Raw genomic sequence first — 172,382 nt, forward strand, 5'->3', positions numbered from 1 at the left:
TTTTACCATAAAAATACATTTTACCCCTTGTCATAGTACTATTTTGCCTTTTTACACTTGCATTTATATTACATTTTACTATTTACGTCTATATTACATCTATTAATCCAGAATTTCCACATAAAAAGTTCAGCTATAATCTTATTTTGGCATTTTATTTATATTGTAGTATAATTTACATAAGAAATTTTATGGCATTATACGGGAGTGATTCGATGGATTATATATATTGTAAAATGTTTGGTAATTTTTGCGTAACTGTCAATGAAAAAGAAATATTCTTACCATTCAGTAAAGCTCAAGGCCTATTTTGTTATTTACTACTAAATAAACAAGATAACAGAGAACATCTCTCAGAACTTTTTTGGGCTAACCAAGAAGAAGGCAATGCTAAAAAGAATCTAAGAAATGCTATCTATAAAATAAATAAATGCTCTAATGTTCCGGTATTGGTATCCCCTCAAAAATCAATAATTATGCTCAATCCAGATATAAAAATAGACGTAGATATATATACTTTTATGAGTGATGAAAGTGAAATAGATGTCTTTAAAGGAGAATTTCTACAAGGATTTTGCCCTAAAAATGCAGAAAATTTTGAAATTTGGCTATTAGAAATGCGTGAAAGTTTTGAATGTATGTATATTGATAAATTGAATAAAAAAATAGAAAAGGAATTACAAAATAATAATTATGATATTGTTGAAAAATATTCAAAGCTATTGATAAAAATAGATGAATTCAATGAAAATGCTTATATATATCTACTGGAAAGTTACAAAAATCAAGGTAAATATAACCAAGCAATTGAAACATATAATGATGTTAAGAAATTATTTAAAGATGAATTATCCATTTCTCTTAATGATAAAATATTAAATGTAGTTAATGAAGTAATAGATATTATGAATACAGTTAAAAGCAGTAAAAACGCTGATGATTTTTTCTATGGAAGATATAATGAATTGAGGATATTACAAAACAATTACAATAACTTCATGAAAAACGAATCTTCGAAATCCGTATTTTTGGTAGGCGAAGCTGGTATAGGAAAAACAAGATTGAAAGATAAATTTCTAGAAGTAGTAGATGAGGATACAACTTATATTTTAGAAACTTATTGTTTTCAATTTGAAAAGGATTGTATTTTAAAACCATGGACCATAATATTATCCAAGCTCTCCGAAATTATGAAAAATAAAAATATAAAAATCCCAACTTTATGGGAAGATATTTTAGAAAATTGTTTTTCTGAGATTGATGAATTAGATAATAAAGAACGAAGCCTTAAGGTTATAGAGAGTAACTATACATTAAAATATGAAGTCATTGGGAATGTAATTACTAATATACTTACTAAAATAGCATACGAAAAGAAAATAATGCTTATTTTTGAAGATATACAGTGGATTGATTATGGTAGTTTAACCTTTTTAAGCAGTATAATTTTACATGGTCATGCTAACATTTTGTGTTTCATGACATATAGAAATGAATACAACATCGAAATAGATAAATTCTTAGCTTCAGCAAATAAACACAATAAGATTTTAAGGATGGATTTATTAAGATTTAATAATGATGAAGTCGAAAATTTCATTAAAATTGGTCTTCCAAAAAATCATTTCAATAAAGATATAGTAAATAAAATATACAACGAAACTGAAGGAAATGCATTTTTTTTAACAGAATATATTAATACTATAAAATCTAATAGTAGTATAAATATTATGTCTTCTAAAATGCAAGATGTAATGAAAAGCAGGCTTTTAGATATTTCTGAAGGGTGCAAAAACATTTTAAGAATTTCATCTTTATTTTTTGATGAAATACCTTTGTATATTTTACATGAACTTACAGGAGAAGATGAACTTAAGATAATTGACTCAATAGAAGAACTTCAAAATAAATTTATATTAAAAGAAACAAATAACAATAATATAATAAGCTTTATGTTTACTCATCAAAAGTTAAGAGAATTTATTTACATTAATCAATCCTTGGCAAGAAGAAGAATTCTTCATAATAATATAGGCTACATTATTGAAAAGGGTTTAACAAATAATAGAAGTGATATAACCATTTACAATAAACTTGTTTATCATTTTTCAAACGCAAATAATAATTTAGCAACATTAAAGTATAGTATAAAAAGTTTAAACGTATATTTAAATTTTAGTCATGAACTTTATCCAGTACTATATTATAAGGATGTTAATTTTTATAACAATCTATATTTTAGTAACAATAAAACCATTAAAAGCATAAAGAAGATAGAAATTCTACTATTAAAAATAAAAAATGACTGTAGAAACTCTAAAGAAGTTTTAAGATTAGAGATCGAATTTTTACATATTAAAGGAAGATATCTTATAAGAGAAGGAAGCTATGAAAAAGGCGTTGAATTCATAAATGAAATGATAGAAAAAGCTAATGAGATTGAAGATTCAGATTACTCTATAGAAGGGTACAAGCAGATGATATATTATTGTATACAAACTAATAATATTGATGATATGATAAAATATGTAAACATCGGTTTAGATAAAGCAGCAGATTGTAATTATCATATGGAAATAGGCGTATTTCTACGATTTAAAGCCTTATATAAAAAAATGCAGGGAAAATACAGTGAAGCAGAAAGACTCTTTAATGAATCTATAAATATCTTTAATGTAACTAAAAGTGTAGCTGATAAATACGCCTTGAGTATAGCGGCCGCTTATAACTATATAGGCGATATAAGAAGACAAAGCATGAAATTTCAAGAAGCTTTAGATTTTTTTAATAGAGCAATAAAAATATGCGAAGAAAAAAATGTATTCCCCAGTCTTTCTATTTTCAACATAAATGCGGGTGAAACATGTTTCAATATGGGATCATATCCTGAGGCAAAAAAATATTTCGAAAGGGCCATGGATATCTATAAACAATTCGATTTAATGTGGGAAAAGTCTATTGTAGAAGCCTTTATGTCAAGAATACTAATTAGTGAAGGAAATTATGAAAGTGCCTTAAAATATTTAAAAAATTCAGATGTGCATTCAAGGTTGCTAAAAAACCCTCATGAAATTGGAATTGTATATATGGTAAAAGCTCAAATTAAAAGTGAAATGAAAAATAATGAAAAGTTAAATAAAATTTTTAATATGTACTTAAATGAAAATTTACAATTCTATTGTGGAAATAGTATTAATTTTTTAACTACCTCAAAGGATAATTATGAAATAGATTTGCTAAATACCTTAATAAAGGAAAATAGTTATGAGTGCCCCAAAAAATAGACATTTTAATGACGACATAGTATTAGAATGTGATTATAAAGAGGGGAGTGATCAGTAATGATTAATAATATTGATATAAAAAATGCAATGACAGTTTCTTTAGATGATTGTTTACCTACTATGCCTGAATTTATTGAGGGAATAAGGAGAGCTCCAGATAGAGGCTTCCACCTTTCAAAATCACAGACAGAAATATCACTTAAAAACGCACTTCGTTACATTCCAGAAAAGTATCATGAGGAGCTTATCCCAGAATTTATGGAGGAGCTTACTACAAGAGGCAGAATATATGGATACAGGTTTCGTCCCGAAGGCAGAATATATGGAAAATCAATAGATGAATATAAAGGAAACTGTATTGAAGGTAAAGCTTTTCAGCTTATGATTGATAATAATCTTGATTCTGAAGTGGCTTTATATCCTTATGAGCTTGTTACTTACGGTGAAACAGGAAGTGTATGTCCAAATTGGATGCAATATAGACTTATAAAGAAATATCTAGAAATAATGACTCAAGATCAAACATTGGTTTTAGAATCAGGACACCCTCTTGGGCTTTTCAAATCAAAACCCGATTCACCAAGAGTAATAATTACAAATGCACTAATGATAGGCATGTTCGATAATCAAAAAGATTGGGAAATAGCAGAGGAAATGGGTGTTGCAAACTATGGACAGATGACTGCCGGAGGATGGATGTATATAGGACCTCAGGGCATAGTTCACGGTACTTACAATACTTTATTAAATGCAGGTAGAATGAAGCTTGGAATCCCAAATGATGGTGATTTAAGAGGACATATATTTGTAACATCAGGTTTGGGCGGTATGAGCGGTGCTCAGCCAAAGGCAATCGAAATCGCAAATAGTGTAGGCATCGTAGCTGAGGTTGATGAATCAAGAATTAGTACAAGACTTGAGCAAGGGTGGGTTATGAAGCAATCATCAGATCTTGATGAGGTATTCAAAATTGCTGACGAATACTTGGAAAAGAAAGAGCCAATGTCAATTGCATATCACGGAAATATAGTTGATTTGCTTGAGTATGCAGTAAAAAACAACAAAAAAATTGATTTATTATCTGACCAAACATCTTGCCATGCGGCATACGAAGGTGGATATTGCCCTAAGGGAGTAACTTTTGAGGAAAGAACAAGTCTTCTTGCAAAAGACAGAACTAATTTTTGCCAATTGGTTGACAAAAGTTTAAAACGTCATTTTGAACTTATAAAAACATTAGTTGAAAGAGGGACATACTTCTTTGATTATGGCAATTCATTTATGAAAGCAATTTATGATGCCGGTGTTAAGGAAATATCTAAAAATGGAATAGACGAAAAAGATGGCTTTATATTTCCATCTTACGTAGAAGATATAATGGGACCACAGCTATTTGACTATGGATATGGACCATTCAGATGGGTATGTTTAAGTGGAAAGAATGAAGATTTAATAAAAACAGATCATGCTGCAATGGGATGCATAGACCCAAATAGAAGATACCAGGATAGAGATAACTATAACTGGATAAGGGATGCAGAAAAAAACAATCTTGTTGTTGGTACAAAAGCAAGAATACTTTATCAGGATGCTACAGGAAGAATAAACATAGCTCTTAAGTTCAATGAAATGGTAAGAAATGGAGAGATAGGACCTGTTATGATGGGTAGAGATCATCATGATGTAAGTGGTACTGATTCACCATTTAGAGAAACTTCCAACATAAAAGATGGAAGTAATGTTATGGCAGATATGGCTGTACAGTGCTATGCCGGGAATGCAGCAAGAGGTATGAGTCTTGTAGCACTTCATAACGGTGGCGGTGTAGGAATCGGGAAATCAATAAATGGAGGATTCGGTCTTGTACTTGATGGAAGTTATAGAGTAGACGAGATAATCAAATCCGCTCTTTCATGGGATGTTATGAATGGAGTTGCAAGACGTTCATGGGCAAGAAATGAACATTCTATAGAAACAGTCATAGAATTTAACAATACACATAAAGGTACAGACCATGTTACTATTCCTTATTTAACAAACGAAAAACTTGTAAGGGATACTGTTAGCAAGTATTTTGATAAATAATATATTTAAGGGGATGTATTTATGAAAAAAGGAAATTTGCTTATAAAAAACTCCTCGGAACTTGTTACCTGCAGTGGTAGCAATGCAAAATACGGTGAGGAAATGAAAAACATTCATATCATAAAAAATGGAGCCGTTGTCATTGAAGATGGCATAATTAAAGCTGTTAATACTACAGAAGAAATATTGAAAATTTACAATGAAGCAGATTATGAAGTTATAGACGCATCTAATAAATGCGTCCTTCCAGGATTTGTAGACTCTCACACTCATTTTGTATTTGGTGGCTACAGGGCAGATGAATTTGCTTGGAGACTCCGCGGAGACAGCTATATGGATATAATGGAGAGAGGCGGCGGAATACAAAATACAGTAAACGCAACAAGGAATGCTTCAGATGAAGAACTTTATAATATTGGATTTGAAAGGCTTAATGAGATGCTTAAACTTGGAGTAACAACTGTAGAAGGTAAAAGCGGTTATGGCCTTGATTTTGATACAGAAATAAAGCAACTTAGTGTTATGAAGAAACTTAATGAAGATCATGCTATGGACCTCGCAATTACCTTTTTAGGTGCACATTCTGTTCCACCCGAATACAAAGGTAAAAATGATGAATATATTGACTTCATTATAGATAAAGTTCTCCCTGTGGTTAAATCAGAGAATCTTGCAGAGTTTTGCGATGTTTTTTGCGAAGACAAAGTTTTTTCTGTAGATGAATCACGAAAACTTCTTTTGAAAGCAAAGGAAATGGGTTTTAAACTTAAACTTCATGCGGATGAAATAGTAACCCTTGGAGGATCAGAGCTCGCAGCAGAAGTTGGCGCAATATCAGCCGACCATCTATTACATGCTTCAGATGATGGAATAAAAGCCATGGCAGATAAAAAGGTAATTTCTACCCTCCTTCCCTGTACTGCATTTTGCCTAAAAGAACCATATGCAAGGGCAAGGGAAATGATTGATAAGGGCTGCGCTGTAGCACTGGCATCGGATTTTAATCCAGGAAGCTGCTTTACATATTCAATACCTCTGGTATTCGCAGTGGCAGCTATATATATGAATATGAGCACGGAAGAAGCTATAACAGCGCTTACAATAAATGGTGCTGCTGCTGTCGGTAGAGCAGATTCCATTGGAAGTATCGACCCTGGTAAAAAAGGTGATATTGTTATTTTGAAATATCCTTCTTATAATTTTATACCATATCATACGGGTATAAACATTGTAGAAAAAGTAATTAAAGCTGGGAATGTAGTTGTTAATATATAATTAATCTTAAATAGTAAAGGAGAGAATATTATGTTAAAATTAGTAGAATGCGTTCCAAATTTTAGTGAAGGCAGAAACAAACAAATAATTGAAAGCATAGTTGACGAGATAAGAAATACAGAAAACGTAAAATTACTTGACTATTCTTCCGATAAAGACCATAACAGGACAGTTGTTACATTTGTTGCTTCACCTGAAGATGCTAAAAAAGCAGCTTTTAAGCTAATTAAAAGAGCATCAGAGCTTATAGATATGAGGACTCAAGAAGGTGCTCATCCAAGAATGGGAGCTACAGATGTGGTTCCATTTATTCCAATTCAGGATATTACTACAGAAGAATGTGTTGAAATGGCTAAAGAACTTGGCAAGAAAGTTGGAGAAGAATTAAATATTCCTGTTTATCTTTATGAAGATGCAGCTACTTGTGAAGCACGAAGAAATCTTGCTAAAATTAGAAAAGGTCAGTACGAGGGATTCTTTGAAAAAATAAAACTTCCAGAATGGAAACCTGATTTTGGTCCATGTGAAATGAATGAAAAAAGTGGCTGTATAGTTATAGGTGCCAGATTTCCACTTGTAGCATACAATGTAAACTTAGGCACAGACAATATGGAAATAGCAACTGCTATTGCTAAAAAAGTAAGATTTATAGGTGGAGGGCTTAGATTTGTAAAGGCTATGGGCGTTAAACTTTGTGAGAGAAACATAGTTCAGATTTCTATGAATCTTGTAAATTATGAAAAAACCGCCGTATACAGAGCCCACGAAATGGTTAAAATGGAAGCTTTACGATATGGAGTACCCGTTGTTGGCAGTGAAGTTATTGGATTGGTTCCTTTGAAAGCATTAATAGACTGTGCTGAATATTATCTTCAAATAGAAAACTTTGATATAAGTCAAATACTTGAAAAGAAACTTTCAGAATAAAAACTTAAAAAGCTTTCAGGGTAAGGAACCAAGAAAATATAATTAATTATGATGAGGAGTCGAATTATATGAGTATTGTTCCGAGTGATATTGAAATAGCTCAAAAGGCTAAAATGCTACCCATTGCAAACATTGCTGAAAATTTAGGAATTGAAGATGATGAATTAGAAGTTTATGGTAAATACAAGGCAAAAGTTTCTTTAAGTATTTTTGATAGATTAAAGGATAAAAAGGATGGAAAGCTAATCCTTGTAACAGCAATTACTCCAACTCCTGCAGGTGAAGGAAAATCAACTACTGCTATTGGTCTTGGAGATGCCTTGAATAGAATAGGTAAGAAGACATGTATAGCATTAAGAGAGCCCTCTTTAGGACCCGTATTTGGTATGAAGGGAGGAGCAGCCGGCGGCGGATATGCCCAAGTAGTTCCTATGGAAGATATTAACCTTCACTTTACAGGAGACATGCATGCTATAACTGCATCAAATAATTTACTTACTGCAGCAATTGATAACCATGTTCATCAAGGGAATAGCCTTAAGATAGATATTAGGCAGATTGTATTTAAAAGAGTTATGGATATGAATGACAGATCTCTTAGAAATATAGTTGTTGGTCTCGGTGGAAAGGTGTGTGGTTTCCCACGAGAAGATGGTTTCATGATTACCGTCGCATCAGAGGTTATGGCTATTCTTTGTCTTTCTAAAGATTTAATGGATCTTAAAGAGAGGCTCGGTAAAATAATAGTAGCTTATAACATGGATGGTAATCCAGTAACTGCAAAAGATCTTAAAATTAATGGAGCGATGACCCTTTTGATGAAGGATGCTATAAAGCCGAATATAGTTCAGACATTAGAAAATTCGCCAGCAATAATTCATGGCGGACCATTTGCTAATATAGCTCATGGTTGCAATAGCCTCATAGCTACAAAGCTTGGTCTTAAACTTTGTGATTACTTAGTAACTGAAGCAGGTTTCGGTGCTGACCTTGGTGGAGAGAAGTTCTTTGATATAAAATGTAGATATGGAGAATTGAAACCATCCGCTACAGTTATAGTTGCTACTATAAGGGCACTGAAAATGCATGGTGGAGTATCTAAATCAGATTTAGGCATAGAAAATCTTGAAGCCCTTGGTAGTGGGTTTGAGAACTTAAAAAAACAAGTTGAAAATATAAGAAAATTTAATGTACCTGTAATGGTTGCTGTAAATAGATTCAGTAACGATACAGAAAAAGAAATAGAACTTCTTATATCAAAATGTAAAGAGTTCGGAGTTGACATAGCCCTTAATGAAGTATGGTCTAAAGGCTCCGAAGGCGGAGTTGATATGGCCCGAAAGCTTATAAAACTTGTTGAAACAGAGGAGTCAAACTTTAAACCTATTTATGATGTAAGTAGTTCTATAAACGAAAAAATCAACACAATTGTTAGGGAAATATACGGTGGAGATACAGTAGTGTTTGAAGCAGCTGCTAAAAATCAGATGAAAAAACTTGAAGAATTAGGCCTTGATAAGATGCCCCTATGCATTGCTAAAACTCAATACTCCCTATCTGATGACAATAAACTTCTTGGAGCTCCAAAAGGTTTTAAAATTACAATAAAAACTGTAAGAGTCTCTGCAGGTGCAGGATTTATTGTATGCGAAGCTGGCACCATAATGACCATGCCAGGATTTCCTAAGGTTAGCGCCGCAGAAAAGATGGATATAGATGGAAGTGGAGTTATAACAGGATTATTTTAGACATATGCTCATATTATGTTGAAAAGATAGAGAAAGGAGTACATTATTATGTTATTAGTTGATAAAAGCGTTAGAGAATTCATTGACCAAACCTCCCAAAATTGCCCCGTACCAGGAGGGGGAAGCATTGCCGCACTATCAGCTGCATCTGCTGCAGCACTTGTTTCAATGGTTGCAAGTTTGACTATTGGTAAAAAAGGTTATGAAGATAGTGAAGTCATGATGAAAGAAGTTTATGAACAAGCCAACAAATATAAAGAAAGATTTATAGAGTATATAGATGCAGACTCTGAATCTTTTCATGGAGTAATGGATGCCTTCAAATTGCCAAAAAACAGTGATGAAGAGAAATCTGCAAGAAAAGAAACTATTCAAAATGCATTAAAGCATGCATCAGAGACTCCATATAAGATAGCAGAAGATGCGTATGCACTTATGGATTACTCAGAAAAAGCAATAAAACACGGAAATAAAAATGCAGTAACTGATGGTGCTGTATCAGCTATGATGGCAAGAAGTGCAGTTCTATCAGCTCTTTACAATGTAAAAATAAATCTATCCTCAATCAATGATAGTGAGTTCGTAGCTCGATTTGAAAAAAAAGTATCTACTCTTGAAAAAAATGTAGTTGAAAGAGAAAAACAACTACTAAGCAAAGTAGTTTTATAATAGGGATAGATCCCCATAGCCATCAACCTAAGGTAAATCATAATTTGCCTTAGGTTGTTTTTTAATATGTTTAAACATACTTAATATGCTTATCATACTGAAAACTATATTTAAAATAATGATAGTGATGTAATTATAAATACATAAATAATTTGGGAGGCTAAATACAATGTTTGATAAAAATTATAAAATAACGGATAAAACAGTTTGGCAGGGACGCACTGATAGTGAAACCAACTATGATGCTTTTAGATGGCATCAATGTGTAAAGATAATAGATTTAAAAAGAGATGATTTAATTTCCTACACCGGTAAACTGGGATTTGCTTTTATTGGTTTTTGTTGTGATGAAGGTGTAAGGCTTAATAGTGGCAGAGTAGGGGCATCAAAGGGTCCTAAAAGTATAAGAAAAGAATTATCTAACCTTCCATGCAATTTTTCACAAGAAGTTAAACTTTTTGATGTAGGAGATATATTATGTCAAAACTGTACCCTTGATGAAAGCCAAGCTCTTCTATCAAAAGCAATCGAAAAGATTTTAAATTTAAATCTTTTTCCTATTATTTTGGGCGGTGGTCACGAAGTTGCTTTTGGAAGTTATATGGGTACATTAAATTACTTATCACAAAAAAGCCAAGAACCTAATATCGGGATAATAAATTTTGATGCTCATTTTGATTTAAGACCTTATACAAAAGTGACCAGTTCCGGAACAATGTTTAGACAAATAGCAGATATTTGTAGTGATAGGGATCTTCAATATTCTTATTTGTGCATCGGAGTTCAAAAGCACAGTAACACCATAGATCTTTTTAAAACAGCTGATAGACTTGGAGTTAAATACATGCTTGCGAAAGATATAATAGATAGTGACAGTTGGCCGCTTATGGAGGAAATAGATAATTTCATAAAATTTAAAGATTATCTATATGTAACTATATGCTCCGATGTATTTTCTACAGCTTTTGCACCAGGAGTAAGTTCGTCACAACCACTTGGTCTCGATCCTGAACGTGTATTAAAGTTTCTTAAATACATTTTAAGGTCAAATAAAGTAGTAAGTTTTGATATAGCTGAGGTTTCGCCAAGATTTGACCAAGACGACGTTACAGCAAACTTAGCAGCTGTATTGATTTTTTCTGTTATCAATACACTTTGTGAAACAAATAGTTTGTCTATCTAAAAGTTGTTACATATTAATAATAAATTTGAGTTTACCAAGTCTGTGAATCAGTTTTTTATTGGTGGTGCAGGAGCTATGAGAATTAGCATTGATGTATTTTCTATATTCTTCCTGAAATTATTTTCGGACCAATTTATGGGGCACTTGCTGGTGGTCTTGTGGATATTATTTCATATATTATAAGACCTCTGGGACCTTATATTCCACTATTTACTTTAACAACAATGCTTGCAGGCTTTATTCCAGGGCTAATACGGAAGCACACAAAATTTACTAAAGTTGCAAAACAAGTTAAATACTATATTACTTGTTTTGCAACTTTAGGATTAATAGGAATTGTTAATACTATTGTAATATTGCTATTTCCAAAATCAAATTTAGGCAAACTTATATTTTCGCTTGGAAATAAAACTCAATTTATTGGTATTGGACTCGAGATTATAGCACTGCTTGGTTTTGTAATTTTGGTTATTAATAATGTGATTAAAAGAAACAATAGTGAAAATAAACTATATGATAACTATATTAAAATGATTTTAGCAATAGGATTTCCTGCAATTGTAATTTCATCTATTAACACTTATTTTCTAATATTATTTATACCAAGGCTTTCTAGTGCAGGTTTTATTGTTTTGTGGCTTCCTAGAATTGCAGAATCATGTCTAATGATAATAATTCAGTCATATATAATATCTATCCTTTTAAATGTTTATGAATTGGTCTTTAGAATAGATCTTAAATGTTAATTTAGTAATAATCATTGATGATTATATTAAAAAACCACACTCCTAATAATATAGGAATGTGGTTTACAAATATCTAAATTTTTTAATACGTTGTTACTTTATACTATGCAGTTATATTTGTTGCTTCATCTCTTTTATCTTGTATCAATTTTTGCACTTTATCTGCATGCCCCTTCATTGATATAGATATGAATAAGAATACAACTAACATTGCAGCAAGGACTATTATATCTTTTGTAAATACGCCATAATCAATACCTGATATTACTTCTCTTAACCCAGATACTGCATAAGTAAATGGCATAAATGGATTTAAAACCTTAAACAAATTAGGTACAACTTCTATTGGGAATGTACCTGCACATGAAGTAAGTTGAAGAATTAATAATACAATTGATATTAATCTTCCTGCTTGCCCAAGTAAGAATACCATGCATTGAATAATCGCTATAAACACATTTGATAAGAAAATATTAAACAAGAAATACAGTAGTATATTACTTGGTCTAAGACCTAATAACATTACAGCTCCACTTGCAAGTACCGCTTGCATAGCTCCTATAGCTCCATATGATAAGAACTTACCTGCTACTACAGAAGCTGGGCTTGCTGCAATATCTGCATCTACCTTATCTGTAATTACAAAGAACATCATTAAAGCTCCTACCCATAATGATAGTGGAATGAAATATGGAGTAAATCCTTCACCATAAGTTTTAACAGGATTTATTGGCTTTTGATCCATAACTACTGGCTCCGAGAATGTCTCTCCCATAGTTTTACTATCATTTTTCAAGCTACTACTAAGGTCCTTATGGCCATCTGCAAGCTTTTTGTTAAGTTCTTTAGAACCATCTGCTAACTCTGTCATGCCACCATCTAATTTATTAGTACCATCATCTAACTTGCTTACCCCATCTTTTAGCTCAGGTAATTTGCCATTTAAAGTACTAATTCCTTTTGTAAGCTCTGCTGAACCTGCATTTAGTTTCGCCGTTCCATCTGCTAAAGCTGGCATCTTTTGACTAAATTGTGCTAGCCCTCCTGATAAAGCTCCTGAACCTACAGCTAACTTCTGCACGCCTCCAGTTAAAGTTGGAATTTTATCATTAAGCTCTGAAATTCCTCCTGATAAAGCTCCTGAACCTGCAACTAACTTTTGCACGCCTCCAGTTAAATCTGGCATTTTACCATTAAGCTCTGAAAGTCCATTCCCAAAATCACTATTCATACCATCATACAGCTGATTTAAACCTCCACTGATTTTAGCTGCACCGCCCGCTGCTGCACCTGTTTTTTCTGCGAACTCTCCAGCTCCTTTTGAAAACTCATCTGCACCTTGTGCAAATTTTTGTGTACCATTTACAAAATCTGAAGATTTCTCTTGTAATAGCTTAGATCCTTCTGCTACTCCATGAGCACCCTTTTGAAGTCCATTCATCATCGCTACGTTGTTTTCATCTGTAGCATTTTTATTTAATGCATTTAATGTAGCTGAAACGCCTTGCATATTTGCATTATCCTTTGCTTCTGGATGATCTTTAAAATATGCTTCCAGTTTCTCATTTGCTTGTTGCAATGCCACTTGAGATTTTTTACTATTATCTACTAAACCATCTACTCCGCCAGCAACTTTTGCACTGCCCACGCTAAGATCACTCATGCTATCTTTCATTTTATCATATCCACCACTAAGCTCTTTTGATCCACCATTTAACCTAGTTGATGCATCATTTAACTTAGTTGATCCATCTTTAGTTCCTGCAAGCCCTGAAGCAAGAGTTGATGCTCCTTCTTTAAGTTCTTTAGTTGGAGGTATTATTTTTTTTGTATATCCCTCATTAAGCTGTTGTACCCCTGTTACCATAATTGATACTTTCTTGTTAAGCTCCAATAATCCATTATTCAATTGGACTGCACCACCATGAAGTTTTTGTACCCCTGTTCCCATAGTTGGTACTTGGTTGTTAAGCTCTGATAATCCATTATTCAATTGGTCTGCACCACCATGAAGCTGATTTACCCCACTTACCATTGTAGGCACTTGAGCTTTAAGCTCCCCTAGCTTACTAGTTAATGTATTAGAACCCACTAGTAATTTCCCTACTCCATCCATCATTTGTGGAACATTGCTTTTAAGTTTCCCAGTTCCATCTTTTAACTGGTGCGTACCATCTTTTGCGGTAACTACACCGTCAGCGAGTTTTTTGCTTCCATCAGAAGCTTTTTTCATACCATCTTTAAGTTCATATAAACTATCAAACACTGCTGTTGCGTATTCTTTTGACATACTTTTGGTTAGTTCTGATTTAAGCTGATCTAAAACTTTACCATTGATTTGTGCTGCTAAAAAATTTCTCTTTTCATTTGCACTATATAATATAGTAGCCTGTTCTGGTTTACCTTTAGTCGAACTTAAAGCATTTTGCGAAAAATCTTCAGGAATTACGAACATGGCATAATAATCCTTTCCCTTGACTCCATCTTCAGCTTGCTCTTTTGTAACAAACCTCCAGCCTACTGCTTCCTTATCTTTAAGATTATTTACTAAATCTTGACCGTAGTTAACTTTTTTTCCGTCCTTTAAGCTTCCTCTATCTTGGTTTACCACAGCCACTGGCATATCCTTAATTCTAGCATATGGATCCCAAAAAGCATCAAGATAAAGTAAACTATACAAAAGTGGAACTATAATAATTGCTACTACCGATACTCGTATGAATCTATTTTTAAATATACTTGAGATATCTCTCCAAGCTACCTTTAAAAAGTTCATGTTATCACCTCATCCTTTATATATATAATTATTTTCTACAACAGTTTTAACAACATTAATTTATGAACTGACTAGTCAGTCATATATGTATATTTTACATTTTTTTTTCATAAAGTCAATGTATTTTTTGTTAACAAAAGAAGTAAACGTGCTCATTAATTTTATAATTTCATTTGAAATAAAAAACAGTAAGATATCCTATTATCTAGAATTATCTTACTGTGTATTTTTACTTTATTCCATTTAGTAGGTGCTCCATAAAATTATCTGTAATTTCATCTAATTTCATACTATCATTTTTAATAACATTATAAACGGCTACTGATACTAAGTTTCCAAAATACATATATGTTAAAAAAGAGGATTCACATTTTTTTATAGCTCCCTCAGCCATAGCACTTGCTAAGAATTTTTCAATATCTTCCATATACGCCTTTAGCATTCCTCTAAGCTCAGAATGTCTTATTTTCCCGCCCCATGCTTGACTCATTATAACCTTAAATAAATCCCTATTTTCATATGCCAATTTTAACTGATCCTTGGTTAGTTCTCTTAATTTACAGGTATAGTCTCCCTTCCCTGTAGTAATTTTTTCTATTTGTTGCCTAAGTAAGCTTACTCCCTCTGTAATTATGTATTTAAAAACCTCATCCTTACTTTTAAAATAATAGTACACCGTACCTTTAGCTACTCCAGCATTTGCTGAAATCTCATCCATAGTGGCTCCGTCATATCCATTAGTAGAAAAAGTTTTAATTGCAGACTGAAATATAGCTCTTTTTGTTTTATTCATTAACTCACCTCAACTTATCAATAAATTTATCTTATATAGTTATTTTAGTATTAAGGAACATTAAATCTTATTTCAAATATCTTAATCGATATTTCAATAATACTATACTATATCCCTATAAATTGAAAGTATTTTTATACATTATCTAAAATTAACTTTTCAACTTTTAGTTTTCCTAAAGTATTAAAATATACAGTATGTCATTAAATCATCTTCTGCAAAGCTGCAATTTCAACGACTTCAGAAGGAGATTTACAATTTCGCTGAAGCTTTTTTTACTGTACTAACTACCCACACTTATAGAAGTTGGGGGACTTTCCTTCTGAAATTTCGTTAACCATTCATTTCTATTTTTACCATTTATGTAATATATATTTCTGTTAAAATCAAATATTAATTTAAAAATTCAATAAATTAGATTGTTTAATTGTAAATATAATGGATTAATATATTAATAATGGATATACTATGATTTATAAGTTATAAAAATTCATAATTAAAGGGTGATAATATGAGAATACCAAACCACATAGGAGTAATTCCCGATGGAAATAGAAGATGGTCGGTAGATAATGGTTTATCAAAAGACAAAGGGTATTCCTTTGGACTAGATCCTGGTCTGTCTTTGTATAAACTTTGCAAAGCTGTGGGCGTAAAAGAAATAACTTATTATGGGTTTACTACTGATAATACAAAAAGACCACCCTTGCAGAGAGAAGCTTTTGCTAAAGCTTGTGTAGATGCAGTAAAACTTTTAAGTACACAGGATGCTGATTTATTAGTAGTAGGAAATAGTGCCTCACCTATGTTTCCTAAAGAACTACTTCCTTTCACCTCACGTAGAACCTTTGGTAAAGGTGGTATGAAGCTAAACTTTCTCGTAAACTATGGCTGGGAATGGGATCTAAGTAACCTAGATCAAAACAAAAGTAGCAAGAGAAGTAATATATTTAATTGCATAAAAACTAATGATATCTCTAGAGTAGATTTAATTATTCGTTGGGGTGGAAGAAGGCGTCTTAGTGGATTTTTGCCTTTACAATCCATATATTCTGACTTTTACGTTATAGATGACTTTTGGCCTGACTTTAAACCGGAGCATTTATCAAATGCTTTACATTGGTATGATGATCAAGATGTAACACTTGGTGGTTGATATATATAAAAAAATAACTAAGTCACCTATTTTGAAATAGATATAAGTTTTTAATAGACTATATCTATTTTTTTATATGCTAAAAATGATTATTAGATTAAATCACCGATATATTTATTATCTAAAATAAAGCATACAACTAAACATTATAAGTGGCAGCTCTAGTTATATGCTCTGTGAGTCCCTGAAATACTAATCTGTAAATCTTTTATTTTGCTCAACTACCTCATATGCGTAGGCTTCATTTTTTTCTTGTCTTATGCTTCCATTATTATTAATTCCTGTAACTATTGTAGGTATGTTTACTAACTTGATGTCTGTGCCTTCAATCTCAACATACCTTTCTAATCCATCTTTAGATGATTTTTTATTACTTAGTTCTCTTGACTTCATACTCCCCACATTTCATCTCTCCTTTCAAATATTATGCTATCCATTAACAAATGCTTATATACTTAATAATTTCTAAAATATTTTATTTGCTATGCGATATTTTAATAAAAAGAGATGCTATTATTTTTGACAAAAATAAAAACGCTTATTATGCGTTTTTATTCAATGGACTTATTAATCATCACCTGCTGTGCTGCAATAACGACTTTAGAAGGATATCCGCTTTAAATTTTTCTAGTCCTATTCGTTGAATGAAATCTCCTAGTTTTTCTCCCATATTTCCATTAACCTTGTAATATTCCATTAAAATATCAACCACAATCAATACCTTTTCTTCTGTTAATTTATCTGCAATAATATCAGCTACCCTAGGGTTAAATCCACCACTACCACCTGCGACTATCATGTATCCTTCCTTGTCACCTATTATGCCTAAATCCCTAGCGTACACACTAGTGCAAGCATTCCTACAACCAGCTACTCCAATCTTTGTTCTACAAGGCATCTCCATTCCATGGTAACGCTTATCTAAAAGCATTCCAATTTTCAAGGAATTTTGTTTCGCTCTTTTGCAAAATGCTGCAGGGCACATATGAACATTTTTTACAGAGTTTAGGGATTTAACTGCTGGCTGCATACCTAATTCTTCCCACACTTTTGCAACATCTTCAGATTCTAGTCCTAATATTGCAATTCTCTGCCCTGAGGTCATTTTTAAGATTCCTTTATATTTTTCAGCTACTTCAGCTATTTTTGATAGCTGTTTTGAGGTTATAAATCCCCCCGGGATATGAGGCGTTACACCATAAGTTCTTTTTCCATCTCTTACTTTTTGAAGTACAGCATATTTAGGTTCCATTTAATTTCCTCCTATTCCATGGGGATCGTAACAACCATTAATTATTATATTGCTCTTTATGTTACTTTCTTGTGATTTGATTTGTTCCTATTATACCATTATATTCTAAACCTTTAATGAAATTATAAGTATATTCCTCATTAGAATTTTCAATAAACGCTTTAATCCATACATGTCTAAGCATGTAAAATATATTTACATCTCCATTTACCATTTCCCAATAATTTTTATGAATACAGCTTGTAGTTTCCCATTCAAATATGTCATTTTCAGATTTTATAACCCTCATTACTCTATCACAAGGCATACCTTCTAACAAATTATTATTGAGGGCGTTAAATACTTCTTCTGGCCTTCCTTGCATTTCTTTTACTTTTAAAGTTTCTCCAACAGTTTTACCTTGCTTTGCAAAACATGCTTTAGCGATAACTTCTGCTTCTTCTCCATAATTTTTAATCATTTCTGTTATTATAAATGCTGTTCTAGTTTCCACTTTTCCGATTTTATCCTGTAACCAGCCATGAATATTAGATACATCAATTATATCTTCTATATTTTTCGTGGTATCTATTGGACTTCCGTAAGCCGCTGATTTTTGGGCAACATCTTTTGCATTGTCACCGTATTCATCTATATAAACTTTTCTTAAATTTGTCTCTAAATCCTCTGCCAATAAAATTTTACTAAATAACCATGTGTGAATAGGTGCTAAAAAAGCGCTCATTATTATTCCTCCAATATCTATTTATTCTTTTATATCATCTCCTGCGGAGCTGCATTAACGACTTCAGAAGTAGATTTATACTCCCCCTTATAGCATTGGGAGACTTTCCTTGTGAAATGTCGTTAACTTATAGTCTAATAATACTATATTCAGCCAATACTTACGGTAACTTATGTTACCATAAACATATCCCTATAAATTAATTACTATTTCAGAAATGGTTAATTATATTTTAAAAAAATAAAAAGAGCATTAAAGCTCTCTTTACTAAATTAGTTTTATTATTCTTCAGCTCTTATTGCTGATTTGCGTTTTGCCTTCTTCATATCAGATGCTTCTATAGTCTGTGGTTTTTTAGGCTTATTATCTTTTTCTTTTGCTGGTGTCTTCATTTCTTTATATGGCATAAAATCACTCCTTCATAAAGTATTTTTTACTTTTAGTACAATTTTATTCATATATTTATTTTTATTTAATGTATTTTTGAGGATTTTTAGGCTCACCGTTCTCTCTTACCTCAAAATGCAGATGAGGTCCTGTGCTATTCCCGGTACTTCCTACTTCTCCTATTTTCATACCACCCTTAACTACTTCACCTTTTTTTACAGTAATGACACTACAATGTGCATATGTAGTTTCTATTCCTCCGCCATGGTTGATTTTTATCACATTACCATACCCATCCTGCCAAGCTGCATAAGTGACACTACCATCTAATGCCGCACTTATTGTTGCACCAAAACTCGCTGCTATATCAACTCCTTTATGCATTTTTCCCCAGCGCGCACCAAATCTTGAACTTATACTACCTCTTGATGGACTATTTATAGCTTCCAATCGAGGTGTTATTGGGTTATTAGTTCCTACCAATATTTCTTTGCTTTGCGCTGGCGTTATAGTATCTTCTTTTAAGACCTTTTCAGATATGATATTATTGTTAATGGCTATTACTTCGGTAGTAACCTTTTTCATTCCATCACTACCTTCACGACCTACCTTTTTAACACCATTCATTAGTTTACTTGAAGATTTTATAATTGTAGTAGGGTATATCGCTTGTTCTTTAATTATATTTCCTACTATCTTTACTGTAATTAATGGAACTTGTGCTTTATTGTTATATTTAATTAATTCCTTAATAATTTCATTATTTTCATATAAGTTTCCTGTTTTAACCTTAACCGGTTCATAACTAATTTTATTCTCTATATCTGTTTTTATTATGCTATTTAGCTTCGAACCCTCAGAATAATAATCTTTTACAGAGTTCAAAATTTCTTTCCCTTGATTTTCATTTGTTACATATGCCATTTTTCTATTATCTGATTTCATTAAAAATACGTCCACTACTACATTGGATTTTTTTAACATTACTTTTTTAAGGCTATCTCCACTTATAAACATAGCATCATCATTTACCTTTACTTTACCTAAAGTTAAACCTTTTATTGTAATTACATTCCCATATTTGGATTTAATTTCGGATTGCAATTCCTTATATGTTTTATTAAATTCATTCTTATTTTTTACAAATGTTATGGTACTGCTCCCTATACAAACTTTATAACCATAAAACCTATATACATTTAAATACACCATAGTAGCGGTAATCATAAGTGTTATAATTACCACACCTATATTCATTTTATTTCGTTTTAGAGCATTCAATATTCTACCTCCCGTAATACTTACTTAATATTACCTTTTATTACAAATAATATACATTCTTGAAACATCTTTTTTATTTGTATCTTTCACTGTATGGTATACTATATGTTGAATAATAAAATCCCTATAGATTAATACATTATATAAATAACCAGCAATTTTGTATTTTAAAATTATATTTCTATAATTTTAAAAGAAAGGTAGTGACTTTATGAGTACTTTCATGTTTAAGAATGAAAACTATAAATATACTCCTGTGAGTAATATCTTTATAGATAAGTTTATGCCTAGAGCTAGAGGAGAATTTGTTAAAGTTTATCTTCTTGGGCTAAAATATTGTACAACTGGAGAAATAGGTGCTACCTCTTCAGTTATAGCAAATACGCTTGGACTTCTAGAAACAGATGTTGTAAATGCTTGGAACTATTGGAATGATGAGAACCTAATTAAAATGACCCCCATTGATAATATGGGTAACTTTAATGTTGAATTCTTGGATTTATTAGATGTTCCAAGTGACAATATCCAAAACATAAATTTGCTTGAGGAATTAACCAATTCTTCAATAAAAGGTATGCTCCAAGATATTGAAAAACTATTAGCCAAACCTCTTTCACCGAAAGAAATGACCATGTACCTAAGTTGGCAAAAAGATTATAATTTCCCCCCAGAACTAATCCTTTTATTAATTCAATATTGTGTATCAAAAGGTAAAGTTGACTATAGATACATTGAAACCATTGCAATTGCATGGCATGATGCTAATATTCAAAATATTGAAGGTGCTCAATCCTATATAAAAAAACATGAGGATAAATGGATAAACATCAGAAAAATCTTAAATTACCTAGGAATAAAAGCTCCAGAAATAATGAAACCTCAAGAACAAATATTAGATAAATGGATAAATGTTTATAAATTTTCTCTAGAAATTATATATAAAGCTTGCGATATTTGTTTTGATAGGCTTAGCCGCGCTGATTTTAAATATATCGATGGGATTCTAAATAGTTGGTTTAAAGACGGCATAAACTCTTTAGAGGATATAGAGAAAAAAGATAAAAAACGTTTAGTTACTAATAAAAAAACTACTGCCGGTGGAAAGCCTGCTAAGGGAAGTTTCAATGATTATGAACAAAGAGCTTATAACTTTGATGAACTAGAAAAAAAATTACTAGGATGGGATAATAATGATTAAAGGATATCAAACCAAAATATTAGCTATATATGATCGAATAAGGCAAGAAGAAGAGGCTGACTTTAGAAAAAGAAAAGTTCACATAGAAAAGACTCACCCTGAGATTATTGAACTAGATCACAAAATAGGTAAGCTATGTATAGAATTATCCATTAGTGCTTTGAAAAGTATCAACAATAGAGATGAATATTTACATTCTTTGAAAGAAAAAATAATAGATCTAAGAATGAAAAAATCTGAGCTATTAGTCTCTAATGGTTTTGATATGGAATACTTGAATTTGCATTATAGATGCACAAAATGTCGCGATACAGGTTTTATTGGAAATACTAAATGCCCTTGCTTTAAGCAAAAGGTTATAGATGTTTATTATACTAGTTCTGAACTTCAAGGTATGTTAAATACCAATAACTTTGATAATTTCAAATTAGACTACTATCCTTCTAGAAAAAGTGAACTTGAATCAGAATCTCCTAAAAAGAACATTGAAAAGATTTTATCTAGGTCTATGAGCTTTTTAAAGAATTTCAATACCACTGATGAAAATTTATTATTCTATGGAAGTTCTGGTACAGGAAAAACCTTTCTGTCTCATTGCATTACAAAGGAATTACTCGACAAAGGTTCTTTTGTAGTATATAGAACAGCCGAACAATTGATAAAGGCTTTAAAAGAAATTCGATTTAATGGCGACACCTCTTTAGAGGAACTACTAATAAATTGTGATTTACTTATTATAGACGATTTGGGTACTGAGCAAATTTCAGATTTTACTAAAACAGAAATGTTCAATCTACTTAATACCAAATTATTAAAACAAAAAAAAATGCTAGTATCTACTAATTTAACTCTTGAAAATTTATTAAATACCTATACTGAGAGAATAACCTCTAGATTAATTGGAAATTTTACACTTTGCAAATTCTTTGGAGACGACATAAGAATTAAGAAAAATTTGAGTAAATCAAAATAATATAAAAATATGCACATTAATAAAAAGCACATATTACTATAAATGCGTTTGTCCTCATGAATTACTTCTAAGACCCTCAAATGCATTTTAAGTACTATGTGCTTTTGCTATCATATTTCTTTATCTTCTATTTTGATATATAAATGAATCATATAAGAATATTATTCATTTATAATTTTCCAGCTACCTTCTCAATCTTGTCCTTCAATTTTAAAAGCTCCCTTCTTATCTCCTTAAAGTTCCCAGAAACCAATTCCTTATTTCTAACTACAATCTTCCCATTAACTATTACCGTATCCACATTCCCTGCATTAGCTGAATATACCACCGCTGAATAGTAATCATATATTGGTTGCATATTTACTGATTTAGTTTCTATTAATGTTATATCAGCTTTTTTACCGACTTCAATGGATCCCACTTTATTTTCTAAACCTAATACCTTTGATCCTCCCATTGTTGCCATTTCTACTAATTCCACTGCGGGGAATAAGCTTCTATCGTTATTATATAATTTTTGTATTTTTCCAACTAGACTCATTTGGGTGATTATGTCCATGGTGTTTCCGCTCATTGGACCATCACTTCCTAGTCCTACATCTATACCTTTTTCTCTCATTTTTAATATGGGAGCCACTCCCTTTGCTCCTTTAGCATTTGCCCCTATATTATGACTTACCTTAACATTATGCTTTTTAAGTATATCTATGTCTTGTTCCTCTAAAGTTACAGCATGTGCTGCTATAAAGTTAGAATCCAGTATTCCTAAGCTTTCTACATACTCCACTGGGGTTAGCCCTAATTCTTCCTTATATTTTTCGAATTCGAAGTCCATTTCTGCTAAATGCATAGTAAAAGGCACCTCATATTTTTTAGATATTTCATAGGCCATTTTTAAACTTTCATCACTATTGGTATAGGGTGCATGGGGTGCTATTCCTGGTGTTATTAATTCATGCCCCTTCCATTTTTCAATAAATTCTATAGAGTAATCTAATCCACCAAAGGGTTCCTCAGCATCTGGTGCTTGGAAATTTATAATACTATTACATAGTATTCCCCTCATATTTAACTCTGATGTTGCCTTTGCCACTTCATCTTCAAAGTAATACATATCACAATAGGTAGTTACTCCACCAAGCAACATTTCCGCCACTGCATATTTCGCTCCAATATAAACCAATTCCTTATTCACCAACATATTCTCTAATGGGAATAAATATCTTTTTAATCTATCCTTGCAGTCATCCGCTAAGCTTCTAAACGGAACCATAGAACCGTGGCAATGACAATTAATCATTCCTGGCATTAATATTCCATCTTCACCATCTATTATGTTATATCCTTGAAACTGATTTTCTAAATCAGCTCCACCAACTGCCTTTATTTCATCTCCCTCTATTACGAGCGTACCATTTTCTATAACTTCTTTATCCTTATTCATAGTAATTATGTTTACATTCTTTATTAAAATTCTATTATCTTCTATTCCTTTTTTCATATGCTAATACCGCCAATTTTTTTATTTTATCTTTCACTACTTTCTTTAAACAATGAAACAATCTCCTGTTTTTTAACATCTATTAATCCTTTATCAGTTATCTTTAAAGCTGGACTAACTGGTAGTGATAATGTACTAAATGACATTATTTCATTCTTATGGTCATATCCCAATTCCTTCATAGCGTTTCTTATTTCTTTTAACTGCGATGCTAAAACCTCTATAGGAACATCACTTACTATTCCACCAATTGGTAATGGTGCTAAACCTAGAATGTGACCTTTATTTGCCACCGCATATCCACCTTTGCAGTTTATAACTTCATTAGCTGCCGCTATCATATCCTTAACATTTCTTCCCATGACCATAAGATTATGATGGTCATGGGCCCAAGTAGTAGCCACAGCTCCTTCTTTTATTATATTACCATCTACTATACCAAATGCTTTACCCTTAGTTTTTCCGTATCTTTCAAAGACTACTATCAATGCACAACCCTTTATTTCCCATTGAAGTTCCCCATTTAATGATTTAATTATAACTTCTCCCTCTTCAGTGAATGTTGTATCTTGCTCCACCTTCATTGTTCTACAAATAAGTTCTCCATTTAATATAGGAGTTTCCACCTTAAAATCCTCTTCATTTAAAGAATTTAACTTTATGCTATTATAAAATTTCCTAGGAAATCCTTCTTTTTTATTTTCTTTCACCTTTACAGTTTCTTTTATGTTTATACCTTCTTTTGAATTTATTTGCGAATAACTATTCCCTTCACACTCTTCCTTATTATATATCACTTTTCCATTTTTATATACCGAGTGTATCTTAAACTCTTTAACATCTTCTAATAATATAAAGTCTGCCATCTTTCCTGGGGCAATAACTCCTCTATCTAAAAGTCCCATTCTTCTAGCAGGAGTATATGTAGATACATATATAGCGTTTTCTTCACTAATTCCCATATCCATAGCTTTCTTAACTAATTTATTTAAATGTCCACTTGTTAGCTCGTCAGCCATTACATCATCTGTAACCAAACAAAAGTGCTCATATAAATTATTATCCCTTAAATAATTCATATTTTCTTGACTCATAGATTTCTCTTGTATTTCTAAAAACATTCCACCACTTATTTTTTCTTCTATAGATTTTAAACTCTGCTGAGTATGATCTCCATCCACCCCCCTATATATGTACATAGCTAAATCTAACCCTTCAATCTTAGGACAATGACCTTCTATTGGAAAATTATTCTTTTCTCTCTTGATTAGATTTATAATCCTATTTATATTAGAATCATCCTCTTCTATTAAATCCTTAAAATTCATTACCTCTCCTAAACAAATAACCTTCGGGTATGCTAAAAGCTCACCAACTTCTTTATCACTTATAAATCCCCCTGTGGTTTCAAACTCCTTTGATGTTGATGGTACTGAGCTTGGTATTCCATAAAATATATCTATTTTTTCCTCTTTACTTATAAAAGCTATTATCCCCTCCACACCAAAAACATTAGCAATCTCATGTGGATCAGCCACCACCGTAGTTACTCCATGTGGTATAACAGCCTTAGAAAACTCACTGGGAATAGTCATCGAACTCTCTATATGCATATGAATGTCAATAAGGCCAGGGATCATATAATTCCCATGTCCATCTACAACTTCTTTACCACTTAATTTACCTTCATATTCTTTGCCTATATATATAAATTTTTCATCCATTATTGCTACATCTGCATTAATGAATTTCTTAAAATAACTATTATACACTCTGATATTTTTAACTATTAATTCAACTTCCATAATACACCTCTTTAATATATATTTATCTATTCAAATTATGCAGGCTTATTTTTTACTTTTATACCTGAATTTAAAAAATAACTAGTCTCAATCATAAAGATTTTGACTAGTTATTTATTTAATCTATATAATTAGTTCATAATTCTATTCCAAGTATCTATCCATTCACTCATTAATGGATTAACCACTTTATAATCTATAGTTTTAGCATTTTTCACTGTTGGTCCATAGGTTAAATTTTTACTTTCCTCTTCAGTCAAAGAAACCTTTTTATTTACTGGTGATTCACTTAAATTCTTAGCACCTTTATATTGAATCTCTTCACTTAAAACATAATTTATAAACTCATAAGCTAAATCTTTATTATCTGAATTCTTATTTATGTTTATTGAATTAAGGTTTAAATATCTTCCTGACTCTGGAGTTATAAGCTTTATTTCTGGTGATGCATTAGTAATCATTTCATAAGCAAAGTCAGCTGTTACCGCTACTGTTATTTCTCCACTAGCAAACATATTAGATAGGTCTGAAGATTTACTATAAGTTTTAACTACATTAGGCTTTAATCTTTGTAATTCTTTAAATGCAGCTACACCCTTGTCTTTAGATACATCTACTCCTGCTTTTTCTGCTGCTATATAAAGCATAGCTGGACCAAAGGTTGTTGTTATATCTGGTATAGCTATTTTACCCTTTAGTTCAGGCTTCCATAAATCTTCCCAAGAAGTTATTTCAAACTCTACTTCCTTTGGATTAACAGCTATTCCTATGCTGTTTAATGCATATGCTGGTCCAAATCCATCTTTTATTGTTCCTTTGCCCTTATCTACTACATTTTCACTATTAGGAATTTTACTGTAGTCAAGCTTTTCAAATACCCCTGCCTTTATTCCTTGCTCAGCATAGCTCTCAGCTAAGTATATTAAGTCTACTGTTGACTTTGGGTTGTTTTTAAGTTTTGTTAATCTATCAGAGTTATTACCTGTTTCTAATACTATTTTAACTCCATGCTTTTCTTCGAAAGGTTTAAGTACATTTTCTGTTAGCTTGTCTTCATTTAACCCAAAAGTTGAAATTACAAGTTTCTTTTTTTTACCCGAGGCTGAAGATCCACCACTACATCCAACAAATACAGTTGCTAGCAATCCTAACGCTACCGTTACTACCAAATATTTTTTTAACATATCCATTCCTCCTAATTTGCTCAAATTAATAATATCCATTTCAGCTTATACTAATACTATTTTATTTTCAGGTAAGTAAAGATTTATTTTATCTCCTTGAGAATAAACTACATCATTTTGGCTATTTACAACTAAATTTCCCACAGTGGTATTTACATTATACTGATATGATTTCCCTAAGAATGTTCTTATTTCTACAGTTCCCTCTATAGTATTTGACGCTTCTATTGATGCTATAACTATATCATCTGGTCTTATTGTACCTTTAACTTCTGCCTTGTCTATTTTAGGATTTTCCACACTAAACTTTAATCCTTTATTACTTTCATATAATCCATCTTCTACCTTTGTTAAATCTATAAAGTTTTCAAATCCGACAAATCTAGCAACAAACTCTGTGGAAGGATTTGAGTAAATATTTTCTGGAGTATCAAATTGCTCTATTACACCTTTGTTCATTACCGCCACTTTATCTGATATAGAGAAACACTCCTCTTGGTCATGGGTAACAAATAAAGTAGTAATGCCTAAGCTTTGTTGAAGCTTTCTTATTTCAACTCTCATCTTCAATCTAAGCTTCGCATCTAAGTTGCTTAAAGGTTCATCTAAAAGTAATAGACTTGGCTCTATTACTAACGCTCTAGCTGTTGCAACTCTCTGTCTTTGTCCTCCCGAAAGCTCCTTTGGATATCTTTTAGCATATTGATTCATATCTACTACTTCTAATATATCTTTTACCTTTTTCTTTATTTCATCCCTTGATATCTTCTTCATTTTTAAACCAAATGCTACATTTTCTTCTACTGTTAAGTGCGGAAATAATGCGTAGCTTTGAAATACTAGTCCGAAATTTCTATTATGAACAGGTATTTTTGTATAATCCTTGCCTCCTAGCATAAACGTTCCATTGTTTGGCTCTATAAATCCAGCAATTACTCTTAATGTTGTAGTTTTACCACATCCACTAGGTCCTAAAAGAGATACAAGCTCCCCTTTTTTAATGCTTAAATTAAAATTTTGTAATATATTGTCTTTTCCATCATATGATACTGCTATATTTTTCAAATTTATTAAATTCATGTGTTACCCCCACGTTTATTAGCATTATTTAAGGCCTATTACGAACATATTTCGCCTAAGAAAGACTATCTAATCCTAAAGTTTTTTCTACTATAAACATTATTCCAATTGTTATTAACATTAATATAACTGATAATGCTGATACGGTTGGATCATAGTTATACTCTACATAACTCATCATACTAATTGGCAAAGTACTTACTCCTGGCCCTGTTAAAAATATTGATACAGGCACATTGTTAAAGGAGTTTATAAATGCTAACATAACCGCTGCTATAATTCCTGAAGTTATATTTGGCATAACTACCTTAAAAAAAGTATTTATTTTTGTATAGCCAAGACTCATTGCAGCCTCTTCTATTGAATAATCAAATACCTCTAAACTTGAACCAACAACTCTAATTATGTAAGGTACTATTACCAATGTATGACCTATAAATAAACTCATGTATACTGAAAATTCTAATTTTATTACTAAAAACTGAAATAATGCAAAACCAACAACCACTCCTGGTATTATTAATGGTGAAAAGAAAAAACTCTTTAAAACACCCTTTCCTTTGAAATCAAATCTGCTTAATCCGTAAGCTGCCGGTATTCCAATTAACAGTGCTAATACTGTAGACCCACAGGATACTAAAAAACTTACAAACATTGTATTCATAAACATATCTGATTGAAATACATTTGCATACCACTTAATGCTAAACCCCTTTGGTGGGAATGCAATATAACTTTCTGTTCCTATACTTGTTAACGCTATAATTACTAATGGTGCTAGTAAAAATATATATACTAATGCTACGAATATAGTAAGTAATTTGCTTTTTTTGCCTTTCATGTTATAATCCCCTCTTATCTAATCTAGACGCTAATAAGTTTATTCCTTTTATAACCAATAATGTTGTAACTATCATTATTGTTGCAACAACAGACGCCGCTTGCCAGTCACTTAAGGTCATCGCTTCTTGATAAATTAATGTGGCTAACACTGCATTTTTATTACCACCTAATAACTGTGGTGTAGTATAAGCAGTAAGTGCTCCTGTAAATACAAGGACTGTTCCAACTATTAATCCCGGTAAACTCAGTGGGAATATAACCTTAAAGAAGGCCTTCACTTTATTAGCTCCTAAACTTTCCGCGGCTTCTAATAAGTCATTATCTATATTTTCTAAAACTCCTACTAAAGAAATTATCATTAGCGGTGAAAATAAATAAACTGTACCCACTATGATTGCGCCTTCAGTATACATCATAGTTAAAGATTCATTAATAATGCCTAAGCTAAGTAACACTTTATTTATAACTCCATTTTTACCTAAAATACTCATCCAAGCAAAAGAACGAACAATTGAATTTGTAAGAATAGGGAATATGGTTAATGCCATGAATAACCCTCTAATCTTCTTTGAGGTTCTAGACACAAAATATGCTGTTGGAACTCCAATAACCATGCATATTGCAGATGATATTAAAGCAATTCTTAATGTTCTATAAAATATCTGCAGCGTATACTTATCTCCAAAGAAATTTAAATAATGATCTAAACTAAAGCTTCCATTAATACTAAAAGTAGGAATTATAGTACTAACTAAAGGTACTATAAGAAAATAAGCTAGTAATATTAAACACGGTACAAATAATACGTAAGTCCATTTTTTCTTCATAGGTTTAACTCTCCTAAAATTTTATCTTAATGATATTTTTGTTCGGGATATATAATTTATATTTATTTCACAAAACCAATGATGTGGCAAAATATTGATATTCGTCCAGAAAAATACGAACATTAATTTATTTTAATTGCTTATTATATGTGTTTATGCTACTATAACGATCGAATGTTGTCAATATTTTTATTTTTTCAAGACAAAAAATCAAATCACTCTAAATACATTTTGAATCTTAATTTTCCATCAAATATGCTGGACGTAAAAAAAGTCCTAAACAAATGTTTAGGACTTTTTTGGAGCTGGCAATAGGAATTGAACCTACAACCTGCTGATTACAAGTCAGCTGCTCTACCGTTGAGCCATGCCAGCAAAAATGGCGACTCAAAAGGGATTCGAACCCTCGACCTCCGCCGTGACAGGGCGGCACTCTAACCAACTGAGCTATTGAGCCATATATGGTGGGAACAACAGGGTTCGAACCTGTGACCCTCTGCTTGTAAGGCAGATGCTCTCCCAGCTGAGCTATGCTCCCATATATGTTTTAATGGTGACTCCTAGGGGAATTGAACCCCTGTTACCACCGTGAAAGGGTGGTGTCTTAACCGCTTGACCAAGGAGCCTTATTATTTTTCAATGATTCTTTTGATAAGAATCAAACTTATAAATTAGATGTTCTTTTATTAAACTATAACAGTTTAGTAAAAATGGCGACTCAAAAGGGACTCGGACCCTCGACCTCCGCCGTGACAGGGCGGCACTCTAACCAACTGAGCTATTGAGCCATATATGGTGGGAACAACAGGGTTCGAACCTGTGACCCTCTGCTTGTAAGGCAGATGCTCTCCCAGCTGAGCTATGCTCCCATGTATGTTTATGGTGACTCCTAGGGGAATTGAACCCCTGTTACCACCGTGAAAGGGTGGTGTCTTAACCGCTTGACCAAGGAGCCATACTAATTTGTCACTTTATTTATTATGGGCTTACGTCTTGCAACCCGACATAAACTATAATACCTAATTTTTCTTAAAGTGTCAACATATTTTCTTATTTTTTTTATTATTTTTTTTCTCAAAACACTCAAATCCAGTTAAATCAACGGTTCCCCTTATAGAATTTTTTTTATGTTTTTTTGAAAATAACTGACTTTTACTAAACAATCACAAACAAATTCTATGGTTATTTATAAAACAAAATAAAAATTCATTTTCATCCTACTGATTTTAGGGTAAGATTATATGTAACCACTTTATAATCTAAAAATATTTTTTCTCGAAAGGAGAGATTTTCTTGAAACATTCTCTTATAATAATTGGCGGAGGTGCCTCTGGTTTAACCTCTGCTTTAATAGCAAAAGATTTTGGTATAGATGTAGCAATAATTGAAGGAACCGACAGAGTAGGTAAAAAAATACTAACTACCGGTAACGGTAGGTGTAATATCAGTAATGTACATATAAATAATGATAGATATCACAGTGAAAATCCAAATTTCGCAGGTTATACGCTAGATTCTTTTACCATAAAGGATACTATAAATTTTTTCGAGTGTTTAGGAATACCTTTAGTTACAAAAGATGGTGGTAAAATGTTTCCTATGTCATTGCAAGCCTCATCAGTACTTGATATACTACGCTTTGCTATAGACGAAAAAAAAATTCCACTATATACAAATACCAAAGCTAAGGAGATTATTAAAACAAATAAGGGTTTTAAAGTTTATAGCACAGATAATTCTACATATGAATGTGAAAGGTTGATTATTGCGACCGGTGGTAAATCAGCTCCTAAAACGGGTTCTGACGGTTCCGGCTATTCATTGGCTAGGCAATTAGGTCATAGTATAATCTCTCCTGTACCAGCCCTTGTACAGCTTAAATTAAACTATAATAAACTAAAGGCTCTATCTGGAGTAAAGTTTGATGGCTTTGCGGAAATATTTATAAACGATAAATATGTTCAAAAGGAATTCGGAGAAATACTTTTCACAGATTACGGCATTTCTGGTCCTCCTATTCTTCAGCTTAGTAGAACTGCATCTTATGGTTTATCTAAAAATAGCAAGGTTTCTTTAAGTATTGATATGCTACCAAATATTAGCTACGAAGATCTAAAAGCATTTTTAAATAATCATTGGTCAGTATTCCCAAGTCGCTGCGTTCATGATTCATTCATCGGAATAATTAACAAGAAGATCATTCCAATAATTTTAAAAGAAGCAAATATAGATGACATTCATAAGCCTTGTTGCGATTTGGCCTCAAACGAAAAAAATGCTCTATATACTCTGCTAAAGCGATATCAATTTGATGTTTCAGGTACTAATTCTTTTGCAAATGCTCAGATAACTGCAGGAGGCATTAATACAAAAGAAATTAATCCCGAAACCCTAGAATCTAATATTACTAAGAATTTATTCTTTGCGGGAGAAATATTAGATGTAGATGGCGATTGCGGTGGTTTTAACCTTCAATGGGCATGGAGTTCTGGTGCTATTGCCGGCATCAACGCCTCCAAATAAAAAATAAGAGTTTGAAACGTGAAAGTTGATTAAGAAATTCTAATATTTTGTAAATGTAAAATGCTCTAATGCTTACATTCGGCATACTGCCGGTTTGCTAGGCTTCCTTCCAGGAAGTCTCACGAGAATTTTATATTTACAAAACAAGAATTTCTAAATCAACTTTCACTGTTTCTGCACTTCTTATTTCAATTCACTTCCAGAGAGATTTCATACTATATCGTACATACTAAGATGTATCTAAGAGGTATGTCGAATAATACAAAAACTACTTGTGATTAACGATTTTCTTATATCCAAGTACTTTCTAAGAGAGTCAGCTCAGTTCCCTCTTCATTTATAATTTTATGTCTACATATTATCTTATCTTCTTCTCTTATAACCTGCGTGCTTACCTTTATGGTCTCTCCGTATGTTGTTTCCTTGATGTAAGTTACCTTAATATTCCTTAGTTCGTAGTTCAATACTATATCCTTAGGAACTGTTTCTAAAGCCCAAGCAACATATTTAACATTATTTACGTGCATATTCGTGTCAATATCACTATACCTAACTTGAAAGTTTTTCTCGCTATGCACTGTAGTTATTGGTACTATATCCTCAATGTCTATGGGTGTATTATTGCTATCATCTATACCATAAGCCTCATACATATCTTTCGTAATCCTTATTGGTCTTCTTCTGTCTGTATTTATTAAAATCCACACAGAACTCGCATGTCCTATTTTATTCCCTTTCATATCAATAATTTCATATTTCCTGTATGCATAAAATTTATTGAAAGAATGTGCAAAAGTTCTAATCTTTATAGTTTCATTTAATAAAGGATATGACTCCATTGTTATGTCCCATTTATATAACACCCAAGCTGATTTATTCTCTTTAAGATGTTCTATGCCAACTCCAAGCACTTCACTTTGATACATTGCCATATCACCAAGATAATCTATAATGCTTGTCATCAAAGCTCTTTTATGAATATCTACTTCATAATAATGAATATTATAATCTCTATCTGTAACCTCTGGCATTTTGCCCATAATACCCCTCCTATATTTCTCATGAGTACATAATATAATAACTATTAATTTCTACGCTTCTTAGTTTTCTTCATACTTAAAATAATACCAAACTAAACCAACACAGTAAACATTAACTGTATAGTATTAACATAAAGTTTGTTAAATTTTTATTTAGCTATGTAATTATTATCAAAATAGTGTTAAAATATTGTTGTCAGTATTCATTATGAAACTGAACTATAAATAAGGATTATGAATAGGACGACTTATATCCTTATGGAATAAGAGCGGGGGGAACACATGATTAATAATAATTCTATTAAACTTAGAAGAATAAAAACAAGTGAACTTACAACTATTGGTATGCTATCAGCTATTTGCATCGTACTTGGTTTAACTGGATATGGCTTTATTCCACTTCCTGGTGCCAAAGCTACTATCATGCACATTCCCGTTATTATAGGATCAATAATAGGTGGCCCTATGGTAGGAATGACTATTGGTTTAATATTTGGGATGTTTAGTATTATGCAAAACATAACAACTCCCAATTTACTCTCTTTTGCTTTTATAAATCCTTTAGTATCTGTATTACCAAGGGTTCTTATTGGTCTTACTTCTTACTATGTTTATAAACTAATCCACGTTAAAAATGATAGCCTAAGGATTGGACTCGCGACCGTTGTTGGTTCGCTAACTAACACTTTTGGGGTTCTTACTATGATATATGTTTTTTATGCGGCTAAATTCGCTGCTTCTAAGGGCATAGATCCATCTATTGCTGCAAAGACTATTTATGGTATAGGTATAATAAATGGTGTTCCAGAGGCCATCATAGCTACTGTAATTACAATACCTGTTATCCTCGCCATTAAGAAAATAAAGAAAAGATAAAAAAATAAAAAAAACAAGACACTTAGCAAATGCTAAGTGTCTTAATTTTTTTATGCATTTAATGCAGTCATTAATTCTTCCAAATTAAGACCATGAACCATTGCTGCTTCTTCTAATGTTTCAGCTTGCGCTGAAGGACATCCTACACAACCCATTCCAAAGCTCATTAATACTTCAACTGATTCTGGATTTTGTCTTACAACTTCACCTATTGTCATATCTTTAGTAATTTTCATATTATATACCTCACTTTATGTTAATTTAACCCTAATTCTCATTATATTTTATATGCTTAAATTTTACTAGTACGCACTTTTTTAATCTATAGTATGCACTTGTATACCTTAATATATATTTCCTACAATAATTATAATTCCCTATAATATAAAAACCATACATATTAAAAAAATATCTTTTGTATAATATGCATGTCTATATGCTATATTTCAGTTAACACCATTGTTTGATCTCTTTTAGGTCCTACTGAAACTATGGAAACTTTAACTCCTGTAAATTCTTCAATTTTCTTTAAGTATATTTTTGCATTTTCAGGAAGTTCTTCATAGCTTCTTGCATCAGCTATCTTTTCATCCCAACCATCAAACTCTTCATATACTGGCACGCATTTAGCTAAATCCTCTAAACTTGCTGGGAAATAATCTATAACACTACCTTCAAATTTATATCCTACACAAATTTTAATTTTTTCAAGTCCTGCTAAGGTATCTATTTTAGTTACAGCAAAGCTAGTAAGTCCCGAAACTCTTGCTGCAGTTTTTAATATAACAAGGTCAAGCCATCCACATCTTCTTGCTCTACCTGTTGTTACTCCAAATTCAAAACCTTTTTCGCGAATCCAGTCTCCTACTTCATCATCAAGCTCTGTTGGGAATGGTCCTTTTCCTACTCTTGTAGTATAAGCTTTCGCTACTCCTACAGCATTTGTTATCATAGTAGGTCCTATTCCTGCCCCAACACAAACTCCACCTGCAATAGTGTTTGATGAGGTTACAAAAGGATATGAACCATAATCTATATCAAGCAACGTTCCTTGTGCTCCTTCAAATAAAACATTTTTTCCAGACTTTATTGAATCGTAAACTTTAACTGATATATCTTTTACAAAAGGTCTCATTCTTTCTGCATACTCTAGGTACTCCGTATATATTTTATCAAAATCTAAAGCTTTTCCACCCAAAACTTTTGTTATTATATCATTTTTCATTGATAAACTAATTTTAAGCTTCTCTTTAAAAACATCTTTTTTCATTAAGTCACAAACTCTGATTCCACTTCTTTCAAACTTGTCAGTGTAACAAGGTCCTATACCTTTTTTTGTAGTTCCGATGTCATTTTTACCTCTAGCTATTTCATATAAATTATCTAACTCTTTATGATATGGCATTATAACCTGTGACCTATCACTAATTATTAATCTTTCTGGAGTTATTTTTTCGCCTAGTGCTTCTAAGTAGTCAATTTCTGTAAATAACGCTTCTGGGTCTACAACCACGCCATTACCTATTACATTCAATTTATCTTTATATAATATTCCTGATGGTATTAAGTGAAGTTTATATTCCTTTTCTCCTACAACTACTGTATGACCTGCATTGTTTCCACCTTGGAACCTGACTACTACGTTAGCTCCCTCAGCAAGATAATCTGTCATCTTACCTTTACCTTCATCTCCCCATTGGGCTCCTAAAACTATAAATGCTGACATATAAATTCCTCGCTTTCTTTCAGTTCACAATAAAATTTCTTAACTACTACCGTTAAGAACTTTTATTGTCTTCTATGTTTACTTCATGTTGAATTATACACTTTTAATATTCATATAACCAATTATTTAGATTAAATTCTTAGTCTTCTTTCTGAGCTATGTCTCTTGCTACTACAACTCCTGTTGTAGATGCTTGCATTAGACCTCTAGTTATTCCCGCTCCATCCCCTATTGTATATAAATTTCTAACAGATGTTTCAAACTTATCATCTGTACTAATCTTACTAGAATAAAACTTCACCTCAACTCCATATAGCAATGTGTTTTTGCTATATAAACCTGGTGCTATCTTGTCAAAAGCCTTTAATGCTTCCACAATAGACGTTAAGTGCCTTTGTGGTAATACAAAGCTTAAGTCACCTGGTACTGCTGATTTTAAAGTAGGCGTCGTAGTTGATTTACCTAATCTGTCATAATCTGTTCTTCTTCCTTTTAGTAAATCCCCGAGTCTTTGAACCATTATCCCTCCACCAGTTAACATATTACCTAGCTGAGCTATATATTTTCCATAACCTATAGGTTGATTAAACGGCTCAGTGAAAGTAGTAGATACAAGCATCGCAAAATTTGTATTAGTTGTTCTAAGCTTTTGGTCGGAGTAACTATGACCATTTACAACTGCAATCGTGTTGTCATCATAATATTCCGGTGACACTACTCCCCCCGGGTTCATGCAAAAGGTCCTAACCTTGTTATCAAATGTATCAGAATAATATACTAATTTTGCTTCATATAAGTCCTTTGTTAGATGATCCATAACAGAATTAGGTACCTCAACTCTTACTCCAATATCTACTGCATTATTAGTAACCTTAATATTATGTTTTTTAGCTTCATTTGAAGCCCATTCCGCTCCACCTCTACCCGGCGCCGCTACAACATACTTTGCATTAACCTTAAACACACCATCTTTATTCTTTAATAATACTCCAGTAGCCTTATTATCTTCTATTAATATTTCTTCCACTTCACTAAGTTCTATAAATTCTGTATTTGTATTATCAACTAAATGATGGTACATAGATTTTAAAACTTCATAGGCAAGTTCTGTTCCTAAATGCCTTACTGGACATTCAACAAGACGAATATTGTGCTTACTTGCTTCATATTTAACTTCGTCAACTTTGTCACTATTAATCCCATATACCTTCTCATTTGCTCCAAATTTTATATATATATCATCGCAATACTTTATTAATTTTTTTGATTCGTCTTCAGAAAAATATTCAAGAAGTCTTCCCCCCACCTCAGGGCTTAGAGAAAGCTTACCATCTGAAAAAGCTCCAGCACCTGCCCAACCAAACGTTATCCCACAAGGATTACATTTGACACACTTTCCTGTGTCTCTAGCTGGACATTTTCTTTTTTCTATATTTCTTCCCTTATCAACTATAAGTACACTAAGTTCGGGTTTTTTATTAGAAATTTCTAGTGCCGTAAATATGCCCGCTGGTCCAGCTCCTACAATAACTACATCATAAAAATTTTTCATTTCATATTCCTCCTTGTATTACTCTGTAGGAAATAAAAACTATCAATGGTTGCCATACTACTTAATGATATCAGAGCAGTATAAACCAGTCAATATAAAGTGCGAATATTAATAAATTATTTTAAGTAATAGTTCGTATATACATTATTTATCTAAAATAAAAAATACACTTACCCATATTGAATAACTGTATTTTTCTGTTAAATAATTTTCCTTAAGACTATTTATTAACAAAACTTTTATAAACATTTATATTATCTAGAGACCTTATTCTTTCTGAAAATTTGCCTTCCTTTGTATCCCCTAAAGCCTTATTCATATCATACATTCTTGCATCCATTATATCTAAATGATGTAGCATTTCCGCTTCTGGTATCATAGGTTTTTTAGGGCTCCCATATTCTGCTTCATAATGATGAGCTAGCACCATATGCTGTAACAACATAGATACTTCAGTATCTGCTTTAACCTCAAGACTCGCCGTTTCTATCATTTTAATTCCTTGAACTATATGACCTAAAAGTTGACCCTCTACTGAATACTCGCTTACAATTCCAAGTTCACTAGCATTCATTTCATATATTTTGCCAATATCATGAAGTATTATACCTGCATATAGCAAATCCGTATTTAGAAAGGTGTAAATTTCGCTTAATTTTTCTCCTGCCTTAAGCATGGTGGTTGTGTGATATAACAGACCTGATCTTATAGAGTGATGGTTAGACTTAGCAGCTGGATAATGCATTAGCTTTTCCTCATTATGCCCTAAAATATTGGTAACTATATTTTGAATATCTATATTTTTGATTTTAGATAAATAATTTAAAATATCATCATACATTTTTTCTGGTGAATACGGTGCCACTGCAACATAATCACAAATGCTTACTCCATCTTTTTCCTCAGTTAGTCTTATCGCTTCAACTTTTAATTGAAGCTTTCCTCTCCACTCATTTACCGTGCCCTTAATTTTCACTAAGATGCTTTGTTTAAATGTATTTTCTAATTTTTCATTCCATTCCCAAAGTTTTGCATTTATATCGCCGGTGGCATCCCCTAAATTAAAATCCAAATATTTATTTGTGTTACTGTTGTTGGAAACCTTGCTATCTACAGATTTTATAACATAAAAACCTTCAATCCTATCACCTTTCTTCATTCCACTTATCTTCTTCATTTCCATATTTATCTCCTTATATTGTAATAAACTTATTATATCTAATACATTATGCCGATACAAGTGCTTAATATCTCTATGTCAATCAATTAAATTACATAACTTTAATATACCTTTTAATTATACATCAATATTGTTTGTAAAATTTAGAAATCCTTAAGTTAAGAAATATTTTTAATTTAACTTTTTTAATTATGATAAATTGGATATAAAAAATGAATGTATGATTTAATAAAAATCATACATTCATTTTTTATATTAATTATTCCTGGTTTATATTAAATATACTTACTTTACTACTCTTTTTCCTATTATAAAATTACTTTTATAATATCCAGTTAATTCAGATATTTTTACAACATCACCAGTTTTGGGAGATTGTATAAATTTATTATTACCAATATATATTCCCCCGTGAGATGCTTGGGAAGGCGATGCTGGATTTGTCCTAAAGAATACTAAATCACCTTTTTGGAGACTATTTATATTAACTGAGGTACCTATATTTATTTGGTCCATAGTCGTTCTAGGTAAATTTATACCTATGTTTTTATAAGCATATTGTATAAGACCTGAACAATCAAAACCCCCACTTACATATTTGCCATTAGAATTAAACTTCGCTGGTGTTGTACCACCCCATAAGTATGGCATTCCTAAAAACGTGTTTAACTGCGAGATTAAACTCTCTATGTTTTTTGTTGCAGTACCTTGTTGTCCATTTGAATCATTTTCTATGACATCACCTCTACTTGGAGTGTCATTACCTAGGCTTACGTATGTTTTAGCTATATATCCCCATTGTCCATTATACTTGATTTTATAAAAATCATTTTGTGTTCCATACAAATCCACTTTTGCATTTATTTTTATTGTGCCCATGATATTATTACCCATAGACGCCGTTTTTCTTACATTTAAACTTGATGCTGTAATATTACCAATTCCAGTAATCACACTGCTTGTACTATCTGTGTTTGAATCCTGTGCTGTTGTAGCTTTCACATATTGCTCACTTACATAACCTGTTTTGCCACCATAATTTATCTTACAAAAACCATTTGATTTTTCATACATTGTCACTTTAGTTCCGCGTGTAATAACATTAGCAACAGAATAATTTATCCCGAATCCTGTTCTTACATTTAAATAATCTGTTGTTACTGTTCCTGACGTCCCCGCTCCATTTGTTGTACTCGTAGAACCAGACGTATTTGCCGATATTTTTATATATGAGCTATGTACATATCCAGTTTGTCCTTTGTAATTTATTTTATAGAATTCCCCTTCTTTACCAAGTGTCTCTACCTTCGCATTTCTCGCAAGAGAAGATATAATTGATGATGAAATTGATGATTTTTGCCTGACATATAATGAACTTGCAGTCACCGTTCCATTATCAGCGAACACAACATGTGAACCCGCCATAGTTAATAACATTGCTATAAAAGCTACTCTTTTTTTCATATGCTTACCTCCTATATTTTAAATGAATATGAATTATCGAAATATGTAAATTATTTCTAATGTAAATGTTTTATTTTTTTCTCCTAGAGTTTTACTTGCATTTTTAGTCTCTGCAATATTTTCCAGGAAATATTTTGAGAATTTAGCTTGTCTACTTATTATAACTAGTACTATTCATATTTTTACATCAATCTTCCCCTTTAATTTAAGACTAATACCAATGTCACAAATTTTTCCTTTTTTTTGTACAATACCATTGTAACAGAAAGTAATAATTTTTTATATACATATAATTTATAAAAAACCACTGATTTTCATGACTTTTACCTGTATTCCACTTATTAAATCAAATAAAACGAGGATATAATTATACAAATAATCTTTATATTTCTCAATTCAATTACGTGGTAATATTTGTTAAAATGTATTATAATTATTATTGTGTTACAACATTCTATTTAGCATCTATGAGCTTATTTTATGTAACACGAATCTTGCGAGGTGATAATTATGCCCAGAGGAAGAAAGAAAATTGAAAATTCTAAAAGTGAATTGATTCATGTGAGAATAAGTGAAGAACTATCAAATGCCCTAAAAAGTTTTTGCAAGGCAAGTAATATAAATAAAAGTGAAGGAATAAGACTCCTCCTTGAAAGTATTCTGAAATAAATGCTACACTAAAAAAGTAGTTAAGATATAACTCTCAACTACTTTTTTACTATCCTTTTAAATTATAATCCTCGGTGCTTCAACAGCTCCGAAGGAGCTGCATTAACGACTTCAGAAGTAAATTTATACTCCCGCTGAAGTTTTCTCTTTGTCATGGTAATCAACTCCCATTTATGGGAATATGAGAATTTTCTTCTGAAATATCGTTAAAAGTTCTTGCCACAAGCAACAATTCGTTTGTTACCTTTTATTAATTTACTTTTATCTACTCCAACTTTCACTTTTATCTTTTTCATTTATATTCAACCTCACCTTATATATAATTACACTTCTAGTGCTAATAAAACACGATTGTTTCCTCTTATTTGTTCTGTCTATCAGTATTATTACCCAATATATGTAATATTAATCAATCCGTTAAATATAAAAGCCTGGAGATAGATTTCTCTACCCCCAAGCTACGTTTTACTATATTTCTATTCATACTATGCCACTTTATAACTCACCGTCTGTCTACTTTTGCTCTGCTGAACGTACAAAAAAGCACCAGCAGTTATGCCAGTGCTAAAAAATATTTGTTTCCATATTACAAACTTGGAGCTGAAAAAGGGGATCGAACCCTCGACCTACGCGTTACGAGTGCGTTACTCTACCAACTGAGCTATTTCAGCATATACAAAACAATTTAAACTAATACCTATACATGTTTTTATTTAGTTGCAACCCATTTATATCTTTAAATGAATTAGTAGCAATCAAAATAATATCAACTAACACCCATATTCCAAAACCACCAAAGGTTAAAATCATTAAAATTCCCGTACCTATTTTACCTACATAAAATCTATGAATACCAAATGCCCCAACAAAAATACACAGCAATAAAGCAACTAACCAGTTTTTTTCACTAATAATCCGTTCACCAGTCGTATTAGGTTGAATTAATAAATTAATCCCACATATTTTACAAAAATTAGAGCTATCTTCGTTTTGAGATCCACAACTAGGACAGAACATTAGATCACCCTTTTTAGCTTATTTTGAATGCCTTTCTTACATTTTATCATATATGGTATCATTTTACTATATGTATGGGCTAAGTGTTTTTAAAATAATTATGATTCTTAAAGTAAAAAGGAGTGACGAAAACGCCACTCCAAGCTATAACGACATATCTTTCACACAATTAAGTTTTTTCATATACTCACTTTCAACAGAATCTATATCCCTCTCGTTTGATTTTTTGACAATAACTTCATCGTTAATTTGTGGAATTGAATTTGGCATAGCACCTTTAAAAAGCTCTCCAACTATATTACCTATATAATTTTTAACTTCAGGGTTATCTAAAATATTTGCAATATCTACTGTATCTAGCTTCTTAACTTTGTTGCCGTAATCCCTGTAAAATCTCAGAGCCTGCTTTATAAGTTTAGAATTATTAATACCTTTCTTCTCCATATTGCTCACATAATTAATTAAGTCTTTATCTGTTTCCTCTCCTAGATTTGATGATACAGTTTTACGGAGTGCTCCCATAATTATTGACCTGCTACTGTAGTTGCAGCAACTTCTTTATTTCCATCTAAGTATTCAAGCACTAGCAATTCTTTATATCTTTCAGCGAACAGTATAGAATTTGCACATTGAGGGTTTTTATTATCTATGAGCTTTGGCTCAGTTTTTATGAACTCTGTTTGTAAATATTCTAGTAGTAACTTTGCAGGTCCACCTATTATTCTTATATCTTTACAAGTATTTGGTTTAAAAGAGCTATTAATTGAACTTATTGCTTTCTCCACATATGGTTTTAATACTAAATCTTTAATGTCTTTTAATACATTTGCTTCCCCAAAAGGTAGTTCGTCATCTTCTAAATATTCGATAGCATCTGATATATCATAATTACCATCAGATCCGTCAGCAGAGTTGAACTTAGTGAGTAATGCTTCTATTGTTGGCTCAAACCCATGTTGTGCAAAACTACTAGCCTTAGTCATCCCAAGCACCTTGTTACCAAATTCATCTTTCTCATATTTCCAATGAGATACATCTAAAGTACCACCACCAAAGTCAAGTAATAACATTGGATAAGTAAATGTTTCCATGGTTTCAGCACTTAATGTACCTCCTTGTTTAAATACTTGTACATCTATTATTTCTATATCATATGTTATATTATTTATTGTTATAGATTGTTTTTCCATCTTCTTTATTTCATTTTTAAGTGGAATACTATGGTCTATATAATATTCTGCGGGAAGTCCCACAGCGAGTCTTACCTTTATTTTAGTTTCCCCCTTAAAACTTAGTGCAATAGCGTTAAGCAGGTTTAACTTATAATGATCGGACATGTATTTGTTAGATTCCATGTTAAGCTTGCCTTCTTTATTACCTACGGTGTATAACTTTCCATTCCAAGTGATGTTACTTATTCCAGTGGCCCTAGAACCATGCTTGCTTACGGCAGACACCCTACTAGCAAAAGTTACATTGGTACTTGTTTTTGTAAATGTATTTCCTATGTCAACAGTTAGTACAGATTCTAACGCTTTCTTTAATATAGGATATTTTTTTGATATCTCTGTTAAGTTCATTTATTTTCCCTCCTAAATTTTTCTAATTGTTCCTTATCGGTATATATTCTATATTATGTATTAATATCCTTCTTTTGTAATGAAATATTTATAAATATATTTATTAACCTATTTATAGATGTTTATCTACATACTTGTAAATATATAGATATATATATTTATATATCTACAAATGTAAACATATATATATCTACATTAAAGAAATGTCCTTAATAGCTCACTAGTCATATCAACGTCTCCCACACTATATATACACAAATAAAAATAGGATAACAAAATTTTATAAATTTTGTTATCCTATCATAATTTATCTAGATTAATAGATAAATCTACTTTAGTGTATTCTTACTCTCTATGAATTACATCAAGTCTTGCAAATTTACTGAATTGGCCTATCCATGCAAGTTTTACTGTGCCTATAGGACCATTTCTTTGTTTTGCTATTATAAGCTCTGCTACATTTTTATCTTCCGTTTCCTCATTATAATACTCATCTCTGTATAAGAACATAACAAGGTCAGCATCCTGCTCAATAGACCCTGACTCTCTAAGATCAGATAACATAGGCCTATGGTCAGTTCTTTGCTCTGGAGCACGTGATAGCTGTGATAATGCTATAACAGGGCACTGCATCTCCTTTGCAAGAGCTTTAATAGATCTTGATATTTCTGATACTTCTTGCTGTCTGCTTTCTGTATTGCTACCAGTCATAAGTTGAAGATAATCTATAACTATCAGATCTATGCCATGCTCCATTTTTAATTTTCTACATTTTGAACGCATATCCATAACAGAAGTTCCTGCTGTATCATCAATGAATATTTTAGCAGCAGCAAGCGGTCCGGATGCTTTCGCTATGTTTTCCCAGTCCCTATCTTCCAAATCACCATGTCTGAGCTTTGACATGTCAACATTTGCTTCTGAACAAAGCAGTTTATAAGAAAGTTGTTCCTTAGACATTTCCAGGGAGAATACAGCTACACTTTTCCCTTGCCTAAGAGCTGCATACTCTGCTAAATTTAGTGCAAAGGTAGTTTTGCCCATAGACGGCCTTGCAGCGATAAGAATCATATCACCCTTTTGAAATCCAGCGGTTTTATCATCAAGTTCTGGGAACCCACTAGATATTCCTGTTGTTTCCCCTTTATTATTAAATATTCTTTCTATTTCTAAGAACCCTCGCTCTAGAACCGTGTTCATTGGTTCAAAGTCACCCGCATTTTTTTTCTGTGATATGTTAAATACTTTTTGCTCTGCAAGATCCATTACAGCTTCTACATCATCTTGCTTATTATAACAATTTTCCATAATCTCAGTAGAAGCTCTAATAAGTTTTCTTAAAGTAGATTTATCTTCTACAATCTTTATGTACGAACTTAAATTAGCTGTGGAGGGTATTGAGTTACTTATCTCTGAAATATAAGTAATTCCCCCTGATGCTTCTAACTTTTCAGAAGAACGTAAATGCTCGAGTAAAGTAATCATGTCAATAGGCGTGTCTTTTTGATATAAATCAAAAATAGCGCTAAATATAACTTTATGGGAATCTCTGTAAAAATCATCACTTTTTAAAACTTCTACTACTCGTGATATCGCGGTTTTATCTATAAGCATTGATCCAATAACTGATTGTTCTGCTTCTAAATTATAGGGTAAACTTCTAAGAGGTGTATCCATTTTTTTATCTCCCCTAAAGTAATGTTTTATGCCCTGCTAAAAATACATCACCGCAGGTGATGATTTAACAGGGCCATTAATTATAGTTAATTTATTTTATTTCAAACACTAATTTCATTAGCTCTTCAATGTTTGATGATGTTTTTATTTCAATATCTTTAAGGTCAATAGGAACTTCCTTTTCATTATCACTCGGAACTATAACTAGCTTAATTCCCTTTCTTCTTGCCCCGTAAATTTTTTCAAATATTCCACCTACTGGTTTTATGATACCCCGAAGGGATATCTCTCCAGTTACTGCAACATCCTGTCTTACAGGTTTGTCTAAAAGAGAACTGATTATACATACAGTTATAGCGGCTCCAGCCGATGGTCCATCAATTTTACCTCCACCTACTATATTTACATGTATGTCATAATCCTTGATATCTTTATTTGTTGTTTTTCTTATTACGGATGCAGCATTAAACACTGAGTCCTTAGCCATGCTTCCAGCAGTATCATTAAATCTTACTTGACCTTTACCTTTTTCCTTGGCTTCAAATACTGATGTTTCTATCTCTATAGTTGATCCTATATATCCTGATACCCCAAGTCCATATATGTGGCCAACTTCAGATTTAACTTCTTTATCTAATTCCTCATAGGGAGATAGTCTACTTATAGATATAATATCTAACAAGTCCTTAACCTCAATTTCAACTTGAGACGCATCCACTGATTTTCTATTATGCAGTACAAATCCATAAGCATCTGCTAAAATGTTTATAGCTTTTCTTCCTTCAATAGTATATCTACCAATAGTTTGCGCAACGCCATTTCCTATTTTAACTCCTAATTTATTCGCAGCATTTACCACTATATTTTCTATATCCATAGCAGTTAATGGTTCAAAATAAACTTCAGTACATCTTGATCTTAATGCCGGATTTATTTCTGATGGTTCCTTGGTAGTAGCTCCTATTAAAACAAAATCTGCTGGAGCACCTTTATCAAATAAATATTTTATATATTTAGGTGTGTTTTCGTCTTCAGGATCATAATAAGATGATGAAAACTCAACTCTTTTATCCTCTAACACTTTAAGTAATTTATTTTGAAGTATACTATCGAGTTCACCTATTTCATCAATAAATAGTACTCCGCCATGAGCCTCTGTTACAAGACCTGTTTTTGGCTCTGGAATCCCACCCTCAGCTAGATCTCTTTTACTTCCCTGATATATCGGGTCATGTACAGATCCTAAAAGTGGATTTGTTATTTCTCTTGGATCCCACCGTAGTGTTGTACCATCCACTTCTACAAATTTAGCATCTTTATGGTAAATAGTATAACTTAGCTTTTTAGCTTCCTCAAGAGCAAGCCTCGCCGCAGTAGTCTTTCCAACTCCTGGTGGCCCATAAAGAATAATGTGTTGAGGATATGGCGATGCCATTTTAGATAACAGAGATTTTATAGCTCTTTCCTGACCAACTATTTCACTAAAACTCTCTGGCCTTAACATAGCTTGTATATTTTTAGTAAGTTTTCTACTATCAAGTTCTTCTAAATCCGCATATTTTTTAAGTGTTTTAGCATTTTCAGGCCCTTTTTGTTTCTTAATTATTCCAAGTCTTACTTCATCAATATACTTATCTTGCTTTTCCATTAGATTTTTTTCTACTTCAGCTTCAATCTTATTTTGCACATATCTTTTAGCTATTTCATCAGTCAACCATTCATTAGTATCATCTAGTGCTTCTTGTATATTTTTTTCATTAGGCACTATCTCTATACCCTTACCATTGCTGATAATTTTATTTAAAGCGAATAACCTTCTATAGATACTTTCACTTTTAATGTGCTTCTGAAGTTTAAATTTTATAGTTTTAGACTTTATAGTGCCTTCATCTAGTACATTCCTCATTATTTCATATAAAACGTCTATTTGTGTGTCCAGAGGTAATGCATCTCTTTCAACCTGTTCTCCAATTTGATTAACTAATAATGTCTTCAAACGTAATCCGCTTTAATAAATATGATTATCATTTATTTACTAAAGCGTTTCCTCCCTTCGGTTTATATAATTATTCCTCACAAACAAGAACTTTTATCTTAGTAGATATTTCTGGATATATTTTAATTTCTACTTCATAAGTTCCTAATAATTTTATTGTATCTGTTACTATTTTCTTTTTATCAATATCTAAATTGCATTGTTTATTTAACGCTATTGCTATATCTTTAGTTGTAATCGCGCCAAAAAGTTTTCCATTCTCTCCAGCTTTACCAATTATTTTTATAACTTTATCTTTAAGTTCATTAGCTGATTTCTGTGCATCCTCAATTTCAGATGTTTTCTTTTTTCTTTCAATATCATTTTTTTTATTTAATATGTGCATATTTGAGTCTGTAGCCTCTTTAGCTAATTGCCTAGGAAATAAAAAATTCCTCGCATATCCATCTGCAGCGTTTATCACGTCGCCCTTTTTACCTGTGCCTTTAATATCCTTTAATAATATAACCTTCATTATTTTTCGCCCTCCTTTAAATATTCATCTATAGCTTCATTTAATTTCACCACTACTTCTTCAAGTTTCAGTGAAGTAAATTTCGTACCAGCCATAGTCATATGTCCGCCTCCCCCTAATGTCTCGAGTATTAACTGTACATTTATTTTCCCAAGAGACCTTCCACTAATAAATACTTCATCTCCTGTTTTTACAATAACAAACGACGCTTCGATACCAGTAATATTTAGAAGTTCATCCGCAACTTGGGCAGCTAATACAGTATCCTCTATTAGTTCTGGACAAACGGCTACAGCAATTTCATTTTTAACTTTCGCCGATCTTATAATATCAGCTCTTTTCAAATAAATACTCAAATCATCAGAAAACATTTTTTTAACATCCATAGTATCTGCACCATGCCGCCTTAAAAAAGCTGCTGCTTCAAATGTCCTAACTCCCGTTTTAAAAGAGAAATTTTTTGTATCCACACATATTCCTGCCAAAAGACTTACCGCTTCTATATGTTTCAGTTTAGGCTTGTCAACCATATATTGAATCATCTCAGTAACTAATTCAGCAGTAGATGATGCGTAAGTTTCCATATAACTCAGGACGGCCCCGTGTATAAAATCTTGTGACTTTCTATGATGGTCAATTATAACTACTTTTTCTACCTCTTTAACTATTTCTAAATTTTGAACATGACTTTCATTGTGCACATCCACTAATATAATTAGGCTATTTGAATTTTTAACACTTTTAAATTTTTCACTTGTTATAAAAGTATTTTTGTATTCTTCATCTGCAAGTATTATATCCATCATGCTTTTTATACCGCTATTTATTCCTTCGAGAATAATATAGCATTCTTTGTTTGATTTTTTAATAATACTATATAGACCTATAGCCGAGCCTAGACAATCAGGATCAGCATTTTTGTGTCCCATAAGGAAAATTGTGTTACTCTCATTTACTAAATCCATTAATGCATGAGCTATAACTCTTGCGCGAACCTTAGTCCTTTTCTCAACTTCCTTTGTTTTCCCCCCAAAGAAAGATAATTTTTCACCTTTTTTCACAACTGCTTGATCACCACCCCTGCCTAAGGCAAGTTCCTTAGCTGATGTAGCAAATTCATAGTTTTTAAGTGGTGTATCTTCTCCCCTACCAACGCCCACACTTAAAGTAACTGCGAGTTTATTACCATTACTTATTTCGCGAACACTATCTAGTATATCAAATTTCTTTTCTATTTCTTTTTCAATATACTTGTCTTGGACTATAATAACATATTTATTCGATGTATACTTTTTTACTACCGCATTTACACTCTGTCCATAGCTGTTTATTGTTCTCTCAATCTCTGCTACAAGTAAAGGCGCCTTATCTTCTTCTGTAGTTTTAACAACATCATCAAGGTTATCAACTTCCACTAGCATAACGCTTTCCCTATTACCGTTAATGCCTTTTATTACACTGGTTTTTTCCGTTATATCATAAAAATATAAAAGCATAATCTTATCTTTAACATTTTTATTCTCGTTTGTATCAACAATATTTGTGTAGATTTCATACCATTTATCTTTTATTTTAATATTTGGAAATATATTCTTTTTACCCTCTAAAACTTGCTTTAGATTTAGTTCCTTAATTATATCTCTAATATTTTTATTTAAAAGATCTTCCCCTTCAAGCATTGTAGTTACACTTTGATTATACCATAATATATTTCCCATATACCCTATTATTATTAGTGGAAAAGGAAGTTTTACTAAGGTGCTTGTGGTTGCTATATCCAGTTTAGATGAAAAATTTTCAATGAATTTTTTCCACTCATTTTTTTTAACCTTAGAGTTGTAGATATTATACACTACTAGTATCGCGTATAGTCCCAGTGTTAAAATTCCCACTTCAAGGTGTCCGTAATAAAATATTATACATATGAGTAGGGCCATGGTCACCATATATATTTTATTATTAACACTAAAATAATTGTATTTATTCTCCATAATCAGCCCCCAATTATTTTCTTTTAATTCTATATGGATCGAGCTTTCTAAAATCAAAAGCCATCTCCATGAGTCCTATTGAAAAGTAAATACTACCTAGACGCGAAAATGATGTTAACACTAAAATTAGTGCTACTACTGGTTTAGATAAATTTTTTTTAACTCTTAGAAAATATGTAGCTGCCGCAAGTCCATTTATCATAAATACAATTTGCACAAGTAATTGGGAGGAATTTAGTATAAAATCCCCACCTGCTATTTTTTTTGATGAAAGTATTATGCCTATACATACTATACCTATTAATACAGCTCCTAGTATGTTAGTAACGTAAACTTTGCTGAAAGGTAATACTTTATCCATTTTGTAGTTTAGCTTCTCTAATATGGATCTAGACACTATGTAATTCAAATAAGCTGATATAAATGAAGTTATTAAAATAATTGCAGGTATTACTACCAAAACTATCGTAACATCCATTTTGTTTATCATTTCATAATTTTTCTCTAAAAGCTGCAACTGTTCTGGGGTGATTCCCGCTTGTGAATAAAAGGTTTTTGCTCCATCAAAGGAAACTTTCATTGTTTGCTTAAAAAATTCTAAGTTTTTGGAAATAAAATTCATAAAACTTACTTTTTCTATAAATATCATAGAAAAAGCTATGGTTAGTATATTAGATATTACAGAACTAATACCTAAAAATAATAACGTTATAGATGACTTTTTATTTTTCTTAACACAATAACCAAGCGCAATTCCAACAATGCTATAAGTTATAGCTGAATATATCGCCATTATTGGATTATACACTAAGGATGTTAGAATTATACTCAAAAATATAGCAGTGATTGTTATTTTTCTATTATGCCTTATATAGAGTATTGCAACCGGAATTGGCAATATTAAAGCACCTATAAATGACATAATCGGCAAATATCCTGTTATAATCATTGTTACTGAAATTATAACAGCTATAAGTGAAGCCTCTACAATTGCCTTTGTACTATACTTTTTATTCTCCATTTTTTCCTCCATTACTTATCGTTCCTTTATATGCGAATATAGTTTGCTTAGATCTTTTCCATCTTTTTCTATATTATCTCCTTCAACTATTCCCACCTTTAGTTTCTTTTTCATACTCTCATCCACGGCTACATTCGAATATCCGAGCCTTTCGCCTAATATATATAAAAGTATTATTGCCCCCGAAATGCAATCTAGTATGGCGTCTTGAGCAACATTGCTTCCTTTACTTAGCAACTTGAAGAAATCACCTATTATACATAATAGCTCAGCCTTCAAACTTTCAACTATCTTAACATTAGACATTATATTAAAATCTTGTTTCTTCATAGTATATCATCTCCCCTTGTAGGCTTATGCTTATAACTCCATTTTAGTTAGTTTTCTAAATTTATGCAACTAAAGTTTATTTCTATATAGACAATTTGCAGTTTAATATCTAATATTTTCTATGTTTACATTTTATGGGTTACAACTACAAGTATACTACAAATCGTACTGCATAATATATACTTTTATATTTATATTTTGATTATTGAGTATAATATTTATTTTTATTTGTAAAAAAATAAAAGCAGCTACCTTAAGGCGCTGCTTTCAGTCATTTACTATTCAGTAGTAAATGGTAATAATGCTATGTTTCTTGCTCTTTTTATAGATACAGTAAGCATCCTTTGATGTTTTGCACAGTTTCCAGAAATTCTTCTTGGAAGAATCTTTCCTCTTTCTGTAACATATTTTCTCAATTTATTTATATCTTTATAGTCGATTGCAGTTGCTTTATCCATACAGAAAGCACAAACTTTTCTTTTCATTCTCTTTCTGTTTCCGCCAGCACCGCCGCCGCTTCTTTTATGTTCGTTCATAGCCATTGTTGTTTTTCCTCCTTACCTAATATTAGAATGGAATATCTCCATCATCAATTGGTGTTATATCACTATCACTGCTAAAACCATGAGATCCAGCATTTGATTCGCTATTATTTCCACCTTGATTAGTATTCGTACCTGATGTTTTATTTCCTCCCCATTCAAGGAAGTCAACTTCATCAGCAATTACTTCAGTAACATATCTCCTAGTACCATCTTTAGCCTCATAATTTCTAGTTTGAATGTTTCCAGATACGCTTAAAAGCTTGCCTTTACTCATGTAATTAGCAGTAGCTTCCGCTTGCTTTCCAAATACCACTACTGGTATAAAGTCTGCTTCTGGTTGACCTTCTCTTTTAAATCTTCTATTGACGGCTACAGTGAAAGTGGCTACAGCTGTTCCTGTCCCTTGAGCAAACTTTAACTCAGGGTCTTTTGTTAATCTACCAACTAAAACAACTTTATTCATAAATGCACCACCTATTTTTCTGGATTTATTATGATATGTCTTATAACACTGTCAGTAATTCTGAATACTCTATCTAATTCTTTCGGTAATTCAGGTTTTGCATTGAAATTGATTAATGTATAGTGACCTTCACCAACTTTTTGTATTTCATAAGCTAGTTTTCTTTTGCCCCACGCATCAACATTTTCAATTTCTCCACCATTATTTTCTATTACACCTTTAAATTTTTCAACGTTAGCTTTAACAGCTTCTTCGTCTAATGAAGGATGTAATATGAATATAGTTTCATATTTTCTCATTAATTTCACCTCCTCCCCTCGGACTAACGGCCATGCATTGCACGGCAGGGATTACAATAATAGATTATATCATTTAATTATGCATTAATCAAGTAATTATTTTTTTATAGGTGCTTTTTCTTTATTTAGTACATTTTCTTTTATAATTTTCTTTACACCCGAATCAAATTTTATTCTTGGAAGCATTACTATCCGATCGCAACCTAAACATTTTATTTTTATATCCGCACCTAACCTAATGATTTCCCAATTCTTGCTGCCACAAGGGTGAGTTTTTTTCATTTCAACAATATCTCCTAAATTGAACACCTTCATTAAACATCCCACCTTTAATTTATTTTTACTATATTGTCATAACTTTTACACTTTCTTTATCTCGTACAAAAATTTCTTTTACCTTTATCTTTTCTAACTTAATTAGCTCCATTATACTTCGAATATTCTCATCCTCTATTTTTAAACTAATCCCACAACTTTTAGTTATATATGTAGGCGTAGGAACAACTACTACCTTAACCTGTTGTCGCAGTGCTTCTCTTTCCGCTTTCATGGCTTCATGTGTATTTTGAAATGTTACTATATAATATTTATTCAATGTTTTTCACCCTACTTCCATGCCATAATATTAATCACTTCATATACATTTACATAACTTTAGATTATAATATTGTATAATATATTAATTTAAAATTTTGTATTTATAATGCAACATTGTATATTATTTCATAATGAGAATTTAAAATTCTAATTTCTAAAATATTCTTATAAAAAGTGTATTTTATTATTTATCTAATTTTATTATAAACTATTTATAGTCTTAATTGTATGAAAACAAAATTTAACTTGTTATACATAATATTAATAGCCTCTATATTTTTTATAGAATATACTAATAAATTATTGTGTAATATTGGAGGAAATCATGAAAATATATTTAGATAATGCAGCCACTACCTTTCCTAAACCACCCGCAGTGTATAATTCAATGATGAATTATATGATGAATATAGGTTCAAACCCAGGAAGGGGTGTATCTACAACTTCACTTGCCGGAAATAGAGTTATTTTAAATTGTAGGTATGCTTTAATGGATTTTTTTCACTTTGATAAAGTTGAGAATGTGATTTTTACATCAAATATTACCACTTCTTTAAATATACTTATAAAATCTACATGCCAAAAAGGCTGGCATGTAATAACTTCTTCAATGGATCATAACGCTACTTTAAGACCATTAAACTCCCTTTGCGAAAAAGGCGTTATAGAATTAGGCATTGTCCCTTGCTCAAAAGAAGGCTTAATTAATGTAGACGATTTTGTAAATACACTTAAACCTAATACAAAATTGGTGGTTCTCTCACATGCTTCTAACATTATTGGAAGTATTCAGCCTTTAGAATCTATTGGTAGGATATGTAAAGAAAAGGGCATTTATTTTGTTATAGATACTGCGCCAACTGCAGGAATATTACCAATAGATTTCTATAAATTAAATTGTAATGCCCTAGCTTTTACAGGCCATAAAAGTTTACTAGGACCTCAAGGTACCGGTGGATTTTTAATTGATGATAATTTAAATGAAAGATGCTCTGCATTTATAGAGGGTGGGACTGGTAGTCTTTCATCTAGTATTGTTCAACCAGATTTTTTGCCTGATAAATTTGAAAGCGGGACTCTAAATGCTCCAGGTATAGCTGGCCTTTTAGAAGGTATTAATTTTATTAATGACCAGGGTTTAGACTCTATTCGCGAAAGCGAAGAATATTTGTGCAAAAATTTTATAGAGGGGCTTCTAAATATATCCTCTGTTAATGTCTATGGTCTCACCGATAGTTCTAAAAGAACCGCTACTATCTCTGTTAATTCAACAAAAATTGACAATTCCGAGTTAGGGTTTATTCTAGATAGTGAATATGGAATTACAACAAGAACTGGACTTCACTGTGCGCCACTAGCTCATAAAAACATTGGAACATATCCATCTGGTACTTTAAGATTTGGCATTGGCCCTTTTAATGATATTAAAGACATCAATTATACCCTTAACGCCCTCAATACTATTATTAGAAAGGTGTGATTTTATTTACATGGAAAATATTCTAAAAAAAATTGATAAACTAGCTATATTTTTTGTTTTGTATACCTTTGTTTTTGTAATCTTTTTTGGAACTATTGGGTTCACCCTTCCCTTTGTATTTGCTTTTATTTTAGCTTCACTACTTAAGATACCAACAAAATTTTTGATGAAAAAATTCAAACTTCAAAACACTATAGCTTCATTATTTACTACCACCATATTTTTCACTGTAATTGTTGTATTATTATCTTTAATCATCACTACTTTAACTTCAGAATCGATACTACTCGGAAAAAACATCCAATCATATATAACTTTAAACAAAGACATTGTAATTAATATTTTTAGTAACTTACAAAATTATTATAAAACTTTAGATCCAAATGTGGTTAGTAATATTGAGTCAAATATTACTAATTATATAAGCAAGACTATAAATATTAGCATGAATGCATCCACAAAAATTTTTTCTCAAACCCTAGATTTTGTATCTACTATACCTTATATTTTAATGGTTTTATTATTTACTTTACTTACTACTTATTTCTTCACAAAAGATTTGTCATCTTCAAGCAAAAAAAAGTTTGATTTAATTCCCCGCAAAAATGAAGATAGATTACATTCCATATTTGATGAATCAAAAAAGATGCTTAAGAATTATTTACTTTCTTACTTACTGATAATCACTATAACATTTTTAGAAACATTAATTGTTTTTATAGTTTTCAAAGTTAAGTATGCTGTAACTCTGAGTGTATTATGTGGATTATTTGATTTACTCCCTATTTTCGGTATAGGAGCTATATACCTTCCCGTAATAATAATATTTTTTATATCTACTAATTATGTAGCTGCTTTAGGCCTCTTGATATCTTATATAATTATCACTATAGTAAGACAAATTATAGAACCCAAGATTGTGTCTTCATCACTAGGCATTCACCCCGTAGCAGTTCTCGCTTCTATATTTATAGGATTAAGAGCAAATGGTATTGTTGGGATGCTATTCTGTATGTTTTTTTTAGTTTTTTATAATATATTGAAAAAAGTTGAAGTTTTATAGAATAGAAAACCTCCTAAATGGATAATATCCCAATAGGAGGTTTTTTTATGGTAGATAAAGTTATTTTAGATTCTATGTCCAGAGATTGCACTTTTAAATTAAGAGATATTATAAGTCAATATATTTTTCCCATAGCAAAATGCTCACGCCCTATTGTTATTTTATGTATTGGCACCGACAGATCTACTGGTGATAGCTTAGGACCCCTGGTTGGAAACAAGCTTAAATTTTTAGTTAGAAATAGACTTCATGTTTACGGTAGTCTTGAATGTCCAGTCCATGCAAAAAATTTATGTGAAACAATTAATGAAATTAACTATTCCTATACTAATCCTTACATTATTGCAATAGATGCTTGCCTCGGAAGTTTGCAAAATGTAGGAAAAATCATTATTGAGGAAAAACCATTAAGTCCTGGTGCTGCTATGAATAAAGATTTACCTAAGGTGGGTGATTTAAGCATAACGGGCATTGTAAATATATCTGGAGCCTTTGAATTTATGGTTCTTCAAAATACAAGATTATATACAGTAATGATGCTTGCCGATACTATATCCACTGGTTTATACCATTCAATACTCAAAATCGCAGGCGAAAAAAAATTAAATTCCATTTATGATGATTTCAACATTAAGGACGTTGAAGGTTGATTTTTATGCAAAAAAAGTATATATTGCGCATAATACATTGAAGCGAGCTTTAGAACTTCTTAGTTATTTTTAATTAAGATGGGTTAGGAAAAACATACGTTTGAGCTACAGCGAGCTTATGATTTTCACCAGATTAATGAAAAATAAAATTAGTAGTTCTTAACGAAGTAAATGCATAATCGCAATATATACTTTTTTATTTTTTTAAATTTATAGCTTGCTCTAAAACTTTACTTTCTTCCTGAGATAGCTCATACCTAGATATTCCTTTATCTATTGGTTTAGCATAAGTAGTACTCTCATTTCTACCATAGATACTTGTTAATATAGCACCATTACCATTCCCATCAATCAATGTTATAGAGAAACTTAAATCACTTCCCATATCATCAAATGCTTTATATCTTATCATTGAAGTTTTTTGCACACAAGTTTTCAGTTCCCCATTTATCTGTTCATACCTTTGTTTTATAACTTCATTTTCATCTTTAACTTCGTCGATTTTGTCTAAATAAGATATAACCACTTCTTCTAAATTTTTATTATTTACACCTCGCATTAATTTTCTGTATCTTCTCTCTAGTTTATTTAAAAATGCATAGGTTATTATAATTATTACTATTAGCATAAATACAATAATCATAAGAGCTATTATTATATAAATCTGTTCATTCTTTATAAAATTAATGATACTTTTCATTCTGAATTACATCCTCTCTATTAGTTTCACGTGAAACATTATATATTAAAAACCTCTAAAATTCTTTCAAAATCTTCTTCTGAATAATACTCAATTTCTATTTTACCCTTGTTCTTATTCTTAGAATTTATAAGAACTTTAGTACCAAAACGATTTTCTAATCTATTCATTATATCTTTATAATATATATCATTTTCATTTTTTACTACTTTTTGTGGCTTTTCATTTCCAAAGTTTTTTACTAATCTTTCTGTTTCTCTCACGTTGAGATTATCATCTATAACCATTTGAGCGATTTGATACTGAAGCTGTCTATCACTTATACCGAGTATTGCCCTTCCATGTCCCTCGGAAATTACTCCATCTATTATGTAATCTTGAACTCTTTCATCTAAGTTTAATAATCTCATGCAATTTGTTATAGCTGTTCTTGATTTCGAAACCTTTTTACTTATTTCTTCCTGCGTAAGATTAAACTCCGTTAATAGTTTTTTGTAAGCTATAGCTTCCTCAATTGGGTTTAAATCTTCTCTTTGAATGTTTTCTATTAATGATATTTCTAGTACTTCTTTGTTGTTTATATTCATAATGATTGCAGGTATTTCTGCGAGGCCAATACTTTTCGCTGCTCTGAATCTTCTTTCACCTGCTACTACTATATATACATCATCTTCTTTATTCAAAATAATAGGTTGAATAACTCCATGTTCTTTTATTGATTGTGCTAATTCAGATATTTTTTCAGGATCAAAGTTTTTCCTTGGCTGATCTTTATTAGCTTTAATCAAATTCATAGATATTTTAAAAACATTGGAACTATCTTCTGTACTTTCTTCTTCAGGTATTAAAGCTCCCAACCCTTTACCTAATCCAAATTTTTTATTCAATATTTAACATCCCCTTTGTCTATTTAAAAATTCATTTGCTAATTTTTCGTACGCTTCTGCTCCCTTGCACTTATCATCATACAACATAATTGGTAATCCAAAACTTGGAGATTCAGCCAGACGAACATTTCTAGGTATTGTTGTTTTATACACTTTATCATTGAAATATTTTTTCACTTCTGATACAACCTCATTACAAAGTTTTGTTCTATTATCATACATACTAAGAATTATACCCTCAATTTCTAATTCTTTATTTAAAGATTTTTTAACTAATTGGATTGTATTTACTAATTGCCCCACACCCTCTAAAGCATAAAATTCACATTGAATAGGTGTAAGCACGCTACTTGCGGCTGTAAGCGCATTTATGGTTAAAATACCCAAAGAAGGTGGACAATCTATAAAAACATAGTCAAATTCACCCTCAATTTCTTTAAGCTTTTCTTTTAGCTTATTTTCACGATTATCTATACTAATCAATTCTACTTCTGCCCCTGCAAGTTCCATTGTAGAAGGTACTAAATACAAATTATTAACTAACTCGCATTCTTTTATAGTATCCCTAATTGAAATATCCGATGTTAATAAATCATATATTGATAAATTTATTTGCTTTTTATCAAATCCTAATCCACTTGTAGTGTTTCCTTGAGGATCAATATCTATTGTTAATATTTTTTTCCCTTGCATAGCTAAATAAGAACATAGATTTATATTTGTAGTAGTTTTGCCTACTCCTCCCTTTTGATTAAAGATACATATGGTTTTCATGGCTACACTTACCCTTCATAATATTATTTGTGTTTCTATAGTTTATAAATTGTATAAACCCCAATAACTTACAATTTATATAGGTTACAGGTAATATAAACTATACTTTATAATTCATAACTTATACTTTAATTTTTCTATATAGTTCATTATATATTTATGTTAAATATTTTAATAGTACTTTTTTGAATTTTCCAAAAAAACATTAAAAAAACAGAATGTTTCACGTGAAACATTCTGTTTTTAATGTCTATTTTTTAGGTATTCTTATTGTCACTTCTATACTATCTTCTAATTCTTTAGACTTGTATTCTGCATTTATTCCATACTTATCAAAAACTTGTTTTATAGTATTTATATATACTCTAGGCGCGAAAATTCCTTTGATTCTTTTCTTACCACTAACAATCACTCCATCTCTGCATAACTTCAATAGTTCTTTTTCAATAAGTTCTTCTGTATTTTTAACATTAAGCGATTTATCAACAATTATTTTAAGTACTTTCTTTTGAATGTTTATATCAGTTAATCTTAACAAAGCTCTAGCATGTCTTTCAGTAAGCTTATTTTCTACTAAGATACTTGTTATTTGATTATCCAATTTTAGTAATCTTAATTTGTTTGCAATAGTTGATTGTTTTTTCCCTATCATTTGTGCTAACTGTTCTTGTGTGTAAGAATGATCTTGAATAAGATTATGATAAGCTATAGCTTCTTCTAAAAAATTTAGATCTTCTCTTTGCAAATTTTCTAATAACGCAATTGCTGCGGAATCTTTATCTGTAATATCTATAATAATTACTGGGACTTGTTCAAGCCCTATTTTTTTTGCTGCTCTTAGTCTTCTTTCTCCCGCTACTAGTTCATACCCGTTTTCCCCAATTTTTCTAACTGTTAGCGGTTGGATTATTCCATAAGCCTTTATTGACTGTGATAGTTCTTCAATAGTTTCTTCATTAAAATGCTTTCTAGGCTGATAAACATTTGGAGAAATTAATTCTATAGATACGTGATTTACATTATTTTTCATAATATACCATCCCTCAATTTTTCCTTTTTTTTACCTTTTATTAACAATTCTCCGTTTTTATCTTATTTCCTTCTTCTTTTTTATTCTTTCGTACGACAAATTATAACATTACTTATCCACTGTTTGGTGCAATCATCACTTGTGGTGCTGTCGTTAAATCATCTCCTGCGGAGCTGCATATTAACGACTTCAGAAGTAGATTTATACTCCCACTGAAGTTTTCTATTTGTTAGGGCAAGTAACTCCTACTTATAGTAGGTACTCCCACTTATAGAAATAAGAGACCTTCCTTCTGAAATGTCGTTAAAATAACGGCTCTTTAGTAACCATCCCTGCTTTTCTAGGATATTTCCTATGTGTTTGCGATATTTTACTTATTATTACCAGGTTATGATTTAAATCACTATCTTCAATTTGTACCTTTTCTATATGTTCGATTCGTCCACCCAGCATCCTAATTGCATTTTTAGATTGCTTAATTTCCTCTTCAACTGCAGGCCCCTTCATTGCAACAAAATATCCTCCAACCTTTACATAAGGTATACAATATTCACTCAAGACTGTTAAATTAGCAACTGCCCTTGATACTGCAACATCAAACTTTTCTCTATATTGTATTTCTTGTGCAAAATCTTCTGCTCTACCGTGAATAGCTTTAATACTTTCTAGTTGAAGAGAATTAATTACTTCATTTAAAAATTTAACTCTCTTATTCAGTGAATCTAATAAAACTATATTTACTTCAGGCTTTATTATTTTCATAGGAATACCTGGAAACCCTCCTCCAGTACCTATATCTATAACATTCTTTGCATTCTTTAACTGATCAAACTTAAAAACCTTCATAGAATCAATAAAGTGCTTCTTTACTATTTCTTCATCTTCTTTTATAGCAGTCAAATTTACTTTTTCATTCCATTCCTTTATAAGGTCTTTATATTTCATAAATTGCTCGTATTTTTTTTCGCTAAATTCAAGTCCTTCATTACTGCTAGCCTTATTTAATATATCAAAGTATTTCATATTTCAACTCCATGTTTTTTTATTGTTGGTTAATGTTAAGTCTTTTCTGTTGCTCAAGATATATCATTAGAACAGACATATCCGCAGGCGAAACACCTGATATTCTAGAAGCTTGACCTATACTCTCTGGTTTTATTTTACCTAGTTTTTGCATAGCTTCTATCCTTAGTCCCTTTATATTGTCATAATTTATATCTTTTGATATGATTTTGTTTTCAAACTTTTTAAATTGCTTAATTTGATCTAATTGTTTCTGGATATACCCTTCATATTTTGAAACAATATTAACTTGCTGCTGTATATATTTATTTAATTTAGGTCTATCTGCATCCAGTCTTTCAACTATATAGTAATCAAGTTCAGGTCTTTTTATAAGTTCGTATAAACTAATAGGCTTTTTCAGTGGAGTAGAATTACAAGAAATTAAAAATTCCTCAATTTCTTTTTTATTTGTGATCTGCAAATGTTTTATTCTCTCAATTTCCTCTTCAATTTGCATCTTCTTTTTCTTAAATATTTCATATCTATCTTCTTTAACAAGGCCTACTCCATACCCTATTTCAGTTAACCTTAAATCAGCGTTGTCTTGCCTTAACAACAATCTATACTCTGCTCTTGAGGTCATCATCCTATATGGTTCATTAGTGCCTTTAGTAACTAAATCGTCAATTAAAACCCCTATATATCCATCAGATCTTTTTAATATTAATGGATCCTTATTTTGAATAGTAAGTGCAGCATTGATCCCTGCAATAATCCCCTGCGAAGCAGCTTCTTCATATCCTGAGCTACCATTTATTTGCCCCGCTGAGAATAAACCTTGAATATTTTTAAATTCTAGTGAAAGTTTTAACTCGGTTGAATCTATACAGTCATATTCTATGGCATAAGCCGTTCTCATAATTTCTACATTTTCAAGTCCAGGTACTGTTTTTAGCATTTCCACCTGAATTTCCTCAGGAAGTGAGCTAGACATACCTTGAACATACATTTCCTGCGTATTCTCACCTTCAGGTTCTATGAATATTTGGTGCCTTTCTTTATCTGTAAATCTCATTACTTTATCTTCGATAGACGGGCAATATCTAGGCCCAGTACTCTTAATTGATCCATTATATAGCGGTGATCTATGAATGTTTTTTCTAATTACATTATGAGTATTTTCATTTGTATAAGTTAAATAGCAACATAGCTGATTTCTACTAATATCTTCGCTAATAAATGAAAATGGAACTACCTCTTCATCACCAACTTGCTCATCCATTTTAGAAAAGTCTACTGACCGTTTGTTTATTCTAGCTGGAGTTCCTGTTTTAAATCTTCTTAAAGTTATACCCATATCATCTAAAGATTTAGAAAGTTCATTAGCTGGAAGTAATCCACTAGGTCCTTCATTATAAGAACAATCTCCGATAATAACCTTTGATTTTAAATAAGTTCCAGAAGCTATAATAACAGCCTTAGTAGTAAAATATGCGCCATTTTTCGTGCATACACCCTTTATTTTCCCTTTTGGTGCATCTATAGATACTACTTCTAATTGTTTTAATTGCAAATTTTCTTGATTTTCTATTACATGTTTCATCCTTTGTCCATATGCTTTTTTATCCGCTTGAGCTCTTAACGAGAATACAGCTGGTCCTTTTGATTTGTTTAGCATTCTTGATTGTATATATGTATTATCAATATTTATTCCCATTTCACCACCAAGAGCATCTATTTCCCTTACTAAATGCCCTTTAGCCGTTCCACCGATATTGGGGTTACATGGCATCAAAGCCACACTATCTAAATTTATAGCACAAATTAAAGTCTTGCACCCTATTCTTGCAGCTGCAAGTGCTGCTTCGCAACCTGCATGACCAGCTCCAATAACTATAACATCATAATTTCCTGCATCATATTTCATATTTATCCCTACTTTCCTAAACAAAATTCTGAGAATATCTTATGTATAATATCTTCTTCTAAAATCTCTCCTGTAATCTCACCTAAACTTATCCATGCATTTCGTATATCAATTGATGCTAAATCTATAGCTAATGTATATTCTAGTGCATTTAATGAAGATTCTAAGTTTTCCTTTGCTCTTATTAAAGATTCCTTATGTCTATTATTTGTAACAAATATTCCTTCAGTTTTAATCTCACCCTTAAAGAATAAATCTTTTATATATTCTTTAACATGATTTAATCCTTCACCTGTTTTTACTGAAACATTAGTTATGTACTTTGATTTTAGACTTTGTAATTCTTCTATCTCTATTTTACCACCTAAATCGCTTTTGTTTAATAGTACAATGTATTTTTTGTTTTTAATATATTTAATAATTTCTCTATCTTCATGAGTTAATTTCTTACTTGAATCTAATATTAAGATAACTAAATCCGCCTCATCAATTTTCTCCTTTGATTTTTCTACTCCAATTTTCTCAACTATATCTTCAGTTTCGCGAATTCCTGCAGTATCTACTATCTTAACTGGTATACCTTCAATGTTTATATACTCTTCTATTGCATCCCTTGTAGTACCGGGTACATCTGTAACAATAGCTCTTTTTTCTTTAACAAGGGCATTAAGAAGTGATGATTTCCCTACATTTGGCTTCCCAACTATAACAGTGCTTAGGCCTTCTCTTAGAATTTTGCCTTCATCAGCCGTACTTAAAAGTGTATCTATCTCACTAATTATATCAATAACATCTTCATTAACTTTTTCTGCAGTTACTTCTTCAATATCCTCTTCAGGGTAATCAACTGTAACCTCTATACTTGCAATTACACTAAGTAATTTATTTCTTATATTTTTTATTTCCCTGGAAATTGAACCTTCTGATTGCATAAGAGCTGACTTCATACTTAGATCTGTCTTTGCTCTTATTATATCTATAACTGCCTCTGCCTGGCTTAAGTCAATTCTACCATTCAGAAATGCTCTTTTAGTAAATTCACCGGGTTCTGCCATTCTTGCTCCAGCAAGAATAACCTCTTGTAAAATTCTATTAGTTCCAACTACTCCACCATGACAATTTATCTCAATAGTGTCTTCTGCAGTAAAGCTTTTAGGGCCTTTCATATAGGAAATAATAACTTCATCAAGTCTACTACCATTTTTATCAATAATATGTCCATATCTCATAGTATAAGATTTTAAATCATGAAGTTTTCTATTATTTTTGCCTATAAATATACTATTGACTATATCTATCGACATATCACCAGATACTCTAATTATAGATATACCACCTTCTCCTATACTAGTTGCTATTGCAGCTATAGTATCAAATTCTTTCATTAAATATGACCTCCTAATTTTATAATTAATATTAAACTTAGTTTCATAAATTTAAAAAAAAAGCCCTTAGGCTTTCTTCAAATCAACTACAACTCTTCTATAGGGCTCTTCACCTTCACTATAAGTATAAATATATGAATCATTTTGAAGTGTAGAGTGTATTATTCTTCTCTCATAAGGATTCATAGGCTCAAGTTTTAATATTCTACCACTAATCCTTACCTTATAGGCAATTTTTGATGCAAGTCTTTTTAAAGTTTCTTCTCTTTTTGCTCTATAATTTTCAGTATCTAATGTTACTCTTTTATACTCTTCATCATGATTTTTGTTTACAACTAAACTTATAAGATATTGAAGTGAATCTAAAGTCTCGCCTCTATATCCTATTAATAGTCCCATATTAGGTCCGATTAATTCAATCTTTATTTCATTGTTTTCATATTTAAGGTTTACTTCAGCTTTCATACTCATAGACTGCAATACTTCCATTAAAAAAGTTTTAGCTTCATTTAAACTATCTCTTTTAACTGTAACTCTTATTTTAGCAGGTTTTACCCCTATGATATTTAAAAACCCTTTGCTACCTTCATCAAGTGTTTCCACTTTTACTTTATCTCTTGTAACTTTTAACTGCATCAATGCATTATTAATTGCATCTTCTACATTTTTACCCATAATTTCTATATTATTCATACCACACTTCACCCGCCTTTCTAAATATCAAAATTAGGCACTTGTGTTAAATCATCATCTTCGATGCTGTAACATTAACGACTTCAGAAGGAAATTTAGACTCCCACCTATAAAATTGGGAGGCTATCATTTTAAAAGTCGTTAACTTTCTTTTTTTGGAAGTTCCATTTTATTTATAACTAAAGTTTGAACAACTTGTAATAAGTTATTTATTACCCAATATAATACTAATGCACCTTTAAATTTAAGACTCATAAATCCCATAAAAATAGCCATTGCTGTATTCATTGTTGAAGTCTGTTTAGATTTAGCAGCGTCTCCTGGTGGTTGCATAAGTTTTGATGAAAAGTATGTTGTAACGGTAGACAATATTGGTAATATATATAGAGGGTCAGGTTTTGTTAAATCATTCATCCATAAGAACCCAGCACCCTGCATATCTAAGTTGTTAAACACATAAAACAAAGCAAATAAAATAGGCATTTGAACAAGCATTGGTAAACATCCACCCATTGGATTTACTCCATTTTCTTTATATAGCTTCATTACTTCTTGCTGAGATTTTTGTGGATCTTTTTTATATTTTTCTTGAACTTTCTTCATTTCTGGCTGAATTGCACCCATTTTAGCAGTTGATTTAGTTTGTTTAATACTTAATGGCAATAATATTACTCTTATTATAACTGTAAATATAATTATTGTTAATCCAAATGATATATCATTATTTGGTATAAGCGTATTCACTCCATTATGTATCAAGAAAAAGAACTTTGAAAGTGGATCACTTAAAAACTGTAATTTCAAATACAAAACCTCCCAAGTGGTTATTTAACTGGATCAAAGCCGCCCTTATTATAAGGATGACATCTAAGTATTCTCTTTATTCCCATAATAGATCCTTTTATTGCTCCGTGTTTTTCAATAGCTTCTAAAGTATACTGAGAACATGTAGGGTAAAATATACAACAAGGCCTCTTAAACGGTGATATATATTTTCTATAACATTTAATTCCCAGTATAAGTATTTTTTTCATTATTAATTAAACCAGCTTTCTTAAGTAGTTTAGTCAAAGCACTCTCTATTTCTTTATAATTTTTAGAGTTAGAAGGGTTCCTTGCAATAAACACTAAATCATATCCTGTTTTTAATCCTACATTATTAAGCCTATAGTTTTCGCTTATTAATCTTTTAACTCTACCGCGAATTACACTGTTTCCTACCTTTTTACTAACGGATATTCCACATCTATTAATATCTTTACCATTTCTATAAATATATAATACTAATAATTGGTTAGAAAAAGATTTTCCTCTTCTATATACTGTTCTAAATTCAGTATTCTTTCTAATTCTATATTTCTTAACATTAATATTAATATTAGCCGCCCTCTTTTCCGCAAATTGCAGAAAAAGGCCACATTAGCGGCCTTTATGCTGTCAATTTTTTTCTACCTTTTTGTCTTCTTTTTTGAAGAATGTTTCTGCCAGAAGCGGTTTTCATTCTCTTTCTAAATCCGTGTTCTTTTTTTCTTTGTCTTTTCTTAGGTTGGTAAGTCATGAACATATCTACTACACCTCCTTCTTTAAACCATACATTATAGCAATCATCTTACAATCGCATTTTTACAGTTTTACTATTAGATTATATAGTCACATCATCTTAATGTCAAGATAAGCATTTTTATTACTATTGTTAATATTTTTTATATTTATATGTTTTTTTGTGGATAACTTCTTGAACACCTTGTTATTTTTTGATATTATATAAGAAAGAACTGTGAATAACCTGTTTATTGATAAAGTTATTCACAACTTGTGGACAAAACTGTTAATAACTACTACAATATTGTATTAAACTTCTTTTGATTATCTATTTTTAGCTATATAAGCAGATTTATTTCTTAATTTAATATGTTAATAGTTTTTTTTGTATTGTTAACAATTTAAGTCCTGTTAAAAATATAAGCATAGTTATTAACATGTGTATATTTTTAATGCTATTTATCAACAACCTACAATGTATTAATTTATTGCTTATAACTTTGTTTATAATGTTGTTTATATATTGTTTGTTTTTACATAAAATTTTTTTATTTGAACTGGAGGGTAGGAAATGAGCACCCAAATTAAAGATATCTGGGAAAAAACTTTAAGTATAATAAAAGGTGAACTTACAGAGGTGAGTTTTAATACTTGGATTAAAAGTATAGAACCTATGGCCTTAGATAATAATACTTTTAAATTAGGTGTTCCTAATAATTTTACCAAAGACATTCTTGAAAATAGATATAAGGATTTAATAATGAATGCTGTTAAATTGATTACTTCTAAAACATATAAAATAGAATTCTTTATATTATCTGAGGACGTAGCCGAAATTGAAACACCTAAAGCGAAACGAGAAGCTAATAGGAATAATATAATATTTAATGATGAAATGTCTGCAACACTAAACCCAAAATATACCTTTGATTCTTATGTAATTGGCAATAGTAATCGATTTGCTCACGCTGCATCACTTGCTGTAGCTGAATCCCCTGCGAAAGCTTATAATCCACTATTTATTTATGGAGGGGTTGGTCTTGGAAAAACGCATTTAATGCATGCTATTGGTCATTATATATTAGCAAACAACCCAAAGTCTAAGGTTGTTTACGTTTCTTCTGAAAAGTTTACAAACGAACTTATCAATTCTATTAAAGACGACAAAAACGTAGAATTTAGAAACAAGTACAGAAATGTGGACGTACTTCTAATTGATGATATTCAATTTATTGCAGGTAAAGAACGTACGCAAGAAGAGTTCTTCCATACATTTAATGATCTTCATGAAGCAAATAAGCAAATTATTTTATCTAGTGATAGACCACCTAAAGAAATACCTACTCTAGAGGATAGATTGAGGTCTAGATTTGAATGGGGTCTTATAGCTGATATACAACCACCGGATTTTGAAACTAGAATAGCTATTTTGAAGAAAAAAGCAGATATAGAGAATTTAAATATTCCAAACGAAGTATTGGTGTATATTGCTACTAAAATAAAATCTAACATAAGAGAGCTAGAAGGCGCTCTTATTCGAATTGTAGCTTTTTCTTCACTAACTAATAAAGAAATTGGTATAGATTTGGCATCAGAAGCACTTAAAGATATTATTTCTAGTAGAAATTCAAAACAAGTAACTATTGAGCTAATACAAGATATAGTTTCTAGCTATTTCAATTTAAAAATTGAGGATTTTAAATCTTCGAGGCGAACTAGGAACATAACATTTCCTAGACAAATCGCAATGTATTTGTGCAGAAAGCTTACTGATATGTCTCTCCCTAAAATAGGTGAAGAATTTGGAGGTAGGGATCATACAACTGTAATCCACGCATGTGAGAAAATATCTAATGGTCTTAAAGAAGATGAAAATTTACAAGATAACATAGCAGAACTAACTAAAAAAATAAGTCAAAAATAGTATAATCCCGATATTAACAGGTGTTGATACTATATATATATAATCCTGTGTATAAAATAATACATAAAACGTAGCTGTTGATATTGTGGATAACTGTGATTTTTTTTTGCATACTTATCCACAATCATTTCTACCTAGCATTGTTGCAGCTTATAGTCTAAGATAGGTTCTTAACATATCAACAGCCCCTACTACTATTACTACTAATAATTTATTATTATCTTACCTATCTTTAATAAATTTCCCATGTGGATAAGGAGGTCTTTATTATATGAAATTTATATGTGAAAAAAGTATATTACAAGAAGCAATTTCAAACGTTCAAAAAGCTATTACAGGAAAATCAACTTTACCCGTATTACAAGGTATATTAATAACTGCTAAGAACGGAGAAGTAACTCTTATAGGATCTGATGTTGATTTAAGCATTGAGGCCAAAATTAATGCAGAGGTTATGGAAGATGGAAGTGTAGTTTTAGATTCTAAGCTTTTTGGTGAAATCATAAGAAAATTACCCAATAGTGCAATAGAGATAGCAACAGATGAAAATAACTCTATTAAAATCGTTTGCCAAAAATCATATGCAACTATAATACATATGAATAGTGATGATTATCCCAATTTACCAAATATAATAGAGAACATGATCTTTTCAATTTCTCAGAAAGTATTAAAAAACATGATGAAAGGTACTATTTTTGCAGTTGCGCAAGATGAGACTAGACCAATTCTTACAGGAGTCTTATTTGAAATAAAAGATAAAAACCTTAATCTTGTAGCTTTAGATGGTTATAGGGTTGCATTTAGAAGTGAACCAGTAGATAACGATTTTAATATAAATGCTGTAATTCCAGGTAAGACATTAAGTGAAGTATCAAAAATACTAGAAGAAACAGATGAGAACGTTAATATAACATTCACACCAAATCATATTTTATTTAATATTGGAAAAACGAAGGTTATATCAAGGTTACTCGAAGGTGAATTCATAAAATATAGCTCAATAATACCTGAGGAATATAATCTAAAAATTACAGCTAAAAGACATGAATTATTAAGCTGTATAGAACGGGCTTCTCTTATGGCAAAAGAGGGAAATACCAATTTAGTTAAATTCAACATAGAAGAAGATAACATGATAATCACTTCTAATTCTCAATTGGGAAAGGCCAGAGAAGAAATAAATATAATTTTGCAAGGTGAGTCTCTTCAAATTGCATTTAACTCAAAATACCTAATAGAACTTCTAAAAATAATGGAAGAAGAAGAGATAATTATGGAGTTTTCTAGTGGAGTTAATCCTTGTGTTGTAAAAAACAAAGAAAAAAATAATTGTACGTATATGGTATTGCCGGTAAGAATAAGAGCTAATAATTAATTTAAAATATATTTTTAATAATATTTGGAAAAGAAGGTTTTGAAATGAATGAAATAAAAATAGAAACAGATATAATAAAATTAGATTCTTTTCTAAAATGGGCTGGGATAGCTTGTTTAGGTTCAGAAGCAAAATTTTATATCAAAAATGAGGATATTAAAGTCAATGGAGAAATAGAAACTCAAAGAGGTAAGAAATTATCTAAAGGCGATATAATTGAGTTTAACAGCGAAACTTATAAAATAATTTAAATTATATGAATGCACCGGAAAATTTTAAAATAATCTCCGGTGCACAATTTATGTCTATAATAATAAAATTTATAAGAAGTTATTTATATATATAAAATAATAAACTTATATATATATGTTATAATCATAATAGGTGATTGTATGCATATAAAATATTTACAACTTGAAAATTTCAGGAATTATAATAAATTATTTATAGAATTAAATAAAGGTACTAACGTATTTGTAGGGGATAATGCACAAGGAAAAACAAATATTTTGGAAGCTATTTATTATTGTAGTTTAGCTAAGTCTCACAGAACCAATAGGGATAAGGAATTGATAAATTGGAACGGCACAGAAGCATATATAAAGCTTTATGTGTGTAAAACTAGATTAGATAAAAAAATAGAAATAAAGATTTTTAAAGAAGGTAGAAAAGGAGTTAATATAAATTCTATAAAAGTTCAAAAACTCTCCGAGTTAGTAGGAAGTTTCAATGTGATTATGTTTTCACCCGAAGATTTAAATATTGTTAAAGAATCTGCATCATACAGGAGAAAATTCTTAGATATAGAGCTTTGTAAGTTAAGCCGTCGTTACTACTATAGTTTATCGCAATATAAAAAAGTTTTGAATGAGAGAAACTTGACTATAAAAAAATGGAATACAAATAGTGATATTATAGATGTATATGATAAGCAACTTAGTGAATTCGGTGCAATTATAATAAAAGATAGAATAACTTATATAGAGAAATTAAACAAAATATCAAAAACAATACATAGCAATATAACATCCAAAAGTGAAGTAATAGATATTAAATATCTAACGCCTATTAAGGAGTTAGATAATATACGAGAAAATTTTTACTTGCTTTTATGTAAAAATAGGAAAAGAGATATAGAAACTAAAACTACATCAATAGGCCCACATAGGGATGATTTTTCCATAGACCTTAATGGTATCAATGCTAGAATATTTGGATCCCAAGGTCAACAGAGAACTTCAGTTTTAACAATTAAGTTTGGAGCTCTAGCGATAATAAAAGAACTAACTGGAGAATACCCAGTATTATTACTTGATGATGTTTTGTCTGAATTAGATACAAAAAGGCAAGAATATATATTAAAATCTATAAAAGAAGTTCAAACATTAATTACATGCAACGGGATTAATGATATAAGAAAATATTTAAACTCAGGAAGTAAGATATTTGAAGTTATGTCAGGCGAAGTAAAAGTAATGACATAGATTCAAATAAAGTAGAATGTATTATCAAGGAGGATATTATATGTTTTTACATTTAGGGGAAAATGTAGTAGTGCCTATAAAAGACATTATAGGTATATTTGACATGGAAACTACTATGTATAGCTCGGACACTATCCAATTTTTAAGAATGGCCGAAGAAGATGGTTTTGTAGAGCGGATAACAAAAAATATTGCTAAATCTTTTGTAATTGCAGAGGTAGATAAAAAAAGTAAAATATATATATCACCAATATCATCTTCAACTTTATGCAAAAGAACAGAAACTGTATATTATGCGCTTTAGAGTAAGTTAGGAGGATATACATGGAAAATAATAATATTTATGACGAAAGTCAAATACAAGTACTTGAAGGATTAGAAGCAGTAAGAAAAAGACCTGGTATGTATATAGGTAGCACTAGCATTAGGGGTCTTCATCACTTAGTTTATGAAATTGTAGATAATAGTATTGACGAGGCCTTAGCAGGCTTTTGTAAGAATATTAATGTAATTATACACAAAGACAACTCTATAACTGTTATAGATGACGGTCGTGGTATGCCCGTAGGAATGCATCATAAAATGAAAATACCTACTGTAGAAGTTATAATGACTGTACTACATGCAGGTGGTAAATTTGGTGGTGGAGCATATAAAGTATCCGGTGGTCTTCATGGTGTTGGTTCATCTGTAGTTAATGCATTGTCTGTGATTTGTGAAGTAGAGGTTAAAGTTGATGGTGATATATGGAAACAAACTTTTTCAAAGGGTAAAACTACTAGTACACTTGTAAATATAGGAACAACGCAGGAACATGGAACAAAAGTGTTCTTTACCCCTGATCCAGAAATTTTTGAAGAAATTGATTTTGATTTTGAAACTTTGTCTCAAAGACTTAGAGAGTTGGCCTTTTTAAATAAAGGTTTAAGAATAACCCTTGAAGATGAACGAGAAGAGAAAAAGCAAGATTTCTTGTATGAGGGAGGAATAAAATCTTTTGTAGATTATTTGAATAGAAATAAAGGAACAATTCATGAAACCATATACATGGAAGGAAATAAGGATGATTATGTTGTTGAAATAGCATTACAATACAACGATACATATACAGAAAATATATTTTCATTTGCTAACAATATAGATACTGTGGAAGGTGGAACACACCTAGTTGGTTTTAAGTCGGCATTAACAAGAGTAGTAAATGATTATGCTAAAAAATTTGGGTTTTTAAAGGAAAATGATAAAAACCTATCAGGTGAAGATGTAAGGGAAGGTCTTACAGCAGTAATATCTATAAAGCTTACTGATCCTCAATTTGAAGGGCAAACAAAAACTAAACTTGGTAATAGTGAAGTAAGGGGCATAGTTGATAGTATAGTTGGTGAGTCTATCAGTAATGTTCTAGAGGAAGATCCACAACTAGGTAAAAACATAATTGATAAAGCATTAAATGCAGCAAGAGCTCGCGAAGCAGCAAAAAAAGCAAGAGAATTTACAAGACGAAAGTCTGTACTAGAAAGTACTACACTTCCAGGTAAATTATCAGATTGTGCTTCAAAAGATCCTATGGAATGTGAGATATATCTGGTGGAGGGTGATTCAGCGGGTGGTTCAGCAAAACAGGGTAGAGACAGAAGATTCCAAGCTATACTTCCTCTTAAAGGAAAAATAATGAATGTTGAAAAGCAAAGAATTGATAAAATGCTCGCATCTCTAGAGATTAGGGCTATGATAACCGCTTTTGGTGCTGGTATAGGAAAGGATTTTGATGTAAAAAAAATAAGGTACGATCGTATTATTATTATGACAGATGCGGACGTAGATGGAGCACATATTAGAACTTTATTACTAACATTTTTCTATAGATACATGAAAGAATTAGTAGAGCAAGGACACGTATATGTAGCTCAACCTCCACTATATAAAGTTTCTAAAGCCAAAAAAGAGCATTATGTATATACTGACAAGGAATTAAAAGCTTTGCTTTTAGAAATAGGCGGAAAAGATAATAACACCGATATACAAAGATACAAAGGTCTTGGGGAAATGGATGCACACCAACTTTGGGATACGACAATGAACCCTGAAGAGCGTATACTCCTTCAGGTACAGGTTGAGGATGCAATGGCAGCGGATGAAATATTCACTATTCTTATGGGCGATAAAGTAGAACCTCGTAGAGAGTTTATACAAGAAAATGCTAAAGGTGTGCTTAACTTAGATATATAGCTTGATAATGCATTCAAGCATATCAATCTACTACTACGAAGGTTAATCCATTAAGGTAATTACCGTCACCCATGGAGTATGATGAAATTGCTTTCTAGAGTGGCATTAAAATATTTTGTTTAAAGAGGTGTAACATGATTAATAATCAGGGAAAAATTTTACCTATTGATATAAGACGTGAAATGAAAAAATCTTATATAGATTACGCTATGAGTGTTATTGTAAGCCGTGCGCTTCCAGATGTACGAGATGGGCTTAAACCTGTCCATAGAAGAATATTATTCTCTATGCATGAATTAGGATTAACACCAGAGAAAGGATACAGAAAGTGTGCCAGAATTGTAGGGGATGTTTTAGGTAAATATCACCCACATGGGGATACTGCAGTGTATGGTGCATTAGTTAGAATGGCTCAAGATTTTTCACAAAGATGTACGTTGGTAGATGGGCATGGAAATTTTGGGTCTGTAGACGGTGATTCAGCGGCGGCAATGAGATATACAGAAGCTAAAATGAGCAAAATTACAACGCAAATGCTTAGAGATATTAATAAAGAGACAGTAGATTTCATTCCTAATTTTGATGGAGAAGAAAAGGAACCATCAGTGCTACCATCAAGATTTCCTAATCTTTTAGTTAATGGATCAACAGGAATTGCTGTAGGGATGGCAACCAATATACCTCCACATAACCTAATAGAAGTTATAGACGGAGTACTTATGGTTATTGATGAACCAGAAGTTGCTATAAGTGAATTAATGACAAAAATAAAAGGTCCAGATTTTCCTACGGGAGGAATTATCCTAGGAAGAGCAGGAATAAAAAGTGCCTATGAAACAGGAAGAGGAAGAATCCTCGTAAGGGCTAAAACTGATATTGAAGATAACAAAGGCAGAAATACGATAATAGTAACAGAATTACCTTATCAAGTTAATAAAGCAAAACTTATAGAAGGTATTGCAGATTTAGTAAAAGATAAGAAGATAGATGGAATATCAGATTTAAGAGATGAATCAGATAGAGAAGGTATGAGAATTGTTATAGAACTAAAAAGAGATGCAAACCCTAATATAGTATTAAATAGGCTATTTAAACATACGAGGATGCAAGATACTTTTGGGGTTATAATGATAGCACTTGTAAATGGTGAGCCTCAAACTTTAAATTTAAAACAAGTTTTAGTTCATTATTTAGACCATCAAAAAGATGTAATAAGAAGAAGGACTCAATTTGATCTTGATAAAGCATTAGCTAGAGCTCATATTTTAGAAGGTATGAAAATTGCGCTAGACCATATTGATGAAGTAATTCGTTTAATAAGATCATCTAAAAATATTAGTGAAGCTAAAGAAAGTTTAATTAATGCTTTTGATTTATCAGAAAAACAAGCAACTGCTATTGTTGAAATGAGACTTGGGAGACTTACAGGTCTTGAAAGAGATAAAATAGAAGCTGAGTATAACGAAATAATGAAGACAGTTAATTATTTAAAAGGAATCTTAGCAGATGAGATAGTATTATTGAACATAATTAAAGACGAACTTATAGAAGTTAGAAATAAATATGGTGATACTAGAAGATCGTCAATAGAAAAAAACCCATACAGTATAGATGAGGAAGATTTAATTCAAGAGCAAGATATTGTAATAACGCTAACTCATGCAGGGTATATAAAGAGGCTTCCAGCTGATACTTATAGTGCTCAAAAAAGAGGGGGTAGGGGGATACAAGGTGTTACTACAAAAGAAGATGATTTTGTGGAACATATTTTTACAACTACCACTCATAATAATATTTTATTCTTCACAAACAAAGGAAAATCATTTAAATTAAAAGCATATGAGATTCCAGAAGGTGGAAGAACAGCTAAGGGAACAAACTTGATAAATATTATACCTTTAGATAGCGATGAAAAGATTCAAGCAGTTATATGTCTTAAGGAATTCTTAGAGGATAATTATCTTGTAATGGGAACAAAACATGGCTTAATTAAGAAAACATCACTTGATAAATATGCTGCTATAAGAAAGAATGGTTTAAATGCAATAAATTTAAGAGAAGATGATGAACTAATTGGAGCTGCAATAACTACTGGAGATAGCGAAATGCTGTTTGTTACAAGAAATGGTTATTCTATAAGATTTAGTGAAAAAGATGTAAGAGGTATGGGAAGAACTGCAACTGGAGTTAAGTCTTTAACTTTAAGACAAGGCGATATTGTAGTGTCTATGAATATAGTTAAGCCTGAAGAAGAACTTTTAGTTATAAGTGAAAATGGATTTGGAAAGAGAACCTTGGTTTCAGAATACTCACTCCAACGTAGAGGTGGTAAGGGCGTAATAACTTATAAGGTGTCAGATAAAACAGGAAAACTTGTAGGGGCTAGAATAGTAAAAGATGGAGACGAAATGATACTTATAAACAGTAATGGTGTTGTTATAAGATTAAATGTAGATGGAATATCAACTACAAGTAGGAATACCATGGGAGTTACTTTAATGAGGAATGGAGAAGGAGATAATATAGTTGCTATAGCTAAAATAAATTGTAGTGATGAAATTAATACAGATGAGAATTCTTTGCAAGAAGAAACAAATTCTGTACAAGAAAAAGCTGACTCTGTTCAAGAGAACATTAAAGAAACTTCTGATAATGAGGAACATGAATTAGAAACAACTAGTGAAGTAAATGATAAAATAGAATATTAAAATATTAAAGTACTTATTTGGAGTTATTTCAAATAAGTACTTTTTTTAATCTGTGGTTATGTATTATAACTAACCTAGTGTATCTCAAGCAGTAAATCAGAGAAAAACAAAGATATATATATAAGGATTAGTATAATCTATGTAGGAATAGAACTATTGTAAATACAGTAATAAATAGATTTGATACAATATTCCTTGTCGTTACGAATTAGTAACAATAGCAGTTTAATTTTAAAGATCAAATAATTTTCTAAACTCAAAATAATATTTGAAAAAATAGAAAAATATATTGACAATTTTAAAATTAAATAGTAAAATAGTAGAAGTCGTCACATGATGACAAAATAAATTGGTCTTTGAAAATTAAACAGAGAAATAGGTAAAGATAGCGAAATAATATTTCGTTAAACCAGTTAATTACTTTAGTATAAAGTAAAATTTAGTCGTAAGATTAAAAGTATGTAATGAGCTTGCGTAACAACTTAACAGTTGTCGCAGATTAATCATTTCAACTAAAAAAGTGTAAACTTTTAAATTGAGAGTTTGATCCTGGCTCAGGACGAACGCTGGCGGCGTGCCTAACACATGCAAGTCGAGCGATGAAACCTTTCGGGGTGGATTAGCGGCGGACGGGTGAGTAACACGTGGGTAACCTGCCTCAAAGAGGGGAATAGCCTCCCGAAAGGGAGATTAATACCGCATAATATGTTTTGGTCGCATGATCGAAACATCAAAGGATTTTTCTTCGGAAAATTCCACTTTGAGATGGACCCGCGGCGCATTAGCTAGTTGGTGAGGTAACGGCTCACCAAGGCGACGATGCGTAGCCGACCTGAGAGGGTGATCGGCCACATTGGAACTGAGACACGGTCCAGACTCCTACGGGAGGCAGCAGTGGGGAATATTGCGCAATGGGGGAAACCCTGACGCAGCAACGCCGCGTGAATGATGAAGGCCTTCGGGTTGTAAAGTTCTGTCTTCTGGGACGATAATGACGGTACCAGAGGAGGAAGCCACGGCTAACTACGTGCCAGCAGCCGCGGTAATACGTAGGTGGCAAGCGTTGTCCGGATTTACTGGGCGTAAAGGATGCGTAGGCGGACATTTAAGTCAGATGTGAAATACCCGAGCTTAACTTGGGTGCTGCATTTGAAACTGGGTGTCTAGAGTGCAGGAGAGGTAAGTGGAATTCCTAGTGTAGCGGTGAAATGCGTAGAGATTAGGAAGAACACCAGTGGCGAAGGCGACTTACTGGACTGTAACTGACGCTGAGGCATGAAAGCGTGGGGAGCAAACAGGATTAGATACCCTGGTAGTCCACGCCGTAAACGATGAATACTAGGTGTCGGGGGTCGAACCTCGGTGCCGCCGTTAACACATTAAGTATTCCGCCTGGGGAGTACGATCGCAAGATTAAAACTCAAAGGAATTGACGGGGGCCCGCACAAGCAGCGGAGCATGTGGTTTAATTCGAAGCAACGCGAAGAACCTTACCTAGACTTGACATCCCCTGCATAACCCAGAGATGGGCGAAGTCCTTCGGGACAGGGTGACAGGTGGTGCATGGTTGTCGTCAGCTCGTGTCGTGAGATGTTGGGTTAAGTCCCGCAACGAGCGCAACCCTTATCATTAGTTGCTACCATTAAGTTGAGCACTCTAGTGAGACTGCCCGGGTTAACCGGGAGGAAGGTGGGGATGACGTCAAATCATCATGCCCCTTATGTCTAGGGCTACACACGTGCTACAATGGTGAGTACAAAGAGATGCAAGACCGCAAGGTGGAGCCAAACTCAAAAACTCATCCCAGTTCGGATTGTAGGCTGCAACTCGCCTACATGAAGCCGGAGTTGCTAGTAATCGCGAATCAGCATGTCGCGGTGAATACGTTCCCGGGCCTTGTACACACCGCCCGTCACACCATGAGAGTTGGTAACACCCGAAGTCCGTGAGGTAACCGTAAGGAGCCAGCGGCCGAAGGTGGGATTGATGATTGGGGTGAAGTCGTAACAAGGTAGCCGTAGGAGAACCTGCGGCTGGATCACCTCCTTTCTAGGGAGTAGATGTATTGACTTCGGTCGATGCAATAGAAGAATATTAATTTGTTCTTCAAAAATATCTATTGTAATTAATCGTACCTAGTTCTCTGTTTAATTTTGAGAGACTAATTTTATCTAACTCTTAGGAGTTAGATAATGAATAGTTTTTCTTAAAATGTTCTTTGAAAATTGCACAGTGAAAAAAGTTGTTTTAAAAAAATTAAAACTACGCAAGTAGTTTATAAATTAATTTAATACAATTTCGCAAAATTAATATAACCGTCTATGTAAATAGACAGAATCAAGGTCAAGCTACAAAGGGCGCATGGCGAATGCCTTGGCACTAGGAGCCGAAGAAGGACGCGTTAAGCTGCGATAAGCTTTGGGTAGGCGCAAATAGCCTGTGATCCAAAGATTTCCGAATGGGGGAACCCACATAGTAACAACTATGTACTGCATACTGAATAAATAGGTATGCAGAGGTAGACCCGGGGAACTGAAACATCTAAGTACCCGGAGGAAGAGAAAGAAACATCGATTTCCTAAGTAGCGGCGAGCGAAAGGGAAAGAGCCCAAACCCAGGTCTTTGATCTGGGGGTTGAGGATAGATCATAAATACTGCAATTCCTTAATTGAAGATAGCTGGAAAGCTGCTCCGCAGAAGGTAATAGGCCTGTAAATGAAAAGGAAAAACAGTCAGATCTAATCCAGAGTACCACGAGACACGTGAAACCTTGTGGGAAGCTGGGAGGACCACCTCCCAAGGCTAAATACTACCTAGTGACCGATAGTGAAGAAGTACCGTGAGGGAAAGGTGAAAAGAACCCCGGAAGGGGAGTGAAATAGAACCTGAAACCGTGTGCCTACAACCGGTCGAAGCACTTTATATGTGTGACGGCGTGCTTTTTGTAGAACGAGCCAACGAGTTACGATATGTAGCAAGGTTAAGTACTTAAGGTACGGAGCCGAAGGGAAACCAAGTCTGAATAGGGCGCATAGTTGCATGTCGTAGACCCGAAACCGGGTGACCTATCCATGGCCAGGATGAAGCGGAAGTAAAATTCCGTGGAGGTCCGAACCACGTTGGTGTTGAAAAACCATGGGATGAGCTGTGGATAGCGGAGAAATTCCAATCGAACTCGGAGATAGCTGGTTCTCCTCGAAATAGCTTTAGGGCTAGCGTCGATTAATTGAGTAATGGAGGTAGAGCACTGAATGGGCTAGGGGCTGACAACAGTTACTGAACCCTATCAAACTCCGAATGCCATATACTTTTATTTCGGCAGTCAGACTGCGAATGATAAGATCCGTAGTCAAAAGGGAAACAGCCCAGACCATCAGCTAAGGTCCCAAAGTGTAAGTTAAGTGGAAAAGGATGTGGGATTTCTAAGACAACTAGGATGTTGGCTCAGAAGCAGCCACTCATTTAAAGAGTGCGTAATAGCTCACTAGTCAAGAGATCCTGCGCCGAAGATGTCCGGGGCTAAAACTTACCACCGAAGCTATGGGTGTACACAATTGTGTACGCGGTAGAGGAGCTTTCTGTACTGGCTGAAGTCATACCGTAAGGAGTGGTGGACGGTACAGAAGTGAGAATGTTGGCATGAGTAGCGAGAGTTAAGTGAGAATCTTAACGGTCGAAAACCTAAGGTTTCCTGAGGAAGGCTCGTCCTCTCAGGGTTAGTCGGGACCTAAGCCGAGGCCGAAAGGCGTAGGTGATGGACAATCGGTTGATATTCCGATACCACCAATGGACGTTATTAGAAATGGGATGACGCAGGAGGATAAGATGTGCACACTATTGGATGTGTGTCTAAGCATTTAGGCGGAGCAGACAGGCAAATCCGTTTGCTCTTAACGCTGAGATGTGATGGGGAAGGGAATTTATTCCTGAAGTATCTGATTCCACGCTGCCAAGAAAAGTCTCTATCGAGGATATTGGTGCCCGTACCGCAAACCGACACAGGTAGGTGAGGAGAGAATCCTAAGACCATCGGAAGAATTGTTGTTAAGGAACTCGGCAAATTGACCCCGTAACTTCGGGAGAAGGGGTGCCTACGTAAGTAGGTCGCAGAGAATAGGCCCAAGCAACTGTTTAGCAAAAACACAGGTCTCTGCTAAAGCGAAAGCTGATGTATAGGGGCTGACGCCTGCCCGGTGCTGGAAGGTTAAGGGGATTACTTAGCGCAAGCGAAGGTATGAACTTAAGCCCCAGTAAACGGCGGCCGTAACTATAACGGTCCTAAGGTAGCGAAATTCCTTGTCGGGTAAGTTCCGACCCGCACGAATGGCGTAATGATTTGGGCACTGTCTCAACAACACATCCGGCGAAATTGTAGTGCAAGTGAAGATGCTTGCTACCCGCGATTGGACGGAAAGACCCCGTAGAGCTTTACTGTAGCTTAGCATTGAATTTCGGTATTGTCTGTACAGGATAGGTGGGAGACTGAGAAACATGGGCGTCAGCCTGTGTGGAGTCATCCTTGGGATACCACCCTGACAGTACTGAGGTTCTAACTGGAGGCCATGAATCTGGTCACAGGACATTGTTAGGTGGGCAGTTTGACTGGGGCGGTCGCCTCCAAAAAAGTAACGGAGGCGCCCAAAGGTTCCCTCAGCGCGGTTGGAAATCGCGCGAAGAGTGCAAAGGCAGAAGGGAGCCTGACTGCGACACTTACAAGTGGAGCAGGGACGAAAGTCGGGCTTAGTGATCCGGTGGTACCTCGTGGGAGGGCCATCGCTCAACGGATAAAAGCTACCTCGGGGATAACAGGCTGATCTCCCCCAAGAGTCCACATCGACGGGGAGGTTTGGCACCTCGATGTCGGCTCGTCGCATCCTGGGGCTGAAGTAGGTCCCAAGGGTTGGGCTGTTCGCCCATTAAAGCGGCACGCGAGCTGGGTTCAGAACGTCGTGAGACAGTTCGGTCCCTATCCGTCGCGGGCGTAGGAAATTTGAAGGGAGCTGTCCTTAGTACGAGAGGACCGGGATGGACAAACCTCTGGTGCACCAGTTGTCACGCCAGTGGCATCGCTGGGTAGCTATGTTTGGAAGGGATAAACGCTGAAAGCATCTAAGCGTGAAGCCCACCCTGAGATGAGATTTCCCATAACTCGCACGTAAGTGCGGTGTTAGTAAGACTCCTGGAAGACCACCAGGTTGATAGGTTAGAGGTGTAAGCATGGTAACATGTTCAGCTGACTAATACTAATAAGTCGAGGGCTTGACCTAAATATATAATTAAAAGTAATGCGATATACTTCTTTCGCAGAAATTATTTCTTTCGTAAGAAAGAAACTAAGCTTCTGACAAAGGAAGAAGATTAATTCACTGTGCAATTTTGAGAGAATATCTCATAAAGTATATTGACAAGTTAACAATAGCTTGGTATACTTTAATTGTAAGGTTAATGCCTTATAAATCTGGTGATTATGGCATGAAGGTAACACCCGTTCCCATACCGAACACGAAGGTTAAGCTTCAATGCGCCGATGGTACTGCAGGGGTGACCTTGTGGAAGAGTAGGTTGTCGCCAGGTCAATACATGGATCTTTAGCTCAGCTGGTTAGAGCTACCGGCTCATAACCGGTCGGTCCGGGGTTCGAGTCCCTGAAGGTCCACCATATGTGGGGATATAGCTCAGCTGGGAGAGCACCTGCCTTGCACGCAGGGGGTCAAGGGTTCGATTCCCTTTATCTCCACCAAAAAACAGTCCAAATATGGGCTGTTTTTTATTTCGTTAAAAATTAGTCCTTAACGACATTTCAAAAGGAAATGATTTAATTATAGATTTATTAGGTAAGATGTATTACAATATAAAAGCAATAATATGAAATATGAAAGGAACTTTATGATGTCACTATATAGAGTAAAGCAGTTTTACAGGTCAATGGTTTCGAAGATTAATGATGAAGATTTAGAGTTTCTTAAAATGCATTTAGAAACTTATGAATTACAATTATTAAACCAATTACCTACTTATGAGCAAAAACACTGTATAAATGTAGCTAGGGATGTAAAATTAACTTGTAATCAAAGAAAGTTAGAATCAAATGATTTGATAAAGGTTGCATTGCTTCATGATATAGGTAAAATATATAATAGTATGAATCCAATAGATAAAGCTATAATGGTTATAATTCACAAGGTGACAAATGGAAAAATTAGAACATATAAGAAAAATAAAAATGTTAATATTTATTATAATCATGGAGATATAGGATATAGTTTATTAAGGAAGTATGGTTACAACGATAGAATTTTATTTTTAGTGAAAAATCATCATAATAATAATATAACAGGTGATATAGAATTAGATTTATTAAAAGAATGTGATGATAGAAATTAAGAAACTAATATATAGTTTCTTTTTTTGATTTATCACAGTAAAAGTATATATTAGATAAATATACTTATAAAAAAGGATGCTTTTAATTTAAAATCATTTATATGTTATAAAGTATTTCTAATAATACATAAAGAGTGATAGAATATAATTAAATACAAATATTGGGAGGAAAGAATGGATTCAAAGGAAAGAAGAGGATATATTAAAAACAAATTATTTAAAGACAATATTACATGTAAAGGTAACTTTTTAGCAGAGAAACTAGGGGTTACAAGACAAGTTATAGTAAAAGATATTGCAATTATAAGGGCAGAAGGTGTAAATATAATTGCGACTTCAGAAGGTTATTTAATACCTAAAGAAGAAAGTAATTATGTAAGGCGGGTAATTGCAGTTTCACACACAAGAGACGATATATATAATGAGCTTGAATGCATTGTAAAATTTGGGGGTATAGTAGAGGATGTAACAGTAGAACACTCTTTATACGGTGAAATAAGAGCAATGCTCATGATAAAGACAATTATGGATATTGAGAAATTCACAAGAAAGTTTAAAGAATTTAGTGCCAAGCCATTATCCTCGTTAACTAAAGGAATACACTTACATACTATAAAAGCGGATAATGAAGAGATTATAGAGTGTATTATAAAAGAATTAAAAAATAAGAATTACTTAATTTGTGAGTAATTTAATTATTAAAGGAGAAAGTATTATGGAAAATGTTGCACTTTTAAAATGTACGGAATATGATGTCGATTTAGTAGAAAAAGAGTTGCGAGAGGGATTTGAATTATTGGGTGGACACCAATTTTTGAAACAATTAATACCAAAAAACAGTAAAGTACTTTTAAAGCCTAATATGTTAAGTGTTGAGAGTAAAGGATCGCCAGTAGTAACTCATTATGCTGTTTTTGAAGCAGTAATTAGAGTTATTAGGGAATATTCTAGTTACATTAGCTTTGGTGATTCGCCTGGCTTCGGAGATTCAAGAAAAGCAGCAGAAAAATCTGGTCTTATGGAGGTTGCTGATAAATACGGAGTTACTTTTGAGGATTTTAAAGAGTCAGTACATATTAAATTAGATAATTCTATTTTATGTAAATCTTGGAATATCTCTAAAGCTGCTTATGAGGCAGACGTTGTTATATCACTGCCAAAACTTAAAACACATGCTATGGCCTATTATACAGGAGCTGTAAAAAATCAATTTGGTTGTATACCAGGAACGCAAAAAGCAACTTGGCATACAAGAATGCCTGATGCAAATAATTTTTGCAAGATGCTTTTGGATTTGAATACGGCCGTTGGGACTAATTTTGCTATTTTAGACGGTATAATTGCTATGGAAGGTAATGGACCTAAAAGTGGACAGCCATATAAAATGAATACTTTAATTATGGGACAGAGCTTAACAGCTGTGGATTCCACTGCCGTTAGACTTATAGGTTACGATGATCCTTTGGATACACCTGTTTTAAAAGAAGCATATGATAGCAAATGGGGAGTAGTACTTTCAAAGGATATAAACATACTTGGTGAAGACTTAGAATCTATGAAAGCAAAAGATTTTAAACTATGTAGGAAGGGAGGTAACTTTTATTTTATAAACCCAGGGGTAACTAATTTTCTAAGAGAAATGATAGCACCAAACCCAACCCTAATTAAAGAAAAATGCATAGGGTGTGGAAGGTGTGCTGAGGTATGTCCAGAGAAGCCTGCGGCGATTGAGATGGTACTAAAAGGAGACATATTAAATCCTAAATGGAATATGCATGAATGTATTAGATGTTTTTGTTGTCAGGAATTATGCCCAGTTGGTGCAATTGAAACAAAATATTCAAAGTTAGCTAAATTACTAAAATTAGATAAGAGGTGATTTTTTACGAAAAGAAAAAAGACCGTAGCTATCATTATAGCAATAATAGTAATACTTTTAGCTTTCTTAGGTAACATAATTAATTTTGCTATAAACATACAGTGGTTTAAGGAAGTAGGATATTTATCAGTATATTTTACTAAATTAACATCAATTATAAAGTTAATAATACCAGTATTTATGGTGAGTTATATTGCAATATGGATGTATTATAAAACATTTAAAAGTAGTATTTTAAGATGGAAAAAGGTTGTTGAAGTGAATAAAAATAAAGAAAGATTAAAACGCAAAATTATTATATTTATAAATATTATAATCTCTTTTATAGTTTCGATTACATTTGCTTCTAACTATTGGTATACAATACTTCAGTTCGCGAATGCTACAAGTTTTAATACTGTAGACCCATTATTTAAAAAAGATATTTCATTTTTTATATTCAAACTTCCATTAATTGAATCACTATATCGAATGTTCATAACTTTGCTAGTAGTATTAGTAATTATTACTATAGTAATATACATCACATTAACTGCAAAGGATCATATATTACATTCCAATAAAGGAAATATATTTTCTAAATTTAAAAACTTTAAGAGTGGAATAACTAAATTTGCAGGAAGGCAGCTTTCCATAGTGTCTTCACTAATATTGATGCTAGTAGCTCTTGGATACTTAGTAAAAGCTTGGAATCTAGTATACTCGCCAAGAGGAATAGTATTTGGAGCAGGATATACAGATATACATGTAACCTTAAGGTTTTACCAAACAATAGCGGTGGTATCTTTAATTGCAGCCATAATTACATTTATAAGTATACTAAAATATAAAACAAAGCCTGTGATTATATCTGTTGTTGTGGTTGTTGCATTAATTTTTGGGGAACATATAACAGCAAATCTAGTTCAAAAGTTTCAAGTTCAATCGAATGAAAAAACTTTAGAAAAACCATATATTCAATATAATATAGACAATACGAGAAAAGCTTTTAATTTACATACCATAGGAGAAGTTCCATTTGAAATAAAAAATGATTTAACGAAAGAGGATATTAATTTTAATAAAGATACTATTGATAATATAAAAATAAACTCTTTTAAACCAGCATTAGAATTTTATAATCAATTTCAATATATGAGGTTTTATTATGGATTTAATGATTTAGATATTGATAGATATAATATAAATGGGAAATACAATCAAGTATTTATTGCACCAAGAGAAATTGAGTTAGAGTCATTAAAAGACAATTCAAATACTTGGCAAAATAGACATCTAGTTTATACTCATGGATACGGTGTGGCTATGAGTAAGGTAAACTCTGTAACAAGTGAAGGTCAGCCGGATTTTGTGATTAATAATATACCTTTAGAAAATAAAACAAGTATAAAAACAGATAATCCTAGAATATATTTTGGTGAAAGTACCAATGATTATAGTATAGTCAATACAAAAATTGGAGAGTTAGATTATCCTAAGGGTGGAGAAAACCAAATTAATAACTATGATGGAAAGGCTGGAATAAAGATGAGCGTCGCAAATAGAATTTTATTTGCAATAAATAAAAAAAGTACTCAGTTTTTATTATCCAACGATATAACTTCTAATAGTAAAATATTAATTGATAGAAATATAGTTCAAAGAGTAAAAAAAATTGCTCCATTTTTAACATATGATAGTGATCCATACATTGTAATTAACGAAGGAAGATTATACTGGATTATAGATGCATATACAACCTCCGATAGATATCCGTTTTCACAGCCACAAAATGGTGTGAATTATATGAGGAATTCAATTAAAGTTGTCATTGACGCAGTAGATGGAATACCTGAATTTTATATAGTTGATAAAAAGGATCCTATAGCAAATAATTATTCAAAGATATTTACAAAACTATTTAAGGATTCAGAGACAGTTCCTAGTGGTATAAAAGAACATCTTAGATATCCAGAAGTCTTATTTAATTTACAATGTAATGTACTTGGTAAATACCACATAACTGATCCTGGAGTATTTTATAACGGAGATGATGTGTGGTCTATAGCAACTAACAAAGAGAAGGTTGAGGGTAAAAATGAAAAAAACAAAGCTTCTTATGTAATAATGAAACTACCGAATGAAAGCACAGAAGAAATGATCTTACTTGAATACTTCAACACTAAAGGGCGAGATAACATGGTATCGTTATTGGCAGCAAGGATGGATGGGGACAATTATGGGAAAATGGTTTTATATAAATTCCCACCGAAGCAAACAGTATATAGCCCTGTACTATTTAAACAAAAGATGAATCAGGACACTATAATATCAAAAGAATTATCACTTTGGAATACACAAGGTTCACAAGTCCAATTTGGAGAAACATTAATTATACCAATTAAAAATTCTTTGATTTATGTAGAGCCTATGTATTTGAGAGCTAAAGGCGAGAAAAGCATACCAGAGATGAAAAAGGTTATAGTGTCTTATGGTGATAAAATAGTTTTAGCTGATAATATAGAGTTAGCGCTTGAACAAATATTTGATTATACAGACAAAAATAATATATCCCAAACTAAAGAAAAATCAAATTTAGATGAAAAATCATTGGAAAATATAAAAATTGCTAAAGAAATTTATAACAAGGCGTTGGAAGCTCAAAAAAATGGTAAGTGGGCTGAATATGGGATATTTATAAAACAATTAGGTGATACATTAAATAAAATAAGTGAGTAAAATATATTTAAATATAGTTAACATAATCAATCATATTAAAACCTCCTCAGTTTTAAATAGGATTATGTTACATTGTATTATCATGGAATGTTATCTTAGGACATATATTGTTGTATGTCCTTACTTTTATAGTATAATTTGTTTTGCGTTATGTAAAAATATATAGAGTGAGATAAATATTGTATAAAACAAAGGAATTTGAAATAAAATGTCGAATAAGTTTATATATATAAGAGTGTAAGGGGTATGGGGGTTATGTTATGAAATATACAAATAATAATTTGTATAAGGCTGGTAAAAATTCATTGTGTATAGGTACAGATTCTTTAAATATTAATAATTTACCTAAAGTAATAATAAAAAATATTTCAGATGCTCTTATAAACGGAGAAAAAATAATATTTTTTACAGATGATATATTCTATAAAAATATTGAAAAAAACTTTGATGGTGATGAAGACTTCATAAGGCATAATATAAATGAAGGTATCTTTAAAATAAAAACGTATAATATTGATACTTTTGATTATGACTATAGAGAGTTTTTAGATATTATTTTTGTTGTTAGACAAAAATTGAGAATAGTATGGGATTTTAAAAATGTAATTAGAAGAGTTGGAAAAGTAGATGTTTTAATTAAATGTGTTCAAAAAATAATAGAGTGTTCAAAAGATAATATTTCTAATATGGTATACATTAACAACAATGTATATAACTTCAATGAATTGCATAGATTTAGCAATTTATTTCAAACATTAATTATTATAGATAGAAATAAAGAAATGGAATTTAAAAATAAGGGTGAAATAGAAAAAGCAATTTGGATGCTTCAGTCTAATTCACAACTAAAATATCAGAATAAAAATTTAGTTTTATTTAATGATATTTTTTCAGATATACCCCAAAATACAGATGAAAATGAATTCAGAGAAATCGTAATGAATAAAATTAAGACTGTATGTGATGTAGATTTTTGTATTTTACATAGTTCAGTTAAAGATCAAAAAAATGCGATAGAATTGGGTAATTATTATGGGATCACTAAAAAACATAAATACTATTTGATTAAGGATATAAAAACGATCCATTATATTAATAACTTCAATGAAATGGTATTAAATAGTAATGGAGATTCATTATTAAATTTAAGTGAAATAGAGGACTCAGAATTAGTAGAAAAATTCAAGTTATTAGGCATAGTAAGCTATATGGCTATTAATGTAGAATATTATGATAGTTCTAAGGGTGTAATATGTATAGGAAGATATAAAAATAATAGAGAGCTATCTAAAAATAACATAGAACATTTAAAATCAATATGTAAAACTGCATTTTATTTAATACAGGATCAAAAAAGATTTTCTGATATGCGAAATAGACTAATACAAAACGAAAAACTGAGAGCTATGGGAGAAATGGCTGCGGGAATAACTCATGATATAAATAATATACTTACACCAATTGTAGGCTCTGTTCAACTTTTAAAGGATAAAACTAAGGAAAAAGAAAATTTGAAGTTGATTAGCATTATAGAAATATGTGCGTATGATGGAATCAATATTACTAATAAGGTTAAAAAATTAACCCAAAAATGTAATGGAAAAGATAATGATTTTGAAATTTTTAGTGTAGATAATGTAATTTCAGATGCAATAGATTTAACTAAAAGTAAATGGCTAACAGGAAGTAGTTTTAAAGGAATAAAAATAAGCATAATTAAATCATTAAAATCTAATGAGGAGATGCAAGGAAATATAACAGAAATAAGAGAGGTATTTATAAATATAATAGTAAATGCTATAGATGCTATGCCAAAAGGTGGTAAAATAGAATTCATTACTAAAAATAAAGCTAATATGGCTATTATAGAAATAAGAGATAGTGGAATGGGAATGAAAAAAGAGATTCAAAAAAGAATATTTGAACCGTTTTTTACAACAAAAGGTAATGATGGTTCAGGGCTTGGATTAAGTATCTCTTATAATATAATACTTTCACATAAAGGGAGCATGGAAATTGAAAGCAAACAAAATGTAGGAACTTCTTTTATTATTAAATTACCCCTATGTGAAAAAATAACTAAAAGTGATGACGTAGGATTAAGGGATGTAATTGATTTTGAAGGCAACATTCTTGTTATCGATGATCAGGAGCAAATAAGAAATGTTGTTGCTAGTATGATAAAATCAATTGTTAAATGTAAAACAAAGGCTTGTGGATGTGAAAATTTAGACTCAGAGTTACAAAGGAGAAAATATGATATAATTGTATGTGATTTTACCATGCCGAGTATTAATGGGTTTCAAGTTGCTGAAAAAGTTAAAAAAATAAACAATCAGACATATTTTTGCTTAATGACAGGTTGGGTGGGATCTTTTGAAGGTCAAGATATGAATAATGTTGATTTCATTTTAAATAAACCTATAAATAAAGAAAGTTTAAAAAAAATGCTTTCTTGTTATAGTATAAGAGATTGAATATCCATCAAATGACAATTACGTCTAAAATACGGGCGAAAAGAAGAATGGATGACTGTTCTTCTTTTTTAGTGAAATTAGGAAAAAATTTAACATATTGAGTCACATGTTTAAAAAAGGATATAATAATAATGTAAATTAAAACAGTTTTGTTTTATTCTGGAGGGTTACGATGGACTATGATGTACTTATTTTGGGCGGAGGAATAATTGGATGTGCAGTTGCTTATGAGATCTCAAAATATAATCTTAATATAGCTGTTATTGAAAAAGACTATGATATAGCGGATGATGTAGCATTAATAAACACTGCTATGATATATAATGGTATTGAAAGTGAAGATGTTTTAACTGCAAAGCTTGAACGTATGGGTAATAAAATGATGGATACTATAAGTGCTAAATTTAATGTTCCCTTTAAAAGGTGCGGTTCCTTAATAATTGCTCAAACTGATGAAGAGGTTGAAATAATCAAAAAAATATATAATAGAGCAATAGAGCGAGGCACGAAGGACGTATTTATTTTAGACCCAGAATACATATATGAAATGGAACAAAACTTAAATATAGATGTTAAAAAAGCGTTATATTCTAAAAATACGGGGGTAATTTGTCCATTTGATTTAGCATTATCTTATGGCGAAGTGGCATTTGATAATGGTGTAAAATTTAAATTAGAAGAAGAAGTAATAGATATTCAAGAAATATCAAAAGGATTTAGAGTTGTTACTAATAAAAATAAATTCACTTGCAAAATGGTAATAAATACAACACCTTCAGAAAATTACAGTATAGTAAATGAAAAAAAACTTCATGTAAATAATAATGAAGGAATATCAAAGTATATACTTTTAGACAATGATAAAAAAGCAAGATTTTCGCATGCATTATTTATGATTAATGTTAAAGGGGAAAGTATGTATACAATTCCAACTATGGAGGGCGATACTGTAGCTGCTTTTGATACAAAAAAGAATGTCAGTTATGATGAAATAGTAAATAGGGTATCCAAGATAACAAATGGTCTAGACGATATGGATGTTAAAATGTTTTTAGAATGGCCCTTTTTCGAAGAGCCTATGATAATTGATGATAGCGGTATAGATGATGGACTTATTCAGATTAAAGGAAAGCACTACGGTCAAGTTACTATGACACCTGCTATAGCAAGCATTGTATGTGAGAGTGTAGTGAGCAAGATGGAATGCAAGCTCAAAAAAGATTTCAATGATAAAAGGCGTGAGTACTATAAGTTTAGAGAATTGTGTGACGAGGAAAGAAAAAGTATTATTAAGATAGATAAAAAATATGGTAATATAATATGCGGATGTGAAAAAGTAACTGAAGGTGAAATAGTGGATGCTATAAGGAGACCTTTAGGTGCACGGACGGTAGAAGGAGTTAAAAGAAGAACCGGTGCTGCATTTGGAAATTGTCAAGGATCACATTGTTTAAACAAGATTGTTTCTATTTTAGCAAGAGAAACCAATAAGAAAATGACAGAGATAGTTAAGGACTCAAAAAATTCTAATATTGTGTTATATAGAATAAAAGAATTTGATAGTATGTAGGAGATGATTTTATTTGAGCGAAAAAACTGATTGCAAATTTAATGAAACTAAAGCAATATTAACAACTTTAGTTAGAATAAAAGGATCTAAATTACGAAATGTAGTTCCAGTAAAAAGTAGTAAACCTATTAGTAAGAAGTTATGGATCGAATGCTCAAAAGCATTAAGCAGGATACATGTAGGTCCTCCTATAAAAATAGGGGATATAGTATGTAAAAACGTACTTAATACTGGAGTTGATATTATTTGCACAAAAAATATTGAAAGAAATACTTAATTAAAATTTTACAAGAATAAATAATTAATAATATTTAAGGAGGAATAGTCATGTTAGATTTGAAAAGAATAAGAAATAATCCAGAAGAAATAAAAAAATTAATGAAAAATAGAGGGGAAAATTTTGATTTATCAGTAATTGATGAAGTGGTATCTCTTGATAAAGCAAGAAGGGATATATTAGTTGAGGTTGAAGAATTAAAAAATAATAGGAACACTCAATCTGCGCTTATACCAAAGCTTAAGAAAAGTGGAGAAAATGTAGAAGAAATTATGTCCCAAATGAAAAAACTTTCAGATGAAATTAAAAATTTTGATATTGAGCTATATGAAGTAAATGAAAAAATTAAAAATATTATGTTAAGTATCCCAAACATACCGAGTGTAAATGTGCCAGAAGGGGATACCGAGGAAGATAATGTTGAAGTGAAAAAATGGGGAGAGCCTAAACATTTCAGCTATGCAGCTAAAGCGCATTGGGATTTGGGAACAGACAATGATATTTTAGATTTTGAAAGAGGCGCAAAGATTACGGGTTCAAGATTTACAGTGTATAAAGGCCTCGGAGCAAGGCTTGAAAGAGCACTAATAAGTTATTTTTTAGATCTTCATGTGGATAACAATGGGTATACAGAAATACTGCCTCCATATATGGTTAATAGACAAAGTATGATCGGTACGGGTCAATTACCTAAGTTTGAAGAAGATGCTTTTAAAGTGGCTAATACAGACTATTTCTTAATACCGACAGCAGAGGTACCTGTTACAAATATTTATAGAGATGAGATATTAAGTGGTCAAGATCTTCCTATAAAGCATGTTGCGTATAGTGCTTGTTTTAGACAAGAAGCAGGTTCAGCAGGAAGGGATAGTAGAGGACTTATAAGGCAACATCAATTTAATAAAGTAGAACTTCTTAAATTCACAAAGCCTGAGGATTCATATGCAGAGCTTGAAAAGTTACTTATGGATGCAGAGTCAGTATTACAAGGACTTGAATTACCTTATAGAATAGTTAAGATATGTAAAGGCGATTTAGGATTTACAGCATCATTTAAATATGATATTGAGGTTTGGATGCCAAGCTACAACAAGTATGTTGAAATATCAAGCTGTAGTAATTTTGAGGATTTCCAAGCAAGGCGTGCCAACATTAAGTATAAAGATGATAAAAAGGATAAAGCTAATTATATTCATACACTAAATGGATCAGGGGTAGCTATTGGAAGAGCATTAGCTGCAGTACTTGAAAACTACCAGAATGAAGATGGATCAGTAACTATTCCAAATGTTTTAGTGAAGTATATGGGACAAAAAACATTAATTTCAAAATAAGTATTTAAATTATTAATTTATATCATAATAATAAATGAGCAACTTAAGTATTTAATATTAAGTTGTTTATTTATTATAGTATATGAAATTGAAGTTTATGGCATGAAATATAAATGTGTTGACAGGTGATGTTTATGCTGATATAATAAATCTTGTCGTTAAGATATGGAGGGATGGTCGAGTTGGTTTAAGGCACCGGTCTTGAAAACCGACGTACGTGAAAGCGTACCGTGGGTTCGAATCCCACTTCCTCCACCATTTTTTAACGACATAAAATTAAGCTATGGAGAAATACTCAAGTGGCTAAAGAGGTGCCCCTGCTAAGGGTATAGACTGGGAAACTGGTGCGAGGGTTCAAATCCCTCTTTCTCCACCAGCAACATCTAACATTTGTTAGATGTTTTTTATTTTTACATAATATATTATGTTGGTAAATGTTTTCAAAAAAATATTGACAGGATATCAACATGCTGATATAATTAACCTTGTCGTTAAGATATGGAGGGATGGTCGAGTTGGTTTAAGGCACCGGTCTTGAAAACCGACGTACGTGAAAGCGTACCGTGGGTTCGAATCCCACTTCCTCCACCATTTTTTAACGACATAAAATTAAGCCATGGAGAAATACTCAAGTGGCTAAAGAGGTGCCCCTGCTAAGGGTATAGACTGGGAAACTGGTGCGAGGGTTCAAATCCCTCTTTCTCCACCAAAAGTATCTAACAATTGTTAGATACTTTTTTTACTTTATTGAATAACTACAAGGTGAATTATACGCCCACTGAAGTTTTTTATTTGTTAGGGCATGTAACTCATAGCTATAGAGGAGGGAGACTTTCCTTCTGAAAAATCGTTATATTACAAAATAAGTAATTTGATTATTGAATTAAAAGTAAATAAAAGGTATAATTATAGTATTAAAATAATAAAGAAGGCTAAAATATGTTAAAAGGTAATAAAATATTATTGAGATGTGTAGAGAGACGAGATTTGAATATATTTTATGATATTTGGGCTGATGAAGAGGTTAGGAGACTTGATGGTAATTTTAGATTGCCTCCATCTAAAGAGGATATATTAAATAATTTTAATAAGTTTATTAATCTTGATAAGAAATATCTTAGCATTATAAATGGAAAAGGCGTAGTTGTAGGATATATAACGTTTAGAGAAATTAGTGAAAGTAAAAATGTATATGTATTAGGTATAACTGTAGGTCAAAACTTTTGGAATAGAGGATATGGGCAAGATTCTGTAAAGGTTTTGTTAAAATATTTATTCATGGATATTGCTGCGCATAGAGTAGAGCTCGAAGTACTAGATTTTAATTTAAGAGCAATTCAATGTTATAAAAAATGTGGGTTTATAGAAGAAGGAAAGAAGAGAAAGACTTGCTTTTCCTATGGGAATTATAGGGATGTAATTATTATGGGAATTCTTAGAGAAGATTTTGTAAATAAAAGTTTGTAAATAAATCTTTACTCTTAGCATATAATATGGTAATATAGTAATGATATATATGCGTTGGTAGCTCAGTTGGATAGAGTAGCTGGCTACGAACCAGTTGGTCGCAGGTTCGACTCCTGTCCGACGCACCATAAGAACCCAGTAACTGTAATAGTTACTGGGTTCTGTCGTTTTTTTTGAAGGTTGTATAAAATATAAAAATGAAGAATAATTCCATATGTGAACAGAGATGCTGCAAATGGTGTACCGTACACCCTTTGTTAATGGCTATATGGCACCAAAGAAAAAACTGCACCAGTTCCAATGACTAAGGATCTAAATGTGAAAAATCTAAATGTGAAAAATCTAAATTTAAAGTTAAGAACTAATTATGCATAAAAAAATAGGACTGAAAAGTTATTTCAGTCCTATTTCTTCTCCCATTAATACAGAAGTTTCAAAACCTAATTGTGTTTGGTTTAGTAAATCCTCATGAATTTTTACGACATCTTTTTTAAAAAACAGGATTACAGTGGAACCACCGAATTTGAAGTACCCTTTTTCCTCTCCTTTCGTAATTTTGGCATCTGTACTATAACTTTGAAGAATTGAACCTACGCAAGTAGCACCAACCTCCATGCAAATAACATCACCAAAGTTATCTGAGTGAAAAATGCTCCATTCTCTTTTATTTTGACAAAATAATTTTTTTATATTATTTAATGCTATAGGGTTTACAGAATAATAATGACCTTTGATTCTAGTTGTATCGCTACAGACACCATCATCAATAAAATGAAAGCGATGATAATCAGTTGGGCATAATCTAAAGATTAAGCAGGTACCTCCATCGTACAAATTGTATACTTCATTATCTTGGAGTAGTTCTTTAAGCGAATAAGTAAAGCCTTTTACTTGGACTAAATCATTCAAGTTAATATTATCGTAAGCCAAAATTTTGCCGTCACAAGGCGAGATTAAAGCATTATTATTTTTATCAATTATTCGGGCACTTGTATTTAAAGGTCTTATAAAAAAATCATTAAAAGACGAATACTCATTATAAGTCTTAGTGTATAAAGACATATCAATATCAAAATCTTTAATAAAATTTTTGATTTTTCTAGAACTTATTTTTGTGTCGCAGTAATAACCATATAATTTTGAAAATAGCTTTTTCTTAAGTAATAACTCAACTAGTCCTTTTCCAGAAGGAGAGGAATAAGACCAATTTAAATACTTTTCACCAGCGACCTTTTCAATTTCATATTTATTTTGTTTTCTATTGTAATACTTAATCATAAAAATACCTCGTTTTTATAGTTTATGTTATAATTTGCCGGATTTTATTATAGAGATTAATAACCAAAAGCCCATAAATGCCGCAGCCAAAAAACCAGTTATACCAATAAGTGATATGTTATATATTTTAGGCCCTATATTAGAATTTAAAATTGTACAAGATCCTATAATCATTGAAGAAATAATAAGGCCAAAAACTAATCGGTTTATACCTTTATTTAATTCATTTATAGGAGCGTTTAAATTTTTATGTTCTAATTGAAGTTTAGCTCTTCCCGTTATTAGACTTTCAGATAATTCTATAATTTTTGATGGAAGTTTAAATGAATCTTTTATAAATGAATATGTATAAATAAGTAAAGTATTAGAATCTAGATTTTTTAATAAAGAAAATTTATTATTATCCTTTACATAAGGGATAGCTATATCTATTATTTTTATATCAGGAGCGATACTTGCTATTACACCTTCTAAAATTACAAGAGCTCTTATTAGAAGTGTAAAATCACGAGGTAGACGAATATTGTTTTGTTTAGCTATATTAAAGATTTCAGAGAGCATAACGGAAATCTGAATGTTGTTTAAAGAAACTGAAAGATAATTTACAATTAGATAATCTAAGTCTTCATATAGTTTATTTCTATCTACATAGCCCTTTTTTATTCCTATAGATAAAAGAGATGAAATCATTTTATTTATGTCATTAAGAACAACAGCTGATATCATATCATTTAGTGTTGATTTCAATGAATTCGAGAGACTCCCCATAATTCCAAAGTCAATAAAACAAATTTTACCTTCGCATATAAATATATTTCCGGGGTGTGGATCTCCGTGAAAAAAGCCATCTTGTAGAACTTGTTTTAAGTAAGATAAAGCTAATTTCTTACCTAAATCATCAAGATCATAATGAAAAGTTAGGAGCTTTTTCATATCATCTACTTTAAAGCCATAAATTCTTTCCATAGTTAAAACCCTAGTACTAGATAAATCTTGAACCACGTAAGGTACATATAAAAATGCAACATCTTTGTTGAGATTTTTAAAGTTATTTATATTTTTAACTTCATTGTTAAAATCAAGCTCAAGTTCAGTTGCTAAAAGTATTTCATGTAAGGCTTCTTCAGGGTCGATTGGTGAATCAGAGAATTTTGTTTTTGTGAATTTTATTATACGAACGAGTATAGAAATATCTAATTTCATCTTTTTTGCAATATCTGGTCTTTGTATTTTAACTACTACATCCCTACCATCCTTTAAGGTAGCCTTATGCACTTGAGAAATAGATGCAGAGGCTAAAGGTTCTTCGTAAAACTTTTGAAAACACTCAGTTGTTGATTTTCCAAATTGATCAAAGAATACTTTTTTTATGGTTTCAATGTTTTCTGGAAGTACGCTATCTTGGAGCTTTGACAGTTCTACTATATAAGCTGAGGGTAATAAATCTGGTCTAGTACTCAATATTTGGCCAATCTTTATAAAAGTAGGGCCAAGCTCTTCAAAGGCTTTCCTTAAATTTTCAGGGAGTTTATTTTGTTTGTTAAATTTAGAGTCTATAATATATCCAAAGCCATAAGAGCCAAGAACTTTAATAATTGTTCTAAATCGATTAACAGAATTACGTCGCATTTTATACCTCACTTAAAAATAAAAGACCTGAAAGAATAGCAGGACTTTCATTTGACTTTCATTTGTGAATTTATGGCTGAAGGGTTTCTAAATTTGATAATCTTTTATTCAAAGTTTCAATATCTTCTTTAGTTGCAAAGCTCATTTCTGAAAGGAGTAATAACATATCTTCTTTTGTCAAAGGCTTTTCTTCTTCTGTAAAAACTTTAGATTCTTCTTTTTTTCCTTTTACAGTTCTTTTTAGTTCTTCAGATAAATTCTTACCCTCTTCTAAGGTTAATTTACCCTTTTGTACAAAATCATCTATTAGATTTGTAGCTTTTTCATAAGTATATGCTGCAGATCCTAGTCCGGCGAGGAAAAAATTTTTTATATCATTATTCAATTAGAACACCTCCAGTTAATAGTATATAGTATACAGTATATACTATTAACTGTATTAAAATTCTAATAATAAATAAACACTATAAGATTTTTAATAATTAATATAAAATTTGTGTTTTAATTTATCTATAGGTTGACATACTTATAAAAGTGTAATATTATGGTTAGGTAGAAATAAAATATGCACCCGTAGCTCAGCTGGATAGAGCGTCCCCCTCCTAAGGGGAAGGTCGGAGGTTCGACTCCTCTCGTGTGCACCAAAAACTAGTAAAGTAATACTTTGCTAGTTTTTTTATTTACCGGGAAATAAAAATTATTAAAAATAATTATTTATATAACAAAGGGGTTTAAATGAAAAAACATTTTATTAATGAATCATTAAAAGAAGCCAAAAGATCATTATTATTAGGGGAAGTACCTGTAGGTGCAGTTATAGTTAAAGACAATGTAATAATTGCTAGGGCGCACAACCTCAGAGAAACGCTTCAAGATGCTACGGCCCATGCAGAAGTTTTAGCTATAAAAAAAGCCTGTGAAGTAATAGGAAGTTGGAGATTAACTGGATGTGATATGTATGTAACGTTAGAACCATGCCCTATGTGTGCAGGTGCTATATTACAGTCTAGGATAAGCAAATTATATATAGGCATCTTTGATCCTAGCGTAGGGGCTTGTGGGTCAGTTATAAATGTTCTTCAAAATGATGATTTAAATCACTGGACAGAAATAAATTGGTTATACACCGAGGAATGTGGTAATTTATTGACTGATTTTTTTAAAGATAAAAGATAGTGTAAAAGGAGGAAAACATCATGGAACAGAATATAAACAATGAAATAATGGATAAAATTACAAAAACATGTTTATGTAAGGCAATACCGAGGTCTACAATAAAAAAAGCTATACAAAATGGTGCAAGAACTGTAGAGGAAGTTCAAAAAGCTACAGGGGCGGGAACAGGCGGATGCAATGGGCATAGATGTACTCCTAAAATTGAGGAGATACTAAAACAAGAATTAGAGAAAGAACAAAATAACGCATAATAGGCGAAAAACTATATAGCTCGATATAATGAAAGCGAAGCCAAAGGGTTTCGTTTTTGTTTTTGAAGGATATTTTTATTCATAGTCTAGAATTATAAAATTTAAATTTAAAATAGTTTATATAGCTTGACAACGTTATCATAATATATTAAAATGAACACAAGCGAAAGCAAATGAAACAAATACGAATACAAACGTACATTGTTATCCCAAATATGATAAAAGGAAGATTGAAATTATGTTTGCTGAAGAAAGAAAATCAAAAATATTAGATAGTTTAAATAAGTATGGAAAAGTAAAAGTATGCGATTTATCGCAGCTATATGAAGTGTCAGAAGTTACAATTAGACGTGATCTTCAAGAATTGGAAGAAGATGAACTTATAAAAAGAGTACATGGGGGGGCTATACTAAACCGCAATACTAAATTTGAACCCACTTTTTCAGAAAAAGTAGATAAGTTTTATGATGAAAAAGAATCTGTTGGAAAGATTGCTGCATCAATGATAGTAGATGGAGATACAATAGCAATAGATGCAGGGACGACTACTCTTAGTATTGCTAAGTATATAACAGCTAAAGATATAACGGTTTTAACAAATTCTGTAGATGTAGCCTATGAACTTTCTAAAAAGCGAGATGTAGAGGTGATTGTTACTGGAGGTACATTGCGATGGGAAACGAGAGCTATGGTAGGACCAGTATCAGATAATACACTTAAAAATTTCAGAGTAGATAAAGCATTTATGGGGTCTAATGGTGTATGCATTATTAATGGGCTAACTACTCCCAATATTATTGAAGCGAGCACAAAACAAGAAATGATAAAAATTGCAAAGCAAACTATATTATTATGTGACCATACTAAATTTGGTACAGTTTATTTTGCCAAAATCGTTGATTTAGATAGTGTTGATATAATAATAACGGATAATCAATTAGATAATGAATTATTAGAAAAGTTTGAAGAAAAAGGTGTACAAATTATGACAGCAAAATAAATGGCGGTGAAAAAATGATAATAACAGTGACTCTAAACCCAGCAATAGACAAAACTATTGAAATAGATGAATTTAAAATTGGTAGTGTTAATAGAATTGTGTCTACAAGAATTGATGCTGGAGGTAAAGGTATCAATGTATCTAAAGTTATTAAGGAATTACAACATAAAAGCTTAGCTTTAGGTTTTTTAGGTGGAAACAGTGGAAATCAAATAAAAGATTATTTAGATGATTTAAATATTAAAAATGAATTTTTATCTGTTAAAGGTGAAACTAGGACTAATTTAAAGATTTTTGATAAGATTAATAATACACATACAGATATAAACGAAAGTGGTCCTAGTTTAGTAGAAGAAGATATTACTAATGTAAAACAGAAAATCGTGGGATATTGCCAGGGAAATTTTCTAGTAGTTCTTTCAGGTAGCGTTCCAAGTGGAGTGCGCGGTGATATATACGGTGAAATAATTAAAGATATAAAAAGCAAGGGTGGCAAGGTTATATTGGACGCAGATGGCGATGTGTTAATGCAGGGAATTAAAGCTGGTCCATATATGGTAAAGCCAAATATTGATGAACTTGAAAAAGCTTTTGGTGTCAGCATTAATAGCGAAGATGAAATTATTGAAACTGCTAAAAAAATATTAGAGTATGGAGTAAAATATGTAGTGATCTCGAAAGGCTCAGAAGGATCTATATTCATAAGTCGTGATAAAGTTGCAAAAGTAAATGGTTTAAAGGTAGAAGTTAAAAGTACAGTAGGGGCTGGAGATTCTATGGTCGCAGCAATGGCTGTAGCAATTGAGAATAATTATAGCTTTGAAGAAACTATAAAGCTAGCATGTGCAACAAGTACAGCTAATGTAATGACTGAGGGAACACAAACAGGAAGATTTGCTGACATAGAGAAACTAAAAAAGCAAGTAACTATAAATTACCTATAGAAAGGATGATTATTAATGAATATAACTGAATTATTAAGTGTTAATCTAATTAAACTTGAACTTACTAGTAAAACAAAAGAGGCTGTAATAAATGAGATGGTAAAAATTTTAGATGAAAATGGTAAGTTACTAGATAAAGATAAATATCTACAAGCTGTAATAGATAGAGAAAAAGAATTTTCAACAGGTATAGGTATGGGAATAGCAATTCCCCATGGTAAAAGTAGTGGAGTTAAAGAGCCGGCATTGGTATTTGGACGAAGCACAGGCGGCATTGACTATAAGTCTATGGATGATGAGCTAGCTCATGTATTCTTTTTAATAGCTGTACCAGAAGAATCAAGTAATGAGCATTTAAAGATATTAAGCCAAATTTCTAGAAAATTGATGCATAAAGAATTAAGAGATAGTTTGATGAACGCTAGTAGCCCTGAAGAAATAATTACTTTACTAGAAAAATAAACATTAGCCAACAATTTAAAAGGAGGAGAGTTCATGAAATATGTAGCTATAACTTCGTGTCCAACAGGAATAGCGCACACCTATATGGCGGCTGAAGCTCTAAAAATGGCAGGAGAGGAAATGGGCATAGAGATTAAGGTGGAAACTCAAGGCTCGGTAGGTGCAGAAGACCAGTTGACGCAGGAAGATATAAAGGAAGCTAGAGTAGTAATAATTGCAGCAGATACTAACGTTTCAAAGGAACGTTTTTCGGGGAAAACTATAATTGAAGTTGGGGTAAAAGATGCAATTAAAGACCCAAAGGGGCTTATACAAAGAGCGATAGATATAAAAGTAGAAAATAAAAAAGATTCAGAAAAAGTCAGTGATATTAAAGAAGAAAAAACTACTGAGAAAAAAGGTCCTTATAAGCACCTTATGACAGGGGTTTCTTATATGATTCCTTTCGTAGTAGCGGGGGGAATTCTAATTGCAATTTCATTTGCTTTTGGAATACTAGCGTTTAAAGAAGAAGGTAGTATTGCAGCAGCTTTAATGCAAATTGGTGGAGATTCAGCCATGGCACTTATGATTCCAATATTGGCAGGGTTTATAGCGTTCTCAATAGCGGATAGACCAGGTCTTGTACCGGGTATGGTTGGCGGTATGATTGCACTATCTTCAGGTGCAGGCTTTTTAGGGGGGATTATAGCAGGTTTCCTAGCGGGTTATACTATTGTTTTCTTAAAGAAAACAATAAAACTACCAAAATCATTAGCGGGCTTAATGCCGGTTTTAGTATTACCGGTTTTATCTTCATTGGTAGTAGGACTTGTAATGATATATGTTATAGGAAAACCTGTAGGTATAATAAATACCGGAATGGCTAGTTGGTTAAGTAATTTAAGTGGAGCAAACTCAGCTTTACTCGGAATTATTATTGGCTTAATGATGGCTATTGATATGGGTGGACCAATTAATAAGGCCGCTTATGCTTTTGGAGCAGGAACTATAGTTGCGGGCCAAACTTCTATGGTAATGGCAGCAGTAATGGCGGCAGGGATGACTCCTCCGCTAGGAATAGCTCTTGCAACAGTTATAGCAAAAAGAAAATTCACATTACAAGAAAGAGAAGCGGGGAAAGCTGCTTGGGCACTAGGGGCTGCATTTATAACAGAGGGTGCGATACCATTTGCTGCGGCAGACCCATTTAAAATGATACCGTCATTAATGGTGGGTTCAGCAACTACTGGATTACTATCTATGCTATTTAAAGCAGGGTTAGCAGTTCCTCATGGTGGAATATTCGTATTATTTATTCCTAATGCAGTTTCTAATCTAGGTGGATATATAGTATCCATAGTAGTTGGTACAATGGTAACAGCTCTTATGATTTTTTTATTAAAGAAGGATGCTGTTAAATAATTCAAAGTATTAATGGATTAAATCATTGTATTTATATGGGATATAGGGTAGCGTGTAAATTATAAAAATAAGTAAAATAAAAATTAAAAAGGGGATGTTTTTATGTACGAAGTTGAAATTGTGTTGATGAACGAGCAAGGGTTGCATGCTAGACCAGCGAGCATTGTTGCTAAAAAAGCATCAAAGTTTACTTCACATATAACTTTAATTAAGGATGAAGAAAAGTATAATGCAAAAAGTATAATAAATATATTAAGCATGGCAGCTACAAAAGGCGATAAACTCAAAATTGTTGCTAATGGAGATGATGAAGTTAAGGCTGTAGAGGAATTAAGAATAGTAATTGAAAAAGAAATTATAAACCTTTAAAAAAATCATATATAAAGTTAAATTCACTCCTAAGATAGTAAAGTATTTAAGATTGCTATAAGGAGTGAATTTAACTTATTAGGAGGTTATTTAATGAAAGGCATTGGAGTTTCGCCTGGAATAGTAATAGGAAAAGTAATATTAAAAGAAGAAAAGAAAATGATTATAGAGAAGAAAGAGATTTGGAGTTATGAAGAAGAAATTAAAAGATTTAAGACTGCTATGGAAAATAGTAAGAGTGAAATTCAGAATATATATAATAACGTATTGAAAAAATTAGGTGAAAAGGAAGCTAACATATTTGAAGCTCATTTAATGATATTAGAAGATCCAGAAATGCTTGACCAGATTGAGAAAAAAATTGAAGATGATAAAGTTAATGCTGAGTGGGCACTAAAAGAGGTTTCAGAAATGTTCATTTCTATGTTTGAAAATATGGATAATACATATATGAAAGAAAGAGCAGCAGACATCAAGGATGTAACAAGTAGACTTATGAAAAAATTGATGAACATTGAAGAGGTTAACTTTGAAGAATTAGCTAATGAGGTTATAATTGTAGCTCATGATTTAACTCCTTCAGACACATCACAGATAGATAAAAACAAGGTTTTAGGGTTTATAACGGAAATTGGTGGAGGAACTTCACATTCTGCTATAATGGCTAAGACTTTAGAAATACCAGCTATAGTAGCGGTAAAAGATATAACTAAGAAAGTAAAAAATGGAGATTTAATTGTTTTTGATGGCGAAGAGGGATTGATATATGTTAATCCAGAAGAAAAAATAGTTAATATTTATAAAGAGAAAAAAGCTGAATATAATAAAAATAAAGAAGAGTTAAACCTACTAATAGGGAAAAAAAGCATAACTACAGATGGAGTAAGAGTAGAATTGGCTGCTAATATAGGAACTCCAAAAGATTTAGAAAGTGTTATCAATAATGATTGTGAAGGGGTAGGCTTATTTAGATCTGAGTTTTTATATATGGATAGGGATTCAGCACCTACTGAAGAAGAACAATATGCAGTATACAAAGAAGTTGCATAAAAAATGCAAAATAAACCTGTGGTTATTAGAACTTTAGATGTTGGTGGAGATAAGGAATTAGAGTATTTGAAGTTACCGAAGGAAATGAATCCGTTCTTTGGATATAGAGCTATAAGAGTTTGCTTAGATAAGGTAGATATATTTAAAACGCAATTAAGAGCTAGTACCTTTGGAAATATTAAAATAATGTTTCCTATGATTTCTAGTATTGAAGAATTAAGAACAGCAAAGGGTATTTTGCAAGGAGCAAAAAATGATTTAAAAAAGGAAAATATAAAAATTAATGGGAATTTAGAAGTGGGAATTATGATGGAGATACCTGCAGCAGCGATTATCTCTGATCTATTAGCCAAAGAGGTAGACTTTTTTAGTATAGGAACTAATGATCTTATTCAATATACAACTGCGGTAGATAGAATGAATGAAAAAATATCACATTCATATACTCCATTTCATCCAGCTTTACTAAGGCTCGTAAAAATGGTTATAGATAATGATCATAAAGAAAATAAATGGGTTGGTATGTGTGGCGAAGTAGCAGGGAATCCTAAATTAGTACCTATTCTAATTGGAAAGGGATTAGATGAATTTAGCATGAGTCCTATATCTATTTTAAGAGCAAGAGGAATTATTAGAAATATATCTCAAGGCGAAATGAGAAGTTTAGCGGAGCAAGTTGTTAACTTACCAACAGCTGAAGAAGTTGAAGAATTTATAGAAAAAAGCATAAACATAAAATAGTAAATACGGAATATAAAAAAATGGATTAGTATAATGATTTGTTATTTATTCTAATTTACTAGGACGTTTTTAAAATAAATAGAGAATTCTATAATATAGAGTTCTCTATTTATTTAAATTTTAAATATTTATCTTTACTTTTTTATCATAGTCATACACAATTGTTATGAGACTTATATAGAGAGTCAAGTTCAATTTAAAACTTGATTTTTTATTATCTGTATTAGTGGTTTTATGAACAAATGACGAAATATTAATATAAAAGGAGAGGTTACTTATGGAACCAATAGCTTTTAATATATTTGGACTCACAATTAGATGGTACGGTATTCTTATTTCGATAGGAATGATGGTTGGAATTATATTGGCAAATTACACTTGTAAGTTAAAAGATGTTGATTATGATGAATTTCTAAATATTGTACTAATATCTTTCCCAATAGCGATTATTGGAGCTAGGGCTTATTATGTGATTTTTGAATTTAATCAATATAAAGATAATTTAATAGAAGTGTTCAATACACGTCAAGGTGGGCTTGCTATCCATGGTGGGATTATATTTGGTATGATAGCAGCGTTAATATATACAAGATATAAAAAAGAGAATCTTTTAGAATTTGTAGATGTAGCAGCACCATCTATAATTATTGCACAGGCTATAGGCAGATGGGGGAATTTCTTTAATAGTGAAGCTCATGGTGGGCCGGTTACTCAAGGCTTTATAAGCAAATTCCCGGATTTTATACAAAATGGAATGTTAATAGAAGGAGTTTATTATCACCCAACGTTTCTTTATGAATCAGTATGGAATGTTATGGTAGGTTTATTGCTGATTTATTTATTAACAAAAACACTTAAGAGAGGAACGGTGTTTTTTAGCTATATAGGATTATATTCCTTAGGAAGATTCTTTATAGAAGGATTAAGAACTGATAGTTTAATGTTTGGAGATCTAAGGGTAGCACAGCTAATAAGCTTAGTAGGAATTGCTTTATGGGTTATATTTCTTGCTATAAACTGGAAGAGAAGGGATTCATGCCACTAATTTATAATAATCATTATAAATTATACAAATAATTATTTAAATATGTATATATATAAGTAGATTGAGAAATATAAGATAATACAATATTAATGATTAGAAAAAAATTCGAAAAATATTTTAGCGATTAACTATTGAAATTACTATTTATTAATAGTATAATTATTTATGTTGCACTACTTATGTGTATACAAAGATTAAAACAATTTATGGAGAGATGTCCGAGTGGCTTAAGGAGCATGCCTGGAAAGCGTGTGTAGGGGCGACTCTACCGAGGGTTCGAATCCCTCTTTTTCCACCAGTTTATATTTCCGTACTAGCCGGGGAGTTAGCGGTGCCCTGTAACCTGCAATCCGCTACAGCAGGGGTGAATTCCTCGCATAGGTTATAAAATGTGTGGTCTGCCCTATATAAGTGGTGTTGAGAACTTGGTCCCACGCAATGGAAATTCATAAACCCCGTGAGATCCGGAAGGAAGCAGCGGTAAGTGAAACCTTCCATGTGCCGTGGAGCAACCTGGTTTGAGCTAACTGTATAGGTAACGCGCATAGTTTATATATCGAAGCGAGGTGTACGGTTTACATAAAAAATATAAGATGCCTATAAAGGCATCTTTTTTATTTGTTTGAGAATTATAAATAAAATTTAAATTAATTGTTAAATATAAATTAGTCATGTGGAATATGATTTTATTTTTTATATAAATATAAACTAATATTTTGATTTAAATGATATAATTATTTAAATAAGAGAATACGGGATTTTAATAGTTAAGTTTACAAATCAATAAGGAATTGCGATAAAAACAAATACCATACTTAAAAGAGGTGAAATTTGTGGCGTATAAAGCTTTATATAGAGAATGGAGACCAAAAACTTTTCAAGATGTAGTAGGTCAGGAGCATGTGACTATAACTTTAAAAAATCAAATAAATAGCGAGCGGATAGCTCACGCATATCTTTTATGTGGCACAAGAGGAACGGGAAAAACTTCAACAGCTAAGATACTAGCGAAAGCGGTTAATTGCTTAAATTCGGATCATGGAGAGCCTTGCAATGAATGTGAAATGTGTAAGAAGATAAATGCAGGAACAGCGATAGATGTTACTGAGCTAGACGCGGCATCACACAATGGAGTAGATAATATTCGCGATATAATTGAGGATGTTCAGTATCCACCACAGGAAGCTAGGTATAAAGTTTATATTATAGATGAGGTTCATATGTTATCCATAGGGGCAGTTAATGCATTCTTAAAAACACTAGAGGAACCGCCGAGCCACATAATATTTATATTAGCCACAACTGATCCTCAAAAATTACCAATAACAATACTATCAAGATGCCAGAGATTTGACTTTAAAAGAATAAAAAGTGCAGATATATTTGAAAGACTTCGAAAAATTGTTGAGCAGCAAGGCATTTTTGTCGACGATAATAGTTTAAAATTAATATCAAGAATTTCTGATGGAGCAATGAGAGACGCCCTAAGCGTTCTAGACCAAGCCATATCAATGAATGACGGCAGGGTAGAATATGATAATGTTATAGATATGTTAGGACTTGTAACGTCTGAGAGTCTTATAAAACTTTCGGAAAGTGTAATAGATAGGAATATTGAAGGGGCAATAAAGGTCATAAATGAAATGGTTATTAGTGGTAAGGATATATATGTATTTATAAAAGATATGACCACTCATATGAGAAATCTTTTGATGGCTAAAGTAAGTGAAAATGTAGAGGATATTTTAGATATGTCCAGTGAAAATATATATATTTTAAAAAGGCAAGCAGCTAAAATTAGAGTAGAAGAGATTATGAGAAATATAAAGATACTTCAAGATGCGCAGGAACAAGCTAAATGGAGTAAGCAAAATAGAATTTATTTAGAGCTTGCAGTTATTAAAATGTGCAAAATAGAGTATGACACATCAAAAGAAGTACTATTATCTAGAATAAACAAATTAGAGGAAATAATTAAACAAGGAAAGATAACTGTAGCATGTGAAAGTGTAACTCCTAGAGTTTCCGAAAAGAGTAGTCCCTTAAAAGGTAAAACAAATAAAAAAACAGAAATAAGACCAGTACAAAAGCATAATGCTAACTCTAATTTAACCGTCGACATTGTAAAAAAATCTTTTAAGGATATTTTAGATATGTTTAAAGCACGAAGACATATGGTTATATATGCGTCTTTAATGACAGGAGAAATTGTGTCATGCGATGGAGGTGTAATAGAACTAGGTTACGAAAAGCAATATGCCTTTAATAAAATTAGATTAGAGAAAGAGGATAATAGGAATATAATAGAAGAAATATTTTCTGAATCACTAAAAGAACCAGTAAAAATAAAATATACTATAGAATCTGATGAAATACAGGCTAGATCACCTGAGGATATACTAAAAGAAACATTTGGAGAAGATCTTGTGGAAGTACTAGATGAATAAAGTCTAGGATCCTAGAATAAATGCATATTATTAATAAAAAATATTTATTTATTTAATGGAAATTATTATAGGTATTAGTATATAATAATATAGAAAGTTATAATGGATTAGCAATATGTTTCCTTTTAGATTATAAACTTTTAAATTAAATTTTAGTAGTTGCAAATCTAGAGGAGATAAATATTATAATATTAACTTGAATAACTAATATATAGGAGGTAACTATTATGGCAAAAGGTGGATTTCCAGGTATGGGTGGAAATATGAATAGTTTAATGAAGCAAGCTCAAAAATTTCAAAAACAAATGGAAGATATGCAAAAAGACTTAGGAGACAAGAAATTTGAATCATCTGTTGGCGGTGGAGCGGTAACCGCGATAGCTAACGGAAAGAGACAACTTGTTGAAGTGAAGATAAAACCAGAAGTAGTAGATCCAGATGATATTGAAATGCTAGAAGATTTAATTATGAGTGCTTGTAATGAAGCTCTAAAGAAAGCAGAAGATGAATCAAGTAATGAAATGGGTAAATTAACAGGTGGAATGAACATGCCAGGAATGTTCTAATAAACAGTAGCTTAAAAACTACATTGTTATGAGGTGACTAGATTGGATTTATATCCAGTAGCAATAGAAAAACTTATAGAAGAATTTGCCAAATTGCCTGGTATAGGGCGAAAAACAGCTCAGAGGCTGGCTTTATTTGTTCTAAATCTTCCAAAGGAAGAAGTAGAAGAGTTTGCTCATGCACTGGTAGAAGCTAGAGGGACCGTAAAATACTGTTCTATATGCGGAAGTTTTACAGATACAAACCCTTGCGCAATTTGTTCTAACCCTAATAGGGATAAGAGCACCATATGTGTAGTTGAAGATCCAAAAGATATTATGACTATGGAAAAAGTAAGGGAATTTAATGGGGTTTATCATGTTCTTCATGGGACAATATCGCCTATGTCAGGAAGGGGCCCTGAAGATATAAAATTAAGAGAACTGATAAGAAGGATTAATGGAGAAGTTAGCGAAGTAATAGTAGCAACGAATCCCAACATAGAGGGGGAAGCTACAGCTATGTATATATCTAAAATATTAAAACCTTTAGGCGCAAAAGTCACAAGGATTGCACATGGTATCCCCGTTGGTGGAGATTTAGAATATATAGATGAAGTAACCCTTTCTAAAGCTTTAGAAGGAAGAAAAGAAATATAGAATATTACTCCTGTTTTATGTCAAGAATTTAGAGAAGATATAAAATGGGAGGTTTTTATTATGAATAGAAAAAAAATAATTGAAATATTATTTTCAACTTTAAAATATACACAGGAACAAAAGGATATTATTATCCGATTAGAACAAGCCAAACTTGAGTGGGAAACTGCAAAAAAATACTTTCAAGTGGCAGATGACCCTAGACTTGTAGACTATGCAATTTATAGAGAAGATCAATCTAAAGCTAGATACATATATTTTTTATTGGAAGCTAGAAGAAAGGGTGTAACTATTGATGCTAGCTACATGATCGAGGAGATTGGTGCTAGCATGAAGAGATAAAAAAAATTTAAAGTAAGTTAGAAACATAATAAAAAAAGGGAAATTAAAGATTTACATAGGGGGATTGAGATATGGATATAGCATTATATTTTTTAATTGGTATAGTGGGGATGTTAATTGTAGTCAAGCTCTTTTCTTGGCCACTAAAAATACTGGTTAAATTAATATTGAATTGTGTTTTTGGTGTCTTACTATTGCTGCTTGCTAATTTTCTAGGCAAGTATGTAGGTATAGTAATTCCAATAAATGCTGTAACGGCACTAATTGCAGGATTTTTAGGAGTACCAGGAGTAATATTTTTAATAATTTTTAGAATGTTAATGTGATGTTACCGTAGTAGTGGTGGTTTATATAAATAAGAAATAACAAATAGAGTAATATCTCTTATAAGGGGTATTACTCTATTTGTTATTTGTTAATAAATTATAAAATTAGGGTAAGGTTAATTTTATAATAGTGCAGCTCCGCAGGCGATAATTTAATCTTTTATAAATAAAAGACTTTATAATGGTATATTTATAGCCCGTTAAGGAGAACATTTAATATATGTGATAATTGTTGAAATTATTGTATGAGATATTTAATTATTAAATACTAGTAAGTATTATTAAAATAACTATCCTGGTGTATCAATATAAGATATATAGAGAAAAAGTTTAAAAATTCAAGAATGCGAAACTTGGTTTATTTTAATTGCTTTAAATTTAATTTTATAGAGAATATTCTATGATAAGATATTCCTTGTCGCTATGAGTGAGTAACGATAAAGGTGAAAATTGATAAGTTAACATTTGAATATTACTTTAAAAACACATTTTTATAATAATAAAAAAATGTTGACAAAACAAGAAATACCTAGTACAATAGTAGAGGTCGTCACATAATGACGAAACAAATTGGTCTTTGAAAATTAAACAGAGAAATAGGTAAAGATAGCGAAATAATATTTCGCTAAACCAGTTAATTACTTTAGTATAAAGTAAAATTTAGTCGTAAGACTAAAAGTATGTAATGAGCTTGCGTAACAACTTAACAGTTGTCGCAGATTAATCATTTCAACTAAAAAAGTGTAAACTTTTAAATTGAGAGTTTGATCCTGGCTCAGGACGAACGCTGGCGGCGTGCCTAACACATGCAAGTCGAGCGATGAAACCTTTCGGGGTGGATTAGCGGCGGACGGGTGAGTAACACGTGGGTAACCTGCCTCAAAGAGGGGAATAGCCTCCCGAAAGGGAGATTAATACCGCATAATATGTTTTGGTCGCATGATCGAAACATCAAAGGATTTTTCTTCGGAAAATTCCACTTTGAGATGGACCCGCGGCGCATTAGCTAGTTGGTGAGGTAACGGCTCACCAAGGCGACGATGCGTAGCCGACCTGAGAGGGTGATCGGCCACATTGGAACTGAGACACGGTCCAGACTCCTACGGGAGGCAGCAGTGGGGAATATTGCGCAATGGGGGAAACCCTGACGCAGCAACGCCGCGTGAATGATGAAGGCCTTCGGGTTGTAAAGTTCTGTCTTCTGGGACGATAATGACGGTACCAGAGGAGGAAGCCACGGCTAACTACGTGCCAGCAGCCGCGGTAATACGTAGGTGGCAAGCGTTGTCCGGATTTACTGGGCGTAAAGGATGCGTAGGCGGACATTTAAGTCAGATGTGAAATACCCGAGCTTAACTTGGGTGCTGCATTTGAAACTGGGTGTCTAGAGTGCAGGAGAGGTAAGTGGAATTCCTAGTGTAGCGGTGAAATGCGTAGAGATTAGGAAGAACACCAGTGGCGAAGGCGACTTACTGGACTGTAACTGACGCTGAGGCATGAAAGCGTGGGGAGCAAACAGGATTAGATACCCTGGTAGTCCACGCCGTAAACGATGAATACTAGGTGTCGGGGGTCGAACCTCGGTGCCGCCGTTAACACATTAAGTATTCCGCCTGGGGAGTACGATCGCAAGATTAAAACTCAAAGGAATTGACGGGGGCCCGCACAAGCAGCGGAGCATGTGGTTTAATTCGAAGCAACGCGAAGAACCTTACCTAGACTTGACATCCCCTGCATAACCCAGAGATGGGCGAAGTCCTTCGGGACAGGGTGACAGGTGGTGCATGGTTGTCGTCAGCTCGTGTCGTGAGATGTTGGGTTAAGTCCCGCAACGAGCGCAACCCTTATCATTAGTTGCTACCATTAAGTTGAGCACTCTAGTGAGACTGCCCGGGTTAACCGGGAGGAAGGTGGGGATGACGTCAAATCATCATGCCCCTTATGTCTAGGGCTACACACGTGCTACAATGGTGAGTACAAAGAGATGCAAGACCGCAAGGTGGAGCCAAACTCAAAAACTCATCCCAGTTCGGATTGTAGGCTGCAACTCGCCTACATGAAGCCGGAGTTGCTAGTAATCGCGAATCAGCATGTCGCGGTGAATACGTTCCCGGGCCTTGTACACACCGCCCGTCACACCATGAGAGTTGGTAACACCCGAAGTCCGTGAGGTAACCGTAAGGAGCCAGCGGCCGAAGGTGGGATTGATGATTGGGGTGAAGTCGTAACAAGGTAGCCGTAGGAGAACCTGCGGCTGGATCACCTCCTTTCTAGGGAGTAGATGTATTGACTTCGGTCGATGCAATAGAAGAATATTAATTTGTTCTTCAAAAATATCTATTGTAATTAATCGTACCTAGTTCTCTGTTTAATTTTGAGAGACTAATTTTATCTAACTCTTAGGAGTTAGATAATGAATAGTTTTTCTTAAAATGTTCTTTGAAAATTGCACAGTGAAAAAAGTTGTTTTAAAAAAATAAAAACTACGCAAGTAGTTTATAAATTGATTTAATACAATTTCGCAAAATTAATATAACCGTCTATGTAAATAGACAGAATCAAGGTCAAGCTACAAAGGGCGCATGGCGAATGCCTTGGCACTAGGAGCCGAAGAAGGACGCGTTAAGCTGCGATAAGCTTTGGGTAGGCGCAAATAGCCTGTGATCCAAAGATTTCCGAATGGGGGAACCCACATAGTAACAACTATGTACTGCATACTGAATAAATAGGTATGCAGAGGTAGACCCGGGGAACTGAAACATCTAAGTACCCGGAGGAAGAGAAAGAAACATCGATTTCCTAAGTAGCGGCGAGCGAAAGGGAAAGAGCCCAAACCCAGGTCTTTGATCTGGGGGTTGAGGATAGATCATAAATACTGCAATTCCTTAATTGAAGATAGCTGGAAAGCTGCTCCGCAGAAGGTAATAGGCCTGTAAATGAAAAGGAAAAACAGTCAGATCTAATCCAGAGTACCACGAGACACGTGAAACCTTGTGGGAAGCTGGGAGGACCACCTCCCAAGGCTAAATACTACCTAGTGACCGATAGTGAAGAAGTACCGTGAGGGAAAGGTGAAAAGAACCCCGGAAGGGGAGTGAAATAGAACCTGAAACCGTGTGCCTACAACCGGTCGAAGCACTTTATATGTGTGACGGCGTGCTTTTTGTAGAACGAGCCAACGAGTTACGATATGTAGCAAGGTTAAGTACTTAAGGTACGGAGCCGAAGGGAAACCAAGTCTGAATAGGGCGCATAGTTGCATGTCGTAGACCCGAAACCGGGTGACCTATCCATGGCCAGGATGAAGCGGAAGTAAAATTCCGTGGAGGTCCGAACCACGTTGGTGTTGAAAAACCATGGGATGAGCTGTGGATAGCGGAGAAATTCCAATCGAACTCGGAGATAGCTGGTTCTCCTCGAAATAGCTTTAGGGCTAGCGTCGATTAATTGAGTAATGGAGGTAGAGCACTGAATGGGCTAGGGGCTGACAACAGTTACTGAACCCTATCAAACTCCGAATGCCATATACTTTTATTTCGGCAGTCAGACTGCGAATGATAAGATCCGTAGTCAAAAGGGAAACAGCCCAGACCATCAGCTAAGGTCCCAAAGTGTAAGTTAAGTGGAAAAGGATGTGGGATTTCTAAGACAACTAGGATGTTGGCTCAGAAGCAGCCACTCATTTAAAGAGTGCGTAATAGCTCACTAGTCAAGAGATCCTGCGCCGAAGATGTCCGGGGCTAAAACTTACCACCGAAGCTATGGGTGTACACAATTGTGTACGCGGTAGAGGAGCTTTCTGTACTGGCTGAAGTCATACCGTAAGGAGTGGTGGACGGTACAGAAGTGAGAATGTTGGCATGAGTAGCGAGAGTTAAGTGAGAATCTTAACGGTCGAAAACCTAAGGTTTCCTGAGGAAGGCTCGTCCTCTCAGGGTTAGTCGGGACCTAAGCCGAGGCCGAAAGGCGTAGGTGATGGACAATCGGTTGATATTCCGATACCACCAATGGACGTTATTAGAAATGGGATGACGCAGGAGGATAAGATGTGCACACTATTGGATGTGTGTCTAAGCATTTAGGCGGAGCAGACAGGCAAATCCGTTTGCTCTTAACGCTGAGATGTGATGGGGAAGGGAATTTATTCCCGAAGTATCTGATTCCACGCTGCCAAGAAAAGTCTCTATCGAGGATATTGGTGCCCGTACCGCAAACCGACACAGGTAGGTGAGGAGAGAATCCTAAGACCATCGGAAGAATTGTTGTTAAGGAACTCGGCAAATTGACCCCGTAACTTCGGGAGAAGGGGTGCCTACGTAAGTAGGTCGCAGAGAATAGGCCCAAGCAACTGTTTAGCAAAAACACAGGTCTCTGCTAAAGCGAAAGCTGATGTATAGGGGCTGACGCCTGCCCGGTGCTGGAAGGTTAAGGGGATTACTTAGCGCAAGCGAAGGTATGAACTTAAGCCCCAGTAAACGGCGGCCGTAACTATAACGGTCCTAAGGTAGCGAAATTCCTTGTCGGGTAAGTTCCGACCCGCACGAATGGCGTAATGATTTGGGCACTGTCTCAACAACACATCCGGCGAAATTGTAGTGCAAGTGAAGATGCTTGCTACCCGCGATTGGACGGAAAGACCCCGTAGAGCTTTACTGTAGCTTAGCATTGAATTTCGGTATTGTCTGTACAGGATAGGTGGGAGACTGAGAAACATGGGCGTCAGCCTGTGTGGAGTCATCCTTGGGATACCACCCTGACAGTACTGAGGTTCTAACTGGAGGCCATGAATCTGGTCACAGGACATTGTTAGGTGGGCAGTTTGACTGGGGCGGTCGCCTCCAAAAAAGTAACGGAGGCGCCCAAAGGTTCCCTCAGCGCGGTTGGAAATCGCGCGAAGAGTGCAAAGGCAGAAGGGAGCCTGACTGCGACACTTACAAGTGGAGCAGGGACGAAAGTCGGGCTTAGTGATCCGGTGGTACCTCGTGGGAGGGCCATCGCTCAACGGATAAAAGCTACCTCGGGGATAACAGGCTGATCTCCCCCAAGAGTCCACATCGACGGGGAGGTTTGGCACCTCGATGTCGGCTCGTCGCATCCTGGGGCTGAAGTAGGTCCCAAGGGTTGGGCTGTTCGCCCATTAAAGCGGCACGCGAGCTGGGTTCAGAACGTCGTGAGACAGTTCGGTCCCTATCCGTCGCGGGCGTAGGAAATTTGAAGGGAGCTGTCCTTAGTACGAGAGGACCGGGATGGACAAACCTCTGGTGCACCAGTTGTCACGCCAGTGGCATCGCTGGGTAGCTATGTTTGGAAGGGATAAACGCTGAAAGCATCTAAGCGTGAAGCCCACCCTGAGATGAGATTTCCCATAACTCGCACGTAAGTGCGATGTTAGTAAGACTCCTGGAAGACCACCAGGTTGATAGGTTAGAGGTGTAAGCATGGTAACATGTTCAGCTGACTAATACTAATAAGTCGAGGGCTTGACCTAAATATATAATTAAAAGTAATGCGATATACTTCTTCTGCAGGAACCATTTCTTTCGTAAGAAAGAAACTAAGCTTCTGACAAAGGAAGAAGATTAATTCACTGTGCAATTTTGAGAGAATACTTTTCTGTAAAGAAAGTGAAATTTCTCTATATAGAGATAATAATGAGAATATATTTTATATCTAATATCCGTAGTCAACGACGGTAGATTCTCAATTATTGTTTCTGAAAATAAATCTGGTGATTATGGCATGAAGGTAACACCCGTTCCCATACCGAACACGAAGGTTAAGCTTCAATGCGCCGATGGTACTGCAGGGGTGACCTTGTGGAAGAGTAGGTTGTCGCCAGGTCAATACTAAAATAAGAATATTTAAGTATTTTATAAGGCTCCTTGGTCAAGCGGTTAAGACACCACCCTTTCACGGTGGTAACAGGGGTTCAATTCCCCTAGGAGTCACCATATGTATGCAGGTGTGGCGGAATGGCAGACGCACTAGACTTAGGATCTAGCGCTTTACGGCATGGGGGTTCAAGTCCCTTCACCTGCACCATATTTATATAAGCGGGTATAACTCAATGGTAGAGTGTTAGCCTTCCAAGCTAATTACGAGGGTTCGATTCCCTCTACCCGCTCCATTTTATTTATTTAATATGCGTCTTTAGCTCAGTTGGATAGAGCAACGCCCTTCTAAGGCGTGGGCCAGGGGTTCGAATCCCTTAAGACGCACCATACAATATTGGGGTATCGCCAAGCGGTAAGGCACCACACTTTGACTGTGGCATCCGTAGGTTCAAATCCTGCTATCCCAGCCAATATGGTTTACTAGCTCAGTTGGTAGAGCACATGACTTTTAATCATGGTGTCCGGGGTTCGATTCCCCGGTAAGCCACCAAATTTTATAAGGCTCCTTGGTCAAGCGGTTAAGACACCACCCTTTCACGGTGGTAACAGGGGTTCAATTCCCCTAGGAGTCACCATAAAAAAGTCCTTGCAAAAGCAAGGGCTTTTTTATGGCGTTATATAATAATCAATATTTTCGCATAAAATAATATTATGATTGTGGATAATGTTGATTATTTTTATTTATTAGTGTATATTTAAAAAATGGAGATGAAATTATGTTTATAAATAAAAGGATTTTTGTTGCCGAATTTATAAGAAGACCAAATAGATTTCAAGCGTATGTAAATCTTAATGGCGAAGAAATAATAGTACATGTCCCTAATACGGGGAGATGTAAGGAAATACTAATTCCAGGCTCCACAGTTCTATTAAGAGAAGAGCTTAATCCTACTAGAAAAACATTATATGATCTAATTTCGGGGTATAAAGATAATAAGATCATTAATATAGATTCACAAATGCCTAATAAAGTTGTTGAGGAGGCATTAAAAGATAAAAAAATACAAAATCTGGTTAAATATAATATAATACAAAGAGAAAAGACTTTTGGAAATAGTAGATTTGATTTTAAACTATCTAATGACATGGATGAAGAATATTACCTCGAGGTAAAAGGGGTTACATTTGAAGTAGATGGTAAAACTAAGTTTCCAGATGCACCTACAGAGAGAGGCAGAAAACACTTATTAGAGCTTATAGAGGCTAAAAAGAGAGGATTTGGAGCTGGAGTACTATTTCTTATTCAAATGAGCAATATAAAAAATTTCTCTCCATATGATGATATGGATGTAGCGTTTGGAGAAGCATTAAGATTGGCATGCAAAAATGGTGTTGATATTTTTGCTTACGAATGTGAAGTTGGTGAAAAGTTTATAACTTTAAGTAATCCAGTTGAAGTTGTTTTATAAATTTAACGAAATTTTAGAAGGAAAGACCCCATCTTATATAAGAGAGGGTTACGGACTAAACAAAGAAAAAACTTAAGTGGGAATACAAGTCTTATTCTGAAGCCGCTGATATTACAGCACCGCAGGCGATAATTTAATGTAGCTTCGAAGATAATGATTTAAGAAACGTGATGACATTTGTTTTAAAGTAAGCAATAATTGAAATAGAATGTTAAATAACATGTGGGTTAAGAACATGGGAATTGAGGAGGGAAAAGTTTGAAATTTATATATTGCCCAATTTGTGGAAAAAAATTAATAAAGAAAGATAGCTGGGATGAAGGGGCAGTTCCATATTGCCCTGTGGATGATATTATGTATTTCGACACACCAAAACCATGTGTGGTAGTTGCAGTTGTCAAGGGTAAAGAAATTTTACTTCTTAAACAAAATTACACTTTTAAGAATTCAAAGGTATTAGTATCAGGGTATGTAAATACTGGAGAATCTGTTGAAGAAACTGTTCATAGAGAAGTTAAAGAGGAGACTGGAATAATAGTTGGAGAGATAAGATATTTGGGGAGTGATTATTTAGCTTCTAAAGAAATTATAATGTTAACTTTTATGGCTAAGTATGTTGAAGGTGAAATAAATAAGTCCCCTGAAGTTGATTGGGCTGAGTGGGAAAAAATAGATGATGCCATATGTGAAATGAGTGAAGACGAAATAGGGAAAAGGGTTGTAAGAAAATTGCTGAAGGAAATTGAATATAAGGGAGAAGAGGCGTATAGATGTGATATATAGGCTAACTACTGCGATATCAAATAGAAAGAGTAAATTTCATAAAATAATTTAAAATCTACTGTGAAAGTTTAACGATATTTCAGAAGATTCAAAATTAATAATTGTTTAATCTTCTGAAATTGTTAAATGCAAAGTAATTTAACCTAGCCATTTAAAGTTCTTTATGGAATCCTAGTTAAAAGTATCTCTAGATACTCGCCATCTACATAATTTATGTGAGATTCATCAATCATCATACCTACAAGGGTAAGTTCTGTACATGTATCACTATCCCCTGTAAGATTCCAATAGTATTCTTCCATTTCATGACATCTTGGTGCGGTTAGTGATTCTTCTAAAAGCTCAAGATTTTCTTTGGATATAAAGGAAAGTTGTGCTCTTATAAATATGATTATTTTTTTATTTTCTTTACTTATATCAATATGAACATTATCTGAACCATGTTTATAACAATAACCCATTAATTCAGTTACTATTTTTATATTTCGTTGATCTGTATGTTTCAATATTAATCAACCTCCTTTCTAAATGCAGTAATAATCGGAATAAGGATTATACATACTATTCCTCCTGAAAAACCGTTATTGTATAGATTTAAGCCACCATGAAGATAGCTAATATTCATGGACAAGCAAATGTGCAAAAATCCGGCAATAGCACCATAAATCCATCCAAATTGACCTGAAATAGGAGCTAATGTTGAACTAAATAAGATACCTAATAGCATTCCAGGTGAACTAAATTGCCAAATATTTAATAGAGATGCAAGTGTTGCGCCTATCATAACAGGAAATACATTTCGTAGGTGCTTTCCAAATGATCCAAAACCAACAATGGTTAATATTCCACCTATAGTAGGGCCATTTAAATCCCCTCCAATTATGAGTACGTAAATAGTTGAATATACGCCTAGAATACCCATGTTTATCATAGTAAGTCCACGTCCAAATAAAAGGTAATAATCACTTACTAGTCTACCAGGTTGTTTATAAAGTTTAAATAAGTTTTTAAAACTTTTATCATTATGTATGAATCCAACTATTATCATTAGTATGAATAAGGAAATTAATATTATAGAAAAAAATAAATTATTTCCTGTAGACCAAAGTAATCGACTTTCAAAGTTTATACCAAAAGCTCTTAGTAAAGACATGATCAAGGTTGCAAGAAGGCCAGCTGCGAAACCTATATTATAAAGATTATAACCTTGGTGAAGCTTTAGACAATAAGCTGCCATTGGAGGGAAAATAAAGCCGATAAAAGTGCTTATTAATATTCCTATAATTATATTTCCTAGAAAGGGTAAATGACCTAAAAATGCTAATTGATTAACGGTAGGAGATAAAGTTGTTCCAAATAGTGCTATTAAAACATAATTTATAAACTTTTCCTTTTGATATCTAGAATATAACCAAACCCCAAATATTATTGGCCAGATATTTACAATGCTTTTTCCGAAAAGAGAGAAGCCTGCCATTGTAAATAGTGCCGCTACAGTGGAACCATTTGGTTTTATTCCTACATGTACAAGTAGGAATATAGAGGCTAAAACTACTAAAGACATATTAAAAAAGGTAGCGCCAATGCCTGCAAGTTCTACATAATCTGTAATTAGTATATTAGATTCAAAAATTATTTTTTTAAAACCTATGAAGATTTCCGTTGGGGTGCTCATAACAAATGCTAAAATCATGAAAAATAAAGATAAGCAAATAAACATATAATAGGTAGAATGAATTTTTATTCGCATAAAAGACCTCCTTAATTTATAAACTTAAACCCTATGTAATTATTTTATAGTAAAGGCAAAAGAATTACTAGTACAAATAAAATAATATAAGTATTAAGGGTAGAATTAAATCCCCATTATAAGTATAATTATAATGGGGATGTTAATAAAATATTAGTAGCTTCGTAATAATTAGATTAAATATTATATTAGTGTTAATATTAAATAATTATAAAAAGAGAGAAGGATAAAAATGGAAAATAACATTGAAGGTAAAAATTTAAGTAAAAAAGTGCCTCAAATAACAGGGAGTTTGAGGAGCCATATGATAGAGCTACCAAGTGCAATTAGGGATGCTAGTGGAATTGTAATATTTGGGAAAAGGTTGAAATCTTTTGTTTTTACTACAGATGTGGCAGTTATAAGAAATACAAATGCGGATGCAATTATTGCAGTATATCCATTTACACCTCAGCCCATTATAACAGAAGCCTTAGTATTAGCAGCAGATGTACCAGTGTTTTGTGGCGTTGGAGGAGGGATTACTACAGGGAGAAGGGTGACAAATTTAGCACTAGATGCTGAATTTAAAGGTGCTATGGGTGTAGTAGTCAATAGTCCTATATCAAATGATGTTATAAGACAAGTAAGGAGAACTATAGATATTCCAATAATAGTTACAGTTGTGTCAGAATTTGAAGATACAGAGGCTAGGATAAATGCCGGAGCAACTATAATCAATGTTTCAGGTGCTAAAAAGACAGCATATATAGTTGGAAAAATAAGAGAAAAACATCCCGATTTTCCTATAATTGCGACAGGTGGTCCAAATAATGAAACTATAAGGCAAACTATAAAAGCAGGGGCTAATGCAATTACATATACCCCCCCAATAGTAGCAGATATTTTAAATGAAATAATGATTAAGTATAGAACGATTTACGAGACAGAGAATGAAGAAAAATAGCATAAAATATAGTAACTATTGATAAAACAATTTTAATTAAAGTGGTAGGTGATAAAATGGCTGTAGGTGGAGATAACTGTGATAAATGTCCTGAAGCCTCTACAAAACAGTGTAATGGCGGAGACGTGGACTGTTTATGCAAAAGATGCCCAAGAAATTTAAGGCAGTGTTTAACTACAAAATACTGTAGAGAAACTGAATCTATAATTAACATAAAAGATTACTGGTGGGATAACCTTGAATAAGGTAGTAGGATGAAAGTTGTAAAAACTTGAAGAGCATATAAAAGCAATAGGTTATTAATATAATAAAAGATGCTATTTTAAATAGCATATACAAGCTACTAGAACAGTTTATGTTTTGGTAGCTTTATTTAATTTACAGGAAATTATAAAAAAATTAAAATTATTTAGATTAGAGAAGTTTTGGTAATATATAATTTTTTAAATATGGTGCTGAAAGTTATAATAGTTGTGGTAATTCTGTAATATAAAAATGTATAGAGGAATTATTTGATGAAAGTAGGGAAATAATAAGAAGAAATTAATTAAGTTTTAAATTATAAGGAGGAACAATATTATGCCAAATATAGAACAGATGACACATGTAGCAAATAGCTGTAAGGGATATGACTCGGTAGGAACAGGATTTCAATCTTCAATAGGAACATCATTTAGTAAGAGCTGTGATAATTGCCAGCATTTAAAAGACAATAAATGTGAAGTCAATTTATATGACAAAGTTTTAGCAGGATTAGATCAAGGTTAATGCAAATATTAAATCACTAATATTTTAGAGGCATTCCACAAGAAAGTCTCCCACTTCTAAGTGGGAGTTACACATCATAACAAAGCCAAAACCTTAGTGTAAAAAATGTTAAAACAGTAATTTAAAAACAAATTATAAAGCATATGATATACCAATATAGAATTGCGTATTAAATATAGAATATTCATAATATTTATTTTAAATATATTGAGAAATTTATATTTAAGTGTTAAAATAGTTATTAGACTTCAAGACAAATCATAAGATTAACAAAAAATGGGAAGAGTAAAACTTGGAGGGTGAATCATGCATAAAAGATTATTTATACCGGGGCCAGTAGATGTAGCAGAGGACGTACTTCAAAAAATGGCTACGCCTCAAATATCACATAGAGGCAAGGAAGCATCAGAGCTACAAAGAAACATAAGCGACAAAATGAGAAAAGTGTTTAATACTAAAGAAGAAATACTACTTTCAACGAGTTCAGGAAGTGGTCTAATGGAAGGTGCTGTACGTTCATGTACAGCCAAGAGAGCAGCAATATTTTCAGTAGGAGCATTTGGAAACAGATGGTTTGAAATGTGTACGGATAATGGAGTACCAGCAGATAAATTTGAATCTGAATGGGGACAACCAACAACTCCAGAAATGATCGAAGAAGCATTAGTAACTGGTAAATATGATTTAATAACGATTACTATGAATGAGACTTCAACAGGACTCGTTAATAACATGGAAGTTCTTTCGTCAGTTTACAAAAAATACCCTGAAATTGTAGTATGCGTTGACACAGTAAGTAACGCTGCTGGAACAGAAGTAAAAGTAGATGAATGGGCTATAGATATTTGTATAACTTCAACTCAGAAATGTTTAGGATTACCTGCAGGAATGGCTATTTGCACATTCTCAAAAAAAGCAGTAGAAAGAGCTAAGCAAGTTACAAATAGAGGAGTATATTTTGATTTATTAGGACTATATAATTGCATCCAAAAGAAGGATTATCAATATCCGTCTACGCCTTCACTTGCACATATGTTTGCTTTAGATTATCAGTTAGATAAGATATTAGACGAAGGCTTACAGAACAGATATGCTAGACACATCGCTGGTGCTGAACTTGTTAGAGAGTGGGCTAGAAAATATTTTGAAATATTCGCTAATGAAAACTTTTTGTCAAATACATTAACTAATGTTAAAAACACAAGAGGAATCAGTATTTCTGACTTAAATAAGAAATTAGGTGAAAGAGGCTTTATTATTTCTAATGGTTATGGAAAATTAAAAGATAAGACATTTAGAATTGCTCATATGGCTGAAACTACACCAGAAGAAGTGAAAAATTTATTGAAAATAATAACCGAAATTTTAGAACTTAAATAATTAGCAATTAGATTAAGAATGAAAAATTGTAATGTGATTTTTCATTCTTAATTTGAGTTTATGTAATTATTGAAAATAATATAATTGGTTTAAGAATCCACTAAAGTGTCTGAATCCACTAAAGTATCTAAATTAAAGGATAATATTTCTTTATATAAAGAGGAGGATAATCATGATTAGGGTATTAGTTACTGATAGTATGGAAAAAAATGCTGTTAAAGAGTTGAAAGCTAAAGGGTTTGAAGTTGTTGAGAAGTTTTATGAACCAGAAGTTTTGGGCGAAGCATTAAAATCATTTGACGTAATTGTAGTTAGATCTGCAACAAAGGTTAGAAAACCAATAATCGACAAAGCGGCAGAAGCGGGAAGACTAAAGCTTATAATACGTGGAGGGGTTGGCGTTGACAATATTGACGTAGCATATGCTAGAGAAAAAGGGATAAATGTCTCTAATACTCCAAATGCAAGCAGTGCATCTGTAGCGGAACTTACGCTTGCTCATATGTTTGCAGTATCAAGATTTGTTAATATTTCTAATGTATCTATGAGACAGGGCAAATGGGATAAGAAAAAATATGTAGGTGTAGAAATTGCGGGAAAAACTTTAGGTTTAGTTGGGTTTGGAAGAATATCAAGAGAACTAGCTAAAAAAGCATTTGCACTTGGCATGACGGTCATATATACAGATATAATAGGTAAAGCTAAGGATTGTGATGAGTACGAATTCTGTGAGTTAAATGATGTATTAAAAAGAGCAGATTATTTATCATTACATATACCATTCATTAAAGATCAAGGGGCTACTATAGGAAAAGACCAATTAGATATGATGAAGGATGGATCATTCTTAATTAACTGTGCTAGAGGCGGAGTAGTTGATGAAGATGCTTTAGTAGAAGCTTTAGATAATGGCAAATTAGCAGGAGCTGGAGTAGATGTTTTTGTTGAAGAACCAACTAAAAATGAAACTTTAGTTAACCATCCAAAGGTTTCTGTAACACCACATATTGGAGCTGCAACGCAGGAAGCTCAAACAAGAATAGGTACCGAGATAATAAGTATTATTTTAGAATTTTTCAAATAAATTAATTAATCACAGGAGGGATAATCATGGCAGTAGTAAAGTCATTTAAAGCATACAGACCGCAATTAGGTTTAGTAGAGAAAGTAGCAGCTCTCCCTTATGACGTTATGGATAGTGAAGAGGCTAGAGAGATGGTAAAAGGAAAACCTTATTCATTTCTACATGTCGATAAACCAGAAATAGATTTACCACAAGGTATAGATACCCACAGTGAGCAAGTTTATTTGAAAGCTAGAGAAAATCTTCAAAAAATGATTAGCGATAAAGTGTATATGCAAGATGAAAAACCTTGTATGTATATTTATAGACAAATAATGAATGGAAGACCTCAAACTGGTATAGTTGCTTGTGCTTCAATTGATGATTATATGAATAATACAATTAAAAAACATGAGCTAACAAGATCGGATAAAGAGCTTGATAGATTTAATCATATTGATTATACAAATTGTAATACTGGACCAATATTTTTAACATATAGACATAAAGATGAAATAGATAGTATAGTTAAAAATTGGACAGAAACAAAAACAACAGTATATGATTATAAATCAGAAGATGGAGTATCACAAATTATTTGGGTTATAGATGAGGAAGCAATTATAAATAAGCTATCAGCTGTATTTACGCAAACAGATTATTTATATATAGCTGACGGACATCATAGATCAGCTTCAGCTGTTAAAGTTGGACTAAAGAGAAGAAAAGATAACCCAGCATACACTGGTGATGAGGAATTTAATTTCTTCCTATCGGTTATATTCCCAGATAATGATTTATACGTAATGGATTATAATAGAGTTGTTTCAGATTTAAATGGAAATTCTTCAGAAGATTTTTTAAATAAAGTTACTGACAAATTTGATATAACTCCATATGAAGGTAAAGGCCAATTTAAACCAGAAGTGCAAAGAACATACGGAATGTTCTTAGAGGGCAAATGGTACAAACTGTCAGCAAAAGAAGGGACTTTTAATATGAGTGATCCAGTTGAAAGATTAGATGTATCAATACTTCAAAAGAATTTACTAGATCCGATTTTAGATATTGATGATCCAAGAACAAATTCAAGAATCGATTTCATAGGTGGAATAAGAGGGCTTGGGGAATTAGAAAGAAGGGTTAGAGAAGGAATGAAAGTTGCATTTTCTATGTGCCCTACAACTATGGATGATCTAATGGATATAGCAAATGCGGGGAAAGTAATGCCTCCTAAATCAACTTGGTTTGAACCTAAATTACAAAGTGGAATATTTGTCCACGAACTATAATCTAACATCATGATAAGAATAAAACTGTTGAAATGGAAAAAGACCACGCATATGCGTGGTCTTTTTAAATATATAGGGTATAATTAAATTATAAAATTGATTTGTTTTATTAATAAATTTTATAATATGAAAACATATAATACTTAAAATAAGATATATTTCAAAGGAGAGAGAAACATATGCCACAGCATTCATTGTCAAGAACAGAATTACTCATAGGTATGGACAGTTTAAATAAATTACGAGAAAGTAAAGTAGTAGTTTTTGGAATAGGTGGAGTTGGTAGTTATACAGTTGAAGCACTAGTAAGAGCAGGTGTTGGGAAATTGGTATTAATAGATGATGATACAATTTGTTTAACAAACTTAAATAGACAAATACATGCTACATTTAAAACTATAGGTAAAAGTAAGGTTTTAGTAATGAAGGATAGAATACTCGAAATAAATCCTAAATGTGAAGTTATCACTCATGAAACATTCGTAACTGCAGATAATATGGGAGATATAATTACTGAGGACACAGATTATGTAGTAGATGCTATCGATACAGTAGCTTCAAAAATATCATTAGTTGAACACTGCAGAAAACGTAATATCAATATTATATGCTGTTTAGGGACTGGAAATAAATTAGATCCAACGCTATTTAGAGTCGCAGATATTTATGATACAAAAGTATGTCCACTTGCAAGGGTTATAAGACAGGAGCTAAGAAAGAGAAATATTGATAGCTTAAAGGTTGTTTACTCAGAGGAAACCCCTATGAGGCCGAAGTTAGAGGAGGTTATAACATGCAAAGAAGGTTGTGTATGTACAGGAGGTTCAAAAAAGTGTGCTATAAAAAGACAAATTCCAGGTAGTATATCTTTCGTTCCTCCAGTAGCAGGAATGATACTTGGTGGAGAAGTTATTAAGGATTTAATTAAATCATCTCCTGCGGAGCTGAACAGCTTCGAAGAAGATGAACTAACGACTCCAGAAGGGGATTTATACTCCAACTTATAGAAGTGGGAGACTTTCCTTCTGAAATGTCGTTAAAAAGAAAAATTAATATTTAATGTTATTGGGATGAACAAAAATAAGAGTGAAAATTAATGCACTCTTATTTTTGTTGAAAATTATTTGTGTAAATATATTTACCATTAATTCAAAAACGAATATAACGCTGGATAAACATTTAAATTACTCATTAAAGATATATATTCATCCATAGCTGTATCATTTTCTTCACTTGTCTTTATGGCTCTTATCATTAGATTTTTAGGTGTTTCAAGAGGAGATATATATTCTACTACAGAAACATCATATCCTTTAGCTTCTAGCAGTAATGAACGCATTCCATCTGTTAAAATATCGGCCATTCTCGATTTAAATACACCCTGCTTTAGTATGTTTTTAAAGGGTTCATAAGAATATTGCTTTAAAAATTCTCGATGGCAGCATGGAACTGCGATGATTATATTAGAGTTTACTCTGATACCTAGAGCTAATGCCATATCTGTAGCAGTGTCACAAGCGTGTAATGATAATACTACATGTATAGTTTTATCAGGTTCATAATCTTTAATATCAATAGCATGGAACTCCATATTCCTGTAATTTAAGTTTTTGGCCATGTTTTTAGATGAGTCTATTATAGGTTTAGAGTAATCTAGCCCAATAAAATGGCATTTTTTCTTTTTAACTTCAGTTAAATAATAGTTTAGTACAAATGATAAATAGGATTTTCCACAACCACAATCTAATATATTTATAACTTGATGTTGTGGGAGCTTATCTAAAATTCCTTCTAAGAGTTCTACATAGTGATCAATTTGATTATATTTTCTTATTTTATCATTTTTAATTTTACCATCTTTACTCATTATGCCTATTTCTTTTAACAAAGCATCTGCACTACCAATCTTTATATAGTAATCTCTATTCAAAAGAGTGGAGGTAGTTCTACTAATATGAGTAGAGGGTAATTTAGAAGAAATAGTATTTAAGTCTTCATCCTCTACGAAATCCACATTTAAGCTCTTCATAGTTACATTTTTATTATCTGCAGAGATTAAAATTGAAGAACCTCTTTCACTATAAACTAGAGATGAGCATTCATAGCTTTCGGCTTCTTTAGTTATGTTAGAAAATAATTGATTTATACTCAAAGTTTCTGTTTTTCCATTAAAATTATATTTAATATTTCCATTATCATAAATACCTGTTCCTTTAAACTCTTTTAGACCTGTTATATAGGTAGTATCAATTTGTTTAAATATTGAACAGTTTTCAGAAAATCTATTTTCTAGGCCCATTAGAAAAAGTTTTAATTTATTAATATTTTGCTTATTCATTGTGCTCAAACCTTTCTTCTATAATTATTTTTCAACTATGCTACAAGTATAACAAAAAATTAAAAGCTATTGAAGAAAAATATAATATTATAATTGGTTATGTTATAATAAATGGTATGAAGAAAAGCAACTATTAAAATTTAATTAATGATTTTAGTGTAGATAAAGGGGCTTAAGATGAACAAAGGTAAGTACGTAAATTTAGAAGCTTTAAAAGGTAATGATAGAGAGTATATAATAAAGGATAGTAATTATATTATACTAGGAAGAATATTTATAGTTGAATTAGATAAAAAAAATAAGTTTTGTCAGTTTAGATTGAAATTTCATAACCACAATAATGGGGGTTATGAGTATTTAAAAGATACGTTAAATCTTATGCTGGGTATTTTGTTTAAAAATATGGGATTAAACAAAGTAAATGTTATGGTTCATGAAAGTATAAATATTAGTGCTTTTATTGATTTAGGATTTCAGTTAGAAGGTATTATCACAGATAGTGTAGTAAATAAATCTGAATATCAATCAGAAATGATGTTTGGTATAAATGAGTTTGGACTTAAAAAAAATTCAATAAAAAGAGAACTTACAATTAAAGGAATGAATATTAAGATTCATGCATTAATTCCAAGCGATGCGGAAGAAGTGTTAGAGTTTCATTTAAGAAACAGAAAATTTCTAAGGCCTTTTGAACCGTCTAGAGATGAGAAGTTTTATACTTTAGAGAGCCAAAAACGTACTTTAGTAGAGAGCTATAAACAATTTTTGAATGGTAATGTTGTGAATTTTGGGATATACAAGAATAACAAACTTATTGGCAAAATAAAGATATCGAATATAGTGATGGGCAGTTTTAAAAATGCGTTTATAGGTTATTCTATGGATGAAAAGGAACAAAGTAAGGGATATATGAAAGAATCAGTTAAACTTGTAATGAAATATGCTTTTGAAGAATTAGAGCTTCATAGAATAGAAGCAACTACTTTAATAGATAATGAAAAGTCACAAAGAGTTTTAAGTAGTTGTGGGTTTAAAGAACTTGGTATAAGTGAAAAACATTTATACATAAATGGTGAATGGAGAGATCAAATGGTTTTTTATAAGGTTAAAAACAGTTAACTAATCTAATATGATTGAAATTTTATTTATAACTAGAATGGCTATTGGAATAGATATTTTTATGAATTTAAGCGTTTAGGATGAGTTTACAAGTATATGATATGTATACTAATCCTAGTGTATCAATATGAGAAAAACGTAGAATAAGTAAGAAAATAAGATTATTGTGCACTTATATTAAGATAAGTAATACACATCATAAAACAGATAAAAATAATTATGATAAGATATTACATGTTGCTACAGTTTAGCTGCGAGAAAGTAATCATTACAACAGAGAATTTAAATTAAAAGATTAAAAAACTGTTGACAGATGATTAAATAACTGGTAGAGTAGTAGAAGTCGTCACATGATGACAAAGTAAATTGGTCTTTGAAAATTAAACAGAGAAATAGGTAAAGATAGCGAAATAATATTTCGTTAAACCAGTTAATTACTTTAGTATAAAGTAAAATTTAGTCGTAAGACTAAAAGTATGTAATGAGCTTGCGTAACAACTTAACAGTTGTCGCAGATTAATCATTTCAACTAAAAAAGTGTAAACTTTTAAATTGAGAGTTTGATCCTGGCTCAGGACGAACGCTGGCGGCGTGCCTAACACATGCAAGTCGAGCGATGAAACCTTTCGGGGTGGATTAGCGGCGGACGGGTGAGTAACACGTGGGTAACCTGCCTCAAAGAGGGGAATAGCCTCCCGAAAGGGAGATTAATACCGCATAATATGTTTTGGTCGCATGATCGAAACATCAAAGGATTTTTCTTCGGAAAATTCCACTTTGAGATGGACCCGCGGCGCATTAGCTAGTTGGTGAGGTAACGGCTCACCAAGGCGACGATGCGTAGCCGACCTGAGAGGGTGATCGGCCACATTGGAACTGAGACACGGTCCAGACTCCTACGGGAGGCAGCAGTGGGGAATATTGCGCAATGGGGGAAACCCTGACGCAGCAACGCCGCGTGAATGATGAAGGCCTTCGGGTTGTAAAGTTCTGTCTTCTGGGACGATAATGACGGTACCAGAGGAGGAAGCCACGGCTAACTACGTGCCAGCAGCCGCGGTAATACGTAGGTGGCAAGCGTTGTCCGGATTTACTGGGCGTAAAGGATGCGTAGGCGGACATTTAAGTCAGATGTGAAATACCCGAGCTTAACTTGGGTGCTGCATTTGAAACTGGGTGTCTAGAGTGCAGGAGAGGTAAGTGGAATTCCTAGTGTAGCGGTGAAATGCGTAGAGATTAGGAAGAACACCAGTGGCGAAGGCGACTTACTGGACTGTAACTGACGCTGAGGCATGAAAGCGTGGGGAGCAAACAGGATTAGATACCCTGGTAGTCCACGCCGTAAACGATGAATACTAGGTGTCGGGGGTCGAACCTCGGTGCCGCCGTTAACACATTAAGTATTCCGCCTGGGGAGTACGATCGCAAGATTAAAACTCAAAGGAATTGACGGGGGCCCGCACAAGCAGCGGAGCATGTGGTTTAATTCGAAGCAACGCGAAGAACCTTACCTAGACTTGACATCCCCTGCATAACCCAGAGATGGGCGAAGTCCTTCGGGACAGGGTGACAGGTGGTGCATGGTTGTCGTCAGCTCGTGTCGTGAGATGTTGGGTTAAGTCCCGCAACGAGCGCAACCCTTATCATTAGTTGCTACCATTAAGTTGAGCACTCTAGTGAGACTGCCCGGGTTAACCGGGAGGAAGGTGGGGATGACGTCAAATCATCATGCCCCTTATGTCTAGGGCTACACACGTGCTACAATGGTGAGTACAAAGAGATGCAAGACCGCAAGGTGGAGCCAAACTCAAAAACTCATCCCAGTTCGGATTGTAGGCTGCAACTCGCCTACATGAAGCCGGAGTTGCTAGTAATCGCGAATCAGCATGTCGCGGTGAATACGTTCCCGGGCCTTGTACACACCGCCCGTCACACCATGAGAGTTGGTAACACCCGAAGTCCGTGAGGTAACCGTAAGGAGCCAGCGGCCGAAGGTGGGATTGATGATTGGGGTGAAGTCGTAACAAGGTAGCCGTAGGAGAACCTGCGGCTGGATCACCTCCTTTCTAGGGAGTAGATGTATTGACTTCGGTCGATGCAATAGAAGAATATTAATTTGTTCTTCAAAAATATCTATTGTAATTAATCGTACCTAGTTCTCTGTTTAATTTTGAGAGACTAATTTTATCTAACTCTTAGGAGTTAGATAATGAATAGTTTTTCTTAAAATGTTCTTTGAAAATTGCACAGTGAAAAAAGTTGTTTTAAAAAAATTAAAACTACGCAAGTAGTTTATAAATTAATTTAATACAATTTCGCAAAATTAATATAACCGTCTATGTAAATAGACAGAATCAAGGTCAAGCTACAAAGGGCGCATGGCGAATGCCTTGGCACTAGGAGCCGAAGAAGGACGCGTTAAGCTGCGATAAGCTTTGGGTAGGCGCAAATAGCCTGTGATCCAAAGATTTCCGAATGGGGGAACCCACATAGTAACAACTATGTACTGCATACTGAATAAATAGGTATGCAGAGGTAGACCCGGGGAACTGAAACATCTAAGTACCCGGAGGAAGAGAAAGAAACATCGATTTCCTAAGTAGCGGCGAGCGAAAGGGAAAGAGCCCAAACCCAGGTCTTTGATCTGGGGGTTGAGGATAGATCATAAATACTGCAATTCCTTAATTGAAGATAGCTGGAAAGCTGCTCCGCAGAAGGTAATAGGCCTGTAAATGAAAAGGAAAAACAGTCAGATCTAATCCAGAGTACCACGAGACACGTGAAACCTTGTGGGAAGCTGGGAGGACCACCTCCCAAGGCTAAATACTACCTAGTGACCGATAGTGAAGAAGTACCGTGAGGGAAAGGTGAAAAGAACCCCGGAAGGGGAGTGAAATAGAACCTGAAACCGTGTGCCTACAACCGGTCGAAGCACTTTATATGTGTGACGGCGTGCTTTTTGTAGAACGAGCCAACGAGTTACGATATGTAGCAAGGTTAAGTACTTAAGGTACGGAGCCGAAGGGAAACCAAGTCTGAATAGGGCGCATAGTTGCATGTCGTAGACCCGAAACCGGGTGACCTATCCATGGCCAGGATGAAGCGGAAGTAAAATTCCGTGGAGGTCCGAACCACGTTGGTGTTGAAAAACCATGGGATGAGCTGTGGATAGCGGAGAAATTCCAATCGAACTCGGAGATAGCTGGTTCTCCTCGAAATAGCTTTAGGGCTAGCGTCGATTAATTGAGTAATGGAGGTAGAGCACTGAATGGGCTAGGGGCTGACAACAGTTACTGAACCCTATCAAACTCCGAATGCCATATACTTTTATTTCGGCAGTCAGACTGCGAATGATAAGATCCGTAGTCAAAAGGGAAACAGCCCAGACCATCAGCTAAGGTCCCAAAGTGTAAGTTAAGTGGAAAAGGATGTGGGATTTCTAAGACAACTAGGATGTTGGCTCAGAAGCAGCCACTCATTTAAAGAGTGCGTAATAGCTCACTAGTCAAGAGATCCTGCGCCGAAGATGTCCGGGGCTAAAACTTACCACCGAAGCTATGGGTGTACACAATTGTGTACGCGGTAGAGGAGCTTTCTGTACTGGCTGAAGTCATACCGTAAGGAGTGGTGGACGGTACAGAAGTGAGAATGTTGGCATGAGTAGCGAGAGTTAAGTGAGAATCTTAACGGTCGAAAACCTAAGGTTTCCTGAGGAAGGCTCGTCCTCTCAGGGTTAGTCGGGACCTAAGCCGAGGCCGAAAGGCGTAGGTGATGGACAATCGGTTGATATTCCGATACCACCAATGGACGTTATTAGAAATGGGATGACGCAGGAGGATAAGATGTGCACACTATTGGATGTGTGTCTAAGCATTTAGGCGGAGCAGACAGGCAAATCCGTTTGCTCTTAACGCTGAGATGTGATGGGGAAGGGAATTTATTCCTGAAGTATCTGATTCCACGCTGCCAAGAAAAGTCTCTATCGAGGATATTGGTGCCCGTACCGCAAACCGACACAGGTAGGTGAGGAGAGAATCCTAAGACCATCGGAAGAATTGTTGTTAAGGAACTCGGCAAATTGACCCCGTAACTTCGGGAGAAGGGGTGCCTACGTAAGTAGGTCGCAGAGAATAGGCCCAAGCAACTGTTTAGCAAAAACACAGGTCTCTGCTAAAGCGAAAGCTGATGTATAGGGGCTGACGCCTGCCCGGTGCTGGAAGGTTAAGGGGATTACTTAGCGCAAGCGAAGGTATGAACTTAAGCCCCAGTAAACGGCGGCCGTAACTATAACGGTCCTAAGGTAGCGAAATTCCTTGTCGGGTAAGTTCCGACCCGCACGAATGGCGTAATGATTTGGGCACTGTCTCAACAACACATCCGGCGAAATTGTAGTGCAAGTGAAGATGCTTGCTACCCGCGATTGGACGGAAAGACCCCGTAGAGCTTTACTGTAGCTTAGCATTGAATTTCGGTATTGTCTGTACAGGATAGGTGGGAGACTGAGAAACATGGGCGTCAGCCTGTGTGGAGTCATCCTTGGGATACCACCCTGACAGTACTGAGGTTCTAACTGGAGGCCATGAATCTGGTCACAGGACATTGTTAGGTGGGCAGTTTGACTGGGGCGGTCGCCTCCAAAAAAGTAACGGAGGCGCCCAAAGGTTCCCTCAGCGCGGTTGGAAATCGCGCGAAGAGTGCAAAGGCAGAAGGGAGCCTGACTGCGACACTTACAAGTGGAGCAGGGACGAAAGTCGGGCTTAGTGATCCGGTGGTACCTCGTGGGAGGGCCATCGCTCAACGGATAAAAGCTACCTCGGGGATAACAGGCTGATCTCCCCCAAGAGTCCACATCGACGGGGAGGTTTGGCACCTCGATGTCGGCTCGTCGCATCCTGGGGCTGAAGTAGGTCCCAAGGGTTGGGCTGTTCGCCCATTAAAGCGGCACGCGAGCTGGGTTCAGAACGTCGTGAGACAGTTCGGTCCCTATCCGTCGCGGGCGTAGGAAATTTGAAGGGAGCTGTCCTTAGTACGAGAGGACCGGGATGGACAAACCTCTGGTGCACCAGTTGTCACGCCAGTGGCATCGCTGGGTAGCTATGTTTGGAAGGGATAAACGCTGAAAGCATCTAAGCGTGAAGCCCACCCTGAGATGAGATTTCCCATAACTCGCACGTAAGTGCGATGTTAGTAAGACTCCTGGAAGACCACCAGGTTGATAGGTTAGAGGTGTAAGCATGGTAACATGTTCAGCTGACTAATACTAATAAGTCGAGGGCTTGACCTAAATATATAATTAAAAGTAATGCGATATACTTCTTTCGTAAGAAAGAAGCGAGGCTTTGAGCGTGAGCGAAAAGACTAATTCACTGTGCAATTTTCAGAGAATATTTATATTCTCAATCTGGTGATTATGGCATGAAGGTAACACCCGTTCCCATACCGAACACGAAGGTTAAGCTTCAATGCGCCGATGGTACTGCAGGGGTGACCTTGTGGAAGAGTAGGTTGTCGCCAGGTAATGTGGCTGGATAGCTCAGTCGGTAGAGCAGAGGACTGAAAATCCTCGTGTCCCTGGTTCGATTCCTGGTCTAGCCACCAAAAACGTCTTAGATAATTCTAAGACGTTTTTTTTAGTTGGAGTGATATATTTATAAATTTTCAATTTGCCAATCGATGTTTTTTTCGCCTACCGAAGTTAAAAAATTATTAGCATCAGAAAAAGGTTTACTATTAAAAAAACCTCTATATGCGGATAATGGGCTTGGGTGAACAGACTTTATTATGTAGTGTATTGGATTTGTTACAAGAGATTGTTTTGTCTGAGCATTGTTCCCCCATAAAATAAAAACTATAGGCTCTGTTTTGTCGTTTAATAAAGCAATGATTTTGTCCGTAAAATGTTCCCAACCTTTATTTTTATGTGAATTAGCCTCTCCGGATCTAACAGTAAGAACGGTATTTAAGAGCAGAACACCCTGATCAGCCCATTTCTTTAAATAACCGTGATTAGGAATATAACAGCCTACATCATTATTTAATTCCTTATATATATTTAATAAAGAAGGGGGAATGGGTACATTTGTTTTTACAGAAAAACTTAAACCGTGAGCTTGGCTAGGTCCATGGTAAGGATCTTGACCAAGTATAACAATTTTTACATCATTATATGCCGTATATTTAAGTGAATTAAATATATCCTGCACTTCAGGATATATTTGCGCCTTTTCATATTCTTCTTTTAAAAAATATCTTAATTTTAAATAATAATCTTTATTAGATTCTTCTAATAAGAGCTCGTTCCAATCATTTACTAAATTATTCATAAAATCACCTCAATTAAGTGTAACATAAATGCATTTATTTTCATAAAATAAGTTGTTATTTTCATTGTATAAACTATAAAAATATAGGATGGTACTTCTGCTTGTTTTAAGTGTTAAATGGTATATAATAATAGAAGAAGATACAAAAATATATGGTACAAACCAATTAATAGCTGTTTTGTATTTCAGAGAAAGACAAGGAGATAGTTTATGAAAAAGGTATCTAGCACTGATTTTAAAGATTTATTTAAGAAAATAGTTCTTATTATTTTAGGCACTTTTATTTTAGCGGTTGCAATAAATTTATTTATAATTCCAAATAAGCTTCTTAGTGGAGGGCTTTCAGGAATAGGGCTAATGTTACAGTATATTTTCAATCTTCCAATGGGTATTACATTATTGATATTTAATATTCCACTTCTTATATTAAGTATATTAAAAATAAATAAGAAATTTACTGCATTTACGATATTGGGGACCATTTCGCTATCGGTTTGTTTAATGCTTACCTCATCTTTAAATAATGTTCTTGCTCCTGTTGAAGAGTCTTATAGACTTCTTTACTGTATATATGGCGGGATACTTTCAGGTATAGGGACTGGAATTGTTTTTTCTAATGAAGGATCTACAGGTGGTATGGATATTTTAGCTATATATGCTAAAAAGAAATATGATATAGAAATAGGTATAATGAGCTTTACAATAAATTTCTTAATTGTAGCTGTTGGATCTGTATTATTTAATTTTAAAGTTGGATTATATACTCTGATTTCTATGTATATTACGGTGGCTGTTATGGAAAAAGTTATGAATGGATTAAACCGACGAAAAATGCTTTTAATAGTATCAGAAAAAGAAAAAGAAGTAAGTGATGCGATAATGAGTAATTTTAATAGAGGAGTAACTATTTTATATGGAGAAGGCGCATATACTAAACATAGAAAAAATATAGTGTATTGTGTTGTTTCATTGGGTCAACTACCACAAATTAAGAGAGTAATAAAAGTTATAGACCAAGAAGCTTTTATTTCTATAATTGATATAGCTGAGGTTGAAGGTAATGGATTTAAAAGCCCTATAGGTTAATATTGCAGCTCCGTAGGAGAGGATTTAATATAATGAAAGCATGTAATTAGTTACATGCTTTCATTATATTAAAAGGATAGTTAGTAAATATTAATTTATATGATTTGTAATAGTTTAGTAATAAAACAATGGTAAAAAGGGAAATACTAAATATGTGATGTAAAAGCTAACATAAAAAACAATATAGTATTAAAAAAATTTAGATGTTGAATTCTACTTATATTAATTAACGAGGAGATGTATTTTTATGAAGATAGTTAAGGTAAGAAAAAATGCAGACGGAGATATCACAAATATATTAACTAGTACAGGTGAAGAATTGGATGTGAGTAAGGTTGTAGCGTTAGCAAAGAGGGGAACAGTAGAATCGGTGATTGTTGGTAAAAATAGAAATGGGAATGATGTTATAAGGTCATCACCCAATAGTATCACAGAAGACAACTTAGATAATCTTCCGAATTTTTAATGACATTTTAGAAGGAACGTCCCCCTCTTGTATAAGAGGGGGTTACGGACTATAATAAAGAAAAAACTTCAGTGGCAGTATAAATTTTCTTCTGAAGTCGTCGATGCATCTTCTGCGAAGCAGTTGCAGCACCGCAGGTGATTATTTAATATAATAGTTGCAAGTCCTCTTTATTGAGTTTTTTCTTGATGTAGAGGGCTTACACTTTATTTATAACTAAGTATAATGTGATGAAGCTGGTATATTATTTGGTGTATAAAGGTATACTATTCCTAGTGTGTCAGTACAAAAGAAACTTAACATATAATAGCATTATAAAGAATACTGTATATAATTGTCGTATGAAAGAAAAAAATGAAATATTATGTTTTTGAAAGATGATATTATATTAATTGTCGCTGCGGTTCAATAGTGATGAAGCAAGAAAGATTAAGAAGAATAACAGTTAAAAGAATTAAAAAAACTGTTGACAACTTAAGATATAACAGATATAATAGTAGAAGTCATCACATGATGACAAAGCAAATTGGTCTTTGAAAATTAAACAGAGAAATAGGTAAAGATAGCGAAATAATATTTCGTTAAACCAGTTAATTACTTTAGTATAAAGTAAAATTTAGTCGTAAGACTAAAAAGTATGTAATGAGCTTGCGTAACAACTTAACAGTTGTCGCAGATTAATCATTTCAACTAAAAAAGTGTAAACTTTTAAATTGAGAGTTTGATCCTGGCTCAGGACGAACGCTGGCGGCGTGCCTAACACATGCAAGTCGAGCGATGAAACCTTTCGGGGTGGATTAGCGGCGGACGGGTGAGTAACACGTGGGTAACCTGCCTCAAAGAGGGGAATAGCCTCCCGAAAGGGAGATTAATACCGCATAATATGTTTTGGTCGCATGATCGAAACATCAAAGGATTTTTCTTCGGAAAATTCCACTTTGAGATGGACCCGCGGCGCATTAGCTAGTTGGTGAGGTAACGGCTCACCAAGGCGACGATGCGTAGCCGACCTGAGAGGGTGATCGGCCACATTGGAACTGAGACACGGTCCAGACTCCTACGGGAGGCAGCAGTGGGGAATATTGCGCAATGGGGGAAACCCTGACGCAGCAACGCCGCGTGAATGATGAAGGCCTTCGGGTTGTAAAGTTCTGTCTTCTGGGACGATAATGACGGTACCAGAGGAGGAAGCCACGGCTAACTACGTGCCAGCAGCCGCGGTAATACGTAGGTGGCAAGCGTTGTCCGGATTTACTGGGCGTAAAGGATGCGTAGGCGGACATTTAAGTCAGATGTGAAATACCCGAGCTTAACTTGGGTGCTGCATTTGAAACTGGGTGTCTAGAGTGCAGGAGAGGTAAGTGGAATTCCTAGTGTAGCGGTGAAATGCGTAGAGATTAGGAAGAACACCAGTGGCGAAGGCGACTTACTGGACTGTAACTGACGCTGAGGCATGAAAGCGTGGGGAGCAAACAGGATTAGATACCCTGGTAGTCCACGCCGTAAACGATGAATACTAGGTGTCGGGGGTCGAACCTCGGTGCCGCCGTTAACACATTAAGTATTCCGCCTGGGGAGTACGATCGCAAGATTAAAACTCAAAGGAATTGACGGGGGCCCGCACAAGCAGCGGAGCATGTGGTTTAATTCGAAGCAACGCGAAGAACCTTACCTAGACTTGACATCCCCTGCATAACCCAGAGATGGGCGAAGTCCTTCGGGACAGGGTGACAGGTGGTGCATGGTTGTCGTCAGCTCGTGTCGTGAGATGTTGGGTTAAGTCCCGCAACGAGCGCAACCCTTATCATTAGTTGCTACCATTAAGTTGAGCACTCTAGTGAGACTGCCCGGGTTAACCGGGAGGAAGGTGGGGATGACGTCAAATCATCATGCCCCTTATGTCTAGGGCTACACACGTGCTACAATGGTGAGTACAAAGAGATGCAAGACCGCAAGGTGGAGCCAAACTCAAAAACTCATCCCAGTTCGGATTGTAGGCTGCAACTCGCCTACATGAAGCCGGAGTTGCTAGTAATCGCGAATCAGCATGTCGCGGTGAATACGTTCCCGGGCCTTGTACACACCGCCCGTCACACCATGAGAGTTGGTAACACCCGAAGTCCGTGAGGTAACCGTAAGGAGCCAGCGGCCGAAGGTGGGATTGATGATTGGGGTGAAGTCGTAACAAGGTAGCCGTAGGAGAACCTGCGGCTGGATCACCTCCTTTCTAGGGAGTAGATGTATTGACTTCGGTCGATGCAATAGAAGAATATTAATTTGTTCTTCAAAAATATCTATTGTAATTAATCGTACCTAGTTCTCTGTTTAATTTTGAGAGACTAATTTTATCTAACTCTTAGGAGTTAGATAATGAATAGTTTTTCTTAAAATGTTCTTTGAAAATTGCACAGTGAAAAAAGTTGTTTTAAAAAAATTAAAACTACGCAAGTAGTTTATAAATTAATTTAATACAATTTCGCAAAATTAATATAACCGTCTATGTAAATAGACAGAATCAAGGTCAAGCTACAAAGGGCGCATGGCGAATGCCTTGGCACTAGGAGCCGAAGAAGGACGCGTTAAGCTGCGATAAGCTTTGGGTAGGCGCAAATAGCCTGTGATCCAAAGATTTCCGAATGGGGGAACCCACATAGTAACAACTATGTACTGCATACTGAATAAATAGGTATGCAGAGGTAGACCCGGGGAACTGAAACATCTAAGTACCCGGAGGAAGAGAAAGAAACATCGATTTCCTAAGTAGCGGCGAGCGAAAGGGAAAGAGCCCAAACCCAGGTCTTTGATCTGGGGGTTGAGGATAGATCATAAATACTGCAATTCCTTAATTGAAGATAGCTGGAAAGCTGCTCCGCAGAAGGTAATAGGCCTGTAAATGAAAAGGAAAAACAGTCAGATCTAATCCAGAGTACCACGAGACACGTGAAACCTTGTGGGAAGCTGGGAGGACCACCTCCCAAGGCTAAATACTACCTAGTGACCGATAGTGAAGAAGTACCGTGAGGGAAAGGTGAAAAGAACCCCGGAAGGGGAGTGAAATAGAACCTGAAACCGTGTGCCTACAACCGGTCGAAGCACTTTATATGTGTGACGGCGTGCTTTTTGTAGAACGAGCCAACGAGTTACGATATGTAGCAAGGTTAAGTACTTAAGGTACGGAGCCGAAGGGAAACCAAGTCTGAATAGGGCGCATAGTTGCATGTCGTAGACCCGAAACCGGGTGACCTATCCATGGCCAGGATGAAGCGGAAGTAAAATTCCGTGGAGGTCCGAACCACGTTGGTGTTGAAAAACCATGGGATGAGCTGTGGATAGCGGAGAAATTCCAATCGAACTCGGAGATAGCTGGTTCTCCTCGAAATAGCTTTAGGGCTAGCGTCGATTAATTGAGTAATGGAGGTAGAGCACTGAATGGGCTAGGGGCTGACAACAGTTACTGAACCCTATCAAACTCCGAATGCCATATACTTTTATTTCGGCAGTCAGACTGCGAATGATAAGATCCGTAGTCAAAAGGGAAACAGCCCAGACCATCAGCTAAGGTCCCAAAGTGTAAGTTAAGTGGAAAAGGATGTGGGATTTCTAAGACAACTAGGATGTTGGCTCAGAAGCAGCCACTCATTTAAAGAGTGCGTAATAGCTCACTAGTCAAGAGATCCTGCGCCGAAGATGTCCGGGGCTAAAACTTACCACCGAAGCTATGGGTGTACACAATTGTGTACGCGGTAGAGGAGCTTTCTGTACTGGCTGAAGTCATACCGTAAGGAGTGGTGGACGGTACAGAAGTGAGAATGTTGGCATGAGTAGCGAGAGTTAAGTGAGAATCTTAACGGTCGAAAACCTAAGGTTTCCTGAGGAAGGCTCGTCCTCTCAGGGTTAGTCGGGACCTAAGCCGAGGCCGAAAGGCGTAGGTGATGGACAATCGGTTGATATTCCGATACCACCAATGGACGTTATTAGAAATGGGATGACGCAGGAGGATAAGATGTGCACACTATTGGATGTGTGTCTAAGCATTTAGGCGGAGCAGACAGGCAAATCCGTTTGCTCTTAACGCTGAGATGTGATGGGGAAGGGAATTTATTCCCGAAGTATCTGATTCCACGCTGCCAAGAAAAGTCTCTATCGAGGATATTGGTGCCCGTACCGCAAACCGACACAGGTAGGTGAGGAGAGAATCCTAAGACCATCGGAAGAATTGTTGTTAAGGAACTCGGCAAATTGACCCCGTAACTTCGGGAGAAGGGGTGCCTACGTAAGTAGGTCGCAGAGAATAGGCCCAAGCAACTGTTTAGCAAAAACACAGGTCTCTGCTAAAGCGAAAGCTGATGTATAGGGGCTGACGCCTGCCCGGTGCTGGAAGGTTAAGGGGATTACTTAGCGCAAGCGAAGGTATGAACTTAAGCCCCAGTAAACGGCGGCCGTAACTATAACGGTCCTAAGGTAGCGAAATTCCTTGTCGGGTAAGTTCCGACCCGCACGAATGGCGTAATGATTTGGGCACTGTCTCAACAACACATCCGGCGAAATTGTAGTGCAAGTGAAGATGCTTGCTACCCGCGATTGGACGGAAAGACCCCGTAGAGCTTTACTGTAGCTTAGCATTGAATTTCGGTATTGTCTGTACAGGATAGGTGGGAGACTGAGAAACATGGGCGTCAGCCTGTGTGGAGTCATCCTTGGGATACCACCCTGACAGTACTGAGGTTCTAACTGGAGGCCATGAATCTGGTCACAGGACATTGTTAGGTGGGCAGTTTGACTGGGGCGGTCGCCTCCAAAAAAGTAACGGAGGCGCCCAAAGGTTCCCTCAGCGCGGTTGGAAATCGCGCGAAGAGTGCAAAGGCAGAAGGGAGCCTGACTGCGACACTTACAAGTGGAGCAGGGACGAAAGTCGGGCTTAGTGATCCGGTGGTACCTCGTGGGAGGGCCATCGCTCAACGGATAAAAGCTACCTCGGGGATAACAGGCTGATCTCCCCCAAGAGTCCACATCGACGGGGAGGTTTGGCACCTCGATGTCGGCTCGTCGCATCCTGGGGCTGAAGTAGGTCCCAAGGGTTGGGCTGTTCGCCCATTAAAGCGGCACGCGAGCTGGGTTCAGAACGTCGTGAGACAGTTCGGTCCCTATCCGTCGCGGGCGTAGGAAATTTGAAGGGAGCTGTCCTTAGTACGAGAGGACCGGGATGGACAAACCTCTGGTGCACCAGTTGTCACGCCAGTGGCATCGCTGGGTAGCTATGTTTGGAAGGGATAAACGCTGAAAGCATCTAAGCGTGAAGCCCACCCTGAGATGAGATTTCCCATAACTCGCACGTAAGTGCGGTGTTAGTAAGACTCCTGGAAGACCACCAGGTTGATAGGTTAGAGGTGTAAGCATGGTAACATGTTCAGCTGACTAATACTAATAAGTCGAGGGCTTGACCTAAATAATTAAAAATAACGCGAAGCTTCGGACGTAAGGAAGAAGACTAATTCACTGTGCAATTTTCAGAGAATATTTATATTCTCAATCTGGTGATTATGGCATGAAGGTAACACCCGTTCCCATACCGAACACGAAGGTTAAGCTTCAATGCGCCGATGGTACTGCAGGGGTGACCTTGTGGAAGAGTAGGTTGTCGCCAGGTAAACATGGTTTACTAGCTCAGTTGGTAGAGCACATGACTTTTAATCATGGTGTCCGGGGTTCGATTCCCCGGTAAGCCACCAAAAAAGTACTTCTTTATGAAGTGCTTTTTTTTTATTTCCACTGTTCCGACATATTATGAAATATTTTCGATTTTTTTAATTCTCCTTGTCTACTATATACTATAGACATTAATTCATAAATCTCTGGAATACTTGGATCGGTGGATAAAACCACTTTTAAAGTATCTAATGCTTTTTCTAAGTTATTTTCATTTATTAAATATTTTATAGTAATTATTTGGTGTTCAATATTTTTATCATAGGTATCATCTTTTGTAGTCAATTCAGCAAGAATAGTTTTAATCTTATCTGTAGTAAAAGGCTTCTGTAAATAAGTAATTGCCCCAAGTTTAGTACAATCCACTGCATTTTTAACTGTGGCAAAAGCTGTCATAATTACTACTGGAGCGGTTATTCCTTTAGTTCTAATTCGTTTTAGAACTTCTGTGCCACTTATTTCGGGCATTTTAATATCTAAAAATATTAAATCTACGGGCACAGTATCGATTAATGATAAAGCTTCATGACCATTAGTAGCCATCAAAACTTCAAAATTGTTTAGTTTAAGGTAAATGCCAAGCAACGTACGAATATTTTTTGTATCATCTACAACTAAAGCTCTTTTCATAGTAGTCCTTCTTTCCCAAGTGAAAAATTGTATTATTAAACATATAGAGCTATAATTTTAACACTTAATGGTGTAGAATTATAGCTTAATTTTAGTTGAGTAGGATTTTAAATAAAATAATAATCCTGATAATATTCTCATCTGTATTTTTAAGTTTATATATTACTTTTATTAATTATAATCAACTACAAGTGAATACTTTAACATGTAAAATATGTGTTATATGCAAATTATAGATAAAAACACACTGTACTTCTTTTAAGTAAGTTGTATACTCAATTATGGAGTTAGTACTATGAGGAAAATGAACAAAAACGAATGTAAACAAAGAATAGAATTGCTAGATTTCTTAAACCACATATAACAGGTAGGAGAATGATTTTAAGGACAGTTATGCAAAGTTGCATTATTTCCTATAATTGCTTAAAATATGCATATGGTATTTAAATTTAATAGTAAATTCATATTAACTTACTAAAAGTAGTTTTAAATTCAGCTATGGTTTTTTTAAAAGAAATTTAAGTAAGGAGAACATACTATGTATATTGTAATAATAGGTTGTGGTAGATTAGGTAGCGGACTTGCTATGGAATTGTCTAATGACGGTCATGATGTGGTAATAGTGGATAAACATGCGGAAAATCTAGAGAGACTTAGAAGTGGATTTAATGGAATTAGAATTAAAGGAGTGGAGATAGATAATGATATATTAATAGACGCGGGAATAGATAAAGCAGATATATTTTTAGCTATGACTCCAGCAGATAATATAAATATTATGGCTAGTCAAATTGCAAAGGATATATTTAAGGTGCCTAAAGTAATAGCTAGAATTTTTGATCCATCAAGGGAATTTATTTATAGAAAACTAGGACTACAAACTATAAGTCCAACTGAAGTAAGTATAAATATAATTAAAAACAAAATAATAGATAAAAAATCAGATGCATTATTGATATTAAATAATGATATATCAATAGAGGAGATTACAATAAACAGACTTAGAATTAATAACATTTTAGAAATAGAAGATAAGTTTAATTGTAGGATATGTGCAGTTTCCAAAAAGGGGGAACTTATTATACCAAATGAAAATGAACTATTGGAAAAGGGTGACAAAATAATTTGTAGCATAAATAAGGAGAATAAAGAAAAGTTAGTAAAGGCAATAATGAAGGAGAAACTTAGATGAGAGCAATAGTAGTTGGCGGTGGGAAGGTAGGATACTATCTTGTTAAAGCATTAAAAGAAAAAAAACATCAGGTAGTGCTAATAGAAAAAAACACAAAAATTTGTGAAAAGGTTGCCGAAGAACTTGAAGTAGATGTAATATGTGGGGATGGCTCAGATGTTGAAGTATTAGAAGATGCGGATATAGAGCAAGCTGAAGTTGTAGCTGCAGTAACGGGAAAAGATGAGGAAAACCTGGTAATATGTCAGATGGCTAAAGTAAACTTTAATATTAATGAAACAATAGCTAGAATCAACAATCCTAAAAATACAGCAATTTTCGAAGCGTTAGGAGTGGATAAGACTGTATGTAGCACACAAGTAATTTGCAATTTGATAGAGGGTGAATTTAATAGCGAACCACTGAAAATTATAGAAAGCATTAATAAAGGAGAAATGACATTAGTAGAAGCAAAAATAGATAAAAGAAGCGCATGGAAAGATAAATCAGTAGAGCAGTTAAATATACCTAAGGAATGTGTAATACTATCAATAATAAGAAGTGGGGAAGTAATTTTTCCAAGAGGCTGCGTAGATATAAAAGAAGGTGATAAAGTACTTATTATCACAAATACAGATAAAAAAAATGATGTAGAAAAATCTATAATTGGAGGGTAAATATATTATGACTAATAAAAAAATTGTATGCGGAGTAATTACAGAGATAGGATATACATTAACATTTTTATTTATTTTATATGGCATTAATATGATTTTAGCAAGGTGATTATATGAAAAAAATAACAAAAAACTTTGATGATTTTAAAATAATAAATTTTTATGTAGGCTATGTAATAATGGGAACTGCAAGTTTAATGTTGATACCCATATTGATCTCATTGATATTTAAGGAATGGAGCGCGCTTTTAGATTTTATTATTAGTATAAATATAGCGATTAGTTTAGGTATAGTTCTTATGTTTACAGGTAAAGACAAGGTTGATAAAGTAAGGTTGCAATGGAAGCATGGGTTAATTATTGCATCTAGTTCATGGATTATATTAACTTTGTTATGTGCGGTGCCTTATGAGCTCAGTGGAAATACAACATCTTTCTTAGATGCATGTTTTGATGTTATGAGTGGATTTACAACCACAGGAGTCCTACTTATTCAAAATCTTGACCATCTTTCTCTAGGATTAAATATGTGGAGACACATTCTTACCTTTGTTGGAGGCCAAGGCATGGTGGTACTAGCTTTAAGTTTTATGGTAAACCATACTTTAGGTGCTTACAAAATGTATGTTGGTGAAGGTAAGGATGCTGAACTCGTACCTAATGTAAAAAACACAGCAAGAATTATATGGAAAATAAGTATTGTGTATTTAATTGTAGGGACTACTATGCTTTGGATTAATGGAATGTTTATAGGTATGCAGCCTGTAAGTGCTTTTTTTCATGGATTATTTATTTTTATGTCTGCATGGAGTACTGGTGGATTTGCACCAATGTCTCAAAATATTCTGTATTATCATAGTCTTTCTTATGAGTTATTAACAATGATTTTCTTTGTCATTGGTTCTTTAAATTTTGCATTACATTATGCAGTATGGCAAGGTAATAAAAAAGAAATATTCAGGAATATTGAAACACAGAGTTTTTTTATTACAGCTTTAATTATTTCTTTTTTTACAGCGTTAAAACTAACAAATTCAGGTGTATATAGTAATGGTATATCGGTTTTCAGAAAAGGTATTTATAATGTATTATCAGCGCATACAACTACAGGGTTTGGTAATCTTTATGCGAGACAGTTTGCAACTGAATGGGGCGATTTTCCTGTGGTTATGCTTATAATAGCCATGCTTATAGGTGGATCAGCATGTTCTACGGCAGGTGGGTTTAAAGGATTAAGGGTAGGATTAGTTTTTAAAAGTATAATTGCAGAGGTAAACAAATTATTAAATTCTGATAGAAAAATAAAGGTGTTTAAATTTCATCATATAAAGGAAATTATCTTAGAGGATGCAATGGTGAAATCTGCTTACCTAATAATAATATTATATATAATATTATTTTTTATAGGTACTGCGTTGGGAACCTATTATGGATATCCAGTGCTCAGTTCAGCTTTTGAAGCTGCTTCAGTTACAGGAAATGTAGGATTATCCATTGGGATTACGGCGCCTACAATGCCTACTGCAATGAAGGTATATTATATAATTGCAATGTATTTAGGAAGATTAGAATTCATATCTGTGTTTGCGCTAATAGGAGTCACATTTGGAGGCATTAAGAAGTTATGGTTAAGACTTTTAAAACAATAATAGTAGTGTGTATTTTGGCTTTTTGTTTTTCAATAACATGTATGGCAAAGGAATATAGTAATTTTAATGAATTAATCGAAAATAGCAAAAATATTGATAATAGTAAAATTACATTAAAGGGTGAAGCTATTGGTGAATGTATGAATAGAGGTAAATATTCATGGGTAAATATCAATGATGGAAGCACAGCTATGGGAATATGGATTAAATCTGATGAAGTTCAAAGTATAAAAAAATTTGGTAAGTATGGTTATAAGGGAGATATAGTTAAGATAAATGGAACTTTTAATAGGGCTTGTAAGGACCATGGGGGGGATATGGATATACATGCAAGCTCGGTTAAAATTATAGAGCCTGGGCACAAAGTAGCAATCCCTATAAGTAACAATAAAAAAGGTATAGCAATAATATTAACAGTCATCACACTTGCTTTAATTTTTTCATATATAAAATTTACTAAAAGCACTTCAAAGTGAAATGCTTTTTTTAGAACTTTAAAACTAAAACTATTTTGTCCATACTAAGCATAGTACTAGATATCCTTTTTAAGTAATGGATTATTCAAGATTAGCATTGCTAATTAAGAGGCATTTAGGATAGTCATAGTTCAAATAAACGATAATTAGATATATTAGGAAGGTGATGTGGAGTTTGAAAAAAGGTAAATTTGATGAGAAGTTTTTCAAAATTTCTAGTGAATATGAATATAGTGATTATGAAGAAATCAAACCTAAAACAATAATGATTACCAATGTGGTTAAAACTATAGTAATTATGAGTTTAGCCACTGTAATATCTCTGATATTTAGAAAAATTGGGTTACATGAATCAAATGTAATAATAGTATTTATTTTAGGTGTATTATTCGTATCAAGAAGTACTGATGGATATGGTTATGGTATACTGGCCGCGATAATTGGAGTGCTATCATTTAACTTTTTATTTACGGTGCCATATTATACCTTTCTAGCTTATAGAGCTGATTATCCAGTAACTTTTATTATAATGCTTATAGCAGCAATTATTACAAGCACTTTAACTTCAAGAGTTAAGTCGCAAGCTAAGATATCATATATACGTGAAAATAGAATGAAAATTTTATATAAAATTAATAAGTCATTGCTTACGGCAAGAAATAAAAAACAAGTAGTTGAGTTTTGTGGAGATAATTTAGTTGACATGTTTAACAGAAATATTATGATAGCTATAGTAGATAATAAAAATAATTTGCAACAGCCAAGTGAATATATGCTTAATGGAGAATATAGTAGGGGGATTTTTAAGTCAGATATAGAGGTTGGAGCAATTGAAAAATGCTTTGAAATAGGCAAATCAGTTGGCATTGAAGCTGAAATTTCCTTAAATAGTATTGGATATTACCATCCCATTAAAGGACAAAATAGGATTCTTGGAATTATTGGCATCGCATGTTTAGAAGAAAATATGTTATCAAAAAATGAAAAGATCCTTCTAGAGTCCGTTTCTACACAAATCGCTTTAGCTATTGAAAGAGAAGAGTTATACGAAAAGAAAAGACAGATAAATTTAGAGACTGAGACGGAAAGGCTTAGGGGCAATATTTTAAGGTCAATTTCGCATGATTTAAGAACTCCGCTAACAGGAATATTAGGGTCAGTTTCTACTATTAGTGATAATTATGATGTACTTGATAATGATACCAAGAAAGAACTTCTTGAAATAATTTATGAAGATACAAGCTGGCTTATACATTCAGTTGAAAATATATTAAGCATGACACGGATAGATGAAGGTAAGCTTGAAATTAAGAAAGAGGTAGAGATTGTTGAAGAACTTGTTGCTGAATCTATATCGAGAGTTACAAGGTTTTCGGGAAGTCATAATATTAAGATTGAACTACCGGAAAAAATGGTTATATTATTTGTAGATGGATTATTAATAGAACAAGTGTTTATTAATTTGATTGATAATGCCATCAAGTATTCACGGAGTGATTCTATTATAGAAGTTAAAGTTACAGAAAAGGAAGATAGTGTAGTTTTTGAGGTATCAGATAATGGAAAAGGCATACCGGAAGAAGATATACCAACTATATTTGATAGGTTTTATACCAGGGCGAAGAGTAATTCCCTAGAAAAGCGAGGGATAGGATTGGGACTTGCTATTTGTAAGTCTATAATAGAAGCACATGGTGGATATATAGAAGCTTTAAATAACTCTTCTGGTGGGGCGACTTTTAGATTTGGTTTACCTGTAATAAGGGGTGATGGCAGTGGATATGAAGCCTTTGATTTTAATAGTTGAAGATGATAAGCCTATTAAAAAATTTATGAAAATTTCGCTTGAAGCACAGGGATATAAGTGCATTGAAACTGAATTTGGGAATGCGGCTATAACACTTATTTTTTCACATAATCCAGATATAATAATTTTGGACTTAGGGTTACCAGATATTGATGGACTTAATGTTATTGAGAAAGTAAGGGAGTCTACAAAAGCTAGGATTATAGTTGTTTCAGCTCGTGGACTTGAAAGGGAAAAAGTTGAAGCCTTAGATAAAGGTGCAGATGATTATTTGACCAAGCCTTTTAGTGTAGCAGAGCTTTTAGCTAGAACTAGAGTGGCACTTAGACATTTTAATGGAGAGAATAAGTCACAAAACGATGTGCAGTCAGTATTTAAGGTGAAGGATTTAAAGATAGATTTTGAAAAACGTAAAGTTATAATTTTAGATAAAGAGATACATTTAACACCAATGGAATACAAACTAATTGAGCTAATGTCAAGATATGCAGGACGCGTGTTAACTCATAAATATATAGTTGATGAGATTTGGGGAAGTTATTTTGAGAATGATACACAGTCTCTTAGGGTATTTATGGCTAATATAAGAAGAAAAATAGAGAAGGATCCTGCTAGGCCGCAGTATATCATAACGGAGGTTGGAGTAGGTTATCGTTTAGTAGATGAATAATGTTCCAAAAATGAAGCTTTTAGCTTCATCTTTTTTTGCAAAAAAATAAGACGTAACTTAAAATATTAACATAATCTTTATACATCAGGATTTATCTTTATACTTTCTTAATATCAAGTTCATGGTGATTTTGATAAGATATAATTATAAATATAAAGTGAAAGGATAACCTGGGGTGATTATATGTTAACAAATAGTAATGAAGAAAGTTCTTTTCAAAATAATATAAAAGAAGCTATTAATGAAATAAAGTCAAATAAATATGATCTAGCACATATGTATCTATATGCAGCTATGATTCAAAATGATCATTCGGCAGAAGTGTACAATTTACTAGGAGTTATTTCAGAATATAAAGGCGATGCAGCTATGGCGTGTAAATACTATAGAGCATCATATGTGTTTGATCCAACTTATAAACCAGCAGATAGAAATTTAGAGAAATTAACTTCATTTTTTTATATATTTAATGAAAAAAATATAGATTACGGAGATAATATGGAGAAAGAAAATCAAACAGCATATTTAATAGTTATAAGGGGGTACGTGTTGGACATTTTAAAAATAATGAGACCGGTGCAAAGTCAAGGTGCTAAATAGTGTTTACAATTCAAGGAGTATCTAAGGTGATCGATTAACCACTTCAGAGGGAGAATTTAAATCCCCTGAAGTTTTTTTATGTCTTATAGAAATATAAATAGATGTTGAATAAGGGTGTTTAATTAATAATACCTTACAGGAAAATTAACTAAACTCATCTAGAGTATAATTTTAAAGGGTTGTATATTAATAAAAGTTGTTTCTTCCTATATAATCCATTGAGAAAATAACATTATTAGCTTAAAATGATTATATATATTAACATAAGAAAAAAAGGAGTGTGTTGTTTTGTTCCAATCCATAGTTGACTTTTTTGCTAAAGACAAAATACAAGAGGTTTTTAATGATTTAACATCCTATAAATTAAAATATGTAGGAATAGCTATCGCAGTTTTCGCATTATTTGTATTGTTAAAAAAGATATTCGCAAAATATGTATTCAAAATAATATTAAAACTTGTTAATAAAACGAAATTTGAAACAGATACAAAAATAGTAGCTGCTTTCCAAAAACCTGTAACTAACTTTTTTGAGGTATTAGGATTTTATTTTGCTTTTAAAATTTTAATTATCGCAGGAGTTCCAATTGACAGTTCATTTATAGAAAAGATTTTCAGTTCTGCTGTAATAATTTTAATTTGTTGGGGACTATATGATCTTACTGGAGAATCTTCTCTGCTGTTTGAGAGAATGCATAAAGCATATGATGTAAAAGTGGATAAAATATTATTCCCATTTATATCAAAAACGTTAAGAATGATGCTAGTAGCGTTAGTTATTACCATAATTGCTGAGAAGTGGGGATATAACATTCAAGGTTTTGTTACTGGGCTTGGGTTAGGAGGATTGGCTTTCGCATTAGCAGCTAAAGATGCGGCATCCAATGTTATTGCAGGTATGTTTATAATATTAGATAAGCCTTTTACTATTGGAGATTGGATTAATAGTGACACATTAGAAGGTAGCATAGAGGATATTTCGTTTAGGACTACTAAAATAAGAACTGTTGATCAAGCATTAATAATAGTGCCTAATTCAAAATTAACTAATGAGGCTGTAACCAATTTTAGTAGAAGGGGTAAACGAAGGGTTAATTTGAATTTAGAATTAACTTATAGCTCTAGGGAGAAATTAGAGATTTGTGTGGATAAGATTAGAAATATGTTAGAGAATTATTCACAGGTTAGTAAGGAAGGCATCCTTGTTACATTTGATAAATTTAATGCAACTAGTTTAGATATTTTAATATGTTTCTTTACTGATACACCAGATTTTGATGAATATTTTAAAATAAAAGAAAATGTTAATTTTAATATACTGGACATTTTACAGCAAGAGGGAATATCAATGGCTTTCCCAAGCACAAGTATTTACGTTGAAAAATTACCTAGTATAGCTAAAGAAGAAAATTTTGAATTAGTGAATAAACTTCAAAAAAAACTTTAGAGCTTTACCCTAGAGCTTTTGCAGATAATGATATTTTCAACAGTTCCTTCTATAACATAACCATCAGCTATTATCGAATTTTTACCTTGCTTTTATCGGAATAGCTATTTGTTCACCAAAAATATACAAAACAGTAAGTGATATTTAACTGGTAATCTAGTATTTAGTGGGGAATAATGTTATAATAGTAATGATGATAGTTGCTTTATTTTAGTTTAATTATATTATATAATTTAAACTAAAATAAAGTTTTTTTTATAAATGAACAGATAAGATGTTTATTGTCTGAATTTTTGGAAATGATTAATAATAAGCTTTTTATTTTTAATAAGTAAATTAATTATTGAAGGACTATATATTATATAGTGGTTTCTGAGGAGGAATTTATTATGGCAATTAGTTTAAAAAAGGGTCAAAAGGTAGATTTAACGAAAGCTAATCCAGGCCTTAGTAATGTTATTGTTGGACTTGGATGGGATACTAATAAGTATGATGGTGGAGCTTCCTTCGATCTAGATGCAGCGGCTTTCTTAGTTGGAGCAAATGGGAAAGTAACATCTGATAATGATTTTATCTTTTATAATAATCCAAAGGACTCAGCAGGGTCTGTAACGCATTTAGGAGATAACAAAACTGGTGATGGTGATGGTGATGATGAACAAATTAGAATTGAACTGAGTAAAGTGCCATCTTCTATTGAGAAGATTAACTTTACTGTAACTATTCACGAAGCTGTTCAAAGATGCCAAAATTTTGGACAAGTATCTAATGCATTTATAAGAATTCTCAATGAAAATAATGATAATGAATTAATAAGATATGATTTAAGTGAAGATTATAGTATTGAAACCGCAGTGGTAGTAGCAGAACTATATCGTAACAACGGAGAGTGGAAGTTCAGTGCAATAGGAAGTGGTTTTGAGGGTGGATTAACTGCGCTTTGTAGTAACTTTGGAATTAGTGTAGATTAAATGGCATTGAAAATGATGATAAACAGCATTAAAAATGATGATTAATAGCATAAGAAATGATGATTAATAAGGAGGAATAATTATGACAATTAACTTAAGTAAAGGTCAAAAAATAGATTTAACTAAAACTAACCCAAGTTTAGCTAAAGCAGTTATAGGACTAGGCTGGGATACAAATAAATATTCAGGTGGAGGAGATTTTGATTTAGATGCTTCAGCCTTTTTAGTAGGTTCAAATGGAAAAACCAATAATGACCTAGACTTTATATTCTATAACAATTTAGAGCATTCAACAGGAGCTGTTATACATACCGGTGATAATAGAACTGGAGAAGGCGAGGGAGACGATGAACAATTAATCATTGAATTTTCTAAAGTACCAACAGACATTGATAAAATTGCAATTACAGTAACTATACATGATGCAATAGCTCGTGCACAAAATTTCGGCCAAATTTCTAATGCGTTTGTTAGAGTGGTAAATGAAGAAACTAATGAAGAAATCCTAAGGTACGACTTATCAGAAGATTTTTCAGTAGAAACTGCATTAGTATTTTGTGAAATATATCGTAACAATGGAGAATGGAAATTTAGTGCGACAGGAAGTGGATTTCAAGGTGGATTAGCAGCCCTTTGTAAAAATTATGGTCTTGATGCATAGAAAGCAATATGATATTTAAATTAATCAGTGGATAAATATTCACTGAATATTTAAAGGGGATGACAAAATGGGTATAAATTTACAAAAAGGTCAAAAGATAAATCTTACAAAAGATAATCCTGGGTTAAAAAAGACAATGGTCGGACTTGGATGGGATCCAGTGGAGCGAGCATCTAAGGGATTGTTTGGAGGCTTATTTGGTGGAAAGCAAGCACAAATAGATTGTGATGCTTCTGTGCTAATGCTTGATGAAAATGATAAGCTAAGAGGAAAAGAAAATATGGTTTATTTCGGGAACTTAAAAAGTAAATGTGGTAGTATTCAGCATATGGGAGACAATCTTACTGGAGATGGTGATGGAGATGATGAGCAAATTATGGTTGATCTGTCAAGCATACCTCAAAATATAACTAAGTTAGTTTTTGTGGTTAATATCTATGCGGCAGTTCAGCGTAAACAACATTTTGGTATGATACAAAATGCTTTTATACGTTTAGTAAATCTAACGGACGATAAAGAGATGCTTCGTTTTAACTTAACAGAAGAATATTCTGGTAAAACTGGGTTATTCGTTGCAGAAATTTATCGCATTAATGGAGAATGGAAATTTACAGCCGTAGGAGAAACAGATGCTTCATCTGGCTTAGGTGAAATGATAAAAAGATACCAATAGACAAACTGGGTTTAAATAGATTATAGATAAATGTAGATATATTTATATACATTTATAGATATATAGATATATAGATATACTAGTGATGTAGAAAATGAGAGGGTTATCATTTTCTACATTTTAATTTAAAAGAAATTATGTAAATTACAGAAGGGTGGATAACATGAAATATTTTAATAAGCAGATCTCAGAAGTTTTAAAAAGTCTTAAAGTTGATAGTAGTAAGGGATTATCGGGTTCTGAGATTAAAGAAAGACTAGCAAAGTATGGTGCTAACGAATTTACTAAACAAGAAAAGGGATCGATGTGGGATAGTATTAAGGAGGCAATAACTGAGCCTATGATGATAATACTTTTAGCGGCAGCGGTAATTAGTGCATTAGTAGGAGAGTTTAGTGACGCCATTGGTATAGTATGTGCTGTAGCAATAGGAATTGGCATAGGAATTTTCACAGAAGGAAAATCACAAAAAGCTGCAGATGCGCTTTCAAAAATGACAGAAAATATAGAAGTAAAAGCATTGCGTAATGGGAAAATTGTTCAAGTGAATAAAAGTGATTTGGTACCTGGTGATATAGTTTCAATTGAGACGGGTGATATGGTACCAGCGGACGGAAGACTCATAAGTAGTATAGATTTAATGGTTAGAGAGGATATGCTTACAGGAGAATCAGAAGACGTGAGCAAGGATTTCGATGTTATTATAGAAATGGAAAATATACAAGCTAAAGATAAAAATATTGTGCAAGACCCTATTCCAGCAAAACAAACGAATATGGTTTTCGGGGGAACACTTATTGCGTATGGTAGAGCTAGCTTTGTAGTTACTTCCACTGGTGATAGCTCACAAATGGGCGAAATAGCTAAAAATCTTGAAGAAAGTGATTTAGAAACACCGCTTCAAGCAAAACTTGGAGATTTGGGTGCTAAGATTTCAAAAGTATCAAGCGCAATAGCTGCGATACTATTTATAATTATGATTATAAAAATGGTTCTAGCAAATACTATATCACCAGATACTACCGGTGTATTTGCCTTTTTAGAGTCTGTTGGACCAATAAAAACTGCCTTTGTTGTATGTGTTGCTTTAATTGTTGCAGCTGTTCCAGAAGGTCTTCCAACAATGATAAATATGACACTTGCAATAACTATGCAAAAGATGGCTAAGATAAATGCGCTTGTTACTAAAAAAGAAGCCTGTGAAACAATAGGTTCTGTAAGTGTAATATGCTCAGATAAAACAGGTACACTTACTCAAAATAGAATGACTGTAGAGCAAGTGTACTTAAATGGAAAGTTCAAAGCAAGAGATGAATTAAGTGATAGAAATAACTATTTTATAGATAACTGTATCGTAAATTCAACAGCAGATATTGAGAAAGCTGATAAAGAAGTAAAATATTTAGGTAGTGCAACAGAATGTGCTCTTCTTTTATACAATGATGCTTGTGATTATGTACAAGAAAGACAAAGCGCAAAAATAGCTCATCAAATTCCATTTAGTTCAAAGCGTAAGAGAATGAGTACGGTTATAGAAGAGGATAAAGGTGCCACAGTATTAACAAAGGGAGCGCCAGAAATTATTTTAGAATTATGCAAATATGAACATATTAATTGCATGGAAGTGGAGCTCGATCAAGCAAGACGAGAAGAAATATTAGATGAAATAGAGAAACTTCAGAGAAAATCTATGCGTGTACTTGGATTTGCATATAGAAATATAAGTGAAGAGGTAGCTATGGCATCCGAGCAAGGCACTTTAGAAAATGATTTAGTGTTTACAGGATTCGTAGGAATAAGAGATCCTCTAAGACTTGACGTTAAGGAAGCCGTAGAAACTGCTAAAAAAGCAGGGGTTTCTACAAAAATGCTTACAGGGGATAACATTAATACCGCCATTGCTATAGGAAAAGAATTAGGATTACTTAGTGGTGAAAATAGGGCAGTAGAGGCTACTTATATAGATACATTATCTGATGAGGAACTTAAAGATGAAATAACTACTATCTCAATAGTAGCACGTTCAAAGCCTGATACAAAAATGAGAATAGTTGAGGCTCTTCAAAGTAATGGAGAAGTAGTTGCAGTAACTGGAGATGGAATAAATGATGCTCCAGCCCTTACAAGAGCAGATGTGGGTATAGCTATGGGTATAGCTGGTACCGAGGTTAGTAAAAATGCAGCGGATATAATTTTAACAGATGATAGTTTTGGGACTATTGTAAAAGGAATTAAATGGGGAAGGGGTATTTATGAAAACTTCCAAAGATTTATTCAATTCCAGATAACTGTAAATATAATTGCATTCTTAACAGCAATTTTATCTGTAGTGTTTGACTTTCAAATGCCATTCACTACAATACAACTTCTATGGGTAAATATTATAATGGATGGCCCACCAGCACTATCCCTGGGACTAGAACCAGTAAGAGATGCTGTTTTAAACAGAAAACCTACAAATAGAAATGCTAGTATTATAACTAAACAAATGTTAAGAAGTATGATTGCCAATGCTTTATATATAACTTGTGTTATCATGATTCAGATGAAGTTTGACATATTAGGAACTGGATTCCCTAAAGATGGGATTACAGGACCAAACGAAATGCAAACAGCATTATTTGCATTATTTGCTTTCAGTGCATTATTTAATGCTTTTAATTGTAGAGAATTTGGGGCAGATAGCATATTTCCTAGCCTTACAAAGAACACTATATTTTTAAAGATAATTATGATTACAGCAGTAACACAAATATTTGTAACTGAAGTGTTTTCGAAATTCTTTAATGCAGTGTCTTTAAGCGCTACTATGTGGTTAAAGATAATCATTTTATCTTCACTTATAATAGTAGTAAATGAAATTGTGAAATTGATTGTGAAGCCTTTTGTAAAAAAAGAACAACAACAAATAGAAGAAGAATCAGAAGAAAAGAGAGTAGCTTAGAAGAGTAGGAATATGAAAATAAATAGACTGGAATACGTACTTATTATTTATTTTCATGTGGACAAAATGATAAATCCCCTATTATTGATTTTAATCAATAATGGGGGATTTACTTTGTTCTAAATAAGGTAAACGTAATATTATTCAATATAGGAACATACTTCATTACGAGAAATATCGTTAATTTCGTGGAATTTTTGATGTACTATATTTAAAATTTCCTCACCTGCAAATATACCATATTTTTTTGTAATATAGACATTATTATGGAGTGTTTTCTCGAAAAGGTTACTTAGTAATTCTCCGTGAGACGGAACTACTCCATAATTTGAATGTTTAATTAGGGGGTAGTCTAGCAGAGAATCACCAGCAGCAAGGAATATATTTGTATTTTCTAGTTGCATTATATAATTTATAGGATCATATTTATTTATACAATTAGGTACTATATATACCTTTTTACCTTGCTTTGATACGCTGTAATTATAGCCTTTGCAAAATAAACGTAATACTTCAAAATAATCTAATTCCACTTTCCCATTTGTTATGTTATTAGCTAGTTTGTCCTCATCCACAATAGAGTATATGAATAAATCTTCACAAGTTTTATATGATTTTATAAAATCACTTTCTAAAAAGAAACTGCATAATCCTATCATATTCCTAACAGATACAACTTTTTTAAGCTTATTAGAGCTTATATCTGTCCAAGATTTAAGTTCAATACCATTCTTAAGAATGATACCTCCATTGGCTACAACGGCATATTTAGGTTTTATTATATCATAAAAGTATTTCATTCGTGTGTATTGCTCTGGGGAACGAGTGGTAACAGGTATAAAAAGCATAATTTCATTTATATGTTCAAGTTTATTGTGCATGGATTTAGTAATAAAACTGCACATATTGTTATTATAAAAGTCAACAGGAAAAAGGTTTTCTTCATTAATAAAGTTACAATGTCTTGAAGAATATATAAGCGTACTATCAAGGTCCGAGGCAAATATCATAAAAACACATCCTTATAAATCTTCTTTTTCTTTAGATTTAATAATGCCACAGCAGGAATAGCACATATCGGTATATATTTCTACAGGAATATCCTTTTCCGCGGCTAACTTAAATATATGCTTTAAATTTGGATTATCAAAGGAGTCAACTAGTATTTTAAAGGGAATTCTTCTTAGAAGTACTCGTGTGGTTTCCCCAATTCCTGGCTTTATAAGATTAATATTATTGATGCCAAATTTATGTCTGATGCTTTCGATGTCGCGAAGTCCTTTGCAGTTTAAAGAATTACCATCAAACTCAATATCTGCGGCAACTTCTGTAACGTTTGGGTCATTCATTAGTTCATATAGATAATTATTATCTAGTTCATCGAAACAGTTACATATTTCATCTATATAGAAATTGGAAACATCAGCGGGCGTTAATTCTTTATAAAATTTTGTGCCGTGAAAATCATCACTGCAAATAAACTTATCATTAAGAACAGTCCTACTTACAAGACCCGAAACTGTAGAATTAAGACAAGCGCTTGGAATTAAAAAATCTTCTCTTGTACCATAAATGAGGGTACAATGAGCGGGGTCCGATAGTACGGCTAGGTCCGAATTCAAGGTTATATTAAACTCCTGCGAATATTCTTTGCAAGCTTTTGTTAATGTATGTTGAATAACCCCTTTACCTGTCCACCCATCAATGAATTGTATTTCTGCTGAGGGGTGATTCTTTAATATATACATAAGTGCATTTTTATCTATGCCTTTATCACGTATTATAGAAATACTGTAATGAGGAGCGGTTATATTATACTTAAACTGTATATATCTTTTAATTAATATGCCAATAGGTGTACCGGCTCTTGCAAGAGAGACTAAAACAATATTTTTACCTCTTTTAGCTATAATTTTCTCGCTTAATATAGAAACTAGAGAAGCTAATTTGTTTTTTGAATGCTCAAGGGTACTATAGAAAATATCCATGTATCCTTTTGAGGGAGTATATTCTATTGGTAACATTTCTGAATAGTGGATTCCACTTTGTATAGCATTTTCTCTAAATTCATTATCTTGCTCCACTATAAGGTGTGATATGTCTTTAAGAAGAAATACAACATCTTCCGTGCAGTAGCTTCCTGAAAAAATACATTTATTCATTTAAATACACCTCTTTTTTATATTATTTAAGAAACTTAAAAATTATCTGCTGTAATCAATTTAAAAGTGATTATACATTAGCATTTCCAGCATACAAATATAATGGATTTAGCATGAAAATAAGAGAAAATTCTATTTAATTCATCTTTCTTTTCTTTGGTTAAAGGCTTTTCAGAGAAGAAAAATACCTGGGTATAGAAATTATCAGGAATATTATAAAGGTAGTTAGTTATAGTGTCATCCTCAGGGCTTTGAAAAGCAATCTTATTTTTATTTCCATAAGAAGCTATATTTCTAGCATGAACGGGACTTCTTGTAGTGGAATGAAAATAGACATTATCCCCGAGCATCGAGCTTATACTACAAGGTAAATATATAAACTCCCCAGTTCCTATGCAAAGACAATTTCCAGTAGTTCTTTCTTTTATCAAAAATTTAGATATTGAATTGATTTCTTCAGAAATTTTCAAATTATCGCGAGAGGTAATTCCAAATCTACCAGTAGATTTATTATAGCCCTCAATACTTTGCGCTATTTGAAAAACACACTCTTTACTTGGGATTAGTTTAGTAGAATTTGGAGGGATGGTTATGTCGTCGCTAATAATATCTTTCGATTTACTGCACTTAATATCACCTTTTAATAAGGAACATACCCTGACATCTATGTTTTTTTCATCAATGAACATTTTATAACTATTAGCATCTCGCCAGTCTAAAATGGATATTATCCCAAAATATTTCCCGGGAAGGCATTTTATTAAATTTAATGCAGATTTACCTGTAGTAAGTTCATCGTCTATTAAAACTATATCAGAAAATTTATTAAAAAAATCACTTTCATAAGGGAAAAGCGAATGCTCTACTGCATGAGAATGTTCTTCATTAAAAAATAATGCAGGTTCTATAGAAGTTATTTTATCACGCGAAGTATGTATATAAGCCGCATTTGAGAAGTTTTGAAATACTGATTGAGCAAGACCTGTAGCTGTCTCTGCAAAACCTATAAAAAGGGTTTTGTTTGCAAGCCTTATGGGTGTGTTTAAAATATCGTGTAAACTGTGGAGATTAACAGAGGTATCCATGTTATGAGAGACATCTAATGAAATAAGCGTATCAACTAATTCAGTAGTAGGATAAAGCACTGTGTCCTCTCTTTCATTAATCCATAAACGAGCCAAAATTCCTCCAATAATTTTTAGAGTATCGGGAATCATTGGCATATGTTTTCCTATAACCTTACTTACAAATAAAAAATCCCTCTTTTTATTTTCTCTAGCGGACATTGTAAAAAGCTTTGAAGCTGGAATGTTACATTTATTTTCTTTTATATTAAGTGATATTTGTAGGCTATTATCTATATTGTAATGAAGTGATTGATTGTAATAATTCTCTGTGTGATTTTCCATCCTCTAATACCCCCATTATTTTAGCTTTTAGTAATGTTTCTTTAGCCCACATTTCATGGGGTTTTACCTCATTCATTTTATTGGAATAATTGCTCTTTATTACACCATCAAGTGATGAACTGATAATATTAACTGCATCTGTATAGTCTTCTTTAGAAACTACCATAAGAGAATTTACTACATTTACTTGAGTTGGATGTATAACAGTTTTACCAGTTAAGCCATTGGTTCTATCTAAAAGGGTTTCTTTAATAAGAACATTATTATGAAAATCTAAAACGTTGCTATAATATTCATAAACTACCCCAGAAATAACATAATCATCTCGTTTAAAGACATTTATTATATCACTAATACAGTCCTTTATTACGGCTAAATCGTATATGGTGAAATCTTTACCTCGACGAAGACTATATAATCCAGAAAAATCTGTTCCGCCAATTCGAATGTTTAAAACATATTCTTTATAAAAATCTAAGATATGTTTTACGCGAGTAAGTTCTTCTATTCGAGTTTCTTTATGAATTATGCTGGGGGTTTCGAGTATTGGCATTCCGTACAGGGTTCTTTTATTAGATATATTGTATTCTTTTAGTATAGAAAAGTATTTTTCTCCAAGTGTAAAATCAAATTTAGGGAAAATAAAACCACAAAGACCAATTAAAGAAGATTCATTAATCAACTTTTGAAGTTGACTAACATTTCGGACTCTGATAAAAATAAGGGGTAGACTATCGATAAAAGAAGAGTTATCTTTTAAAAGAAGGCCGATACTCTTAAATAGATTAATAATGTTAGTTTCAGCTTGTACAACTTGGTCTGAAGATACGGAATCTTCAAGACAAAGACTGATGGTGTGAGTACCCATTTTGTTACTTAAAAGAATGTCCTTAAGTAAATGTTCTCGCGTTGCTGGCATGTATAAACATGCGCCTAATGAATAGGATAACTCTTCCTTTGAGGAAAATAATCCGTAAATTGAAGGGGCTTTAAAGAAAATATCTTGTGAATTATTAATATTATTAAAATATCGCATAATTGTTCTCCATTTATTATAATAAATTAATCAGTAATTTAAAGATTATAAATAGTACTGATTGTGATACAAATTATAGCATATTTCTATACACAATTACATATTACACACAGAAATTACTGAATATAGAATAAATATAATTGATCTATTCGTTAATAAATCATTAACAACATTATGATATACTTTACACATAGAATTTTAAAAAATGGAAGTTTGCAAAAATACATAGAGTAAATAGTTAGAAATTCCGCTATATTTAAATTGAGAAAGGAGTCAACATACATGTTTAATTTTAGAAATCACCAAGAGCTTACTTGCATCGCCGAGGGAGATGGACATTTTTTTGCAAAAGTTGGTGCTATGGTGGCTTACACGGGTAATTTTACTCAAGAAAAAGTATTAGTAGATACAAATAACAATCAAAGCATATTCAAATCTGTTATGAATCTAGCTGCTAGAAAGCTGACAGGTGAGAATATTCCTATTATGAAAGTAAATGGACAGGGAAGTTATTATATGGCAGACAAAGCACAACATATTAGTATAATTACACTTCAGTCAGGTCAGAGTATAGGAGTTGAAGGAGAAAATTTACTTGCTTTTACGCAGGAGTGTAAATATGGAGTTAGATTTATGGGGTCAGGTGTAATATCTCAAAAGGGTATGTTTACATCAAATTTAACAGCTACTTCTAATAATGCGCAGGTAGTTATAACTACAAATGGAAACCCGATTATTCTAGAGTCTCCTTGCGTAGTAGATCCTGATGCAGTAGTATGCTGGACAGGCGCTGACCCTCATTTTAAAACGGATGTAAATTGGAAAACTTTTCTTGGGCAAACCTCTGGAGAATCCTATATGTTAGAATTTAATTCTCAGGGCGAAACTGTAATTATCCAGCCTTGTGAAAGAACTTCAGGATTAAATGTTGCAATAGATTAGGAGGTACGTGTTTGTGGCTATAATTATTGAAAGCAGTAATAAAAAAATAATATCTCAAAAGAGACAATATGGAAAATTAATTGTTGAGACCTCAATTATTCCCGAAAAAAAGGCAACTGTAGTAATGGGGCCAAATCAGAACACGAATAAGAATAATGCTGAAGGGTTAAACAATGTACATTCTAAAATTATTTCTGAGCCTAAAGTTAATGTCCCATTAAAGGTAAATAATATGGGGAAAAGAAAACTTGTGGATGTTACTAAAAGCATTAAATTAGCGAAAGGGCAGAAGTTAAGCTTAAATCAGAACGCTAAAAATCTTTCGAAATTAATAGTAACATTAGATTATAATATAATAAAAAATAGTTATAATGAGTTTGATTTAGATGTATCGGTATTTATGGTAGATATAAATGATAAAACAGCAGAGAAAGACTTTATTTTTTATGAAAACACTAAGAGCACTTGTGGCGGAATAGTAATTAAAAAGGATCATAATACTTCTCTTAAGGAAGCTTACAATGAGTGCATACAGCTAGATTTAAATCTAATACCACTTCGCATTCAAAAATTAGCGTTTACTGTAACCGTATATGAAGCAAATGAAAGGAAGCAAAACTTTGGGCAAGTATCAGATGGATATTTTAGAATTATAGCGGGTGACAATAAACAAGAAATTCTAAACTATAAATTTAATGAAAATTTATCTGTAGAAACAGCCATCGTAGTAGCTGAGATATATAGATATAAAAATGAATGGAAAATTAATTGCATAGGTAGTGGATTTAGAGGTGGGTTAGAAGCTTTGTGTAATAATTATGGGATCGATACGATTTAGGAATTGATTGTTAGCTTTGAAATTCCTAAATATCAACATTATATAACTTATATTTAAAATAAATAAGGGACTTTACTCAATAAGTCCCTTATTTGTTTTTTGAAGAAAATCATTTGAAATTAAAGATGTTAGAAAAGAATTTTTTTGCTTTTTCTTTGGTATATTTTTTTTCGTTTTTAAAATCAGGTAAGGATAAATTAAAATTAACTTCTTCTAATCTATGAGTATCATAAAATTTTTCCTGGATTTTTCCTTCTATGTTATTATAGCCAGTAGGAGTTAATATAGTAATGTCAAATCCAAATATGTTTAAAAAACATAATACAATGGAATCTTCATCGCTAAAAATACTTTCATTATTATCATAAATAACAAGTTTAGGTATTTTTGAAGGATAATCATACTGCTGAATTAGCTGTAGTATATTTTTATCAAGATTTAAGATGGTCATTAAAATCTTTAATTTGAACTCTTTATCTATAGTTTTTATTAGCATATCGGTTTTCATCAAATAATTTATTTTTTCTAAAATAGTATGTTGCAGGGAAGTTTTTAAATAAGAAAATTTGTAACAGTTATGATTTAGTAGTTTTTGTTTATCAATTAACCCAGTATTATCAAGTACAAAGGCTAAGGAGTATAAATCGGTTTTGGAGTAGGTTACTTTAGTAAAAGGAATTTCAGCTATAAATAATGTATTCTCTGATGATTTTAACTTAAAGAAATCAGTCCAGTATAAATTCAAATCGCTGTGTACACCGCTTATTTTCGCGAATAAGTTTGGCATATATACGGTGCTGTTCTCTACTTTAAATCCTGTACGCAAACTAGAAGGTTCATCCCATAAAATTTTCAGTTCATAAAAGGTAGTTTTTAACGTAGTAGGATGAGTTTCATATTCTTCAAATTGCCACGGTTTATAAAAGCCATCATCATCGGTATATAGTGTAGCCTCTAATTCCCTTGAGGCTTTTAGAGCAATAGTTTCTTGTCTTATGAGTAATTCTTCTTTTGGAAACTCTTTTAAATGGGCTTTATATGGGAGTTCAAAGCTTTTTGAAAATAGATCACTATATTCTGTAATCTCTAAAATCATATCACAGAAGGAATTTATATATATAATATCACAGCCTAATCTAGATAAAAAAATCAAGAATAAAAGCTCATGTTTTTTAATATCACCATAATATATAACTTTAGGATTAAAAATTTCATCAGACGAAGTATTTTCAAAGTCGAAATTCTTCATAAGGTTTGGAACAAATTCATAAACCCAAGAAAGTAATTTTAAAGAAAAATTTCTAACCTTGGACAGGTTTAAATTTTTTTCTTCCTTACAGTATAAATCTAATATATAGCTAAAACTATTTGCCATAGAGCAATTTAAAGTATGATTACTCGTGGGGAAAACTTTATGTTCTAGAAATAGAGCTGCAAGCTTCCTTGTGAGGGATACATCAAAAGGATCTACATACTGCCATATGTTTAAAGTACTGGTGATTAATTTAGGATTAGAGCGTATGGGTATAGAGTTTGTAAATCTTAAATATAAACCTTCGAAGATACTAAAGTTTTTGTCTAATCTAAATAGGTCATTATAATAATGATCTTCATTTTGCTTTATTCCTATATATCTATAAAAATATACTGGGATAAAAGCAGAAGAGCCACCTAAAAACCCAATTCTTTTATTGGCAGGAAGGGTTAAATCATCAAATATATTTATACTGCATTTAAGGATAATATTAATAGAATCTTTAAAGGTTATGTCTAAAGATGAATTTCTGTTTTCTACAACATGTTGTTTGTTTTGATTAATAGTTTTTTGAGATTCAATAGTACCCTCTCTTTTGGCTTTAGTATTAGTAAGGTTTGTTTTGAAATTAAGATCTATTAATGGTTCAGTTGTAGGTAAAATTATGAGTTTTGAATACATATTTTCTTTATCAATTTTGGAGAAATCCATATCGGATAGTGAATTAACATAAAGCACATCACAACCTAGCTTCGATAAGAATATTAAAAAATATATTTCATGTTTTTTTATCTCACCATAAAAAAGGACTTTAGGATTGATAATATCTTTTTCAATTTTAGGGTTATAATCAGAGTTTTGGAATAATTTTGGAACAAATTCTCCAATCCATCCTAAAAATTTAACAGCAAAATTCTTGATTACAGTTTCAGTAACATTAGGTTTATTTGCTAAATAAAGATCTAAGGTTTCGTCAAAACTACTTTCAATATAATCATCGAGGAAGTTGTTTTTTATGTTCGGCAGTAGTCCTTTAGTTTTAAGAATACTAATTAAAGTATTTCTTTGGAGTGGATTGGAACTAAGAAGTCCATCCCAGGGTATTTGTAATATAGAGGTAGATAAAATTGTCATTGGTATTCCTGAGGTGAATTTTAAATATGAGCTTTGAAGTGAAGTCAGCTCATCGTTTAGTTTATGTAAATTCTCATAATAGAGTTCTTTATTTTCACAAGAGCCAATATATCTATAAAAATAAATAGGTATATTAGGTGATTTCGATCTAATAAACCCAGGACGTTTATTTACAGGAACAAATATATCTTTAAATAAATTTTGTGATTCTAAAATAGATGTACTTATCTGTTTTCTAGTATTAATCAAAGTTTAACCCCCAATCTTATTTCTAGATCTATAGTACCGACTGATATAGATTTAGAAAATAAAATTAAATTTATATAAAGAAATTTAATAATAAAATGAGATTTTATTTATTAAAAATAATATACAGTTATTATAACTAGTTTATCATTTAATGTATAAAAACACTATAAAACTCTAAGGCTAATAATAGAAATACGAAAGGAAATAAAGAATACTATAAACATACTAAGACAGAGAGGATGTTATAAATTGAAAATAAATGAATCACTAGTATGCCCAAAATGTAATAGTAAAAACTTCGAAATAAAACATGAGGCAACTTATCTCTATACATATAAAATAGATACAGTAAATATAAATATAGATGATGAAGGAGCAGAAAATCTTCCGTTTTTATTTGATAATAGAGAACAGACTTGTTTCAAGGAATTTATAGAATGTAATCAGTGTGGCACCAAATATCCTTGCTGCTTTGATAAAGACAATCAAACTGTAGATTTGACTATAATGAAAAAGGCAATAAGAGCAGACAATGTAAAAAAACCTGAGTTCCTTGGGTGAAGATCCAGGGTCAACTTTTATAATTTGTATATATAGGAACATATCATGTGAAATGCGCTTCAAATAATGTATATTTTTGGGGCACACTAATATAGCTATTGAAATATACATATAATAAATATAAAATATAAACTATTTAGGAAGTGAGGGTTATGATATATTTCAATAATGTTCCAAGATATTCTTATAATATTATAAACACTTATCCACATGATGTTAATGCTTTTACCGAGGGGCTAGTATATGAAGATGGGCTTCTTTATGAAAGCACCGGAAGAATTAATGAATCCACACTACGTAAAGTAGATTTGCAAACAGGAGAGATTTTAAAGTTACACAAATTAGATAGAAATTATTTTGGCGAAGGAATTACACTTTATAATGATAAGATTTTTCAGCTAACATGGAAATCTAATGTGGGATTTATTTATGATAAAGATACTTTTAATTTAATTAATAAATTTTACTATAATACAGAGGGGTGGGGAATCACTCACAACGATGAGCATTTAATTATGAGTGATGGTACAGATGAAATATATTTTTTAAATCCCCAAAATTTTAAAAAGGTGTATAGTATTAAAGTACATGATGAATTTAAGCCTATTAAAAAACTAAATGAATTGGAGTTTATTAAAGGGGAAATTTATGCGAATGTATGGAAATGTGATAAAATTGCTAGAATTTGTCCACATAGCGGGAAAATAACTGGATGGATAGAGCTTAAAGGACTGCTAAGTCCTAAAGAATGTAAAAGAGCAGGTACACTGAATGGAATAACGTATGATAAAAAAAATAATCGCACTTTTGTAACTGGAAAGATGTGGCCTAAGATATTTGAAATAAAATTAATTTAGAGATGTGTTAATTTGTTAATATAGCTGGAGATGGGGAAATTAAAAGTTACTCAGAGATGATGAATGAAGCTCAGGCTATAGCAACAAAACGTATGGCAGTAAAAGCTGAAGGTTTGAGTGCTGATGGTGTCATTAACATAAGATATGCAACTAGCGCAGAGGTTATTGCTTATGGAACTGCGGTAAAATGTAAATAGTAATAAATTATAAATATTACAAAAATAACTTTAGAAAAACACTGTAATAGTTAGTTACAGTGTTTTTCTAAAGTTAATCTTTTTTGAACAATATTTAGTTTTCTCTTTGTTATAGTAAAACTATATTCTCTTCTATACAATCGGTTATCATTTCATCTGGCCATATTGAGGAGTGAACTTCACCAATATGAGCCTTGTTTAGGAAATACATACACATTCTAGATTGGCCTATGCCACCACCCATAGTATATGGGAGCTTACCTTCCAGTAACATCCTATGGAATTCTAATGTACAACGTTTCTCACAACCTGATAATGCAAGTTGATCTTTTAGCGCTATTTCATCAACTCTTATTCCCATAGAGGAAAGTTCAAAGGCTTTTTCTAGTATTGGATACCAGAATACGATATCTCCATTAAGTGACCAATCATCATAGTCGGGAGCTCTACCATCGTGCTTTTCGCCAGATTTTAGGTCGCCACCAATTTGCATTATAAATACTGCAAGTTTTTCTTTGCATATGGCATCTTCCCTTTCTTTTGGAGTAAGAGAAGGGTACATATCCTCTAGTTCTTGTGTAGTTATAAAGAATATTTTTTCAGGTAAAAATTGGTCTATTTCAGGATATAGTTTGTTGATATGATCCTCAGTATCTTTAAAAACTGCATAAATACTAGTTACAATTTCTTTTAATTTATCTAAAGTTCTTTCTTTTTTAAGAATAACCTTTTCCCAATCCCATTGGTCCACATATATGGAGTGAAGGTTATCTAAATCTTCATCGCGTCTTATAGCATTCATATCAGTATATAGACCTTCTCCTGACTCAAAATTATATCTATATAAAGCCATTCGTTTCCATTTAGCTAAAGAATGTACGATTTCGATAGGTGTATCATGCATGGCTTTCATATCAAAGGAAACAGCACGTTCAGTACCGCTTAGGTTATCATTTAAACCGGTGCTAGACTTTACGAAAAGAGGAGCTGAGACCCTGGTAAGAGCTAACTCTTTTGATAGCCTGTTTTCAAAATAATCTTTTAATTGTTTAATAGCAATTTCCGTATGCTTTAATCCGAGAAGTGGATTGTATCCATTGGGAATTGCAAGTCCTTTTTTGTAAGTTATCATAAATAAAACCTCCTAGTAATGTTGTGATTTTTTTTGTAATGATTATAATGGTCGTGCTAAATAATTTTCAAAATTTAAACAAAAAACAAAAAACCTTCATCCTAGTTTCTAGGACGAAAGGTTAGACTTCCGTGGTACCACCTAAATTAGCTGAAAAAGCTCACTCATAATCAGTACGGAAACAAATCTTCGATACTGCCCTATAAATAACGGTTAGGCTCCGTCCATACCTAATTTCACAAGGATTTCAGTTGGAAACTCAGAGATGTTATTCAACATAGGCTTTGTATGGAACTTACACTATAATCCACTCGCTTTAACTACTTCCTACATTTACTCTTCTCGTCACAGTTTTTAGATAAATAACTTTAAATCATTTTAACTTGCAAGATGAAATTTGTCAACCTGCAAAAATAAATGTTTGGTTTTACAGGGTACTTCTCTATGTTAAAGGACTGTAACCATTACGTGCTGTTACTAAAGTCTCTAAAGATATTGTTATTGACAAGTATATTTAATTAAATCATAATTGAAGTGTTAATAAAGGGAAGTTAGTGAAATAATTGAGGGGTGTGTATATGAAGAAAAAACATATAGATTGGATTTTGGTTATAGGGTGGATGATATTAATATTTTTGTTTTCTAGCCAAGTTGGAGAAGTATCAAGTGGAAATAATAAATTAGTTGCATCTGTATTCAACTTACTTGGATTAGATTTAAATAGCATATTTGGGACTTTGAGTGATTTTATAGTTAGAAAAGCAGCTCATTTCACTGAATATTTTATTTTATATTTTCTGTTATATAGAGCTATAAATACAAAGAAGAATCTAGACATTAAAGTTTTTATTAAGGTTATATTGATTGTGTTTTTATATGCATGCTCAGATGAGTTTCATCAAGCTTTTGTTCCGGGAAGAGGACCTGCCTTTCGAGATGTGCTAATAGATACTTGTGGAGGCCTTGCCGCATTCTTGACGATGTATATTTGTGTCACATTTAAAGAAAAATTAGCTTCTTCGAAAAAAGACCTGACTAAATTTAAATAAAATTTTGCTCCGATAGCTAATCAACTGCTCGCTTGATTAGCTATCGGAGCTTTTACATTTAAGATATTCACTTAATACCAGACAAACCAACATTAATTGATGTGTTACAAAAATTATTTCTAAGGGGTAGGGTTAAGGTTAAGGTGAGAGTAAGAAGGTCTTTATTTATAAATTAAAAGGAGATATATATTTCATGGAATATAGTAAATATAGTTTAGTAAAAGAATTATCGCCCATTATAATTACTAAATATAAATTAACCAATGAAATAAGGTTATAATAGGGGGAGATGATAAACTTTGAGTTATCCATTTGATTGCATAACCGAGTTAACAAATGAATCTAAGTAAATAATATAATCTTATAGTTATGAGAAATCACAGAGAAAACATATATTAATAGTGCATTTATAAATCCAAATTGAAATAGGGCAGGTAAATAAAATGGAATTAATAAAAGAGATATATGAAAAGGATATTGGTTACAACTATGAGGATATAGGTATTAGTTATAAGCTCAGGAAAGCATCAAGATCGATAGTATTAAATGATTCACGGAAAATAGCTTTATTATATGTATCAAAGAATAACTACCACAAATTGCCGGGCGGAGGAATTGAAGCAGGCGAAGATCGAAATATTGCTTTAGATCGCGAGGTTAAGGAAGAAGCAGGGGTTAATATTGATATTTTAGGTGAAGTAGGTACAATAATAGAATATAAAAATATGCAAAAATTACTGCAAATATCATACTGCTTCTATTCTAAAGTTAAAGGATGTATTAAACAACCATCATTTACAGATGAGGAAATAGATAATGGATTTCAATTAAAATGGGTTGCATTAGATGAAGCTATACTTATTCTTGAGAATGATACACCGGATAATTACATTGGTAAATTCATTCAAATAAGAGATTTATTGTTTCTGAAAAAGGCGGAAGGCATTTTAAAGAGGAAAAATATATAATAATTGTTAGATATTTGGTATTATCTTATCATAGTAAGAGGGTGGGTTAAAATGAAAATATATATAACAAGACATGGGGAAACAGAATGGAATAGAGAAGGTAGAATGCAGGGATGGAAGGATTCTAATTTAACTGAAAAGGGGATTGATAATGCTAAAAAGCTCGGCGTAAGTTTAGAAGATATAGATTTTGATTATATTTATTGTAGCCCGCTGGGAAGGGCTGTTGATACAGCGAAGTACATTAGAGGAAATAAGGATACAGAAATAATTAAAATTGAATCTTTAAAAGAAATGGGATTTGGTATATGGGAAGGCATGGATCAAGAAAAAGTAAAAGAACTATATCCCTTGCAGCAGTTTAATTTCTGGAATAAGCCTTATTTGTATCAACCTGTAGAGGGCGAAGGCTTTGATCAATTGATTAATAGAGTAAAAAAAGTATTGTATGACATTGCGAGTAATACTATTGGTGAAAACATTTTAATAGTATCACATACACTTGTAATAAAGGCAATCTATTCAATAATCAAGAATTATTCTCTTGATGGATTTTGGAATAAACCATTTATGTATGATACATGTTTAACTGTATTAGAAGTTGAAGATGAGAAAATCGAAATTATTTTAGAGGCTGATATTTCACATTTAAATTAAGGATATGAATAAGAAAACAGCATATGTAGTGATATAATTTTTAATATAAGAATATAAATTATAGTTTAAGGGAGTGAAAATTATGAAAGTGTCTCAAATAATGACTCCAGGACCCACGGAGGTAAGAGAGAACGTCAGGATGGCCAGAGCTCTAGCTACTACTAATCCAGATTTAGATTTACAGTTTTATGAATTTTACAAAGAAACTTGTGAGGAAATAGGTCGGTTCTTAAAAACTAATAACGAAGTTAGAATATTAAGTGGTGAGGGGATTTTAAGTCTTGAGGCTGCATGTGCATCTCTTACTGAAAATGATGATAGGGTATTGGTAATTGATAATGGAATATTTGGAGAAGGATTTGCTGATTTTGTTAAGATGTACGGTGGAGAAGCGGTTTTTTTTAAAGGGAATAGGAAATGTAAGATAGATATAACAGAACTTGAAAAATTTCTTGAAAAAGATCATGACTTTAAATATGCTACGGTAGTACATTGTGATACGCCGTCAGGAGTTTTAAATGACATAGGTAAAATATGTAATCTGTTAAAGGAAAAGGGTATATTAACGGTGGTAGATAGTGTAGCGGCTATGGGTGGAGAAGATATAAGAGTAGATGAATGGAAAATAGATATAGCATTAGGTGCTTCACAGAAATGCGTTTCTGCTCCAGCGGGGCTCACTTTTTTAAGTATCAGTGAAGATGCATTTAAATTAATGCAGCAGAGAAAAAAACCAATAGCTTCTTACTATTGTAATTTACTTCTATGGAAGGATTACTACGAAAACAAATGGTTTCCATATACACCACCAATAAGTGATATCGTTGGACTAAGACAGGCTATCGATAATATACTGGATGATGAAGAGATAATTTTTAGGCATAATTCTATTGGTAAAGCTACAAGAAAAGCTGTAATGGAAGCAGGCCTTAATTTATATATTGAAGAGGGATATTCTAATACGGTAACAGTTATAGAAATACCTGAGGCTATAAATGATAAACAACTATTAAAACATATGGTTGACGAATTTAATGTATTTATAGCTGGCTCATTCGGATATCTACAGGGGAAAGTAATAAGAATAGGACATATGGGAGAAAATGCGAAAAAGGATAAAGTAGCATATACTTTACTTGCATTACAATACTCATTAAAAGCACTAGGTTTTGAGTGTGAAAAAAATATGGCTGAAGTTTTTTTAAATGAAGTATAATTAAATAATCCATTTTTAAAACAAACATAATAATAGGTATAAGATGTAGAATAAATTATAAGCCGGTGAGGAATGACGGCTGGACTAAAGTCAAACCATAAAATTCTTATATCTATATTCTAGATTTAATCTAGATCTAATGATATTCCAAAACAGGGAGTAGATATTGAAAAGGGGGGGGTAGCCTATATTAATTTGAATATGAAAATGATGCTGTTGTATATGGCTTAATGGCATTAAAAGATTAAATACAATGTAATTTGAGGACGTTATAGATAAGAACAAAGTATACTAATCCTAGTGTATCAGTGTGAAAAAGATTTGATAATTAGTAGTATAATGAAGGATATTGAGTATAATTGCCATATTTAGCGAATTGGCGTGAATGTGTAATAGGTGTACATGATAGAATACTCCTTGTCATCGCGAATGAGTAACGATAAAGGTGAAGATTGATAAATTAACATTTAACACTTTAAAAATACAATTTAAAAATGTTAAAAAAGTTGTTGACAAAACAAACAATACCTAGTATAATAGTAAAAGTCGTAAGTTGATGGCAAAGTAAATTGGTCTTTGAAAATTAAACAGAGAAATAGGTAAAGATAGCGAAATAATATTTCGTTAAACC

At 32.9% G+C, this 172,382-nt stretch carries 136 protein-coding genes, 26 tRNA genes, 12 rRNA genes, 1 other RNA gene, 3 pseudogenes and 1 other annotated feature; of the genes and pseudogenes, 111 read left to right on the top strand and 67 right to left on the bottom strand.

What is annotated here, in order from left to right; all coding sequences use genetic code 11:
• Positions 1-215: 215 nt before the first annotated feature.
• The 8 genes from ACWJKS_RS18315 (at position 216) to ACWJKS_RS18350 (ending at position 11,917) form a co-directional block, all read left to right on the top strand.
• Positions 216-3,284, top strand: coding sequence for a tetratricopeptide repeat protein (locus ACWJKS_RS18315; RefSeq protein WP_462958876.1), 3,069 nt, complete (start codon positions 216-218; stop codon positions 3,282-3,284).
• Positions 3,285-3,341: 57 nt separating this feature from the next.
• A complete protein-coding gene (locus tag ACWJKS_RS18320; protein WP_216302137.1) occupies positions 3,342-5,369 on the top strand; it encodes a urocanate hydratase in 2,028 nt (675 codons plus the stop codon).
• A 21-nt stretch (positions 5,370-5,390) separates the two neighbouring features.
• A complete protein-coding gene (gene hutI / locus ACWJKS_RS18325) occupies positions 5,391-6,644 on the top strand; it encodes an imidazolonepropionase (protein WP_216302138.1) in 1,254 nt (417 codons plus the stop codon).
• A 30-nt stretch (positions 6,645-6,674) separates the two neighbouring features.
• The gene (gene ftcD / locus ACWJKS_RS18330) at positions 6,675-7,571 is read left to right on the top strand and encodes a glutamate formimidoyltransferase (protein ID WP_216302139.1); all 897 of its coding nucleotides are present in this window, start codon (positions 6,675-6,677) and stop codon (positions 7,569-7,571) included.
• 68 nt (positions 7,572-7,639) lie between these two features.
• A complete protein-coding gene (locus tag ACWJKS_RS18335; protein WP_462960155.1) occupies positions 7,640-9,319 on the top strand; it encodes a formate--tetrahydrofolate ligase in 1,680 nt (559 codons plus the stop codon).
• Positions 9,320-9,367: 48 nt separating this feature from the next.
• Positions 9,368-9,988, top strand: a complete 621-nt coding sequence (locus ACWJKS_RS18340; protein ID WP_165411798.1) for a cyclodeaminase/cyclohydrolase family protein — start codon at positions 9,368-9,370, stop codon at positions 9,986-9,988.
• A 169-nt stretch (positions 9,989-10,157) separates the two neighbouring features.
• Positions 10,158-11,171 (top strand): formimidoylglutamase, encoded by a 1,014-nt coding sequence (gene hutG, locus ACWJKS_RS18345; protein WP_462960156.1) that lies wholly within the window; start codon positions 10,158-10,160, stop codon positions 11,169-11,171.
• 116 nt (positions 11,172-11,287) lie between these two features.
• Positions 11,288-11,917, top strand: a complete 630-nt coding sequence (locus ACWJKS_RS18350; protein ID WP_462961096.1) for an ECF transporter S component — start codon at positions 11,288-11,290, stop codon at positions 11,915-11,917.
• A gap of 103 nt (positions 11,918-12,020) precedes the next feature.
• On the opposite strand, the gene ACWJKS_RS18355 is transcribed toward ACWJKS_RS18350, so the two are convergent.
• Positions 12,021-14,693: a YhgE/Pip domain-containing protein gene (locus ACWJKS_RS18355; RefSeq protein ID WP_220286223.1), complete on the bottom strand. Its 2,673-nt coding sequence runs from the start codon at positions 14,691-14,693 to the stop codon at positions 12,021-12,023.
• Between the two features lie 229 nt (positions 14,694-14,922).
• Positions 14,923-15,486 (bottom strand): TetR/AcrR family transcriptional regulator, encoded by a 564-nt coding sequence (locus ACWJKS_RS18360; protein WP_220286222.1) that lies wholly within the window; start codon positions 15,484-15,486, stop codon positions 14,923-14,925.
• Positions 15,487-15,997: 511 nt separating this feature from the next.
• Here ACWJKS_RS18360 and ACWJKS_RS18365 point away from each other — a divergent pair.
• Positions 15,998-16,642, top strand: a complete 645-nt coding sequence (locus ACWJKS_RS18365; RefSeq protein ID WP_216302144.1) for an undecaprenyl diphosphate synthase family protein — start codon at positions 15,998-16,000, stop codon at positions 16,640-16,642.
• Between the two features lie 192 nt (positions 16,643-16,834).
• Here the strand turns inward: ACWJKS_RS18365 and ACWJKS_RS18370 are convergent, their stop codons facing one another.
• The 5 genes from ACWJKS_RS18370 to ACWJKS_RS18390 all read right to left on the bottom strand — a co-directional run bounded on the left by ACWJKS_RS18370 (position 16,835) and on the right by ACWJKS_RS18390 (position 20,286).
• Positions 16,835-17,044, bottom strand: coding sequence for a hypothetical protein (locus ACWJKS_RS18370; protein ID WP_216302145.1), 210 nt, complete (start codon positions 17,042-17,044; stop codon positions 16,835-16,837).
• 172 nt (positions 17,045-17,216) lie between these two features.
• On the bottom strand, positions 17,217-17,894 hold the full coding sequence (locus tag ACWJKS_RS18375) for a nitrite/sulfite reductase domain-containing protein (protein WP_216302146.1): 678 nt from the start codon (positions 17,892-17,894) through the stop codon (positions 17,217-17,219).
• A 61-nt stretch (positions 17,895-17,955) separates the two neighbouring features.
• On the bottom strand, positions 17,956-18,618 hold the full coding sequence (locus ACWJKS_RS18380; protein ID WP_216302147.1) for a hypothetical protein: 663 nt from the start codon (positions 18,616-18,618) through the stop codon (positions 17,956-17,958).
• Between the two features lie 281 nt (positions 18,619-18,899).
• Positions 18,900-19,025, bottom strand: coding sequence for a hypothetical protein (locus ACWJKS_RS18385; protein ID WP_258280600.1), 126 nt, complete (start codon positions 19,023-19,025; stop codon positions 18,900-18,902).
• 61 nt (positions 19,026-19,086) lie between these two features.
• A complete protein-coding gene (locus ACWJKS_RS18390) occupies positions 19,087-20,286 on the bottom strand; it encodes a M23 family metallopeptidase (RefSeq protein ID WP_216302148.1) in 1,200 nt (399 codons plus the stop codon).
• Positions 20,287-20,497: 211 nt separating this feature from the next.
• Between ACWJKS_RS18390 and ACWJKS_RS18395 the strand changes: the two genes are divergently transcribed.
• Entirely contained in the window at positions 20,498-21,484 is a 987-nt protein-coding gene (locus ACWJKS_RS18395; protein ID WP_216302149.1) for a DnaD domain protein, read from the top strand.
• Positions 21,477-22,457, top strand: coding sequence for an ATP-binding protein (locus tag ACWJKS_RS18400; protein WP_216302150.1), 981 nt, complete (start codon positions 21,477-21,479; stop codon positions 22,455-22,457). The genes ACWJKS_RS18395 and ACWJKS_RS18400 overlap by 8 nt, the downstream gene beginning before the upstream one ends.
• Positions 22,458-22,626: 169 nt before the next feature.
• Here ACWJKS_RS18400 and ACWJKS_RS18405 read toward each other — a convergent pair whose 3' ends face one another.
• The 13 genes from ACWJKS_RS18405 to ACWJKS_RS18465 all read right to left on the bottom strand — a co-directional run bounded on the left by ACWJKS_RS18405 (position 22,627) and on the right by ACWJKS_RS18465 (position 30,652).
• Complete coding sequence (locus ACWJKS_RS18405) at positions 22,627-23,958, bottom strand: amidohydrolase (protein WP_462960158.1); 1,332 nt, start codon at positions 23,956-23,958, stop codon at positions 22,627-22,629.
• A gap of 26 nt (positions 23,959-23,984) precedes the next feature.
• Positions 23,985-25,763 carry an adenine deaminase C-terminal domain-containing protein gene (locus ACWJKS_RS18410; RefSeq protein WP_462960159.1) on the bottom strand — a complete coding sequence of 593 codons (1,779 nt, stop codon included), beginning with the start codon at positions 25,761-25,763 and terminating at the stop codon, positions 23,985-23,987.
• 131 nt (positions 25,764-25,894) lie between these two features.
• Positions 25,895-26,947, bottom strand: a complete 1,053-nt coding sequence (locus tag ACWJKS_RS18415; RefSeq protein ID WP_216302153.1) for an ABC transporter substrate-binding protein — start codon at positions 26,945-26,947, stop codon at positions 25,895-25,897.
• 45 nt (positions 26,948-26,992) lie between these two features.
• A complete protein-coding gene (locus ACWJKS_RS18420) occupies positions 26,993-28,027 on the bottom strand; it encodes an ABC transporter ATP-binding protein (protein WP_216302154.1) in 1,035 nt (344 codons plus the stop codon).
• A gap of 55 nt (positions 28,028-28,082) precedes the next feature.
• Positions 28,083-28,868 carry an ABC transporter permease gene (locus tag ACWJKS_RS18425; protein WP_165411814.1) on the bottom strand — a complete coding sequence of 262 codons (786 nt, stop codon included), beginning with the start codon at positions 28,866-28,868 and terminating at the stop codon, positions 28,083-28,085.
• A 1-nt stretch (position 28,869) separates the two neighbouring features.
• The gene (locus ACWJKS_RS18430) at positions 28,870-29,697 is read right to left on the bottom strand and encodes an ABC transporter permease (RefSeq protein WP_462960160.1); all 828 of its coding nucleotides are present in this window, start codon (positions 29,695-29,697) and stop codon (positions 28,870-28,872) included.
• 300 nt (positions 29,698-29,997) lie between these two features.
• Positions 29,998-30,072 (bottom strand) — tRNA-Thr (locus ACWJKS_RS18435).
• Positions 30,073-30,077: 5 nt separating this feature from the next.
• A tRNA-Asp gene (locus tag ACWJKS_RS18440) sits at positions 30,078-30,154 on the bottom strand.
• A 5-nt stretch (positions 30,155-30,159) separates the two neighbouring features.
• Positions 30,160-30,235: transfer RNA gene (locus tag ACWJKS_RS18445), tRNA-Val, on the bottom strand.
• Between the two features lie 13 nt (positions 30,236-30,248).
• A tRNA-Glu gene (locus ACWJKS_RS18450) sits at positions 30,249-30,323 on the bottom strand.
• An 85-nt stretch (positions 30,324-30,408) separates the two neighbouring features.
• Positions 30,409-30,485, bottom strand: a tRNA-Asp gene (locus tag ACWJKS_RS18455).
• 5 nt (positions 30,486-30,490) lie between these two features.
• A tRNA-Val gene (locus tag ACWJKS_RS18460) sits at positions 30,491-30,566 on the bottom strand.
• Between the two features lie 11 nt (positions 30,567-30,577).
• A tRNA-Glu gene (locus ACWJKS_RS18465) sits at positions 30,578-30,652 on the bottom strand.
• A gap of 338 nt (positions 30,653-30,990) precedes the next feature.
• Between ACWJKS_RS18465 and ACWJKS_RS18470 the strand changes: the two genes are divergently transcribed.
• A complete protein-coding gene (locus tag ACWJKS_RS18470; protein WP_216302156.1) occupies positions 30,991-32,220 on the top strand; it encodes a BaiN/RdsA family NAD(P)/FAD-dependent oxidoreductase in 1,230 nt (409 codons plus the stop codon).
• 290 nt (positions 32,221-32,510) lie between these two features.
• Here ACWJKS_RS18470 and ACWJKS_RS18475 read toward each other — a convergent pair whose 3' ends face one another.
• The gene (locus ACWJKS_RS18475; RefSeq protein WP_253198110.1) at positions 32,511-33,260 is read right to left on the bottom strand and encodes an acyl-[acyl-carrier-protein] thioesterase; all 750 of its coding nucleotides are present in this window, start codon (positions 33,258-33,260) and stop codon (positions 32,511-32,513) included.
• A gap of 282 nt (positions 33,261-33,542) precedes the next feature.
• On the opposite strand from ACWJKS_RS18475, the gene ACWJKS_RS18480 reads away from it, so the two are divergent.
• Positions 33,543-34,136, top strand: a complete 594-nt coding sequence (locus ACWJKS_RS18480; protein ID WP_165411817.1) for an ECF transporter S component — start codon at positions 33,543-33,545, stop codon at positions 34,134-34,136.
• A gap of 50 nt (positions 34,137-34,186) precedes the next feature.
• On the opposite strand, the gene ACWJKS_RS18485 is transcribed toward ACWJKS_RS18480, so the two are convergent.
• From ACWJKS_RS18485 to ACWJKS_RS18505, 5 genes are all read right to left on the bottom strand, one after another.
• On the bottom strand, positions 34,187-34,372 hold the full coding sequence (locus tag ACWJKS_RS18485) for a DUF1858 domain-containing protein (RefSeq protein ID WP_216302157.1): 186 nt from the start codon (positions 34,370-34,372) through the stop codon (positions 34,187-34,189).
• Between the two features lie 203 nt (positions 34,373-34,575).
• Positions 34,576-35,862: an adenylosuccinate synthase gene (locus tag ACWJKS_RS18490; RefSeq protein ID WP_216302158.1), complete on the bottom strand. Its 1,287-nt coding sequence runs from the start codon at positions 35,860-35,862 to the stop codon at positions 34,576-34,578.
• A gap of 139 nt (positions 35,863-36,001) precedes the next feature.
• On the bottom strand, positions 36,002-37,414 hold the full coding sequence (locus tag ACWJKS_RS18495; RefSeq protein WP_462960161.1) for an NAD(P)/FAD-dependent oxidoreductase: 1,413 nt from the start codon (positions 37,412-37,414) through the stop codon (positions 36,002-36,004).
• 220 nt (positions 37,415-37,634) lie between these two features.
• Positions 37,635-38,597, bottom strand: a complete 963-nt coding sequence (locus ACWJKS_RS18500) for a 3'-5' exoribonuclease YhaM family protein (protein WP_216302160.1) — start codon at positions 38,595-38,597, stop codon at positions 37,635-37,637.
• Between the two features lie 282 nt (positions 38,598-38,879).
• Positions 38,880-40,058 carry a C40 family peptidase gene (locus ACWJKS_RS18505; protein WP_216302161.1) on the bottom strand — a complete coding sequence of 393 codons (1,179 nt, stop codon included), beginning with the start codon at positions 40,056-40,058 and terminating at the stop codon, positions 38,880-38,882.
• 510 nt (positions 40,059-40,568) lie between these two features.
• Here ACWJKS_RS18505 and ACWJKS_RS18510 point away from each other — a divergent pair.
• Positions 40,569-40,727: a CopG family transcriptional regulator gene (locus ACWJKS_RS18510; protein WP_165411823.1), complete on the top strand. Its 159-nt coding sequence runs from the start codon at positions 40,569-40,571 to the stop codon at positions 40,725-40,727.
• A 595-nt stretch (positions 40,728-41,322) separates the two neighbouring features.
• On the opposite strand, the gene ACWJKS_RS18515 is transcribed toward ACWJKS_RS18510, so the two are convergent.
• From ACWJKS_RS18515 to ACWJKS_RS18585, 15 genes are all read right to left on the bottom strand, one after another.
• Positions 41,323-41,398 (bottom strand) — tRNA-Thr (locus tag ACWJKS_RS18515).
• Between the two features lie 19 nt (positions 41,399-41,417).
• Positions 41,418-41,744 (bottom strand): TM2 domain-containing protein, encoded by a 327-nt coding sequence (locus ACWJKS_RS18520; protein WP_216302162.1) that lies wholly within the window; start codon positions 41,742-41,744, stop codon positions 41,418-41,420.
• Between the two features lie 144 nt (positions 41,745-41,888).
• On the bottom strand, positions 41,889-42,266 hold the full coding sequence (locus ACWJKS_RS18525; protein WP_216302163.1) for a hypothetical protein: 378 nt from the start codon (positions 42,264-42,266) through the stop codon (positions 41,889-41,891).
• Positions 42,267-42,268: 2 nt separating this feature from the next.
• The gene (locus ACWJKS_RS18530; RefSeq protein WP_216302164.1) at positions 42,269-43,324 is read right to left on the bottom strand and encodes a ParM/StbA family protein; all 1,056 of its coding nucleotides are present in this window, start codon (positions 43,322-43,324) and stop codon (positions 42,269-42,271) included.
• A 345-nt stretch (positions 43,325-43,669) separates the two neighbouring features.
• Positions 43,670-45,001: a replicative DNA helicase gene (locus ACWJKS_RS18535; RefSeq protein ID WP_462954780.1), complete on the bottom strand. Its 1,332-nt coding sequence runs from the start codon at positions 44,999-45,001 to the stop codon at positions 43,670-43,672.
• Between the two features lie 91 nt (positions 45,002-45,092).
• Positions 45,093-46,997: a Lon family ATP-dependent protease gene (gene lonC / locus ACWJKS_RS18540; protein WP_462960162.1), complete on the bottom strand. Its 1,905-nt coding sequence runs from the start codon at positions 46,995-46,997 to the stop codon at positions 45,093-45,095.
• Positions 46,998-47,067: 70 nt separating this feature from the next.
• Positions 47,068-47,511: a 50S ribosomal protein L9 gene (gene rplI / locus ACWJKS_RS18545; protein WP_216302167.1), complete on the bottom strand. Its 444-nt coding sequence runs from the start codon at positions 47,509-47,511 to the stop codon at positions 47,068-47,070.
• Positions 47,511-49,502 carry a DHH family phosphoesterase gene (locus ACWJKS_RS18550; protein ID WP_462960163.1) on the bottom strand — a complete coding sequence of 664 codons (1,992 nt, stop codon included), beginning with the start codon at positions 49,500-49,502 and terminating at the stop codon, positions 47,511-47,513. Before ACWJKS_RS18550 ends, rplI begins: the two co-directional genes overlap by 1 nt.
• Before the next feature lie 13 nt (positions 49,503-49,515).
• Entirely contained in the window at positions 49,516-50,523 is a 1,008-nt protein-coding gene (locus ACWJKS_RS18555; RefSeq protein ID WP_462960164.1) for a YybS family protein, read from the bottom strand.
• A 15-nt stretch (positions 50,524-50,538) separates the two neighbouring features.
• A complete protein-coding gene (locus ACWJKS_RS18560) occupies positions 50,539-50,853 on the bottom strand; it encodes a MazG-like family protein (RefSeq protein WP_216302170.1) in 315 nt (104 codons plus the stop codon).
• Positions 50,854-51,131: 278 nt separating this feature from the next.
• The gene (gene rpsR / locus ACWJKS_RS18565) at positions 51,132-51,395 is read right to left on the bottom strand and encodes a 30S ribosomal protein S18 (RefSeq protein ID WP_165411833.1); all 264 of its coding nucleotides are present in this window, start codon (positions 51,393-51,395) and stop codon (positions 51,132-51,134) included.
• Positions 51,396-51,420: 25 nt separating this feature from the next.
• Positions 51,421-51,861 (bottom strand): single-stranded DNA-binding protein, encoded by a 441-nt coding sequence (locus ACWJKS_RS18570; protein ID WP_165411834.1) that lies wholly within the window; start codon positions 51,859-51,861, stop codon positions 51,421-51,423.
• An 11-nt stretch (positions 51,862-51,872) separates the two neighbouring features.
• A complete protein-coding gene (gene rpsF / locus ACWJKS_RS18575) occupies positions 51,873-52,160 on the bottom strand; it encodes a 30S ribosomal protein S6 (RefSeq protein ID WP_165411835.1) in 288 nt (95 codons plus the stop codon).
• A 96-nt stretch (positions 52,161-52,256) separates the two neighbouring features.
• Complete coding sequence (locus tag ACWJKS_RS18580; RefSeq protein WP_462958865.1) at positions 52,257-52,475, bottom strand: DUF951 domain-containing protein; 219 nt, start codon at positions 52,473-52,475, stop codon at positions 52,257-52,259.
• 28 nt (positions 52,476-52,503) lie between these two features.
• The gene (locus tag ACWJKS_RS18585) at positions 52,504-52,755 is read right to left on the bottom strand and encodes a DUF3343 domain-containing protein (RefSeq protein WP_462960165.1); all 252 of its coding nucleotides are present in this window, start codon (positions 52,753-52,755) and stop codon (positions 52,504-52,506) included.
• 327 nt (positions 52,756-53,082) lie between these two features.
• Between ACWJKS_RS18585 and ACWJKS_RS18590 the strand changes: the two genes are divergently transcribed.
• From ACWJKS_RS18590 to yyaC, 3 genes are read left to right on the top strand one after another with little or no spacing between them, the layout of a single operon-like run.
• A complete protein-coding gene (locus ACWJKS_RS18590) occupies positions 53,083-54,237 on the top strand; it encodes an aminotransferase class V-fold PLP-dependent enzyme (RefSeq protein ID WP_462960166.1) in 1,155 nt (384 codons plus the stop codon).
• Between the two features lie 10 nt (positions 54,238-54,247).
• On the top strand, positions 54,248-55,300 hold the full coding sequence (ytvI, locus tag ACWJKS_RS18595; protein ID WP_462960167.1) for a sporulation integral membrane protein YtvI: 1,053 nt from the start codon (positions 54,248-54,250) through the stop codon (positions 55,298-55,300).
• Between the two features lie 47 nt (positions 55,301-55,347).
• On the top strand, positions 55,348-55,950 hold the full coding sequence (gene yyaC / locus ACWJKS_RS18600; protein WP_462960168.1) for a spore protease YyaC: 603 nt from the start codon (positions 55,348-55,350) through the stop codon (positions 55,948-55,950).
• Between the two features lie 196 nt (positions 55,951-56,146).
• Here yyaC and ACWJKS_RS18605 read toward each other — a convergent pair whose 3' ends face one another.
• The 12 genes from ACWJKS_RS18605 to rpmH form a co-directional block, all read right to left on the bottom strand.
• Positions 56,147-56,650, bottom strand: coding sequence for a DUF4446 family protein (locus tag ACWJKS_RS18605; RefSeq protein ID WP_216302176.1), 504 nt, complete (start codon positions 56,648-56,650; stop codon positions 56,147-56,149).
• Between the two features lie 38 nt (positions 56,651-56,688).
• The gene (locus ACWJKS_RS18610; protein WP_216302177.1) at positions 56,689-57,537 is read right to left on the bottom strand and encodes a ParB/RepB/Spo0J family partition protein; all 849 of its coding nucleotides are present in this window, start codon (positions 57,535-57,537) and stop codon (positions 56,689-56,691) included.
• A 3-nt stretch (positions 57,538-57,540) separates the two neighbouring features.
• Complete coding sequence (locus ACWJKS_RS18615) at positions 57,541-58,311, bottom strand: ParA family protein (RefSeq protein WP_216302178.1); 771 nt, start codon at positions 58,309-58,311, stop codon at positions 57,541-57,543.
• 250 nt (positions 58,312-58,561) lie between these two features.
• On the bottom strand, positions 58,562-59,341 hold the full coding sequence (noc, locus tag ACWJKS_RS18620; protein ID WP_220286214.1) for a nucleoid occlusion protein: 780 nt from the start codon (positions 59,339-59,341) through the stop codon (positions 58,562-58,564).
• A gap of 303 nt (positions 59,342-59,644) precedes the next feature.
• Positions 59,645-60,364 (bottom strand): 16S rRNA (guanine(527)-N(7))-methyltransferase RsmG, encoded by a 720-nt coding sequence (gene rsmG, locus ACWJKS_RS18625; protein WP_462958863.1) that lies wholly within the window; start codon positions 60,362-60,364, stop codon positions 59,645-59,647.
• A gap of 19 nt (positions 60,365-60,383) precedes the next feature.
• A complete protein-coding gene (gene mnmG / locus ACWJKS_RS18630; protein WP_462960169.1) occupies positions 60,384-62,273 on the bottom strand; it encodes a tRNA uridine-5-carboxymethylaminomethyl(34) synthesis enzyme MnmG in 1,890 nt (629 codons plus the stop codon).
• Positions 62,274-62,281: 8 nt separating this feature from the next.
• Positions 62,282-63,658: a tRNA uridine-5-carboxymethylaminomethyl(34) synthesis GTPase MnmE gene (mnmE, locus tag ACWJKS_RS18635; RefSeq protein WP_216302181.1), complete on the bottom strand. Its 1,377-nt coding sequence runs from the start codon at positions 63,656-63,658 to the stop codon at positions 62,282-62,284.
• Between the two features lie 66 nt (positions 63,659-63,724).
• Positions 63,725-64,351: an RNA-binding cell elongation regulator Jag/EloR gene (jag, locus tag ACWJKS_RS18640; protein WP_165411847.1), complete on the bottom strand. Its 627-nt coding sequence runs from the start codon at positions 64,349-64,351 to the stop codon at positions 63,725-63,727.
• Positions 64,352-64,492: 141 nt separating this feature from the next.
• Complete coding sequence (gene yidC, locus ACWJKS_RS18645; protein ID WP_216302183.1) at positions 64,493-65,155, bottom strand: membrane protein insertase YidC; 663 nt, start codon at positions 65,153-65,155, stop codon at positions 64,493-64,495.
• Between the two features lie 20 nt (positions 65,156-65,175).
• A complete protein-coding gene (gene yidD / locus ACWJKS_RS18650; protein ID WP_216302184.1) occupies positions 65,176-65,385 on the bottom strand; it encodes a membrane protein insertion efficiency factor YidD in 210 nt (69 codons plus the stop codon).
• A complete protein-coding gene (rnpA, locus tag ACWJKS_RS18655) occupies positions 65,357-65,722 on the bottom strand; it encodes a ribonuclease P protein component (RefSeq protein WP_165411863.1) in 366 nt (121 codons plus the stop codon). Before rnpA ends, yidD begins: the two co-directional genes overlap by 29 nt.
• 58 nt (positions 65,723-65,780) lie before the next feature.
• Entirely contained in the window at positions 65,781-65,915 is a 135-nt protein-coding gene (gene rpmH, locus ACWJKS_RS18660; protein WP_165411850.1) for a 50S ribosomal protein L34, read from the bottom strand.
• 549 nt (positions 65,916-66,464) lie between these two features.
• Between rpmH and dnaA the strand changes: the two genes are divergently transcribed.
• From dnaA to ACWJKS_RS18790, 26 genes and pseudogenes are all read left to right on the top strand, one after another.
• Entirely contained in the window at positions 66,465-67,817 is a 1,353-nt protein-coding gene (gene dnaA, locus ACWJKS_RS18665) for a chromosomal replication initiator protein DnaA (RefSeq protein ID WP_165411851.1), read from the top strand.
• A 271-nt stretch (positions 67,818-68,088) separates the two neighbouring features.
• Positions 68,089-69,195, top strand: coding sequence for a DNA polymerase III subunit beta (gene dnaN / locus ACWJKS_RS18670; RefSeq protein ID WP_216302185.1), 1,107 nt, complete (start codon positions 68,089-68,091; stop codon positions 69,193-69,195).
• A 44-nt stretch (positions 69,196-69,239) separates the two neighbouring features.
• Complete coding sequence (gene yaaA / locus ACWJKS_RS18675) at positions 69,240-69,446, top strand: S4 domain-containing protein YaaA (protein ID WP_165411853.1); 207 nt, start codon at positions 69,240-69,242, stop codon at positions 69,444-69,446.
• Between the two features lie 141 nt (positions 69,447-69,587).
• On the top strand, positions 69,588-70,679 hold the full coding sequence (gene recF / locus ACWJKS_RS18680; RefSeq protein ID WP_216302186.1) for a DNA replication/repair protein RecF: 1,092 nt from the start codon (positions 69,588-69,590) through the stop codon (positions 70,677-70,679).
• 40 nt (positions 70,680-70,719) lie between these two features.
• Positions 70,720-70,983 carry an extracellular matrix regulator RemB gene (gene remB, locus ACWJKS_RS18685; RefSeq protein WP_165411855.1) on the top strand — a complete coding sequence of 88 codons (264 nt, stop codon included), beginning with the start codon at positions 70,720-70,722 and terminating at the stop codon, positions 70,981-70,983.
• Positions 70,984-71,003: 20 nt separating this feature from the next.
• Complete coding sequence (gene gyrB, locus ACWJKS_RS18690) at positions 71,004-72,908, top strand: DNA topoisomerase (ATP-hydrolyzing) subunit B (RefSeq protein WP_216302188.1); 1,905 nt, start codon at positions 71,004-71,006, stop codon at positions 72,906-72,908.
• A gap of 137 nt (positions 72,909-73,045) precedes the next feature.
• On the top strand, positions 73,046-75,616 hold the full coding sequence (gene gyrA / locus ACWJKS_RS18695) for a DNA gyrase subunit A (RefSeq protein WP_462961097.1): 2,571 nt from the start codon (positions 73,046-73,048) through the stop codon (positions 75,614-75,616).
• A 531-nt stretch (positions 75,617-76,147) separates the two neighbouring features.
• Positions 76,148-77,665 (top strand): 16S ribosomal RNA (locus ACWJKS_RS18700).
• 292 nt (positions 77,666-77,957) lie between these two features.
• Positions 77,958-80,883: ribosomal RNA gene (locus ACWJKS_RS18705) — 23S ribosomal RNA — on the top strand.
• A gap of 190 nt (positions 80,884-81,073) precedes the next feature.
• A 5S ribosomal RNA gene (gene rrf, locus ACWJKS_RS18710) occupies positions 81,074-81,190 on the top strand.
• The 16S, 23S and 5S rRNA genes sit together here with 2 tRNA genes alongside, the layout of an rRNA operon.
• An 8-nt stretch (positions 81,191-81,198) precedes the next feature.
• Positions 81,199-81,275: transfer RNA gene (locus ACWJKS_RS18715), tRNA-Ile, on the top strand.
• Between the two features lie 5 nt (positions 81,276-81,280).
• Positions 81,281-81,356 (top strand) — tRNA-Ala (locus tag ACWJKS_RS18720).
• A gap of 146 nt (positions 81,357-81,502) precedes the next feature.
• Complete coding sequence (locus ACWJKS_RS18725) at positions 81,503-82,000, top strand: HDIG domain-containing metalloprotein (RefSeq protein ID WP_462960170.1); 498 nt, start codon at positions 81,503-81,505, stop codon at positions 81,998-82,000.
• A 174-nt stretch (positions 82,001-82,174) separates the two neighbouring features.
• Positions 82,175-82,690, top strand: coding sequence for a transcription repressor NadR (locus tag ACWJKS_RS18730; RefSeq protein ID WP_216304407.1), 516 nt, complete (start codon positions 82,175-82,177; stop codon positions 82,688-82,690).
• Positions 82,691-82,715: 25 nt separating this feature from the next.
• The gene (locus tag ACWJKS_RS18735; RefSeq protein WP_462960171.1) at positions 82,716-83,879 is read left to right on the top strand and encodes a DUF362 domain-containing protein; all 1,164 of its coding nucleotides are present in this window, start codon (positions 82,716-82,718) and stop codon (positions 83,877-83,879) included.
• Between the two features lie 9 nt (positions 83,880-83,888).
• Positions 83,889-86,597, top strand: a pseudogene (locus tag ACWJKS_RS18740) (UPF0182 family protein); the annotation flags it as partial.
• A 260-nt stretch (positions 86,598-86,857) separates the two neighbouring features.
• A complete protein-coding gene (locus ACWJKS_RS18745) occupies positions 86,858-89,074 on the top strand; it encodes an ATP-binding protein (RefSeq protein WP_462960172.1) in 2,217 nt (738 codons plus the stop codon).
• Between the two features lie 172 nt (positions 89,075-89,246).
• The gene (locus ACWJKS_RS18750; protein WP_216304409.1) at positions 89,247-90,644 is read left to right on the top strand and encodes an NAD(P)/FAD-dependent oxidoreductase; all 1,398 of its coding nucleotides are present in this window, start codon (positions 89,247-89,249) and stop codon (positions 90,642-90,644) included.
• A gap of 40 nt (positions 90,645-90,684) precedes the next feature.
• Positions 90,685-90,921: pseudogene (locus ACWJKS_RS18755) on the top strand (DUF1667 domain-containing protein); the annotation flags it as partial.
• A 50-nt stretch (positions 90,922-90,971) separates the two neighbouring features.
• Positions 90,972-92,255 carry a serine--tRNA ligase gene (serS, locus tag ACWJKS_RS18760; RefSeq protein WP_216304411.1) on the top strand — a complete coding sequence of 428 codons (1,284 nt, stop codon included), beginning with the start codon at positions 90,972-90,974 and terminating at the stop codon, positions 92,253-92,255.
• A gap of 167 nt (positions 92,256-92,422) precedes the next feature.
• Positions 92,423-92,513 (top strand) — tRNA-Ser (locus ACWJKS_RS18765).
• A gap of 27 nt (positions 92,514-92,540) precedes the next feature.
• A tRNA-Ser gene (locus ACWJKS_RS18770) sits at positions 92,541-92,631 on the top strand.
• Between the two features lie 124 nt (positions 92,632-92,755).
• Positions 92,756-92,846: transfer RNA gene (locus ACWJKS_RS18775), tRNA-Ser, on the top strand.
• A 27-nt stretch (positions 92,847-92,873) separates the two neighbouring features.
• Positions 92,874-92,964: transfer RNA gene (locus ACWJKS_RS18780), tRNA-Ser, on the top strand.
• Between the two features lie 230 nt (positions 92,965-93,194).
• On the top strand, positions 93,195-93,722 hold the full coding sequence (locus ACWJKS_RS18785) for a GNAT family N-acetyltransferase (RefSeq protein ID WP_216304412.1): 528 nt from the start codon (positions 93,195-93,197) through the stop codon (positions 93,720-93,722).
• A 51-nt stretch (positions 93,723-93,773) separates the two neighbouring features.
• A tRNA-Arg gene (locus tag ACWJKS_RS18790) sits at positions 93,774-93,850 on the top strand.
• 265 nt (positions 93,851-94,115) lie between these two features.
• Here ACWJKS_RS18790 and ACWJKS_RS18795 read toward each other — a convergent pair.
• From ACWJKS_RS18795 to ACWJKS_RS18805, 3 genes are all read right to left on the bottom strand, one after another.
• Positions 94,116-95,000 carry a phosphatidylserine decarboxylase gene (locus tag ACWJKS_RS18795; RefSeq protein WP_462960173.1) on the bottom strand — a complete coding sequence of 295 codons (885 nt, stop codon included), beginning with the start codon at positions 94,998-95,000 and terminating at the stop codon, positions 94,116-94,118.
• Positions 95,001-95,027: 27 nt separating this feature from the next.
• Positions 95,028-96,629, bottom strand: a complete 1,602-nt coding sequence (locus ACWJKS_RS18800) for an ABC1 kinase family protein (protein ID WP_165414905.1) — start codon at positions 96,627-96,629, stop codon at positions 95,028-95,030.
• A 70-nt stretch (positions 96,630-96,699) separates the two neighbouring features.
• Positions 96,700-97,014, bottom strand: a complete 315-nt coding sequence (locus tag ACWJKS_RS18805; protein ID WP_216304414.1) for a phasin family protein — start codon at positions 97,012-97,014, stop codon at positions 96,700-96,702.
• 182 nt (positions 97,015-97,196) lie between these two features.
• Between ACWJKS_RS18805 and ACWJKS_RS18810 the strand changes: the two genes are divergently transcribed.
• The 29 genes and pseudogenes from ACWJKS_RS18810 to ACWJKS_RS18950 all read left to right on the top strand — a co-directional run bounded on the left by ACWJKS_RS18810 (position 97,197) and on the right by ACWJKS_RS18950 (position 117,477).
• Positions 97,197-97,273: transfer RNA gene (locus ACWJKS_RS18810), tRNA-Arg, on the top strand.
• Positions 97,274-97,364: 91 nt separating this feature from the next.
• Positions 97,365-97,805, top strand: a complete 441-nt coding sequence (locus ACWJKS_RS18815) for a nucleoside deaminase (RefSeq protein ID WP_220287564.1) — start codon at positions 97,365-97,367, stop codon at positions 97,803-97,805.
• A gap of 20 nt (positions 97,806-97,825) precedes the next feature.
• Positions 97,826-98,056, top strand: coding sequence for a (2Fe-2S)-binding protein (locus ACWJKS_RS18820; RefSeq protein ID WP_220287561.1), 231 nt, complete (start codon positions 97,826-97,828; stop codon positions 98,054-98,056).
• 238 nt (positions 98,057-98,294) lie between these two features.
• Complete coding sequence (locus ACWJKS_RS18825; RefSeq protein ID WP_216304568.1) at positions 98,295-99,056, top strand: DeoR/GlpR family DNA-binding transcription regulator; 762 nt, start codon at positions 98,295-98,297, stop codon at positions 99,054-99,056.
• A 14-nt stretch (positions 99,057-99,070) separates the two neighbouring features.
• The gene (pfkB, locus tag ACWJKS_RS18830; protein WP_216304569.1) at positions 99,071-100,000 is read left to right on the top strand and encodes a 1-phosphofructokinase; all 930 of its coding nucleotides are present in this window, start codon (positions 99,071-99,073) and stop codon (positions 99,998-100,000) included.
• 15 nt (positions 100,001-100,015) lie between these two features.
• Positions 100,016-100,462 (top strand): PTS sugar transporter subunit IIA, encoded by a 447-nt coding sequence (locus ACWJKS_RS18835; protein WP_165414897.1) that lies wholly within the window; start codon positions 100,016-100,018, stop codon positions 100,460-100,462.
• A 33-nt stretch (positions 100,463-100,495) separates the two neighbouring features.
• The gene (locus ACWJKS_RS18840; protein WP_216304570.1) at positions 100,496-101,866 is read left to right on the top strand and encodes a PTS fructose transporter subunit IIC; all 1,371 of its coding nucleotides are present in this window, start codon (positions 100,496-100,498) and stop codon (positions 101,864-101,866) included.
• 102 nt (positions 101,867-101,968) lie between these two features.
• Complete coding sequence (locus ACWJKS_RS18845) at positions 101,969-102,235, top strand: HPr family phosphocarrier protein (protein WP_165414899.1); 267 nt, start codon at positions 101,969-101,971, stop codon at positions 102,233-102,235.
• A gap of 93 nt (positions 102,236-102,328) precedes the next feature.
• Positions 102,329-104,026: pseudogene (ptsP, locus tag ACWJKS_RS18850) on the top strand (phosphoenolpyruvate--protein phosphotransferase).
• A gap of 277 nt (positions 104,027-104,303) precedes the next feature.
• Positions 104,304-105,071: a prolipoprotein diacylglyceryl transferase gene (lgt, locus tag ACWJKS_RS18855; protein WP_216304572.1), complete on the top strand. Its 768-nt coding sequence runs from the start codon at positions 104,304-104,306 to the stop codon at positions 105,069-105,071.
• A 208-nt stretch (positions 105,072-105,279) separates the two neighbouring features.
• Positions 105,280-105,369 (top strand) — tRNA-Ser (locus ACWJKS_RS18860).
• Between the two features lie 10 nt (positions 105,370-105,379).
• An RNA gene (gene ffs, locus ACWJKS_RS18865) (signal recognition particle sRNA large type) lies at positions 105,380-105,645 on the top strand.
• A gap of 259 nt (positions 105,646-105,904) precedes the next feature.
• A complete protein-coding gene (gene dnaX, locus ACWJKS_RS18870; protein ID WP_462960174.1) occupies positions 105,905-107,518 on the top strand; it encodes a DNA polymerase III subunit gamma/tau in 1,614 nt (537 codons plus the stop codon).
• Positions 107,519-107,745: 227 nt separating this feature from the next.
• Positions 107,746-108,084 carry a YbaB/EbfC family nucleoid-associated protein gene (locus ACWJKS_RS18875; RefSeq protein WP_165414974.1) on the top strand — a complete coding sequence of 113 codons (339 nt, stop codon included), beginning with the start codon at positions 107,746-107,748 and terminating at the stop codon, positions 108,082-108,084.
• A 42-nt stretch (positions 108,085-108,126) separates the two neighbouring features.
• Complete coding sequence (gene recR / locus ACWJKS_RS18880; protein WP_165414975.1) at positions 108,127-108,723, top strand: recombination mediator RecR; 597 nt, start codon at positions 108,127-108,129, stop codon at positions 108,721-108,723.
• A 60-nt stretch (positions 108,724-108,783) separates the two neighbouring features.
• Complete coding sequence (locus ACWJKS_RS18885) at positions 108,784-109,065, top strand: DUF2508 family protein (protein ID WP_462960175.1); 282 nt, start codon at positions 108,784-108,786, stop codon at positions 109,063-109,065.
• A 71-nt stretch (positions 109,066-109,136) separates the two neighbouring features.
• Positions 109,137-109,391, top strand: coding sequence for a pro-sigmaK processing inhibitor BofA family protein (locus ACWJKS_RS18890; protein WP_216304595.1), 255 nt, complete (start codon positions 109,137-109,139; stop codon positions 109,389-109,391).
• Between the two features lie 752 nt (positions 109,392-110,143).
• A 16S ribosomal RNA gene (locus ACWJKS_RS18895) occupies positions 110,144-111,661 on the top strand.
• Between the two features lie 292 nt (positions 111,662-111,953).
• Positions 111,954-114,879, top strand: a 23S ribosomal RNA gene (locus ACWJKS_RS18900).
• A gap of 236 nt (positions 114,880-115,115) precedes the next feature.
• Positions 115,116-115,232: ribosomal RNA gene (rrf, locus tag ACWJKS_RS18905) — 5S ribosomal RNA — on the top strand.
• A 35-nt stretch (positions 115,233-115,267) separates the two neighbouring features.
• Positions 115,268-115,342, top strand: a tRNA-Glu gene (locus ACWJKS_RS18910).
• A gap of 7 nt (positions 115,343-115,349) precedes the next feature.
• Positions 115,350-115,433, top strand: a tRNA-Leu gene (locus ACWJKS_RS18915).
• An 11-nt stretch (positions 115,434-115,444) separates the two neighbouring features.
• Positions 115,445-115,518, top strand: a tRNA-Gly gene (locus tag ACWJKS_RS18920).
• Between the two features lie 17 nt (positions 115,519-115,535).
• Positions 115,536-115,612 (top strand) — tRNA-Arg (locus ACWJKS_RS18925).
• 8 nt (positions 115,613-115,620) lie between these two features.
• Positions 115,621-115,695 (top strand) — tRNA-Gln (locus ACWJKS_RS18930).
• A 4-nt stretch (positions 115,696-115,699) separates the two neighbouring features.
• A tRNA-Lys gene (locus ACWJKS_RS18935) sits at positions 115,700-115,775 on the top strand.
• Positions 115,776-115,785: 10 nt separating this feature from the next.
• Positions 115,786-115,860, top strand: a tRNA-Glu gene (locus tag ACWJKS_RS18940).
• 141 nt (positions 115,861-116,001) lie between these two features.
• On the top strand, positions 116,002-116,694 hold the full coding sequence (sfsA, locus tag ACWJKS_RS18945) for a DNA/RNA nuclease SfsA (protein ID WP_216304480.1): 693 nt from the start codon (positions 116,002-116,004) through the stop codon (positions 116,692-116,694).
• Positions 116,695-116,952: 258 nt separating this feature from the next.
• Complete coding sequence (locus ACWJKS_RS18950) at positions 116,953-117,477, top strand: NAD(+) diphosphatase (protein ID WP_216304481.1); 525 nt, start codon at positions 116,953-116,955, stop codon at positions 117,475-117,477.
• A gap of 161 nt (positions 117,478-117,638) precedes the next feature.
• Here ACWJKS_RS18950 and ACWJKS_RS18955 read toward each other — a convergent pair whose 3' ends face one another.
• Both ACWJKS_RS18955 and ACWJKS_RS18960 read right to left on the bottom strand, forming a co-directional pair.
• The gene (locus ACWJKS_RS18955) at positions 117,639-117,983 is read right to left on the bottom strand and encodes a hypothetical protein (protein ID WP_216304482.1); all 345 of its coding nucleotides are present in this window, start codon (positions 117,981-117,983) and stop codon (positions 117,639-117,641) included.
• A 2-nt stretch (positions 117,984-117,985) separates the two neighbouring features.
• Positions 117,986-119,227 carry a DUF1576 domain-containing protein gene (locus ACWJKS_RS18960; protein ID WP_462960176.1) on the bottom strand — a complete coding sequence of 414 codons (1,242 nt, stop codon included), beginning with the start codon at positions 119,225-119,227 and terminating at the stop codon, positions 117,986-117,988.
• Positions 119,228-119,459: 232 nt separating this feature from the next.
• On the opposite strand from ACWJKS_RS18960, the gene ACWJKS_RS18965 reads away from it, so the two are divergent.
• From ACWJKS_RS18965 to ACWJKS_RS18995, 7 genes are all read left to right on the top strand, one after another.
• Positions 119,460-120,173, top strand: coding sequence for a hydrolase (locus tag ACWJKS_RS18965; protein ID WP_462960177.1), 714 nt, complete (start codon positions 119,460-119,462; stop codon positions 120,171-120,173).
• 56 nt (positions 120,174-120,229) lie between these two features.
• A complete protein-coding gene (locus ACWJKS_RS18970) occupies positions 120,230-120,418 on the top strand; it encodes a hypothetical protein (protein WP_165414545.1) in 189 nt (62 codons plus the stop codon).
• A 334-nt stretch (positions 120,419-120,752) separates the two neighbouring features.
• A complete protein-coding gene (locus tag ACWJKS_RS18975) occupies positions 120,753-120,941 on the top strand; it encodes a hypothetical protein (RefSeq protein ID WP_216304485.1) in 189 nt (62 codons plus the stop codon).
• A gap of 306 nt (positions 120,942-121,247) precedes the next feature.
• Positions 121,248-122,321 carry a pyridoxal-phosphate-dependent aminotransferase family protein gene (locus tag ACWJKS_RS18980; RefSeq protein ID WP_462960178.1) on the top strand — a complete coding sequence of 358 codons (1,074 nt, stop codon included), beginning with the start codon at positions 121,248-121,250 and terminating at the stop codon, positions 122,319-122,321.
• Positions 122,322-122,493: 172 nt separating this feature from the next.
• The gene (locus tag ACWJKS_RS18985; RefSeq protein ID WP_216304487.1) at positions 122,494-123,405 is read left to right on the top strand and encodes a D-2-hydroxyacid dehydrogenase; all 912 of its coding nucleotides are present in this window, start codon (positions 122,494-122,496) and stop codon (positions 123,403-123,405) included.
• Between the two features lie 26 nt (positions 123,406-123,431).
• Positions 123,432-124,676 (top strand): DUF1015 domain-containing protein, encoded by a 1,245-nt coding sequence (locus tag ACWJKS_RS18990; RefSeq protein WP_462960179.1) that lies wholly within the window; start codon positions 123,432-123,434, stop codon positions 124,674-124,676.
• 179 nt (positions 124,677-124,855) lie between these two features.
• Positions 124,856-125,683, top strand: coding sequence for a tRNA threonylcarbamoyladenosine dehydratase (locus tag ACWJKS_RS18995; protein ID WP_216304491.1), 828 nt, complete (start codon positions 124,856-124,858; stop codon positions 125,681-125,683).
• Positions 125,684-125,820: 137 nt separating this feature from the next.
• Here the strand turns inward: ACWJKS_RS18995 and ACWJKS_RS19000 are convergent, their stop codons facing one another.
• Positions 125,821-127,014 carry a class I SAM-dependent methyltransferase gene (locus ACWJKS_RS19000; RefSeq protein WP_462960180.1) on the bottom strand — a complete coding sequence of 398 codons (1,194 nt, stop codon included), beginning with the start codon at positions 127,012-127,014 and terminating at the stop codon, positions 125,821-125,823.
• Positions 127,015-127,191: 177 nt separating this feature from the next.
• Between ACWJKS_RS19000 and ACWJKS_RS19005 the strand changes: the two genes are divergently transcribed.
• The 5 genes from ACWJKS_RS19005 to ACWJKS_RS19025 all read left to right on the top strand — a co-directional run bounded on the left by ACWJKS_RS19005 (position 127,192) and on the right by ACWJKS_RS19025 (position 133,731).
• On the top strand, positions 127,192-128,133 hold the full coding sequence (locus ACWJKS_RS19005; RefSeq protein WP_462953397.1) for a GNAT family N-acetyltransferase: 942 nt from the start codon (positions 127,192-127,194) through the stop codon (positions 128,131-128,133).
• 548 nt (positions 128,134-128,681) lie between these two features.
• A 16S ribosomal RNA gene (locus ACWJKS_RS19010) occupies positions 128,682-130,199 on the top strand.
• A 292-nt stretch (positions 130,200-130,491) separates the two neighbouring features.
• Positions 130,492-133,417, top strand: a 23S ribosomal RNA gene (locus ACWJKS_RS19015).
• A 116-nt stretch (positions 133,418-133,533) separates the two neighbouring features.
• Positions 133,534-133,650: ribosomal RNA gene (gene rrf / locus ACWJKS_RS19020) — 5S ribosomal RNA — on the top strand.
• A 5-nt stretch (positions 133,651-133,655) separates the two neighbouring features.
• Positions 133,656-133,731, top strand: a tRNA-Phe gene (locus ACWJKS_RS19025).
• Between the two features lie 50 nt (positions 133,732-133,781).
• Here ACWJKS_RS19025 and ACWJKS_RS19030 read toward each other — a convergent pair.
• Positions 133,782-134,456, bottom strand: coding sequence for a uracil-DNA glycosylase (locus ACWJKS_RS19030; protein WP_462960181.1), 675 nt, complete (start codon positions 134,454-134,456; stop codon positions 133,782-133,784).
• Between the two features lie 210 nt (positions 134,457-134,666).
• On the opposite strand from ACWJKS_RS19030, the gene ACWJKS_RS19035 reads away from it, so the two are divergent.
• The 6 genes from ACWJKS_RS19035 (at position 134,667) to ACWJKS_RS19060 (ending at position 141,737) form a co-directional block, all read left to right on the top strand.
• Complete coding sequence (locus ACWJKS_RS19035; RefSeq protein ID WP_165415008.1) at positions 134,667-135,542, top strand: YitT family protein; 876 nt, start codon at positions 134,667-134,669, stop codon at positions 135,540-135,542.
• Positions 135,543-135,789: 247 nt separating this feature from the next.
• Complete coding sequence (locus tag ACWJKS_RS19040) at positions 135,790-136,008, top strand: DUF3892 domain-containing protein (RefSeq protein WP_462960182.1); 219 nt, start codon at positions 135,790-135,792, stop codon at positions 136,006-136,008.
• A 709-nt stretch (positions 136,009-136,717) separates the two neighbouring features.
• Positions 136,718-138,235, top strand: a 16S ribosomal RNA gene (locus ACWJKS_RS19045).
• A gap of 292 nt (positions 138,236-138,527) precedes the next feature.
• Positions 138,528-141,453, top strand: a 23S ribosomal RNA gene (locus ACWJKS_RS19050).
• 85 nt (positions 141,454-141,538) lie between these two features.
• Positions 141,539-141,655, top strand: a 5S ribosomal RNA gene (rrf, locus tag ACWJKS_RS19055).
• A 6-nt stretch (positions 141,656-141,661) separates the two neighbouring features.
• Positions 141,662-141,737: transfer RNA gene (locus ACWJKS_RS19060), tRNA-Lys, on the top strand.
• A 31-nt stretch (positions 141,738-141,768) separates the two neighbouring features.
• Here the strand turns inward: ACWJKS_RS19060 and ACWJKS_RS19065 are convergent.
• On the bottom strand, positions 141,769-142,344 hold the full coding sequence (locus ACWJKS_RS19065; RefSeq protein ID WP_220287447.1) for a response regulator: 576 nt from the start codon (positions 142,342-142,344) through the stop codon (positions 141,769-141,771).
• Positions 142,345-142,882: 538 nt separating this feature from the next.
• Here ACWJKS_RS19065 and ACWJKS_RS19070 point away from each other — a divergent pair.
• The 12 genes from ACWJKS_RS19070 (at position 142,883) to ACWJKS_RS19125 (ending at position 156,089) form a co-directional block, all read left to right on the top strand.
• Positions 142,883-143,536 (top strand): potassium channel family protein, encoded by a 654-nt coding sequence (locus ACWJKS_RS19070; RefSeq protein ID WP_216304192.1) that lies wholly within the window; start codon positions 142,883-142,885, stop codon positions 143,534-143,536.
• A complete protein-coding gene (locus tag ACWJKS_RS19075; protein WP_165413760.1) occupies positions 143,533-144,192 on the top strand; it encodes a potassium channel family protein in 660 nt (219 codons plus the stop codon). Before ACWJKS_RS19070 ends, ACWJKS_RS19075 begins: the two co-directional genes overlap by 4 nt.
• A gap of 113 nt (positions 144,193-144,305) precedes the next feature.
• The gene (locus tag ACWJKS_RS19080) at positions 144,306-145,841 is read left to right on the top strand and encodes a TrkH family potassium uptake protein (protein WP_462960183.1); all 1,536 of its coding nucleotides are present in this window, start codon (positions 144,306-144,308) and stop codon (positions 145,839-145,841) included.
• Complete coding sequence (locus tag ACWJKS_RS19085; protein WP_165413758.1) at positions 145,817-146,317, top strand: DNA-binding protein; 501 nt, start codon at positions 145,817-145,819, stop codon at positions 146,315-146,317. The genes ACWJKS_RS19080 and ACWJKS_RS19085 overlap by 25 nt, the downstream gene beginning before the upstream one ends.
• Positions 146,318-146,492: 175 nt before the next feature.
• Entirely contained in the window at positions 146,493-148,124 is a 1,632-nt protein-coding gene (locus ACWJKS_RS19090; protein WP_462960184.1) for a DUF4118 domain-containing protein, read from the top strand.
• The gene (locus ACWJKS_RS19095) at positions 148,093-148,794 is read left to right on the top strand and encodes a response regulator (RefSeq protein ID WP_216304196.1); all 702 of its coding nucleotides are present in this window, start codon (positions 148,093-148,095) and stop codon (positions 148,792-148,794) included. Before ACWJKS_RS19090 ends, ACWJKS_RS19095 begins: the two co-directional genes overlap by 32 nt.
• A 183-nt stretch (positions 148,795-148,977) precedes the next feature.
• Positions 148,978-149,394, top strand: coding sequence for a tetratricopeptide repeat protein (locus tag ACWJKS_RS19100; RefSeq protein ID WP_462960185.1), 417 nt, complete (start codon positions 148,978-148,980; stop codon positions 149,392-149,394).
• Positions 149,395-149,682: 288 nt separating this feature from the next.
• Positions 149,683-150,840 (top strand): mechanosensitive ion channel family protein, encoded by a 1,158-nt coding sequence (locus ACWJKS_RS19105; RefSeq protein WP_462960186.1) that lies wholly within the window; start codon positions 149,683-149,685, stop codon positions 150,838-150,840.
• 389 nt (positions 150,841-151,229) lie between these two features.
• Entirely contained in the window at positions 151,230-151,811 is a 582-nt protein-coding gene (locus ACWJKS_RS19110; protein ID WP_216304198.1) for a TerD family protein, read from the top strand.
• Between the two features lie 82 nt (positions 151,812-151,893).
• Positions 151,894-152,472: a TerD family protein gene (locus ACWJKS_RS19115; protein ID WP_216304199.1), complete on the top strand. Its 579-nt coding sequence runs from the start codon at positions 151,894-151,896 to the stop codon at positions 152,470-152,472.
• A 67-nt stretch (positions 152,473-152,539) separates the two neighbouring features.
• Entirely contained in the window at positions 152,540-153,145 is a 606-nt protein-coding gene (locus ACWJKS_RS19120) for a TerD family protein (RefSeq protein ID WP_462960187.1), read from the top strand.
• Between the two features lie 163 nt (positions 153,146-153,308).
• Positions 153,309-156,089: a calcium-translocating P-type ATPase, PMCA-type gene (locus ACWJKS_RS19125; RefSeq protein ID WP_462960188.1), complete on the top strand. Its 2,781-nt coding sequence runs from the start codon at positions 153,309-153,311 to the stop codon at positions 156,087-156,089.
• A 140-nt stretch (positions 156,090-156,229) separates the two neighbouring features.
• Here the strand turns inward: ACWJKS_RS19125 and ACWJKS_RS19130 are convergent, their stop codons facing one another.
• The 4 genes from ACWJKS_RS19130 to ACWJKS_RS19145 all read right to left on the bottom strand — a co-directional run bounded on the left by ACWJKS_RS19130 (position 156,230) and on the right by ACWJKS_RS19145 (position 160,696).
• Complete coding sequence (locus tag ACWJKS_RS19130; protein ID WP_462960189.1) at positions 156,230-157,099, bottom strand: Cof-type HAD-IIB family hydrolase; 870 nt, start codon at positions 157,097-157,099, stop codon at positions 156,230-156,232.
• A 12-nt stretch (positions 157,100-157,111) separates the two neighbouring features.
• On the bottom strand, positions 157,112-158,251 hold the full coding sequence (locus ACWJKS_RS19135) for a cysteine protease StiP family protein (RefSeq protein WP_462960190.1): 1,140 nt from the start codon (positions 158,249-158,251) through the stop codon (positions 157,112-157,114).
• Positions 158,252-158,328: 77 nt separating this feature from the next.
• On the bottom strand, positions 158,329-159,660 hold the full coding sequence (locus ACWJKS_RS19140) for a phosphoribosyltransferase domain-containing protein (protein WP_462960191.1): 1,332 nt from the start codon (positions 159,658-159,660) through the stop codon (positions 158,329-158,331).
• A complete protein-coding gene (locus tag ACWJKS_RS19145) occupies positions 159,605-160,696 on the bottom strand; it encodes an HpcH/HpaI aldolase/citrate lyase family protein (protein ID WP_462960192.1) in 1,092 nt (363 codons plus the stop codon). The genes ACWJKS_RS19140 and ACWJKS_RS19145 overlap by 56 nt, the downstream gene beginning before the upstream one ends.
• A 282-nt stretch (positions 160,697-160,978) precedes the next feature.
• Between ACWJKS_RS19145 and ACWJKS_RS19150 the strand changes: the two genes are divergently transcribed.
• Positions 160,979-161,638: an AIM24 family protein gene (locus ACWJKS_RS19150; protein ID WP_165413746.1), complete on the top strand. Its 660-nt coding sequence runs from the start codon at positions 160,979-160,981 to the stop codon at positions 161,636-161,638.
• 13 nt (positions 161,639-161,651) lie between these two features.
• Entirely contained in the window at positions 161,652-162,476 is an 825-nt protein-coding gene (locus ACWJKS_RS19155) for a TerD family protein (RefSeq protein ID WP_462960194.1), read from the top strand.
• A 109-nt stretch (positions 162,477-162,585) separates the two neighbouring features.
• Here the strand turns inward: ACWJKS_RS19155 and ACWJKS_RS19160 are convergent, their stop codons facing one another.
• The gene (locus tag ACWJKS_RS19160) at positions 162,586-165,114 is read right to left on the bottom strand and encodes a YceG family protein (protein WP_462960195.1); all 2,529 of its coding nucleotides are present in this window, start codon (positions 165,112-165,114) and stop codon (positions 162,586-162,588) included.
• A gap of 249 nt (positions 165,115-165,363) precedes the next feature.
• On the opposite strand from ACWJKS_RS19160, the gene ACWJKS_RS19165 reads away from it, so the two are divergent.
• The 3 genes from ACWJKS_RS19165 (at position 165,364) to ACWJKS_RS19175 (ending at position 166,729) form a co-directional block, all read left to right on the top strand.
• Positions 165,364-165,675, top strand: a complete 312-nt coding sequence (locus tag ACWJKS_RS19165) for a hypothetical protein (RefSeq protein WP_216304206.1) — start codon at positions 165,364-165,366, stop codon at positions 165,673-165,675.
• A gap of 152 nt (positions 165,676-165,827) precedes the next feature.
• A complete protein-coding gene (locus tag ACWJKS_RS19170; RefSeq protein WP_216304207.1) occupies positions 165,828-166,532 on the top strand; it encodes a glutaminyl-peptide cyclotransferase in 705 nt (234 codons plus the stop codon).
• A 20-nt stretch (positions 166,533-166,552) separates the two neighbouring features.
• Positions 166,553-166,729 (top strand): YbjQ family protein, encoded by a 177-nt coding sequence (locus ACWJKS_RS19175; protein WP_462961098.1) that lies wholly within the window; start codon positions 166,553-166,555, stop codon positions 166,727-166,729.
• A gap of 109 nt (positions 166,730-166,838) precedes the next feature.
• Here ACWJKS_RS19175 and asnA read toward each other — a convergent pair whose 3' ends face one another.
• Positions 166,839-167,861: an aspartate--ammonia ligase gene (gene asnA, locus ACWJKS_RS19180; protein WP_462960196.1), complete on the bottom strand. Its 1,023-nt coding sequence runs from the start codon at positions 167,859-167,861 to the stop codon at positions 166,839-166,841.
• Positions 167,862-167,967: 106 nt separating this feature from the next.
• Positions 167,968-168,219, bottom strand: a binding site (T-box leader).
• 220 nt (positions 168,220-168,439) lie between these two features.
• Between asnA and ACWJKS_RS19185 the strand changes: the two genes are divergently transcribed.
• The 4 genes from ACWJKS_RS19185 (at position 168,440) to ACWJKS_RS19200 (ending at position 171,751) form a co-directional block, all read left to right on the top strand.
• Positions 168,440-168,910, top strand: a complete 471-nt coding sequence (locus ACWJKS_RS19185; protein ID WP_220287423.1) for a VanZ family protein — start codon at positions 168,440-168,442, stop codon at positions 168,908-168,910.
• Between the two features lie 443 nt (positions 168,911-169,353).
• A complete protein-coding gene (locus ACWJKS_RS19190; RefSeq protein ID WP_462960197.1) occupies positions 169,354-169,878 on the top strand; it encodes an NUDIX domain-containing protein in 525 nt (174 codons plus the stop codon).
• A gap of 51 nt (positions 169,879-169,929) precedes the next feature.
• Complete coding sequence (locus tag ACWJKS_RS19195) at positions 169,930-170,535, top strand: histidine phosphatase family protein (protein WP_462960198.1); 606 nt, start codon at positions 169,930-169,932, stop codon at positions 170,533-170,535.
• A gap of 82 nt (positions 170,536-170,617) precedes the next feature.
• Positions 170,618-171,751, top strand: a complete 1,134-nt coding sequence (locus ACWJKS_RS19200) for a pyridoxal-phosphate-dependent aminotransferase family protein (protein ID WP_462960199.1) — start codon at positions 170,618-170,620, stop codon at positions 171,749-171,751.
• Positions 171,752-172,382 lie beyond the last annotated feature (631 nt).

Source organism: Clostridium sp. CM038 (genome assembly GCF_055081105.1).

Excerpts from the sequence above, each read along its gene's own strand:
- mnmE (WP_216302181.1), bottom strand. The coding sequence starts at position 63,658 with ATGAAAGAATTTGATACTATAGCTGCAATAGCAACTAGTATAGGAGAA.
- ACWJKS_RS18975 (WP_216304485.1), top strand. The coding sequence starts at position 120,753 with ATGCCAAATATAGAACAGATGACACATGTAGCAAATAGCTGTAAGGGA.
- ACWJKS_RS19135 (WP_462960190.1), bottom strand. The coding sequence starts at position 158,251 with ATGAATAAATGTATTTTTTCAGGAAGCTACTGCACGGAAGATGTTGTA.
- rpsF (WP_165411835.1), bottom strand. The coding sequence starts at position 52,160 with ATGAGAAAATATGAAACTATATTCATATTACATCCTTCATTAGACGAA.
- ACWJKS_RS18980 (WP_462960178.1), top strand. The coding sequence starts at position 121,248 with ATGCATAAAAGATTATTTATACCGGGGCCAGTAGATGTAGCAGAGGAC.
- ACWJKS_RS18785 (WP_216304412.1), top strand. The coding sequence starts at position 93,195 with ATGTTAAAAGGTAATAAAATATTATTGAGATGTGTAGAGAGACGAGAT.
- ACWJKS_RS18530 (WP_216302164.1), bottom strand. The coding sequence starts at position 43,324 with ATGAACTTAACAGAGATATCAAAAAAATATCCTATATTAAAGAAAGCG.
- ACWJKS_RS18415 (WP_216302153.1), bottom strand. The coding sequence starts at position 26,947 with ATGTTAAAAAAATATTTGGTAGTAACGGTAGCGTTAGGATTGCTAGCA.
- ACWJKS_RS18360 (WP_220286222.1), bottom strand. The coding sequence starts at position 15,486 with ATGAATAAAACAAAAAGAGCTATATTTCAGTCTGCAATTAAAACTTTT.
- yyaC (WP_462960168.1), top strand. The coding sequence starts at position 55,348 with ATGGTAGATAAAGTTATTTTAGATTCTATGTCCAGAGATTGCACTTTT.
- ACWJKS_RS19030 (WP_462960181.1), bottom strand. The coding sequence starts at position 134,456 with ATGAATAATTTAGTAAATGATTGGAACGAGCTCTTATTAGAAGAATCT.
- ACWJKS_RS19080 (WP_462960183.1), top strand. The coding sequence starts at position 144,306 with ATGAAAAAAATAACAAAAAACTTTGATGATTTTAAAATAATAAATTTT.
- ACWJKS_RS19185 (WP_220287423.1), top strand. The coding sequence starts at position 168,440 with ATGAAGAAAAAACATATAGATTGGATTTTGGTTATAGGGTGGATGATA.
- ACWJKS_RS18420 (WP_216302154.1), bottom strand. The coding sequence starts at position 28,027 with ATGAATTTAATAAATTTGAAAAATATAGCAGTATCATATGATGGAAAA.
- ACWJKS_RS19140 (WP_462960191.1), bottom strand. The coding sequence starts at position 159,660 with ATGGAAAATCACACAGAGAATTATTACAATCAATCACTTCATTACAAT.
- rpsR (WP_165411833.1), bottom strand. The coding sequence starts at position 51,395 with ATGGCTATGAACGAACATAAAAGAAGCGGCGGCGGTGCTGGCGGAAAC.
- ACWJKS_RS18800 (WP_165414905.1), bottom strand. The coding sequence starts at position 96,629 with ATGCGACGTAATTCTGTTAATCGATTTAGAACAATTATTAAAGTTCTT.
- ACWJKS_RS18405 (WP_462960158.1), bottom strand. The coding sequence starts at position 23,958 with ATGAAAAAAGGAATAGAAGATAATAGAATTTTAATAAAGAATGTAAAC.
- ACWJKS_RS18570 (WP_165411834.1), bottom strand. The coding sequence starts at position 51,861 with ATGAATAAAGTTGTTTTAGTTGGTAGATTAACAAAAGACCCTGAGTTA.
- sfsA (WP_216304480.1), top strand. The coding sequence starts at position 116,002 with ATGTTTATAAATAAAAGGATTTTTGTTGCCGAATTTATAAGAAGACCA.
- ACWJKS_RS18525 (WP_216302163.1), bottom strand. The coding sequence starts at position 42,266 with ATGGGAGCACTCCGTAAAACTGTATCATCAAATCTAGGAGAGGAAACA.
- ACWJKS_RS19130 (WP_462960189.1), bottom strand. The coding sequence starts at position 157,099 with ATGATATTTGCCTCGGACCTTGATAGTACGCTTATATATTCTTCAAGA.
- ACWJKS_RS18875 (WP_165414974.1), top strand. The coding sequence starts at position 107,746 with ATGGCAAAAGGTGGATTTCCAGGTATGGGTGGAAATATGAATAGTTTA.
- rsmG (WP_462958863.1), bottom strand. The coding sequence starts at position 60,364 with ATGAAATACTTTGATATATTAAATAAGGCTAGCAGTAATGAAGGACTT.
- ACWJKS_RS18425 (WP_165411814.1), bottom strand. The coding sequence starts at position 28,868 with ATGAAAGGCAAAAAAAGCAAATTACTTACTATATTCGTAGCATTAGTA.
- ACWJKS_RS18385 (WP_258280600.1), bottom strand. The coding sequence starts at position 19,025 with ATGCCATATAAAGAAATGAAGACACCAGCAAAAGAAAAAGATAATAAG.
- ACWJKS_RS19005 (WP_462953397.1), top strand. The coding sequence starts at position 127,192 with ATGAACAAAGGTAAGTACGTAAATTTAGAAGCTTTAAAAGGTAATGAT.
- ACWJKS_RS18475 (WP_253198110.1), bottom strand. The coding sequence starts at position 33,260 with ATGGGCAAAATGCCAGAGGTTACAGATAGAGATTATAATATTCATTAT.
- ACWJKS_RS18965 (WP_462960177.1), top strand. The coding sequence starts at position 119,460 with ATGGAAAATAACATTGAAGGTAAAAATTTAAGTAAAAAAGTGCCTCAA.
- ACWJKS_RS18815 (WP_220287564.1), top strand. The coding sequence starts at position 97,365 with ATGAAAAAACATTTTATTAATGAATCATTAAAAGAAGCCAAAAGATCA.
- ACWJKS_RS18495 (WP_462960161.1), bottom strand. The coding sequence starts at position 37,414 with ATGAAAAATTTTTATGATGTAGTTATTGTAGGAGCTGGACCAGCGGGC.
- ACWJKS_RS18795 (WP_462960173.1), bottom strand. The coding sequence starts at position 95,000 with ATGATTAAGTATTACAATAGAAAACAAAATAAATATGAAATTGAAAAG.
- ACWJKS_RS18355 (WP_220286223.1), bottom strand. The coding sequence starts at position 14,693 with ATGAACTTTTTAAAGGTAGCTTGGAGAGATATCTCAAGTATATTTAAA.
- ACWJKS_RS18825 (WP_216304568.1), top strand. The coding sequence starts at position 98,295 with ATGTTTGCTGAAGAAAGAAAATCAAAAATATTAGATAGTTTAAATAAG.
- ytvI (WP_462960167.1), top strand. The coding sequence starts at position 54,248 with ATGGAAAATATTCTAAAAAAAATTGATAAACTAGCTATATTTTTTGTT.
- remB (WP_165411855.1), top strand. The coding sequence starts at position 70,720 with ATGTTTTTACATTTAGGGGAAAATGTAGTAGTGCCTATAAAAGACATT.
- pfkB (WP_216304569.1), top strand. The coding sequence starts at position 99,071 with ATGATAATAACAGTGACTCTAAACCCAGCAATAGACAAAACTATTGAA.
- ACWJKS_RS19085 (WP_165413758.1), top strand. The coding sequence starts at position 145,817 with ATGGTTAAGACTTTTAAAACAATAATAGTAGTGTGTATTTTGGCTTTT.
- ACWJKS_RS18615 (WP_216302178.1), bottom strand. The coding sequence starts at position 58,311 with ATGAAAACCATATGTATCTTTAATCAAAAGGGAGGAGTAGGCAAAACT.
- rplI (WP_216302167.1), bottom strand. The coding sequence starts at position 47,511 with ATGAAGGTTATATTATTAAAGGATATTAAAGGCACAGGTAAAAAGGGC.
- ACWJKS_RS18315 (WP_462958876.1), top strand. The coding sequence starts at position 216 with ATGGATTATATATATTGTAAAATGTTTGGTAATTTTTGCGTAACTGTC.
- ACWJKS_RS18560 (WP_216302170.1), bottom strand. The coding sequence starts at position 50,853 with ATGAAGAAACAAGATTTTAATATAATGTCTAATGTTAAGATAGTTGAA.
- ACWJKS_RS19145 (WP_462960192.1), bottom strand. The coding sequence starts at position 160,696 with ATGCGATATTTTAATAATATTAATAATTCACAAGATATTTTCTTTAAA.
- ACWJKS_RS18410 (WP_462960159.1), bottom strand. The coding sequence starts at position 25,763 with ATGGAAGTTGAATTAATAGTTAAAAATATCAGAGTGTATAATAGTTAT.
- ACWJKS_RS19200 (WP_462960199.1), top strand. The coding sequence starts at position 170,618 with ATGAAAGTGTCTCAAATAATGACTCCAGGACCCACGGAGGTAAGAGAG.
- ACWJKS_RS18500 (WP_216302160.1), bottom strand. The coding sequence starts at position 38,597 with ATGGAAATGAAGAAGATAAGTGGAATGAAGAAAGGTGATAGGATTGAA.
- gyrB (WP_216302188.1), top strand. The coding sequence starts at position 71,004 with ATGGAAAATAATAATATTTATGACGAAAGTCAAATACAAGTACTTGAA.
- ACWJKS_RS18985 (WP_216304487.1), top strand. The coding sequence starts at position 122,494 with ATGATTAGGGTATTAGTTACTGATAGTATGGAAAAAAATGCTGTTAAA.
- ACWJKS_RS18510 (WP_165411823.1), top strand. The coding sequence starts at position 40,569 with ATGCCCAGAGGAAGAAAGAAAATTGAAAATTCTAAAAGTGAATTGATT.
- ACWJKS_RS18550 (WP_462960163.1), bottom strand. The coding sequence starts at position 49,502 with ATGGAGAATAAATACAATTATTTTAGTGTTAATAATAAAATATATATG.
- ACWJKS_RS18505 (WP_216302161.1), bottom strand. The coding sequence starts at position 40,058 with ATGAAAAAAAGAGTAGCTTTTATAGCAATGTTATTAACTATGGCGGGT.
- ACWJKS_RS19170 (WP_216304207.1), top strand. The coding sequence starts at position 165,828 with ATGATATATTTCAATAATGTTCCAAGATATTCTTATAATATTATAAAC.
- ftcD (WP_216302139.1), top strand. The coding sequence starts at position 6,675 with ATGTTAAAATTAGTAGAATGCGTTCCAAATTTTAGTGAAGGCAGAAAC.
- ACWJKS_RS18485 (WP_216302157.1), bottom strand. The coding sequence starts at position 34,372 with ATGAAAATTACTAAAGATATGACAATAGGTGAAGTTGTAAGACAAAAT.
- ACWJKS_RS18400 (WP_216302150.1), top strand. The coding sequence starts at position 21,477 with ATGATTAAAGGATATCAAACCAAAATATTAGCTATATATGATCGAATA.
- ACWJKS_RS18365 (WP_216302144.1), top strand. The coding sequence starts at position 15,998 with ATGAGAATACCAAACCACATAGGAGTAATTCCCGATGGAAATAGAAGA.
- ACWJKS_RS18430 (WP_462960160.1), bottom strand. The coding sequence starts at position 29,697 with ATGAAGAAAAAATGGACTTACGTATTATTTGTACCGTGTTTAATATTA.
- ACWJKS_RS18605 (WP_216302176.1), bottom strand. The coding sequence starts at position 56,650 with ATGAAAAGTATCATTAATTTTATAAAGAATGAACAGATTTATATAATA.
- noc (WP_220286214.1), bottom strand. The coding sequence starts at position 59,341 with ATGAAAAATAATGTAAATCACGTATCTATAGAATTAATTTCTCCAAAT.
- ACWJKS_RS18995 (WP_216304491.1), top strand. The coding sequence starts at position 124,856 with ATGCCACAGCATTCATTGTCAAGAACAGAATTACTCATAGGTATGGAC.
- ACWJKS_RS18375 (WP_216302146.1), bottom strand. The coding sequence starts at position 17,894 with ATGGAACCTAAATATGCTGTACTTCAAAAAGTAAGAGATGGAAAAAGA.
- ACWJKS_RS19110 (WP_216304198.1), top strand. The coding sequence starts at position 151,230 with ATGGCAATTAGTTTAAAAAAGGGTCAAAAGGTAGATTTAACGAAAGCT.
- ACWJKS_RS19100 (WP_462960185.1), top strand. The coding sequence starts at position 148,978 with ATGTTAACAAATAGTAATGAAGAAAGTTCTTTTCAAAATAATATAAAA.
- ACWJKS_RS18490 (WP_216302158.1), bottom strand. The coding sequence starts at position 35,862 with ATGTCAGCATTTATAGTTTTAGGAGCCCAATGGGGAGATGAAGGTAAA.
- ACWJKS_RS18845 (WP_165414899.1), top strand. The coding sequence starts at position 101,969 with ATGTACGAAGTTGAAATTGTGTTGATGAACGAGCAAGGGTTGCATGCT.
- ACWJKS_RS18835 (WP_165414897.1), top strand. The coding sequence starts at position 100,016 with ATGAATATAACTGAATTATTAAGTGTTAATCTAATTAAACTTGAACTT.
- ACWJKS_RS19120 (WP_462960187.1), top strand. The coding sequence starts at position 152,540 with ATGGGTATAAATTTACAAAAAGGTCAAAAGATAAATCTTACAAAAGAT.
- dnaN (WP_216302185.1), top strand. The coding sequence starts at position 68,089 with ATGAAATTTATATGTGAAAAAAGTATATTACAAGAAGCAATTTCAAAC.
- ACWJKS_RS19035 (WP_165415008.1), top strand. The coding sequence starts at position 134,667 with ATGAAAAAGGTATCTAGCACTGATTTTAAAGATTTATTTAAGAAAATA.
- ACWJKS_RS18335 (WP_462960155.1), top strand. The coding sequence starts at position 7,640 with ATGAGTATTGTTCCGAGTGATATTGAAATAGCTCAAAAGGCTAAAATG.
- dnaA (WP_165411851.1), top strand. The coding sequence starts at position 66,465 with ATGAGCACCCAAATTAAAGATATCTGGGAAAAAACTTTAAGTATAATA.
- ACWJKS_RS18340 (WP_165411798.1), top strand. The coding sequence starts at position 9,368 with ATGTTATTAGTTGATAAAAGCGTTAGAGAATTCATTGACCAAACCTCC.
- ACWJKS_RS18970 (WP_165414545.1), top strand. The coding sequence starts at position 120,230 with ATGGCTGTAGGTGGAGATAACTGTGATAAATGTCCTGAAGCCTCTACA.
- asnA (WP_462960196.1), bottom strand. The coding sequence starts at position 167,861 with ATGATAACTTACAAAAAAGGACTTGCAATTCCCAATGGATACAATCCA.
- ACWJKS_RS19190 (WP_462960197.1), top strand. The coding sequence starts at position 169,354 with ATGGAATTAATAAAAGAGATATATGAAAAGGATATTGGTTACAACTAT.
- ACWJKS_RS19000 (WP_462960180.1), bottom strand. The coding sequence starts at position 127,014 with ATGAATAAGCAAAATATTAATAAATTAAAACTTTTTCTAATGGGCCTA.
- jag (WP_165411847.1), bottom strand. The coding sequence starts at position 64,351 with ATGAATAATATAGAAATTATGGGTAAAAATGTAGAAGATGCAATTAAT.
- ACWJKS_RS19075 (WP_165413760.1), top strand. The coding sequence starts at position 143,533 with ATGAGAGCAATAGTAGTTGGCGGTGGGAAGGTAGGATACTATCTTGTT.
- yaaA (WP_165411853.1), top strand. The coding sequence starts at position 69,240 with ATGAATGAAATAAAAATAGAAACAGATATAATAAAATTAGATTCTTTT.
- ACWJKS_RS18745 (WP_462960172.1), top strand. The coding sequence starts at position 86,858 with ATGAAATATACAAATAATAATTTGTATAAGGCTGGTAAAAATTCATTG.
- ACWJKS_RS19115 (WP_216304199.1), top strand. The coding sequence starts at position 151,894 with ATGACAATTAACTTAAGTAAAGGTCAAAAAATAGATTTAACTAAAACT.
- ACWJKS_RS19040 (WP_462960182.1), top strand. The coding sequence starts at position 135,790 with ATGAAGATAGTTAAGGTAAGAAAAAATGCAGACGGAGATATCACAAAT.
- recF (WP_216302186.1), top strand. The coding sequence starts at position 69,588 with ATGCATATAAAATATTTACAACTTGAAAATTTCAGGAATTATAATAAA.
- ACWJKS_RS18480 (WP_165411817.1), top strand. The coding sequence starts at position 33,543 with ATGATTAATAATAATTCTATTAAACTTAGAAGAATAAAAACAAGTGAA.
- ACWJKS_RS19065 (WP_220287447.1), bottom strand. The coding sequence starts at position 142,344 with ATGAAAAGAGCTTTAGTTGTAGATGATACAAAAAATATTCGTACGTTG.
- hutG (WP_462960156.1), top strand. The coding sequence starts at position 10,158 with ATGTTTGATAAAAATTATAAAATAACGGATAAAACAGTTTGGCAGGGA.
- ACWJKS_RS18735 (WP_462960171.1), top strand. The coding sequence starts at position 82,716 with ATGGAAAATGTTGCACTTTTAAAATGTACGGAATATGATGTCGATTTA.
- ACWJKS_RS19150 (WP_165413746.1), top strand. The coding sequence starts at position 160,979 with ATGTTTAATTTTAGAAATCACCAAGAGCTTACTTGCATCGCCGAGGGA.
- ACWJKS_RS18725 (WP_462960170.1), top strand. The coding sequence starts at position 81,503 with ATGATGTCACTATATAGAGTAAAGCAGTTTTACAGGTCAATGGTTTCG.
- ACWJKS_RS18990 (WP_462960179.1), top strand. The coding sequence starts at position 123,432 with ATGGCAGTAGTAAAGTCATTTAAAGCATACAGACCGCAATTAGGTTTA.
- ACWJKS_RS18395 (WP_216302149.1), top strand. The coding sequence starts at position 20,498 with ATGAGTACTTTCATGTTTAAGAATGAAAACTATAAATATACTCCTGTG.
- ACWJKS_RS18555 (WP_462960164.1), bottom strand. The coding sequence starts at position 50,523 with ATGGAGAATAAAAAGTATAGTACAAAGGCAATTGTAGAGGCTTCACTT.
- ACWJKS_RS18820 (WP_220287561.1), top strand. The coding sequence starts at position 97,826 with ATGGAACAGAATATAAACAATGAAATAATGGATAAAATTACAAAAACA.
- ACWJKS_RS19195 (WP_462960198.1), top strand. The coding sequence starts at position 169,930 with ATGAAAATATATATAACAAGACATGGGGAAACAGAATGGAATAGAGAA.
- ACWJKS_RS18535 (WP_462954780.1), bottom strand. The coding sequence starts at position 45,001 with ATGGATACACCTCTTAGAAGTTTACCCTATAATTTAGAAGCAGAACAA.
- ACWJKS_RS18840 (WP_216304570.1), top strand. The coding sequence starts at position 100,496 with ATGAAATATGTAGCTATAACTTCGTGTCCAACAGGAATAGCGCACACC.
- ACWJKS_RS18750 (WP_216304409.1), top strand. The coding sequence starts at position 89,247 with ATGGACTATGATGTACTTATTTTGGGCGGAGGAATAATTGGATGTGCA.
- lgt (WP_216304572.1), top strand. The coding sequence starts at position 104,304 with ATGGAACCAATAGCTTTTAATATATTTGGACTCACAATTAGATGGTAC.
- hutI (WP_216302138.1), top strand. The coding sequence starts at position 5,391 with ATGAAAAAAGGAAATTTGCTTATAAAAAACTCCTCGGAACTTGTTACC.
- ACWJKS_RS18730 (WP_216304407.1), top strand. The coding sequence starts at position 82,175 with ATGGATTCAAAGGAAAGAAGAGGATATATTAAAAACAAATTATTTAAA.
- ACWJKS_RS19125 (WP_462960188.1), top strand. The coding sequence starts at position 153,309 with ATGAAATATTTTAATAAGCAGATCTCAGAAGTTTTAAAAAGTCTTAAA.
- mnmG (WP_462960169.1), bottom strand. The coding sequence starts at position 62,273 with ATGAAATATGATGCAGGAAATTATGATGTTATAGTTATTGGAGCTGGT.
- ACWJKS_RS18590 (WP_462960166.1), top strand. The coding sequence starts at position 53,083 with ATGAAAATATATTTAGATAATGCAGCCACTACCTTTCCTAAACCACCC.
- yidD (WP_216302184.1), bottom strand. The coding sequence starts at position 65,385 with ATGAAAAAAATACTTATACTGGGAATTAAATGTTATAGAAAATATATA.
- rpmH (WP_165411850.1), bottom strand. The coding sequence starts at position 65,915 with ATGTTCATGACTTACCAACCTAAGAAAAGACAAAGAAAAAAAGAACAC.
- ACWJKS_RS19070 (WP_216304192.1), top strand. The coding sequence starts at position 142,883 with ATGTATATTGTAATAATAGGTTGTGGTAGATTAGGTAGCGGACTTGCT.
- ACWJKS_RS18520 (WP_216302162.1), bottom strand. The coding sequence starts at position 41,744 with ATGTTCTGTCCTAGTTGTGGATCTCAAAACGAAGATAGCTCTAATTTT.
- ACWJKS_RS18885 (WP_462960175.1), top strand. The coding sequence starts at position 108,784 with ATGAATAGAAAAAAAATAATTGAAATATTATTTTCAACTTTAAAATAT.
- serS (WP_216304411.1), top strand. The coding sequence starts at position 90,972 with ATGTTAGATTTGAAAAGAATAAGAAATAATCCAGAAGAAATAAAAAAA.
- ACWJKS_RS18580 (WP_462958865.1), bottom strand. The coding sequence starts at position 52,475 with ATGAAGGTGTTCAATTTAGGAGATATTGTTGAAATGAAAAAAACTCAC.
- ACWJKS_RS18890 (WP_216304595.1), top strand. The coding sequence starts at position 109,137 with ATGGATATAGCATTATATTTTTTAATTGGTATAGTGGGGATGTTAATT.
- ACWJKS_RS18380 (WP_216302147.1), bottom strand. The coding sequence starts at position 18,618 with ATGAGCGCTTTTTTAGCACCTATTCACACATGGTTATTTAGTAAAATT.
- ACWJKS_RS18960 (WP_462960176.1), bottom strand. The coding sequence starts at position 119,227 with ATGCGAATAAAAATTCATTCTACCTATTATATGTTTATTTGCTTATCT.
- ACWJKS_RS18320 (WP_216302137.1), top strand. The coding sequence starts at position 3,342 with ATGATTAATAATATTGATATAAAAAATGCAATGACAGTTTCTTTAGAT.